This window comes from Amycolatopsis sp. lyj-84, assembly GCF_046549075.1.
GTDB lineage: Bacteria > Actinomycetota > Actinomycetes > Mycobacteriales > Pseudonocardiaceae > Amycolatopsis.
Genome location: NZ_JAJPWO010000011.1, coordinates 110,621 through 341,306 on the forward strand (window position 1 = coordinate 110,621; position 230,686 = coordinate 341,306).

Annotated in this window: 174 protein-coding genes, 3 pseudogenes and 2 riboswitches (2 of these 179 cut by a window edge); of the genes and pseudogenes, 95 read left to right on the plus strand and 82 right to left on the minus strand. The window is 69.3% G+C overall.

What is annotated here, in order from left to right:
- Both ACLJRM_RS30240 and ACLJRM_RS30245 read left to right on the plus strand, forming a co-directional pair.
- Positions 1-1,879, plus strand: the 3' portion of a protein-coding gene (locus ACLJRM_RS30240) for a helix-turn-helix transcriptional regulator (RefSeq protein WP_410664990.1). The gene continues 500 nt to the left of window position 1, outside the view; 1,879 of the gene's 2,379 nt are visible here — the last part of the coding sequence; its start codon lies beyond the left edge, outside the window; it ends in the stop codon at positions 1,877-1,879.
- Positions 1,880-1,959: 80 nt separating this feature from the next.
- Complete coding sequence (locus ACLJRM_RS30245) at positions 1,960-2,793, plus strand: LLM class F420-dependent oxidoreductase (protein WP_101608901.1); 834 nt, start codon at positions 1,960-1,962, stop codon at positions 2,791-2,793.
- On the opposite strand, the gene ACLJRM_RS30250 is transcribed toward ACLJRM_RS30245, so the two are convergent.
- The 3 genes from ACLJRM_RS30250 to ACLJRM_RS30260 all read right to left on the minus strand — a co-directional run bounded on the left by ACLJRM_RS30250 (position 2,788) and on the right by ACLJRM_RS30260 (position 5,570).
- The gene (locus tag ACLJRM_RS30250; RefSeq protein ID WP_101608900.1) at positions 2,788-3,690 is read right to left on the minus strand and encodes an AurF N-oxygenase family protein; all 903 of its coding nucleotides are present in this window, start codon (positions 3,688-3,690) and stop codon (positions 2,788-2,790) included. The genes ACLJRM_RS30245 and ACLJRM_RS30250 overlap by 6 nt on opposite strands.
- Positions 3,691-3,753: 63 nt before the next feature.
- Positions 3,754-4,494, minus strand: a complete 741-nt coding sequence (locus ACLJRM_RS30255) for a MerR family transcriptional regulator (RefSeq protein WP_158255824.1) — start codon at positions 4,492-4,494, stop codon at positions 3,754-3,756.
- 68 nt (positions 4,495-4,562) lie between these two features.
- On the minus strand, positions 4,563-5,570 hold the full coding sequence (locus tag ACLJRM_RS30260; RefSeq protein ID WP_233224221.1) for a prenyltransferase/squalene oxidase repeat-containing protein: 1,008 nt from the start codon (positions 5,568-5,570) through the stop codon (positions 4,563-4,565).
- Between the two features lie 33 nt (positions 5,571-5,603).
- A riboswitch (cobalamin riboswitch) is annotated at positions 5,604-5,735 on the minus strand.
- A 130-nt stretch (positions 5,736-5,865) separates the two neighbouring features.
- Positions 5,866-5,933: riboswitch (cobalamin riboswitch) on the plus strand.
- A 103-nt stretch (positions 5,934-6,036) separates the two neighbouring features.
- On the opposite strand from ACLJRM_RS30260, the gene ACLJRM_RS30265 reads away from it, so the two are divergent.
- From ACLJRM_RS30265 to ACLJRM_RS30345, 17 genes are all read left to right on the plus strand, one after another.
- On the plus strand, positions 6,037-8,766 hold the full coding sequence (locus ACLJRM_RS30265; RefSeq protein ID WP_410664991.1) for a hypothetical protein: 2,730 nt from the start codon (positions 6,037-6,039) through the stop codon (positions 8,764-8,766).
- Positions 8,763-9,617, plus strand: coding sequence for an ABC transporter substrate-binding protein (locus ACLJRM_RS30270; protein WP_233224222.1), 855 nt, complete (start codon positions 8,763-8,765; stop codon positions 9,615-9,617). Before ACLJRM_RS30265 ends, ACLJRM_RS30270 begins: the two co-directional genes overlap by 4 nt.
- Positions 9,614-10,552, plus strand: coding sequence for an ABC transporter substrate-binding protein (locus tag ACLJRM_RS30275; protein ID WP_410664992.1), 939 nt, complete (start codon positions 9,614-9,616; stop codon positions 10,550-10,552). The genes ACLJRM_RS30270 and ACLJRM_RS30275 overlap by 4 nt, the downstream gene beginning before the upstream one ends.
- On the plus strand, positions 10,552-11,679 hold the full coding sequence (locus ACLJRM_RS30280; RefSeq protein ID WP_410599267.1) for an energy-coupling factor transporter transmembrane component T: 1,128 nt from the start codon (positions 10,552-10,554) through the stop codon (positions 11,677-11,679). Before ACLJRM_RS30275 ends, ACLJRM_RS30280 begins: the two co-directional genes overlap by 1 nt.
- Positions 11,676-13,271, plus strand: coding sequence for an ABC transporter ATP-binding protein (locus tag ACLJRM_RS30285; protein WP_101608895.1), 1,596 nt, complete (start codon positions 11,676-11,678; stop codon positions 13,269-13,271). The genes ACLJRM_RS30280 and ACLJRM_RS30285 overlap by 4 nt, the downstream gene beginning before the upstream one ends.
- Positions 13,268-14,116 (plus strand): ECF transporter S component, encoded by an 849-nt coding sequence (locus ACLJRM_RS30290; RefSeq protein ID WP_101608894.1) that lies wholly within the window; start codon positions 13,268-13,270, stop codon positions 14,114-14,116. Before ACLJRM_RS30285 ends, ACLJRM_RS30290 begins: the two co-directional genes overlap by 4 nt.
- A gap of 365 nt (positions 14,117-14,481) precedes the next feature.
- Complete coding sequence (locus ACLJRM_RS30295) at positions 14,482-15,336, plus strand: siderophore-interacting protein (RefSeq protein ID WP_101608893.1); 855 nt, start codon at positions 14,482-14,484, stop codon at positions 15,334-15,336.
- 25 nt (positions 15,337-15,361) lie between these two features.
- A complete protein-coding gene (locus tag ACLJRM_RS30300; protein WP_410664993.1) occupies positions 15,362-17,053 on the plus strand; it encodes an ABC transporter ATP-binding protein in 1,692 nt (563 codons plus the stop codon).
- A complete protein-coding gene (locus tag ACLJRM_RS30305) occupies positions 17,046-18,734 on the plus strand; it encodes an ABC transporter ATP-binding protein (RefSeq protein ID WP_101608891.1) in 1,689 nt (562 codons plus the stop codon). The genes ACLJRM_RS30300 and ACLJRM_RS30305 overlap by 8 nt, the downstream gene beginning before the upstream one ends.
- On the plus strand, positions 18,734-19,777 hold the full coding sequence (locus tag ACLJRM_RS30310; RefSeq protein ID WP_101608890.1) for a FecCD family ABC transporter permease: 1,044 nt from the start codon (positions 18,734-18,736) through the stop codon (positions 19,775-19,777). Before ACLJRM_RS30305 ends, ACLJRM_RS30310 begins: the two co-directional genes overlap by 1 nt.
- Positions 19,774-20,829: a FecCD family ABC transporter permease gene (locus tag ACLJRM_RS30315; protein ID WP_410664994.1), complete on the plus strand. Its 1,056-nt coding sequence runs from the start codon at positions 19,774-19,776 to the stop codon at positions 20,827-20,829. The genes ACLJRM_RS30310 and ACLJRM_RS30315 overlap by 4 nt, the downstream gene beginning before the upstream one ends.
- Positions 20,830-20,920: 91 nt before the next feature.
- Positions 20,921-21,148 (plus strand): MbtH family protein, encoded by a 228-nt coding sequence (locus ACLJRM_RS30320; protein WP_101608888.1) that lies wholly within the window; start codon positions 20,921-20,923, stop codon positions 21,146-21,148.
- Positions 21,145-23,166 (plus strand): multicopper oxidase family protein, encoded by a 2,022-nt coding sequence (locus ACLJRM_RS30325; protein WP_410664995.1) that lies wholly within the window; start codon positions 21,145-21,147, stop codon positions 23,164-23,166. The genes ACLJRM_RS30320 and ACLJRM_RS30325 overlap by 4 nt, the downstream gene beginning before the upstream one ends.
- Before the next feature lie 24 nt (positions 23,167-23,190).
- Positions 23,191-38,967 carry an amino acid adenylation domain-containing protein gene (locus ACLJRM_RS30330; RefSeq protein WP_410664996.1) on the plus strand — a complete coding sequence of 5,259 codons (15,777 nt, stop codon included), beginning with the start codon at positions 23,191-23,193 and terminating at the stop codon, positions 38,965-38,967.
- Positions 38,964-52,295, plus strand: coding sequence for an amino acid adenylation domain-containing protein (locus tag ACLJRM_RS30335; protein WP_410664997.1), 13,332 nt, complete (start codon positions 38,964-38,966; stop codon positions 52,293-52,295). The genes ACLJRM_RS30330 and ACLJRM_RS30335 overlap by 4 nt, the downstream gene beginning before the upstream one ends.
- Positions 52,292-61,021: an amino acid adenylation domain-containing protein gene (locus ACLJRM_RS30340; protein ID WP_410664998.1), complete on the plus strand. Its 8,730-nt coding sequence runs from the start codon at positions 52,292-52,294 to the stop codon at positions 61,019-61,021. The genes ACLJRM_RS30335 and ACLJRM_RS30340 overlap by 4 nt, the downstream gene beginning before the upstream one ends.
- A gap of 51 nt (positions 61,022-61,072) precedes the next feature.
- Positions 61,073-62,047 (plus strand): ABC transporter substrate-binding protein, encoded by a 975-nt coding sequence (locus ACLJRM_RS30345; protein WP_410664999.1) that lies wholly within the window; start codon positions 61,073-61,075, stop codon positions 62,045-62,047.
- A gap of 514 nt (positions 62,048-62,561) precedes the next feature.
- Here ACLJRM_RS30345 and ACLJRM_RS30350 read toward each other — a convergent pair.
- From ACLJRM_RS30350 to ACLJRM_RS30360, 3 genes are all read right to left on the minus strand, one after another.
- Entirely contained in the window at positions 62,562-64,478 is a 1,917-nt protein-coding gene (locus tag ACLJRM_RS30350; protein WP_410665000.1) for an ArnT family glycosyltransferase, read from the minus strand.
- 109 nt (positions 64,479-64,587) lie between these two features.
- Positions 64,588-64,953, minus strand: coding sequence for a hypothetical protein (locus ACLJRM_RS30355; protein ID WP_101608881.1), 366 nt, complete (start codon positions 64,951-64,953; stop codon positions 64,588-64,590).
- Between the two features lie 40 nt (positions 64,954-64,993).
- Positions 64,994-65,638 carry an SRPBCC family protein gene (locus ACLJRM_RS30360; RefSeq protein WP_101608880.1) on the minus strand — a complete coding sequence of 215 codons (645 nt, stop codon included), beginning with the start codon at positions 65,636-65,638 and terminating at the stop codon, positions 64,994-64,996.
- Between the two features lie 137 nt (positions 65,639-65,775).
- Between ACLJRM_RS30360 and ACLJRM_RS30365 the strand changes: the two genes are divergently transcribed.
- The 5 genes from ACLJRM_RS30365 (at position 65,776) to ACLJRM_RS30385 (ending at position 69,437) form a co-directional block, all read left to right on the plus strand.
- The gene (locus ACLJRM_RS30365; RefSeq protein WP_410665001.1) at positions 65,776-66,408 is read left to right on the plus strand and encodes a TetR/AcrR family transcriptional regulator; all 633 of its coding nucleotides are present in this window, start codon (positions 65,776-65,778) and stop codon (positions 66,406-66,408) included.
- A 93-nt stretch (positions 66,409-66,501) separates the two neighbouring features.
- Complete coding sequence (locus tag ACLJRM_RS30370) at positions 66,502-67,134, plus strand: hypothetical protein (protein ID WP_101608878.1); 633 nt, start codon at positions 66,502-66,504, stop codon at positions 67,132-67,134.
- Between the two features lie 186 nt (positions 67,135-67,320).
- Entirely contained in the window at positions 67,321-67,617 is a 297-nt protein-coding gene (locus ACLJRM_RS30375; protein WP_101608877.1) for a hypothetical protein, read from the plus strand.
- Positions 67,618-67,931: 314 nt separating this feature from the next.
- On the plus strand, positions 67,932-69,167 hold the full coding sequence (locus ACLJRM_RS30380) for a sodium:proton exchanger (RefSeq protein WP_410665002.1): 1,236 nt from the start codon (positions 67,932-67,934) through the stop codon (positions 69,165-69,167).
- A gap of 36 nt (positions 69,168-69,203) precedes the next feature.
- Positions 69,204-69,437 (plus strand): hypothetical protein, encoded by a 234-nt coding sequence (locus ACLJRM_RS30385; protein ID WP_101608875.1) that lies wholly within the window; start codon positions 69,204-69,206, stop codon positions 69,435-69,437.
- Between the two features lie 14 nt (positions 69,438-69,451).
- On the opposite strand, the gene ACLJRM_RS30390 is transcribed toward ACLJRM_RS30385, so the two are convergent.
- Both ACLJRM_RS30390 and ACLJRM_RS30395 read right to left on the minus strand, forming a co-directional pair.
- A complete protein-coding gene (locus ACLJRM_RS30390) occupies positions 69,452-69,676 on the minus strand; it encodes a hypothetical protein (RefSeq protein ID WP_101608874.1) in 225 nt (74 codons plus the stop codon).
- Positions 69,677-69,790: 114 nt separating this feature from the next.
- Positions 69,791-71,440: a glutamate--tRNA ligase gene (locus ACLJRM_RS30395; RefSeq protein WP_410665003.1), complete on the minus strand. Its 1,650-nt coding sequence runs from the start codon at positions 71,438-71,440 to the stop codon at positions 69,791-69,793.
- A gap of 183 nt (positions 71,441-71,623) precedes the next feature.
- On the opposite strand from ACLJRM_RS30395, the gene ACLJRM_RS30400 reads away from it, so the two are divergent.
- From ACLJRM_RS30400 to ACLJRM_RS30415, 4 genes are all read left to right on the plus strand, one after another.
- Positions 71,624-72,859 carry a hypothetical protein gene (locus tag ACLJRM_RS30400; protein WP_410665004.1) on the plus strand — a complete coding sequence of 412 codons (1,236 nt, stop codon included), beginning with the start codon at positions 71,624-71,626 and terminating at the stop codon, positions 72,857-72,859.
- Positions 72,856-74,388, plus strand: a complete 1,533-nt coding sequence (locus ACLJRM_RS30405; RefSeq protein WP_410665005.1) for a VWA domain-containing protein — start codon at positions 72,856-72,858, stop codon at positions 74,386-74,388. The genes ACLJRM_RS30400 and ACLJRM_RS30405 overlap by 4 nt, the downstream gene beginning before the upstream one ends.
- A complete protein-coding gene (locus tag ACLJRM_RS30410) occupies positions 74,375-75,148 on the plus strand; it encodes a hypothetical protein (protein WP_410665006.1) in 774 nt (257 codons plus the stop codon). Before ACLJRM_RS30405 ends, ACLJRM_RS30410 begins: the two co-directional genes overlap by 14 nt.
- Before the next feature lie 127 nt (positions 75,149-75,275).
- Entirely contained in the window at positions 75,276-75,452 is a 177-nt protein-coding gene (locus ACLJRM_RS30415; RefSeq protein WP_168214347.1) for a hypothetical protein, read from the plus strand.
- Here ACLJRM_RS30415 and ACLJRM_RS30420 read toward each other — a convergent pair.
- Complete coding sequence (locus ACLJRM_RS30420; RefSeq protein ID WP_410665007.1) at positions 75,399-76,340, minus strand: MBL fold metallo-hydrolase; 942 nt, start codon at positions 76,338-76,340, stop codon at positions 75,399-75,401. The genes ACLJRM_RS30415 and ACLJRM_RS30420 overlap by 54 nt on opposite strands.
- 82 nt (positions 76,341-76,422) lie before the next feature.
- Here ACLJRM_RS30420 and ACLJRM_RS30425 point away from each other — a divergent pair, with 82 nt between their 5' ends.
- Both ACLJRM_RS30425 and ACLJRM_RS30430 read left to right on the plus strand, forming a co-directional pair.
- Complete coding sequence (locus tag ACLJRM_RS30425; protein ID WP_410665008.1) at positions 76,423-77,283, plus strand: LysR substrate-binding domain-containing protein; 861 nt, start codon at positions 76,423-76,425, stop codon at positions 77,281-77,283.
- 39 nt (positions 77,284-77,322) lie between these two features.
- A complete protein-coding gene (locus ACLJRM_RS30430) occupies positions 77,323-77,739 on the plus strand; it encodes a hypothetical protein (protein ID WP_101608869.1) in 417 nt (138 codons plus the stop codon).
- Here ACLJRM_RS30430 and ACLJRM_RS30435 read toward each other — a convergent pair.
- The gene (locus ACLJRM_RS30435) at positions 77,736-78,641 is read right to left on the minus strand and encodes a glutaminase (RefSeq protein ID WP_101608868.1); all 906 of its coding nucleotides are present in this window, start codon (positions 78,639-78,641) and stop codon (positions 77,736-77,738) included. The two genes, ACLJRM_RS30430 and ACLJRM_RS30435, sit on opposite strands and share 4 nt — an antisense overlap.
- A 170-nt stretch (positions 78,642-78,811) precedes the next feature.
- On the opposite strand from ACLJRM_RS30435, the gene ACLJRM_RS30440 reads away from it, so the two are divergent.
- Positions 78,812-80,197 (plus strand): amino acid permease, encoded by a 1,386-nt coding sequence (locus tag ACLJRM_RS30440; RefSeq protein ID WP_410665009.1) that lies wholly within the window; start codon positions 78,812-78,814, stop codon positions 80,195-80,197.
- A gap of 76 nt (positions 80,198-80,273) precedes the next feature.
- Here ACLJRM_RS30440 and ACLJRM_RS30445 read toward each other — a convergent pair whose 3' ends face one another.
- A complete protein-coding gene (locus ACLJRM_RS30445) occupies positions 80,274-81,758 on the minus strand; it encodes a CoA-acylating methylmalonate-semialdehyde dehydrogenase (RefSeq protein ID WP_410665010.1) in 1,485 nt (494 codons plus the stop codon).
- A gap of 20 nt (positions 81,759-81,778) precedes the next feature.
- Positions 81,779-82,648 carry an aldolase gene (locus ACLJRM_RS30450; RefSeq protein ID WP_410665011.1) on the minus strand — a complete coding sequence of 290 codons (870 nt, stop codon included), beginning with the start codon at positions 82,646-82,648 and terminating at the stop codon, positions 81,779-81,781.
- A 110-nt stretch (positions 82,649-82,758) separates the two neighbouring features.
- On the opposite strand from ACLJRM_RS30450, the gene ACLJRM_RS30455 reads away from it, so the two are divergent.
- On the plus strand, positions 82,759-83,508 hold the full coding sequence (locus ACLJRM_RS30455; protein ID WP_410665012.1) for a GntR family transcriptional regulator: 750 nt from the start codon (positions 82,759-82,761) through the stop codon (positions 83,506-83,508).
- Here ACLJRM_RS30455 and ACLJRM_RS30460 read toward each other — a convergent pair.
- A complete protein-coding gene (locus tag ACLJRM_RS30460) occupies positions 83,488-84,933 on the minus strand; it encodes an APC family permease (protein WP_101608863.1) in 1,446 nt (481 codons plus the stop codon). The two genes, ACLJRM_RS30455 and ACLJRM_RS30460, sit on opposite strands and share 21 nt — an antisense overlap.
- Positions 84,934-85,543: 610 nt before the next feature.
- Here ACLJRM_RS30460 and ACLJRM_RS30465 point away from each other — a divergent pair.
- Positions 85,544-86,800 carry a DUF222 domain-containing protein gene (locus ACLJRM_RS30465; RefSeq protein WP_410665013.1) on the plus strand — a complete coding sequence of 419 codons (1,257 nt, stop codon included), beginning with the start codon at positions 85,544-85,546 and terminating at the stop codon, positions 86,798-86,800.
- A gap of 27 nt (positions 86,801-86,827) precedes the next feature.
- Here ACLJRM_RS30465 and ACLJRM_RS30470 read toward each other — a convergent pair whose 3' ends face one another.
- From ACLJRM_RS30470 to ACLJRM_RS30485, 4 genes are all read right to left on the minus strand, one after another.
- Entirely contained in the window at positions 86,828-87,418 is a 591-nt protein-coding gene (locus ACLJRM_RS30470) for an ATP-binding protein (protein WP_410665014.1), read from the minus strand.
- A 52-nt stretch (positions 87,419-87,470) separates the two neighbouring features.
- Positions 87,471-87,917, minus strand: coding sequence for a MoaF C-terminal domain-containing protein (locus ACLJRM_RS30475; RefSeq protein WP_101608860.1), 447 nt, complete (start codon positions 87,915-87,917; stop codon positions 87,471-87,473).
- 102 nt (positions 87,918-88,019) lie between these two features.
- Complete coding sequence (locus ACLJRM_RS30480; protein WP_410599233.1) at positions 88,020-88,493, minus strand: carboxymuconolactone decarboxylase family protein; 474 nt, start codon at positions 88,491-88,493, stop codon at positions 88,020-88,022.
- A 78-nt stretch (positions 88,494-88,571) separates the two neighbouring features.
- The gene (locus ACLJRM_RS30485; protein ID WP_410665015.1) at positions 88,572-89,420 is read right to left on the minus strand and encodes a cobalamin-binding protein; all 849 of its coding nucleotides are present in this window, start codon (positions 89,418-89,420) and stop codon (positions 88,572-88,574) included.
- Positions 89,421-89,561: 141 nt separating this feature from the next.
- Between ACLJRM_RS30485 and ACLJRM_RS30490 the strand changes: the two genes are divergently transcribed.
- The 10 genes from ACLJRM_RS30490 to ACLJRM_RS30535 all read left to right on the plus strand — a co-directional run bounded on the left by ACLJRM_RS30490 (position 89,562) and on the right by ACLJRM_RS30535 (position 102,773).
- A complete protein-coding gene (locus tag ACLJRM_RS30490) occupies positions 89,562-90,443 on the plus strand; it encodes an SIS domain-containing protein (protein WP_101608858.1) in 882 nt (293 codons plus the stop codon).
- A 7-nt stretch (positions 90,444-90,450) separates the two neighbouring features.
- Positions 90,451-91,341: a 1-phosphofructokinase family hexose kinase gene (locus ACLJRM_RS30495; RefSeq protein ID WP_410665016.1), complete on the plus strand. Its 891-nt coding sequence runs from the start codon at positions 90,451-90,453 to the stop codon at positions 91,339-91,341.
- 8 nt (positions 91,342-91,349) lie between these two features.
- Entirely contained in the window at positions 91,350-92,231 is an 882-nt protein-coding gene (locus tag ACLJRM_RS30500; RefSeq protein ID WP_410665017.1) for a class II fructose-bisphosphate aldolase, read from the plus strand.
- An 81-nt stretch (positions 92,232-92,312) separates the two neighbouring features.
- Positions 92,313-93,704: an ABC transporter substrate-binding protein gene (locus tag ACLJRM_RS30505; RefSeq protein ID WP_101608855.1), complete on the plus strand. Its 1,392-nt coding sequence runs from the start codon at positions 92,313-92,315 to the stop codon at positions 93,702-93,704.
- Positions 93,704-94,645 (plus strand): carbohydrate ABC transporter permease, encoded by a 942-nt coding sequence (locus tag ACLJRM_RS30510; protein WP_410599229.1) that lies wholly within the window; start codon positions 93,704-93,706, stop codon positions 94,643-94,645. The genes ACLJRM_RS30505 and ACLJRM_RS30510 overlap by 1 nt, the downstream gene beginning before the upstream one ends.
- Positions 94,646-94,655: 10 nt before the next feature.
- Positions 94,656-95,585: a carbohydrate ABC transporter permease gene (locus ACLJRM_RS30515; RefSeq protein WP_101608853.1), complete on the plus strand. Its 930-nt coding sequence runs from the start codon at positions 94,656-94,658 to the stop codon at positions 95,583-95,585.
- A 6-nt stretch (positions 95,586-95,591) separates the two neighbouring features.
- On the plus strand, positions 95,592-96,659 hold the full coding sequence (locus ACLJRM_RS30520; protein ID WP_410665018.1) for an ABC transporter ATP-binding protein: 1,068 nt from the start codon (positions 95,592-95,594) through the stop codon (positions 96,657-96,659).
- On the plus strand, positions 96,656-98,512 hold the full coding sequence (locus tag ACLJRM_RS30525; RefSeq protein ID WP_410665019.1) for a DUF5107 domain-containing protein: 1,857 nt from the start codon (positions 96,656-96,658) through the stop codon (positions 98,510-98,512). Before ACLJRM_RS30520 ends, ACLJRM_RS30525 begins: the two co-directional genes overlap by 4 nt.
- A 126-nt stretch (positions 98,513-98,638) precedes the next feature.
- Positions 98,639-99,424 carry a DeoR/GlpR family DNA-binding transcription regulator gene (locus tag ACLJRM_RS30530; RefSeq protein WP_101608850.1) on the plus strand — a complete coding sequence of 262 codons (786 nt, stop codon included), beginning with the start codon at positions 98,639-98,641 and terminating at the stop codon, positions 99,422-99,424.
- 253 nt (positions 99,425-99,677) lie between these two features.
- Entirely contained in the window at positions 99,678-102,773 is a 3,096-nt protein-coding gene (locus ACLJRM_RS30535; protein WP_410665020.1) for a TIM-barrel domain-containing protein, read from the plus strand.
- A gap of 69 nt (positions 102,774-102,842) precedes the next feature.
- Here the strand turns inward: ACLJRM_RS30535 and ACLJRM_RS30540 are convergent, their stop codons facing one another.
- Complete coding sequence (locus ACLJRM_RS30540; RefSeq protein WP_101608848.1) at positions 102,843-103,484, minus strand: FMN-dependent NADH-azoreductase; 642 nt, start codon at positions 103,482-103,484, stop codon at positions 102,843-102,845.
- 83 nt (positions 103,485-103,567) lie between these two features.
- On the opposite strand from ACLJRM_RS30540, the gene ACLJRM_RS30545 reads away from it, so the two are divergent.
- Both ACLJRM_RS30545 and ACLJRM_RS30550 read left to right on the plus strand, forming a co-directional pair.
- A complete protein-coding gene (locus tag ACLJRM_RS30545; protein ID WP_101608847.1) occupies positions 103,568-104,047 on the plus strand; it encodes a MarR family winged helix-turn-helix transcriptional regulator in 480 nt (159 codons plus the stop codon).
- Between the two features lie 33 nt (positions 104,048-104,080).
- On the plus strand, positions 104,081-104,623 hold the full coding sequence (locus tag ACLJRM_RS30550) for a hypothetical protein (RefSeq protein ID WP_410665021.1): 543 nt from the start codon (positions 104,081-104,083) through the stop codon (positions 104,621-104,623).
- Between the two features lie 61 nt (positions 104,624-104,684).
- Here ACLJRM_RS30550 and ACLJRM_RS30555 read toward each other — a convergent pair whose 3' ends face one another.
- The 5 genes from ACLJRM_RS30555 to ACLJRM_RS30575 form a co-directional block, all read right to left on the minus strand.
- Positions 104,685-105,398 (minus strand): ABC transporter ATP-binding protein, encoded by a 714-nt coding sequence (locus tag ACLJRM_RS30555; protein ID WP_101608845.1) that lies wholly within the window; start codon positions 105,396-105,398, stop codon positions 104,685-104,687.
- A complete protein-coding gene (locus ACLJRM_RS30560) occupies positions 105,388-106,161 on the minus strand; it encodes an ABC transporter ATP-binding protein (RefSeq protein WP_101608844.1) in 774 nt (257 codons plus the stop codon). Before ACLJRM_RS30560 ends, ACLJRM_RS30555 begins: the two co-directional genes overlap by 11 nt.
- Positions 106,158-107,288 (minus strand): branched-chain amino acid ABC transporter permease, encoded by a 1,131-nt coding sequence (locus tag ACLJRM_RS30565; protein ID WP_101608843.1) that lies wholly within the window; start codon positions 107,286-107,288, stop codon positions 106,158-106,160. Before ACLJRM_RS30565 ends, ACLJRM_RS30560 begins: the two co-directional genes overlap by 4 nt.
- Positions 107,285-108,256, minus strand: a complete 972-nt coding sequence (locus ACLJRM_RS30570) for a branched-chain amino acid ABC transporter permease (protein WP_101608842.1) — start codon at positions 108,254-108,256, stop codon at positions 107,285-107,287. Before ACLJRM_RS30570 ends, ACLJRM_RS30565 begins: the two co-directional genes overlap by 4 nt.
- A 108-nt stretch (positions 108,257-108,364) precedes the next feature.
- A complete protein-coding gene (locus ACLJRM_RS30575; protein ID WP_101608841.1) occupies positions 108,365-109,519 on the minus strand; it encodes a branched-chain amino acid ABC transporter substrate-binding protein in 1,155 nt (384 codons plus the stop codon).
- Between the two features lie 467 nt (positions 109,520-109,986).
- Here ACLJRM_RS30575 and ACLJRM_RS30580 point away from each other — a divergent pair, with 467 nt between their 5' ends.
- Positions 109,987-110,808 carry an alpha/beta fold hydrolase gene (locus ACLJRM_RS30580; protein WP_101608840.1) on the plus strand — a complete coding sequence of 274 codons (822 nt, stop codon included), beginning with the start codon at positions 109,987-109,989 and terminating at the stop codon, positions 110,806-110,808.
- Here the strand turns inward: ACLJRM_RS30580 and ACLJRM_RS30585 are convergent.
- Complete coding sequence (locus tag ACLJRM_RS30585) at positions 110,774-111,742, minus strand: LysR family transcriptional regulator (RefSeq protein WP_101608839.1); 969 nt, start codon at positions 111,740-111,742, stop codon at positions 110,774-110,776. The genes ACLJRM_RS30580 and ACLJRM_RS30585 overlap by 35 nt on opposite strands.
- Positions 111,743-111,929: 187 nt before the next feature.
- Positions 111,930-112,358 carry a PaaI family thioesterase gene (locus tag ACLJRM_RS30590; protein ID WP_038511292.1) on the minus strand — a complete coding sequence of 143 codons (429 nt, stop codon included), beginning with the start codon at positions 112,356-112,358 and terminating at the stop codon, positions 111,930-111,932.
- Positions 112,359-112,420: 62 nt separating this feature from the next.
- Between ACLJRM_RS30590 and polA the strand changes: the two genes are divergently transcribed.
- The 7 genes from polA to ACLJRM_RS30625 all read left to right on the plus strand — a co-directional run bounded on the left by polA (position 112,421) and on the right by ACLJRM_RS30625 (position 123,214).
- Positions 112,421-115,165: a DNA polymerase I gene (gene polA / locus ACLJRM_RS30595; RefSeq protein WP_410665022.1), complete on the plus strand. Its 2,745-nt coding sequence runs from the start codon at positions 112,421-112,423 to the stop codon at positions 115,163-115,165.
- Positions 115,166-115,229: 64 nt separating this feature from the next.
- Entirely contained in the window at positions 115,230-116,834 is a 1,605-nt protein-coding gene (locus ACLJRM_RS30600) for a serine protease (protein ID WP_410665023.1), read from the plus strand.
- Positions 116,831-119,074: a tetratricopeptide repeat protein gene (locus ACLJRM_RS30605; RefSeq protein ID WP_410665024.1), complete on the plus strand. Its 2,244-nt coding sequence runs from the start codon at positions 116,831-116,833 to the stop codon at positions 119,072-119,074. The genes ACLJRM_RS30600 and ACLJRM_RS30605 overlap by 4 nt, the downstream gene beginning before the upstream one ends.
- A gap of 10 nt (positions 119,075-119,084) precedes the next feature.
- On the plus strand, positions 119,085-120,506 hold the full coding sequence (locus ACLJRM_RS30610) for a VWA domain-containing protein (RefSeq protein ID WP_410665025.1): 1,422 nt from the start codon (positions 119,085-119,087) through the stop codon (positions 120,504-120,506).
- A complete protein-coding gene (locus tag ACLJRM_RS30615) occupies positions 120,503-121,591 on the plus strand; it encodes a hypothetical protein (protein WP_410599212.1) in 1,089 nt (362 codons plus the stop codon). The genes ACLJRM_RS30610 and ACLJRM_RS30615 overlap by 4 nt, the downstream gene beginning before the upstream one ends.
- Entirely contained in the window at positions 121,588-122,877 is a 1,290-nt protein-coding gene (locus ACLJRM_RS30620) for an ABC transporter substrate-binding protein (RefSeq protein ID WP_101608833.1), read from the plus strand. The genes ACLJRM_RS30615 and ACLJRM_RS30620 overlap by 4 nt, the downstream gene beginning before the upstream one ends.
- A gap of 10 nt (positions 122,878-122,887) precedes the next feature.
- Positions 122,888-123,214, plus strand: a complete 327-nt coding sequence (locus ACLJRM_RS30625; RefSeq protein WP_410665026.1) for a CU044_2847 family protein — start codon at positions 122,888-122,890, stop codon at positions 123,212-123,214.
- Here ACLJRM_RS30625 and ACLJRM_RS30630 read toward each other — a convergent pair.
- From ACLJRM_RS30630 to ACLJRM_RS30655, 6 genes are all read right to left on the minus strand, one after another.
- Positions 123,211-123,789, minus strand: coding sequence for a TetR/AcrR family transcriptional regulator (locus tag ACLJRM_RS30630; RefSeq protein WP_101608832.1), 579 nt, complete (start codon positions 123,787-123,789; stop codon positions 123,211-123,213). The genes ACLJRM_RS30625 and ACLJRM_RS30630 overlap by 4 nt on opposite strands.
- Positions 123,786-125,681 (minus strand): YhgE/Pip family protein, encoded by a 1,896-nt coding sequence (locus tag ACLJRM_RS30635; protein WP_410599209.1) that lies wholly within the window; start codon positions 125,679-125,681, stop codon positions 123,786-123,788. The genes ACLJRM_RS30630 and ACLJRM_RS30635 overlap by 4 nt, the downstream gene beginning before the upstream one ends.
- The gene (locus ACLJRM_RS30640) at positions 125,678-126,373 is read right to left on the minus strand and encodes an ABC transporter ATP-binding protein (RefSeq protein ID WP_101608830.1); all 696 of its coding nucleotides are present in this window, start codon (positions 126,371-126,373) and stop codon (positions 125,678-125,680) included. The genes ACLJRM_RS30635 and ACLJRM_RS30640 overlap by 4 nt, the downstream gene beginning before the upstream one ends.
- Positions 126,374-126,529: 156 nt before the next feature.
- Positions 126,530-127,459 (minus strand): GNAT family N-acetyltransferase, encoded by a 930-nt coding sequence (locus tag ACLJRM_RS30645; RefSeq protein ID WP_101608829.1) that lies wholly within the window; start codon positions 127,457-127,459, stop codon positions 126,530-126,532.
- A gap of 32 nt (positions 127,460-127,491) precedes the next feature.
- A complete protein-coding gene (locus ACLJRM_RS30650; protein ID WP_101608828.1) occupies positions 127,492-128,394 on the minus strand; it encodes a GNAT family N-acetyltransferase in 903 nt (300 codons plus the stop codon).
- Positions 128,391-129,254, minus strand: coding sequence for a class I SAM-dependent methyltransferase (locus tag ACLJRM_RS30655; RefSeq protein WP_101608827.1), 864 nt, complete (start codon positions 129,252-129,254; stop codon positions 128,391-128,393). Before ACLJRM_RS30655 ends, ACLJRM_RS30650 begins: the two co-directional genes overlap by 4 nt.
- A 304-nt stretch (positions 129,255-129,558) precedes the next feature.
- On the opposite strand from ACLJRM_RS30655, the gene rpsA reads away from it, so the two are divergent.
- Positions 129,559-131,064 carry a 30S ribosomal protein S1 gene (gene rpsA, locus ACLJRM_RS30660; RefSeq protein ID WP_101608826.1) on the plus strand — a complete coding sequence of 502 codons (1,506 nt, stop codon included), beginning with the start codon at positions 129,559-129,561 and terminating at the stop codon, positions 131,062-131,064.
- A gap of 152 nt (positions 131,065-131,216) precedes the next feature.
- Here the strand turns inward: rpsA and ACLJRM_RS30665 are convergent, their stop codons facing one another.
- Positions 131,217-131,441, minus strand: a complete 225-nt coding sequence (locus ACLJRM_RS30665; RefSeq protein ID WP_101608825.1) for a hypothetical protein — start codon at positions 131,439-131,441, stop codon at positions 131,217-131,219.
- A 197-nt stretch (positions 131,442-131,638) separates the two neighbouring features.
- Here ACLJRM_RS30665 and coaE point away from each other — a divergent pair, with 197 nt between their 5' ends.
- Positions 131,639-132,823 (plus strand): dephospho-CoA kinase, encoded by a 1,185-nt coding sequence (gene coaE / locus ACLJRM_RS30670; RefSeq protein WP_101608824.1) that lies wholly within the window; start codon positions 131,639-131,641, stop codon positions 132,821-132,823.
- A gap of 1 nt (position 132,824) precedes the next feature.
- Here coaE and ACLJRM_RS30675 read toward each other — a convergent pair whose 3' ends face one another.
- The 3 genes from ACLJRM_RS30675 to ACLJRM_RS30685 form a co-directional block, all read right to left on the minus strand.
- On the minus strand, positions 132,825-134,345 hold the full coding sequence (locus ACLJRM_RS30675; RefSeq protein WP_410665027.1) for an ArnT family glycosyltransferase: 1,521 nt from the start codon (positions 134,343-134,345) through the stop codon (positions 132,825-132,827).
- A gap of 89 nt (positions 134,346-134,434) precedes the next feature.
- Positions 134,435-135,967 (minus strand): ArnT family glycosyltransferase, encoded by a 1,533-nt coding sequence (locus ACLJRM_RS30680; protein WP_410665028.1) that lies wholly within the window; start codon positions 135,965-135,967, stop codon positions 134,435-134,437.
- Between the two features lie 139 nt (positions 135,968-136,106).
- Positions 136,107-136,622: a DUF402 domain-containing protein gene (locus ACLJRM_RS30685; protein WP_101608821.1), complete on the minus strand. Its 516-nt coding sequence runs from the start codon at positions 136,620-136,622 to the stop codon at positions 136,107-136,109.
- A gap of 142 nt (positions 136,623-136,764) precedes the next feature.
- On the opposite strand from ACLJRM_RS30685, the gene ACLJRM_RS30690 reads away from it, so the two are divergent.
- Positions 136,765-138,018: a DUF5685 family protein gene (locus ACLJRM_RS30690; protein WP_410665029.1), complete on the plus strand. Its 1,254-nt coding sequence runs from the start codon at positions 136,765-136,767 to the stop codon at positions 138,016-138,018.
- Positions 138,019-138,069: 51 nt separating this feature from the next.
- The gene (gene uvrB, locus ACLJRM_RS30695) at positions 138,070-140,229 is read left to right on the plus strand and encodes an excinuclease ABC subunit UvrB (protein WP_101608819.1); all 2,160 of its coding nucleotides are present in this window, start codon (positions 138,070-138,072) and stop codon (positions 140,227-140,229) included.
- A gap of 41 nt (positions 140,230-140,270) precedes the next feature.
- Here the strand turns inward: uvrB and ACLJRM_RS30700 are convergent, their stop codons facing one another.
- From ACLJRM_RS30700 to ACLJRM_RS30720, 5 genes are all read right to left on the minus strand, one after another.
- A complete protein-coding gene (locus ACLJRM_RS30700; RefSeq protein ID WP_410665030.1) occupies positions 140,271-141,680 on the minus strand; it encodes a S28 family serine protease in 1,410 nt (469 codons plus the stop codon).
- Between the two features lie 101 nt (positions 141,681-141,781).
- Positions 141,782-142,552, minus strand: coding sequence for an enoyl-CoA hydratase/isomerase family protein (locus tag ACLJRM_RS30705; protein ID WP_410665031.1), 771 nt, complete (start codon positions 142,550-142,552; stop codon positions 141,782-141,784).
- 43 nt (positions 142,553-142,595) lie between these two features.
- Complete coding sequence (locus ACLJRM_RS30710; protein ID WP_101613300.1) at positions 142,596-143,018, minus strand: hypothetical protein; 423 nt, start codon at positions 143,016-143,018, stop codon at positions 142,596-142,598.
- A 257-nt stretch (positions 143,019-143,275) separates the two neighbouring features.
- A complete protein-coding gene (locus tag ACLJRM_RS30715; protein WP_410599195.1) occupies positions 143,276-144,235 on the minus strand; it encodes an ABC transporter permease in 960 nt (319 codons plus the stop codon).
- On the minus strand, positions 144,228-147,119 hold the full coding sequence (locus ACLJRM_RS30720; protein WP_410665032.1) for an alpha/beta fold hydrolase: 2,892 nt from the start codon (positions 147,117-147,119) through the stop codon (positions 144,228-144,230). The genes ACLJRM_RS30715 and ACLJRM_RS30720 overlap by 8 nt, the downstream gene beginning before the upstream one ends.
- Positions 147,120-147,454: 335 nt before the next feature.
- Here ACLJRM_RS30720 and ACLJRM_RS30725 point away from each other — a divergent pair, with 335 nt between their 5' ends.
- Both ACLJRM_RS30725 and ACLJRM_RS30730 read left to right on the plus strand, forming a co-directional pair.
- Positions 147,455-148,429, plus strand: coding sequence for a TerC family protein (locus ACLJRM_RS30725; RefSeq protein ID WP_101608814.1), 975 nt, complete (start codon positions 147,455-147,457; stop codon positions 148,427-148,429).
- Positions 148,430-148,459: 30 nt separating this feature from the next.
- On the plus strand, positions 148,460-150,421 hold the full coding sequence (locus ACLJRM_RS30730; RefSeq protein WP_410665033.1) for an alpha/beta fold hydrolase: 1,962 nt from the start codon (positions 148,460-148,462) through the stop codon (positions 150,419-150,421).
- Positions 150,422-150,502: 81 nt separating this feature from the next.
- On the opposite strand, the gene ACLJRM_RS30735 is transcribed toward ACLJRM_RS30730, so the two are convergent.
- From ACLJRM_RS30735 to ACLJRM_RS30745, 3 genes are all read right to left on the minus strand, one after another.
- Positions 150,503-151,159, minus strand: a complete 657-nt coding sequence (locus tag ACLJRM_RS30735; RefSeq protein ID WP_007028108.1) for an RES family NAD+ phosphorylase — start codon at positions 151,157-151,159, stop codon at positions 150,503-150,505.
- A gap of 96 nt (positions 151,160-151,255) precedes the next feature.
- Entirely contained in the window at positions 151,256-151,837 is a 582-nt protein-coding gene (locus ACLJRM_RS30740) for a DNA-binding protein (protein ID WP_101608812.1), read from the minus strand.
- A 343-nt stretch (positions 151,838-152,180) separates the two neighbouring features.
- Positions 152,181-153,161 carry a LacI family DNA-binding transcriptional regulator gene (locus tag ACLJRM_RS30745; RefSeq protein WP_101608811.1) on the minus strand — a complete coding sequence of 327 codons (981 nt, stop codon included), beginning with the start codon at positions 153,159-153,161 and terminating at the stop codon, positions 152,181-152,183.
- Positions 153,162-153,288: 127 nt separating this feature from the next.
- On the opposite strand from ACLJRM_RS30745, the gene ACLJRM_RS30750 reads away from it, so the two are divergent.
- Complete coding sequence (locus ACLJRM_RS30750; RefSeq protein ID WP_410665034.1) at positions 153,289-154,776, plus strand: FGGY-family carbohydrate kinase; 1,488 nt, start codon at positions 153,289-153,291, stop codon at positions 154,774-154,776.
- On the opposite strand, the gene ACLJRM_RS30755 is transcribed toward ACLJRM_RS30750, so the two are convergent.
- The gene (locus tag ACLJRM_RS30755; protein WP_410665035.1) at positions 154,743-155,426 is read right to left on the minus strand and encodes a DUF6597 domain-containing transcriptional factor; all 684 of its coding nucleotides are present in this window, start codon (positions 155,424-155,426) and stop codon (positions 154,743-154,745) included. The genes ACLJRM_RS30750 and ACLJRM_RS30755 overlap by 34 nt on opposite strands.
- A 241-nt stretch (positions 155,427-155,667) precedes the next feature.
- Between ACLJRM_RS30755 and ACLJRM_RS30760 the strand changes: the two genes are divergently transcribed.
- A complete protein-coding gene (locus ACLJRM_RS30760) occupies positions 155,668-156,153 on the plus strand; it encodes an MmpS family transport accessory protein (protein WP_410599188.1) in 486 nt (161 codons plus the stop codon).
- A 23-nt stretch (positions 156,154-156,176) separates the two neighbouring features.
- On the opposite strand, the gene ACLJRM_RS30765 is transcribed toward ACLJRM_RS30760, so the two are convergent.
- The 5 genes from ACLJRM_RS30765 to ACLJRM_RS30785 are packed head-to-tail and all read right to left on the minus strand — an operon-like array spanning position 156,177 to position 162,819.
- On the minus strand, positions 156,177-156,863 hold the full coding sequence (locus ACLJRM_RS30765) for a histidine phosphatase family protein (RefSeq protein ID WP_410665036.1): 687 nt from the start codon (positions 156,861-156,863) through the stop codon (positions 156,177-156,179).
- A 19-nt stretch (positions 156,864-156,882) separates the two neighbouring features.
- Entirely contained in the window at positions 156,883-158,751 is a 1,869-nt protein-coding gene (locus ACLJRM_RS30770; RefSeq protein WP_410599185.1) for a Na+/H+ antiporter, read from the minus strand.
- A gap of 40 nt (positions 158,752-158,791) precedes the next feature.
- Positions 158,792-159,187: a VOC family protein gene (locus tag ACLJRM_RS30775; protein ID WP_410665037.1), complete on the minus strand. Its 396-nt coding sequence runs from the start codon at positions 159,185-159,187 to the stop codon at positions 158,792-158,794.
- Positions 159,188-159,192: 5 nt separating this feature from the next.
- A complete protein-coding gene (locus ACLJRM_RS30780; RefSeq protein ID WP_410599183.1) occupies positions 159,193-159,660 on the minus strand; it encodes a helix-turn-helix transcriptional regulator in 468 nt (155 codons plus the stop codon).
- A gap of 60 nt (positions 159,661-159,720) precedes the next feature.
- On the minus strand, positions 159,721-162,819 hold the full coding sequence (locus ACLJRM_RS30785; RefSeq protein WP_410665038.1) for a glycosyl hydrolase 2 galactose-binding domain-containing protein: 3,099 nt from the start codon (positions 162,817-162,819) through the stop codon (positions 159,721-159,723).
- A 160-nt stretch (positions 162,820-162,979) separates the two neighbouring features.
- Here ACLJRM_RS30785 and ACLJRM_RS30790 point away from each other — a divergent pair, with 160 nt between their 5' ends.
- Positions 162,980-163,465 (plus strand): NUDIX domain-containing protein, encoded by a 486-nt coding sequence (locus ACLJRM_RS30790; RefSeq protein WP_101608806.1) that lies wholly within the window; start codon positions 162,980-162,982, stop codon positions 163,463-163,465.
- Here the strand turns inward: ACLJRM_RS30790 and ACLJRM_RS30795 are convergent.
- From ACLJRM_RS30795 to ACLJRM_RS30810, 4 genes and pseudogenes are all read right to left on the minus strand, one after another.
- Positions 163,458-163,850 (minus strand): YchJ family protein, encoded by a 393-nt coding sequence (locus ACLJRM_RS30795; protein WP_101608805.1) that lies wholly within the window; start codon positions 163,848-163,850, stop codon positions 163,458-163,460. The two genes, ACLJRM_RS30790 and ACLJRM_RS30795, sit on opposite strands and share 8 nt — an antisense overlap.
- 13 nt (positions 163,851-163,863) lie before the next feature.
- Entirely contained in the window at positions 163,864-164,241 is a 378-nt protein-coding gene (locus ACLJRM_RS30800; protein WP_101608804.1) for a DUF1801 domain-containing protein, read from the minus strand.
- Between the two features lie 563 nt (positions 164,242-164,804).
- Positions 164,805-164,939 (minus strand): annotated as a pseudogene (locus tag ACLJRM_RS30805) (hypothetical protein); the annotation flags it as partial.
- A pseudogene (locus tag ACLJRM_RS30810) lies at positions 164,928-165,670 on the minus strand (DUF222 domain-containing protein); the annotation flags it as partial. The pseudogenes ACLJRM_RS30805 and ACLJRM_RS30810, both read right to left, overlap by 12 nt.
- A gap of 188 nt (positions 165,671-165,858) precedes the next feature.
- Here ACLJRM_RS30810 and ACLJRM_RS30815 point away from each other — a divergent pair.
- On the plus strand, positions 165,859-166,155 hold the full coding sequence (locus ACLJRM_RS30815; RefSeq protein ID WP_410665039.1) for an antibiotic biosynthesis monooxygenase family protein: 297 nt from the start codon (positions 165,859-165,861) through the stop codon (positions 166,153-166,155).
- A gap of 87 nt (positions 166,156-166,242) precedes the next feature.
- Positions 166,243-167,040, plus strand: a complete 798-nt coding sequence (locus tag ACLJRM_RS30820; protein WP_410665040.1) for a DUF1684 domain-containing protein — start codon at positions 166,243-166,245, stop codon at positions 167,038-167,040.
- Here ACLJRM_RS30820 and ACLJRM_RS30825 read toward each other — a convergent pair.
- The 8 genes from ACLJRM_RS30825 to ACLJRM_RS30860 all read right to left on the minus strand — a co-directional run bounded on the left by ACLJRM_RS30825 (position 167,022) and on the right by ACLJRM_RS30860 (position 175,537).
- Positions 167,022-168,017, minus strand: a complete 996-nt coding sequence (locus ACLJRM_RS30825) for a BtrH N-terminal domain-containing protein (protein WP_410665041.1) — start codon at positions 168,015-168,017, stop codon at positions 167,022-167,024. The two genes, ACLJRM_RS30820 and ACLJRM_RS30825, sit on opposite strands and share 19 nt — an antisense overlap.
- On the minus strand, positions 168,014-168,817 hold the full coding sequence (locus ACLJRM_RS30830) for a MerR family transcriptional regulator (protein WP_101608802.1): 804 nt from the start codon (positions 168,815-168,817) through the stop codon (positions 168,014-168,016). Before ACLJRM_RS30830 ends, ACLJRM_RS30825 begins: the two co-directional genes overlap by 4 nt.
- Positions 168,818-168,863: 46 nt before the next feature.
- Complete coding sequence (locus tag ACLJRM_RS30835; RefSeq protein WP_410665042.1) at positions 168,864-171,770, minus strand: alpha-L-fucosidase; 2,907 nt, start codon at positions 171,768-171,770, stop codon at positions 168,864-168,866.
- A gap of 163 nt (positions 171,771-171,933) precedes the next feature.
- A complete protein-coding gene (locus ACLJRM_RS30840; protein ID WP_410665043.1) occupies positions 171,934-172,941 on the minus strand; it encodes a YncE family protein in 1,008 nt (335 codons plus the stop codon).
- Between the two features lie 154 nt (positions 172,942-173,095).
- Positions 173,096-173,782, minus strand: coding sequence for a hypothetical protein (locus ACLJRM_RS30845; protein ID WP_101608799.1), 687 nt, complete (start codon positions 173,780-173,782; stop codon positions 173,096-173,098).
- 37 nt (positions 173,783-173,819) lie between these two features.
- Entirely contained in the window at positions 173,820-174,545 is a 726-nt protein-coding gene (locus ACLJRM_RS30850) for a HEAT repeat domain-containing protein (protein WP_410665044.1), read from the minus strand.
- Positions 174,546-174,733: 188 nt separating this feature from the next.
- Positions 174,734-175,228, minus strand: coding sequence for a hypothetical protein (locus ACLJRM_RS30855; protein WP_410665045.1), 495 nt, complete (start codon positions 175,226-175,228; stop codon positions 174,734-174,736).
- A 141-nt stretch (positions 175,229-175,369) separates the two neighbouring features.
- A complete protein-coding gene (locus ACLJRM_RS30860; protein WP_410665046.1) occupies positions 175,370-175,537 on the minus strand; it encodes a hypothetical protein in 168 nt (55 codons plus the stop codon).
- A gap of 404 nt (positions 175,538-175,941) precedes the next feature.
- On the opposite strand from ACLJRM_RS30860, the gene ACLJRM_RS30865 reads away from it, so the two are divergent.
- Together ACLJRM_RS30865 and ACLJRM_RS30870 are read left to right on the plus strand one after the other, a co-directional pair.
- On the plus strand, positions 175,942-176,946 hold the full coding sequence (locus ACLJRM_RS30865) for a hypothetical protein (protein ID WP_410665047.1): 1,005 nt from the start codon (positions 175,942-175,944) through the stop codon (positions 176,944-176,946).
- Positions 176,947-177,207: 261 nt separating this feature from the next.
- On the plus strand, positions 177,208-177,537 hold the full coding sequence (locus ACLJRM_RS30870; RefSeq protein WP_410665048.1) for a hypothetical protein: 330 nt from the start codon (positions 177,208-177,210) through the stop codon (positions 177,535-177,537).
- A 20-nt stretch (positions 177,538-177,557) separates the two neighbouring features.
- Here the strand turns inward: ACLJRM_RS30870 and ACLJRM_RS30875 are convergent, their stop codons facing one another.
- Positions 177,558-178,631 (minus strand): beta family protein, encoded by a 1,074-nt coding sequence (locus ACLJRM_RS30875; RefSeq protein WP_410665049.1) that lies wholly within the window; start codon positions 178,629-178,631, stop codon positions 177,558-177,560.
- A 147-nt stretch (positions 178,632-178,778) separates the two neighbouring features.
- Here ACLJRM_RS30875 and ACLJRM_RS30880 point away from each other — a divergent pair, with 147 nt between their 5' ends.
- The 3 genes from ACLJRM_RS30880 (at position 178,779) to ACLJRM_RS30890 (ending at position 181,031) form a co-directional block, all read left to right on the plus strand.
- A complete protein-coding gene (locus ACLJRM_RS30880) occupies positions 178,779-179,057 on the plus strand; it encodes a type II toxin-antitoxin system Phd/YefM family antitoxin (RefSeq protein ID WP_410665050.1) in 279 nt (92 codons plus the stop codon).
- Entirely contained in the window at positions 179,050-179,454 is a 405-nt protein-coding gene (locus ACLJRM_RS30885) for a type II toxin-antitoxin system VapC family toxin (protein WP_410665051.1), read from the plus strand. Before ACLJRM_RS30880 ends, ACLJRM_RS30885 begins: the two co-directional genes overlap by 8 nt.
- A 182-nt stretch (positions 179,455-179,636) precedes the next feature.
- Positions 179,637-181,031, plus strand: coding sequence for a DUF4365 domain-containing protein (locus tag ACLJRM_RS30890; RefSeq protein ID WP_410665052.1), 1,395 nt, complete (start codon positions 179,637-179,639; stop codon positions 181,029-181,031).
- 63 nt (positions 181,032-181,094) lie between these two features.
- Here the strand turns inward: ACLJRM_RS30890 and ACLJRM_RS30895 are convergent, their stop codons facing one another.
- Complete coding sequence (locus ACLJRM_RS30895; protein WP_101608795.1) at positions 181,095-181,772, minus strand: MBL fold metallo-hydrolase; 678 nt, start codon at positions 181,770-181,772, stop codon at positions 181,095-181,097.
- Positions 181,773-181,879: 107 nt separating this feature from the next.
- On the opposite strand from ACLJRM_RS30895, the gene ACLJRM_RS30900 reads away from it, so the two are divergent.
- Both ACLJRM_RS30900 and uvrA read left to right on the plus strand, forming a co-directional pair.
- Positions 181,880-183,103, plus strand: coding sequence for an acyltransferase family protein (locus ACLJRM_RS30900; RefSeq protein WP_410665053.1), 1,224 nt, complete (start codon positions 181,880-181,882; stop codon positions 183,101-183,103).
- 77 nt (positions 183,104-183,180) lie between these two features.
- Positions 183,181-186,036 (plus strand): excinuclease ABC subunit UvrA, encoded by a 2,856-nt coding sequence (gene uvrA, locus ACLJRM_RS30905; protein ID WP_410599139.1) that lies wholly within the window; start codon positions 183,181-183,183, stop codon positions 186,034-186,036.
- A gap of 79 nt (positions 186,037-186,115) precedes the next feature.
- Here uvrA and ACLJRM_RS30910 read toward each other — a convergent pair whose 3' ends face one another.
- Entirely contained in the window at positions 186,116-186,748 is a 633-nt protein-coding gene (locus ACLJRM_RS30910; protein WP_101608792.1) for a fibronectin type III domain-containing protein, read from the minus strand.
- A 259-nt stretch (positions 186,749-187,007) separates the two neighbouring features.
- On the opposite strand from ACLJRM_RS30910, the gene ACLJRM_RS30915 reads away from it, so the two are divergent.
- From ACLJRM_RS30915 to ACLJRM_RS30930, 4 genes are read left to right on the plus strand one after another with little or no spacing between them, the layout of a single operon-like run.
- Positions 187,008-187,559: a sigma-70 family RNA polymerase sigma factor gene (locus tag ACLJRM_RS30915; protein WP_174720549.1), complete on the plus strand. Its 552-nt coding sequence runs from the start codon at positions 187,008-187,010 to the stop codon at positions 187,557-187,559.
- Positions 187,556-188,266: an anti-sigma factor family protein gene (locus ACLJRM_RS30920; protein WP_410665054.1), complete on the plus strand. Its 711-nt coding sequence runs from the start codon at positions 187,556-187,558 to the stop codon at positions 188,264-188,266. The genes ACLJRM_RS30915 and ACLJRM_RS30920 overlap by 4 nt, the downstream gene beginning before the upstream one ends.
- Positions 188,263-188,736 (plus strand): SRPBCC family protein, encoded by a 474-nt coding sequence (locus ACLJRM_RS30925; RefSeq protein ID WP_101608790.1) that lies wholly within the window; start codon positions 188,263-188,265, stop codon positions 188,734-188,736. The genes ACLJRM_RS30920 and ACLJRM_RS30925 overlap by 4 nt, the downstream gene beginning before the upstream one ends.
- Before the next feature lie 9 nt (positions 188,737-188,745).
- The gene (locus ACLJRM_RS30930; RefSeq protein WP_410665055.1) at positions 188,746-189,447 is read left to right on the plus strand and encodes a carbon-nitrogen hydrolase family protein; all 702 of its coding nucleotides are present in this window, start codon (positions 188,746-188,748) and stop codon (positions 189,445-189,447) included.
- On the opposite strand, the gene ACLJRM_RS30935 is transcribed toward ACLJRM_RS30930, so the two are convergent.
- On the minus strand, positions 189,429-190,835 hold the full coding sequence (locus ACLJRM_RS30935) for an MFS transporter (RefSeq protein WP_410665056.1): 1,407 nt from the start codon (positions 190,833-190,835) through the stop codon (positions 189,429-189,431). The two genes, ACLJRM_RS30930 and ACLJRM_RS30935, sit on opposite strands and share 19 nt — an antisense overlap.
- 100 nt (positions 190,836-190,935) lie before the next feature.
- Between ACLJRM_RS30935 and ACLJRM_RS30940 the strand changes: the two genes are divergently transcribed.
- A complete protein-coding gene (locus ACLJRM_RS30940; RefSeq protein WP_007028064.1) occupies positions 190,936-191,337 on the plus strand; it encodes a winged helix-turn-helix transcriptional regulator in 402 nt (133 codons plus the stop codon).
- Here the strand turns inward: ACLJRM_RS30940 and ACLJRM_RS30945 are convergent.
- Both ACLJRM_RS30945 and ACLJRM_RS30950 read right to left on the minus strand, forming a co-directional pair.
- Positions 191,327-191,908, minus strand: coding sequence for a DUF6000 family protein (locus tag ACLJRM_RS30945; protein ID WP_410665057.1), 582 nt, complete (start codon positions 191,906-191,908; stop codon positions 191,327-191,329). The two genes, ACLJRM_RS30940 and ACLJRM_RS30945, sit on opposite strands and share 11 nt — an antisense overlap.
- Positions 191,909-191,987: 79 nt before the next feature.
- Positions 191,988-193,307 (minus strand): cation:dicarboxylate symporter family transporter, encoded by a 1,320-nt coding sequence (locus ACLJRM_RS30950; protein ID WP_410600014.1) that lies wholly within the window; start codon positions 193,305-193,307, stop codon positions 191,988-191,990.
- A 203-nt stretch (positions 193,308-193,510) separates the two neighbouring features.
- Between ACLJRM_RS30950 and ACLJRM_RS30955 the strand changes: the two genes are divergently transcribed.
- The 5 genes from ACLJRM_RS30955 (at position 193,511) to ACLJRM_RS30975 (ending at position 197,869) form a co-directional block, all read left to right on the plus strand.
- On the plus strand, positions 193,511-195,127 hold the full coding sequence (locus tag ACLJRM_RS30955) for an ATP-binding protein (RefSeq protein ID WP_410665058.1): 1,617 nt from the start codon (positions 193,511-193,513) through the stop codon (positions 195,125-195,127).
- Positions 195,124-195,792: a response regulator gene (locus ACLJRM_RS30960; RefSeq protein WP_101608786.1), complete on the plus strand. Its 669-nt coding sequence runs from the start codon at positions 195,124-195,126 to the stop codon at positions 195,790-195,792. The genes ACLJRM_RS30955 and ACLJRM_RS30960 overlap by 4 nt, the downstream gene beginning before the upstream one ends.
- A gap of 37 nt (positions 195,793-195,829) precedes the next feature.
- On the plus strand, positions 195,830-196,195 hold the full coding sequence (locus ACLJRM_RS30965; RefSeq protein WP_101613290.1) for a MerR family transcriptional regulator: 366 nt from the start codon (positions 195,830-195,832) through the stop codon (positions 196,193-196,195).
- An 18-nt stretch (positions 196,196-196,213) separates the two neighbouring features.
- The gene (locus tag ACLJRM_RS30970) at positions 196,214-197,164 is read left to right on the plus strand and encodes a zinc-binding dehydrogenase (RefSeq protein ID WP_410665059.1); all 951 of its coding nucleotides are present in this window, start codon (positions 196,214-196,216) and stop codon (positions 197,162-197,164) included.
- Positions 197,165-197,317: 153 nt separating this feature from the next.
- A complete protein-coding gene (locus tag ACLJRM_RS30975; RefSeq protein WP_101608784.1) occupies positions 197,318-197,869 on the plus strand; it encodes a snapalysin family zinc-dependent metalloprotease in 552 nt (183 codons plus the stop codon).
- Between the two features lie 66 nt (positions 197,870-197,935).
- On the opposite strand, the gene ACLJRM_RS30980 is transcribed toward ACLJRM_RS30975, so the two are convergent.
- Complete coding sequence (locus ACLJRM_RS30980; protein ID WP_410665060.1) at positions 197,936-199,189, minus strand: choice-of-anchor Q domain-containing protein; 1,254 nt, start codon at positions 199,187-199,189, stop codon at positions 197,936-197,938.
- A 67-nt stretch (positions 199,190-199,256) separates the two neighbouring features.
- Between ACLJRM_RS30980 and ACLJRM_RS30985 the strand changes: the two genes are divergently transcribed.
- The gene (locus tag ACLJRM_RS30985; RefSeq protein ID WP_410665061.1) at positions 199,257-200,330 is read left to right on the plus strand and encodes a DUF5005 domain-containing protein; all 1,074 of its coding nucleotides are present in this window, start codon (positions 199,257-199,259) and stop codon (positions 200,328-200,330) included.
- 491 nt (positions 200,331-200,821) lie between these two features.
- Here the strand turns inward: ACLJRM_RS30985 and ACLJRM_RS30990 are convergent, their stop codons facing one another.
- The 9 genes from ACLJRM_RS30990 to ACLJRM_RS31030 are packed head-to-tail and all read right to left on the minus strand — an operon-like array spanning position 200,822 to position 211,471.
- Positions 200,822-201,406, minus strand: a complete 585-nt coding sequence (locus ACLJRM_RS30990) for a hypothetical protein (RefSeq protein WP_410665062.1) — start codon at positions 201,404-201,406, stop codon at positions 200,822-200,824.
- Positions 201,407-201,464: 58 nt separating this feature from the next.
- Positions 201,465-202,871, minus strand: a complete 1,407-nt coding sequence (locus ACLJRM_RS30995) for a beta-N-acetylhexosaminidase (protein WP_410665063.1) — start codon at positions 202,869-202,871, stop codon at positions 201,465-201,467.
- 1 nt (position 202,872) lies between these two features.
- Positions 202,873-203,748 (minus strand): carbohydrate ABC transporter permease, encoded by an 876-nt coding sequence (locus ACLJRM_RS31000; RefSeq protein WP_076157078.1) that lies wholly within the window; start codon positions 203,746-203,748, stop codon positions 202,873-202,875.
- On the minus strand, positions 203,739-204,698 hold the full coding sequence (locus tag ACLJRM_RS31005) for a carbohydrate ABC transporter permease (protein ID WP_101608778.1): 960 nt from the start codon (positions 204,696-204,698) through the stop codon (positions 203,739-203,741). The genes ACLJRM_RS31000 and ACLJRM_RS31005 overlap by 10 nt, the downstream gene beginning before the upstream one ends.
- On the minus strand, positions 204,699-205,982 hold the full coding sequence (locus ACLJRM_RS31010) for an extracellular solute-binding protein (RefSeq protein WP_410665064.1): 1,284 nt from the start codon (positions 205,980-205,982) through the stop codon (positions 204,699-204,701).
- A gap of 12 nt (positions 205,983-205,994) precedes the next feature.
- Positions 205,995-207,125 (minus strand): lactonase family protein, encoded by a 1,131-nt coding sequence (locus ACLJRM_RS31015; protein ID WP_410665065.1) that lies wholly within the window; start codon positions 207,123-207,125, stop codon positions 205,995-205,997.
- Positions 207,126-207,152: 27 nt separating this feature from the next.
- Positions 207,153-208,541 (minus strand): GntP family permease, encoded by a 1,389-nt coding sequence (locus ACLJRM_RS31020; RefSeq protein WP_101608775.1) that lies wholly within the window; start codon positions 208,539-208,541, stop codon positions 207,153-207,155.
- Positions 208,538-210,133 (minus strand): N-acyl-D-amino-acid deacylase family protein, encoded by a 1,596-nt coding sequence (locus tag ACLJRM_RS31025; RefSeq protein WP_410665066.1) that lies wholly within the window; start codon positions 210,131-210,133, stop codon positions 208,538-208,540. The genes ACLJRM_RS31020 and ACLJRM_RS31025 overlap by 4 nt, the downstream gene beginning before the upstream one ends.
- A 33-nt stretch (positions 210,134-210,166) precedes the next feature.
- On the minus strand, positions 210,167-211,471 hold the full coding sequence (locus tag ACLJRM_RS31030) for an amino acid deaminase (RefSeq protein WP_101608773.1): 1,305 nt from the start codon (positions 211,469-211,471) through the stop codon (positions 210,167-210,169).
- A 269-nt stretch (positions 211,472-211,740) separates the two neighbouring features.
- Here ACLJRM_RS31030 and ACLJRM_RS31035 point away from each other — a divergent pair, with 269 nt between their 5' ends.
- The 3 genes from ACLJRM_RS31035 to ACLJRM_RS31045 are packed head-to-tail and all read left to right on the plus strand — an operon-like array spanning position 211,741 to position 213,859.
- Positions 211,741-212,718 carry a sugar kinase gene (locus ACLJRM_RS31035; protein ID WP_410665067.1) on the plus strand — a complete coding sequence of 326 codons (978 nt, stop codon included), beginning with the start codon at positions 211,741-211,743 and terminating at the stop codon, positions 212,716-212,718.
- Entirely contained in the window at positions 212,715-213,479 is a 765-nt protein-coding gene (locus ACLJRM_RS31040; protein WP_101608772.1) for an IclR family transcriptional regulator, read from the plus strand. The genes ACLJRM_RS31035 and ACLJRM_RS31040 overlap by 4 nt, the downstream gene beginning before the upstream one ends.
- Positions 213,476-213,859, plus strand: a complete 384-nt coding sequence (locus ACLJRM_RS31045; RefSeq protein ID WP_101608771.1) for a RidA family protein — start codon at positions 213,476-213,478, stop codon at positions 213,857-213,859. The genes ACLJRM_RS31040 and ACLJRM_RS31045 overlap by 4 nt, the downstream gene beginning before the upstream one ends.
- Before the next feature lie 77 nt (positions 213,860-213,936).
- Here ACLJRM_RS31045 and ACLJRM_RS31050 read toward each other — a convergent pair whose 3' ends face one another.
- The 3 genes from ACLJRM_RS31050 to ACLJRM_RS31060 all read right to left on the minus strand — a co-directional run bounded on the left by ACLJRM_RS31050 (position 213,937) and on the right by ACLJRM_RS31060 (position 216,067).
- On the minus strand, positions 213,937-214,932 hold the full coding sequence (locus tag ACLJRM_RS31050; RefSeq protein ID WP_410665068.1) for a 1-aminocyclopropane-1-carboxylate deaminase: 996 nt from the start codon (positions 214,930-214,932) through the stop codon (positions 213,937-213,939).
- Positions 214,929-215,576 (minus strand): GntR family transcriptional regulator, encoded by a 648-nt coding sequence (locus ACLJRM_RS31055; protein ID WP_410665069.1) that lies wholly within the window; start codon positions 215,574-215,576, stop codon positions 214,929-214,931. Before ACLJRM_RS31055 ends, ACLJRM_RS31050 begins: the two co-directional genes overlap by 4 nt.
- A 131-nt stretch (positions 215,577-215,707) precedes the next feature.
- Positions 215,708-216,067, minus strand: coding sequence for a DUF1844 domain-containing protein (locus ACLJRM_RS31060; protein ID WP_005163289.1), 360 nt, complete (start codon positions 216,065-216,067; stop codon positions 215,708-215,710).
- A 211-nt stretch (positions 216,068-216,278) separates the two neighbouring features.
- Here ACLJRM_RS31060 and infC point away from each other — a divergent pair, with 211 nt between their 5' ends.
- From infC to ACLJRM_RS31100, 8 genes are all read left to right on the plus strand, one after another.
- Positions 216,279-216,923, plus strand: a complete 645-nt coding sequence (gene infC, locus ACLJRM_RS31065; RefSeq protein ID WP_410665084.1) for a translation initiation factor IF-3 — start codon at positions 216,279-216,281, stop codon at positions 216,921-216,923.
- Between the two features lie 70 nt (positions 216,924-216,993).
- The gene (rpmI, locus tag ACLJRM_RS31070) at positions 216,994-217,188 is read left to right on the plus strand and encodes a 50S ribosomal protein L35 (RefSeq protein ID WP_005163285.1); all 195 of its coding nucleotides are present in this window, start codon (positions 216,994-216,996) and stop codon (positions 217,186-217,188) included.
- Positions 217,189-217,250: 62 nt separating this feature from the next.
- A complete protein-coding gene (rplT, locus tag ACLJRM_RS31075; RefSeq protein WP_005163284.1) occupies positions 217,251-217,628 on the plus strand; it encodes a 50S ribosomal protein L20 in 378 nt (125 codons plus the stop codon).
- Complete coding sequence (locus ACLJRM_RS31080; RefSeq protein ID WP_410665085.1) at positions 217,625-218,455, plus strand: TrmH family RNA methyltransferase; 831 nt, start codon at positions 217,625-217,627, stop codon at positions 218,453-218,455. The genes rplT and ACLJRM_RS31080 overlap by 4 nt, the downstream gene beginning before the upstream one ends.
- Before the next feature lie 32 nt (positions 218,456-218,487).
- Positions 218,488-219,318 carry a DUF6159 family protein gene (locus ACLJRM_RS31085; protein WP_410665070.1) on the plus strand — a complete coding sequence of 277 codons (831 nt, stop codon included), beginning with the start codon at positions 218,488-218,490 and terminating at the stop codon, positions 219,316-219,318.
- A gap of 275 nt (positions 219,319-219,593) precedes the next feature.
- Positions 219,594-220,658, plus strand: a complete 1,065-nt coding sequence (gene pheS / locus ACLJRM_RS31090) for a phenylalanine--tRNA ligase subunit alpha (protein ID WP_410665071.1) — start codon at positions 219,594-219,596, stop codon at positions 220,656-220,658.
- Entirely contained in the window at positions 220,659-223,235 is a 2,577-nt protein-coding gene (gene pheT / locus ACLJRM_RS31095) for a phenylalanine--tRNA ligase subunit beta (RefSeq protein ID WP_410665072.1), read from the plus strand.
- 90 nt (positions 223,236-223,325) lie between these two features.
- Positions 223,326-226,712 (plus strand): tetratricopeptide repeat protein, encoded by a 3,387-nt coding sequence (locus tag ACLJRM_RS31100; protein WP_410665073.1) that lies wholly within the window; start codon positions 223,326-223,328, stop codon positions 226,710-226,712.
- Here ACLJRM_RS31100 and ACLJRM_RS31105 read toward each other — a convergent pair.
- Positions 226,693-227,385: pseudogene (locus tag ACLJRM_RS31105) on the minus strand (DNA alkylation repair protein). The gene ACLJRM_RS31100 and the pseudogene ACLJRM_RS31105 overlap by 20 nt on opposite strands.
- Positions 227,386-227,569: 184 nt before the next feature.
- Here ACLJRM_RS31105 and ACLJRM_RS31110 point away from each other — a divergent pair.
- Both ACLJRM_RS31110 and ACLJRM_RS31115 read left to right on the plus strand, forming a co-directional pair.
- On the plus strand, positions 227,570-229,156 hold the full coding sequence (locus ACLJRM_RS31110; protein ID WP_101613287.1) for an alpha/beta hydrolase: 1,587 nt from the start codon (positions 227,570-227,572) through the stop codon (positions 229,154-229,156).
- 295 nt (positions 229,157-229,451) lie between these two features.
- Entirely contained in the window at positions 229,452-229,937 is a 486-nt protein-coding gene (locus tag ACLJRM_RS31115) for a helix-turn-helix domain containing protein (RefSeq protein ID WP_101608762.1), read from the plus strand.
- Positions 229,938-229,977: 40 nt separating this feature from the next.
- Here the strand turns inward: ACLJRM_RS31115 and ACLJRM_RS31120 are convergent, their stop codons facing one another.
- Positions 229,978-230,686, minus strand: the 3' portion of a protein-coding gene (locus ACLJRM_RS31120; protein WP_410665074.1) for a helix-turn-helix transcriptional regulator. It continues 257 nt past the right edge of the window; only the last 709 of its 966 coding nucleotides appear in the window; its start codon lies beyond the right edge, outside the window; its stop codon occupies positions 229,978-229,980.

The following is a 230,686-nucleotide window of genomic DNA, read 5'->3' on the forward strand; positions in this document are numbered from 1 at the left end:
GCTGGTCGAACTGGGCGGGGGGAACCCGGCCGATCTGGTCGCGCTGGCGGCCTCGCTGACGCCCGCGCAGGCGGCCGGGCGGGAGCCGGTGTCGCCGGTTCTCCAGGAGCGTTTGCCCCGCTACGCGGCCGAGCTCGACGCGATGCGGTTCGACGAGCGAGTCCGGTTTCTCGTCACCTGTATGGACATTTCCGCGAGGAAGGCGACGTGGTACGCGGCGGCGTCACCGGCGGACCGCCGGGCGGCGCACACGCGGCTGGCCTCCGCCGAGGAGGGCCCGGACGCTCTCTGGCACCGGGCGATGGCGACAGCCGGGCCGTCCGCGCCGCTCGCCGACGCGCTCGCCGCCGCCCCCGCGGTGGATCACGCGGCCTCGGCGCGGCACCTCGAACGCGCCGCCGCGCTGACCGCCGATCCGGCCGCGCGGGCGACCCGGCTGCTGGCCGCGGCGGACGCGGCCTGGCAGGCGGGCAGGCCGGGGTGGGCACGGCTGCTGCTGTCCAGGGTGGACGCCCGGCCGGGCGCGGTGGCGTTGCTGCACGGCGAAATCGAACTGCGCGACGGCGATCCCGCGGTCGCCACCCACGAACTCGGCACGGCGGCGGAGCTGATGGCCGATCCCGCGGCCGCGCTCCTGCTGGCCGGTGAGGCACGCAGGCTCGGCGGCGATCTGAGCGGTTACCGGGCGCTGGCGCGGACCGTCCCCGCCGGGGACGGCCTGGTCTTCGCGCACTTCCGCGGTCTGACCTCGGTGTACGCCGGACGTCACGACGACGCCGACCTGCCGCTGGAGGACGCCGTCCGCAGGGGGATGTCCGGCACTGACGTCGCCGGAGCCGTTTGGGCCGCCGAAGCCGCTTTCGCCCGCGGGCACGCCGAAAGGGCGCACGAGTACTCGGCCGCCGCCGTGAGCCGCGCGCGGCTCGGCAGGCGGCACGCGGAACTGCCGTGGGCGTTGATCTACCTGTCGCTCTCGGCCATCGCGCTCGACCGGATCCCGTGTGCGCGGGCGGCGTCCCGTGAAGGTCTGCGCGCGCCCCACAACCTGCGGATGGAACATCTGACGCTGCTGGGGCTGGCCGCCGCGCTGCTCGGCGACCGCGTCCCGGAACTGGACGAGGCGACCGACGGCATCGCCGAACGCGGTCTCGGCAGGCCCGCCGCCGTCGCCGCGTGGGCGCACGCCTGCCTGGACCTGGCCGAAGACCGGCCGGACGACGCCTTGAGCAGGCTCGAAGATCTCGCTTCCGGCGTTTCCGGCGATCAGCCGGTGATCCGCGTGCTTGCCACCCCGCAACTCGTCGAAGCGGCGGTGCTTTCCGGGCGGCCCGAGCGCGCGCGGACCGCGCTGGAGGTGTTCGACCGCTGGACCCTGGCCGGCGCGGAACCCTGCTGGCTCGCGCTGAGCCACCGGTGTCACGCGCTGACCGCGCCGGATCCGGAGGCGGCGGAACGGCACTTCCGGCTGGCCGTCGAGGCGCACCGGCGCGCGGGTGGCGCGGTGGAACTCGCCAGGACCCGGTTCGCCTACGCCACCCTGCTGCGACGGCACCGGCGGAGCCGGGACGCCCGAGACCAGTTCCGCGATGCCTTGCGCGGCTTCGAAAACGTCGGCGCGACCCGGTTCGCCGAGCGCGCCCGAGCCGGGCTGCGGGCGACCGGCGAGACCGTCGCCGCGCCGCACCGCTCGCTCGCCGGGCTCACTCCGCAGCAGGACGCCATCACGCGGCTCGTGGCGGCGGGGGAGACGAACAAGGAGATCGCGCGGCGGCTGGTGATCAGCCACCGGACCGTGGATCACCACCTGCGGAACATCTTCACGGCCCTGGGTGTCCGGTCGCGCGTGGAACTCGCGCGCCGAGTGGCCGCCGGGGAATGAGGTTTGCCCCTTCGCGCATTTAGTCCTCTAGTTGCGGTCTGGAGGGAATACCGGGTCCGCCACGCGAGTCGTAGCGAAGTATGGACTTCGGGATCGCGACGGCAGTGACCGACGAAGGAATCCGGCCCCACGTGCTGGGGGCGGCTCTGGAGGAGAAGGGATTCGACTCCCTCTATCTCCCCGAACACTCCCATATACCGGTCAGCAGGGAGTCTCCTTACCCCGGCGGTGAGCTGCCGCGCGGGGCCCTGCGCAACTTCGACCCGTTCGTGGCGCTGGCCGCCGCCGCGACGGTCACGTCGAACCTCCGGCTCGGCACCGCGGTCGCCCTGATGATCCAGCGCGACGTGCTCTACACGGCCAAGGAGGTCGCCAGCCTGGACCTGCTCTCCGAGGGGCGGGTGATCTTCGGCGTCGGGGCGGGCTGGAACATCGAGGAGATGCGCAACCACGGCGTCGACCCGCGCACGCGGGGCGCGCTGCTGACCGAACAACTCCAGGCGCTCAAGGAGATCTGGACCAAGGACGAGGCCGAATTCCACGGCGAGCACGTCGACTTCGACCCGGTTTTCGCCTGGCCGAAGCCGGTGCGGAAACCGCATCCGCCGATCTACGTCGCCGGTCAGGGACCGGCCGGGCTCAAACGGCTCGCCGAGCACGCGGACGGCTGGCTGCCGCATTTCGTGACACCGCCGGAGGAACTGCGCCGGGTCCGGTCCTGGCTCGCCGACCAGGGCCGCGAAGACGTCCGGATCAGCGTGTTCGGCGCCCCGGCCGATCCCGAGTTGCTGCGACGCCTCGAAGGCGCGGGCGTCGACGAAGTCTCCCTCCTCCTGCCGACGCTGCCCGAAGCCGAGACCTTGGAGCTCCTCGGCGAGCTGGCGAAGACCATCGAGCCGCTGCGCGCCTCATAACAGGCCGGAACGCCGCCACAGCAGCAGGCCCGGACCGCCGACGAGGTCGACTTCCCGCAGGTACCGCACCATTTTCGCGGCACCCTGGGCCAAGACCTCCCGGCGGTGCGGGCTGCGCCTGGCCAGCGCGGCCGCCCGGCGGGGGTTCTCCAGACCGGCGCGCGCGTACTGCGCGGGCCTGGAGAGCAGCCGGGACAGCAGCATCGAGCCGATCGCCACGACGATCCGCGTGAACGTCTTGACCGGCCAGGACGCGCGGGCCATCAGCCTGGTCAGGTCGTCGCGCGCGTAGCGCACGTGCCGGGCCTCTTCGGTGACGTGGATCCGCATGACGGCGCGCACGAGCGGCTGGATCGACTCGTCCTGCAGGTGCTCGCGCTGGATGGCGTCGAAGACCTCCTCGCCGATCAGCGTCGCCACCCACATCGACGGACCCCGCAGGATCAGCGGCAGCGCGTGCGCGGTGAAGTGCAACAGGCGGTTGTTCCGGTACGGACGGCCGTCGACCTTGTCGATCAGCATCGCGAACATCGTCGAGTGACGGCATTCGTCGGCGACCTCGGTCAGCGCGTACCGCGCGTGCGCGGTGGTCGGATCCGCGCGGTAGGACATCCGCAGCAGCATCTGCATCAGGATGATCTCGAACCAGATCCCGACGCTGACCGAGTTGATCAGCTCCTGCCGGGACAGCTCCACGCGCTGCTCGTGACTCATCCGGTCCCACAATTCGGTGCCGTACAACGACACCGTCCGCTCGGGGATGAAGAACGCGCCTTCGGTCAGCGGGGCTTCCCAGTCCACGTCGACTTCGGGGTCGTACGACAGCTTCGCGCTCGCCTGCAGCAAGCGCTGCGCACCGGTCTCTCGGTCGCGCAGGGGCCGGGTCCGTGCCGTCATCGCCACTCCCTCATTCGCGGATTGCATCCCGCGATGGAAAGTTACAGTGGTCGATGTAAATGTTCAAGACTCCTGGTGCTCCCGGAGGTGCTGGGCCAGTTCTTCGAGGAACTCGGGGAAGGCGCGGCTCATCGACAGCGCCAGGCTCGCGGTCACCGCCGACTGCGCCAGCGGCCGCAGCCGTTTCACCAGTTCGGTGAGGTCGGAGATCTCGGTCGCGTCCGGCACCCAGTCCGCTCCGCGCGGGCCGACGACGTCGTGGCGGATGGTGTCGAGGAACAGCGTCGCGATGGCGTCGGTGTGCTCGATCAGCGTCTCGGCGAGGCCGAGGACCTGTTCCGGCGGCACTCCCGCCGCCAGCAGTTCGCGGCCAGCCTGCAGCAGTTGCGGGCTGAAGACCTCGAAATGCGCGCCCCGCCGGGTGGCCACCCCCATCGCCAGCACACGTTTGACGTTGGCGGGGGTGATCAGCCGCCCGAACTCCTTCCGCGCCTGCGTCACGGTGATCCGCTCGGGGGTCTCCTCCGACCACGGCTGGGAGAGCGCGTCCTCCAGGCCCATCAGATCGCCCAGATCCCGCCCCTGCTGCCAGGTCTCGATCATTTCCTCGATCTGGGCGAGGGTGTACCCGCGCTCGAGCAGCTGGACGATCAACCGCAGCCGGGCGAGATGCGCGTCGTCGTACATCGCCACGCGCCCGCGTCGCGTCGGCGCGGGAAGCAGTCCTCTGTCCTGATAGGCGCGCACGTTCCGCACCGACGTCCCCGCCAGGTTCGCGAGTTCGCCCACTCGATACTCAGCCACCGGCACAGGCTAAAGGCTCGTGAGTGGCAAGGACGGTTGGAACCGTCCTTGCCACTCACGAGGTGACGTCAGGAGCAGGCGAGCACCGGCGCCTGCGGACGGCCACCGCCGTGCAGGTCGCTCAGCGGGACCCGCGCCAGGCCGAGGATCGCCTGCGCGGTCGCGCGCGGGGCGGTCGCCGGGTTCAGGCCGGTGGCGTCGTAGGCGATCGCGCCGCGGTCCGCCACGGCGCCGGTGCAGCCGGTCTGCAGCGACCGCAGGAACTCCCGCGCCTTGACCGCGGCGGCGGGACGGTGCCCGGCCAGCGCCTCGGCGGCGAGGCCGGTGCTGTTGGCGTTCGGCGCGTTCGTGCCGACGCCGAAGCCGCCGTTCGCGTGCTGCTTGGTGACCAGCCAGGAGGTGCCTTCGCCGGCGTTCACCGGGTCACCGGTGGCGCGCAGGGCCTGCACGACCATCGCGGTCGAGTCGACGTCGCTCGCGCAGGTCGCTTCGCCGAAGTTCAGCGGGAAGCCGCCGTCCGCGCACTGGGTGCCCGCGAGGAACGTCACGGCCGACGCGGGGGCGCCGGCGGGGGTGCGGTCCAGCGCCAGCAGGGCGAGCGACTGCGAGAAGGCGTTGGAGTAGTCGCCGAACTCGGACCGGTCGGAGAACCGGCCGGACGGCGTGAGCAGTGAGAGCAGTCCCGCCTTCAGGTCGACGCCGCCGAACGCCGCCGGGTTCTTGCCCCGGATCTGCGCGGCCAGCAGCAGTTTGGCGTGCGCGCCCGCGTAGGCCTCGGTGCCGCTGCCGACGTAACCGGTGGTGATCTCCGGCTTCGCCAGCCACGTGATCGCCTTGCCCGCGTTGGTGTCCGACACCCCGGCCGCGGCGAACGCGAAGATCGCGTCGATCGTCAAGCCCTGGTCGGGGTACTTCTGGCCGCCGAAGTCGGCCTCGAACCTTTCCCCGTCGGCCATCTGCCTGGCGAGCCAGCCCGCGGCGGCGTCCGCCTTGTTGTGGGTGGCCGCGGTCGCCGCCGGAGCGGCGACCAGTCCGATGCCGCACAGCATGGCGACAGCGAGGACCAAACGTCTCATGAGAACCCTTCCCGCATTTCCACGACAGGAGTCGGTGGTGACACCGCGCGACGTGGGTGACCGGGCTCGCCCGGAGGGCATACCGTTGCGGGACAGCGCCGGACTCTCACCGGACTTCCCCCACGACCGCGCTGAATTGACGATCCGAAGAGTCTCATCCCGGTCAAGCGCCGGGGTACCGCCAGGCGCGAGTCGCGATGTGATCCTGGCAACCGACCTGGTCAGCGGTGCCTGTCGCAGGTAATCGGGTGTTAACCTCGGCGGGCTCGACAACTGAACACCGCCGCCCGTGATGGGGAAGCCGGTCGAAATCCGGCGCTGTCGCGCAACCGTGGGCCCCTCACCAGGGCGAGCCGGGGTACCGCACGAGTGGATGCACGATCAAGAAGTCCGAACCACTGTCGCGATAAACAGGGGTGACTGCGGCGTCCCGCGCCTGTCCTCCGTCATGCCGCAAGGAGGAGCCATGCGCCGCGGGTACCTGGCCGCATCGGCGTTCGCCGTCAGCGTCGGCGTGGTCGCCGCGCTGCTCACCGGGACGGCGACAGCCGCCAACGACCCCGGAGCGGCGAAGTCGAACTCCGGCTGGCTCGCGACGAAGCTGAAGCCGGACGGCACGCTCGAGAACCCCAACGGCGGCGATCTGCCCGACCACGGGCTGATGATCGACGCGCTGTTCGCGATGTACGCCTCGGGCGAGGGCGCGAAGGCCGAGCCGATCGTGAAGTACCTCGACGAGCAGGGCCACGCGACCGACTACTTCACCTGGGACGGGCTCATTCCCGACGGCGGTGAGTTCGACTTCTCCGACATCATCGTCGGCGGTGCCGCGGCCAAGACCCTGGTCGCCGCCGAGGTCGCGGGCCGGAATCCCCGGAACTTCGACGGCTACGACATGGTCGCCGAGACCAAGGCCGCGATCATGCGCAAGGGTCCCGACATCGGCCGGGTCAGCGACTACTCGAAAGATCCCAGACTCGCCGATTCGGTGAGCAACAACGCGAACATGTTCGGCCAGTCCCTCGGCGTGATCGGTCTCGCCGCGGTCGGCGAGAACGACCAGCTCGCCATCGACAAGCTGGTGACCCAGCAATGCTCCGAGGGCTACTTCCGGATCTTCTTCGCCTACATCAAGACGACCGAGACCGGTGACCACGTCACCGCCGACGGCCACAAGGTCTCGACCTGCGACGAGGGCAAGCCGTTCGACCTGTCCGCCAAGGACGGCGACGCCACCGGTTTCGCCCTGTCGGCGATGCTGGCCGCGCGGAAGGCGGGCGCCGCGGGACTCGACGGCCCGATCGCGAAGACCGTCTCGTGGCTCATCGCGAATCAGGATCCCGGCGGCGGCTGGGGTGGCGGCGTCGGTACCGAAGCCCCGAACACCAACAGCACCGGGCTGATCCTTCAGGCGCTCGCCGACGTCGGCGGCGCGGACGCGGCGGTGGACAAGGGCGTGCGGTTCCTCAAAGCCGCGCAGGCGACCGCCGCGGCGGACTCCGGCAACAGGCTCGCCGGTGACATCGGCGCGATCGCCTACAACCCGGAGTCTTACGTGGCCGCGCGCGCCAACGGGATCGGCGGTCTCGACACCTGGATCCGCGCGGGCGCCCAGGCCTCGCTCGGGTTGTCCCAGGTCGGCTTCTCCGACCTCACGAAGGGCGGCGGGCCGCCGACGAGCAGCAGCGTGTCAGAGACGCCGACCTCGACGCCGTCCGAAACGAGTTCCTCCACCGGCACCCCGACCTCGACCACGAGCGAGCCGGAGCCGACCAGCACCACGACGACCACGACCACTACGACGACGACCACCACCACGACGACCAAGACCACCACGACGTCGGTGACGCCGACGCCGGGCACGTCCTCGTCCCCGGCGACCAGCCCGCCCACGCCGAGCACGGTCACCGTCACGAACACCCCGCCCGCGGCCAAGCCGCAGGAGACCAAGCCCGCGCCGAAGACCACGACGCCGAAACCCAAGAAGGCCGTCACCCCGCGGGCGTCCACCGGCGCCCGGGTCGCGCCGCCGACGGCGATCGCGACCCCGGTCGCCATCCCCGGCACGGCGACACCGGCCTCCCGGCTCGGCGCGTATCTGACGAACCGGCTCGTCGGCGGTGACCACGTCGAGGTCACCGAGGACGGCAAGACCTACGTCGACTACGACGCCACCGCCGAGCTGGTGCTCGCGCTGCGGGCGCTGGACGAGCAGCCGGACACCGTCGCCCGCGCGTCGAAGTTCCTGCTCACGCCGGAAGCCGTGCAGGCCTACGCCCACGGCGCGCCGTACGAACAGAGTGGGGCCTCCTACGCCGAACCGCTCGCGAAGCTCGTGCTCGTCGGCGAATTCGCGAAGGCGGACGTCGGCCAGTTGCGCGCGGATCTGGTGAAGCTGCGCGGCGCGGACGGCAAGTTCACCGACACCGGGTCCTTCGCCGACGCCGACGAGACCGTCGAGCGGCACGCGTGGGCACTGCTCGCCACCACCGCCGACCCCGGCCCCGCGGTCGAGCTGCTGCTTTCGCGCCAGTGCGCCGACGGAACCTTCCCGAAGCACCTCGACACCGCCGAATGCGGCTCCGGTGACCTCGGCGCGACTGCCGCCGCGGTCACCGCGCTGGCCGCCCGTCCGCACACCGACGCCGCGCCGTCGGCCAAACGGCCGGACGGCTGGACCGAGCGGCGCGTGTCGGCGTTCGTCTCCGCGGTGAGCGCGCTCGGCGTCCGGCCGACCGGTGAGGGCATGGTGACCGGCGAGGCGGGCGAGCCGGACGTCGCGCTGAGCGCCACCGTCGCCGCCGCGCGGCAGATCGCCGGGCTCGACGCGAGCGGAACCGCGCGGTCGCTGGGCAAACTGGTCCAGGCCGACGGCGGGTTCGCCAAGGGATCCGTGGCGGCGAGCGACGGGAAGACCGATTTCCCAACGAGCCTGGCCGCCGCGCAGGGTGTCGCGGGCCGGTCCTGGCTCACCGCCGCGGATTCGCCGCTGTCACCCGCCGTGCGGCTGCCGCTCTCGGACGTCAGCGCCGAGAACGCCGTGTCCGGTACCCAGCTGCAGGCCGCCGCCCAGACGACTCAGCCGCCGTGGACGACCTGGGGGCTCGTCGGTCTCGCCGTGCTCCTGCTGGCCGCCGCGATCGTGCTCATCTTCCTGCTTCGCCGCTTCATCAAGACAAAGGGGGCAACACCATGAGAAGACTGCTCGCCGTCACGTCCGTCCTCATCGGACTGATCGGGCTGTCCGCCGCGCCCGCGCAGGCGGTCGATCCGGCCAAGGGCTACAACGGGATCTGCACCGGCAACGACGCCCTCAGCGGCGTCACCGTCGTGGTCGACTTCCAGGAACTGGACGGCAACGGCGGGACCGCCGCGCCGACGATCACCCGCTGCTCGCCCAACGCGAACCCGGGCACCGACCGCACGGGCATCAAGGCGCTGCAGGACGCCGGGATCGCCGTCGCGGGCACCGCCCGGTGGGGGCTCGGTTTCGTCTGCCGCCTGGAGGTCCGCCCGTCCGCGACGGAGACCCTGCCGCTGTCCAGCAACCCGAACTACAAGGAACCGTGCGTCAACACGCCGCCCGCCGGCGCGTACTGGGGTTACTGGCACGCCGCCGGTTCCGGTTCGACCTGGACCTACAGCAGCTACGGCGCGCTCAACCGCAACGTGGTGCCCGGCGGTTTCGAGGGCTGGTCGTTCTCGCTGAACAAGTCGGCGACGACCAACCCGCCTCCCGGGGTCACCCCGACCAACCCGGCCGTGAACGCGAACAACCCGACGGTCGCCTTGTCCGTCAACGATGTCGACCGCAAGATCACCCTCGGCCAGAGCACCTCGCTGACCTGGACGACGACGAACGCCACGAGTGTCGCCGCGGGTACGGTGACCCCGGCGAGCGGTGGCGGCGCCTGGTCGGGCTCGCTGGCGGCACCCGGCGGCACGCAGAACATCACGCCGACCGCCGCGGGCACCTACGTCTACACGATCGCGGCGACGGGTAACGGGGTGACGGTGTACTCGAGCGCGACCCTGACCGTCCAATGAGGAGGGTCTTCGGGATGGTGGCGGCGATCTTCCTGATCGCCGCCATCGCGCCGTCCGCGCACGCCGTCGACCAGGGCAAGGGCTATCCGGGTTTCTGCAAGGACGCCGGCGGGGTCACCGTGGTCGTGGACTTCCAGGGACTCGGCGGCACGACCATCGTGCGCTGCAACCCCCAGACCACGCGCGGCACCGGACTGGACGCGCTCAAGGGCGCCGGTTTCCAGATCGCCGGGGTGCAGCGGTGGGGCGAGGCGTTCATCTGCCGGGTCGAGAACCGCCCGTCGGCGGCGGAGAACGTCCCGATCGCGGGCCGCGAGAAGTACCGTGAGCTGTGCATCGACACACCTCCGGCGCAGGCCTACTGGTCTTACTGGCACGCCTCGAACAACTGCGCCTGGGACTACAGCCAGTGGGGTGTCAAGAACCGTGACTTCATCCCCGGCGGTTTCGAAGGCTGGTCGTTCTCGCTGAACGCCACCGCCCAGACGAACCCGGTCCCGCGGGTTTCCGCGGTGCGGCCGGGTACCGAGGGCCAGCCGTGCGTGCCGCGCGAGGAGGCCAAGCCGGTCACCAACGATCCCAACGAGCGGCAACAGCAACCGCAAGGCGGGCAGCAGCAGCAGCAGGGAGACGGCCCGCAGCCGACCGCGGAAGCAGGCGCGGTGCCAGGGGAAACCACGGCCGCGGGCCCGAGTTCCGGTGCGCTGCCGCCGCCCAAGCCGCGTCCGAGCGCTTCGGCACGGCCGCAGGCGAAGGACCCGTCGATGAACGTCGCGTTCACCGGCGGCGAGAACGCCGAGGACGTCAACGCCGTGATCCAGCGCGAGTCCGGTGCGAGCGACTGGGCGCCGTGGGCGGCCGGTGGCGCCGTCCTGGCGTTGTGCGTCGCCGGCTTCTTCCTGGCACGCAGACGCAAACGCGCGCAGGGAGTTTGATGACGTCCTACTTCCTGCCGCGCGACCTGCACCCGGCCGCCTGGTGGGTGTGGGCGCTGGGGCTCGCCGTCGCGGCGACCCGGACGACCAACCCGTGGCTGCTGCTGACGATCGTGGCCGTCGCGGGATACGTCGTGGTGGCCCGGCGCAGTGAGGCGCCGTGGGCGCTGGCGTTCCGGCTCTATCTGTACCTCGGCGCGTTCATCGTCGCGATCCGCGTGTTCTTCCGCATCGTCTTCGGCGGCGCCGAGGGTTCGACGATCGTCCTGCGGCTGCCCGAAATCCCGCTGCCCGAATGGGCGGCGGGCATCCGTCTCTTCGGCGACGTTTCCGCGGAATCGTTGCTGGGCGGGCTTTACGACGGGATGCGGCTGGCGACGATGGTGATCTGCCTCGGCGCGGCCAACGCGCTCGCGAACCCGAAACGGCTGCTCAAGGCGATGCCGCCGGCGTTGTACGAGGTGGGGACGGCGGTGATCGTCGCGCTGTCGGTGTTCCCGCAGCTCGCCGAAAGCGTGTTGCGCGTCCGGCGCGCCCGCAAACTGCGGGGCGGTTCGGGCAAGAAGAAGGTGAAAGCCCTGCACACCGTCCTCATCCCGGTGCTGGAGGACGCGCTTTCGCGGTCGCTGCAACTCGCGGCGTCCATGGACTCCCGCGGTTACGGCCGCGCGGGACTGGTCGAGGCGCGCGCGCGGCTGATCACGGGAACGCTGATGATCGTCGGCCTGATCGGGGTCTGCGTGGGCGTCTACGCCACTTTGGACGGTTCGACGCCCCGGTATCTCGCCGCACCGGTGCTTTCCGTGGGGGTCGTGATCGGGCTGATCGGGTTCTGGTCGGCGGGCAAACGGGTCCAGCGCACCCGCTACCGGCCCGACCGCTGGCAGCTGCCGGAGATCGTCGTCGCCACGAGCGGGATCGCCGTCGCGGCCGTCCTGTTCACGACGTCCAGCGTGAACCCGATGAACATGAACCCGTCGCTGATCGACCTGTCCTGGCCGCTCCTGTCGTGGGGGCCGCTGCTCGGAGTGCTGATCGGTGTCCTGCCCGCGTTCCTGACCCCGGTCCCCGAAGCCCCGTACGCCGCGCTCGAAGAAGAAGCGCACGAAAAAGAAGCGCACGCATGATCGAACTGAATCAGGTCTCCTTCACCTACCACGGCCGCTCCGAGCCGGTGCTGTCCGACGTGACGCTGTCCATCGGTGAAGGCGAGCTCGTGCTGTTCGCGGGCCAGACGGGCGCGGGCAAGTCGACGCTGCTCGGCACGATCAACGGTCTCGTCCCGCATTTCACCGGCGGCCACCTCGACGGGACGGTCTCCGTCGACGGCGTCACGACGAGATCCCGGCCACCGCGCGAGTTCGCGCATCTGGTCGGCGTCGTCGGGCAGGACCCGCTGGCGGGATTCGTCACCGACACCGTCGAGGACGAACTCGCCTACGGCATGGAACAACTCGGCCTGAGCCCGCAGGTGATGCGCCGCCGGGTGGAAGAGACCCTCGATCTGCTCGGCATCGCGGAACTGCGCCGCCGCGCGCTGCGGACGCTGTCCGGCGGGCAGCAGCAGCGGGTGGCGATCGGCTCGGTGCTGACCACCCATCCGAAGGTGCTCGTCCTGGACGAACCGACGTCGGCGCTGGACCCGACCGCGGCCGAGGAGGTGCTGGCGACGCTGGCCAGGCTGGTGGAGGACCTCGGCACGACGGTGCTGATGGCCGAGCACCGCATGGAACGCGTGATCCCGTTCGCGGACCGGATGATCTACGTCCCCGGTACCGGGGGAGTGGTCGACGGGACACCGCCCGAGGTGCTGAAGGACATGCCCATCGCGCCACCGATCGTCCACTTGGGACGGTTGGCGTCGTGGGACCCGCTGCCGATGTCGGTCCGCGACGCCCGTCGTCGCGCTTCTTCGCTGACGCTGGGGACCCCGCCGGCGCGGACCACGACCGCGGGCGAGGAACTGCTGGCCGCGTCCGGGGTCGTCGTCCGGTACGGGCCGAAGGTCGCGGTGCGCGAGGTCGACCTCAGCCTGCGCGCCGGTGAGGTGCTGGCGATGATGGGCCGCAACGGGTCCGGCAAGTCGTCGCTGCTGTGGGCGGTGCAGGGCTCCGGCCCCCGGCAGGGTGGCAAGGTCACCGTCGAAGGCAAGGATCCGAAGACGCTGAACAGCGCCGCGGCCCGCGCGCTCGTCGGCATGGTGCCGCAGACCGCGAGCGATCTGCTGTACCTGCAGACCGTCGCCGCCGAATGCGAGGCGGCCGACGCGGAATCGGGCGCGGAACCGGGCTACTGCCGCGGCTTGCTCGACAGGCTCGCCCCGGGGATCGACCCGGCCTCGCATCCGCGTGACCTGTCCGAAGGCCAGCGTCTCGCGCTCGTGCTCGCGGTGCAGTTGTCGGCCGCGCCGCGGATCATGCTGCTGGACGAACCGACCCGCGGTCTCGACTACACCGCGAAGGCCGCGCTGGCGCAGATGATCGCGTCGCTGACGGCCGAGGGCAAGGCTGTCGTCGTCGCCACGCACGACGTCGAATTCGTCGCGACCATCGCGCACCGCGTCCTCGTGATGGCGGAAGGCGAGGTCGTCTCGGACGGCCCGACCGGCGAGGTGCTCGGCGGCTCGCCGGCCTTCGCCACACAGGTCGCCAAGATCCTCGGCGAACCATGGCTCACCGTCGACGACGTCCGCGCGGCCCTTCCGCAGGAGGTCCGGTGACCACGACCGCCGCGGTCCGGCTGGGCCCGCGCTCGGCGACGGTGCTCGGGCTCGCGTCGCTCGCGGGGCTGATGATGTTCGTCTGGCCGCTCCTCGTCCGCGTCGAACCGCAGTCGATGCAGCACGGCCCGGACGCGCCGTTCGTGTTCATCGGGATCCTGCCGATCCTGATCGTCATCGTGCTGGCCGAAATGTCCGAAGGGGGCATGGATTCCAAGGCCCTCGCGATGCTCGGCGTCCTTTCGGCGGTGAACGCGGCCCTGCGGCCGCTGGGAGCGGGGACCGCGGGCATCGAGACCGTGTTCTTCCTGCTGGTGCTGGCCGGGCGGGTGCTCGGGCCGGGTTTCGGTTTCGTGCTGGGCTGTACGTCGCTGTTCGCGTCGGCGCTGCTGACCGCCGGGGTGGGACCGTGGCTGCCGTTCCAGATGATGTGCTCGGCGTGGATCGGGATGGGCGCGGGACTGCTGCCGCGCCGCGTCACCGGCAAGGCCGAGATCGCGATGCTGGTCGGCTACGGGATCTTCGTCGCGTACGTGTTCGGATTCCTGATGAACCTGTGGTTCTGGCCGTTCATCACCGACGCCGAAGTGCCGTACCACGACGGCCACATCTCGTACGTGCCCGGCGCTCCGCTGCTGGAGAACCTGCACCGGTTCGCCGTCTTCACACTGCTGACGTCGACGGCGGGCTGGGACACGGGACGCGCGATCACCAACACCGTGGCGATCCTGGTACTCGGGCCCGCCGTGCTCGCGACTCTGCGGCGGGCTTCGCGGAAGGCGTCGTTCGGCGTGATCCCCTCGTTCACGGACGGCAAGACGCTCGTGAGCGGCAAGGAGCGGTAGCGAGGTTTGCCGCTACCGGCTGTGGCCCCGCCGCCCGCAAGTCCGTGAAGGACTCCTTGAGGAACCCTGGGTCCGTTAAAAGTCTCCTCACGCGTGCCGCTTCGGATGTCGCGAAAGCCACTTTCGGGACACCAGACGTCCCGAAAGTGGCTTTCGCGACGCTACTGCCCCGCTTGGATCCCTGGTGACATTGGACTTACCGCTCAATAACTACGTGAAGGGTGCCTTCAGAGCCGGTGTGGCGCAGCGCACCAAAACGCCCGCCCCGATGATCCGTTCGGAGCTAGCGCTCCCCTCCACTCGCCCATATGGTTAGGCTAACCTTCGTATCCAGGCCAAGGGCGCACAAGAGGGATGGGTTCCGCATGACCGCCGGCAAGACCGACCTGCTCCGGAGCGAGCCGTTCCTCCACTTCGACGCCGTGGTGCTGGCGACGGCGCCGGTCGGGGAGAGTTTGATCCGGGTGACCTTCGGCGGACCGGGGCTGCGGGACATCACCACCTGCGGACCGGATCAGCGCATCAAGGTCTTCCTGCCGTCCGCGCCCGGCGCGAGCCCGCGGGTGCCGACCGGCGAGGACTGGTACGCCCGTTACCGCGAAATGCCCGAAGACGGCCGGCCCGCGATGCGCACGTACACGATCCGCGCGCTCCGGCCCGGCGAGATCGACGTCGACTTCGTGCGGCACGGTGACGTCGGCCCGGCGTCCCGGTGGGCGGGCGCCGCCGAGCCCGGCGACGAGGTCGTCATCTACGGTCCGAACGCCCGCTTTCCCCACGAGGAAACGGATCCGACGCGCCGCGGGGCGGACTACCTCCCGCGTCCCGGGTCCGCCTGGAAGCTGATCGCCGGTGACGAGACGGCGCTCCCGGCGATCGGCGGCATCGTCGAAGGGCTCGCCGCGGGGGAGCGCGCCCAGGTCTTCGTGCAGGTGCCGGTCGACGGCGACCGCCAGCAATGGCGGACCGACGGCGAGGTCGAGGTCACCTGGCTGACGCCGGACGGCGGGGGCGCGCCGCTGCTGGACGCCGTGCGCGCCGCGGAATTGCCCGAGGGCCCCGGTTACGCCTGGCTGGCCGGTGAGGCCGGGGTGGTGAAGGAACTGCGCAGGCATCTCGTCCGTGATCGCGGTGTCGACCGCAAGCGCATCGACTTCTGCGGGTACTGGCGCAAGGGGAAGTCCGAAGACGCCCCGTACGACGCGGAGCAGGAAGACTGACCACGGCGCCTTTGCGGAACTGAAGATGGGGCAGGGAATGAAGGTGCGCGGCGAACGCCGGGCCGCCGTCCGGCTGCTGGCGGGCGCACTGGGCCGCAACCGGGGCCGGGTGCTGGCGGCGGTCGCCGGGGGGACGCTCTTCCAGTTGGCGACGGTGGTGTTCCCGCTGTGCGTCGAGTACGCCATCGACGACGGCATCAACGTCGGGAACCAGTCGGCGACCCTCGGCTGGGCGCTGGCCGTCGTGGGCGCGGCGGTCCTGCTGGTCGCCGGGCTCGCGCTGATGCAGTGGCAGATCACCCTCGCCGCGGTGTCGGCGTCGAACGAACTGCGCGGCAGGCTGCTCGACCAGGCCTTGCTGCTCGACCGGCGGGATCGCGCCCGCTTCGGTCGCGGCGATCTCGCGATCCGGGGAACGCGCGACGTCGACTTCGTGCACAACTGGCTGGCGGGTTCCGCCTCGATGGTGACCGGTATCGCCGGGTTCGCCGTCATCCTCGTCCTCATCGGCAGGCTCGACCCGTCGCTCGCCGTGGTCGGACTGGCCACGGTCCCGGCGCTCGTCGTGCTGAACATCGTGCTGCCCAAACGCTTCGCGGCCGCCAACGACCGGCTCGCCGCCGCGCACGGTGCCCGCGCGGACACCGTCGAGGAACTGCTCACGGCCAGCGTCGCTATCCGCGGGATCGGCGGCGACGGGCCGCTGCTGGAGCGGCACGCCGAGCACAGCAGGACGGTCACCGTCGAGACCATGTCGACCGCCAAGGTGGCCGCCAGCTGGGCCGCGACCGGTCCGTTCGTGCCAGGCGTGGCGACGGCGATCGGCCTGCTCGTCGGTGGTGGCGCGGTGATCGACGGCTCGCTGACCGTGGGCGGGCTGGTGGCCTTCACGACCTGGATGGCGATGCTGGGCACCTGGATCGGCGTGGTCACGCACCGGTTCACCCAGCTCGGCGAAGCGCTGACGGCGGCGAAGCGGATCAGCGAGGTGCTCGAGACCGTCCCCGGTGTCGCGGACCCGGACGCGGGCGTGCCGCTCCGCACTCCCGCCGACCTGGTGGCCACCGGGGTCGAGGTGCACTCCGAACACGGTCGCGTGGTCGGCCCGCTCGATCTGACCGCCCGCCCGGGTGAGTTCCTCGCCGTGACCGGGCCGTTGGGCTCGGGCAAGTCGACGCTGCTGCGGTTGCTCGCGCGCCGCGACGATCCCGACGCGGGCACGGTCCGCTACGGCGACGTCGATCTGCGCCAGGCCGCGCTGCGGGAGGTCCGCAGGCGGCTGGTGTTCGTGCCGCAGCGGCCCGACCTGATCTCCGGGACGATCCGCGAGAACCTGCTGCTGGGCCGTCCGGACCTGACGGAGGAAGACATGCGGGCGGCGTGCGCCGCGGCGGCCATCGACGAGCACGTCGCCGGGCTGCCCGGCGGTTACGACACCGAGACGGGCGAAGGCGGGGCGACCCTGTCCGGCGGGCAGTTGCAGCGCCTCGCCCTGGCGCAGGCCCTGCTGCACGGCGCCGACGTCCTGCTGCTCGACGACATCACCTCGGCGGTCGACGCCGGAACCGAACAGAGTGTCCTCAAAGGACTGAGGGACTGGCTCGACGAGGCGGGACACGTGCGGACGATCGTTTTCGCCAGCCACCGGGCCGCGGTGGTGGACGCCGCGGACCGCGTCGTCGCCCTGACGGTGCGGGAGGCGGCTCCGAGTGCCTGAAGCCATCGTCCTGAGCGAACGGCCCGAACAGAAAGGCGTGCTCCGGCGTGCCCGGCCGTTCTTGAAACCGCACCGCGCGATCCTCTCCCTCGCGATCGGTCTCGGTACCGCCGCGACGCTGGCGCTGACGCTGATCCCGTCGGTGGTCGGCTGGGCCGTCGAGCGGGTGGCGCAAAAGGACCTCGCGGGCCTGTACACGGCGGCGGGCGTCTTCGCCGTGCTCGTGCTGGCCAGGCTGATTCTCCTGCGCACCGGGGAAATCTGGCTCGCGAAAGCCGGGGAACGCGTCGTGGCGTCGTTGCGCGACCTCGTCGTGTCCCGGCTCGCGACGGCGCCGCTGAGGTTCCTCGAAACGCAGCGATCCGGTGATCTGCTCCGCCGCAGCACCGCGGAGATCGCCGATCTCGCCTCCTTCGTCCGCGCGGATCTCCCGGACCTGCTCTCGGTCACCGGCTACCTGATCTTCACCACGGTCCTGCTGCTGCTCTACTCGTGGCAGCTCACCCTGGTCGTGGTGCTGGTGTTCCTCCCGCTGTCGGTGCTGATCATGCGGTGGTTCCAGCGCGGGGCCACGACGGCCTTCGCGGCGGAGGCGGCGGCGCAGGGTGCGGTCGCGGCGACCTACCGCGAGGGCATCCAGGCCCGCGAGCTGCTCACCTCCCGCGGCGCCGAGCAGGAGTGGCGCGACCGGTTCGACCGCGACAAGGAAACGTTGCGGCGCACCACTTTGCGGTCCGAGTTCGTCGTGCTGCGCACCGGTGGCGTGACCTTGGCGCAGGCCATCGCGGACGCCACGATCCTGGTCGTGGGCGGCGGTCTCGTCCTCGCGTGGGGCATGCCGCTGAGCACGGTCGCGGTGTTCGTCGTGGCGATGCGGCAACTGTTCGACTCCACCAACCAGCTGACCAACCTGATCGGCCAGCTGCAGACCTCCAGGGTCGGCCTCGCGCGGCTGCTGAACCTGCTCGACACCACCGAGCGCCCGCCGCGGACCGGCAACGGCACGGTGCTCCCCGAACGCGGGACACTGGAGGCCTCCGGACTGCGGTTCTCCTACGTGGACGGGGTTTCCGTGCTCACCGACGTGTCGTGCACGTTCCCGCCGGGGGCGCGCACGGGCCTGGTGGGACCGACCGGATCCGGGAAGACCACGCTGGCCAAGATCCTCGCCGGGCTGTACCCCACGGACGGCGGAACCGTGCGCTACAGCGGAATCCCGCTCGACGAGATCGCCCCCGACGAGCTGCGCAGCCGCATCATGCTGGTCCCGCAACGCGTTCACGTCGTCACCGGCACCCTGCGGGAGAACTTCCGCCTGGTGCCGGAGCCGCCGCCGGACGAGCGGATCGACTGGGCGCTGGAGCGGCTCGGACTGCGGGAGTGGGTGGCCCGGCTGCCGGAAGGACTGGACACGCGGGTCAGCGCCGCCGCGGACACGCTGTCGGCGGGGGAACGTCAGCTGATCGGCCTGGTCCGCGCCGCGCTGGTGGACCCGGCCGTGCTGATCCTCGACGAGGCCACCGCCGACGTCGACCCGGAGACCGGTGACCGGATCGAACGCGCGCTCGACCGGCTGCACGCGGACCGGTCGCTGATCATCATCGCGCACCGGCAGTCCACGATCGACCGGCTCCCGCGCGCCGTCCGGCTGGACGCGGGCCGCGTGAAGGTGGGGGGCTGATGGCCGTCGTCTCCCCGCCCCGGCCGGAACCGGCCGTCCGGCCCAAGGTCGCCATCGCCCGTGGCGCGGGACTTCTCCTCGGCCTGGGACTGATCGGCGTGGCCGTGATCGTCAGCGTCGCGGTCGGCGCCAAGGACCTCCCGATCGGCGTGGTGTGGGACGCGTTGTTCCACTTCGACGGTTCCTACGACGCGAACCTGGTCTGGGACCAGCGGATCCCGCGCACGCTGCTCGGCGTCGTCGTCGGTGCCGCACTGGGTACGGCCGGCGCGCTGATGCAGGCGGTCACCCGGAACCCGCTGGCCGATCCCGGGCTGCTGGGCATCGAATCCGGCGCCTCCGCGGCCGTCGTGGTCGCCATCGCCGTCTTCGGGGTCACCTCGCTCAGCGGCTACGTGTGGTTCGCCCTCGTCGGCGCCGCCGTCGCGAGCGTGGTCGTGTACCTGCTCGGTTCCACCGGCCGCGGCCGGGCGAATCCGGTCCGGCTCGCCTTGGCGGGCACCGTGGTCACCGCCGTGCTGACCGGGATCATCTCGGCGTTCACCACGATGAACGCGCGGACGACGCAGTCGATGCGGTTCTGGACGATCGGGTCGCTGATCAACCGCGGCTACGACGTGCTGTTCGACGTCCTGCCGTTCCTGGTCGTGGGCGCGGTGATCAGCCTCCTGCTCACCCGCTCGCTGAACGCGCTGGCACTGGGCGATCAGGTCGGCCGCGCGCTGGGCGCGCACCTCGGCCGCACGCGGCTGTTGAGCGTGATCGCGATCGTGCTGCTGTGCGGCGGGGCGACGGCGGCCGCGGGACCGATCGGGTTCGTCGGCCTCGCGATCCCGCACGCGGTCCGCGCGGTAGTCGGCCCCGACTATCGCTGGGTCGTCCCGTATTCGATGGTCTCGGCGCCGCTGCTGGTCCTCGGGGCGGACGTCCTCGGCCGGGTCGTGCTGCCGACCGGGGAACTGGAAGCGGGGGTCGTCACCGCGGTGATCGGCGCGCCGGTGTTCATCTACCTGGTCCGCCGGAAACGGCTGGGGGAGCTGTGACCGTCACGTCGAGTCCTCAGTGGACGGTCCGCAGCCGGAGCGGCCGGATCTCGGTGCGCCTGCACCGCCGGACCGTCTGGGTCGGGGTCGTGCTGGTGGTCCTCTGCTTCGCGGTGGTACTGGCCAGCCTGCTGTCCGGCAACTACCCGATCGGCATGTCCGACGTCTTCCGCGCCCTCGGCGGGCACGGGACGTTGCAGCAGCGGTACTTCGTGAACGACGTACGCCTGCCGCGGGTGCTGGTCGCATTGCTCGTCGGGGCCGCGCTGGCGGTGAGCGGGGCGCTCTTCCAGAGCCTTTCGGCCAACCCGCTGGGCAGCCCGGACATCGTCGGCTTCAACAACGGGGCCGCCGCGGGCGCGCTGGTGTGCATCCTCCTGCTGAAGGACTCGAGCCTGGCGGCCACCGGTATCGGTGCGGTCGCCGGCGGCGGGGTGGTGGCGGTGCTGATCTATCTGCTGTCCTATCGCGGCGGTGTGCGCGGGTACCGGCTGATCCTGGTCGGGGTCGGCGTGAGCGCGCTGCTGAGCGCGGGAATCGCGTACCTGCTCAGCCGGGCCAACCTGAACGAGATGCTCAACGCGCAGATCTGGCTGGTCGGCAGTCTCAACGGGCGGTCGTGGGAGCACGCGTGGATCCTGCTGGCGGTGCTGGTCGTGGTGCTGCCGTGCGCTTTCCTGCTGAGCAAGCCGTTGCTGACCCTGGAACTGGGCCCGGATTCGGCCACTTCGCTCGGGTTGCCGGTGGGGGCGGTGCGCCGCCGGGCGATCACGGTTTCGGTGTTGCTGAGCGCGGTGGCGATCGTCTGCGCCGGCCCGATCTCGTTCGTCGCGCTCGCGGCGCCGCAGGTCGCGAAACGGCTCGCCCGCTCCGTCGGTCCCTCGTTGTCCATCTCCGCGTTGTCCGGTGGTTTCTTGCTGGCCTTCGCGGATTTGGTCGCCCAGCGGCTCATTCCGGGTTCCCAGCTGCCGGTCGGGGTGACCACCCTGGTACTCGGCGGGCTGTATCTCGGCTGGTTGCTGGTGGGGGAGATGCGCCGTGGCCGTGCCTGAGCGGAAATGCCGCCACCGTCACGTTTTCGGCCTATGGCCATGGGTAAATCATTAGGCTAGCCTTCCCTAAGTTTGCTGAGGGAGCTGTGTGATGACGAATCCGTTCGACAACGAAGACGGCCGCTTTCTGGTGCTGGTCAACGACGAGAACCAGCACTCGCTCTGGCCCTCGTTCGCCGAGGTGCCCGACGGCTGGACGGTGGCGAAGGCCGAGGCCTCCAGGCAGGAGTGCCTGGACTACGTAGAGGCGACGTGGACCGACCTGAGGCCCAAGAGCCTCATCGAGGCCATGGCGGCCGCAGAGGCCGACAGGACGTGAGCGACGGCGAAGGCGTCGACCGCCGCGGGTTTCTGCTCAAGGCGGGTTTCGCGGGCGCTCTGGCGCTGGGGATCGGGTCGGCGACGATCCAATCCATGCCCGGCCGTGAACGCGGCCCGGTCACGATCGATCCCCGCGCCTACGCCCGGCCCCGGGCCCAGGGCGATCCGGTCGGCCAGGCCGGTCAGGTGCGCCCGGTGGCCGCCACGGCGCCGCGGCCGGGGACACCGTTCCGGGGCACGGTCACCCAGTTGACGCCGTTCCGGGATCCGCTGCCCACCATGGCGACGGCGAGGGGCGACCGGTTCGGCGGCGTCGACAACCTGACGATCCGCATGCGGCCCAATTACGTCCGGCTGCACTCACAGCTCCCGCCCACGAAGATCTGGGGCTTCGACGGCCGGTTCCCCGGCCCGATCATCGAAGCCCGGCGCGGGAAACCGTTGCGGGTCACCTGGACCAACGAGCTCACTGGTCCGTATCCGTTGCCGGTGGTGGAGATCCTGTTCGACGAGAACGCCGATCCCTACCAGTGGGACGTTCCCGGCCGTGAAGGGGTCGCGCCGCGGGCCGACGTCGCCGCGCTGCCCGGCTGGACGTCGGTCCACCTGCACGGCCACTTCAGTGACGGCGGCAGCGACGGCTGGGCGGAGGACGCGGTCCTCGCCGGGCGCAGCCAGCTGGTGGAGTACCGCAACGACCAGCCCGCGACCACGCTCTGGTACCACGACCACGCCATGCACATCACGCGCTGGAACGTGATGTCCGGCCTGCTCGGGATGTACATCCTCCGTGACGACGAAGAGGCGTCGCTGCGCCTGCCGTCCGGGGACCGCGAAGTGCCGCTGCTGATCTGCGACCGGAACTTCGACACCGACGACAAGAACCGCCTCACCGGCACGATGCTGCACAAGACCACGGTGATGAGCACGGACCCGCTGCGGCAGGTGCGCTCGTTCGCCGGGCCGTACACGCTGGTGAACGGGGCGATCTGGCCGTTCAAGGACGTGGAACCGGACTGGTACCGCTTCCGCATGGCCAACGCGTCCAACACCCGGCCGTACGTGGTGCAGGCGGTGACCGAGGACGGGAAACCCTTGCCGCCCAACACGATCTTCGTGATCGGCTCCGACGCGGGACTGCTCGGCGCGCCGGTGGACGTCGCGGGCGGCTTCAGCCTGGCGGCGTCAGAACGGGCCGACGTCCTGATCGACTTCCGCGCGCTCGCGGGCAAGAAGGTGCTGCTGCGCAACATCGACTACGACCCCGGGCCGTGGCCGGACTTCCTGCAGTTCCGGGTCGCGCAGCGGGGCAGGCAGAGCGGCTTCCGTCTGCCCAGGACGCTGGCGAGGTCGTTCACCCGCGTCACCGAGAAGCAGCCCGTCGAGGCCGAGCGCATGGTCATGCTGACCCCGGTCGGCGTCTCGCACGCCCGGCTGTGGGAGATGCAGAAGATCGAGGCGCCGCCGGGACCGTTCCCGATCGACGGCATCGTGCAGCTGAAGGAACAGGACGGTTCGGTCACCACCTGGAAGCGCATGGCCTACCAGTGGACCGATCCCACGCAGTACACCGTCAAGGCGGGTTCGTGGGAGCGCTGGCGCTTCGTCAACCTCGACTGGTCCGGCTGGCCGCATCCGATGCACATCCACGTCTGTGCCTTCCAGCCGGTGAAGCGCGGCTTCTACAACATCGACGGGTTCCAGTTCATCGACCTTCCCGGCGGTGGCATCGGCGGTGGCACCACGACGCCGGTCTTCTGGGAGCGAAGCGAACCGGTGGCCCCCGACCAGGCGGGCTGGAAGGACGTCGTCAACGTGGCCGCGGGCGAGTCGGTCGACGTCGTCGCCAAGTTCGCCGACGTGACCGGCAAGTTCGTCTACCACTGCCACATGCTCGAACACGAGGACATGAGCATGATGCGGCCGTTCCTGGTGCAGCCCAAGGAGGTCATCGCGATCGCGAAGTCGATGGCCCACGAGCTGCCACCGACGGCCGGCGGCGGACACGGTCACTGATTTCAGGCAGAGGAAGGAACAACTGTGTCATCGGCGCACGAGGACGTCCGCAGCCCGCTGACCGCGGCGCAGCAGGGCGTCTGGTTCGGGCAGCGTCTCGATCAGTCCAGCCCGGCGTACAACACCGGCGAGTACCTGGAGATCCGGGGCGAACTCGACGTCCCCTCCTTCCAGGAGGCGGTACACCGGACGCTCGCCGAGGCCGACGGTCTGTCCGTCCTTTTCGGACATGACGGATCCGGGCCCTGGCGGACGCCGGGTGCCACGCCGGAGCTGCGGATCGTGGATGCCGACGGCGATCCGGTTCCCTCGATGCGCGCGGAACTCGCCATCGCGCGGGATCCCGCGACGGGCCCGCTGGTGACACAGATCCTCTACCGGCGGGCGAAGGACCACTTCCTCTGGTTCTTCGCCTGCCATCACATTCTGCTCGACGGCTACGGTTTCGGGCTGATCCAGCGGCGCGTGGCGGCGATCTACACCGCCCTCGTCGCGGGCGGACCCGTCGGTGACAGCCCGTTCAAACCGGTGTCGGATCTCCTCGCCGACGAGAAGGCGTACCGGGAGTCCGAAAAGTTCGAGCGTGACCGCGCGTTCTGGCTGGACAGGCTGGCGGATCTACCCGAGATCGTCTCCCCTGCGGCACCGGTCCCGGCCTCGCACCATTTCCGGCGCGAGAGCACGCGACTGGACGCGGCCGGTTTCGAGGCGCTCTCCGCGCTGGCCAAAAGGCTCGGCACCGGCTGGACCGAACTGGTCATCGCGGCGACCGGGCTCTATCTGCACCGCGCCACCGGCGCCCCCGAGATCGTGCTCGGCCTGCCGGTGATGGGCCGTCTCGGCCCGGCGGCGCGGATCCCGGCGACCACGGTCAACGTGGTACCGCTGCGGATCCCGGTCACCGCGTCGACCACGGTGGAAGACCTGGTCAGGACCGTGACCGCCGAACTGAAGCTGACCCGCCCGCACCACCGGTACCGCGGCGAGGATCTGCGCCGCGACCTCGGCAGGCTCGGCTCGCGGCGGCTGGTCGGGCCGTGGATCAACATCAAACCCTTCGCCACCGGCCTCTCCTTCGGCGGCTTGCCCGCCACCACGCACTACCTGGCGGCCGGTCCGGTCGACGACCTGACCTTCACCGTGCAGGGCCTGCCAGGTGCCGGCGGGATCGAACTGGACGTCGACGCCAATCCGGCCGCCTACAGCGCGGACGAAGTGAAGGACCACGCCCGGCGCTTCGTCGGTGTGCTGGAGGCCTTGGCCTCGGCCGCGCCGGACCTGCCGTCGGGCCGGTTCGACGTGACGGGCGCCGGGGAGCGGTCCCGGGTCCTCGCACTCGGCCGCTCGGAGCCGACAGCGCACGACGAGTCCGACGTCTTGAGCGTGATACCCGGTGGTGACGGGATCGCCCTCCAGGACGCGGGATCGCGGCTGTCGTACGACGACGTCCACGACCGGTCCGGGAGACTCGCCGCCCGGCTCCTCGCGGAGGGCGTCCGGCCGGGGGACCTGGTCGCCGTCGCGCTGCCGCGCGGTGTCGATCTCGTCGTGACCCTGCTGGCGGTGCTCGAGGCCGGTGCCGCCTATCTCCCGCTGGATCCCGATTTCCCCGCCGAACGCGTGGAATTCATGCTCGCGGACGCCGCTCCGGCACTGGTGGTCGACCCCGCGTGGCTCGCCGGTGGCCTGCCCGCCGATCCGGTGCCGCTTCCGGAGCCGCCGCTCGACGCGCCCGCCTACGTGCTCTACACGTCCGGCTCGACCGGACGTCCCAAAGGTGTCGTCGTCACCCGGCGCAATCTGGCGAACCTCCTCGCCTCCTTGCGCGAACGGTTCGCGTTCCGTGCCACCGACCGGTTCCTGGCCGTCACGACGGTCAGTTTCGACATCGCCGCCCTGGAGCTGTTCCTGCCCCTGCTCGACGGCGCGACGATCGTGCTCGCGGGCCGTGAGGACACCCGGGATCCGGCCCGGTTGAGCGCGTTGCTCGGCCGGGAACGGATCACCGCGATGCAGGCGACGCCGTCGTTGTGGCAGGCGCTCGCCGAATCCGCGCCGCTCGCCCTGCGTGGCGTCCGCGCGCTGGTCGGCGGCGAGGCGCTGCCGCCGTCGCTGGCCCGCACCCTGAGCGCGACGACAGCGGGCGTCACCAACGTCTACGGACCGACCGAGACGACGATCTGGTCCACCGCGCACGAAATCGACCTCGCCGGTGCCGACCGGCCGCTGATCGGGCGCCCCCTGCACAACACCCACGCCTACGTCCTCGACGCCGCGCTCCGGCCGGTCCCGCCCGGCGCGACGGGCGAGCTCTATCTGGCGGGCTCCGGGGTCACGCTGGGCTACCTGGGCAGACCCGGGCTGACCGCCTCGCGGTTCGTCGCGAACCCTTTCGGCGGCGGCCGGATGTACCGCACGGGCGACCTCGCGCGCTGGACCGAAACCGGTGACCTCGACTGCCTGGGCCGGACCGACCACCAGGTGAAGGTCCGCGGTTTCCGGGTCGAACTCGGCGAGGTCGAAGCCGTTCTCGGGCAGGCTCCCGGCGTCGGGCACTGCGCTGTCGTGGCGGCGGGCGCGGGGCTCGCCGGGTACTACGTGCCGACCGGCGACACCGGGGACCTGCGCGCGGAACTGGCGCGGCGGCTCCCGGACTACATGGTGCCGGGCCTGCTCGTACCGGTGGACGCGCTTCCGTTGACCCCCAACGGAAAGGTCGACCGCCTGGCGCTGGCGAACCGGACCCACACCGGATCCGGCGAGGCTGTCACCGACCCCCGCCTCGCCCGGCTTTGCGGCGCCTTCGCCGACGTCCTCGGCGTCCCGGGCTTCGGCCCCGGAGACGACTTCTTCCGGTTCGGCGGGCATTCCCTGCTCGCCATGCGGTTGAGCGCCCGTCTCGGCGCGGAATTCGGCGTGGACGTCCCCATCGCCGCGGTGTTCGACGCCCCGACCCCCGCCGCGCTGATCCGCGGTCTCGACGACCTCGCCCCGGCACGGCCGGACGTCCCGGTCGCGATCCGGCCCGAACGGCTGCCGCTTTCCGCGGGGCAGCGCCGGATGTGGCTGCTGCAGGCCCTCGCCGGACCCGCCAGCGCCGCCTACAACCTGCCGCTGAGCCTGCGCCTGCGCGGTCCGCTCGATCGCCGGGCGCTGGTCGCGGCCCTCGACGACGTGATCGCCAGGCACGAACCGCTGCGCACCGTCTACCACGACGACGGAACCGAGCCGTGGCAACAGGTCTTGCCACCGTCATCGGCCGTCTGCGAGGTGCTGGAAAGCACCGTGGACGAACTGCCGTCGGCGATCGCCGAGCACAGCCGTCGCCCGTTCGCGCTCGACGCCGAGCCGCCGGTCCGCGCGGCGCTGCTCGTCCTCGGGACCGAGGACCACGTACTCGTGCTGACCACGCACCACATCGCCACCGACGAATGGTCGCTGCGACCGCTGCTCGCCGACCTCGAAACCGCGTACGCCGCTCGCTCGGCCGGGCACGCTCCACAGTGGATTCCGCTGGCGGTGCAGTACGCGGACTACACCCTGTGGCACCAAGGACTTCCCGTCTCGGCCGAGCTGGACTTCTGGGCGGCGGAGCTGGACGGCCTGCCCGAAGACCTTCCCGTCCCCAGTGGACGGACGCGGCCGGGCAACCCGGGCGGCCTCGGCCTGGTGCTGGACCTGGATCTGGCGGACGGCCTGCACGAACGGATCCGGGAACTCGCGGCCGAGACCGGCACCAGTGTGTTCATGGTCCTCCACGCGGCGCTGGCGACCGTGCTTTCGCGCTGCGGCGCGGGTACGGACGTCCCGATCGGTGTCCCGGTGGCGGGCAGGCCCGCCGAAACGCTGGACCCGCTGGTCGGGTTCTTCGTGAACACGGTGGTGCTGCGCACGGATCTGTCCGGGCGGCCGACGTTCCGCGAGTTGCTGGCCCGGGTCCGCCGGACCGGTCTGGCCGCGCTCGCCCATGACGGCGTGCCGTTCGACCAGGTCGTCGACCGGGTGGCGCCGCCGCGCGCACCGGGCAGGCATCCACTCTTCCAGGTGCTGTTCGCCTACCGGAACACGCCGGACGGCGACGGCGGGTTCGCCGGGCTCGACGCCGAAATGGACCTGATCCCCACCGGTACGGCCAAATTCGACCTCACCCTCAACGTCACCGAGACCGGTGACGGGCTCAGCGGATTCCTCGAGTTCGCACAAGATCTGTTCGACGCCGACGAGGCGGCCCTCTTCACCGGCCGGTTCGTCCAGGTCCTCGGCGACCTGGTCGCCTCGGCCGACGAGCCCGTCTCGGACGTGCCGGTCCTGCTGCCCGCGGAACTGACCCGGCCGGACACCGCGCACGACGTCCCGCCGGTCACGCTGACGGCGCTGCTGGAACGGGCCTTCACCGACCATGCCGGCCGCGAAGCGCTGGTGTTCCGGGAAAGCCGGCTGACCTACCGGGAGCTGGACGAGCGCAGCGCGCGGCTCGCCGCCGGGTTGCGAGACCGCGGGGTGGGCCCCGAATCGATCGTCGCGGTGGTCCTGCCACGTTCGGTCGACCTGGTCGTCGCCCTCGTCGGTGTCCTGCGTGCCGGGGCGGCCTACCTGCCGGTCGATCCGGAACTGCCGGACGAGCGCGTCCGGGAACTGCTCGCCGACGCGTCACCGGACGCCGTCGTCTCGGCGGACGACCTGCCCGACGGCGACGGGTTCGCGCCCGCCGACATCGGCCAGGGCAACGCCGCCTACCTGATCTACACCTCCGGCTCCACCGGCAGGCCCAAGGGTGTCCTGGTGGAGCACCGCGCCATCGTCAACAGGCTGCTGTGGATGGCCGAGCGCTACGGCTTCGACACGGGCGACAGGGTGCTGCAGAAGACCCCGGCGACCTTCGACGTCTCGGTGTGGGAGTTCTTCCTGCCGCTGATCACCGGGGCGGCGCTGGTCGTCGCGGAACCGGGCGACCACCGCGATCCGGGCCGCCTGGCCGCGGTGATCGAGGCCCAGCGGGTGACGACCGTCCACTTCGTCCCGTCGATGCTGGCGGCGTTCGTGGCGGCCCGGGTGCCGCACGATCTGGGTTCGGTGCGCCGCGTGGTGTGCAGCGGCGAGGAGCTGCCCGCCGATCTGGTCACCAAGGCCGGGGCGGTCTTCCGCGCGCCGCTGCACAACCTTTACGGCCCGACCGAGGCCGCGGTGGACGTCACCGAGTGGGACACCGCCGACGGCGAGGCGCCGGTGCCCATCGGCGCCCCGGTCTGGAACACCGGTGTGCTCGTGCTCGACGCGAGGCTGAACCCGGTCCCGGCCGGGGTGCCTGGCGAGCTGTATCTCGCGGGTGTCCAGCTGGCGCGCGGTTACCGCGACCGGCCGGGCCTCACCGCCGAACGCTTCGTGGCCTGCCCGTCCGGCGGCCGCATGTACCGGACCGGCGACCTCGTGCGGCGGCGCCCGGACGGCGCGCTCGTCTACCTCGGCCGCACCGACCATCAGGTCAAGATCCGCGGCCAGCGCATCGAACCGGGCGAGATCGAGGCACGGCTGGTCGCCCGGCCCGGCGTCGACGGCGCGGTGGTCGTGGTCCGTGACGGCAGGCTCGTCGCCTACTGCGTGCCCGCGACCGTGGATCCCGCTCCGGTGCTCGCCGGACTGGCCGCCGCGCTGCCCGCGGCGATGGTGCCGTCGACGCTGGTCCCGCTGGCCGCGTTCCCGGTGAACCGCAACGGAAAGCTGGACCGCGCGGCGCTGCCGGAGCCGCCGGGGGAGAACACGGTGGCCACGGTCGCACCGCGCGACGCGCGGGAAGCCGCCGTCGCCGACGCGTTCGCGGAAGTGCTGCGGCGGAGCGAAATCGGTGCCGACACCGGGTTCTTCACCGCGGGCGGGGACAGCATCAGCGCGATCCACCTGGTCGCGGCGCTGCGCCGGGCCGGGCTGCTCGTCACCCCGCGCGACGTCGTCGAGGCGGGCACCGTGGCCGAACTGGCCACCCGGGTCCGGGAGATCGACGACCGCGCCGTCCCCGCCACGGCGGCCGAACGGCTCGGGCCGGTGGCGCCGACCCCGATGCTGCGCTGGCTGCTGGAGCGCGGCGGCCCGATCGACCGGTACAGCCAGGCGACCCTGCTCCGGGTCCCGGCCGGGGTGAAGACCCGTGACCTGGCGCGGCTGTTCACCAGGCTCGTCGCCCGGCACGACTTCCTGCGGGCGCGGCTGACCGGCGACACGCTGGAGATCCGGTCTCCCCACGAGGCCAGGGTCTCGTTGCGCGCGGTGCTCGCCGAGGCCGACCCGAGAGCCGAGCTGGAGCGCGAGATCGCCGCGCTCGACCCCTACGCCGGTGTCGTGCTGCGTGGTGTCCACTTCCTGCCGGACCGGCTGCTGGTGGTGGCGCACCACCTCGTGGTCGACGCCGTTTCGTGGCCGGTCATCGGCGCCGAGTTCGCCGCGGGCTGGGCGGGGGAGCCGCCGCGTCCGGGTGACTTCGTGGCCCGTGACTGGGCGGCGTCGCTGACCGCGGACGAGACACAGACCGCGTTCTGGACCGACATGGCGGCCGGGACGAGCGTCGAACTGAGCACGGGCAGCGTCGGTGACCTCCGGCATGTCGTCACCGAACTGCCCGCAGACCTTTCCCGGGCCGTCGTCACCGACATCCCGCGCGCGTTCCACACCGGAACGCGCGAAGTCCTCCTCGCCGCGCTCGGGCTGGCCGCCCGGGAGGTCTGGGGCGAGCGTGAACTCCGGGCGGATCTCGAAGGGCACGGCCGGGACGGCCTGCGCGCCGCCGATTCCGCCGTCGGCTGGTTCACCAGCCTGTATCCGATCCGGGTGTCCCTCGACGGCACTCCCGAACAGATCCTCAAGCGGGTCAAGGAAACCCTCGCCGCGGTCCCGGACGGCGGCACGGGCTACGGCCCGCTGCGCGACCGTGTCCCCGGCGCGCCGCGGCCGTTCCTGGTCAACCACCTCGGCCGGGCCGTCCGGGACGACCGGGACTTCACCCCGGTGGACGGTCTCGGTTTCCTGGCGGGCGGCGCCGATCCGGAGCTGGCCGCGTCGCATCCGATCGAAGTGTCCACTTTGGTCGAAGATGGCGTGCTCAAGGCGCGCTGGTCGTCCAGCGAGCCCATCGACGCCCTGCTGGACGCCTGGCACCGCGCGATCACCGCGCTGACCGAAGGCGGCGGCCATACACCGTCCGACTTCCCGCTGGTCACGCTGACACAGCCCGAAGTGGACGAATTCGGCGACGTCGAGGACATCCTGCCGATCACCCCGCTGCAGGCCGGCCTGCTGGCCCAGGACGCCGAGACCGACGTCTACACCGTGCTCCTGTCCTTCGACCTCGCCGGGGAGCTCGACACCGCCAGGCTGCGCGCGTGCGCCGAGCAGCTGGTGCTGCGGAACTCCGCGCTGCGTGTGGAATTCCGGCTGCGGGCCGACGGTGATCCCGTCCAGGTGGTCCTGCCCGAACCCGCGCTGGCGTGGGAAGAAGGACCGCTCACCGAGGAGGCCGTCGAGCGGTTCCGCCGCGAGCGGTTCGACCTGAACCGGGCTCCGCTGATCCGGTTCGCCCTGTTGCGGGGCGGGCCGGGGCATCATCGCCTGCTCATCTGTCACCATCACGTCCTGCTGGACGGCTGGTCCTCCCTGTCGCTGGCCCGGGAACTGCTCGCCACGTACGGCGGGGCCGGGGCGCCGGTGCGGCGCCCGCACCGCGATCAGCTGACCTGGCTGTCCACAGTGGACAAGAACGCGGATCGCGCCGCCTGGGCCGCCGCACTGGCCGGGCTGGACGAGCCGACGCTGCTCGCCCCCGGCTCCGGTGAGCCGCGCTGGCCGGAACACCTCCACCGTGAACTCGACGCCGACGTGACCGCGTCGGTGGCGGAGCGCGCCCGTGTCCTCGGCTGCACGGTGAACACCCTGGTCCAGGTCGCCTGGGCGATCCTGCTGGGCAGGCTCACCGGCCGGGCCGACGTCGTGTTCGGCACCACGGTCTCCGGCCGCCCGGCGGAACTGGCGGGCAGCACCGAGATGGCCGGGCTGTTCATCAACACCCTGCCGGTGCGGATCTCGCCGCGTCCGGGCGAAACGGCGGACGCCCTGCTCTCGCGGGTGCGGCACGAGCAGGCGGAACTGCTGGACCACCACCAGATCGGGCTCGCCGAGATCCAGCGCGAGGCGGGGATCGGAGAGCTGTTCGACACCCTGCTCGTGGTCGAGAACTATCCGGCGGCGTCGAGCTGGGACGCGGGCCGGGATCTCCGCGTGACCGGCGGACCGCCGGTGGACGCCACGCACTACCCGGTCACCTTGATCGTCGCGCCCGAGGAGCGGCTGTACGTCGGGCTGAAGTTCCAGCCCGGTTTCGGCGAGAAGGCCGCGGCCGTGCTGCTGGACCGGTTCGTCCGGGTCCTGCTCGACGTCGTGGCCGACGGGACCGCTCCGGTCGGCAGCCTCGGCATCGCCGACACCGCCGAGCGGGACCTCGTCGTCCACGCGTTCAACGAGACCGGCGAGGTCCACAGTGGACGGACTCTCGCCGACGAGTTCCGGGCGCAGGCCCGTCGTACGCCGGACGCGATCGCCGTCACGGACGAGTACACGAGCCTGACCTATGCCGAGCTCGACGCGGCGGCCCGGGGTCTCGCCCGGGCGCTCGCCGACCGCGGTGTCGGCGCGGAATCCGTCGTCGCACTGGCGTTGCCCCGGTCGGTGAACCTGATCGTCGCGATGCTCGCCGTGCACAAGGCGGGCGGCGCCTACCTGCCGATCGACCTCGGTCACCCGGCCGAACGCGTGACGGGCGTCCTCACCGAAGCGCGGCCCGCCCTCGTGCTGACCACGGACACGTTCTACGACGGCTTCGAGCACCTGTCACTCGACGGCTTCGAGCCATCTGGTGACGCCGACGTCGCCGCGCGGCCCGGAAACGCGGCGTACGTGATCTACACGTCGGGTTCGACCGGCCGTCCCAAGGGCGTGGTCGTCGAACACGAGAGCGTCGTCGGACTGATCGATTGGGGTCGCGCCACCTTCGGCGAAGAGGGGCTGTCGCGGGTCCTCGCGGCGACTCCGGTCACCTTCGACGTGTCCGTCTTCGAGATCTTCGCCCCACTGCTCAGCGGCGGGCGGATCGACGTCGTCCCCGACGTCCTTTCGCTGGCCGACGCGACGGACGGCGACCGGCTGAGCCTGGTCTGCGGAGTGCCGTCGGCGATCGCGGGCGTCTTCGAACAGAACCTGTCCGGTCTCGAGGTCGGCACCTTCGCCCTCGCGGGCGAGGCCCTGTCCGCGGATCTGGTGCGCTCCATCCGGACCGCGCTCCCGGACGCGCGCCTGCTCAACATCTACGGTCCGACCGAGGCCACGGTGTACGCGACCAGCTGGCCGGTGACCGACGGCGAACGCGTGCTGATCGGCGCGCCGCTCGCCGGATGCCGGTGCTACGTCCTGGACCGCGATCTCAACCCGGTCCCGCCCGGCGTCACGGGTGAGCTGTACCTGGCGGGCGGGCTGGCCCGCGGCTACCTCGGCCGCCCCGGCCTGACGGCGGAACGGTTCGTGGCGAACCCGTTTCACAGCGGCCGGATGTACCGCACCGGCGACCTCGCCCGCTGGACCGAAGACGGGCAGATCGACTACCTCGGCCGCGCCGACCACCAGGTCAAGGTGCGGGGTTTCCGCATCGAACTCGGCGAGATCGAACACGTCCTCGGCGCCGTCCCCGGGATCACCGGTGCCGCCGTGGCCGCCCGTCCGGGCGGGCTGACCGGCTACGTCACCGCCTCGTCCACTGTGGACGTCGAGCGGGTGCTGGCGCACTGCCGGGACCACCTGCCCTCGTACATGGTGCCGGACGTGATCGTGCCGCTCGGCGAGTTCCCCTTGACTCCCAGTGGAAAGCTCGATCGTGCGGCGCTGCCGGAACCCGGTGCGCGAGCCGAGGTCACGGCGTCCACGAGCGGGAACGCCACCGCGGCGCTGTTCGCGGACATCTTCGCCGAGGTTCTCGACCTGCCGGCGGTGGGCGAGCAGGACCACTTCTTCGGCCTCGGCGGGGACAGCATCCTGTCCCTGCGCGTGGTGGGCCGGGCCAGGGCCGCCGGACTGGCGGTCCGCGCCCGGGACGTCGTCGAACTCGGCACGCCGCTGGCACTCGCCGAACGCGTCGGCGCCCTCGTCGAATCCGGGCAGGCCGAACCGGAACCGGCCGAGATCGCCCGCACGCCGATCATGGCGTGGGCGGCCGAACGCGGCGGCGACCTCGACCGCTTCGCGCAATGGCTGCTCCTGACCACGCCGGAGGACCTCGACGCCGCGAGCCTCCAGCGCAAGCTCGAAGACCTCTTCACCCGGCACCCGGAGCTGGGGAGCCGGATCACCGAAGACGGACGTCTCGTGCCCGGCGCCACCGGTGCTCCCGCCGTCCGCGTCGTCGAAGACCTGACCGGTGAACGCGAACGCGCACTGTCCGAATTGGACACCGCGGCCGGGGTCCTGCTGCGCGCGGTCTGGAGCCCGTCCCGGCGGAGGCTCCTGCTGGTGGTCAACCACCTCGTGGTCGACGGTGTGTCCTGGCGGATCCTCATGGAGGACTTGGCGGGAGCCCCCGCCGCCACCGGTGGCAGTTTCGCCCGCTGGGCGCGGGAAGCCACCCGGGTCGACGCCGACCCCGCGGCCTGGCAGTCGTTCCTGGACCGTCCCTTCCCGGGCCTCGGCCGCCGTCCCGTCGATCCCGGGACGGATCTTGTCGCCACGGCGGCGAAGTTCGAGGTCGAACTGCCGTGGGCGGGGCTTCCCGACGTGGCGGTCCACGCGCACGGGACCGTGCAGGACGTCCTGCTGGCCGCGCTCGTGACGGCCGCGCGGCAACCGCTGCTGGTGGCCGTGGAGGGCCACGGCCGGGTGGACCTCGGCCCGGACATCTCGCGCACGGTCGGCTGGTTCACCTCGCGATACCCCGTGCCGCTCGAAGAGGGCGGCGATCCCGTCGCCACCCTCAAGGGCGTCAAGTCCGCGCTGCGCGGCCTGCCGGGCGGCGACCTCGCCGGTCTCCAGTACGGCAAGCTGCGCTACCTCGACCGTGTGCCGGGGCTGCCCGAACCCGAGGTGGGCTTCAACTACCTCGGCCGGTTCACCGGCGGCGACGGTGACTGGACGCCCGCCGAGCCGATGGGCGGCCACGCCGATCCGGGCACCGCGGTCGCCGCGGCGCTGGAGATCAACGCCGCCGTCGACGGGGACGTCGTCCGCGCGTCGTGGGCCTTCGTCCCGGACATCCTCGGCGAGACCGAGGTCCGGGCCTTGGCCGCTCGCTGGCAGGAGGCCGTCGCGGCACTGGTCGAAGCGGTGCGGGAGCCGTTCCACACGCCGTCGGACTTCCCGCTCGCCGAGCTGACCCAGTCCGATGTGGACACAGTGGACGCTCTGCTCGCGGTCGAGGACGTCCTGCCGCTCACCCCGCTGCAGACCGGACTGCTGTTCCTGACCGATTTCGAGGCCACCGGCCCGGATCCGTACCTGATGCAGCTCCGGCTGGACTTCGACGGCGAGGTGGACGGGCCGCGGCTGCGCCGGGCCGCCGCCGCGCTGCTCGCCCGGCATCCCGCCCTGCGCGCGGGTTTCCGTCACACGGAAGCGGGCGTGCCGATCCAGTTCGTCCCGGCCGCGCTCGAGCCCCGCTGGGCCGAGCACGAAAGCGGTGACGTCGACGCGCTGGCCGAGGCGGACCTGGCGGACCGATTCGATCCCGGTGAGCCACCACTGCTGCGGCTCACCCTGATCCGCCGTTCCGGCGGGGGAGCGGTTCTCCTGCTGACCGCGCACCACCTGCTCTACGACGGCTGGTCGGGTCCGCTGCTCGTCGGCGACCTGCTCGACGCCTACACCAGGGACGCGGCACCGGCGCGGGTTTCACGGCCGTTCCGTGACCACCTCGCCTGGCTGTCCACCAGGGACACCACGGTCACCGAAAAGGCTTGGCGTACCGCACTCGACGGTTTCGACGAACCTGCGCTGCTCGCGCCCGCGGCCGTCGGAGACCGGATCTCGCGGCACTACGAGTCCGCCTTGCCGGAAGCGCTGACGAGTGAACTCGTCGCCGTCCTGCGTGCCGCGGGGCTGACCATGACGAGTCTGGTCCAGGCCGTGTGGGGGTTGCTGCTGGGCAGGCTCACCGACCGCGAGGACGTCGTGTTCGGCACCGTCGTCTCCGGCCGCCCGGCCGAGGTCGACGGCGCGGACGGCAGCATCGGCCTGTTCGCCAACACGATCCCGGTCCGCGTCCGGACCGGGTACGGCGAACCGCTGCTGGACCTGCTCGGCCGGGTCCAGGCCGAGCAAGCCGCCCTGCTGGGTCATCAGTACGCGGGACTCGGCGAGATCCAGCGGTTCGCGGGCACCGGCGAGCTGTTCGACACCCTGCTGGTGGTCCAGAACTACCCGCTGGACGGCGAATCCGTGCGCGCCGCCTCGGGCGAACTGGATCTTCGTTCGGTCACGGCGTCGGATGACACGCACTACCCGCTCGCCCTCGTCGTCGAGCCCGGCGACAGGCTGCGCGTCACGTGGAAGTACGCGGAGAACGCGTTCGAACCGGGTGAGATCGAGCGTCTCGCCGAGCGGTTCACCCGGATCTGCCGGGCACTCGCCGCCGATCCCGGGGCGCCCGTCGGTGACATCGACGTCCTTTCCGGCGCCGAGCGGCACGAACTGCTGGTGACCGCCAACGACACCGCGCACGAGGTCGCGGACCTGACCATCGCCGGGTTGTTCGCGCGCGTCGCCGCGGCCGGTCCGGATCACGAGGCCGTCGTCGACGGGGACACCTCGCTGACCTACGCCGAACTGGACCGCCGCTCGACGGGGCTGGCGCGTTCGCTGGCCGGACGCGGTGTCGGCCCGGAGTCGGTGGTGGGTGTCCGCCTGCCGCGGTCCGCCGAGCTGATCGTGGCGCTGCTGGCGATCCAGAAGGCGGGCGGCGTCTACCTGCCGCTCGACCCGAACTACCCGGCCGAGCGGATCGACGCCATGATCGCCGACTCCGAGCCGGTGCTCATCCTGGACGGAATCGCCCTCCCGGCCGGGACGCATGCGCTTGCGGAGCCGGTTTCGACCGCCTCGGGGGCGTACATCATCTACACCTCCGGCTCGACCGGCCGTCCAAAAGGGACGATGGTGAGCCACGCCGGTGTCGCCAGCCTGGCGCACACCATGGTCGAAGCGTTCGGCGTCGGGCCGGGCAGCCGGGTCCTTCAGTTCGCGTCGGTCAGCTTCGACACGTCGGTGTGGGAGCTGTGCATGGGCGTGCTCACCGGCGCGACCCTGGTGATCGTCCCCGACGACGAACGCGCGGGCGATCCGCTGGCCACCTTCCTGTCCAAAAAGGACATCACACACGCGACCCTCCCGCCCGCGGCGCTCGCGTCGATCCGGCCCGGACAGGTGCCCGCCGACCTCGTCGTGATCGTGGCGGGGGAGGCGTGCCCGCCCGCGCTCGCCGCGGACTGGGCCGCGCACCGGCGGCTGTTCAACTCCTACGGCCCCACCGAGACCACGGTGGACATCACGCTGTGGGAATGCGTGCCCGAGCCGGACCGGGGCGCGGTGCCGATCGGAGGCCCCGTGCACAACACCGCCGTCTACCTGCTCGACCGGCGGCTGCGGCCGGTCCCGCCCGGCATCGTCGGCGAGATCTACGCGGCCGGGACCGGGCTGGCGCGCGGGTACCTCGGCGAGTCCGGGCTGACGGCGTCGCGGTTCGTCGCGAACCCGTTCGGCCCCGGACGGCTCTACCGCACCGGGGACCTCGCCCGCCGCCGTGCCGACGGCGCGCTGGTCTACGCCGGCCGTGCCGACCACCAGGTCAAGGTACGCGGGTTCCGGATCGAACTGGCCGAGGTCGAAGCCGTGCTGTCCGGCTGTCCCGGCGTGGCCGGGGTCGCGGTCCTGGCACTGCCGGACGCCCGCGGCGCCAACCGGCTCGTCGCCTACGTCGTGGGTGACCCGGACTTCGACGAGGTCCGGACGGCGGCGCTGACGAAGCTCCCGGACCACATGGTGCCGGCGGTCTTCGTGTCGTTGCCGGAGCTTCCGCTGACGTCGCAAGGGAAACTCGACCGCCGTGCGCTGCCCGCCCCGCCCGAACCGGCCGCGACCGGGGACCTGACCGGCGCCACCGACGCCGAACGGCTGCTCGCCGGGATCGTCGCGGGCGTCCTCGGCCTGCCGTCGGTCGGGCTGGACGACGACTACTTCACCCTCGGCGGGGACAGCATCCTGTCCATCCAGGTCTCCGGCCGGGCCCGCGCGGCGGGGCTGGAGATCCGGCCGCGGGACATCTTCGACCGCAAGACGGTGGCGAACCTCGCCGCGCTGGCCGCCACCCGCGCCCCGGCCGAAGCCGTGGCCACCGAACAGATCGCGGCCACCGGGCCGACGCCGATCACCCCGGTGATGCACTGGCTGCGCGAACTGGACGGCCCGATCGCCCGGTTCAGCCAGGCACAGACGCTGGTGACGCCGCCGGGGCTCACCCTGGAGCACCTCACCGAGCGGATCCAGACCGTCCTCGACCGGCACGACATGCTGCGCGCCAAGCTGAACGACGACTGGACGCTGGACGTACTCCCGCCCGGCGCGGTCCAGGCCGCAGACGTCCTCTCGCTCGGCGCTCCGGACGTCAAGGCGGCCGCGGAAACCCTCGCCCCCGAAGCGGGCAGGCAGGTGCGGTTCGTCTGGCAGGACAACGGCGCCGCGCCGGGCCGGTTGCTGGTGCTGATCCATCACCTCGCGGTTGACGGCGTCAGCTGGCGCATCCTGCCCGCCACCCTCGCCGGTGAACAGACCACGCCGGGGACGTCCTTCCGTGCCTGGGCGCACCGGCTCGTCGAAGCCGGTGCCGATGGCGAGTTCGCGGACGAACTGCCGCACTGGCGGGCAACCCTGGCCGACGCGCCGGTCCAGCCCGGACTCGGCACGACCGAACCGGAACGCGACCGGGTCGGCGCGGCCAAGCGGGTCCGCAGGATCCTGACGACGGACAAGACCGAGCCGTTGCTGACCACGGTTCCGGCCGCCTACGGCGCCGGGATCCAGGACGTCCTGCTCACCGCGCTCGCCCTCGCGGCGGCGAAACGGGGACCGCGGGACCTCCTGGTCCAGCTGGAAGGCCACGGCCGCACCGAACTCCTCGACGGCGCCGACCTTTCCGGCACCGTCGGCTGGTTCACCAGCGCGTACCCGGTGCGGTTGAGGCTCGACGGCGTCGACGTCTCCGACGCCCTGCGCGGCGGCGGCGCGGCGGGCAAGGCGCTGAAGGCGGTCAAGGAGCAACTGCACGCCGTGCCGGGGGAGCAGGGCCTCGGGTTCGGGGTGCTGCGGTACCTCGACCCGGCCGCGCGGGACGGCCTCGCCGCGCTCGAAACACCGCGGATCGGCTTCAACTACCTGGGCCGGTTCGCCGTCCCCGAAGCCGAGAAGCCGTGGGAGACGGCACCCGGCGGCACCGGGGTGAACGGGGCCACCGAGCCCACGCTGCCGATGGCGCACGCGCTGGAGATCACCGTCGTCGTCACCGACCACGGCGGACGGCCCGAGCTGACCGCCGACTGGACGTACGCACCGGGCGCGGTCGCCGAGACCGACGTCCTCGCGCTGGCCGACGCGTGGTGCGACGCGCTGGCCGCGCTCACCGACCACACGGCGGGACCGGGGACGGGCGGGCACACCTCGTCCGACTTCGGCCTGGTCTCGCTGAGCCAGCAGCAGATCGACCTGCTCGAAGCGAAATGGGGCAAAGCATGACGCACGGGGGACTCGAGGACGTTCTCCCGCTCACACCGCTGCAGGAAGGCTTGTTCTTCCTGTCCTCCCTCGACCGGGAGGAGCAGGACGTCTACACCGTCCAGCTGCGTTTCGAGCTGGGCGGGGCGGTGGACGCCGCCGCGCTGCGGGCGGCGGCGCAAGCCCTGCTGGACCGCCACGCGAACCTTCGCGTGGCCTTCACCGCGACCGGCGTGGAACGCCCGGTGCAACTGGTGCTGCGCCGCGTCGAGGTGCCCTTCACCGAGGTCGACGCGGCCGACCGCGCCGAGGCAGGCCGGATCGCCGAAGCCGACCGCGCGGCGCGGTTCGACCTCGAGACCCCGCCGCTGATCCGCTTCACCCTGGTGCACGTGGGCGAGGACGAGCACCACCTGCTGCTGACGCATCACCACCTGCTGATGGACGGCTGGTCGGGACCGCTGCTGGGCCGCGACCTGTTCGCCCTCTACGCCGCCGCGGGCGATCCCGCGGTGCTGCCGAGGGTGCGCCCCTACCGCGACTACCTGGCCTGGCTCAACGCCCAGGACAAGGCCGCCGCCCGCGCGGCCTGGCGAGCCGCGCTGTCCGATGTGGACGGTCCGACCCTGATCGCGCCGAACACCTCGGGTTCCGTCGTGCCGGAACAGCTCGACCACCTTCTGTCCACAGAGGACACCGAACGGCTGGTGGCGTTCGCCCGGGCGCGCGGGATCACGCTCAACACCCTCGTGCAGGCCGGATGGGGTCTCGTCCTCGGCCGGGCCACCGGCCGCGCGGACGTCGTCTTCGGCGTCACCGTGCACGGCCGTCCCGCCGACCTGCCGGGCGCGCACGAGATGGTGGGCCTGTTCATCAACACCGTGCCCGCCCGGATCACCACGAACCCCGCCGAGAGCGCCCGCGACTTCCTGAGCCGGGTGCAGTCCGGGCAGGCGGATCTCCTGGAGCACCAGCACCTCGGCCTGACCGAGATCCAGCAGCTCGCGGGCGGCCGGGATCTCTTCGACAGCCTGCTGGTGTTCGAGAGCTACCCGGTCGACGAAGAGGCGCTGGCCCGCGGCCAGCGGGAAGCCGGGCTGGACGTCCGGTCCGTCGCCACCACCGACGCCGCGCACTACCCGGTGACCCTCACCGTGGTCCCCGGCCCTCGGCTGACGCTCGGGCTCGCGCACCGTGCCGACGTCGTGCCCGCGGCCCGGGCCGAAGTGTTGCTGCGCGGCCTCGTGACCACCCTGCTGGGGTTCGCCGACGACGCCGACCGGCCCGTCGGCCGCCTGCCGCTGCTGCCCGCCGACGTCGTGGCGACCGTGGTGCGCGACTGGAACGACACCGGGCACGCCGTGCCCGCCGGGACGCTGCCCGAGCAGTTCGCGGAGCGGGTGCGCCGGACGCCGGACGCGCTCGCGGTCATCGCGGAGGACGCGCGCTGGACGTTCGCCGACCTGGACGGTCTGGTCGCGCGGTACGCCGGGGCACTCGCCGCCCACGGAGTGGCGCCGGGCGACCTGGTCGCCCTCGTCCTGCCGCGGTCGGCCGAGCTGATCGCGGCCGTGTACGCCGTCCACCGGCTCGGCGCCGCGTTCCTGGCGGTCGACCCGGGACTGCCCGAGCAGCGGATCCGGTTCCTCATCGAGGATTCCGGCGCCGCCGTGGTCGCGACACCCGAACTCCTGGCCACGGAAGCCGAACCGGTCACCGCGCGGACCCCGGTCACCGGCGCGCATCCCGCGTACGTGCTCTACACCTCGGGCTCCACGGGACGCCCCAAGGGCGTCGTCGTCCCCCATCGGGCGATCGCGAACCGGATGGCGTGGTTCCTCGGGACCGTCGAGCCCGGACCGGCGGACAGGCTGCTGTTCAAGGCGCCGGTGTCCTTCGACGTGTTCGTCGGCGAGATGAACTGGCCCGCCTGCTCCGGGCAGCCGGTGGTGATCGCCCGGCCCGACGGCCACCGCGATCCCGCGTACCTGGCCGAACTGGTCACGCGCGAGAACGTCACCATCCTCGAATTCGTGCCGTCGATGCTGAGCGCGTTCCTCACCGAACCGGCCGCGGCCGGTGTCACGTCGCTGCGGGTGGTGATCGTCGGTGGCGAGGCGATCCAGATCGACCAGATGCTGCGCGTCCGCGAACTGCTGCCCGGTGCGAGCCTGGTCAACACCTACGGCCCGACCGAAACCGCGGTCGACCTGACGGTCTGGGACACCGCGGGGGAGGACGGCGGCCGTCCGGTCCCGATCGGCACGCCGACCTGGAACACCCGCGCCTACGTGCTCGACGCGGGCCTGCGCCCGGTGGCGCCCGGGGAACCGGGAGAGCTGTACCTCGCCGGGCCGCAGCTGGCGATCGGCTATCACGGCGCCTCCGCGCTCACGGCTCGGCGTTTCGTCGCCGATCCCTTCGGCGCGGCCGGTGACCGCATGTACCGCACCGGCGACCTCGCCGCGTGGAACACCGACGGGAGCCTCGCCTACCTCGGCCGCACCGATCAGCAGGTCAAGATCCGCGGTGTCCGGGTCGAACTGGGCGAGATCGAGCACGCGCTGTCGCTGGTGTCCGAAGTGGACAGTTCGGCGGTGATCGTCCGGTCCGGCGAACTGCTCGGTTACGTGACCCCGCGGACGGTCGACACCGCCGCCGTCCGCGCGGAACTGGTGCGCGCGGTGCCGTCGTACCTGGTGCCTTCGGCGATCGTCGCGCTGGACACCCTGCCCGTCACGGCGAACGGCAAGCTCGACCAGGCCGCGCTGCCCGAGCCAGGGCGCTCCTCGACCGGCGTGCGGCGCGAGCCGAGGACCGCGGCCGAACAGCTGATCACCGAACGGTTCGCCGCCGTGCTCGGCCGCACCCGGGTCTTCACCGACGAGGACTTCTTCGCGCTGGGCGGGCATTCCCTGCTCGCGATCAAGCTCGTCGCCGGGCTCAAGTCCGCCCTGCGGATCGAGCTGTCCCCGCGCACGGTGTTCGACAACCCGACCCCGGCCGCCCTCGCGGCGGCGCTGGCGGACGCTGCCGCGGCTCGGCCCGCTCTTGTGCCCGCGCCGCGGCCGGAGTTCCCGCCGCTTTCGGCGTCCCAGCGGCAGCTGTGGTTCCTGCACCGTGTCGACGGACCCAACGCCACCTACAACCTGCCGCTCGTGTGGCGGATCGGCGGACCGCTCGACGTCGGCGCGCTGAGGGCCGCGTTGAGTGACCTCGTCGCGCGGCACGAGATCCTGCGCACCGTCTATCCCGACCGCGACGGCGTGCCGTTCCAGCGGATCCTGGGCGAGGTCGCGATCGCCTGCCCGGTCACCGACGTCACCGAGGACGAACTGCCGGACCAGGTCGCCGAGGCGATCGGGTACGCCTTCGACCTGGCCGAGGAACCGCCGATCCGGCCGTCCGTGCTGCGGCTCGGGCCGGACGACCACGTCCTCGTCCTGCTGCTGCACCACATCGCGGGCGACGAGTGGTCTTCGCACCCGCTGCGCCGTGATCTGTTCGCCGCCTACGAGTCCCGGCTCGACGGTGTCGCCCCGCAGTGGGCACCGTTGCCCGTGCAGTACGCGGACTTCGCGCTGTGGCAGGAAAAGAACCTGCCGTCCGCCGAGTTCTGGCTGAAGGAACTGGCCGGACTGCCCGAACTGCTGGAGCTGCCCGCGGATCTGCCGCGGCCGCCGGTGGCCGGTCAGCACGGTGGCGCGGCCGAGTTCGAACTCCCCGCCGGGGTGACCGCGAGGCTGCGCGAACTGGCCGCCCAGACCGGCGTCACCCAGTTCATGCTCGCGCAGGCGGCCGTGGCCGCGCTGCTGCACCTAACCGGCGCCGGTGACGACATCCCGCTGGGGACGCAGGTCGCCGGCCGGTCGGACAGCGCGCTGGACGAGCTCGTCGGGTTCTTCACCAACACGATCGTGCTGCGGACCGGGGTCGGCGGGCGGCCGACGTTCCGGGCCCTGCTCGACCGCGTGCGCGAAACGGACCTGGCCGCGTTCGACCACCAGGACCTGCCGTTCGACCGCCTCGTCGACCAGCTGCACCCGCAGCGTTCGACGGCGCACCACCCGCTGTTCCAGGTGGGCGTGGCGTATCAGCACGCCGAGACCGAGGCCGAACAACACGGAAAACTGACCGTCGCGCCGCATCTGTTCGCGATGCCGGTGGCCAAGTTCGACCTCGACTTCGAGTTCGTCGCGCTCGGGCAGGACCGCGTTCTCGGCGCCGTGCTGCACCGCACCGACCTGTTCACCCCGGCCGCCGCGCGGCGGCTCGCCGACGGGCTCGTCCGGCTGCTCACCGAGGTGGCCGCCGACCCGGACCGGCCGATCACGTCGGTGGAACTGCTGTCGACGCCGGAACGCGACAGGCTGCTCGAAAACGGCAGGGGAGCGGCCGCCCCCGGCGAACGCGGTATCGCCGGGCTGTTCGCCGACGCCGTGTCCCGGTACCCGGAAACGCTTGCGGTATCGGGAAACCTCGCCCTGACCTACCGGGAACTGGACACGCGGTCGACCGAGCTCGCGGCGGTGCTGAGCGAGCTCGGCGCCGGACCCGGTGAGCGGGTGCTCGTCCAGCTGGGACGCGGGACCGACGCCGTCGTCGCGTTCCTGGCGGTGGCCAAGACCGGCGCCACCTACCTGCCGCTGGCCTCCGCCGCCCCCGCCGCCCGGCGCGACGAGATCGTCGCCGACGCACTCCCGATCGCCGAGATCACCGCCGACGGCGCGCGCGGGATCGGGCCGTCGAGCCCGGCCACGGCCGCCGCGTACCTGATCTACACGTCCGGCTCGACCGGCCGCCCCAAGGGTGTCCTGGTCTCCGGCGCGGGTGTCGAAAGCCTCGTCCACACCGCGCTGACCACCTACGGGGCGGGGCCCGGCGCGCGGGTCCTGCAGTTCACCTCGCCCGCGTTCGACGTCTACCTCGAAGAGCTGGCGATGTCCGTGCTGTCGGGGGGAACGCTGTACATCCCTGCCGAGGGAGAGCGGCTCGGCACGGCGCTGGGCGAATTCGCGCGGCGTCACGACCTGACGCATGTCGACTTGCCGCCCGCCGCGCTGGAGGCGCTGCCGCCCGGCTCACTGCCCGCGACGACGACCGTGGTGGTCGGCTCCGACGAGGTCCCGGCGGAGCTGGTGGCGCGCTGGGCACCCGGACGCCGGTTGTTCAACGCCTACGGGCCCACCGAAACCACCGTGAACGCGACGGTGTGGAAGTGCCCGGAGCCCTTCGACGGCCGTGTCCTCATCGGACGGCCGGACACCGGCCGGACCCTGTACGTCCTCGACGACAGGCTGCGCCCGGCGCAGCAGGGCGAGCTCTACGTCGGCGGGAACGCGGTCGCGTCCTGCTACTGGAACGCGCCGGGAGCGACGGCGGAGCGGTTCGTGGCGAACCCGTTCGGCGGCGGCCGGATGTACCGCACCGGAGACCGGGTCCGCTGGACCGAACACGGCGACCTGGAGTTCCTGGGCCGCGTCGACACGCAGCTGAAGATCCGGGGTTTCCGGATCGAACCGGCCGAGGTCGAGGCCGCGCTGACCGCTCTTCCCGAGGTCTCGCTGGCGGCCGTCGTCGCCCGCGCGGACGCCGGACCGCGGCGGCTCGTCGGCTACGTCGTCCCCACCGGCGAAGGACTCGACGGCACCGAACTGCGCCGCCGCCTGGGCGCGGTGCTGCCCGAATACCTCGTTCCCGCCGCGGTCGTGTCGTTGAGCAGTCTGCCGCTCACCGCGAGCGGCAAGATCGACCGGCGCGTGCTCGCCACCGCGGACTGGGCCGCCCCGCCGGAAACCGCGGGCCGCGCGGCGGAAACCGAGGCCGAACAGGCCGTCGCCGCCGCGTTCCGTGCCGTGCTCGGCCTCGGCGAGGTCGGCGCGGACGCGGGCTTCTTCGCCCTCGGAGGCGACAGCATCTCCTCCATCCAGGTCGTGTCCCGGCTCCGGAGCGCGGGCTGGAAGATCACCGCCCGTCAGGTGTTCGAGCACCAGACGATCACCGACCTCGCCGCCGCGGCCGAACCGCTCGCCCCGGTCGCGGAACCGGTCCGGGTCCTCGAGTCCGGCGACACGCGCCCGCTCGCGCCACTGCAGGAAGGGCTGCTCTACCTCGACCAGCTCGAACCCGGCGGCTACCTCGTGCAGCAGGTGTTCACCCTCACCGGATCACTCGACCCGGCGCTGCTGCGCCGCTGCCTGCACGCGATGCTGGAGCGCTACCCGAACCTGCGGGCCGGGTTCACCTTCAGCGAGACCTCCCGGCCGGTGCAGTTCGTGCCGGACCGGGCCGAACTGCCGTGGCGCGAACGGGACCTGGACGAACCCGGTTTCGCGCGGCTGCTGGAAGAGGACCGGGCGACCGGCTTCGACCTGGCCGTCCCGCCGTTGATGCGGGCCACCTGTGTGCGCTTCGCCGACGGAACGCACCGTTTCGTGCTGACCCACCATCACATCCTGATGGACGGCTGGTCCGGTCCGCTGTTCGGCCGCGAGCTGTTCCTGCTCTACGCCGCGGGCGGGGACACCGCCGCACTGCCGTCCGCCGCGGACTACGCCCGGTACCTGGACTGGCTGGACCGCCAGGACCGGGGCGCCACCGAACAGGCCTGGCGCGCCAATCTGTCCGATGTGGACGGACCGACGCTGATCGGCCCGGCCGACGGGCCCGCCCGGGAGCTCGTCGTCGACCTCCCGGCGGGACTGGCGGAACTGGCCCGCGAACGAGGGCTCACGCTCAACACCGTCGTCCAGGTCCTCTGGGCGCTCACCCTGGCCGCCGAGACCGGCCGTTCCGACATCGTGTTCGGGACCACCGTGCACGGCAGGCCCGCCGATCTCGACGACGCAGAGCGGATGGTCGGGCTGTTCATCAACACCGTGCCGGTCCGGGTGCGGCTGCGCCCGGAGGAACCCGCGGCCGCGCTGCTGGCGCGGATCCAGGCCGAACAGGCGCGGCTGCTGGATCACCAGCACGCCGGGCTCGCCGACATCCAGCGCGCCGCCGGAACCGGGGAACTGTTCGACACGCTGCTGGTCTTCGAGAGCTACCCGGTCGACGACGACGCGCTCGCCGACGCCGAACGCCGCTCCGGCCTGACCGTCGCGGAACTGGCCGAACGGGACGACACGCACTACCCGCTGACCGTGCTCGTGGCTCCGGGCGAAGTCCTTTCGCTGACCTTGCGCCACCGCAAGGACGTCACGCGGCTCGCGGCGCGGCTGCGGACGATCGCGGATTGGCTCGTCGAGGACGGTGTCAGCCGGGCCGACTTCCTGACCGAGGCCGAGCGCCGGGCGGTGCTGCACGACTGGAACGACACCGCGCACGACGTGCCGCGCACCACGCTGCCCGACCTGTTCGCCGCACAGGCCCTTCGCACGCCGCACGCGATCGCGGTGATCGAGGGTGACGACGAATGGTCCTACGCCAGGTTCTCCCGCCGGGTCCGTGAACTGGCGGCGTCCTTGCAGGGGCAGGGGGTCCGCCCGGACGACGTCGTGGCGGTTTCGCTGCCGCGGTCGGCGGATCTCGTCGCGGTGCTGCACGCGGTGCAGGCCTGTGGCGCGGCGTACGTCCCGGTCGACCCGGACCTGCCCGCCGAACGGATCGAGTTCCTGCTCGAAGACGCGCGGCCCGCGATCACCGTCACGCCGGAGTGGCTGTCCGAAGTGGACGGTTCCGGTGGTTTCACACCGGTCGACGTCCTGCCGGACAGCACGGCCTACGTCCTCTACACCTCGGGCTCGACCGGACGGCCGAAGGGCGTGGCGGTCGGGCACGCGGCGATCGTCAACCGGTTGCTCTGGATGGCGCGGGAGTACGGGTTCGGCCCGGACACCCGGACCCTGCAGAAGACCCCGGCGTCGTTCGACGTCTCCGTCTGGGAACTGTTCCTGCCGTCGATCACCGGCGGCACCCTGGTGATCGCCGAGCCGGACGCGCACCGCGATCCGGTGCGGCTGGCGGAGATCATCGGTTCCGCGAAGGTCGACACCGTCCACTTCGTCCCGTCGATGCTGGCGGCCTTCGTGGCGGAACCCGCCGCGGCCGGGCTGAGCCTGGGCACGGTCATCTGCAGTGGTGAAGCGCTGCCGCCGGACCTGGCGTTGCGGGCCAGGGAAGTGCTCGGCGTGGCCGTGCACAACCTCTACGGTCCGACGGAAGCCGCCGTCGACGTCACGGCGTGGGACACCGCGGGCGAGGACGGCACCCGGCCGGTGCCGATCGGGCGTCCGGTGTGGAACACCAGGACCTACGTGCTCGACGCGGCGCTCCGTCCGGTCGCGCCCGGCGTGACGGGCGAGCTCTACCTCGCCGGAACCCAGCTGGGGCACGGCTACCGGAACCGGCCGGGGCTCACCGCCGGGCGGTTCGTGGCCGATCCCTTCCACGGCGGCCGGATGTACCGCACCGGCGACCTCGCCCGGTGGAACGACGACGGCACGCTCACCTACCTCGGCCGCACCGACCACCAGGTGAAACTGCGCGGCCAGCGCGTCGAACTCGGCGAGATCGAGCACGCGCTGAGCCGGGTCGACGGGGTCGGGACGGCGGCGGTCGCCGTCCACCGCGATTCGGTGCTCACCGCGTACGTGACGGGTGACGTCGACGGGGAACGTGTCCTCGCGCGGCTGACCGAACAGCTGCCCGCCGCGATGGTGCCCACGATCGTCACCGTGCTCGGCGAACTCCCGCTGACCCCCAGCGGCAAACTGGACCGCAAAGCCCTGCCCGAGCCGGATCTCGCCGCGCACGCCGGTGACGAGACGCCCGAAGGGCCGGTGGAGACGGCCATCGCCGCCGAGATCGCCGCGGTGCTGGGCCTGGACCGGGTCGGCGCGACGGCGGACTTCTTCCGGCTCGGCGGGGACAGCATCTCGTCCCTGCAGCTGATCGCGCGGCTGCGACGGGCGGGCTACCGGCTCAGCCCCCGCGAGATCTTCGAGCACCGGACGCCCGCCGCGCTGGCCGCGTTCGCGCAACGGGAAGGCGAGGCCGTCGTGGCCGGGACGCGCACCGGCGTCGTCCCGCTGTTGCCGGTGATGGAGTCCCTGCGCGACCTCGGGGGCGACACCCGGCGGTTCAGCCAGTCGATGCTGCTGACCACACCACCGGAGCTGACCGAAGAGCGGCTCACCTCGCTCCTGGACGGGATCCTCGCCGCGCACGACGCGTTGCGCGCCCGGCTCGAGCCGGGCTGGGTGTACCGGATCCGGCCCGAGGGCAGCGTTTCCGGGGCCGACGTGCTCCGGCGCGCCACCGGCGACGTCCGCGAGGAGTTCGACGCCGCGCTCGGGGAACTGGACCCGGAGGCCGGGGTCATGCTGCGGGCGGTGTGGTTCGAGCGGGAGAACCTTCTGCTGCTCGTGGCGCACCACCTCGTCGTGGACGGCGTCTCCTGGCGGATCCTCATGGACGACCTCGCCGAAGGGGCGCGGCCGTCCCCGGCCGAGACCTCGCTGCTGGACTGGGCCAGGTCCATCCGCGAACTGGAGTGGACCGACCAGGCCGGACGCTGGGAGCACGTCCTCGCCGGGAACCGTTTCCTGGGCGGGGAAACCGTTCTCGACCCGGCGATGCACACCGGCTCCACTGTGGACGGGCACACCATGGAGGTCCCGGCCGAGCTCACCGAGAAGCTGCTGACCGCGGTCCCGGCCGCCGCGCACGCCGGCGTGCAGGACGTCCTGCTGACCGGGTTCGCGATGGCGGTCTCGCGATGGCGGGCGGCCCGCGGCCTGCCGGACGACAGCGGCCTCGTCATCGACCTCGAAGGCCACGGCCGCGACGAGCATCTGGTGCCCGGAGCCGATCTTTCGCGCACCGTCGGCTGGTTCACCAGCATCTACCCGGCGCGCATCGGCGGGGTGGACGGTGACTCCGTCGCCTGGCTCAAGACGGTGAAGGAACAGCTGCGCACCCTGCCCGAGGCGATCAGCTTCGGGCTGCTGGCGCCGCCCGGTACCGGCGCGCGGACGGTCCTGTTCAACTACCTCGGCCGGCTCGACGGCCCGGCGGCGACCGGGCACTGGCGGCCCGCGCCGGAGTCTTCGCTGCTCGACGGCGGCGCCGACCAGGTCACGCCGGTCAGCCATCCGCTGGAGATCAACGCGGTCGCGGTCCGGCACGAGGACGGGCTGCGCCTGCACGGCGAGTTCGCCTTCGTCCGCGATCTGTTCACCGCGGCCGAGATCGGCGAACTCACCGAGGGCTGGCAGACCGCGCTGGCCGAACTGGCCGAGACGATCCGGGAGCCGTTCCGCACGCCGTCGGACTTCCCGCTGGTCACCCTCGAACAGTCCGATGTGGACGAACTGGCCGACGCGGCCGACGTCCTGCCGCTTTCCCCGCTGCAGGAAGGGATCGCGTTCCAGGCGTCGTTCGACACCGAGGACGAGGACGTCTATTCGGTCTGCCATTCCTTCGACCTGACCGGTCCGGTCGATCCGGACCGCATGCGCGCGGCCGGAAACGCCTTGCTGGCCCGGCACGGCAACCTGCGGGCGGCGTTCCGTCAGCTGCGCTCGGGCGTCACCGTCCAGGTGGTGCCGGAGTCGGCGGAGCTGCCGTGGGAGGTCGTCGAAGACGTCGACGCCGAGGCGTTCACGGCCGAGTTCGCCACGCGCAGGTTCGACCTCGCCGACGCGCCCTTGGTGCGGATGGCGCTGGTCCGCACGGGCCCGGACAGCCGCCGGTTGCTGCTGGCACATCACCACGTCCTCGCGGACGGCTGGTCCGGCCCGCTGCTGGCCGAGGAACTCTTCACGCTCTACGCGGGACGAGAGCTGCCGCCGGTCCGGCCGTACGCCGGGTACCTGAAGTGGCTGGCGGGCCGCGACGAAAACGCGGCCGAGCAGGCCTGGCGCACGGCGCTCGCGGACCTGGACGGCCCGACGTTGCTCGTGCCGCCGACCGAGGCACGCCACACCGTCCGGCCGGATCGCGCGAAGACCGATCTGGGCACCGCGCGCACAGCCAAGGTGACCGCCGTGGCCCGCGAGCTCGGCGTCACGGTCAGCACGCTGGTCAACACCGCCTGGGCGCTCGTGCTCGGGCAGCTGACCGGCCGGACCGACGTCGTCTTCGGCGTCACCGTGCACGGCCGCCCCGCCGACCTGCCCGGCGCCGAACGCATGATCGGCCTGTTCATCAACACCGTCCCGGTGCGGGTGCGGATCTCGCAGGCCGAGTCGTTCGCCGCGCTGGTGGGCCGGACCGACGGCGAGCAGATCGCGCTGCTGGACCATCAGCACGCCGGCCTCACCCGCATCCAGCGCTGGGCGGGCACCGGGGAACTGTTCGACACCCTCGTCGTGTTCGAGAGCTACCCGGTCGACGACGCGAGCCTGGCGGGCGCCGAGGATTCCGCCGGTCTCACGGTGGACGCCGTCGCCGGGACCGACGCGACGCACTACCCGCTGGCGCTCATCGTCGAGCCGGGGGAGGACCTGACGCTCGGGCTGGACCACCGCCCCGGTGTGGTCGACGCCGACGCGGTGCTCGCCCGGCTGACCGGCGTGCTCGACGCCATCACGGCCGACCCCGCGGTACCGGTGGGACGCATTCCCCTCGCCACCCAGGAGGAACCGCAGGGTGACCTGGTCGACGTCGAGACCGCGACCCTGCCGGAACTGTTCGCCGCACAGGTCGCCGCCACGCCGGACGCCGTCGCCATCACCGCGGACGGGCGGTCGCTGACCTACGCCGAGTTCGACGACCTCGTCGCACGGATCGCCACGAAGCTCGACGTGGCCCCCGGCGACCTCGTCGCGGTGAGTCTGCCCCGGTCGATCGAGCTGGTCGCGGTCCTGCACGCGGTTCACCGCCGCGGTGCCGCGTACGTGCCGATCGACCCGGGTTATCCGCAGGCGCGCAAGGAATACCTCGCCGAGGATTCGGCGCCGTCGGTGCTCGTCACGCCGGAGAGCCTGCCGGATCTGCTGGCCGGGGAGACTCGCCAGCCGCTCGTGCCGGTCCCCGACACCGCGCCCGCGTACGTGATCTACACGTCGGGTTCGACCGGCCGGCCCAAGGGCGTGGTCGTGGACCACCGGGCGATTGTGAACCGCTTGCGCTGGATGGCCGCCGAATACGGCTTCGGGCCGGAAACCCGCACCCTGCAGAAGACGCCGATCTCGTTCGACGTCTCCGTGTGGGAGCTGTTCCTGCCGATGCTCACCGGCGGCACGCTCGTCGTGGCGCCGCCGGATGCGCACCAGGACCCGGCGCTGCTGGCCGGGGTCATCCGGGCCGAACGGGCCGACACCGTCCACTTCGTCCCGTCGATGCTCCGGCCGTTCCTGGCCGAACCCGCCGCAGCGGGCCTTCCGCTGCGGCGCGTCGTGTGCAGCGGTGAGGCACTGCCCGGCGACCTCGTCGCCGCGGCACGCGAGGTGTTGCCCGAGGCGGGTCTGCACAACCTGTACGGACCCACCGAAGCGGCCGTCGACGTCACCTTCCACGACACGGCGGGCGACGATCCCGCTCGTCCGGTACCGCTCGGGCGGCCCGTGTGGAACACCGGGGCGCACGTCCTCGACGCCGCGCTCCGGCCGGTGCCGCGAGGCTGCGTCGGCGAGCTGTACCTGTCGGGAGTCCAGCTGGCGCACGGGTACCTGCGGCGCCCAGGACTGACGGCGACCAGGTTCGTCGCCGGGCCGGACGGGACGCGCCTCTATCGCACGGGCGACCTCGCCCGCCGTCGCGAGGACGGCGTTCTCGAGTATCTCGGCCGCGGCGACGACCAGGTCAAGATCCGCGGGGTGCGGATCGAACTCGGCGAGGTCTCGGCCGCCCTCTCGGCGCTGCCGGGGGTGACCGGGGCCGAGGTGGTCGCCGGGACCGCCGGACTGGTCGGGTACCTGACCGGCGACGTGCGATCCGCGGACGACCTGCGGACGGCGTTGCGGGAGAGCCTGCCGGAGCAGCTCGTGCCGGGCGCTTTCGTCTGGCTCGACGCGTTCCCGGTGACACCCAACGGCAAGCTCGATCGTGCCGCGCTGCCCGAGCCCGACCGCCAGGCCGAGACCGGCTCCGCGGAGCCCCGGAACGAGACCGAACGGGTCCTCGCCGTCTGCATGGCCGAAGTGCTGGACCTCGGCCGGGTCGGCGTGTTCGACGACTTCTTCGCGCTCGGCGGCGACAGCATCCGATCGCTCAACCTCGTGGGCCGGGCCAGGACCGAGGGACTGAAGATCACCCCCCGCCAGGTGTTCGAGCTGCGTTCCGTGGCCGCGCTGGCGGAGGTCACCCAGGCGGCGGAGGAACTGCCGCTCGAAGAACGACCGCTGATCGAACTGGACGACGACGAATTCGCCGAGTTCTCCGGTGATTGGAGTGTTTCGTGAGTACCGCCCGTGGTGTCCAGGACGTGCTGCCGCTGTCCCCGTTGCAGGAAGGATTGCTCTTCCTGTCCACATGGGACAGTGCGGCGACCGACGTCTACACCATCCAGCAGGTGTTCGACCTGCGCGGTGACCTCGACCCCGAGCGGATGCGCGCGGCGGCGGAGACGGTGCTCACCCGGCATCCCAACCTGCGCGCCGCCTTCCGGCCGCGCAAGAGCGGCGAGACCGTCCAGCTGATCCCGGAAGCGGTCACGGTGCCGTGGCAGGTGGACGAGGTCGGCGAGGACGAAGTCCCCGCGCTGCTCGACGCCGACCGGGCGCGGCGGTTCGATCTGGCCTCGCCGCCGCTGATCCGGTTCCGGCTGCTGAAGCTGGCGCCCGCGCACCACAAACTCGTCGTCACCGCGCACCATCTGCTGCTCGACGGCTGGTCCGGTCCGCTGCTGGGCGAGGAGCTGTTCACCGCCTACGGCCGAGGGGAACTCCCGCCCGCGCCGAAATACCGCGACTACCTGGCCTGGCTCGGACGCCAGGACCGGGAGACCGCGCGTGCGGCCTGGCGCGGGTCGCTGGCCGGGCTCGCGGAGCCGACGCTGCTGGCCCCGGGCGGCACGCCGTCGGCGGAGTTCCCGAGCGAGCTGGAAGTCCGTCTCTCCACTGTGGACACCGAACGCCTGACGTCGTGGGCGCGCGAGCACCGGGTCACCCTCAACACCGTCGTGCAGGCGGCCTGGGCGATCGCGCTGGGCAAGCTCACCGGCCGCCGTGACGTCGTCTTCGGCACCACCGTGTCGGGCAGACCCGCCGAACTGCCCGGGGTCGACCGGATGATCGGCCTGTTCATCAACACGCTCCCGGTCCGGGTCCGGCTGGACCCGGGGGAGACGCTCACCGGACTGGTCACCCGCGTGCAGGCCGAACAGGCCGCGCTGCTGGACCACCAGTACCTCGGGCTCGCCGAGATCCAGAAGGAGGCCGGGCACGGGGAACTGTTCGACACCCTCACGGTGTTCCAGAGCGCGCCCGCCGACGCCGACGCGCTCCGCCGCGCGGACGACGCGGCCGGGCTCGCCGTGTCACCGGAGGAGACCCGCAGTGTCACGCACTATCCGCTGACCGCCGTGGCCGCGCCGGGCGACGAGTTCGTGATCGCCCTGGTGTACCGGGAGGACCTGCTCGAACCCGGTTTCGTCCGGCGCGTCGCGGCGTTGCTGACCGACCTGCTGACGGCGCTGCCCGCCGAGCCGGACCGCCGCGCCGGATCGGTCGACCTAGGCACCGCCGACGAGCGGGAACTGGTGCTGCGCAAGTGGAACAGCGCCACTCTGCCCCGCGCGGGCGAGTCGCTGATCGAACTCTTCGTCCAGCAGGTAAGGGCCCGGCCGGAAGCGGTCGCGGTCGAGGACGGCGGGATCGCGGTCACCTACGGCGAGCTGTACGAGCGGGCGTCACGCCTGGCCGGTGTGCTCGCCGCCCGTGGCGCCGGGCCGGAGCGCATCGTCGGTGTCGCGATCAAACGCGGTCTCGGGTTCCTCACCGCCATGCTCGGCGTGCAGCTCGCGGGCGCCGCGTACCTGCCGCTGGATCCGGAGTACCCGCCCGACCGGATCGCCTACATGCTGTCCGACGCGCGTCCGGCGTTGCTGGTCGCCGATTCCGTTACCGCGGGGAAAGTGAGCGAGCACGGCGTCCCGGTCGTCGTCCTGGACGACGCCCTGCTCGAACCGCCCGCCGAGCTGCCCCTGCCGCATCCCGACAGCGCCGCGTACCTGATCTACACCTCCGGTTCCACCGGGCGGCCCAAGGGGGTGCTCGTACCGCACCGCGGCGTCCCCGACCTGGTGGCGATGTTCGCCGAGTCCGTCCGAAGCGGGCCGGGAAGCCGGGTGCTGCTGTTCGCGTCGCCGAGTTTCGACGTCTCGCTGGCGGAGCTGTCGACCCAGCTGCTCGTCGGCGCGACCGCGGTGGTCGTGCCGGAGGAGAGCCGTCTCGGGGAGCCGCTGGCGGAATTCGTCGCCACGCAAGGCCTGACGCACATGTTCGTGCCGCCGTCGGCGCTCACCACGCTCGCCGGGAGCGACCTGCCCGAGGGCGTCACGCTCATCGCGGGCACCGACGCGCTCACCCCGGAGCTGGTGGCGCGCTGGAGCCGCGGCCGCCGCATGTTCAACGCCTACGGCCCGACCGAATGCACGGTGAACTCCACGCTGTGGCAGTGCCGCGCGGACCGCCGCGTGGTCATCGGCCCGCCCGACCCGAACAAGCAGGCGTACGTGCTCGACGCCGACCTGCGGCCGGTCCCGCCCGGGTTCGCCGGCGAGCTGTACGTCGCCGGAGGACTCGCCCGCGGCTACTTCGGCTTGCCGGGACTGACCTCGACGAGGTTCGTGCCCAACCCGTTCGGCGCGCCCGGGGACCGGATGTACCGCACCGGCGACCTGGTCCGCTGGACCGCGGACGGCGAACTCGACTTCCTCGGCCGCGTCGACCATCAGGTGAAGATCCGCGGTTTCCGGGTCGAACTGGGCGAGGTCGAGACCGCGCTGTGCGACCGGCCCGGAGTGGCCGAGGCCGTCGCGGTGATCCGCGAGGACCAGCCCGGCGTCAAGCGCATGGTCGCTTACGTGACCCCGGAACCCGGTGCCGAGCCGGTACCGGGTGACCTGCGGGCCGCGCTGTCCGCGCGGATGCCGGACTACTCGGTGCCCTCGGTCGTCGTGGTCCTCGACCGGCTGCCGCTGACCGTGAACGCGAAGGTCGACAGGGGCGCGTTGGCCGGGGCGGACGAGTTCGCCCCGGACCTGAGCGGGCTGACCGGCGGTGCCGCGCCGGCCACACCCGAGGAGAAGGCCCTCGCCGACGCTTTCGCGGCCGTGCTCGGCCTCCCGTCGATCTCGGTGACCGACGACTTCTTCGGCTTCGGCGGTGACAGCATCCTGTCTCTGCAGGTGGTCAGCCGCGCCCGGCAGGCCGGACTGCGGATCACCCCGCGTCAGGTGTTCGAGGCCCGTACCGTCGCCGCCCTGGCCGAACTGGCCGAGCCGCTGGTCTCCGGTGCCGGGACCGCCGCGGTTCCCGCCGTCGGTGTCGTCGCCCAGACCCCGATGATCGCGGCCTTGCTGGAGCGGGGTGGGGTGCCGCGCCGGTTCAGCCAGTCCGCCGTGGTCAGGACTCCGCGAGGGCTCACCGAGGCCGCGTTGCACAAGGTGATCCAGGCGATCCTGGACCGGCACGACGCGCTGCGGGCCGTCCTCGGCACCACGTTGCGGATCCCGCCGCCGGGCGCGGTGACGGCGTCCGATGTCGTGCGCCGCGTGCCGGGTGACCTGGACCAGGATCTCTTGCACCGCGAAGCTCGCGAGGCCGAGGCCGCCCTGGACCCGGCGTCCGGCGCGATGGTCCGCGCGGTCTGGTTCGACGCCGGTGAAGCGCCAGGACGGCTGCTGCTCGTGATCCACCACGTCGTCGTCGACGGCGTGTCCTGGCGGGTGCTCTTCGACGACCTCGCCGCGGCGGGCGAGGGCAAGGAACTCCCCGCGGTGCCGGTGTCCTTGCGCGCGTGGGCGGCCGGTCTGGCGCCGCGGATCGCACGGCATCGCAAGGAACTCCCGTACTGGCGCGAGGTCCTGGGCGAGCCGGGTCCCGCCGTCACGGGCACCGTCGGCGGCACCCGCGAGATCCAGGTCTCGCTCTCGCCGGACACCACGGCGACGCTGCTGGCGGGCGTGCCGAAGTCGTTCCGGTCGGGGATGCAGGACGCGCTGCTCGGCACCCTGGTCACCGCGATCACGCGGGTCCGGGGCACCCGTTCGGTTCTCGTGGAGACCGAAGGACACGGCCGCGACGACGAAAGCGATCTCTCGCGCACGGTCGGCTGGTTCACCACCGTGGCGCCGATGCGGATCACCGCGGACCCCGATCCGGTCCGTCAGCTCAAACACGCCAAGGACACCCGGCTCCGGCTGCCCGAAGGCGGCGCGGGCTACCCGCTGCTGCGCTATCTCACCGGAGAACTCGCCGGACGCGGACGGCCGGAGGTGCTGTTCAACTATCTCGGCCGCTTCGACGTCGAGACCCCCGGCGAGGAAGCCGACTGGCGTCCGGGCCCGGACCACGCCGGCCTCGGCGGCGACCTCGACCCGGCGATGCCCGCCGCGCATCCGCTGGAGGTCAACTGTTCCGTGACACCGGACGGGCTCTCCGCGAGCCTCGCCTACCTGCCGGACGCACTGTCCGAAAAGGACGCCGAGGCGATCGGCGCGGAATGGATGGCGGCCGCGGCCGTCCTCGCCGCCCGGCTGACCGCGGACGGGACCGGAGGGTTCTCTTCGGCGGACTTCCCGTTGCTGGACCTCACTTTGGACGAGGTCGACGAGCTCGGCGCCCCCGCCGACGCCTGGCCGCTTTCGCCGTTGCAGGAAGGCATGCTCTTCCTCGCCTCGTTCGACGAAGACAGCCTCGACGTCTACGTCACCCAGCAGATGCTGGACCTCGGCAACGTCGACCCGGCGCGGCTGCGGTCCGCGGCGGGCCGCCTGCTGGAACGGCATCCGAACCTGGGCGCGGGTTTCCGCTATCTCGACTCCGGGCGCGCGGTGCAGATCGTGCCGGGGGAGGCGACCCTCGACTGGCGTGACCTCCCCGGTGAGGACATCGAGGCGGTCACGGCCGCCGAGCGGTTGCGCCCGTTCGACCTCGCCGAGCCGCCGTTGATCCGGTTCACCCTGTTCGACCTCGGGGACGGCCGACACCGGCTGCTGATCACCAGCCACCACATCGTGCTGGACGGCTGGTCGGCGCCGCTGCTGGGTCAGGAACTCCTGGAGCTCTACCGGACCGGGTCGCCGCCGAAGGCCCGTCCGTACCGGGACTACCTGGAATGGCTGGGCCGCCAGGATCGCGAGGGCGGGCGCCGGGCCTGGAAGGACGCGCTCGCCGGGCTCGAAGGCGCGTCGCTGATCGCGCCGCCGGGGATCGGCCGAGGGCAGAATCTGCCCGACAAGCTCACCGTCGGGCTCACCGAAGAACAGACACAGCGGCTGACCGGCTGGGTCCGGCGGCACGGGGTCACGCTGAACTCCGTCCTGCAGGCCATGTGGTCGCTGCTGCTGGGCGGCCTGACCGGACGGCGTGACGTGGTGTTCGGCGCGACGGTGTCCGGGCGGCCCGCGGACCTGCCCGACGCGGACCGGATGATCGGCCTGTTCATCAACACCCTGCCGGTCCGCGTCCGCAGCGACGCCTCGGAAACCCTGGGAGCGCTGCTTTCCCGGGTGCAGGCCGAGCAGGCCGCGCTGCTGGACCACCACTACCTGAGTCTCGCCGAGATCCAGCGTCAGGCCGGTTCCGGCGAACTGTTCGACACGCTGCTGATCTTCCAGAGCTACCCGGTCGACGCCGAAGCGCTGGCCGAGAGCGAGCGCCAGGCGGGCGTGCAGGTGACCGGGGTCGAAGGCGAGGACGCCACGCACTACCCGCTCACCGTCGTCGCCGCGCCGGGACCGAAGCTGGAGCTGATCCTCGAGTACCGCACCGACGTGTTCACCGCCGAACGGGTCCGCGAGCTGGGAGAGTCCTTTGTGGACCTGCTGGCCGGTGTCCCGGACCGGCAGGACCTCCCGGTCGGACGGTTGGAGCTGGTGCCGCCCGCGCAACGCGAACTCGTGCTGCGCGCGTGGAACGAGACGGCGCTGACCGTGCCCGAGTCCACCGTGGTCGCCGCGTTCGAGGAGCAGGTCCGCCGGGGACCGGACGCGATCGCGGTGGCCTGCGAGGACCGGGCGCTGACCTACGCCGAGCTGGACGCCCGCGCGAACCGCCTCGCCCGTGCGCTGATCGCCCGGGGCGCGGGACCGGAGGGTGTCGTCGCGATCCGGCTGCGGCGATCGGAACTGTTCTTCGTGGCCATGCTGGCGGTGCTCAAATCCGGTGCCGCGTACCTGCCGATCGATCCCGCGCAGCCGGAGGACCGGACGGCCGGGATCCTCGACGACGCGAAGCCGTCGCTCGTGCTGTCCGAGGACGAGTGGCCCGACGACAGCGCGTTCTCCGCCGGACCGGTCACCGACGCCGACCGTTCCGGTGTCCTGCTGCCGCGGCATCCGGTGCACCTGATCTACACGTCGGGCTCGACCGGCAGGCCCAAGGGGGTCCTGGTCCCGCACCGGAACGTGGTGAACCTGTTCCACAGCCACGATCGCGACGTGCTCGGGCCCGCGATCGAGCGGACCGGCCGGGAGCGGCTGCGGATCGGCCACAACTGGTCGTTCGCCTTCGACGCGTCCTGGCAGCCGACGCTCGGCCTGCTCGGCGGGCACGAACTGCACGTCGTCACCGACGACGTCCGGCTCGACGCGGAGGATCTCGCGCGGTTCCTGATCGACCGGCGGATCGACTTCGTGGAGGTCACGCCCTCGCATTTCGTCCAGCTCGCCGCCGCGGGACTGGTGCGCGACGGGAAGTCGCCGCTGGCCGTGGTGGGCGTCGGCGGTGAGGCCGTCCCGCCGGGACTGTGGACCGAACTGCGGAACCTCGACGGAACCGAGAGCTACAACTTCTACGGGCCGACCGAATGCACCGTCGACACGGTGATCGCGCGACTGCGGGACAGCGACGGTCCGGTGATCGGCCGGGCCGTCGCGAACACGCGGATCCGGGTGCTCGACGACGCCCTCATGCCGGTCGCGCCCGGCATCGTCGGAGAGCTCTACCTCAGCGGCGCCCAGCTCGCCCGCGGCTACCTCGGGGCACCGGCGCTGACCGCGAACCGGTTCGTGGCCGATCCGTTCGGCGGACCCGGCGAGCGCATGTACCGCACGGGCGACCTCGCCCGCTGGACCGACGAGGGCCGCGTCGAGTTCCGCGGCCGGGCCGACGACCAGGTCAAGGTCCGCGGGCACCGGGTCGAGCCGGGCGAGATCGAAGCCAGGCTGGCGGCGCATCCGGCGGTGTCGGACGCGGTCGTCGTCGTCCGGGGCGACCGGCTCGTCGGCTACGCGATCGCCGACGAGTCCACTGTGGATGGTGAGGCGCTGCGCGCTTCGGTGGCGGAGGCGTTGCCGGACTTCATGGTCCCGGCGGCGGTCGTGCTGCTCGGGGAACTGCCGATGACGCCGAACGGGAAGGTCGACCGGGCCGTGCTCGCCACCGCGGAGTGGGCGGCGCCGGATCTGAGCGCGCTCAGCGGCGGGACGGCCCCGCGTAATCCACGCGAAAGGCAGCTGGCCGAGATCGTCGCCGAAGTGCTCGGGCTGCCCGAAGTCGGGGTGGAGGACGACTTCTTCACCCTCGGCGGCGACAGCATCCTGTCCATGCGCGTGGTCGGGCGGGCGCGGGCCGCCGGGCTGCGGATCACCCCGCGCGCGGTCTTCGAACAGCGGACCGTCGCCGCGCTCGCCCTGATCGCGACCGGAGACACCGGCGAAAGCCGTCCCGCGGTGCCCGCCGTCGGGGAGTTCCCGGCGACGCCGATCATGCTGGCGCAACGGGAACGCGGTGGCCCGATCGGCAGGCTCAGCCAGTACGCGGTTCTGCGTGTCCCGGCCGGTGTCGGTCTTCCCCGTCTCACCGAAGTGCTGAGCTCGGTGCTCGACCGGCACGACGTCCTCCGTGCCAGGCTGGCCGAAGACTGGACCGTCCACGTGCGGGACTCGGCCGACGCCGCCTCCCTGCTGCGCCGCGTCGACCTGGCGGACCGGCCTGTCGACGATCTCTTCACCACGGAGTTCCCGGAGTTCGAACGGACCGTGCGGGAACTGGACCCGTTCACCGGCGATGTCCTGCGCGCCGTGTGGTTCGACGCGGGGGAGGAGCGGCCGGGCCGGCTTCTGCTGATGGTGCACCACCTGGTGGTCGACGCGGTGTCGTGGCAGCCGTTGTTCGAGGACGTCGCGGTACTCGGCCGCGCGCCGGGCGAGGCACTGCCGCCGGTCGAAGTTTCGTTCCGGGAATGGGCCCTGCGCCTGAACGAGGCCGACCGCCGCGCCGAACTGCCGTACTGGCGGTCCGTTGTGGACGGTGCCGACATCCGGCCCGCCGGGCGGTCGCTCCGCTCGTCGGACACGATCTCGCGCGGGCGCAACGAAACCCTGACGCTGCCGGAGGAGACGACCAGCGCGCTGCTGGGCCCGGTCCCCGCCGCGCTCGGCTGCGGGGTGCAGGACCTGCTGCTGGCCGCACTCGCGGCGGCCATCGCCGAACACCGTGGCGGGCGAGCGCTGCTGGTCGACCTGGAGAGCCACGGCCGGGCGGAAGGACTGCTCGGTGACGCGGATCTTTCGCGCACGGTCGGCTGGTTCACGTCGCTGTATCCGGTCCGCGTCGCGGTTTCCGGCGACCTCGCCACGACCGCTCGGCAACTGCGCGAAGACCGGGAAGCGCTGCCGGACAACGGGATCGGCTACGGCCTCCTGCGTTACCGGGACGGCGAGGAGCTGGACGGTGCCGAGGTGCTGTTCAACTACGTCGGCCAGGTCGACGCGGGTGGCGCACGCGACGAGGACTGGCTGCTCGCCGCGGGGGAGAACGTCATCGGGGGCGACGTGGATCCCGAGGCGCCCGCCACGCACGCGCTGTCGATCAACGCATCGGTCGAACGTGGTGTGCTCACCGCGCACTGGTCGTATCTGCCCGAGGTCCTTCCGGTCGAAGACGTCACCCGGATAGCCGAAGGCTGGATGACAAATCTTGACCGGCTGGTGACCTCTCGGGCCGCGAAGCGTGATTAGGATAGCCTGCCCTAATCGGGCTAATGTTCGCTTGACAGAGAGGTAGGCGTCGTGAGGACGCAGTTCCAGAAGTGGCGTACGACGGTCGCCGTGGTTTCGGCGGCCGCACTGGCTCTGGGCACCGCCGCCTGCGGCTCGACCGACGACAGCGCCGGCAGTGCCGGCGCGACCAGGCCGTTCGACACCCCGAGCGGTCAGGTGCAGATCCCGGTTCAGCCGAAATCGGTGGTCGCGCTCGACCAGTACACCTACTTCGGGCTACTGGACGTCGGGGTGCACCCCAAGGCCACGGCGTCCGGCTACACCGACAGTTTCGCGGTGTTCCCGGCCTACGCCGACGAGTACGCCAAGGCGCCCAAGGTCGGCGGCTCGATGGAGATCGACATCGAGCAGGTCGGCGCGCAGGGACCGGATCTGATCCTCGGCAACAAGTTCCTCTCCCTGGAGAAGCACAAGATCGAGGACTACCAGAAGCTCGCGCCGACGGCGATCCTCGGCGGCGCCGCGGGCGAACCCGGTGTCGCGTGGCCGCAGTGGGTCATCCAGGCCGCCGACGCGGTCGGCAAGAAGCCCGAGGCCGAAGCGCTCAAGAAGCAGTACGAGGACCGCGCCGCCCAGATTCGCAGCACCTACGCGGACAAGCTGTCCAAGGTCAAGTTCGCGCTGATCAACGGCGGCGGCGGCAAGTGGTACCTGAACCTGGACGAATCCTGGGGCGGCACGATCCTCAAGGACCTCGGCGTCCAGTTCGCGCGGGCCGGCATCACCGACCCGAAGGAGAACACCCCGGAGTTCTCGACCGAGAACCTGGACAAGCTCAACGAAGCCGACGTGATCCTGTACCAGGCCGACTACCAGGGCAAGGCGGGCGCGGACACCCAGCAGATCATCGATCTGCCCGCGTATAAGGGTTTGCGCGCGGTCAAGGCGGGCAAGTCCCTGCCGACCGGCAACTTCTACGCGCTCCACTACAAGGCCGCGATGTCCTTCCAGGACGAGATCGAAAAGATCCTCAAGGAGTTCTGAGCCGCTTCGGTCTCGTGAGTGGTAAGGACGGTTAGAACTAGGGGAAGGGCAAACGTGGCCTGTTTCGCAGTCGGGTCGTGCTGAAGTGAAGGCTCCTTCGCCGCGTCCGACGCGGCGAAAGGAGCCTTCGGCGTCGTGGGTCTGGATCGGCCGACGAGAGCAGAGCGCACCCTGGACTATCCATAGAGGACAGTCCAGGGTGGGTAAATGTCCGATTGATGGCTAATACACGCTTCGCGGAGGGGGTCGTGAGTGGCAATGCGGGTTCTAGCCCTCTTTGCCACTCACGACCTCCTCAAAAACCGAACATCTAGCCATCAATCGGACATTCAGCTGTCAGAAAGTGTCCCTTGTGGACGCTCGTGGAACGATGGGCGCCCGCGGGCCAGTTCAGAACCACGCCGCTAAGGCCACCTCTCGACCTTGAAGTCAGCGAAGGGATTCTCGCCACAGAGGCTCGGCCGCGCCACCTTTGACTCACCCCTCAATAACCGTCCTTACCACTCACGAGTTTTCATGGGCGGCAGCGGTACAGGTCTCCCGGCCCCTCCTCGGCGCCGTACGTCGCGGGCGGCACGGCGACACACGTCGTCCGCACGAACTCGTACTGGCCCTTTTCCTCCGGCAGAAGCAGAACGTGGGCGACTTCGCCGCGTTCGATCCACTCCCGGAGCCGGTCCGGCGCCGGTGCCGGATCGCGGTTGGTGAAGCCCGCCATGCCGATCACCGCCCGGTCGGTCGCCATGATGAACGGCGCGGCGGTGTCGGCTGTTTCGACCGCGAGGGTCACCCGCGTGTCACCCGACTCTCGTTCCACATAACTGAGAAGTGCCTTGCCGGTTTCGTCGAGAGTTCCGGCCGAAGCCCGGTAGTCACGGGCACCCCAGCCGCCGAGGAGCCCCCTCAGGTCGTCGCGGACGGCGGGTTCGAGGTAGTCCGTCTGCAGGGAGACCGGACCGGCGGCCGGGAGCATGGGCAAACCGGCGGAGTAGTCGATGCTCGTCGCCGTCGACCAGACCACCGGCGCGGTCGAGATCGCCACGAGCCCGATCGCGAACCCGGGAAGGGCGACGCGGCGCGGTCCGAGCTTGCCGAGGACGAGGAGGCCGACGGCCAGTGCCGTCGCGGCGGCCACGACGATCCCCGTCCAGCCGTTCCATTCCGGTGCCCGGTTCACCAGGAGCCAGGCCCAGAAGCCGAGAGCGGCGACGACCGTGGGCAGCAACGGCCACCAGCGTCCTTCCGCCCGATACTGCCGCCACAGCGTGGCCAGGGCGGCCGCGGACAGCGCGGCGATCGCGGGCGCGAGTTCCGCGGTGTAGTACAGCAGCCAGATTCCGCGCATGAAGCTGAACACGGCCGCGCACACGAGAAGCCAGCCGCCCCAGAGCACCCATCCCGCCACCGTCCGGCGCGGCGGCCGCCTGCCGAGGACCACCAGGACGACGGCCGCCAGCACCGCTGCCAGCGCGAGCGGCAACAGCCAGCCCGCCTGGCCGCCCAGCGACGTCCCCAGCAGCCTTCCCGGCCCGGGATCGCTCTGGTAGAAGGACTTCCCGTGCTTCTCGGCGTAGCTGGCCGCCGCGGCGAAGTCCTGGCCGACGATCCGGCCCAAGCCGTTGTACCCGAAGACGAGATCGCGGGCGGAGCCGTCGGCGCTGCTGCCGATGTACGGCTTCGGGCTCGGCCACAGGTCCACCACCACGACCCACCAGAACGACGTGACGGCGAGGACCCCGGTGGCCAAAGCGGTCGTCAGCGCCTTCGTGCGGACGCCCGACGGCGAGCCCACCAGGTAGGCCAAGGCCAAGGCGGGCAGGACGAGCCACGCCTGGACCATCTTCGTGGTGAACGCGCAGCCGAGGAACACCGCGGCCAGTAGCATCCAGCGGCGTTCGCGTCCGGAGTCGTCGATCGCCCGCGTCACCGCGTAGGCCGCGCTCACCAGAAGCAGGAACAGCAACGGATCCGGCATGTTGTCGCGGATCACCGCGACGACGATCGGCGTGCAGGCGAACAGCGCGGCGGCGAGCAGCGCGACCCGTTCACCCTGCCAGCGCCGGACGGTCAGGAACAGCACCCAGACCGTCGCCACGCCCTCGAGCACCTGCGGCAGTATCAGCGCCCAGCCGTGGAAACCCAGTACCTGCACGGAAAGCACCTGGACCCACAGTCCCATCGGTGGCTTGTCCACCGTCACCACGCCGAGCGGATCCACCGAGCCGAAGAGGAAACCGGTCCAGCTGCGGGACATCGAGTCGACAGCGGCGCTGTAGTACGGATAGCCGTAGCCGAGTTCCCAGATCCCCCAGCCGTACCAAGCGGTGGTGACGAGAAGGATCGCGGCCAAGGCGAGCCGATGCGCTCTGCCGGGAGAACGGGCGGGGACTTCTGCCGGAGTGTCCACGGAAGGGGAAAGGGAAGTGCTCATGTGTGGTCGAACCCTTACCTGGAGTTAGTTAGGTAAGGCATAGCTAACCATAAAGCCTACGAAAAAGGCCACGAGCTGAGGGCTCGTGGCGTTCTTCGGATGAGGGTGATCAGACGGCCTCGGTGCGGGATTTCCGGCGCAGGACGTGAAAGGCGACCGCGAAGGCGACGCCCACGCCGACGATGATCGCGGCGAACACCGGATGCATGTCCTTGGAGAGGCTCGGTGCGCGTTCGGGGCCGATCGCCCAGAGGGCCAAGGGTGTGACGTAGGCGGCGGTGAGGGCGATCGCGCCCCAGCGGAGCGCCTTGAGGCGGGCGTCGCGCAGGGTGCCGATCAGGACGAGGGCGACCGGGACGATGGCGATCATCGCGAACTGGCCGAGGACCATGATCGGGACGGCCCAGGCCGAGATGATGACGGCGCGCGGGGCGCGGCGAACGGTGGTTTCGCGGTCGAGGGTCTGCGTGGACATCGTTTTCTCCTAGGGGTTCCGGGCCGGCTTCGGGGTGTGGTCAGCAGTGGGATTCGGCGGCGGCTTTCAGGTCCTTCATCCAGGCTTCGAGGCCCCAGCCGAGGAACTGGGTCGAGGTGGGGACGTCGGCCTCGACCTGGGCGCCGGACCAGTTCTCCTCGGTGCGGACGAGCACGCCGCCCTTGACCTCGGTGAAGTTCCAGACGTGGATGCCGTTGTCGATGCTCAAGCCCTCGCCGGCCGCGGGCCCGCTCCAGCGGATGCACTTGCCGCGCTGGAGCTGGTGGACGGTCGAGGTGATCGACAGCGTGGTGGCGGGCGTCGTGGCGGTGGCCGGCGCCGGGGTGGTCCAGCGGAACCGGGAGTTCTTCCGGAGCGGGCCCCAGTCGAGGCGCTCGTTGCTCAGCACCGGCTCCTGCCAGGACGGCCAGCGCTCGACATCGGTCTGCAGCCGCCAGATCTTGCTCAGGGGAGCCTTGATCAAGGCCTCGGTGCGGTAGTGGATCGGGGCCTTCGTGTCGATGGTCTTGCCCTGGCACGACAGCGGCGCGGGGGAGGCCGGGGTGGCCGCCTGGGCGGGGGTGACGGCGCCGCCCAGGAGTCCGATGGCCAGCGGGAGGGCGAGCACGGCCGTACGGGCGGCGACGCGGCGGCGGGTCTTCGGGGCGGGCCGGGTGTCCGTCATGGTTTTGCTCCTTGTCCGGGGCGGCTGATTAGTGCCGCTTGCGATAGTTAGAAGCTATAACCACAACGGCGTGAGTGTCAATAGGAAAAGTGATAGCCTCTAACTAGACGCGGCGACGAGCTCGGAGGGAGTGGCCGATGAAGACCTCACGTGAGCGCTACCGGACCCAGGTGCGCGTGGAGATCAAGCAGTACGCGTGGGAGCAGCTGGCCACGACGGGCGTGTCCGCGCTGTCCCTCAACGCGATCGCCAAGCACGTGGGCATGAGCGGCCCGGCGCTGTACCGGTACTTCGCCAGTCGCGACGACCTGATCACGGACCTCGTCCGCGACGCCTACCGGAGCCTCGCCGATGTCGTCCAAGCCGCCGCCGGGTCGGGAGGCGTGGCCGAAGTTGCCCACGCCATCAGGGAGTGGGCGCTGGCGGACCCGCAGCGATACCTGTTCGTCTACGGCACGCCCATCCCCGGCTATCGCGCGCCCGGCGACACCACGAAGATCTCGAACGAGATCATGGCCGTGCTCCTCGACGTCCATTCCGCGTGTACCGAGGAGAGGTGGCCGACGCCGTTCGACGTCCATCTCGAAGACCATCGCGAGTGGGCGGGCGACCCGTCGGTGCCGTCCGCGGTCCTCCGTCGTGCCATGACGTTCTGGACCCGGCTCCACGGCGTCCTGTCCCTCGAACTCGCCGGTCACTTCGACGGAATGGGGTTCGATCCCGGCGTGCTCTTCGCCGCCGAGCTGGGCGCCCTCGTCGCTCACGAGTAGTCCACAAAGGACGGTTTCCGCTGAGCGGTGCATCACGGACCGCTTTCCCGTTGTGTGAACGTTTTCGGTGATCGCTGTGCTAACTTCCGGGGCATGCGCGGAGGATCCAGGGTTCCTTTCGGCCGGACGCTCGCGGTTGTCGCGTCGGCGCTACTGCTCTCGTTGGCCGGCCCCGGAGCCGTCGCGAACGCGTCCGGTGGGCATCCGCCGCGGCACGGCTGCGAGTGCGCGACGCCGTCGATCGACCGGTTGCAGCAGTGGCTCGCGTCCGGTGAGGGCACCACGGTTCCGCCGACCGGCAGCCTGCTCGTCCGCGAGCGCGGTGGCTACGCGGCCAAGGTGGCGTTCCTCAACGCCGAATGGCACGTCGTGGTCGTCTGGCTGGGGAATCAGTTCGAGGCGCAGGCCGATCTTTCGAAATCCGCCGGATTCTGGATGACCTACAGCGCGACCGACGACCTTTACGTCCAGCTCCGCCCCGCCTCGCACTGGAGCGGCGGCGACAAGTGGCTCACGAAGGTGCCGTCGACGGGCGGGAAGCTCGTGAAAAAGTTCTTCAGCTTCGCGTCCGACGCGTGGACGACACTGCCCGAGCTGGGCAAGCCCACGTACTCCTTCGCCTCGGCCCTGACCGAAGCGCGAGGGCTGGTCTTCGTCGGCAAGACCCCGAACCAGCTCGATTTCCGCGGCCTGGCGATCGATCGCTACCGGCCGCCCTGCCTCTGAGCGCGCTGACCCCACCTGAAATGCCAGGTGAGGCCCTATTCGATCGTGCGGCGGTACGTCGTCGGTCCTCCTCGGGTGCATCGTCCCTTGTGGACGGTTAGCTGCCCCGTCGCACGGTGTGACCGATTTGTCCTGTACTGTGAACTTTCAGCCGCCTCCGCACGACCGATCCGAGGAGTACCCCTGATGAGCCTGTTCGACTCGCTGAAGGAGAAGGCCGCCGAACTGCTGGGTGGCGCGGGCGACAAGGTCAGCGAACTGACCGGCGTCGACCTTTCCGGTGCCGCCGACCAGGCCACCCAGTCCGCCGGCGACCTGGCCGAGACCGGCCAGGGGCTCGCCGAGGGCGCCACCGCCGCGGGTCAGGGCGCCGTCGACTCGGCCACCGCGGCCGGTCAGGGCGTCGTCGACTCCACCGGCGCCTTCGGTGACGCCGCCACCGGACTGGCGGGCGGCGTGATCGACCCGAACGCCCGGGGCTGACCGCCCCCGGTCTCCCCGGCATCCGCGACTCGCGGATGCCGGGGATCCGTCATGTCCGCGTCCTCGCGGTGTGATCAGGCGCACTTTCCGCCAAGACCACCGGTGCGCCGTCGGTTCGGCAGCGCGGCGCCGCCTGCCGCCGCTGTCGCACACGGGGGGCGTCGGAGCAGGAAGGCCCGGATGCTCCGGCGGGACGACGTCCGGGTTTCGGCATGACGATCTTCCGTTTTCCTTGCCCCACAAGGGGATTCTCGCCGGGGCGGCGAAAAGGGAAACGGTTGTGGTAACCCGGTGGCCGACGGGAATCTCGGTTCGTGATCGTCAACCGACTGAGGCCGATCGGCCTGTGCGCCGTGCTGACCGCGCCCGCGCTCGTCCTGCGGTTCTCCGGCGCCGAACCGGGTGCGGTGGCCGGCCTGCTGCTGTTCGGGCTGGCCGTCGTCGCGGCGTCGTTCCTCCTCGCCTGGGCCGCGGAGGCCGCGCAGGTGGACATCTCCGGCGGGCTCGCGATCGCCGTTCTGGCCGTCATCGCGGTGCTTCCCGAGTACGCGATCGACCTGTATTTCGCCTACACGGCGGGCTCGAACCCCGAATACGTCGCCTACGCCGCGGCGAACATGACCGGCTCCAACCGGCTGCTGCTCGGCCTCGGCTGGTCCACCGTCGTACTGATCGCGCTCGCCGTCGCCAAGAAACGCGGCGGTGCCACGGTCCGGGAACTGGTCCTCGACTCGCCGTACCGGATCGAACTCGGTTTCCTCGCGATCGCTTCGATCGTCGCGTTCGTCATCCCGGGGACCGGGCAGATCTCGCTGGTCCTCGGCTTCGCGCTGCTCGGTTTCTTCGTGTTCTACCTGTGGAAGGTCTCCCGCGCCGCACCCGGCGAACCGGAGCTGGCCGGCCCGGCCGCGACCCTCGGCGGCCTCGCCAAGCGACCTCGCCGGATCCTGGTGACGGCGTTGTTCGTGTTCGCGGCCGTCGTGATCCTCGCGAGCGCGGAACCGTTCGCGCACAACCTGATCTCCGTCGGGACCGAACTGGGCATCGACCGGTTCCTGCTCGTGCAATGGCTCGCGCCGCTGGCGTCGGAGGCGCCGGAGTTCATCGTGGCGATCCTCTTCGCGTTGCGCGGCAAGGGCGACGCGGCGATCGGCACGCTGATCTCCAGCAAGGTCAACCAATGGACGCTGCTGGTCGGCAGCCTGCCGATCGCCTACGTCCTCGGCGGCGGAGGAACCGCGCTGCGCCTGGACGCCCGCCAGATCGAGGAATTCCTCCTCACCGCCACCCAGACCCTGCTCGGCGTCGCCGCCCTGCTCGCGTTGCGTTTCCCTCGCTGGGCCGCCTGGACCCTGCTCGGCCTGTTCGCGGTGCAGTTCGCGCTGCCGGGCCAGACCGCGCGCTACCTCCTGTGCGGGGTCTACGCGGTCATCGCGCTCGCCGCCCTGATCCGCAACCGCCGCCACCTCCTGCCGACCCTGGCGGCGCCGTTCCGCCGAATGCCCATCAGTGAGGAAAAGAATGCCCGCCCGCGGGCCGTTCGACGCTAACCTGGTGAAAACTGACTGATCTGCGGGGGAGCGGACATGGTCGGCATCTGGATAGCGCTCGGGATACTCGTTCTGGTGATCGGCGTCGCCGTGGTCACCGACCTGCGCGATCGGGGGCGAGGCGGAACCCGCAAGATCATGCTCCCGGGCTGGGCCTCGCGGCGCGCGGGCTACACGGAGAACGACCTGGTCCACGGGCGATGGGTGGAGAAGTCGCCGCGTGAGCAGGAAGAAGAACTCCGGCGCCGGTACAAGTCGGGCGACGAATGAGCCGGCCCTAGGGCCTACGCGGCGGTCCTCGTCCAGCGCCACGCGTCGCGCAGGACGGCGATCAGGGCTTCGTCGTCGGCGAAGGTGGGTTCTTCGCCGATCGGTAACCAGGTCCGGTCGACGACCTCGCCGCGCTGGCTGCGGACCACGGAGATCCCGGGATACGACAGTGCCGCGCGGTCGTCGGCGGCCACGTGCCGGGACTCCCAGCGCAGCTGGACAACGCGATCAGTGCTCATCGACCACAACTTTCCGTACTTGCGTACTGGGTAAGTCGTCTGTCGGGGCCCGCGCGTTTCACTGCCGCTTCGTGAGTGGTACGGACGGTTAGAACCGTCCGTACCACTCACGAGTCACTCGAGACCGGCGAACCGGCTCAGCGTCTCCTCGCGCCCCAGCGCCTGGGTGATCGAGTGCAGGTCCGGGCTCCGGGTCGAGCCCGTGATCGCGATCCGGATGATCTGCGAAGCCTCGCGGATGGAGCCGGGGAAGCCCTCGGGGTTCTTTTTGAGTTCCTTGGCGTTCTTCGCGAAACCGTGCTTCGCGGCCACGTCGCGGATCTGCTGGAACCACTCCTGGCCGTCGTCGAGCTGCTGGTAGTTCCCGACGAAGTCGCGCACCACGGCCTGGACGACGTCGCGGTCGACGCCGAGGGCGGTGATCCGCTCGTCGTCGGGGCTCTCGACGGCGGCGTGCAGCTGCGGGAAGAAGAAGCCGTAGACGGCGCGGAACTCGCTCCACTTCTTCAGGTCCTTGCGCGGGTTCTCGGCCCCGTCACGTTCGACGGCGAGCGCCCGGATCGCGAGGTCGGGCTCGGCGTCGAGGACGGTCCGCAGCGCGGGGTCGAACCGCTCCGCCCAGGCGCGGACCTCTTCGAGGATCTCGGCGCCGGACAGCGTGGCGATGTGGTCGGCCGAGATGTCGTCGAGTTTGACCAGGTCGACCAGCGGACCGGCGACACCGCATTCGTCCAGGTTGATCGGCTCGGACAGGGCCTGGTCGAGCGGCATTTCGGCGAGACGGCCGTTCGCGAGGCCGCGCAGGTAGTAGAGGACGGCCTTGGTGGGGTAGCCGGACTCGATGTAGAAGTCGACGCTCGCTTCCGGGTCCTTGCGCTTCGACAGCTTGCGCTTGCTGCCGCCCTCCTGCTTCATCAGCGGCGCGATGTGCGCGTAGGTGATCGGGTCGAAGCCGAGCGCGTCGAACAACTGCTGGTGCGTCGGCACCGACGAGATCCACTCGTCGCCGCGGATGACCAGGTTGACGCGCATGAGGTGGTCGTCGACGGCGTGCGCGAAGTGGTAGGTCGGCAGCCGGGGGCTCTGGTCGGAGCTCTTGAGGATGACGACGTCGTTGCGGTTGGCCTCGGCCTCGAGCGGGCCGCGGATGGCGTCGGTGAACCGGGCACGGGCGCCGGTGTCGTCCGGGGCGCGGAACCGCACGACGTACGGGTCGCCTGCGTCGAGCTTGGCCTGGACGTCGGCGGGCTCGGCGTCGCGCCAGATGGCCCACGAGCCGTAGTAACCGGTCGGCAGCTTCGTCGCCTGCTGCCGCGCGGTGATCGCGGCCAGCTCTTCCTTGGTGGCGAAGTCGAGGTACGCGCGGCCGGCACGGAGCAGGTGACGGACGTAGGTCAGGTAGATCTGCTCGCGCTCGGACTGCTGGTACGGGCCGTAGTCGCCGCCGCGGTGGATGTCCTCGTCGGCGGCGAGGCCGAAGTAGGCGAAGCCGCGCTCGAACTGCTCGATGGCGCCTTCGACCTCGCGGGACCGGTCGGTGTCCTCGACCCGGACCAGGTAGCGGCCGTCGCTGCGGCGGGCGACGTCCTGGTCGATGGTGGCGACGTAGACGCCGCCGATGTGGACGAATCCGGTCGGCGAGGGGCCGAAACGGGTGACCCGGGCGCCCTCGGGGAGCTCGCGGGCGGGGTAACGCTGTTCCCAGTGCTCGGGTTCGGGCAGGTCGGCGGGGAAGAGGGCGTCGATGACTGCTCGGTCCAGCATGGCGGTTCAGATCTCCCGGCGTCGTGGTGCATGGCTGTTTTCGCCACCGAAGAGCCTAACCGTTCGGTCTCCCGGCCTGGTGAGGGTGGGTCTCGAAGTGGTGGGGAAGCCGAATCGAGACGTGCATTTCCGTCGGTGTATCCCGGTAAAATGGGCCTTGCCGGACATTCGGGGAGGAAATCGGTGACCACCGATCGCTCGCTTCGTGAAGAACCCCAGCTCACCATCAGACCGAAACCCGCGGCGTTCTTCCTGCGCCGCCGTTTTCTCCGCACTTTCGGGCCCGCGCTGGCCCTCGCCGTGAGCGGCCTGGTCCTGCTGCTCCTGACCGGGACGGTCGTGGTGCCCTTCCAGCAGACGCTCGTCCTGCGCGGCAAGATGGGCTCCAAATCGGATCTCTTCGAAGACGCGAGGATCCAGGAAATCCTGATGCGCCATCACATCCGGGTCCACGTGACCCGGGCGGGCTCACGGGACGTCGCCTCGCACGACCTCAGCCAGTACGACTTCGTGTTCATGTCCGGCGAGCCCGCCGCGAGCCTCGTCCGGCGGTCCAGGGCGAACCAGTGGACGGGCAGCGCGCGCCAGCCGTTCACCAGCCCGATCGTCCTCGCCACGTATCGCCGCTACGCCGAAACGCTGGCGAGCAGGGGAATCGCGTCGAAACCGCCGGGACAGGACCCGTTGTACTACACGCTGGACACCGAGAAGTTCATCCAGGCGATGAAGGGGAAAGCGACTTGGGACTCGCTGGGCGTCGGTGCCTTCGGCGCGGCGAACGGGAACCAGGTGCTCGCGCAGACCTCGAACATCTGCGATGCCAATTCCGGTGCGACCTATCTGATCTTGCTGGCGTTCCTGGAAAACGACCGCCACGTTCCGGTCGTCGATCCGCAACCGGCCGGTGCGCCCGCCGGGCCGCCGAACCTGTCGAGCGCGAAGGAACTGGCGGGCCGGGTCAAACCGCTCGTGGCCGCGCAAGGTTTCCCGTCGGCCGACCTGTCGGAGTCCTACGCGAACCTGGCCGAGGGTGACAAACCGATCGTCGTCATCTACGAGCACCAGTACCTCGCCCTGCAGTTGCGGGCCAAGGCGCAGAGCGGACAGCCGGACCCGGACCGGGTCCTGCTGTACCCCAAGGACAACATCCTCACGAAGCCGCAGTTCCTCGCCCTGAAACCGGAAGCGGAACGGCTGGGCGAACTGATCACCTTCGACCCCGAGCTGCAACGCCGCGCGATGGAGCTCGGGTTCGGCGTCGCGACCCCGGCGGGCAGCACGAAAAGCGCGCGGCTGTACGACTTCCTGCGCGAACAGGGGCTGCCGACCCCGGAGATCGCGGACAACGACAGCACCACGCCGCTGCCGGACAACCTGGTGCTGGAAGAGATGATCAAGACCGTCGGGGACTGCCCGTGAAGCGGGTCCTGATGATCTTGTGCTGCCTGCTCCTGGTGACCACCGCGTGCACGAGCGGTGGGGACAAGGTGAAACTGCGCGTGCTGGCCAGTCCCGAACTGGCGGACCTCGGGCCACTCCTCGGCGAACTCCGCGAGGAAACGGGAATCGAGCTGGAAATGGATTTCCAGGGAACCGTGAACACGAGTACCGCCCTCATCCCCGGAAGGGCCTCGCACGATCTCGCCTGGCTTTCCACCGACCGGTTCTTCCAGCTCGACTTCCGGCGGGCCGCGGACAAGGGCGAACGGCCGCTCGCCACCAAGACGATGATCTCGCCGGTCGTCGTCGGGATCACTCCGGCGAAGGCGGCGGAACTGCGCCGCGGCAAACCTGACGGCAACCTGTCCTGGGCGGACCTCGCGGACGCCGCCGCGAGCGGATCGTTCCAGTTCGCGATGGCGAACCCCGCCACGGCGACCAGCGGGCTCATCTCTCTCGTCGGGGTGGCGACGGCGGCCGCGGGCACCGGGGCGGCGCTGCGGCTCGAGGACGTGAAGTGCGACAAGCTGCAGGGTTTCCGCACCGGGCACACGATCACCGCGGACACCGCGGCCGCGGTGTCCGATCGGTTCGCCGAGCACCAGGAAGTCGGCGCGTTCATCGGCTACGAGTCCACTTTGCTCACGCTGAACGGCAGCGGCAGGCTCAAGGCGCCGCTGGAACTGGTGTACCCGCGCGATGGCATCGTCCAGGCGGATTACCCGATTTTGCTGCTCGACCCGGCCAAGCGAGAGGCGTACGACAAGGTCGTTTCGTGGGTCAGAAGCCCGGCGACACAGAAGAAACTGATGGAAAGAACCCTCCGGCGGCCGGTCGTCGGTGACGTGGCGCTCGATGCGAGACTGCCCGCCTCGACCGGGAATTCGCTGTATTTCCCCGACGATCCCGCCGTGGTGGACGAACTGCTCGCCGACTACGCCGATCCGGCGGGCTGGAAACCCGGGCGGGTGATCTTCGTGCTGGACTTCTCCGGTTCGATGAAGGGATCGCGGATCGCCGCGCTCAGGGCGACTTTCGCCAGGCTGAGCGATTCGGGCGGCGGGTTCGACCGCTTCTATCGCGGCGAGCGGCTCACTGTCCTCCGCTTCGGCGGGAAAGTGCTGGGAGACAAGGAGTTTACGGTCAGCGGGCCGCAAGATCTCGACGCGTTGCGGGCCTTCATCGCCACCGACGACTTTGATGGCACCACCGCCGTCTGGTCGGCCCTCGGTGAGGCGTATGCGAAGGCCGGTGCCCATCGCCGGGCGGAACCCGGCCAGAACGTTTCGATCGTCCTGATGACCGACGGCGAAAGCAACGCCGGGCCGGGCATCGAGGAATTCCTTCGCGCGCCAAGGGAATCCGGCGTGCACACGTACACCGTCCGGTTCGGCGAGGCGAATCCCGCCGAACTCGCCCGCGCGGCCGAGGCCACCGGTGGCCACATGGTCGACGCGAACTCGACCTCCCTTCTCGACGCCTTCAAGGAGATCCGTGGCTGCCGGTAGTCTGTGGTGGGAAGTCTGGGGACTGTGGCTGGCGGTCTGGGTGCTGACCCTGGCCGCCATCGTCACCACGATCGTGATCTTCGTGAAGCACTGGCGCCGCGCGCGCTCCGACGGCGATCAGGGGATGATCCGGGGGATCGGGTTCTACCTGCACACGAAGTCCGTGATGGGTCTCTACCAGTTGCATCGCTACAACGAGGCGCTGGAACAGGAGGTGGAGAAGCGCCGGAGCCGGGGCTGGCGGTTCTGGGGATCGGGTGGATTCGGTCCGCTGAAAGGGGAAGCGGAGCGCACCGACACCGACGAAGAGTTCCGGCGGTACATCCGCAAGGCCGAACCGATCACGGTGATCGGCATCGTGATGAAGGTGCTGGAGAAGCACCACGACATCATCTACGTCGATCTGGCGAAGCAGGAACTGGTCCACAATCGCGCGCTGGTCAAGGAACTCGGCTGGGCGGACGGTCCGGAGAACACCCGGCAGCTCAAGACACGGCTGCGCGGCGTCGAGGCGTTCGTCTCGGTGAAGGGCCTGTTCCGCAAACGATCCGAGACCGAAGACGAGACGGTTTTCGTCGCACCGTACGGAAACCCGGACGATCCGGACCAGAGCAGGCGGATCCGGTTCACCTGTTTGACCGGCGATCTGCGGGACACCGCGCCCGCCGGCGCGTTCCGGGCGCGGTGCCTGGGCAAGGTCGAGGACTGGGATCCCGAGACCGGGGAACTCGTCGTCCATCCCATCGCCATCTTCAAGTAACCCCGCCACGGCCGAATGGAGCAGACGAAAGCCACACGTCGTCCATGGCGCTTCGCACTGTCGGCCCGCGGCCCCGAACCTGCACGATTTCGGTACCACACCGCAGGTTCGACAGGGGAGATTTCCGATGCAGACCACCGTTTCCGACGAAATCCGTTCGTTCTTCGCCGACTCCGGTGTCGACTTCACCGCGGCCGGGCAGGCCGAAGTCGACGTCGTGATCGATCACTTCGACAACTGGAAGAACACGTCAAGCGGAGGGGCCTTCGGCTGCTTCACCGGCGCCTGCTGTCTCATGGCCTGAGTGTTCCGAGCAGAAGCAGCCGACACCCTTCGTGATCCAGTCCCTGCCCTCCCAATCGGGATGGCGTTCGATCATCAGCGCTTCGACCTCCGCGGCGATCGTCTCTTCGGGAAGAGCCGAGTCACGCCGTGTCCAGGTCTCGTCGCGCAGCAGTTCGAGGTACTCGCGGACGTCGGTCAGGATCCGGCGTCCGGAGACGTCGCCGTGGCCGGGGACGACGAGGTCCGGCCCGGCGGCGGCCAGCCGTCGCAGCACTTCGATCCACCGGAGTCCCGAGACGTCGGTGTCGTACGGCGGGAACCACGGGAAGGTCGCGAACTGGCCCGTCTCTACCAGATCACCGGTGAACAGCACACCCGCGTCGGGGACGGTCACCACCTGGTCGCCCTTGCTGTGGGCGCGCCCGGTGGCCTCCAGCCGGACGACCCGCCCGCCGAGATCGAGGTCGTACCCGTCGTCGTAGACCACGTCCGGAGCGACCAGTTCGACACCATCGAGGTCGCGGGCGACCGGTGCGCCGAGGCCGCGGAACATTTCGAGGTAGCCCGGTCCTTTGTGGACCAGGTCCGCGGCCTGCGCGCTGTTGACGAGGTAGGTCGCTTCGTCCGCGAAGACCTGGGCGCCGAACGCGTGCTCGGGATGGAAGTGGGTCGTGGTCAGGTACAGCTTGCGGCCGCGGGCGTGCTCGGCCGCGAAGGCGAGCACCTTCGCGGCGTTGCGCGGACCCAAACCGGTGTCGACGACGAGCACCGAGTGCGATCCGCCGATGACGCCGATGTTGGGGACGAGGTCGACCCCGAGGTTCGGGATCACCACCAGGTCGCGGGCGATCTCGCGGGCCTCGCCGGTGTCGACGGAGGGCTCATGGGTGAGTGGTTCGAAGGGCATGATCACACTGTCGCGCCGGTACTCGCCCGCCGTCCAAGTCCGATTCCGGCGCACCGATACCGGCTGGGTATCATCGCCGGTGATGGAACTCCGTCTGCTGCGCTACTTCGTGGCCGTCGCCGAGGAGAGGCACTTCGGCCGGGCCGCCGCGAGGCTGCACATGACCCAGCCGCCGCTGAGCCGGGCCATCCAGCAGCTGGAGAACGACCTGGGGGTCGTGCTGCTGCTTCGCTCGGCCGCCGGCGTCGAGCCCACCGCGGCCGGGACCACCCTGTACGCCGAGGCCCGTACCCTGCTGGACCAGGCCGAGCGGGCCCGCGCTCGGGTGGCGGCGGTGGCAGGCCCCGCGACGCTCACGGTCGGCACCCTCGCCGACGGGGCGGGGGAGGCGGGCACCCGGCTGGCCGAGGCGTTCCGGCGGCGTCATCCCGAGGTCTCGATCCGGTTCCGCGAGGCGGATTTCACCGACCCCACCACCGGTCTGCGCGCCGGGCTGGCCGACGTCGCGCTGACCCGGTCGCCGTTCGACGAGACCGGCATCAGCGTCCGCGTCCTGCGCTCCGACCCGGTCGGGCTCGTCCTGCGCACCGGGGATCCGCTCGCGGGTCGTGAGTCCCTCCGGCTGGCCGATGTCGCCGACCGGCCCTGGTTCCAGCTGCCGGACGGGACCGATCCACTGTGGCGCGCGTACTGGAACGGGGCGGCGCCCGTCGGGGAGCGGCCCGCCGGGCCGGTGGTGCGCACGGTCAGCGAATGCCTGCAAGCCGTTCTGTGGAACGGCTCGGCCGGAATCGCGCCGCTCGGCCACGCCCTGCCCGACGGGCTCACTTGGGTGCCGTTGGCCGACATGCCACCGAGCCCGCTCGTCGTCGCGTGGGTGACCGGGCAGGAGAGCCCGCTGATCCGCTCGTTCGCCCGGATCGCCGTCGAAAGCCACCGTTGAGGGTGGTGTGAAACCGTCTGCTCCGGGGAATCAACGGGCATGCCGGAAACACCTTCAGAACCCGACGACGCGACCGTCGACGCCGTCGGAAAGCTGGTCGCCGCGCTCGAAACGGTCGAGCAGGCGCGAGGACATCTGTACGCCTTCCATCACCTGACGGGAAGCGCCGACTTCGCCCTCGACGAGGCCGCCGAGGCACTCCGGGAGGCCGGGCACCCCGAGTGGGCCGAGCGGATCCGGACCGAGCTGATCGGGCTCAACGTGCTGCCGGAGCGGTGGACCTTCCAGCTGATCGAGGAGTACGACGACGGCTACTACGCGGCCTTCCGCGAGATGACCCGGGACGTCACCGGTGACCTGACCGGCGGACGGCGGCATCTGCACGAAGAGCTGATCAAGCGGCGTCGGCGTACCGAGGGACGGCCTGGACACGAGATGGGGCGGCCCAGCGGCTAGAAGATCGACCAGCCGGTCAGGGTGGTGAACCGGTCCAGTGCCGCGACGCCCGCGACGGAGTTGCCGCGCACGTCCAGTCCGGGGCTCCACACGCAGACCGCGCACCGGCCGGGGACGATCGCGACGATGCCGCCGCCGACGCCGCTCTTGCCGGGAAGCCCGACGCGGTAGGCGAATTCGCCCGCCGCGTCATAGGTGCCGCAGGTCAGCATCACCGCGTTGACCCGCTTGGCCGCGCTCAGCCCGAGCAGCCGGGTTCCGTCGTTACGGACGCCGTGGCGGGCGAGGAACACCGCCGAGCGCGCGACGTCGCGGCAGTTCATCGCGATCGAGCACTGGCGCACGTACTGGTCGAGGACCTCGGGTACCGGACGGAGCATGTTCCGGTAGGACGCCATGAAGTACGCGAGCGCGCGGTTGCGGTCGGCGTGCGCGGCCTCCGAGGCGGCGACCTCGTCGTCGATCCCGATGTCCGCGCGACCGCTTTCCTCACGGAGGAAGCGAAGCAGTGTTTCCGCCGCGTCGCCGTGGTGTGCCAATTCGTCGGTCACCACCAGCGCGCCGGCGTTGATGAACGGATTGCGGGGGATCCCGTCCTCGTTCTCCAGTTGCACCAGCGAGTTGAACGGGTTGCCGGACGGCTCGCGGCCCACCCGCGTCCACACGCCGTCGCCGTGGGAGAGCGCGAGCGCCAGGGTGAAGACCTTCGACATGCTCTGGATGGAGAACGGCGTCTCCCAGTCGCCGACCCCGTGCACCGCACCGTCCACTTCGGCCACCGCGATGCCGAACCGCCGGGGATCGACCCTGGCGAGGGCGGGGATGTAGTCCGCGACGGCGCCGCGGCCGATCTCGGGCGCGACGTCGTCCGCGATCCGGTCCAGCAACGCCGCGAGGTCCACGGCCGTAGCGTAGGAGGCCGCCTTCGCGCGCGAAGATCGGGGTTCACGGGTGAATTTGTCAAATCGAAAAGGGAAATACCGGTAAAACCCCTGGAGTGACGTCCCGCACACCTTAAGTCTTCCTTAGCACTGTTGGTGACCTGCCGCACACGCTCTAGCGTCTGGCAACCATGGATTCCTCGCTGCTCACCGAAAAAGGTGAAAGCTACTCAAAAGCACTGGGCAACCGCCAAGTGCAGATGATCGCCATCGGCGGCGCGATCGGCGTCGGGCTGTTCCTCGGTGCCGGTGGCAAGCTCCAGCAGGTCGGGCCGTCGCTGGTCCTGTCGTACGCGCTCTGCGGCATCGCCGCCTACTTCGTGATGCGCGCGCTCGGTGAGCTCGTGCTGCACGAGCCGACTTCCGGCAGTTTCGTCACCTATGCCCGCAAGTTCATCGGGCCGTGGGCGGGTTTCGCCTCCGGCTGGATGTACTGGGTGAACTGGGCGATGACCGGGATCGCGGAGATCACCGCGGTCGCGATCTACGTGCACAAGTGGCTGCCCGACGTGCCGCAGTGGATCACCGCCCTGGTCGCCCTCGGCGTCCTGATCCTGGTGAACCTGCTCTCGGTGAAGCTGTTCGGCGAGCTGGAATTCTGGTTCTCGGTGGTCAAGGTGCTGGCCATCGTGGTCTTCCTGGTCACCGCGATCGGGCTGGTGCTCACCAGCGCCGACATCGGCGGCACCACGGCAGGCGTGCACAACCTGACCGCCCACAACGGATTCTTCCCGGCGGGCATCGGCATCGCGCTGATGACGCTGCAGGCGGTCATCTTCGCGTACTCGGCCATCGAGGTCGTCGGCATCGCGGCGGGCGAGACCAAGGACGCCCGCAAGGTACTGCCGAAGGCGATCAACGGGGTGGTCTGGCGGATCGGCGTGTTCTACGTCGGTTCCGTGCTGATGTTGGCGATGCTGCTGCCGTGGCCGTTCTACAACGGCGGTGAGAGCCCGTTCGTCACCGTCTTCTCGCGGCTCGGGATCCCGGGCATCGGTGACGTGATGAACGCGGTCGTGCTCACCGCCGCGCTGTCGAGCTGCAACTCCGGCCTCTATTCGACCGGCCGCATCCTGCGGGCGCTGGCGGACAAGGGCGAGGCGCCGAAGTTCGTCGGCAAGATGAGCAGCCGTCACGTGCCCTACGGCGGGATCCTGTTCACCTCCGCCGCCTACGTGCTGGGCGTGGTGCTCAACTACCTGGTGCCGAAGGACGCTTTCGACATCGCGATCGCGATCGCCTCGCTCGGCGTGATCACGACGTGGGCGACGCTGATCTTCTGCCAGATGCGGATGCGCCAGGCGGCCCTGCGCGGGGAGCTGGAACGGCCGTCCTACCGGATGCCGTGGGCGCCTTACAGCGGCTGGGCGACGCTGGGCTTCCTCGCGCTCGTCGTGGTCCTGATGGGCTTCTCCGACGGCGCGGAGAAGATCGCGTTCTACTCGATCCCGGTGCTGGTCGTCGTGCTGGCGGTCGGGTGGCGGGTCGTCGGGAAACGGCAACAGCAGGTGCGCTGACCCCCTCTCGCGATTCGTCCTCTGGTCGCGGTCCTTGCGTGTGCAACTACCGCGACCAGAGGACGAATCGCGGGGGTCAGCTGGAGGTCGGGAAGTGGAAACCGGCGGTGGAGTGCGGCCACCGCGTCGTGACGACCTTCGCCCGGGTGTAGAACCGGACGCCCGCCGGGCCGTGGATCGGGCTGTCCCCGATGAGGGAGTCCTTCCAGCCGCCGAAGGAGTAGTACGACATCGGCACCGGGATCGGCACGTTCACCCCGATCATCCCCACCTTGACCTCGCGCTGGAACCGCCGCGCGGCTTCACCGCTGCCGGTGAAGATGGCGGTGCCGTTGCCGTAGGGGTTCGCGTTGATCAGCGCGATCGCCTCGTCCACGCCGGCCACCCGGACGATGCCCAGCACCGGTCCGAAGATCTCGTCCTGATAGGCGGACATCTCCGCGGTCACGTTGTCCAAAAGGGACGGTCCGACGAAGAAACCGTCCGGATGGGTCTCGACCTGCAGCGCCCTGCCGTCGACGACCACGGTCGCGCCCTGCTCCGCGCCGCGGGTGACGGAGTCGATCACGCGTCGGCGCGCGGCCTCGGTGACCACCGGGCCCATGTCGTTGCCGTTCTCGTCGCCGGGGCCGACCTTGATCTCGGCCGCCTTGCGCTTGAGGATCTCGACCAGCCCGTCGCCCGCCGAGCCGACGGCGACGCCGAGGGAGATCGCCATGCAGCGCTGACCGGCGGAACCGAACGCGGCGGCGGTGAGGTGGTTCGCGGCGTATTCGAGGTCGGCGTCGGGCAGGACGACGGCGTGGTTCTTGGCCCCGCCCAAGGCCTGCACGCGTTTGCCGGTGGCCGTCGCGCGTTCGTGGACGTACTTGGCGATCGGGGTGGACCCGACGAACGAAACGGCGGCGATACCCGGGTGCCCGAGGATCGCATCGACCGTGACCTTGTCCCCGTTGACCACGTTGAACACGCCGTCGGGAAGACCTGCCTCGGCGTACAGTTCGGCGACCAGCCGGGACGCGGACGGGACCCGCTCGCTGGGCTTGAGCACGAAGGTGTTGCCGGTCGCGATGGCGATCGGGTGCATCCACAGCGGGACCATGATCGGGAAGTTGAACGGCGTGATGCCGGCGACGACCCCGAGCGGCTGCCGGAAGTCGTGCACGTCCACGTCCCGCGAGACCTGGTCGGAGAAGCCGCCCTTCAGCGCGTCGGCGATCCCGCAGGCGTACTCGACGATCTCGCGGCCGCGGACGATCTCGCCGCGCGCGTCGTCGATCACCTTGCCGTGTTCGGAGGAGATGATCCGCGCGAGTTCGCCCTCGTGCTTCACCAGCAGCTCGCGGAAGGCGAACATCACCTTGGTCCGCTGCGACAACGACGAATCGCCCCACGACTCGAAAGCCTTGCCCGCGGCCGCCACCGCGGTGTCCACATCGGACGGTTCCGCGAGGAGCACTTCCGCCTGCGGACGCCCCGCGGCCGGGTCGTAGACGAGAGCGGTGCGAGTGGAGCCCGCCGTGGTCGCGGTGCCGTTGATCCAGTGGTCGATGGTCTTCACTTGGTGTCCTCCACGGGTGTTCACAGCAATCCGACGGCCGTGTCGACGGCCTTGGCGACGTCGCCGTCGTGCGGGTAGAGCAGGGACCGGCCGACCACGAGGCCCTGCACGGTCGGCAGCGCGAGCGCCCGTTGCCAGGCGGCGAACGCGGCGTCGGGATCCTTGACCTCGCCGCCCAGCAGGACGGCGGGCAACGTCGAGGCGGCCAGCACGCGTTCCATGTCCTCGACCACCGGCAGCTTCAGCCAGGTATAGGCCGACGAGCGGCCGAGACCGGAGGCGATGGTGACCGAGCGGATCACGGCCTCGGGGGAGAGGTCGGTGCGGAGGCGTCCGTCGACCCAGTCGGCGAGGAACGGCTCGACCATCGCGATCAGTTTCCGGTCCGCGAGCTCGTTGATCGCCTTCGCGGTGTTCTCCAGGACGCTCGGCGTCGCCGGGTCGGTCAGGCAGATCCTGGTGAGCGTCTTGCCGCCGTCGAACCGCATCCGCTCGATCGCTTCGGCGTCGTAGCAGGCGAACCGGTCGTCGATCTCGAAACTCGACCCGGCGAGGCCGGTGCGGTTCATCGAGCCGATGACGGTCTTGCCCTCGAGGGCGCCGAGGAGCAACAGGTCGTCGATGATGTCCGGCGTCGCCAGCACCCCCGTGACACCGGGCCGCTCCAGCGCCAGGCCGAGGCGATCCAGCAGCTCGCCGCGGTCGGCCATCGCGAGCGGATCGGCGCCGACGCCGTTCGCGCCGCGCGCCGGATGGTCCGCGGCGATGATCATCGTGCGGCCCTTGTCGTTGAACGGCGATTTCGCCCGGACCCGGGTGGCCGCGGCCACCGCGATGGCCTCCGGATCGCGCACCCGTGCGGCGACTACCCGGCGTACTGTTTCGGACACCCGTTGTTCCTTCCGGCTCGCTTGGCCCTTCGACCATCGCAAGAGCCCGAAGACTTTGTCAAGACATATGGACATAAGGTCATAAGCCCTGTCCGAGGTAAGCTCCGCGCATGAAGCCCTGGGCGCCCGGCGAGATCGTGGTGGATCCGAACGGCCCGGAGCCGTTGTACTCGCAGGTCGCCCGGCAGCTCGGCGCCGCGATCGAGGACGGCAGGCTGCCGAACGGAGCGAGGCTGGACAACGAGCTGGACCTGGCAGCGCGGCTGCACCTGTCACGGCCGACTATCCGCCAGGCGATCCAATCCCTGGTCAACCAGGGGTTGCTGGTCCGCAAACGTGGTGTCGGCACGCAGGTCGTCCGCACCAAGGTCGCCCGCCCGTTGCGGTTGAGCAGTCTCTTCGACGATCTCAGCGAACTCGGGGACAAGCCGGAGTCCGTCGTCCTGGTCAATCAGGTCGAGCCCGCCGGTGAGGAGGTGGCCGAGCGGCTCGAGACGTCAGGCCTGACCCACGTCCGCCGGCTTAAGCGGGTGCGCTCGACCGGCGGGGAACCGCTGGCGATCATGAACAACCACCTGCCCGACGGCATCATCGACCCGGCCGACGACGAACTGCGGGACAAGGGGCTCTACCAGCTACTCCGGTCCGCGGGCGTCCGGCTGCACGCGGCCCAGCAGAACGTCGGCGCCCGGCAGGCGACCGAGGAGGACGCCGAGCTGCTGCACGAGAAGCCGGGGGCGGCGCTGCTCACCATGCGGCGCACCACCTACGACGACACCGGCCGGGTCGTCGAGTACGGATGGCACGTCTACCGCGCCTCGCGCTACTCGTTCAACCTTTCACTGACCAACAACGTCTGACGGTTCGCGTTCCAGGTCGGACTCCAGCGACGCGTACACCGACGGGCGGAACCTGCGCAGCCAGACGGCGAGCGCGAGCCCGGCCAGCGCGACGATCAGCAGCAGCCACGGCAGCAGCGGGACGACGCCGTTGCTGGATCCGGCGAGGGTCGGGAAATTGAGGATCGCCAGCGTCACGATGAGCCCGAGACCCACCGCGCCCAGCCCGGGGGCGAGCAGCGTCTTCACGATCCGGCGGTCCCGCGTCCGGCGGAAATGGACCAGGATCGCCACCGCCGCGAACAGTTGCAGGGTGAGAATGCCGAGGGTGCCGAAGCCGGTCATGCTCGCGGTGAGGTCGGCGACCGGGTCGAGTCCGGCGAGCCGGAACGCCACCGCCACCAGCGAACCGAAGGTCAGTTGCACGATCGAGGCGTAGCGCGGCGCGCCGTTGCGCGGGTCGGTCTTGCCCAGCAGCCGCGGCAGCACGCCGACCCGTCCCAGCGCGTAGAGGTAACGCGTGGCCGAGTTGTGCAGCGCCAGCAACGCCGCGAACAGGCTGACCACCAGCAGCAGCAACATCACCTTGGTCAAGGTGTCGCCGAGATACTCCTGGGCGACCGACTGCACCAGGTCGCCGGTCGAAAGGTGCGCGGCGGCCACGTCCTGCGCCTGCTCGGCGCCGATCGCGCTGACCACGGCCCAGGTCGTGAACGCGGCGAACACCCCGATGAACCCGATCGCGATGTAGGTCGCCCGCGGGATCGTCCGCTTGGGATCCTTGGCCTCCTCGCCGAACAACGCCGTCGCCTCGAACCCGATGAAAGCGTTGGCGGCGAACAACAACGCCAGTCCGCTCGCGCCCTGGAACATCACGGACGGGCTGAACGCGGCGAACGAGAAGCCGTGCCGGAACAACACGCTGAAGTCCATGATCAGCAGGATCGACACTTCGAGGATCAGCGAGACTCCCAGCACCTTGGCGCTGACAGCGATTCCGCGCCGGCTGAGCAGCAGGACCAGCACGACCGAAAGCGCGCTCCAGAAGAGCCAGTCGAGCTTCAGCCCGAAGACGGTGTCGATCGCGGTGGACGTGAAGAACCCGCTCGTGCCGATCGCGCCCGCCACGAAACAGTTGTAGCCGAGCATCGCGATGAAACCGGCGACGAGACCCGGGGTCCGGCCCAACCCCTTGACCACGAAGGCATAGAAGCCGCCCGCGCTGGTGAGGACCTTCGACATCTGCGCGTAGCCGACCGCGAACAACAACAGGACGACCGTGGCCAGCAGGAACGCCGCGACCATCCCGCCGCCGTTCCCGACCGCGATGCCGATGGCCGCGATCACGACCATCCCGGTCAAGGGCGCGACCGCGGCGAGCACGAGGAAGACGATGCCTGGCACGCCCAGGACGTTCTTGGCGAGCGACGTGTCGTCTCGGCTCATTCGCTGCTCCTCTTGTTCGCTGGACGGCCAGTATGGGAGCGGACGGGGGCGCGGGCTTTGCCTTTGCGCGCTCGGCCCTTGTTCGCCAGTGCCCGGTCTCGGTGCTCGCCGGAGCGGTAGGTCTCGGGCCTCGTGAGTGATAAAGGTGGTTATTGAGGGGTAAGTCAAATGTGGCGTGACCGAGCCTCTGCGATGAAGGTCCCCCTTCGCTGGCTTCAAGGCTGAGAGGCGGCCTTCGCGGCGTGGTTCCGGACCGGTCAGCGAGCACCAGTCGTTCCCCCGAGCGTCCACAGCGGACACTCTCTGGCGGCTGCATGTCCGGTTGGCGGCTATATGTGCGTTTGCAAGGGGGGTCGTGAGTGATAAAGAGGGTTAGAACGCGCCTTACCACTCGCGACCCCTGTTGCAAAGCGTGCAGATGGGCATCAATCGGGCACTCTCGACGCTGAGGGCTCGGCGCGATCTGACTGCGAACACGACGCGTTTGCCCTTCTCCTCAATAGAACCGTCCTTACCGCTCACGAGGCCGACTGTTTCCGCAGCTTTTCTTTCGCCGTGTCACATAAACGTGTGATAGCACAGGTGTTCGAACGGCGGTAATGTCGATGTTGTGGCCAGCGATGACAGACCCCAGACGACGCGCACCGAGTGGTGGCGTGTCGATACCGCGACGCTGCATGCCCGTAAACAGGAACTCGAAGTTCTGAAGCGTCAATTGGATGCTGAGCAGAACGCGATTCTCGCGGAAATCAATATTCGCGGTGTTCGCGGGTGCAGTGGTCATGCGACGTTGTCGGCGATGATTTTCGAGGACTTCCACGTCACTGCCAAAGAAGCCAACGACCGCGCCGACCGCGTTCTCGCCTTACATGCTGGCGTAGCAGTGGGTGGTGATCGAGTACCGCCACTCGCACCCCTGACCGCTGACGCCGCGACGGAGGGTGCGATCGGTGGTTCGCAGATCGACGCGATCATCCGCACCCTGGCGCGTATCCCGTCTTTCGTCCCGGAAGAGGACGTGCGGGGCGGGGAGAAGATCCTTGTGGATCTGGCCCGGCACGCCGGGCCTCACACGATCGCCCAAGCCGGACGGAGACTCCTGGACAAGCTCGATCCCGACGGAAAAGAGCCTCGCGACGAGAACCCCAAAGACACCCGACCGGAGTTACGGTTCGTCAAACACCGCAACGGCACCTTGGGTTTGAAGGGCACGCTCGATCTGGAGACCTACGCACGGTTGAAGTCCGACTTGGATCCGATGGCCAAACCCCACAAGGCCATCGACGGAGTCCGCGACTCGCGCACCCAGGACGAACGCTACGGGGACGCCTTCACCGACTATGTGCGACTGAAGACCACGAGCCGCAACCTCCCCGGCCAAGCAGGCGAAGCCACCCACATCCTCGTCACCATGTCTTACGAGGACCTGATCAGTGACTTGGGTGAAGCCCATTTGGATCTGGTCGGGCCGATCAGCGCCACCGACGCACGCATCCTCGCCTGCGACGCCCGCGTCCGACCCGGAGTCCTCGGCACCGCAAGCGAACCCCTCGACATTGGCCGCTCGAAACGAACGGTCTCACTCGCCCAGAAGTACGCACTCACCATCCGCGACGGTGGCTGCGCCTTCCCCGGCTGCGACATGCCCGTGCCGCGCTGTACAGCTCACCATATTGTTTTCTGGCGGCACCACGGCGAAACCAAAATCGACAATCTCGTCCTGCTGTGCACCAAGCATCACCGGTTGATCCACCACAGCCAATGGAAAGTCCAGATCGCCCAAGACGGACTACCCGAGTTCACCGCCCCGGCCTACCTCGACCCCACCGGCGAACCGAGGCGCAACACCATGCACCTCAGGACATAGGCCGACGCTGGAGTGCGATAGCCGAGGTCAGCCGATTCGCCGGTCAAGCGTCTTGGTGGACAGCTGTGGCCATACCCCGGTCCATCGCTTGAGCGTGCTCACCGTCAGTTGAGCCGTCGCGCGCAAGTCTTGCCCCGGGCGGAAATGGACGGTCGTCCCGGTCGTCCCGGTCGTGCCGTCGTCGGCGACCGGGGTCAGGTCGGTGACCGGGTTTCCGTGTTCGTAGCGTTGGGTCCAGGAGCCGTTGTGGCGCCGGTTGGTATGCACGAGCCACTCGCTCAGCGTCGCGACGACGGACATCCCCCGGCGCGGGTGGCCGTCGGGAAGCAGCTGGGCGTCGGGGAAGTCGAAGAACCGCAGATCCTTCGTCGCCATGATCGGCTTCCTCACGGTTCGCCCCTGGTCGGTGACGTGAGTTTCGGTGCCTCGCCCGTTGTCCGCCACGGACACCGAGCCGTCGGGGTGCAGGGTGAGGGTGGATCGTCCGCTGCCGTTGCTCTCGGCTTCCTCGGCCGCGTAAGCGAGGACCTCGAGGATGAGATGTGCGACACCGCCCGGCGCGAATTCCGCCGGGTTCCGCCGAATCAGTGCCAGGTGCCCGGCATCGACGGCACTCACCCAATCGTGCGTTGTGCTCTGCCGCGGAACTCCTGACGCGTCCATTCAGGAATTATCGCGGCTCAGGGAAAGAAGGCCATCGGTGCGGTCGTTCCAGAACCTCGATGGTCGCCTGGTCGACCAGGAAGTACTGCCCGCCGTCCTCCCGCGGGTTCGTATAGGCGGCCGTCGCGATCGACCGGCCGAAGTCGGCCATCACCGCGATGGGATAGCCGCCGTCGAAGATTTCGCCGTGCGCGGCCGTCGCGACGGTCCCGGTCTCGTACCAGGTGACGAAGTACTGTGCCGGCCCGGTTTCGAAAACGCGCAGCGTGGTCTCCTTCTGCCGGACGCCGGTGAAGTCGCCGGACACGCCGGTCCAGATCATCGTCGTCTTGTCCGCGTAGTGCTGCTCCAGCACGTTTCCCGAGCCGTAGTGGAAGTTCGCGCGCAGCCCGACGAGATCGTTGCTGAGCTGGTGGGTGCCGGTCACGGGGAAGAAGCGGACATCGAGTTCCACGGGCTGAACCTCCGGAAGGATCGCTGGTTCCGAAGGTTTAGCACCGGGGCCTGCGGGAATCGTTGTCCGGCAAGGCAGTCCTGTTGTCGGTGAACGCGGGGCTCAGCCGAACATGCCGGGCTGGTAGTCGCCAGCCGGGGTCCCGGCGATGACGTTGAGCCGGTTGTACGCGTTGATCGTGGCGACCAGGGAGATCAAGGCGCCGATCTGCTCGTCGTCGTAGTGCTTGCGCACCTGCGCCCAGGTGTCGTCGCTGACGCCGTGGTGCGCGTCGGAGATGCGGGTGCCCTCCTCGGTGAGCGCCAGCGCCGCGCGCTCCGCCTCGGTGAACACGTTCGCTTCCCGCCAGGCGGCGACCAGGTTGAGCCGCACCGAAGTCTCGCCGGCGTGCGCGGCGTCCTTGCTGTGCATGTCGGTGCAGAAGCCGCAACCGTTGATCTGGCTGGCGCGCAGCTTCACCAGTTCCTGGGTCGCGTGCGGCAGCGAGGACTCCTCGATCGGGCGGCTCGCGGCGCCGAGACGCTTGACGAACTTGAGGGCGACCTCGTTCTCGAACAGGTTGATGCGCGGTTCCATGATCTTTCATCTCCGTCGGTTTCTGCACACATGACGATCCGGCCGGAGAGGTTGTGACAGCTTTCGGCGTGACGCCGGTCACCCGTGCAGGATGTCGGCGAGGAGCTCCGCGCCGTCGACGACGCGGGGGCCCGGCCGGTTGAAGTAGGCCGGGCCGTCCAGGATGTGCACGGCGGGGATGTCGTCCCAGCCGGGAAGGCCGGTCAGCAGGGGGAGCTCCGCCTCGGTCCGTTCCGGCGGGAAGCCGCAGGGGATGAGCAGCAGGATGTCGGGCCGTGCTTCGACGACGGCGTCCCAGGTGATCGGCCGGGTGTGTTCGCCCGCGTGGGCGAGCAGCGGGGTTCCGCCCGCCGCTTCGATCTGTTCGGGGACCCAGTGCCCGGCGGGCCAGAGTGGGTCGAGCCATTCGATGGCCGCCACCCGCGGGCGAGGCCGCCCCGCGACCCGGGCGCGGACAGCCGCCAGCCGCTCCTGAAGACGACGAGTCTCGGCGGCCGCCCGTTCGGGGACTCCCAGCACCTCGCCGAGTGTGGTCAAGCAGGTGAAGATGCCTTCCAGCGTTCGCGGTTCGAGGCTGACGACCCGGGTGTCGCCCTCCATGGCGCGCACGGTTTCGGAGACCTGCCGGTAGGAGATCGCGCAGACGTCGCAGAGGTCCTGGGTCAGCACGACGTCGGGTTCGGCGGCCGCCAGCAGCGCGGAGTCGAGGGAGTACAGGCCCGAGCCGCGATGCTCGCCGCCGACGGCCGCCGAGATCTCCCGGCTCGACAGCACGTCGTGGTCGATCGCGCTGCTCGTGACCACCGGGACGTCGTCGAGCGCGCCGGGCGGCCAGTCGCATTCGTGGGTCCGGCCGGTCAGCGACGGCAGCAGTCCGAGGGTCGCGACGAAGTCCGTCGCGGCGGGGAGCAACGAGACGATCCGCATCCGTCCACGGTAGGTGACCAGCGCATCCTGCACATCTGAGCGAGTCAAATGCGTGAAACTGCACTCTTGGAGCATTGACGTTGCACAAAACTGCACCTAACGTGACAGCTATTGCGCACAACTGGCACGGATGGGGAGTTCATGAGCGGGACCTTCATGGCGGCGGAGATCGCGAGCCAGCCCGGCTGCTGGCGGGACGCGGCGGCGCTGGCCTCGGCGAACAGTGATCTGCTGCCGCCGCCCGGCGCGCGGGTCGCGATCGTCGGCTGCGGCACGTCGTGGTTCATCGGCCAGGCGTACGCCGTCCTCCGCGAGTCCGCCGGGCTCGGCGAAACCGACGCCTTCGCCGCGTCGGAGTTCCCGGTGGGCCGCGGCTACGACCACGTGGTGGCGCTGACCCGGTCGGGTACGACCACCGAGGTCCACGCCCTGCTGGCGAAGCTGCGGGGCAAGACGCCGACCATCGCGATCACCGGGGTGCCCGGCGAGATCGAGAACGCCGCGGACACCATCGTCGACTTGTCCGTCGTGGACGAACGCTCGGTCGTGCAGACCCGCTTCGCCACCACGGCGCTGGCGATGCTGCGAGCGCACCTCGGCGAGGACCTGAACGCGGCCGCGGACCAGGCCGAACGTGTCCTCGCCGAACCGCTGCCCGACGAACTGATCACCGCGGAGCAGTTCAGCTTCCTCGGCACCGGCTGGTCGGTGGGCATCGCGAACGAGGCCGCGCTCAAGTTCCGCGAGGCCTGTCTGCTGTGGACGGAGTCGTACCCGGCGTGGGACTACCGGCACGGGCCGATCAGCATCAGCGAACCCGGCCGCGTGACCTGGATGTTCGGGCAGGCGCCGGACGGCCTCGCCGACGACGTCGCCCGCGCGGGCGGCCTGTTCGTCGAGAGCGGCCTGGACCCGCTCGCCGACCTCGTCCGCGCGCAGCGGGTGGCCGGGGCCATCGCCGCCCGCAAGGGGCTCGACCCGGACAACCCCCGCAGTCTCACCCGTTCCGTCGTCCTGACCTGAGGCCGCCGTGATCGTCACCGTCACGCCGAACACCGCGCTGGACGTCACGTACACAGTGGACGGTCTGCGGCCCGGTGAGGTGCACCGGGTGGGCGACGTGCGGAACCGGGCGGGCGGCAAGGGCGTGAACGTCGCCAGGGTGCTGCACGCGCTCGGCGCCGACGTCCGCGCGGTCCTGACCGCCGGTGGTGCGACGGGATCCGCCGTCGTGGCGGACCTCGCGGCGGTGGGGGTCGCCGCGGAGGCCGTCCCGATCGGCGGGGAAACCCGTCGCACCACCACGGTCCTGGCCGGCGACGGATCGGTCACGCTGCTCAACGAACCCGGCCCCAGGCTCACCGAGGACGAATGGCAAGCGTTTGCGGCCGCCGTCCGAAACCGGAAACCGGACGTGCTCGTCTGCTCGGGCAGCCTGCCGCCGGGAGCCGGGGGATACGCCGGGCTGCTCGGCGCTTCACCGTCCATCTTGGACACTTCGGGTGAGGCGCTGATCGCCGGGCTCACCGGGAAACCGTCCGTGGTCAAACCGAACGCCGACGAACTGCGCGAGGTCACCGGCCTGCGCGATCCGGTGGCCGCCGCGGCCGAACTCCGCAAGGCCGGGGCGGGCGCGGTCGTTGTCTCCCTGGGCCCTGAGGGGCTGCTGGCGGTGACCGGATCCGGCACCTGGCACGCGGCACCGTCCACGGTGCTGCGGGGCAACACCACCGGCGCGGGCGACGCCGTCGTCGCGGCGCTGGCACTGGGCCTGAGCAGGCGCGAGTCGTGGCCGGACATCCTGCGCCGGGCCGTCGCGCTGTCCGGCGCGGCCGTGCTCGGCCCGCTCGCCGGGGACGTCGACCTCACGCACTACCAAGCCGAACAGGGGCTGGTCGCCGTGCGCGCCCGCCCGGATTAGGAGACGTCATGCCTCTGGTGGGAACCGGGGAGATCGTCGGTGCCGCCGCGGCGGCCCGGCACGGCTGCGGCGCGTTCAACGCGATCCAGCTCGAACACATCACCGCGATCATCGACGGCGCCGCCGCGGCGAAAGCGCCGGTGATCGTGCAGCTGAGCCAGAACGCCGTGAAGTACCACGGCTCACTGGCGCCGGTCGGCACGGCGGCGCTCGCCGCGGCCAGGGGCGCCGTCACCCCGGTCGCGGTGCATCTCGACCACGCCGAGTCGGCCGACCTCGTCCGCGAGGCCGTCGCGCTCGGCTTCGGGTCCGTCATGTTCGACGCGTCCAAACTGGACTACGCCGACAACGTCCGCGCGACGCGTGAAGTCGCCGCGTACTGCCACGACCATGGAGTGTGGGTCGAGGCCGAACTCGGTGAGGTCGGGGGAAAGGACGGTGTCCACGCGCCCGGCGCGCGCACCGATCCGGACGAGGCGGCGGAGTTCGTCGCCTCCACCGGTGTCGACGCGCTGGCGGTGGCCGTCGGCAGTTCGCACGCCATGCTCACCCGTGACGCCGCGCTGGACTTCGAGCTGATCGCACGGCTCCGGGAACGGGTACCGGTGCCGCTGGTGTTGCACGGCTCGTCGGGCGTGCCCGACGACGGGCTGGCCGAAGCGGTACGGGCCGGGATGACGAAGATCAATATCGCCACTCAGCTCAACAAGGTGTTCACCGCGGCTGTCGCGGACGACTGGCGCGCGTATCCCGAGCGTGTCGACCCGCGGAAGTACCTCGGCGCCGGGCGTGCCGCGGTCGCCGTCGAGGTGCGGCGGCTCTTGGGAGTGCTCAAGCTTGATCATGTTGAACCGGTCAAGGTGACGATTGAGCAGAGTTTGCGCGATTGAGTGTTGACATGTGCGTGAAACCTCACAAAACTGCGCAAGAACAAGCAGAACTTGTGTGATCTTCGATCCAGGTGGTGGCGGATGCGGGTAGGCAGGCTCACGGCATTGACGGCAGGGGCGGCGCTCCTGCTCGCGGGATGCGGCGGCGGGGACACGGCCGGTGGCACCGGCGAGAACGCGCTTCCGGGCGTCGATCAGTTCCTCAACGCGCCTTGTCCGGAGGCGGCGGTGAAACCCGCGACGGACAAGGAGTTCACGTACTGGTCCATGTGGACGGCCGACGAGCCGCAGGGCAAGGTCCTGCAGAAGGCCTTCAAGTGCTTCACGGAGAAGACCGGCGTCAAGGTCGACGTGCAGTGGCTGGGCCGCAAGGCCTACACGCAGAACCTGGTGCCCGCGCTGAACACCGACGCGGTGCCGGACCTGTTCGACCAGGACGTCAGCAAGGTCGGCGCGGCGATCATGACGCCGGGCGGCACGCAGAGCGTCGACGACGTCTTCGCGATGAAGGTCGGCGAGGGCGACAAGACCGTCAAGGACGTGCTTTCGCCCAGCTCGTACGACTTCCCGCAGAACAAGGACCGCGAGGGCCACAACTTCATGGTCCCGTACACGATCCAGTCGAGCGCCTGGTGGTTCAACAAGGACACCGCGGGCGACATCCAGCAGCCGAAGACGATGGACGAGCTGATCGGCCTGTTCGACAAGGCGAAGACCGACGGCAAGGCCGCCATCAGCCTCGACGGCGACATCCCGTTCTACAACATGTACTACTACACCCAGCTCGCCGAGCGGTACGTCGGCGCGGGCGGGCTCTACAAGGCGGCGACCGACAAGACCGGCCAGGCGTGGAAGACCGAGCCCGGTTTCCTCAAGGCCGCCACCGAAACCGCGAAGCTGCCCAAGCACTTCATCGACGGCTGGGACGCGGCGAAGTTCCCGCAGGTGCAGCAGCGCTGGGCCGACGGCGACTCCCGCTTCCTCTACGTCGGCAGCTGGGCGCCGAGCGAGACCCGCGAGTACCTCGACAAGCAGGGCTCCGGGACGAAGATCAACTACGGCTCGTTCCAGTTCCCGATGCCCGCGGGCGCCACGCACGACACCGTCGAGCAGATGTCGATCGGTTTCTCGGTGACCAAGAAGGCCAAGCACGCCGAGGGTGCCAAGGCGTTCATCGCCTACTTCCTCAACAAGGACCTGCTTTCCGGGATCCCGGCGGTGGCCGACAACCTCGTGCCGCGCGCCGACCTCGCCGTGCCGGACGACCTCAAGCAGGTCAAGGCCGCGCTGGACGACCCGAAGAAGGAACACGTCCTGCAGTACGACGGCATCGACGGGATCGCCGGCGGCAAATGGCAGACCGACGTCTTCGACCCGGCCGACATCGCCCTGCTGAAGGGGCAGATCACCCCGGAACAGTTCGTGGACCAGCTCGCCACCAAGGGCGCTGAGTTCTGGAAGAACCAGGGCTGATGGCCACGGTCACGACCAAGTCGGCCCGGCCCTTGAAGGCCGGGGCCCACTTGCACCGCAAGAAACGGCTGTTCTGGCCGTTCGCGGCGCCGGCGCTGGCGCTGTACCTGGCCTTCCTGGTGCTGCCGACGATCGCGACCGTGGTGCTGAGCTTCACCAGCTGGGCCGGTGCGGGGGACACGCCGAAACCCAACGGCGTCACCAACTACACGCAGATGGTGTCGAGCGACTCGTTCCAGTACGCCTTCGGCAACACGCTGATCTACGTGTTCCTCGGCGGGATCGGCACGTTCGCGCTGGCGTTCCTGTTCACCATGGTGCTGCGGGACATGAAGGGCGGGAAGACCGTCCGCGCCATCCTGTTCTTCCCCAACATCGTGGCGCCGGTGGCGCTCGGGATGTTCCTCGGCTTCGTGTTCAAGTACCAGCCGGGGAAACAGGGGCTCGCGAACTACGTGATGGAGAGTCTCGGCGCGGACGCGGCGAAGTTCCTCGCACCGTCCAATGTGACCGGTGTGGTGACGGCGTCGCTGATCTGGGCCAGTTCGGGTTTCTACATCACCATCCTGATGGCCGCCGTCGACCGCATCCCGCCGTATCTCTACGAGGACGCGGAACTGGGCGGCGCGTCACCGTGGCAGAAGTTCCGCAACATCACGCTGCCGATGACCTGGGACGTCGTCGGCGTCGCCGGGGTGTTGTGGACGATCAACGCGCTCAAGATCTTCGAGCTGGTGTTCGTGCTGGCCGGGCCGGGCACCTACGCCCCGCCCAACGAGGCGTGGACGCTGGGGATCTACGTGTTCGACCGGACCTTCGGCTCGAACGGCACCCCGGACTTCGGCGCCGCCTGTGCCTGCGCGGTGGCGATGATCGCGCTGGTGTCCGTGCTCGTCGTCCTGCTCCGTCGTTTGATGCGCCGTGACGCGATCCAGTTCTGAGGGAGACGAAATGTCCGTCACCGACGTCGAGGCGCCCGCGCGCCCGCCGGCGAAACCGGTGCGCAAACCACCGCGCAAACCTCGTCCGGCACCCGGCTCGAAACGGTTCAGTCCGTTGCGCGTCCTGGGTTCCACGATCGTCTGGCTGTTCACCGCGGGCAACATCCTGGTGCTGTACTGGCTGCTCACCGCGTCGTTCAAGACACCGGTGGAGATCTTCACCAAGCCGTTCGCCCTGCCGTACCAGTGGTTCAAGAACGGCAAGCCGTTCCGGAACTTCGTCTACGCCTGGAACAACGCCGGTTTCGGTGACGCGGTACTGACCACCGTGGTCCTGGTCGGGCTCGCGACGGTCGTGACGGTCGCCGTTTCGGCACCCTGCGCGTACGCCCTGACCAGGCTCGGCGTCCGCGGCTCCGGTCCGATGACGAACGTCGTCGCGATCGGCATGGGCGTGCCGTTCCAGACCGTGATCATCCCGCTGTTCGTGGTGCTGAGCAAAATCCACCTGGACAACGAGTACGGCCTGTTCGTGCTGTACGTGGCGCTGTCCATCCCGTTCACGGTGTTCCTGATGACCGGCTTCTTCCGGTCGCTGCCGGACGAACTGGAGGAGGCCGCCGCGCTCGACGGCGCTTCGCCGATGCGCACGTTCTTCTCGGTCATGCTGCCGCTGACGCGCGGCGGCATGATCACCGCGCTGACGCTGAACGCCATCGGCCTGTGGAACGAGACGCTGCTGGCGATCGTGTTCCTCAAGGACCAGGCGCACTTCACGCTCTCCCGCGCGCTCTTCACCTTCTACGGGGCCGCGAGCTACCAGTCGGAGTACGGCGGCCTGATCGCCGGGGTGGCGATCGTCGTGCTCCCGATGCTGGTGCTCTACCTCGTACTCGCCCGCCGGATCATCACCGGCCTGACCCTCGGCGCCGGAAAGTAGGACCTGATGGCCACCGTGACCTTTTCCGACACCACCCGGTTCTACGCCGGGGTCGAACGCCCGGCCGTCGACGGCCTCGACCTCGAGGTCGCCGACGGCGAGTTCCTCGTCCTGGTCGGCCCGTCCGGCTGCGGGAAGTCGACCACGCTGCGGATGCTCGCCGGGCTGGAGGGCGTCGACGACGGCTCCATCCACATCGGCGACCGCGACGTCACCGAACTGCCGCCGAAGGACCGGGACATCGCGATGGTGTTCCAGAACTACGCGCTCTACCCGCACATGACGGTGGGGGAGAACATCGGCTTCCACCTGAAGCTGGCCAAGATGCCCAAGGCCGAACGCGAACGCAAGGTGCGCGAGGCCGCGGCCGTGCTCGACCTGACCGAGTACCTGGACCGCAAACCCGCGAAGCTGTCCGGCGGGCAGCGGCAACGGGTGGCGATGGGCCGGGCGATCGTGCGCGAGCCCAGCGTGTTCCTGATGGACGAGCCACTGTCCAATCTGGACGCCAAACTCCGGGTGCAGACGCGGACCCAGATCGCGTCCCTGCAGCGGCGGCTGGGCATCACGACGCTCTACGTCACGCACGACCAGGTCGAGGCGATGACCATGGGCGACCGGGTGGCCGTGCTGAAGGACGGGATCCTGCAGCAGTGCGACACCCCCGTCGGGCTGTTCGCGCGGCCGGTCAACGTGTTCGTCGCCGGGTTCATCGGCTCACCCGCGATGAACCTGCTGGAGACCACCGTGGACGCCGACGGTGCCGTCGTCGGCGGGACCCGGCTGCCGTTGACCCCGGCACAGCGGTCGGCGCTGACCGGTCCCGGCATCGTCGTCGGCGTCCGGCCCGAGGGCTGGACGATCGGCGACGGCGGTTTCGAGGTCGTCGTCGAGGTCGTCGAAGAACTGGGCAGCGACCAGTACCTCTACTGCCGGGACGGCGACCGCGTGCTGACGGTCCGCACCCCGGGCATGGCGCCGTGGCAGCGTGGCGAGCAGATCTCGCTGGCCCCGCAGCCGGGTTCGGTGCACCTCTTCGACGCCGCCACCGGTGACCGGCTCCCGGACGCATGACCCGCCTGTACCGCACCGGGCTGGTGCTTCCGGCGGCCGAGCTGGGACCGGAGAACCCGTTGCCACCGCTCCGGAAACCGGAGGCGGTGGCGAAGGTGTCCAATGTGGACGAACTGCCGCCGGATCTCGCGGAGGGCGTCGGATACGGCCGCCTGGACACCACGTTGCCGTGTCTGCTGCAGGACGGTTACACCCGTGAGCGCGTCGAACGCGAGCTCCCGGCGTTGGTGCTGGAGAACGACAAGCTCCGGGCCACCGTGCTGCCTTCGCTGGGCGGGCGGCTGTACTCGCTGGTCCACAAGCCGTCCGGACGCGAGCTGCTCTATCGCAACCCGGTGTTCCAGCCCGCGAACCTCGCCCTGCGTGACGCGTGGTTCGCCGGTGGCGTCGAGTGGAACCTCGGCAGCACCGGCCATACGACGCTGACCTGCGAGCCGATGTTCGCCGCGGAGATCGAGGGCCCGGACGGCACGCCGGTGCTGCGGCTGTGGGAGTGGGAACGGACCCGCGACCTGCCTTATCAGGTCGATTTCTGGCTTCCCGAAGAGTCGGACCAGTTGCTCGTGGCGGTGCGGGTGCGGAATCCGCATCCCTACGACGTCCCGGTGTACTGGTGGTCGAACATCGCGGTGCCGCAGAACGAGGGCACCCGGGTACTGGCTCCCGCGACACAGGCCTGGCACTACGGCTATTCGGGGCGGCTCGATCTGGTCGACGTCCCCGGCGAGCTGACGTACCCGGCCCGCGCGGAGGCCGCGGCGGACTACTTCTTCGAGGTGAACGGAAGACCGTGGGTCGCGGCCGTGGAGGAGGACGGGACGGGGCTGGCGCAGCTGTCCACCGACCGCCTGCGCGGACGGAAGCTGTTCCTGTGGGGCGAGTCCGCCGGCGGACGTCGCTGGCAGGAGTGGCTGGCGCCCGGGGCGGGCGGCTACCTGGAGATCCAGGCCGGACTGGCCCGGACCCAGCTGGAGCACCTGCGGTTGCCACCGGGGGAGGGCTGGGACTGGCTGGAGGCCTACGGTCCGGTCACCGCGGATCCGGCGACGGTGCACGGGGACGACTGGACGGCGGCGCGTGAAGCCGTCGCAGCCGGTCTGCCGTCGGCGGAGGTTCTGGACGAGTATCACGACGCCTGGCGGAAGATCGCCGACGTCACCCCGGAATCCTTCCTGGCCACCGGCTCCGGCTGGGGCGCGCTGGAGATCCGGCGGGCGCCGATGTGCCTGCCCGGCACACCGTTCCCGGACGAGTCCCTCGGTCCGGATCAGGAGCCGTGGCTTGCCCTGCTCGACGGAACGCCGCCGGACGGGGATCCGCTCGCCGTCCCGCCGTCGACGCTGGTGAACCGGTACTGGGCGGATCTCATGGAGTACGCCCCGAAGAACTGGCTGACCTGGTATCACCGCGGCGTCGCGCACTGGGCGGCCGGACGGCAGTCGGACGCGGTCGGAGCCTGGCGCGAGTCCGTCTCGGCGAACGAGAATCCTTGGGCGCTCCGGAATCTCGCGGTCGCCACGGCCGGGCACGAAGCCGCCTGGCTGTACCGGCGGGCGGTGGCCCTCGCGCCGTCGCTGCGCCCTCTGGTCGTGGAGGCGATCGCGGCGCAACTCGCCGCGGGGCTCCCGGACGAAGCGGGCGAGCTGCTCGACGGGCTGCCCCAGGAGGGGCGGATCGCCCTGCTGGCCGCCCGGACCCACCTCGCGCGAGGTGATCTCGCCGCGGCCAAGGCCGTGTACGACACGGGTTTCGAGGTCGCGAACCTCAGGGAAGGGGAAACGTCTCTTTCGGACACCTGGGCGGCGGTTTCCGACGAACCGCTGCCGGAACACCATGACTTCCGGATGAAGTGAGCGGCCGGGCCACTCGACCGGCGTGCCGCTCGCGGCGGACAACCGCGATGCAGCATACTGCTCGAAACAGTGGCCAACAGCGCAACGTCATGCGCGATAGGCCGCAGCGAGCTAGGAGTGGCGCGGATGGCCCGGCACGAACGGCTGAGCACCCTGCTGGACCTGCTGGGGCAGCGGGAAAAGATCGACGTCGAGGACGTGGCCGAGGAGTTGAACGTCTCCGCGGCCACCATCCGGCGCGACCTCGACCACCTGGCGGAACAGCAGTTGCTCACCCGCACCAGGGGTGGCGCGGTGGCCAACGATCTCGCCTACGACCTGCCGTTGCGGTACAAGACCGCGCGGCACGTGCCCGAGAAGCAGCGGATCAGTGTCGCCGCGGCGGCGCTCGTGGCGCAGGGCATGGTGGTCGGCCTCAACGGCGGGACCACCACGGCCGGGGTCGCGCGGTCGCTGGCGACGCGGTCGGATCTGGCGGGCCTGCGGGATTCGCCGGGGTTGACGGTGGTCACCAACGCGCTGAACATCGCGCACGAACTGGCCGTGCGGCCGCATGTGAAGATCGTGGTGACCGGCGGGGTCGCGCGCCCGCAGTCGTTCGAGCTCAGCGGTCCGCTGGCGACGCGGGTGCTCAGCGAACTGACGATCGACCTGCTTTTCCTCGGTGTCGACGCGTTCGACGCCGAGGCCGGCGCCTTCGCGCACCACGAGGGCGAGGCGAGTATCAACCGGCTGATGGTCGAGCGGTCGGAACGCGTCGTCGCGGTCGCCGACGGTTCGAAACTGGGCCGCCGCGCGTTCGCACGGATCTGCTCGACGCCGCAGGTGCACGCCCTGGTCACCGATTCCAACGCCGACCCGAAGGTGCTGCGTGCCTTCGAGGCCGCGGGGGTCGAGGTCCAGGCCGTCTGACCCGGCCGCTCCCGAGTGTCAGGAAAGGGGCTTTCAGGACGATTCTGTCCTGAAAGCCCCTTTCCTGACGTCCGGGGCAGGAAGACTCCTTGCCGCATAAGGATCTTCGAACGACCCGACGAAAGTCGGCAGCACCGCTTCGGCGGATGACTTTGCGCGAACCGTGCGCTATACAGAGACCATATTGCGTATTCATGCGCGAAAGGTGTCTTGAATGAGCAGAGTTGCGCAATCCCTGAGTTGTTTGGCCGCAGTGGCCCTTCTCGGACTTTCCCCGGTCCTCGCCCACGCCGATCCGGCCGCGGCGGCGTCCGGCAAGCTGGGCGACCTGACCGGGATCTCCGCCGAAGGCCCCACGGTCACCCTGAAATCGGGAAGCGCCGCCGTGCGCGTCAGCTTCCCGGCCGAAGGCGCCGTCCGCGTCTGGCTGGCGCCGGACGGCACGTTCACCGATCCGGCCGGGAGCAAGATCGTGCTGCCGCGCACGGGCGACCCGGTCACGCCGAAGAGGACCGACAAGGGGGACTACTGGGCGGTTTCCACGGGCAAGGCGACGCTGCGGGCGTACAAGCACCCGATGCGGCTCGCGTTGTACGACGGCGCGGACCGCAAGCGGCTCTGGGAGGAGTCGGCGCCGCTGTCCTGGACCGACAAGACGACCACGCAGACCCTGGCGCGGACGGCGGCCGAGCAGTTCGTCGGCGGCGGTGAGCAGAACGGCCGGTTCAGCCACCGTGACCAGACGATCCGGATCTTCGCCGACTACAACTGGGACGACGGCGGGGCACCGAACTCGCAGCCGTTCTACGCCTCCACGGCGGGATACGGCGTGCTGCGCAACACCTTCGCGCAAGGCACCTACGCCTTCACCGAGCCGGTGCGCACCACGCACGACGAGCGCCGCTTCGACGCGACCTACGTGGTCGGCGACGGGCTCAAGGACGTCATCACCGGCTACACCGATCTGGTCGGAAAGCCTTTCCTGCCACCGCTGTACGGGCTCGAACACGGTGACGCCGACTGCTACCTGCACAACGCCAACCGCGGCGAACGGCACACGCTGGACGCGGTGAAGGTCGCGGAGGGGTACACCGAGCACGGGATGCCCAACGGCTGGATGCTCGTCAACGACGGCTACGGCTGCGGGTACGAAAACCTCCAGCAGACGGGCGAAGGACTGCGCAAGAACGGGATGCAGCTCGGGCTGTGGACCGAGAACGGCGTGCCGAACCAGGTCGAAGAGGTCAAGGCCGGGGTCCGGGTCCGCAAACTCGACGTCGCGTGGGTCGGCCCCGGCTACCAGTTCGCGCTGGACGCGTGCGACACCGCGCACAAGGGCATCGAGGACAACAGCGACGCGCGAGGGTTCGTCTGGACGCCGGTCAGCTGGGCGGGCGCGCAGCGCTGCGGCGTGCTGTGGAGCGGCGACCAGGCCGGCTCCTACGACTACATCAAGTGGCAGATCCCGACCTACGCCGGTGCCACGACCTCCGGTATCGCCTACAACACCGGCGACATCGACGGCATCTTCGGCGGCAGCCCGCAGACCTACGTCCGTGACCTGCAGTGGAAGGCGTTCCTGCCGGTCTCGATGACGATGGACGGCTGGGCGGCGTCGGACAAGCAGCCGTGGCGGTACGGCGAACCGTTCACCTCGATCAACCGCAAGTACCTGCTGCTCAAGGAGCGGCTGCTGCCCTACACCTACAGCCATTCGGTGGAGGCGCACCGGACCGGTGTCGGCCAGGTCCGCCCGCTCGCGCTCGAATACCCCGACGACCCGAACGTCTGGGGCGAGAAGGCGAAGTACGAGTTCCTGTCCGGCAAGGACTTCCTGGTCGCGCCGGTGTACGAGAACTCCACCGTCCGCAACGGCATCTACCTGCCGAAGGGGACCTGGGTCGACTACTGGAGCGGCAAGACCTACACCGGACCGACCACTGTGGACGGTTACGACGCGCCGCTCGACACCCTGCCGCTGTTCGTCCGCGCCGGGGCCGTGCTCCCGATGTGGGCCGAGGGCACGAAGTCGTGGCAGACCAGGGACAAGGGCGTGCTCGACCTCGACGTCTATCCGCAGGGCAAGGGCTCGTTCACGCTCACCGAAGACGACGGCGTGACCCGGGCGTACAAGAACGGTGACCAGGCCAAGCAGACCTTCACCGTGGACGCGCCGAAGTCGGGGCTGGGCACGGTGACGGTCGGGATCGGTGCCGGTTCCGGTTCCTACGCCGGGAAGCCCGCGTCGCGGAACTATCAGCTGACCGTCCACACGGGAAGCAAGCCCGCGACCGTACTGGCCGGGACCTCGATCCTGCGGCAGTACGGCAGCAAGGCCGAACTGGACGCGGCACCGTCGGGCTGGTGGTTCGATCCGGCGACCGGCGGGGTCGCGCGGGTCAAGACCGGCAAGATCGGCGCCGGTGACCGCCAGGACGTCCGGTTGTTCGGCACGAGCGCGGTCGGCGGGATCTTCCCCGAAGACCGCAATGGATCGGTCGCGCTGTCCGTCCCGGCGGTAGCCGGTCCGGGGCAGACCGCGGAAGGCACGCTGAGCTTCACCAACGGTACGCCGCTCCCGGTGCGGGACGTCAGCTTCTCTTTGCCCGCCAACGGCTTCCGCGCCGAGATTCCCGCCGGTCCCCGGTTCGTGATGCCCGGCCAGACCGTGAAGGTCCCGGTGAAGGTGACGCCGGACGCGGGGATCAAACCGGACGACTACCAGCTCACCGCTTCGGCGTCGTACAAGGCGCGGCTGGGGGAGAACCGGGTGACCGACTCGGTGACGGTCACCGTCCCGCACGGTTCGCTGGCCGCGGCCTACGGCAACGTCGGCGTCACCGACGCGGCTCACGTCGCGGTGGGGGACATCGACGGCGGTGGCAGCAGCTTCCGGGCCGAAGGCCTGGCCGAAGCGGGGCTCAAACCCGGCGCGGGCTTCATCGCCCTCGGTGCCCAGCTGACCTGGCCGAAAACCGGCGCGGGCGAAAAGGACAACGTCCTCGCGTCCGGCCAGACGGTCGCGGTGCGGGGAACGGGCTCCAAACTGGTGCTGACGGGAACCGGCACGGGCACGGCGAAGGGCGCGGTCGTCGTCCGCTACGCCGACGGAAGCACGAGCCAAGCCGAACTCGGGTTCCCCAACTGGTGCTGCGCCGATCCCGCCCAGTACGGCGCGACGACGGTGGCGACCGTGCTGGGCAAGAACACCCGCACCGGGGCGGCGTATCCGACCACGCCGTACCGGGTCTTCGCGAACTCCGTCCCGCTGACGGCGGGCAAGGAGGTCGTCGCGGTGACGCTCCCGTCGAACAGCGCGATGCACGTGTTCGCGGCGGGAATCGGTTAGCTCTCGTGAGTGGTAAGGACGGTTCTAACCGTCCTTACCACTCACGACCCCCGCATGGGCGGCCCGCGCTCAGGCCGCCACCGGTGTCCACAGTGAGTCGATGGTCCGTTCGGCTTCGGCCTGGCTGGCGTCGGCCAGCGGGATCAGGTCCGCCATCGCCGGGTTGACCTTCGCCAGGGTCAGCTCGGCGGTGACGAACCGCGGTTCGAGTCCGGTCATGGACACGCCGTGCGTGATCCAGCTCTGGGCGTGGTCCCAGCCCTCGCGCGGGGTCCCTTCGCCGTAGCCGCCGCCGCGCGAGGCCAGGACGATGAAGTCCCGCCCGCCGAGCAGGCCCTCGCGGGTCTCGGCGTCGATCGAAAGCCCGGGCACGATCAGGTGGTCCACCCAGGACTTGACCGTGCTCGGCGCCCCGAAGTTGTAGAGCGGCAGACCCAGCAGGATGGTGTCGGCGGCCTTGACCTCGTCGATGAGCGCGGTGATGAGCCGCCAGGCTTCGGCCTGCTCCGGGGTGTGCTGTTCCGGAGGTGCCGACCTGGCCGCGTTGCTCGCCGCGTCGAAATGGGGCAGCGGTTCGGCGCCCAGGTCGCGGTAGGTGACGGTGCCCTCCGGATGCGCCGCGCGCCAGGCCGCGGCCGCCCGCGCGGTGAGACGGCGGCTGGCCGAGTGCTCGCCCGTGATGCTCGAGTCGATGTGCAGCAGATGCGTCATACTGATTATCTTGCACAGATAGTTTGTGTAACGCAAACCATTGATGCTGTGATGGCCATTATGTGGGAACGTACACTTGACGAGTGTCCGAACTTCCGGTCGTGAACCAGCCCCCGCATCGCTGCGGTGCGCTGCTCGACCACGTCACCCGCCGGATCCGGCTGCGCAGCGAGTCGGTCCTGGCCCCGCTCGGCCTGCGGCCGCGGCATCTCGTCGCGCTGACCGTGCTGCGCGATCTCGCGGGTTGCTCGCAGCAGGACCTCGCGAAGACGCTGGAGATGGACAGCACGAACGTCGTCGGCCTGCTCAACGACCTCGAGTCGGCGAACCTGATCGAACGACGGCGCTCACCGGAGGACCGGCGGCGGCACATCGTCGAACTCACCGACGTCGGCGCCAAGCAACTCGCCAAGGCGGAGTTCGCCCTCGCCGGAGTCGAGGACGACGTGCTCGGCGCGCTGGACGTCGATCAGCGCGAGGCGCTGTACAACCTGCTGTACCAGGCGACCAGCCGGACCGAGACCGGCGCCTGCGTCGAAGCCGCCCACATCGACGATTGCTGATCAGCGGTAGGCCGAACCTGGGATAATCCCCGGGTGAGAGACGCGAGGAGAAGTCTGACGGCCGCCCTGACTGTTCTCCTGCTCGCCGGCTGCGCGGGCGGCGAACCTCAGCAGCCGCCCGCCAAACCCGTCTACGACCTGCCCGCGCGGGAGGTCCGGCCGGACGAGACCGCGCTGCACCTGCCGCCCGCCCTCAACGGCGAGACCGAGTTCTCGCTGATCGGGCTGGCCGCCGGACTTCCCAGCCTCAGCGGCAGTCATACCGAGTTCGAGGCGAAGGGCCAGTTCGTCCGGCTCCGGCTGGTGGTGACCGGAAAAGGCGTGTCCGGAATCCTCTTCGACACCCGGCGCCAGCAACTCGTCACCGATTCGGGCGCCGTGATCGCGGTCGACAACCAGGCCATGACGATCAAGCGGCAGCCCGACAAGTTCGAACTGGGACGCGGCGTCCGGGTCGAGTTCGACCTCTACTTCGATCTCCCCAAGGCGGCGAAACCCTTGGTACTGCGGGCTTTCGGTGGCCCGACGTTGACCGACATGAAGAACCTCACCGGCACCGACATCAAGCTGGCATAGCTGTGTCCAACAAAGAGAGGGGCCCCGCCGCGGAAGCGACGGGGCCCTTCCCGAAAAGGCGTCAGACGCCGAGGTCGCCACCGAGGTAGGCGGCCCGCACCTGCGGGTCGTCCAGCAGCTCGGCACCGCGGGCGCTCTTGACCACTGCACCGGTCTCCAGCACGTACGCGCGGTCGGAGAGCTTCAGCGCCTGCTGCGCGTTCTGCTCCACCAGCAGGACCGTGGTCCCGCGCTTGTTGATCTCGCGGATGATGTCGAAGATCTGCGCGATCAGCATCGGCGCCAGGCCCATGGACGGCTCGTCGAGCAACAGCACCTTGGGCTTGGTCATCAGCGCGCGGCCGATGGCGATCATCTGCTGCTCGCCACCGGACATCGTGCCGCCGAACTGGGTCTTGCGTTCGTTCAGCCGCGGGAACAGCTCGTAGACCTCGTCGAGGTCGGCCTTCAGGTCGTCCTTCCGGGTGTAGGCACCCATAAGGAGGTTCTCCTGCACCGTCATCCCGGGGAACACACCCCGGCCTTCCGGTGACTGGCCGATCCCGAGCTCGACCCGCTTGTGCCCGGGGGTCTTCGAGATGTCCTTGCCGTCGAAGAGGATCCGGCCGCTGGTCAGCGGACGCAGGCCCGAGATCGTCTTCAGCGTCGTGGTCTTGCCCGCACCGTTGGCCCCGATGAGCGAAACGATCTCGCCCTCGCCGACCTCGATGCTCATTCCCTTGAGCGCGGCGATCTTCCCGTAGTGGACGTTGATGTCCTGAACCTCAAGAAGCATCTTCCGCCACCCCCAGGTAAGCCTCGATCACCTTTTGGTTGTTCTGCACCTCGTGGGGGAGCCCTTCTGCGATCTTCTGGCCGAAGTCGAGCACGGCCAGCCGGTCGGCGATCTGCATGACCAAGCCCATGTCGTGCTCGATGAGCAGCACGGTCCGGCCGTCATCGCGGATCTTGCGGATCAACTGCTGCAACGAGTTCTTCTCCGCCGGGTTCATGCCGGCGGCGGGCTCGTCGAGCAGCAGCAGCTTCGGATCGGTCGCGAGCGCACGCGCGATCTCCAGACGGCGCTGGTCGCCGTAGGAGAGGTTCTTCGCGGTGTTGTGCTCGACCCGTCCGATGCCGACGAAGTCCAGCAGTTCCCTCGCCAGTTCCCGGCCGCGCTTTTCTTCCTTACGGTGCCTGGGCAGGCCCAGCGTCGCGGTGATCGCCCCGGTCTTGTGCTGTGAGTCGGCACCCACCATCACGTTCTCCAGCGCCGACATGTTGTGGAACAGCCGGATGTTCTGGAACGTGCGGGCGATCCCGGCCTTGTTGACCTTGAAGCGCTTCATCCCGTCGACCTGGCTGCCGTTGAAGAGCACCTGGCCTTCGGTCGGCTGGTAAACGCCGGTGACCACGTTGAACACCGTGGTCTTGCCCGCGCCGTTCGGCCCGATCAGAGCGAAGATCTCGCCCTGGTTGATGGAGAGGTTGACTTCCTTCAAGGCCGTGACGCCACCGAAGCGCATCGTCACGTTGTCGAATTCGAGCAACGCGCTCATTTCGTCACCTCCGCCGAAGCCTCGGAATCCGGACCCGCGACTTCGGCGCCCATGGCACCCATCCCGCCCGTTCCTTCTCTTAGTTCCGCCTTGCGTTGCCGCGACGGCAGCAGACCCTCCGGCTTGAGCGCCATCATCAGCACGAGCACGCCACCGAAGACCAGGATCCGGTACTCGGCGAAGTCACGGAACCGTTCTGGGAGCCAGGCGACCAGGAACGCGCCCAGGATCACGCCGGGCAGGTTTCCCGCTCCACCGAGCACGACGGCCGCGAGGATGGTCGCCGACAGGATGAACGGGAAGTTCTCCGGCGCGATGAACACGGCCTTGCTGGCGTGGACACCGCCCGCGAGCCCGCCGAGCATGGCGCCGATGGCGAACGCCAGCAGCTTGAACTTGAACGTCGGGACGCCCATGAGTTCGGCGGCGTCCTCATCCTCGCGAATCGCGGCCCAGGCCCGGCCGACGCGGCTCTTCTGCAGCCGCACCGAGAAGATGATCGCGATCACGATCGCAGCCAGGATCAGGTAGTAGTAAGGCGCCGCGTCCAGGAGGAACTCCGTGCCGAGCAGCGGCTCCGGGTGCGGGATGTTGGTGATGCCGCGGGCTCCGCCGATGGCGTCGGTGTTGTTCGCGGTGATCCGGACGATCTCACCGAAACCGAGGGTGACGATCGCCAGGTAGTCACCGCGAAGCCGGAGAGTCGGTGCACCGAGGATGACTCCGGAAATCGCCGCGAGGACGATGCCGACCAGGAACGTGGGCCAGACGAACCAGCCGTAGTTCGTGCCCATCGTTGCCAGGGTGTAGGCGCCGATCGCGAAGAACGCGACGAAACCGAGGTCCAGCATCCCCGCGTGGCCGACCACGATGTTGAGGCCGATCGCCAGCAGGATGTAGATCCCGATCGGGAAGATCAGGACGTTCGTCCAGTCCGAGTCCGGGGACATGAACGAACCGATCGCCGGCGCGGGCAGGATCAGCGCGAAGACGATCAGGGCGAGGTAAACGCCATAGCGCTGCCAATGCGGAGCGCGGGCCCACCAGTCCCGAAGACCATCGACGGGGTGAAACCCGGAGCGCGCGGGCTTTCCGTTTTCTGTAGACACTTCTTCGTTGCCCTTCATGCGCGTGCCCGCTGTAGCGATTCACCGAGGATGCCGGTGGGTCGGAACATCAGGACCAGCACCAGTACCACGAAGGCGGTGACGTCCTTCCATGCTGAACCGAAGAAGATGGAACTCCAGTTCTCCACCAGCCCCAGGACGATGCCACCGAGCAGAGCGCCGCGCAGGTTTCCGATACCTCCCAGCACGGCCGCGGTGAACGCCTTGATACCGAGGAGGAAGCCGATGCGGTAGTCGGTGTTCTCGTACTCCATGACGTACAGTGCCGCGGCGATACCGGCCATCGCACCACCGAGAAGGAAGGTGAGGCGCACGATCTTGTCGATGCTGACACCCATCAGCACGGCGGCTTCGGGATCCTGTGCGGTGGCACGGATACCGCGGCCGATGCGGGTGCGGCTGACCAGCTGGTCGAGCACGACCATCATGATCACGGCACCGACGACGACGAACACGTGGTCCGTGCGGACCACGCCGTTGCCGATGTGGAACAGCTCCTCGTGCGGGATGAACCGTGGCGCGTTCTGTTGCACACGGCCGGATTTCCCGGTGATCCATTCGATGATCTCGAGGCCGAACAGTTCCTGCAGGAACAGCGAGGCGCCGATGGCGGAGATCAGGGCGGCCAGGCGGGTCGCGCCCTTCTTGCGGAGCGGCCGATAGGCCACTTGCTCCAGCAGGACCGCCGCACCACCGGACACGGCTGCCGAAGCGATGATGATCAGCAGCAGGACGGCGATCATCCCGAACACGCCGAGCGTGATCGGGGCGGTGCCGCCCGCGATGGTGATCAGGATGAACAGGGACGTGACCGTCCCGATCATGAAGATTTCGGAATGTGCGAAGTTGATGAGCCGGAGCACGCCGTAGACCATTGTGTAGCCGAGGGCGATGAGGGCGTAGATGCTTCCGGCGACCAGTCCGCCGATGGTACTACCGAGGAACTGGGCTTGCAGATCTTGAAGCATGACGTGGATGCCTTACGGGACGGGGCGGATTCTTTCGCCACATTTGCGGGAAGCGGGGGTGCTGTCGCACAGCGCCCCCGCTTCCGTTAGGTGTTCCTACCTGCTCCGTCAGCCGTTGAGCTTGGCTTCGGTCGAGACACCGAGGTTCTTGAGGACGCCGCCGGTGACCTGGTAGACGTTGATCGCGTCCGTGGACGGTTCGCCGTTCTCCTTGAACTTGATCTGCTTCGAGGCACCCTTGAAGTCGATCGTCTTGAGGGCCTCGTTGATCTTCTCCGAGGTGGTGTTGCCCGCCTTGACCGCGTTGATGATGGCGGTCGCGGCGTCGTAGCCCTCGCTCGAGTAGATCGCCGGGTCGACGTTGAACGCGGCCTTGTACTTGGTGCTGAACTCGTCGGTGGAGCCGGCGTCCGGGATGTTGCACGGGCAGCCGACGACGGCCTTCTCGGCGGCCGCGGCACCCGCACCGCTGACCAGCTGGGCGTCGAGCGAACCGTCACCGGTCGCGAAGGTGGCGGTCACGCCGCCGTCACGCAGCTGCTTGAGCAGACGGCCACCCTGAGCGTAGTAGCCACCGAAGAGGATGATGTCCGGGTTCGCGGCCTTGACCTTCTGCACGGTCGAGGAGTAGTCCGACGCGTCCTTGGCGAACTTGTCGCGCTCGCTCGGGACGTTCTTTTCCTTCAAGGTCTTCTCGAAGTTGTCGGCCAGGCCGACACTGTATTCCTGGTCGTCCGAGATGACGTACGCCTTCTTGGGCGACTTCGCCGTGATGAGGAAGTTGGCGATGGCCGGGCCCTGGCTGGCGTCGCTCGCGACGACACGGTGCCAGTACTTCCAGCCGTTCGCGGAAAGGCCCGCGTTGGTGGCCGACGGCGAGACACTCGGGATCTTGTTCTGCTCCAGCTGACCGCCGATGGCCTTCGACTCACCGGAGAAGGCCGGGCCGATCAGCGCGGTGATCTTGTCCTGGCCGACGGCGGTCGCGATCAGCGACGTCGCCTGCTCGGGCTTGCCCTGGCTGTCGTACTCCTTCAGTTCCAGCTTGGTAGCCGGATTCGTCTTGTTGTACTCGTCGATAGCGAGCTTCGCGCCGTTGCGGGGCGGGATCACGATCCCGGAGTTCTCACCGGTGAGGTCACCCATGAACCCGATCTTCAGCGTGCTGCTGTCACCGCTGCCGGACGAGCTGCTGCCGCCAGCGCAGCCTGCCAGCGCAAGCGACGCAGCCGCCGCGACGGCGAAAACCCGTCCAAAACGCACTCCTGACACCGACTACCTCCCATGACCAACCAGCCGCCGGTAGGCGTTGCCCCCGACACAGGGGCTAGGTTAGGGACGGAAGATATCCCCCTCCGCCATGATCTGCCCAGACGCCCATCACTCTGTGTCCACATCGTGACGGTCGAAACCAGAACGAATTGCACGAAAAGGCGAATGTTGCCGGTTGACGAGTCTCCGCTGGTCACGCTGGGGATTCACCGCTACCACCTCGATCATGCTTGTGGGTAATGATCATGTTTCGGGCGCGTATCTTGCGCCCTTTCCCGTCGCCGAGGGCGTCCGTTCGTCGTAGCAATGCTGCCCCAAAGGGCGTCAATCGTGCCCTCCCTTCTCTTCCTCCATGACAACCGATGGTTGTCATGGAGGCCGGAACGGCTGTTGGATCAGCACCCTGACCTCGCGGTTAGCTGTTCCCAGAGCCGGAAAGACCGAGAGGACCTGGGAGAATGACGATGAGCATCGAACTGGACGGGGCGATCGAAGGCGTGGCGGCGGGGGTCCCGTTCGTGGCACTGCCGCCGTCGGACAAGGAGCGCCCGGCGCCGCTGGTGCTCACCTGGCATCTGCTGGGCGCGCCGTTCAGCGAGGCGGCCATGGCGGCGGCGCTGCCGATGCGGGAACTGCACGCGTGGCGGGTGCACCTCGGGTTGCCGCTGACCGGGAAACGGTTCCCGGAAGGCGGTTTCGAGGGCTTCTTCCGCCTCGCGAGCGAGGACAACGTGCTCAACGTCGTCGAGCCGCTCACGAAGCAGGTCGAGGCGGAGTTTCCCGCCGCGGTGGCGGAACTGCGCTCACGGTTGTCCATTGAGGACGGTCCGGTCGGGCTGGTCGGCGGTTCGCAGGGCGGCGGGGTCGCGCTGCAGATGCTGACCCACACCGAGATCGAAGTGGCGGCGGCCGCCCTGGTGAACCCGGTGACCCAGCTGGCGCCGGTGATCGCCGCGAACGAGCGGGTCTACGACGTCACCTACCCCTGGTCGGACCGGTCCCGCGCGGTCGCGAACGAGTACGACTACGTGCGCCGGGCCGGGGAACTGACCGCGCCGGTACTGCTCGTCATCGGCGGGGAGGACGACGTCTCGATCACGGAACCGGCCGAAGCACTGCACAAGGTGCTGGGGGAGCAGCGATCCGAACTCGTCACCATCCCGGGGATGGCGCACGAATTCGCCGAGGCTCCGGGGCTCGAACCCGCTCCGCAGACGGAACACGCGAAGCTGGTCGATGCCGAGCTCACGCGCTGGTTCGCCCGGCACCTAGCGGTCTGAGGTCGTCGTCCGGGAGCCACGACCGCTCGGGATCGTAGGCGCACCAACCCTCTTCGTGGCTGGTCCGGCCCGCGAGCGCCAGCAGGCGCCGCAGGGCCGGGCCTTCGCCCCGCCGCCACACCACCGACCAGGGGAACAGCGGCGACGGCTCGAAGGGCAGGACCGCCAGGTTGAGATCGGAGGCGAGGTCCATGTCGGCGCCGGCGAGGGTGACCCGCTGCTTCCCGTAGCGGGTCTGTTCCAGAGTGTGCCGGAGGTCGTAGCTGACTCCGGAGTCGTCGATCGGAACGTCGAATTCTTTGCATAGGCGTTGCAAATAAGAAAGCCATTCGACCGGGCCGCCCAATTGCGGGATCCAGATGCCTTCGCTTCGGAGATCGGACAGTTTCAGCACTTCGTTGCCGGCCAGCGGATGTTCCGGGGCGAGAAGGGCGACCAGCGGCTCGAGCCGGAGGAGCCGGTGTTCGAGTTCCGCGGGTACTTCGCGGCCGAGGTCCGCGACGCGGCCGAACGCGAGGTCGATCTCGCCTCGGACCAGCGGGTCGAGGGCGTTGGCCAGTCCGCGCCCGGCGATCCGTTCGACGGCGAGCGCGGGGTCGCGCTGGGCGATGCGCCGCAGCATGTACATCGGCGAGAGGCGCGGGTCGATGACGTCGAGGCGGGGTGGGCGGTCCTGCAGGCCCATCGCGGCGACGGCGGCGTCCGCCGCGCGGATCAGCTCGCGCGCGTGCGGAAGGAAACGGCCTCCGTCGGAGGTCAGCTCGACGGACCGGTTGGTGCGCCGGAAGAGCGGGACCGACAGGGCGTCCTCGAGCTTCCGGATCCGTTTCGACAGTGCCTGCTGGGTGAGGAACAGGGATTCTGCCGCGCGACCGAAATGGCCGTGGTCCGCGGTCGCGACGAACGCGCGCACCTGAGCGGTGTCGAGATCCACGTGCACCGTCCTTCCTGCCCGGACGAGACGAACGGGACTCTCAGTGCAGAGTTTGCCCTGAAAGTCCCGTTCGGTTCACGCGGAGCCCCCACTCTGTACTCGCGCCCTCCTGCCCGAAGTGCATGAAGGCCCCCTTCCCTACCCTCAAGGTAGTGAAGGAGGCCTTCACGGACATCCGAACCGGGGATCAGGCGCCCGGCGGGCGTTCCCGCACCACGCAGGTCAGCCGCGCCGTGCAGGAGCGGCGCCCCTGGTCGTCGGTCAGCACGATCTCGGCGGTGACGGTCCCGCGTCCGACGTGCACCGGGGTCGCGACGCCGGTCACCCGTCCGGAACGGACCGCCCGGTGGTGGGTGCACGAGAGTTCGAGCCCCATCGTCGCCTTGTCGGTGCCGGCGTTGAGCGCGCAGACCATGGAGCCGAGCGCTTCGGCGACGACGGCGTTGGCCCCGCCGTGGAGGAGGCCGTAAGGCTGGAGATTGCCCTCTACCGGGATGCTGCCCACGACACGTTCGGGACCGAATTCGCTGATCTCGAGCCCGAGCTTGTCGTTGAGCTGCTGGCCGGCGAAGGCCGGGTCGATCCCGGCGAAGGATTCGAGGGCTTGTTCGGTCACGCAGAGCTCCTTAAACGACACGACAGGTAGGACTGTCAGACCCTCACCCTAGACTCGCTCCCGTGAGCCCGAGTGAGAACACGACCGTTGCCAACGCCACACCTGCCACCGCACAGGCCGAGCGGCCCAAGCTGCTGCTGATCGACGGCCATTCGATGGCGTATCGCGCGTTCTTCGCGCTGCCCGCGGAGAACTTCAAGACGAAGACCGGGCAGACGACGAACGCGGTGTTCGGGTTCACCTCGATGCTCATCAACCTGTTGCGCGACGAAGCGCCGACCCACCTCGCGGTGGCGTTCGACCTTTCCCGCAAGACGTTCCGCTCGGAGACGTTCAAGGAGTACAAGGCCAACCGCAGCGCCACCCCGGACGAGTTCAAGGGCCAGGTCGGGCTGGTCGAGGACGTGCTCAAGGTCCTCGGCATCCCCGCGCTGACCAAGGAGAACTACGAAGCCGACGACGTCATCGCCACGCTCACGACACAGGCGACCGCCGAAGGCTTCGACGTCCTCATCTGTACGGGCGACCGTGACGCGCTCCAGCTGGTGACCGACCAGGTCACCGTGCTGTACCCGAAGCGCGGCGTGTCGGAGATGACCCGGTTCACCCCGGAGGCGGTCGAGGAGAAGTACGGCCTCACCCCGGCCCAGTACCCGGATTTCGCCGCGCTGCGCGGCGACCCCTCGGACAACCTGCCGAGCATCCCCGGCGTCGGCGAGAAGACGGCCGCGAAGTGGATCAGGCAGTTCGGCTCCTTCAACGAGCTGATCGACCGGGTCGACGAGGTCAAGGGCAAGGTCGGCGACGCGCTGCGCGAGCACCTCGGCGCCGTGATGCTGAACCGCCAGCTCACCGAACTGATCCGCGACGTCGAGCTGGAGCTCGGCCCGACAGGTCTCGAGCTGCGCCCATGGGATCGCGAAGCCGTCCACGCACTGTTCGACGAGCTCGAGTTCCGCGTCCTGCGTGACCGTCTCTTCGCCACCCTGCAGAGCGCCGAGCCCGAGGCCGAAGAAGGCTTCGAGGTCAGCGGCGCGAAGCTCGCTCCGGGCGCGCTCGCGGGCTGGCTTTCCGCACACGCCGGGCAGGGCGAGCCGGTCGGCGTGGCGTTCCGTACCACCGGCGCCTCGGTCCGCTCGGACCTGAGGGCCATCAGCTTCGCGGCGCCGGACGGCGAAGGCGCTTATGTCGACGTCACCGAGATGGACGCCGAGGACGACAAGGCCCTCACCGCCTGGCTCGCCGACGAGAAGATCCAGAAGATCGGTCACGAGCTCAAGGTCCCGCTGCACGCCGTCCGCGCGCGCGGCTGGGCGTTCGCCGGGCTCGTCATGGACACCGCGCTCGCGGCGTACCTGGTCCGGCCTGGGCAGCGCACCTTCGAGCTCGACGACCTGGCCCTGCGGTACCTGCACCGCGAGCTGCGTTCCGAGGCCGACACCGGTGACGGACAGCTCTCCCTGCTCGACGGCGGTGGCGCCGAGGACCTGGAGCTGAAGGAGATCCAGGCCGAGCTGGTCAAGGCCCGCGCGGTCGCCGAGCTGGCGGGCGCGCTGACCAAGGAGCTCGAGGAACTCGGCGGCGCGCAGCTGCTCGTCGAGCTGGAGCTGCCGCTGCTGCAGGTGATCACCGGACTCGAAGCCGCGGGGATCGCGGTCGACATCGAGCACCTGACGAATCTGGAATCCCACTACCTCAGCCGGGTCACGCAGGCCGCGGACGAGGCGTACGCGGTCATCGGCAAGCAGGTCAACCTCGGTTCGCCGAAGCAGCTGCAGGTGATCCTGTTCGACGAGCTCGGCATGCCGAAGACCAAGCGCACCAAGACCGGTTACACCACCGACGCCGAGGCTCTGCAGAGCCTGTTCGAGAAGACCGAGCACCCGTTCCTGCAGCACCTGCTGGAGCACCGGGACGCGACCCGGCTGCGCACCACGGTCGAGGGCCTGATCAAGTCGGTCGCCGACGACGGCCGCATCCACACCACGCTGCTGCAGACGATCGCGGCCACCGGGCGGCTCTCGTCGGTCGACCCGAACCTGCAGAACATCCCGATCCGCACCGAGGAAGGCCGCCGCATCCGCGACGCGTTCGTCGTCGGGGACGGGTACGCCGAGCTGATGACGGCGGACTACAGCCAGATCGAAATGCGGATCATGGCGCACCTCTCGCAGGACGAAGGGCTGATCCAGGCCTTCAACAGCGGTGAGGACCTGCACACGTTCGTGGCGTCGCGCGCGTTCTCGCTCCCGCCGGAGGAGATCACGCCGGAACTGCGGTTCCGGGTCAAGGCGATGTCGTACGGCCTCGCGTACGGGCTTTCGGCGTACGGGCTTTCGCAGCAGCTGCGGATTTCGACCGAAGACGCCAAAGAACAGATGGAAGCGTATTTCTCCCGTTTCGGCGGCGTGCGCGACTACCTCCATTCCGTCGTGGGCGACGCGGCGAAGGTCGGTTACACCGAAACGATCTTCGGCCGCCGCCGGTATCTGCCGGATCTCAACAGCGACAACCGCCAGCGCCGTGAAATGGCCGAGCGGATGGCGCTCAACGCGCCCATCCAGGGCAGCGCGGCCGACATCATCAAGGTCGCCATGCTCAACGTCCACAAGGCGCTGACCGAGGCGAAGCTGAAGAGCCGGGTCTTGCTGCAGGTCCACGACGAACTCGTCCTCGAGGTCGCCGAAGGCGAGCGCGAGCAGCTGGAAGCGTTGGTGCGCCAGGGAATGGGCTCGGCGTACGAACTGGCCGTCCCGCTTGAGGTCTCGGTCGGGTACGGGCGGTCCTGGAACGACGCCGCGCATTAGGCCTCGTGAGTGGTAATGACGGTGAGAACCGTCATTACCACTCACGATCGGTAGGGTCTCCCGGGTGACTTCCGAGCGCAGACGCTGGCGGGTGCGGCTGCGCGATCATCGTGGGCGGATCCTGGGCGCCGGGACCATGCTCGACCATGAGCATCTCCTCACCTGCGCTCACGTGATCGAAGGCCACGACGACGTCACGGTGGATTTCGTGGCGCTTCCCGGTGTGGAGCCCGGAATCGCCACGATCGTCGCGCGGGCGGACCCCATCGGCGACGACGGCGGGGACGTCGCGCTGCTCCGCCTGCGGCACCCCGAGGAACAGATCACCGGCGCCCCGCTCCACCGGACGGCTCTCGAAGACAATCAGCGCGTACGCGCGTACGGCTTCCCGTCCGGTTCGGACGGCATGTGGTCGCTGGCGACCGTCGTCGGCGACGGCGGGCACGGTCTCGAGCGCGTCCAGCTGCACCGGACCCCCGACGCCGAGCCGATCACCCACGGGTTCAGCGGTTCCGCGGTGATCGCCGACCGGACCGGGCACGTCGTCGGCATGGTCGCGACCCGGTACACGACCGAGGCCGCCCGGGTCTCCTGGATGATCCCGGTCGAGACCCTGCTCGGCTACCTGCCGGAACTGCGCCGCTGGGCCGAGGGCAGCCCGGCGATCGACCCGAGTTTCGTCCACTATCCCGAACCGCCGGTGATCGACGTGCTCTTCGCCCGCGAATTCGCCAGCTGGCTCGGCGGGCACGGCCGGTCGGACGTCCGGGTGATCATCATGGGCGCGGACGATTCCGCCGTCGCGGGCTCGTTGCGCCGCGCGATCTTCCTCGCCGACCGCGAACACGGCGCGGGGCGGAGCGCGTCCGGGCCGACGGTGCCGCCGGTGGGCAGTGTCGTCCTCGCCGTCGACGCGGTCGGCAAGACCGCCGACGAGGTCCGCCGCCGCATCTCCGAACGCCTGGACGTCGCCGCGGACTCGCCCGCCGGCCGTCACGGGACCGGCCGGACCGCCGTCGTCTACGGGATCGACGAGTCGGCCGAGCCCGACGAACTCGTCGGCGAGGTGCTCCTGCCGCTGGCCCAGCGCGCGCACGAACTCGGCCTGCGGCTCGCGCTGGCCTTCCGGAAGGAGAGTTCGCCGGGGGTGAGCGTTGTCCGGTCGAGCACCGAAGTCCTGCCCGACGGCGAGGACGACATCGAGGGCCGCCTCGCTTCGCTGGAGACCCGGCTGGACGAACTCGCCCGGTTGGAGAAGGACAACCTGAGCGACGCGCCCCGGTTCTTCGACGCGCCGGAGGCCCCGGCCAGGGTGCGACGGCTGAAAGGCGCGTTGACGCAACTGCGTTCGGCGGAGCGGGACGGAGAACCCGAGTGGGTGAAACGGCATCTGCCCGCCTGTGAACGGACCGTGGCCAGAGCCGGGCAGCGGGCCCGCGACCTCCGCCGTCTCCTCGACGAGAACCTCGCCCGGCGCGCGGAACTCCGCGCCCGGCTCGACGCGTACGGCGAGATGGCCCGTAACAGCGGGCTCGTCGAGGACGTCGAACTGGACGCCGCCTACGCTCCCGCCTGGCGGAGGCTCTTCGAAGGACCGTGCGACCTCGGGGCCGCGGCGGCCGCCGTCGAGCGGTACGCGGACACCGTACGGAAACGGATCGACGGATGACGGCCTGCGAACAGGACGGTTGCGCGGGCAAGCTGGTCAAGACCGGTTTCTGCGAGTACTGCGGGCTGGCGCCCGGAGCGCCGGACGAACCCGCGCGGCCGGACAAACCGACCCTGGTGATCCTGGGCCCCGGCGAGATCCCGGCCAGGACCACCACCACGATGGTCACCCGCTCCCAGCAGATGGCGGGCCACGCGACCGCGGACGAGCGGGTCCCGCTGCCGATCGTCGAACTCCCCGACGTCGCGAGCCGTCTGCTGACCGTGCCGCACGTCCCGGAGGAGGAACGGTTCTGCGGCAAGCACGCTTGCTCCCGCACTCCGGTCGGCCGCTCGATCGGCGGCAGGCCCGCGCCGGTCGAGGGTTTCTGCCCGGTCTGCGGGACGCCCTTCTCGTTCTCGCCGAAGCTCGCGGCGGGCGACGTGGTCGACGGCCGCTATCACGTCCTCGGCTGTGTCGCCCGCGGCGGCATGGGTTTCGTCTATCTGGCAACGGATTCCGGTCTCGATGACAGGCAGGTCGCACTCAAGGGCCTGATCAACGCGAACGACACCGCCGCCGACAAGCTCGCGGAGAACGAGAGCCAGGTGCTCATCGCGCTCGAGCATCCGAACGTCGTCCGGATCCTGAACGTGGTCGAGCACGACGGCGCCCGCTACATCGTCATGGAGTTCATCGACGGTCTTTCCCTGCGGGAGATCAAGAACCGCGGCCGGGCCGGGCTGGACTCCAGCGAGGGACGGCTGCTGGTCGAGCACGTCGTGGCGTACGGCAGGGAGATCCTGACCGCGCTCGGCTACCTGCACGGCGAAGGCCTGCTGTACTGCGACATGAAGCCGGACAACGTGATCCACGGCGAGAAGCGGATCAAGCTCATCGATTTCGGCGCCATCAGGAAGATCACCGACGGCGAAAGCCCGGTCGTCGGAACCGAGCACTATCAGGTGTCCAGGGAAGAACTGAAGAAGCACGGGCTCACCGTCCGGTCCGACATCCACACCGTCGGCGTGACGTTGCGGGAACTCTTCCAGGCCAGCGACGGCTGGTCCGTCACCCCCGACGTGCGCGGCGTCCGGTTCGGCATCGAATCGTTCGGCCGCGTCCTCGACCGCGCGACCGCGCCGTTCGAGCGGCGGTTCGCGACCGCGCACGAGATGCTGGTCCAGCTCGACGGCGTACTCGGCGAGATCCTTTCCTTGCGGGACAGGCGATCCCGGCCCGCCGGGTCGACGCTGTTCACCGAAGGATCGGTGCTGCTCGACGCGGGACTCGGCCAGGCGCCGCCGCTGGAGCATTGGACACGGGGGACACCCGTCTCGCTCGGGGACCGGCCGAGCGCCGCCGAGATCGCCGTCGGTCTCCCGCTGCCGCGCGAGGATCCGGAGGACGCGCAGGCGAACTTCCTCCGCGCGGTCCGTGCCCCCGACGCGGCGCGGCTGCTGAAGAAACTCGACAAGGTGCCCGGTTCGGTCGAGGTCGGGTTCCGCCGGTGCCGCGCCTGGCTCGAACTCGGGGCGACCGTGGAGGCCACACTGGCGGTGGCGGAGTCCGAACGGCTGCTCGGCGAGCGCGCCGCCCATGACTGGCGGGTGGCCTGGCATCGCGGCCTCCTCGCGCTCGGCGCGGGCGATTTCGCGGAGGCCAAGAAAAACTTCGACGCCGTCTACCGGGACATCCCCGGTGAAGAGCCGCCCAAACTCGCGCTCGGCCTCTGCGAAGAGCACCTCAACGGCGCGGTCGCCGCCGAGCGGTACTACGACGCCTTGTGGGCGCGGGACCGGTCCCAGGTCAGTGCGGCGTTCGGGCTCGCGCGGGTCCGGCTGCTGCGGGGCAACCGCGCCGCCGCCGTCGAAATCCTCGACCAGGTCCCGGAGTTCTCGCGTTACGACGAGGCCGCGCGGATCGCCGGAGTGCGGGTGCTGTCCTCGCCGATGCCGGGGACCGGCGACCTCCCGTCGTCCGCCGAACTCGACGACGCCGTGGTCCGGCTGTCCGCTTCGGACCTCGACGGCGACGCCTTCGACAGGCTGGTCACGGCCGTGCGCGAGACCGGGCTGGCGGCGGTGCTCACCGGGCAGGACGGGATCACCGACGGCGAGATCCTGCGGTCCACCGAGACGGGTGCCCGCACGCTCCTGGACAGGTCGTACCGGCGGCTCGCCCATCACGCGCCCGGGGCTGGGCCGCACGACGTCCTGATCGATCTCGCCAATTCGGTGCGACCGGTGACTCTGGTGTGAGAGGGGAACGATGAGGGAACCGAGTCTGGGCCTCGAAGTGCACCAGAACAAGTTCCTGGCCGAAGGGGACCGGTCGATGACCGCGATCGTCCGCGTCGTCTCACGCGGCGGTGAAGCGCCTGTCGTCAGGACTGCCGCCGAGGTCCTGATGATCGACTGTTCCAGCTCGATGCGCTTTCCCAGCACCAAGATCGGCGAGGCCCGGCGTGCCGCGGCGGCCGCCATCGACGTCTTTCCCGACGGCGTGCGCTTCGCCGTCATCCAGGGCACCGACCGCGCGACGATGTTGTACCCGGCCGAGGGAGGCCTGGTGGCCGCGTCCGACCGGACCCGGGCGGAGGCTCGTGCGGCGGTCGAGCACCTCGCGGCGGTCGGCGGTACCGCGATGGGTGCCTGGCTCGCCAAGGCACGCGACCTTTTCGACGGCGTGCCCGACGCCGTCCGGCACGCGATCCTCCTGACCGACGGCCGCAACGATTCGCAGACCAGGGCCGACCTGATGAGCGTGCTGAACAGTTGCGAGGGCCGGTTCGTCTGCGACGCCAGAGGAATCGGCGACGGCTGGGAGCCCGCCGAACTCACCCAGATCGGCCGGGTGCTGCGCGGGAACATCGACTCCGTCGTCGAGGACGAAAAGCTCGCCGAAGACTTCCGGCAGCTCGTCGAGAGCGCGATGACGAAGGTGCTGCCCGAGGTCCGGCTGCGGATCGGCACCATGCCGTACAGCCGGCTGAGATCGGTCAAGCAGGTGTTCCCGGACGAGTACGACCTCACCGACCGGTGCGAGGAGACCGCCGTCCGCGAGGTGGAGCTCTCGCTCGGTTCGTTCGCGGGCGACGAGACACGGGACTACCAGCTGATCCTCGATCTCGATCCCGACCTCGAACCCCGGTTCGGACGGGATCGTCAGCTGGCGTGGACGGAACTGATGCCCGTTCCCGGAGTCTCGCGGGAGGAAGACGCGCTGGCGATCGCGGGGCAGTGGACTCACGACCCGATCCCGCCGACGAAGGTCGACCCGCTCGTTTCCCGGTACGCCGCCCAGAACGCGCTCAGCGAGGCGCTCGGCGCCGGCACCGAAGCCTATCTGGCAGGCGATCGTGAAACCGCCGAACGGGAGTGGCGCGACGCGTTCTCCTTGGCCACCGAGCTGGACGACGCGGACATGCTCGACAGGCTCCGCGCCGTCCTGGAGGTACTCGACGAAAAGGACTTCCTCGTGCGCGTGCGCGACGAGGTGCCACCTTCCGCCATCCTGCATCTCGTCGTCCCGTCGAGGGTTTCGAAAATCGCTTCGGCGCAGGAAGATCGGCCGATGCCCGAACCCGCCGACGTGCCGCCGGTCGCCTGTCCCGTCTGTCACGAGTTGTCTCCCGGCTGGGCGACCTTCTGCGTCGGCTGCAGGAGAGCACTCGACGGGGCGGATTCGTGACGGCGACCCGGGTGCGGCTGGTGCGGCTCCGCACCGCACTGCTGGCGCTCACCCTCGCGGTACTGGTGCTCTCGCTGTGGGCGTTCCACAGTGTCCAGAGCACCGCGGAGACCGTCCGCGACCGGACGTCGCAGGCGGTGCTCGAAGTGACCGCCGCGCGGGCCGCGCTGGTGGCCGCCGACGCCGCCGCGATCACCAGTTTCGCCTCCGGCGAGGCGAAACTCGCCGGCCCGGGGCAGGAATACTCGAATCAGCTGTCGCTGGCCAGCCAGAGCCTCGCGCGGATCGCGGAGTTCAACCAGGCCGGTGCGGCGGGCGGTAACGCGTTGCAGGTGGTGGAAAGCCAGGTCGCGGCCTACTCGGGCTCCATCGGGCAGGCCGACGTGCACTTCCGTCAGCCGGACGCCCCCGTTCTGGGCGCTGTCGACCTGTGGCACGCCTCGCGGCTGCTGCACGCCCCCGGTGGTGTCCTGGACGAGCTGGAATCGTTGCAGGCCGGGCAGCGTGAAGCCCTGGACAAGCAACTGTCGTCCACCGGGGTGAGCCTCGCGACGCTCCCGCTGTGGCTCCTGCCGGTCCTGGCCCTGCTGGTGCTGCTGGTCCTCACTCAGCTGTACCTGAAGAAACGCTTCCGCCGCGTGGCCAACGTCCCGCTGCTCGCGGCGACCGTGCTGGTCGCCGCGATCGGGGTGGCCCTGGTGTTCACCCTGGTCAGCCGCGACCGGCTGGATTCGGTGGGGGAGCGGCTCGACGGCGTCGCCACCGCCAGGGACGCGCAGATCCAGGCGGCCGACGACGCGGGCCAGCGACGGCTCGCCGACCTGCTGGGCGAGTACTGCGACGAGGAGCAGGGATGCGGCGTGACCGCCGACGAATTCCGGGTGCGGGCACGACAAGCCGGCACCGTGGAGACGGACAACACGCGAGTGGCCACGGCGGGGGCGCGGGCCGTGGCGGCCGACGCCTACGGTGCGGCCGAATCCGGCGGCCGGGAGTTCCTGATCCCGGCGGGCACCCTGCTCGCCGGCGGGCTGATCCTGCTCGGGATGCACGCCCGCGTCGAGGAATACCGGTACCGCCCGTGAAACGGTCGCTGGCCTTGATCATGGCGCTGTCGCTGCTCGCGGGCGGCTGCTCGGCGCCCGCCGACGACCGGCCGGTGGTCGTGCTCGCGTCATGGACCGACGCCGAGGAGGACGCGTTCCGGCAGGTGCTGGAAGCGTTCACGGCCGACACCGGGATCAGCCACCTCTATCAGGGCACCCGTGCCGTCGACCAGGTCCTCGCCTCGGACGTCCAGCGCGGCACGCCGCCGGACGTGGCCGTCCTGCCCAACGCCGGGGTGCTGGCGAAGTACCGGAAGTCGGGCGACCTGCTGCCGCTCGGCGACGAGCTCTCGGCCACCGTCACGCGATCCTTCAGCCCGCAATGGGTCGCCCTGCAGAAGATCGGCACCCAGGATCTCTACACGGTCGCGGTGAAGGCCGATCTCAAGAGCGTGATCTGGTACAACCCGGCCAAGCTGACCGGGATCCGCCCGACGACGTTCGAGGGCCTCCGCGCGTACTCCGCCGGGCTGACGGCCGCGGGCGGCACGCCGTGGTGTGTCGGGATGGGCGCCCCGCCCGCGTCGGGCTGGCCGGGAACCGACTGGATCGAAGACATCCTGCTGCACTCGGCGGGGCCCGAGAAGTACTGGCAATGGGCGTCCGGCAGTCTGGAGTGGACCTCTCCCGAGGTCAAACAGGCCTGGCTGGACTGGGGTTCGGTGCTCGAGGCCGCCGCGATCCGCGGCGGCGCCGCGGCCGCGCTGCTGACCGACTTCGGCGACGCGGGAAAGCCGATGTTCGCCGAACCGCCGGGCTGCGTGCTCGAACACCAGCCGTCCTTCATCATCAGCCGCTACGAGAAGGTCAAGCGGGCCGACGGGACGGTGCCGAAGCCCGGAGCCGATTTCGACTTCCTCTCCTTCCCGGGGCGCGATGTCTCCGAGGTCACCGCCGACCTCGCCGGGATGTTCCAGGACAACCCGCGCGCCAGGAAACTGATCGAGTACCTGGCTTCGGAGAAGGCACAGCGGATCTGGCCGTCCATCCCGGACGCGAGCGCGTTCTCGGTCAACCGGAATCTCGGGCTCGACGTCTACACCGACCAGGTGCGCAGGAAGGTCGCGGATACCCTCACTTCGGCCTCCGCGCTGTGCTTCGACGCCTCCGACCTGATGCCCGCGACGATGACCGGCGCCTTCTACCGCGCCGTCCTGGAATACCTGAGCAACCGGGACCGGCTGGACATCCTGCTGAGACAGCTCGACGACGTCCGGAAGAGCATCCAGCCCGGCGAGTGGTTGAAAATCCAATGTGGACAGTAAAGGAGTGCCGGTGAACGACCTGGCGCGGTTCCCGCTCGAAGGCGGCGGTTCGGTGGTCGTCGAGATCGACCCGGTCCCCGGCACCTCCCGGGTCTCCCGGCGTGACGACCTGGTCGAGGACGCCAAGGGATCGTTCGAGGCGGCGCTGGTGAACGTGAAGGACGCGGCCGCGGCGGCACTCGACACCTTCCGGTCGATGACGAGAGGGCCGGACGAGGTCGAGCTCAAGTTCGGCGTCAAGCTCACCGCGCAGGCGGGTGCGGTGATCGCGAAAACGGGGCTGGAGGGGAACTTCGAGGTCAAGCTGAAGTGGGTCCGGGACCCGGAGACCCGCTAGCGGCCGAGGCCCCGGATCAGCACCATCACCGATTCCCGGACGTCGGCCCGCGTCCGTTTCGGCTGGAACACCTGCCAGTCCAGCGCGACCACCAGCATCGTGCCGAACAATCCGGCCGCGGCCGTCTGGATCTGGACGCCGTCGGGCAGTCGCCCGGCGGCGTCCAGCCGGTGGAGTTGTTCCCGCACGATCGAGATGATCTCCTCGCGCAGCAACGTCAGCGTCTCGTGCCAGGTGCCGGGCGTGCGCCACATCTCGCTCACCAGGATCTGTGAGAAGCCGGGGTATTCGGCGATGAACTCCAGCGCACCGTCCACTTGGGACTCGATGACGTCCATCGGGTCGCCGTCGCCGGTGGCCGTGCGCAGGCGGTCCGCGAGCACGCCGACGCCGTAGCGCAGCAGTGCGTCGACGAGACCGTCTTTGCTGCCGAAGTTGTAGTAGACGGTGCCCTTGGCGACCTTCGCCTCGGCCGCGATGTCGTCCACCGTCAGCCCGACGAGGCCGCGGCTGGCGGACAGCCGCAGCGTCGCCTCGAACAACTTCTGCTTCGTCGCCTCACCCCGGGTGGTCACAACGCCAGCTCGGGTTTCAGCGCCGAAACCGTCCAGGTGCGCCGTTTCCGCGCGGCCAGCGTCGAAACCAGGATCGCGCCGACGAGGTACGCGACCAGGACACCGATGTCACCGAGGATCTTCATCGACGCGCCACTGTAGAGCAGGTGCCGGAACCCGTCGATCGCGTAACCCATCGGCAGCACGATGTGCAACGGGTACAGCGCGTCCGGGATCGTCTGCCACGGGAACGTGCCGCCCGCGCTGACCAGCTGCAGCACCAGCAGCACCAGGCCGAGGAACTTCCCGACGGCGCCGAAGAAGGCGTTGAGCGCGTGCACCACGGCGGTGAAGGTGAGCGACACCAGCACGGCGAACCCGATCGCGCCGAGCGGATGCGCGACGTCGATGCCCACCAGCCAGGTCACCGCGCCGAACAGCACGATCACCTGCGCGATCCCCAGCAGGGCCGAGGCGAGCCAGCCGCCGAGCGCGACCTTGAACGGTGATGCGCCCGCGGTCAGCGCGCGGGTGGAAAGCGGCCGCAGCAACAGGAACAGCACGAACGCGCCGATCCAGGTGGCGAGCGAGATGAAGAACGGGGCGAGGCCCGCGCCGTAGGTCCCGGCCGAGGCGACGCCGGACGAGCTGACCGCGACCGGGTCGGCGATCGTGTTGGCGGTGGCCGCGCGGGTGGGGTCGTCGGGGTTCGGGATCTCCTTGAGCCCGGCGGCGAGTCCGTCACGCAGCTGGACCGCGCCGTCGGCGAGCTGGTTCGTGCCGGTGACCGCGGACTTCTCGCCGTCGTTCAGCTTCGAAGCGCCGTCACGGATCTGGTTCGACGCGTCGGCCGCCTGTGCGATCCCGCTGGTGAGCTGCGGCGTCGCCGAGGCCAGCTGGTGCGCCCCGTCGGACACCTGGCGCGCGCCGGACGCGAGCTGGGTGAGCTGGCTGTTCGCGCCCTGGATCTTGGTGTTGGCCTGGTCCACCGGTGACCGGAGGGTGTCGAGGCGGCTCAGGATCTCCTGGACCTTCGCCTCCGGGACTTCGGCGTTCCGCAGGTCCTGCGCGAGCTGGGTGCGGTAGCCGTCGAGCTTGGCCTGGACGTCCCCGGACGCCGTTGCCGCGAGCGAGGCCGCGTCGGCGACCTTCTGGTTCCCGTCGGCGACCTGACCGGCGCCGTCGGCGAGTTTCTGCGTCTGGGCGGGCAGCTGGGCGGTACTGGATTTCAGGGTGCCGAGCCCGGTCGCCAGCTGGGAGCTGCCGGAGGCGAGCTGGGAGGCGCCGTCGGCGAGCTGCTGCTGGCCCGATTTGAGCTTGCCCGCGCCGTCGGCGAGCTGGGAAGCGCCCGTCGACGCCTCCTGGATCTTGCCGTAGATCGTGGAGAAACCGACCAGGAACTTGTCGGCCGCCTCGCTGCCGACCTTTTCCGCGATCGTCTTGCGGACCTGTTCGGCCACCTGTTTCGCGATGGTGCCCGACAGATAGTTGTTGGCGTCGTTCGTGGTCAGCGTGATCGTCGCCTGCTGGGGCTGGAAGTTGCCCGAGGACAGCAGCGCCGTGGAGAAGTCGCGCGGGATGCCGATGGCGAACGAGTAGGTGTCGTCGCGGACGCCCTTGGCGGCCTCCTCCGGGGAGACCTCGTGCCACTGGAACGTGCCGGACTTGACCAGTTCGTCGGTGACCTCACGGCCGACGTTGCGTTCCGCTCCGGCCGAGTCCTTCGCCCCGGCGTCGGAGGTGAAGACGGCGGCGGGCAGCTTGTCGAGGCGCGAGTACGGGTCGAAGTTCGCGTAGAGGTAGAAGGACGCGTAGAGCAGCGGCACCAGGACGAGCGCGGCCATGGCGAGCTTCGGCAGGGTGCCGCTGCTCAGCCGGCGCAGCTCGTTGGCGGCGATCCGGACGGGGTTCATTCCTGGTCTCCTGAAGTCTTTTCAGTCTCTTCGGTTTCGTCCGGCTCCGCCTCTGGTTCGAGAGGCGCGCAGCGCACGGGGTCGGGCTGCTCGAGGGCGCCGCAGAGGGCGGGCGTCTCCGGCAGGGCCGAAACCGGGGTGGTGGCGGTCAGCACGATGACGGCGAGGCCGCGTTCGGCGTGCTCGCGGGCGAGCCGGGCCCAGCTGCCGACGTCGCTGGTGTGCCTGTCGGGGGTGTCGAGCACGAGGACGCCGACGTCCTTGCGGCCCGCGGCGAGCGCGGTGAGCAGCCGGGTGCGCGTCACCGCGGCGATGTTTTCGAAGCGGGTGGTGGCGAAGGCGGCGGCGTCGTGCTCGGCCAGCCAGCTCGCGACGGCGGCCTTGTTCGACGGCCGCTTCGCCAGTTCGAGTTCCTCCCCGACGACGACCTGCAGCGACAGCGCGCCGTCCGGCTCGCTCACGCCGGGCGCGTCGACGACCGCCACGACCTTGTGCGGGTCGCCGCCCTCGACGGTCACCGTCCCGGTGGCGGGCTTGAGTCTGCCCGCCAGCGCCAGCCCGAAGGCCGTGACGCCCACTCCTGGCTCGCCGTGCACGATCGCCAGCTCACCACCCGAAACGGTGAGTGAAGTAGGCGACAGCAACGTGCCGTGGGGTCCGGTGACGGACACCCTGTCGGCTTGAACCCGCACGAAGAACTCCCAGGTCGGTGACTCGCGGAACTTTTGAACTGACTGGTCAGTTCAAAAGTTAGCCCTGACCTGGGAGGTGCACAACCGCGCGGGGCCCACGTCACACGCAAGGGTGACGAAACCACCGCAAACCGGACGGTTAGCGCTGCTTTTCGACTAGCGCAGGGCCGAAGCGGGGTGGACCTCCCAGGACGTCCACAGTGGACGATAACCCTGCCGGTGCCAGAACACCGAAGAAAGCGGGTTGGTCGGGTTGTAGTAGAGGTAGGTGCCGTCCGCGCCGTCGGCGGAGAACTCTTGGTGCACCACGGACATCAAGGTCCGCCCGAGTCCGTTCCCGCGCAGGCCGGGCACGGTGACGACGTTGTTGACGTAGCCCCAGCGGCCGTAGGGGAGGAGTTCCGCCTCGGCCGACCCCGGTGACGACGTGATCCAAGCGGCGTGCGCGAACGCGACGGCCGCCCCCTCCCGCTCGGCGAGCCACAGCAGCGGGGTGTCCTTGCCGAGGGCCCGTTCCAGGGCTGGGGCGAGCAGTTCGGCGGCGTTCGAGCGCTGCCGGGTGGCGACCTGGCCGATGTAGTCGTGCGTCGACACGGCCATCGCGAGCACTTCCTCGAAGTCCTCCGTCCGTGCCCGGCGGATGGTCACCCCGTCGTCGGCCGCGGCGTCGGGGTGGCAGCCGGTGCGCACGGCGAGCGCGGACATCGGCACCAGCCCGTGGTCGAGGAAGGCGCGGATCGCCTCGGCGTCCCGGCTCGGCCAATTGACCACGCAGGACGAATCCTCACCGGGGGATTCGGCGTCCATCCACGTCCGCCACGCGCGCAGCAGCACGTCCATGCCCTCGGTACCGGTGTTCCCGATGAACGGGAAGAGCTGGCGCACGTCGGCGGCGGACCAGAGCAGGGGGATGTCGTCCGGGCCGTGCAACTGCCGCTGGACCACGCCGGTGACCTGGACGCCCGCCGCCGTCGCGGCGTCCACCCGTTCGCCGGCGACCGGGGCGGGGGCGGCTTCGGGCAGCAGCCGGTCGACCGCCGCGAACCGTGCCCGGTGCGCGTCGAACAGCGTCTTTTCGATTTCCATCCCGCCCCCAGGGTCGACCGCGCCGGTCACCGCTACCGCAGGGCACTGGCGGGGCTCGCCGCCCACGTCGTCCACAGAGGACGATAACCCTGCCGGTGCCAGAACACCGGGGAAAGCGGATTGGCCGGATTGTACGAGACGAAGGTACCGCGCGACGACGGAGAGAACAGCTCGTCGTGTGCCACGGCGGTCAGCGCGCGCCCGATCCCGCGCCCCCGCGCGGCGGCGGTGACCGCGAGCGTGCCGACGTAGCCCCACTCGCCGGGCGGCAGCCGTCCCGCGAGCGCGTCGCCCGCGACCGGGGAGCGCTTTCCGCCGGTCACGATCCCCACCGTGACGCCTTCCTCTTCGGCGATCCAGACGCGGCCGCCGAACTGCAGTCCGCGCCGGACCTCCTCGGCGAGCAGGGCCCTGGCCCCGGGGCGGACGACGCCGTGGCCGACGAACGAGGTGTAGCGAAGTTCTTCGAACCGCAGCGCGACGATCTCCTCCAGGTCGCCGCCGGAGGATTCCCGGACGGTTACGCCGGGCACGGCGTGCGCCTCGCCCAGTGCGGGCGCGCGGACGGCCAGCGCGAGTTGCGGCGCGAGCCCGTGGTCGAGCAGGGCCCGCGTGACCACGACGTCACGGCTGGGCCAGGTGACCGTGCACGACGAATCGGGTTCGGGGTCGGCGAGCGCGATCCGCTCGCGCCAGGCGGAGAGCAGCGCGCTCATGCCCGCGCCGGCGTCGCGGGGCAGGATCGCGGTGAGGATCTGCAGGTGCGCCGGGCTCCAGAGCCGTTGCCAGGAGCCCGTCGCGAACCGCACGTGCGCGATCGTCCCGGCGGCGCCGCCCGCTTCGACGGGCTCGCCGGGCGGGAGCGGCGGCGGTGACGGGAGCAGCGGGTCGAGCGCGGCGAACCGCGCTCGCTGCAGCGCCGCCGTCGAGGTCATCCCCGCTGGGTGCAGAAGATCGCGGTACCGGGGAAGAGCTTGCCGCGCAGCGGGCTCCACTGCCCCCAGGTGCGGGAGTGGCCCTCCGGCCAGGCGGGCTCGATGAGATCCGTCAGCGCGAAACCCGCGTCGGCGAGCGCGCGGACGTAGTCGCCGAGGGTGCGGTGGTACTCGACGTAGGTCGCGACGCCCTCCTCGTCGACCTCGACGTAGGGCGTGCGGTCGAAATACGGCTGGGTGACGGTGAGGCCCTGCGGCCCGGGGTCGTCGGGGAAGATCCAGCGCATCGGATGGGTCACCGAGAACACCCAGCGGGAACCCGGCCGGAGCACCCGGTGGACTTCGGCGAACACGACGTCCACCGACGCCACGAACGGGATCGCGCCGAAGGCCGAGCACGCCGCGTCGAAGCTCGCGTCGGCGAAGGGGAGCGACTCCGCCGTCGCCTGCACGAGCGGGACGGCGGGACCGGTCCGCTCGTTGCCCTCCCTCGCGTGGCGGAGCATGCCCGCCGACAGGTCGGTCGCCACCGCTTCGGCACCCTGCGCGGCGAGCCAGCGCGAGGACGCCGCTTGCCCGCAGCCGACCTCGAGGATCCGCTTGCCGCCGACTTCACCCAGGAGCGCGACGTCGGCCTCGCGGACGCCCTCCGGGCACCAGACGAAGTCCGCGTCGCCGAGGAACCCGCCGTGGGTCGCTTGGTAGTCGTCGGCGTCGGCGTCCCACCACGCCAGGTTCGCGGCCGTCGCCTCGGGCGCCGAGACCGCCCGATAGGCGACCCCCGCGGTGCCGAGCCGCTCCTCGGCCTGCGCGTGCCTTTCGGCCTCCGGCTGCTGCTCGGTGGCGGACTGCTGACTCAAACCGATATCCTTTCCCCAGGTCAGGGCTTCGCGGGACAGCTTATCCGCCCGGCGTGATCGCGGTAGCCACCCTGATTGTGCCGTGTACAGGGGGCCGCGTAGGATATCTGTTAGCGCAGTGGGTTCGCGCTACTCTTTCCCCCGGTTCGCTCAGCGTCCGGGTCAGGGGGTCGCGTACCGGATGCGGTGATGCTCGCGGTCGTTCCCTGTGGACGTTTGCAGACGTGGTCGCCTCATGCCGGAAGAGCCCATGGTGCCCTAACCGCAAACCCACTACTTCCCATCCACCGGAGCAACCCGCCTAATGACGACCGACACCGCCACCGCCCCGACCGCCCCCACTGGGGCCCCGCAGGTCGCTATCAACGACATCGGGTCGGAGGAAGATTTCCTCGCAGCGATCGACAAGACGATCAAGTACTTCAACGATGGCGACATCGTCGAAGGAACCATCGTCAAGGTTGACCGTGACGAGGTCCTGCTCGACATCGGCTACAAGACCGAGGGTGTCATCCCCTCGCGTGAGCTCTCCATCAAGCACGATGTCGACCCGGCTGAGGTTGTCACCGTCGGCGATGAGGTCGAAGCCCTGGTCCTCCAGAAGGAGGACAAGGAAGGCCGTCTGATCCTGTCCAAGAAGCGTGCGCAGTACGAGCGCGCCTGGGGCACGATCGAGGAGCTCAAGGAGAAGGACGAGCCCGTCAAGGGCACCGTCATCGAGGTCGTCAAGGGCGGCCTCATCCTGGACATCGGCCTCCGTGGCTTCCTGCCCGCGTCGCTGGTCGAGATGCGCCGTGTGCGCGACCTGCAGCCGTACGTGGGCCGTGAGCTCGAGGCGAAGATCATCGAGCTGGACAAGAACCGCAACAACGTGGTCCTGTCCCGCCGTGCCTACCTGGAGCAGACCCAGTCCGAGGTGCGCAGCGAGTTCCTCAACGCGCTCGCCAAGGGTCAGGTCCGCAAGGGCGTCGTGTCGTCCATCGTCAACTTCGGTGCCTTCGTGGACCTGGGTGGCGTCGACGGCCTGGTGCACGTCTCCGAGCTGTCCTGGAAGCACATCGACCACCCGTCCGAGGTCGTCGAGGTCGGTCAGGAGGTCACGGTCGAGGTTCTGGACGTCGACATGGACCGCGAGCGCGTCTCGCTGTCGCTGAAGGCGACCCAGGAAGACCCGTGGCGTCAGTTCGCCCGCACCCACGCGATCGGCCAGATCGTGCCGGGCAAGGTCACCAAGCTCGTTCCGTTCGGTGCGTTCGTGCGCGTCGAAGAGGGCATCGAGGGCCTGGTGCACATCTCCGAGCTGGCCGAGCGCCACGTGGAGATCCCGGAGCAGGTCGTCCAGGTCAACGGCGACGTGATGGTCAAGGTCATCGACATCGACCTCGAGCGTCGTCGCATCTCGCTGTCGCTGAAGCAGGCGAACGAGGGCGTCACGCCGGAGACCGAGTTCGACCCCACTCAGTACGGCATGGCCGCCGAGTACGACACCGAGGGGAACTACATCTACCCCGAGGGCTTCGACCCGGACACCCAGGAGTGGCAGGACGGCTTCGACAAGCAGCGTGAGGAGTGGGAGCGTCAGTACGCCGAGGCTCACACCCGCTACGAGGCTCACATGAAGCAGGTCGTCAAGGCCGCCGAGGCCGACGCCGAGGCAGCCGCCGACGCCGCGACCGGTGTCACCAGCAGCAGCAGCGACTCGGGCGAGCAGAGCTACACCTCCGCTCCGGCCGAGGCCAAGAGCGGTGGCACGCTGGCCAGCGACGAGCAGCTCGCGGCTCTCCGCGAGAAGCTGTCGGGCGGCGCGTGATCCAGGCGCTCAGCCACTAGCTGACAGACAGCGGCCCCGGTCCATCACGGACCGGGGCCGCTGTCTTTTCCGCGTTTCGTCCTCTGGATGTGGTCCTTGCACGCGCAACTACCGCAAGTAGAGGACTACTTGCGGTGCGGGGTGGGACGGGGTCAGGAGGTGGCGGGCCGGACGGCCGGAACCCAGATGCGTTCGAGCGCCGCGGCGCGGGCCTTGCGGCGGAGCCCGGCAAAGCTGTGCCTGGCGGGGACCATGAGCGCGCTCAGCCAGGTGCGCCGGTATTCGGCGAGGGCTTCGGCCACGGGACGATGGAGGACACAGTGCACCAGGCCCGGCGATCCGAGCCGGTGCCTTCCAGTGTGCTTGCCGTCTGCCATCGTTCCTCCGTGTGGGCTACCTTCGCCGCGCACGGTACGCAATCGAGGCCCCAAATCCGCGTAACCGACCGGCGTGTCACTCGAAATGGTTGAGTCGCGCGTCACGATGATCTTGCCTTTTGCACCTGTCTGTGCCGGATGTACCCATCGCGTGACCCTCGGCGGTCGTCCCAGGTGACGCCACTAGGCTGATCGTCATGCTGCGTGTGGGCCTGACCGGCGGGATCGGCGCCGGAAAATCGACGGTGGCGAACCGGCTTTCCGAGCACGGTGCCGTCCCCATCGACTCCGACAAGATCGCCAGGGAGGTCGTCGAACCGGGGACACCCGGGCTCGCCGAGCTCGTCGAAGCGTTCGGGGACGACATCCTCGCGTCCGACGGTTCGCTCGATCGCGCCGCGCTCGCCGCCAAGGCGTTCGCCGACGAGGAGTCCCGCAAACGGCTGAACTCGATCGTCCACCCGAGGGTCGGCGCGCGCACGGCCGAGTTGATGGCGGGAGCGGCGCCGGACGCGATCATCGTCCATGACATCCCGCTGCTGGTCGAAGGCGGCCTCGCGCCGATGTACCACCTCGTCGTGATGGTCGACGCGCCGGAAGAGGTCCGGGTCCGCCGCCTGGTCGAGGCGCGGGGGATGGCCGAGACCGACGCGCGCGCCAGGATCAAGGCGCAGGCCACGACCGATCAGCGCCGGGCGGTGGCCGACGTCTGGTTCGACAACAGCGGAGCGCCCGACATCGTGCTCGCCGACGTCGACGCACTGTGGGCGGACAGGCTGACCCCGTTCGAGGCGAACGTGCGGCTCCGCAAGCCGCGGGCGCCGATGTCGCCGAAGATCGCCCAGTACGACCAGACGTGGCCCGCGCAGGCCGAACGGGCACTCGCGCGGATCCGTATGGTGGTGGGGGACAAGGCCGTGCGGGTCGACCACATCGGTTCGACGTCGGTGCCGGGGCTGCCCGCCAAGGACATCCTCGACCTCCAGCTGACCGTGTCCACTTTGGACAAGGCCGACGAGCTGTCCGAAGCGCTGTCCGACGCCGGGTTCCCGCGCGCGGAGGGCGAGTGGTTCGACGACGCGCACGGCGAAGAAGGCACCTGGCCGAAACGGTTCCACTTCGGTGGCGACCCGCGCCGTCCGGTCAACCTGCACGTCCGCTCCCAGGAGACGCCGGCCTGGCGGCTCGCGCTGCTGTTCCCGGAGTGGCTGCGCCGCAACTCCGACGAGCGTGACGCCTACGCCGCGGTCAAGAACGCCATGGCCGCGAAGCACGCCGGCGACGGGACCGTCGAGCGGTACACCGACGAGAAGCAGGTCTGGGTCGACGCGGCCTTCGCGCGGGCCGACGCGTGGGCCGCGTCGGTGGGCTGGACGCCGTAGGTCACACGCGGAATTCCCGCAGGCCGGGCCACGCCGTCGCCCAGGATTCGGTGTGGCCGGTGACCAGCCAGATCGGCATCCCGCGGCTCACGTTGCGGACACCGAGCTCGTTGTCGACGTGGGAAACGATCCGGGCTTCGGTGAACGAACGCAGCAGCCGCGCCGGATCGGGCCCGACGAACAGCACGCTGTCCGCGGTCTCGGGCGGGCGGCCGAAGTACCAGAAGCCCCGGCTGGGGCTGTATACGGCGGGCAGTCCGTAGTCGGCGCCGTACCGGTCCAGCGCCCCGGCCTGCCAGTACCCGGCCGTGACGAGCGTGGTGCGCGCTCGCTGCTCCGGCGGGAGCCGGTGATAGGCGTCCGCGACCGAACGGGCGAGGTCCGGCCAGCCGATCTCCTCCAGCGCGTACGCCGGACGCGGGACCTCGCGGCCTTCCGCGAGCCAGGTGGCGGGCCAGACCGGCAGCGCGTACGGAAGGGTGTACAGCGCGGAAAGCAGGAGCACCGGCCAGGTCGGGATCCAGCGGAACCACAGTGACGGCTTCAGCTGTCCGAAGTGGACGGCCGCGCCCGCCCACAGGACGCCGAACATGCCCGCTGCGTAGTAGTACCGGCCGTTGGACAGGATGAACAGCGCGATCACCCCGACGGCGGTCCAGCCGAGGAAACGGTACTCGCGCGACTTGGCCGAGAACAGCAGCACCCCGAGTCCATAAAGGACGCCCACGACACCGATGCCGAGCCCGGCCCCGGTCAGCAGGGCGGGCAGGAACCCGGCGCGGCCGCTCCAGCCGCCGGTGGTCTCGTGCGCGATGACGTCGCCCATCTCCAGTTGCGGCCAGCCGTTCGCGGCCTGCCACCACAGCGTGGGCACGAGCGACACCGCGGCGATCCCCGCGCCGAGCCAGAGTTTCGGCCTGCGCAAGAGATCCCGGGGTCCGAAGATGAGGATCGCGACCCCGGCGGCGACCCAGAACGTCGCGACGAGGAGCTTGACGTTCAGCGCGACGGCGGTGGCCACGCCCAGCCACAGCAACAGGTTGTCGTCACGCGTCCGCATCCACCGCACGAGCAGCCACGCGATGAGCGCCCACAAGGCCGGGTCGATCGTCGAGGTCGCCAGGTAGTGCCCGCTCCCGATGAACTGCCCGCAGATCGCGTACGCGGCGGCCGCACGGGTCTGCGCCCGGCGGTCGCCGCCCATCTCGTAGGCGATGAGCCCGGTGAACACGACCCCCGCGGCCGTCGCGAGGACGGCGGGGAGCCGGAACACGAAGACGTTGCCCGGCGCGAGCCAGTCCATCAGCATCGCCAGGAAGGGGAGCACCGGCGGCTGATCGGCGTAACCCCAGGTCAGCCGCTTGCCCGCGGAGAGGAAGTACAGTTCGTCGCCGAAGTAGCCGTACCGCCACGCCGTCGCCAGCAGGACCGCCGCGGTCGCGGCGGCGAGCAGCGCCACCGGGAGCCGGGCGAACGCCGTGCCGGACGCGGTCGGTGTTTCGGCCGCGCTGGCGGCTTCCATCCATTCCTCGCAGATCCTTCGGGTGCCGGTCCTCTCGCACCCTAGCCGCCACCGGCGCGACACGTCGGTCGTGAAAGGACCGGTGAGACTCAGAAGCCCCAGTCCGTGAGTCTCGGCCACACCTCGTCCCACGTCCCGTTCCGGCCCGTGGCCAGCCAGATCTTCATGCCCTGACTCGAATTCGGCACCCCGGCACGGTTGTCGAGCGCGCCGACCTCGCGCACCTGCGTGAAGTACGGCACAAGCACCGAAGCGTCGTTCCCGACGAACAGGACGTCCCGTGCCGATTCCGGCGGCCGCGGGAAAGTCGCGTAGCCGCGGTTCGGGCTCGACGGCGACGGAAGCCCCAGCTCCGGTCCATAGTGGTCGATGGCACTGGCCTGCCAGTACTTCGCCGCGATGACGCCCGTGCGAGACGGGTCGGGAACGGCGCGGTACGCCCCCGCCACCGACTCCGTGATCTCCCGCCAGCCGATCTCCTCGTCGGCGAGGAGCGGCCGCGCCCAGGCCGGGGTGCTCGCGACCGACGACTGCGGGAGGATCGGAAGCGTCTGCGGAATCGTGACCACCGCCGCCAGGACGTAGACCGGCCAGGTGGCGATCCAGCGCCAGTACTTCGACGCCTGGCCCGCTTCGATCTCCACCGCGGCGGCCGCGAACAGCGGGGCGAACATCCCGGCCGCGTAGTAGTAACGCCCGTTCGCCAGCAGGAACAGGGCGAGTACGCCGAGCGCGGTCCAGCCGAGGAACCGGTACGGCCGCAGGCGTTCGGAGCGCAGCAGCCGCCACAGCCCGTAACAGACGAGGACCATCCCCACCGGGACGCCCGCGCTCATCACCAGCGTCGGAACGAACGTGGCCCGCCCGCCCCAGCCCGCCGAAACCTCCTGGGAGATCGCGGCGCCCATCGTCAGCTGCGGCCAGCCGTTCGCGGCCTGCCAGACGAGCGTGGGGGTGATCATCGCGACGGCGATCAGCGCGCCGAACCAGAGCGCCGGACGGCGGAGGAGATCGCGCGGCCCGAAGACCACCGCGGCGGCCAGCGCGACGACCCAGAACGCCCCGATGAGGAACTTCGTGTTCAGCGCGAACCCGGTCACTACGCCGCTCCAGAGCAGGAGGCCGTCCGCGCGGGTCCGGGTCCACCGGACGAGCAGCCAGATCAGCAGCGTCCACAGGAACGGGTCGAGGGTGCTGGTCGCCAGGTAGTGCCCGCCGCCGAGCATCTGGACGGACACCGCGAAGGTCGCCGCCGCGATCACCTGCGCCCGGCGGCCGCCGCCCAGTTCCCTGGCGATCAACGCGGTCAGCACGACTCCGGCGACCATCGCCAGCGTCGCCGGGATCCGCAGGACGAAGGGTGAACCGGCGCCGAACGCGTCCATCAGCCGGGCCAGGAGCGGCAACAGCGGCGGCTGGTCGGCATACCCCCAGTCCAGATGCCGGCCCGCCGCCAGGAAGTACAGCTCGTCGCCGAAGTAGCCGTAGCGACCGGCCGTCGCCGTGAGCACCGCCCCCATCGCCCCGGCGATCGCGAGCACCGGCGTCCTGGCGAACGGCGCGACCTCCGCGCGTTCTCGTTCCCTGTGCCGCTCTCGGAGTCCCTCGGCCTCGACGACCACGGGTATCCGCCCCCTCTCGATCGGTTTCGCTGATGATCGAGGGTCCCGTGAGGCAACTCCTCCGGTAATCGTCCGGCCGGTCAGGGGCCGTTCATCCTAGGGATGAGTCAGGATCAACCGATCGGTGGATGTGGACCGGTCAATGCCGCCGCCAGCCGAGCGTGATGTCCTTTGTGGACAGCCAGTGGCGCAGGTCGTGACCGTGGGCGGCCAGCCCGTCCACGGTCGTGTGGCTGACGCCGAGCGCGCGTTCGCCGTCGGCGGCGGAGAGCAGCCCGGTGGTGACCGCGGCGAGGAGTTCGTCGGTGTCGATCACCTCGACGGACTTCTTGTCCCGCAGGACGAGGTCGAGATACAGGTCGGTGGCGACCCAGACGCCGTCTTCACGACGGATGTCGACGACGTCGAGGTAGAAGTCCTGATCGCGTTCGTGGCCGGGGTTGAACCAGAAGTCGGTGATCCGCAGGCCGAGATCCGGCAGCAGCCAGGACTCGAGGTAGCGGAACTGCTTCCGCCCCGGAGCCGGTCGCGCCATGTAGAGGCCGAAGGGCTCCTCGCGGTATTCCTCGACGTCCCTCACGACGCCCTTGGGATCCGTGTTGGTCTTCGCGGCCGGATCGAAGTACTCGACCTTGGGCGGGTGCAGCGCGGTCATGCGCCCATCTTGGAAGGCCCCGGCGTCCGCGGCCACCACCCAACCGGGTGGACGATCACGGTTTCGTGCTTTCCCCGGAGTAAGGCGCCGGGGGCGGATAGGGTGCGCTGGTTCCGCCATAGGGGTGAGTGGGAGACAACGCATGTTCGGGATCATCAGGCCGTGCCGCCATCGGCTCTCCGCGGGTCTGCACGCGGATTGGCTCGCTCATCTCTGCGGTCTTTGCCTGGCGTTGCGCGACGAACACGGACATCTCGCCCGAATGGTGACGAACTATGACGGCTTGATCATCTCGGCGCTCGTCGAAGCCCAGTCGCCGCGTGCGGAGGGACGGCGCGACGCCGGTCCTTGTCCGCTTCGGGCGATGAAGGGAACGTCGGTCGCGAAGGGGGATGGTGCCCAGCTCGCGGCGGCGGTCTCCCTCGTGCTGGCTTCGGCCAAGATCAGTGACCACGTCGAGGACCGTGACGGCGCCTTCGCGCGGCGCTCCGTCGCTCTCGCCGCGAGGCGGGTGGCGACGCGCTGGGCGGACCAGGGGAGCCGCACGGGCATCAGAGTCGGGTTCGACACGGCGGTCCTCACTGAGGCCGTCGACAGGCAGGGCGAGATCGAACGCGCCGTCAGTCTCGGTGATTCGGCCGTGCTCGCCACCGAACCCGCCGAACTGGCGACTTCGGCCGCGTTCGCGCACACCGCCGTGCTGGCCGGGCGTCCGGAGAACGCCGCGCCGCTGGCCGAGGCCGGTCGCCTGTTCGGCAGGGCCGCGCATCTGCTCGACGCCGTCGAAGATCTCGCCGTGGACGAGGCCGCCGGTGCCTGGAACCCGCTGACGGCCACCGGGACCGGGCTCGCCGAGGCGCGGCGGCTGTGCGACGACGCCGTGTTCGGTGTCGAACTCGCCCTTCGCGAGGTGAGGTTCGATCAGCCCAAGCTGGTGCACGCGTTGCTGGTGCACGAACTGCGTCAGGCGGTGCGGCGGGCCTTCGGGCACGGATCCCAGCAGCCCCCGCCGGGGTGGATCGGTCCCGGACCTCGGCCGCAACAGCATCCGCATCAGCCGTATCCGGCTCACCAGGGCGGTTACCAGCCGCCGCCTCCGCCGCCGGGCGCTCCCGGTGGTGGAGGCCCGCCCCAGGAGCCGCCCAAGCAGAAGCGGAAGCACGGCGGCCCGCCGACCGACGGTCAGGGTGGTTGCTGCTGGACGCCGAAGTTCCGGGTGCCCGCCCGGCCGAGGGGGTTCTTCTTCGGCTGCGCGGTGGCGACCTACATGTGCTGCTCGTGCCAGTTCTGCTGCCGGGACCCGTTCCCGGGGGCATGGAGCGGGAAGCCGCACGAGGCCTGGTGCAACAACTGTGACGGTTGTGACTGCTGTAACTGCTGTGACTGTTCCTGTTGAGCCGACCAGGCGAAACGGAAACTGTCGGACCCAGCGCCTACTCTGGTCCTCGTGGCTTTCGCAACCGAACACCCCGTACTCGCCCAGTCGGACCACCGGCCCGTCACGGACATCCCCCGGACCGGCGGCCGGTTCGAGGTCGTCAGTGACTACAAGCCCGCCGGTGACCAGCCGGCGGCCATCGACGAGCTCGAACGCCGGGTCAACGCGGGCGAGCGGGACGTCGTGCTGCTGGGCGCGACGGGTACCGGTAAGTCGGCGACGACGGCCTGGCTGATCGAGCGCGTCCAGCGCCCGACGCTGGTGATGGCGCCGAACAAGACGCTCGCCGCGCAGCTGGCGAACGAGCTGAGGGAGCTGTTCCCGCACAACGCGGTCGAGTACTTCGTCAGTTACTACGACTACTACCAGCCCGAGGCGTACATCGCGCAGACGGACACCTACATCGAGAAGGACTCGTCGATCAACGACGACGTCGAGCGGCTGCGGCACTCGGCGACGATGAACCTGCTTTCGCGGCGCGACGTCATCGTGGTCGCGAGTGTCTCGTGCATCTACGGCCTCGGCACACCTCAGTCGTATCTGGACCGGTCCTCGGAGCTGAAGGTCGGCGAGCAGCTCGACCGGGACGTCTTCCTCCGCGCACTGGTGGACGTGCAGTACACCCGCAACGACATCGCCTTCGCCCGCGGCACCTTCCGCGCCCGCGGCGACACGGTCGAGATCATCCCGGCGTACGAGGAACTGGCGATCCGCGTCGAGTTCTTCGGCGACGAGATCGAGAAGCTGTACTACCTGCACCCGCTCACCGGCGACATCGTGAAAGAGGTCGACGAGGTCCGCATCTTCCCGGCCACGCACTACGTCGCGGGCCCGGAGCGGATGGAGAAGGCCATCCATGGCATCGAGGCCGAGCTGGAGCAGCGGCTGGCCGAGCTGGAGAAGCAGGGCAAGCTGCTCGAGGCGCAGCGGCTGCGGATGCGCACCGCGTACGACATCGAGATGATGCGCCAGGTCGGGTTCTGCTCCGGCATCGAGAACTATTCGCGGCATATCGACGGCCGCGAGGCGGGGACGGCGCCCGCCACGCTGATCGACTACTTCCCGGACGACTTCCTGCTGGTCATCGACGAGTCGCACCAGACCGTCCCGCAGATCGGCGGCATGTTCGAAGGCGACATGTCGCGGAAGCGGAACCTGGTCGAGTTCGGGTTCCGGCTGCCCAGCGCGGTCGACAACCGCCCACTGACCTGGGAGGAGTTCACCGACCGGATCGGGCAGACGGTGTACCTGTCGGCGACGCCGGGGCCGTACGAGATGGGGCAGGCGGGCGGCGAGTTCGTCGAGCAGGTCATCCGGCCGACCGGCCTGGTCGACCCGAAGGTGGTCGTGAAGCCCACCGAAGGCCAGATCGACGACCTGGTGCACGAGATCCGCGAGCGGGCCGAGAAGGACGAGCGCGTCCTGGTCACCACGCTCACCAAGAAGATGTCCGAGGACCTCACCGACTACCTGCTGGAGCTGGGCATCCGGGTGCGGTACCTGCACTCCGAGGTGGACACCCTGCGCCGGATCGAGCTGCTGCGGCAGTTGCGGGCGGGCGACTTCGACGTGCTGGTCGGCATCAACCTGCTCCGTGAGGGCCTCGACCTGCCCGAGGTCTCGCTGGTCGCGATCCTCGACGCGGACAAGGAAGGCTTCCTCCGCAGCGGCACGTCGCTGATCCAGACGATCGGCCGTGCCGCGCGAAACGTGTCGGGTGAAGTCCACATGTACGCGGACAAGATCACCGACTCGATGCGGCACGCCATCGACGAGACCGATCGCCGCCGCGAGAAGCAGGTCGCCTACAACGAGGAACGCGGCGTCGACCCGCAGCCGCTGCGGAAGAAGATCGCCGACATCCTCGACCGCGTCTACAGCGAGGCCGAGGACTCGGAGGAGACGGTCGCCGTCGGCGGTTCGGGCCGGAACGCGTCGCGCGGCAAGAAGCCCGAGCAGGGCGACAGGGTGCGCAGCTCCGGGATGCTCGTCGACAAGGACGTCTCCGGGATGCCGCGCGCCCAGCTGGCCGACCTCATCCAGCAGATGACCGAGCAGATGATGCAGGCCGCGCGCGACCTGCAGTTCGAGCTGGCGGCCCGGCTGCGGGACGAGGTCTCCGACCTCAAGAAGGAACTGCGCGGCATGGACGCGGCCGGCATCAAGTAGCGCGTGCAACTACCGCAACTAGAGGACGAAACGCGTGAGGGTCAGAGGCGCGGGCGGTGCTGCAGGCTCAGGTCCGCGTCGAAGTCCGGGAAGCCGGACGGCACCGAGCGCGTGGTCACCCCGGGCGAAACCGGGGGCAGTCCCGCCCAGCGCCGTACGTTGTTCGTCGCTTCGGCTGCCTGAGCCGCCGGAAGCTGCGAGATCCGCGCGCCGTGGTTCCCGCCCGGCACGGTGTAGCTGTACGAGTCCTTCGTGCCGAAGCCGAGCTGGAACGGTTCCGCGCCCCAAGGATCGTTCCCGCCGTAGACGAACAGCAGCCGCTTCCCCTGCGTCTTCACCCAGAAGTCGATGTCCGGCATCGCCAGGTGATCGAACCGCGGGATGTCGACCGACTTCGGCACGAACGTCCGCGACACGTTGGTTCCCGGGTAGCGCAGCAGATCCCGGAGATAGCCTTCGTAGGACTCCGGGGCGCCGAGCTGATAGGCCGCCTGGAAGTAGTAGGGGACGTAGATCCCGAGGTTCTGGTCGGAGTAGGTGTTGAGGCTTTCGACGCGTTCGAACCACGCGTAGACCTCGGCCACCGGGGCGCCGGCCTTCGGGATCGTCGCGCAGTCGGACTGCTTCTGGTACTGCCAGAAGGCGAAGTACGAGTCGATGACCGAGATCTCCAGCGAGATGTCGGCCGAGCCGACGGTCGTGAACGTGTAGCCGTTCTTGGCCGCGTCCGCCGCGGCGAGCGCCGCGAACTCCGGACGCCGGGTCAGCACGTCGCGCTGGATCGCCTTCAGCGCAGACCGGCAGGCCGGGTCGTTCCCGACGTTCGCCAGGAACCGGTTGTAGCGGTCGTGCGAGTTGATGACGTCGTTGGGCGCGACGTAGGGGATCGTCGCGTCGACGTCGTTCGGGAAGAACCTACGGAAGTAGGTCGCCGTCATGCCGCCCTTGCTGCCGCCCGTCGCGAGCCACTTGCCCGGGTAGAGCCGCTTGAAGGCCTCCACAGCGCGGTGCTGATCGGCGGCGGCCTGCCAGATGGTCAGCTGCTTGCCCCAGTCCGGCCGGTCCGGCCGCGACGGGGTGAAGAACCGGTACTCCATCGACAGCTGGTTGCCGTCGACGATCTGGGTCGGCTCCGAGCGGTTGGGCGATTCCGACACGTTGTACCCGCTCGTGTACACCACGGTCGGCGAGCGGAACTCCTTGTGCAGCAAGGTGAAACGCTGCTGGAAGGTGCCGGAGCCAGGCCTGCGGTGGTCCACGGGCTGGGTGTAGCTGAGCTTGAAGAACCGGTATCCGGTCGGCGCCGGATTCTCCGAGACGACGGTCAGGCCGGGTATCCGCCCGAGTGCCTCTTTGACGTCCTCGGGTGCCGCCTGCGCGACCGGGGTCAGCCCGGCCAGTGAGAGAACGGTGATCGCCAGGACCGACCACGCCGCCGTGAGCTTCCGCATCCATGCCCTCCCCATCGGGACCTGTTGAGCGGTCGGATACTCACAGAGTCCCCGCCGGTGGGCAATCGCCTATCCGGACGGTGTCCCGGTGACCGGGACGGCTATCCGGCGCGGCGGAGCACGCGGTCGACGTAGGCCTTGATGGCCGCGAGCGCCTCGGGTGAGCTCCACAGTTCGAGGACGTGGGCGTCGTCGCCGGTGCGGTGCTCGGCGATCCGCTCGTGGAACGGCCGGTGCAGCTGGGCCTTCGTGTGCGCGTACGCGGCCGCGGGGATCTCGGCGAGTTTCCCGGCCACCTCGATCGCGCGCGGCAGCACGGACTCGGGCGCGGTCACCTCGTTCACCAGCCCGAGCCGGAGCGCGTCCTCCGGCAGGTGGGTCTCGCCGAGGAACGCGAGTTCGGCGAGGATGTCGGCGCCGAACCCGGACCGCAGGATCTCCAGCGCCGCCAACGGGAACGGGACGCCGACGAGCAGTTCGGTGATCCCGATCCGGCCAGGGCCGTCGGCGAGGACGCGGCGATCGCAGGCGGCGGCCAGCACCGCCCCGCCGGCGATCGCGTGCCCGTTGACGGCCGCGACCACCGGGCCGGGGAAGCCGAACACCGAGAGGAACGCGTCCGACAGCGCGGGCAGGAAGTCCTCGACGTAGTCCGCGCCGCCGTCGTGCACCCGTCGGAGGTCGACACCCGCCGAGAAGACGCCGCCGGTACCGGTCAGCACGACCCCGCGACAGCCGCCGAGCTGGACGTCTTCGAGCCGGAGGGCCAGCTCTTGGCAGAATTCCGTGTCGAGGGTGTTCGCCTTGCCGTGCTGGAGGGTGACGACGGCGATCCCGCCTTCGTCGTCCACGCGGATCGAAGAGGTGGCCATGGGCCGACCGTACCCGAGCCCGCGGAGATCTACAGTGGACCGCTCAATCCGCGAGGCGCACGGTGATCGTCGGGCTGAAGGAACGCTTGCGGTTCCAGCCGGATTCCGCGCCGATGCTCAGCTGGATCGCCCGGTCGGAGGGCGACCAGTAGCCGGTGCGGACGAAGTACGCGTCCATCGCGCACAGCCTGCTGCAAGACTTGCGGTTGCAGATCGTCTCCCAGCCCCACTGCCTGCCGCTCTCCTCGACGCCGTTGCGGCGGACGAACAGATGCGGGTTGCCGATGTCGCGGCAGTAGGCGCTGCCCTCGGAGATGTAGAGGACCCCGTCGATCTTGTAGAAACGCTTGTTGTCGAGAAGTGTCACCTGACCAGAAGCGGCGAATCCGACTCTGCCGCCCTTGTCGGCGGTCATGGTCCAAGCAAGGGAGAATTCTTGGACCGGGATCTCCAGTGACTGGGTCATGGTCACGTCCCCGCTTTCTGCTCGCGTCGGCACCTTTCCCCTGAAGATAAGGATTTCCCGGAGGTCGCCGAAGCTGAACGGTAACTTTTCACCCAATGAGTCGATGATCGGAAAATCGATGGTCTCATGCGCATGAAACACCGATTACCGGCACTAATGGGTGAAGGTCGCCACGGCCAGTGAAAACCGGGGCCCACCAGGGAAGCGATTTTCGTCTTCCCGGTGGGCCCCGGTGGTTTTCGAGTACGGAAACGCTCTCAGCTGGTGATGTCCTTCGTCGCGAACCGGCGACCGGCCAGGAGGAAGAACACCGTGCCGTACAACGCCGCCGACAGCAGGCCGTTGGCCATGTTCGTCCAGTCGATGTCGGTCGAGATCAGATCCATCCACGAGAACGCGAAATGCGTCGGCAGATAGTCCCTCAGCCCTTCCAGTGCGGTGATCTGGTCGAGGATCTGCGAAACGATCGCGACGATCACCGCACCGCCGACAGCGCCCAGCGGGGCATCGGTGGCGACCGAGAGCAGCATCGCCAGACCGGCCACCCACGCCAGCTGCAGGATGATGTAGATCGTCGCCAGCCCCATGGCCACGAGGCTGTCGCTGAACGACACCGCGTCCCCGGTCGGGCTGATCGCGTCGCCCGCCCCGTACCAGATGACGCCGACTATCAGCGCCACCAGCGGCAACAGGATCAGCGCGATCGCGGACAGGATGCCGGAGACGATCGCCTTCTGCCGCAGCACCCGATGCCGGGGGACCGGCATCGCGAGCAGGTATTTCAGGCTCGACCACGACGCCTCGCTCGCGATCGTGTCGCCGTAGAACAGCGCCACGATCATCGGGAGCAGGAACGTCCCTGAGACGAACAGCGCGAGCACCACGAAGTTCGGCGCGCTCGCGGTGGCGAGGTCGACGAACCCGCCACTGCGGCGGTTGGGGTTGGCCTGCCCGATCTCGAAAGCGATCACCAGGATGAACGGCAGCAGCGCGACGAACCCCAGCATGAGCTGGGTCCGCCGCCGTTTGAGCTGCCGTTTCAGTTCGACGCCGAGCCGCAGCGTCCGGTCGGCGCGGTAACCCGCCACCGCCCCGTCCGGGCCGACCTCGGTGCGTTCGTGCGACGCGACCTCGGTCAGCTCCAGCAGGGCCGCCGGATCGGTGTGCACTCCGTGATCCGCCCGGGTCACCGGGGAAGAACCATTGGTCTTACTCACCCTTTGAGTCCTCTCCGACCAGCTGCAGGAACGCGTCTTCCAGACGGCGCCGCGGCCCGGCCTGCTCGACCGCGACCCCGGCCCGCACGAGGGCGGCGACCGCCTCGGCGCGCGCGAGACCGTCGAGATCCGCGTGGACCAGTTCCCCGTCGACGTCGACGCCGGAAACGCCCCCGACCTTCCGCAGCGCTTCGGCCGCTTCGGCGGGCTTGTCGACCCGGAAGGTCGCCTCGCCGCTGGACGCGGCCAGTTCGCCGACCTCACCCGAAGCGACCAGCATGCCGCGGTGCATCACGACCACGTGCGTACAGGTCTGCTCGACCTCGGCCAGCAGGTGGCTCGAGACCACCACGGTGCGCCCCGTCGCCGCGTAGCGCTGGAGCACCTCGCGCATCTGGTGGATCTGTGGCGGGTCGAGTCCGTTGGTCGGTTCGTCGAGCACCATGAGCTCCGGCAGGCCGAGCATCGCCTGCGCGATCGCGAGCCGCTGCCGCATGCCCTGGCTGTAGGTGCGGACCCGCCGGTTCACCGCGTCGCCGAGCCCGGCGATCTCCAGTGCCTCGGCGAAATGCGCCCTCTCCTTCGGGCGGCCCGTGCTCGCCCAGTACAACTCCAGGTTCTCCTTGCCGGACAGATGCGGCAGGAAGCCCGAACCCTCCACAAAGGACCCGATCCGGGACAGCACCGGCGCGCCGGGAGCGATCAGATGGCCGAACACGCGGATGTGGCCCGCCGTCGGCTTGATCAGCCCCATCAGCATGCGCAGCGTCGTCGTCTTGCCCGCGCCGTTCGGCCCGAGCAGCCCGAGCACCTGGCCGGGTTCGACCCGGAACGACAGGTCCTTCACCGCGACGAAACCGCCCGCGTAGGACTTGTGCAGGCCCTCGATCACCAGCGGTGTCTTCGAGAGGCTCTCGTCGACGTCGTGGGCGCGGCGGCGGCGGAACGCGGCGATCACCGTGATCGCGATCCCCGCGAGCAGGGTTCCGGCGATCCCGAGCAGCTGCGCGACGGGTGCTCCCGCGCCGACCGACGTGCCGTGGACGACCGGGACTCCCAGCCCTCCACCGTCCGCCAGCCCGATGCGGAACACCGCGGGTTCGACCGGGGTGGCGAACGCCTGATCCGTCGTGCCGACGACGAGCCGGAGCGTGTGCCCGGCCTCCAGCGGCCGCACGATGCCCGGCAGGGTCACCGTCACCTCGACCGGGCTGCCGTCGGCGGGCAGACCGGAGACACGGAAGGGTGCGACGGCGTTGGCCGGGAGCGTGCGGACGCCTTCCGAGTTGACGTCGTAGAGCTTCGCGAACAGGACGGCTTCCTTCTGCGCCGGCGCGGCGGAAGGATCCGCGGACACCTGCAGCCGGACCGTGGACGAACCGGCCACGATCGTCTGCTCGCCAAGCGGCGCCGTCGCGAACTGCGCGGCCTGACCGGGCGGGTCGATGCTGAACAGCCCGGAAAGCCGGGACGAGCCCGCGACCGCTCCGTTCAAACCGGGGATCCCGCTCACCGCGGCGGGGTTGCCGCCCGCGGGCCGGACGACCGGCTGGGCCGGGCCCTCCAGCGCGAAACGCCGCCGCTCGGTGGCGTCCCCGGTCGCTCCCGGGTACGCGGGGGCGGTGACGGTCCGGACCGAAGGGGCGCCGTTGGCCCGCAGCGTGCCCTGGATGTCGTAGCTGAACCCGGTGCCGGGATCGGTGCCCTGGCCGGTCAGTGAGAACTTGAGGAAATCGGCGATCTGCGCCCGGAGCTTCTGCCCGGGCTTCCCGCCGTCGTGGCCGCCGGTGTACCAGATCGTGCGGACCTTGCCGCCCGCCGCGGCGATCTGCCGGGCGGTCGCGTCGGACTGGTCCAATCCGAACAGAGTGTCGCTTTCGCCCTGCACCAGCAGCGTCGGCACGGTGATCTTGTCCGTCACGGACGCGGGGGAGACGCGGCGAAGCAGGTCGACGGTGCGCTGGCTCGCCTTGCCGGTGGTCGCGAGTTCGGTGTAGGCCTGACAGACGTCGGCGGTGAACCGTCCACACGGGTCGGCGGGACCGGGTGTCGGCCGCTGTCCGTTCGGGCCGCCGAGCGGAAGGGACTGCGCCGCCGCGCCCGCCGCGGCCGCGCCCTGGGAGGCGCCGGACTCACTGGTCTCGTCACCGGCCTCGGGCGCGTCGTTGGAAGGTGATCCACCCTGGGCCGCACCGGAACCGGCGGAGAAGAAGATGCCCGCCCACGACCTCTTGAAGACACCGTCCGAAGTGAACGCTCCGGCGGCGGGAGTGGTGGCGTTCGGCGCCGCCGGGGCGGCGGCGTTCGGGAAGAGTCCCTGCGCCAGGTCGTTGTAGGTGATCACCGGTGCGATCGCGTCGACGCGCTTGTCGGTCCCGGCGAGCAGCAGCGAAAGCGCGCCGCCGTACGAAGCGCCGGACACGGCCACCTTCGGATCGCCGTTTTCGCTGAGGACCTCGGGCCGTGCGGCCAGGGTGTCGATCAGCTTCCGGGCGTCGGCGACCTCGCGGTCGGGGTCGTTGAGCGCGATCTTCCCGGTGCTGCGGCCGAAACCACGCGCGGACCAGGCGAGGACGACGAAACCCTTCTCGGCGAGCTCGCGTGCTTCGGTGGCGACGCTGTTCTTGTCGCCACCGAAGCCGTGGGCGAGCAAGACGGCGGGCGCCGGGGTCTGCTCGGGAAGGTACGTGGTCGTGTCGATTTTGACGACCTCGGACGAGCCGGGGACTTCCGGCAGGTCGAGAGTCGCTTCCTGGGTTTTGACCGTGGACGGAGCGGGATCGCTGTTCGTCCACACGACGGCCGCGGCGGCCAGGACCACCACGACCGCGGCGAGCGCGATGAGCTTCGCGCCTCGCGTACGAGGGAGCGGGATTCGGGGCACGGAATGACCGTATTCGCCCGAAGCTGAGAACGCCTCGTCGAGCTAACGCGGACCACACAAGGGTGGGTTGTCCCGCCATCAGAACGGGTACTAGAAGAGCGAGGAGAGGTGAGTGTGACGGGAGTTACGCCATCATCTTGGTGACAAGGGCAACCTTAACTGGCGTCATGCGTACAGACAGGTCAAACTGGACCAGCTGTGAGGGGAGTATTCCTTCGCGGCGGTGTCGTCAGCACGGTGGTCTTCGCAGGCCCCCGGCACCGTCGGCCGGTCTCGTACCGGCGGAAGAGACCTCCGGTTAGTTGCTGCTGTGCACTATCCGGAGGGTTGGTTACATGTCTGTTCCCCTGTGGCTATGGATCGCCACGGTCGGTGGTCTGCTCGCGCTGATCGCACTCGACCTGGTCATCGTCGATCGCAAGCCGCACGAGGTCACCACCGGCGAAGCCGCGCGGTGGGTCATCTTCTACGTCGCCGTGGCCGTCGCTTTCGGCATCGGTGTCTGGATCTTCGGGGGACACGACCCCGGCGTCGAGTTCTTCACCGGGTACATCACCGAGTACTCGCTGAGCGTCGACAACCTGTTCATCTTCATGATCATCATGACGTCGTTCAAGGTGCCCGCGATCCACCAGCACCGCGTGCTGCTGATCGGCATCCTGCTCGCGCTCGCCATGCGCAGCGTGTTCATCGCCGTGGGCGCCGCGCTGATCGCGCAGTTCGTCTGGGTCTTCTTCCTCTTCGGCGCCGTCCTCATCTGGACCGCGGTCAGCATGGTCCGCAACAAGGACGAGGACGAGGAATACGAAGAGAACGCGCTCACCCGCTGGGTGCGCAAGCTCTTCCCGGTCACCAACGAGTGGCACGGCCACAAGTCGTTCGTGAAGAAGGACGGCAAGCGCTGGATCACCCCGATGTTCCTGGTGATCGTCGCGATCGGCAGCGCGGACCTGCTGTTCGCCGTCGACTCGATCCCGGCGATCTTCGGTATCACGCAGGAGGCATTCCTGGTCTTCACCGCCAACGCGTTCGCGCTGATGGGCCTGCGCCAGCTGTACTTCCTGCTCGGTGGCCTGGTCACCAAGCTGGTGTACCTGTCCTACGGCCTCGCGGTGATCCTCGCCTTCATCGGCGCCAAGCTGTTCCTGCACGCGCTGCACGAGTACCACGTCGTGCCGGACTGGCTGGACATCAACAACTGGGTCTCCCTGGGTGTCATCGTCGTGGTCCTGACCGTGACGACGGTGGCCAGCCTGTCGAAAGCGAAGAAGCTGGAAGCCGCTGAGCGGGAGTCTTCAATCAGTAGTTAGAGCTGCTAAGGATCGGGTACCGTCGGGGCTGTGCGTCCCGTTGACATCGAAGCCCTGACGGTCCCCGGCATCCCCGCGCTGCGCGGCGACCTGCTGCTCACCGCGGTGAGCAGGCCTGATCTGAAGACGAACAGCTACCGCGGTGGCCTGCGCAGGGTCGATCCGCGCGGTGGCGGGGAAGGGCCCTGGACCCACGGGACCAAGGACTCCGCCCCCGTCATCTCCCCGGACGGCCGGTGGGTCGCCTTCCTCCGGGCGGGGGATGGCTCCGGGCGCGAGGCCAAGCCGCAGGTGCACGTGATCGCGGCGACCGGCGGTGACGCGAAGCGGATCACCGACCTGCCCCTCGGCGCGGGCACCCCGGTCTGGGCACCCGATTCCCGCCGGATCGCCTTCGTCGCCCGCGTGCCCGAGCCGGGCCGCTACGGCACGGAGAACGCAGACGGCGAAACCCCGGAGCCCGCCGAAGAAGCGCCGCGGCACATCACGAACCTCTTCTACCGGGTCGACGACGTCGGTTTCCTCAACGACCGTCCACAACGTCTGTTCGTCGTGGACGCCGTCGCCGCGCTGGACGAAGCCGCGCCCGCAGACCTCACGCCGCTGACCGACGACCGCGCCGACGTCGAGCATCCCTCCTGGACGGTCGACGGTGAGTTCGTCCTCGTCGTCGCGCCCCGTGACTGGGCGGTCGAAGACACCGTCCGCTCGGACGTCTACGCCGTGCCCGCCGGAGGTGGCGAGCCCCGGCTGCTGGTCAGGACCCCGGGCAGCGCGGCCAGCCCGGTGTCCACTCCGGACGGTGCGATCCTGTTCTACGGCACCGAATTCCCCGGCATGGAGGAGATCGCCCGCAACACCGGTCTCTGGCACGCGCTGTGGCCTTCCGGTGACGAGCCGTCGTCCGCGCGCCGGCTGACCGACGTCGAAACGGTGGACTGCGACAACGCGGCCGGCCCGCCCGCCGTCCTCGGCGACGAGGTGCTCGTCGTGGTCCGCACCCGCGGCGCCGCCGAGTTGCGCGCCGTTCCGCTCGACGCCGAGCTGGCCGAGCTGAAGTCGTTGCGGTACCTGGCGGGCGAGTTCGCCGCGGTGAAGTCGTTCGCCGTCGACGGCGCGCGGATCGCCGCGGTGATCGGGACGCCCGAGAGTTCCGGCGACGTCGTGCTCCTGTCGGACGAGGAACCCCGTGTGCTCACGGACTACTCGAAGACGTTGCGGGACATCGGGATCCGGCCGCTGGAAGAACTGGACGCGACCGGGTCCGACGGCTATCCGGTGCACGGCTGGATCGTCCGGCCCGAGGGCGACGGACCGCATCCTGTCGTCCTGATGATCCACGGTGGCCCGTTCGCGCCGTACGAATGGAAGGTCTTCGACGAGGCGCAGGTGCTCGCCGCGGCGGGGTACGCCGTCGTCCTGGGGAACCCGCGCGGTTCCGCGGGCTACGGCGAGAGTCACGGTCGCAGCATCGTCCGCGGCTTCGGCACCGTGGACGCGCAAGATCTGCTGACACTGCTGGACGAAGCGCTCAAGATGTCCAATTTGGACAGTGATCGTGTCGGTGTGATGGGTGGTTCGTACGGCGGCTTCATGACCAGCTGGCTCGCCGCGCACCACGGCGGCCGGTTCCGGGCGGCGTGGAGCGAGCGCGCCGTCAACGCCCACGACTCGTTCGTCGGCAGCTCGGACATCGGCTGGTTCTTCGCCGGCGGCTACATCGGCGACGATGTCGAAGAACAGCGCAAGCGCAGCCCGCTGACCTACGCGGAAAAGATCGACATCCCGTTCATGGTCGCGCACTCCGAGCAGGACTGGCGGTGCCCGCTGGAGCAGGCGCAGCGGATGTACGTGGCGCTGCGTCGCGCCGGGGCCCCTGCCGAGTTCCTGCTGTTCCCGGGCGAGGGGCACGAACTCACGCGCTCGGGTCAGCCGCGGCACCGGGTGCAGCGGTTCGACGCCGTGCTGCAGTGGTGGGCCCGTCACCTCTGATCTTCGGGTCACCGAATGCTATGAAGGGGACTTTCATTGCAAAATTTGCGATGAAAGTCCCCTTCATAGCGTTGATCGCTGTCAGCTCAACAGCGTGTAGTTCAGCTCTTCGCACACCCGGCCCAGCGGGACGTCGAGCCCGGGGTGGTCCAGCGGGAGCAGCACGTCCGGCGCGACCGGCAGCGAGTTCCCCGCCGGGGGGTCCCACAGCGCGAGCGCGGGCCCGCCGGAGTCCATGGACGACCGGTACCAGACGCCGTCGAGGTCGCCGAAGGCCGCGCGGATGGCGCGAGCCCAAGCCTGGGTGATCTTCTTCGGCCCGCTCGAGATCTCCTGCGAGGCGCCGACCCGGGTCGGCCACAGGCCGGCGAGGTCGAGCAGCCGCAGCGTGCGGGTCGGCCGGACGACGACGAGGCGCGGGCCGCGGGATTTGCGGTCGACCGTCGACGTGGTCTGGAAGACCTCCGCGATGCTGGTGCGCACGGTGAGGCCGAAGTACAGGACACCGTTCCCGGGGTCGGTGACCGGGCGCCCGCCACGACCTGGGGTCTGCGGGTCGAAGCGGCCATGGGGGAGCGGGCCGCTGTAGCGGAACGAATTCCACTGCTGGGGGTGGTTGCCGTGCGCGGTGAAGATCCTGACCAGCCTGGTGCCGGGATGCACCGTCACCACGTCATTGGTGCGGTGCAGCTCCTTGACCAGGACAGAGCGTGCGGGCGGCAGGGGGAGCCGGGCCATACCTCGGGAGTCGTCCGTCCTTGTCGGGTGATCTTGCTCGGTGGGGTCAGCCTACGGCCTGCCCCCGACTGAAATTTTCCGTCGTCGGGCAAAACCTCAGAACGGGGAACCGAGAGTGGCCACCAGCCTCGCGACATGGTCGGGGTCGCCGCCGGAGAGCAGCCATTGGCGCGGGGTGGCGGGGTGTTCGTTGATCACCAGATCGGACTGCGGGGTGCTCATGAACGCGGCGACGACGAGCGCGGGCTGGTCCTCGGGGACGGCGCGCAGCACGACCTCCAGGCCGGGCAGCACCCCGGAGCCGGTGAACTGCCAGGCGGGCAGCCGCCAGCCCTGGTCCTTCCAGCCGGTGAGCCTGCCCTCCTTCAAGCGGTGGCGGATGCGGCTGTCGTCCACGCCCAGTGCTTTCGCCGCTTCCAGCACGCTCAGTGCCGAATCGGCGAGTACGGCGTGCGCGGCGACCGTGCGGGCACGGAAGTCCGGTTCGTCCTCGCTGCGGGGGGAGATGTCCAGGCCGACGTCGGTGAGCGCGGCACGTTGATCCGCCGAGAAGTAATGCGATGGATCGGGGTTCGGCGGGGAAAGCCTCCGCGCCGCGTCCTCGACGAGGTTCAGGAACTCGTTGGCGTCGACCTTCAGGCCCGCCTTGGCGAGAACGTTCTCGAGCGCAATGGACATAGCGCCTAGGGTAACGCGTCTGTGCGGGTTCGTGCGGTCTCATCTCGGTTTCGTGGGGGAATTCACCAGAAACGAACACAGAGCGCACGGGATCACACACGCGCAGTAGGCAATATCGGAACAGTGTGCCCGGATCGGGCGACCTTGTCCAGGGATCCCGGCTTGACAGGTCGTAGGGGGGAACTTACCTTCCGAAAGGTAATCGATTTCTTCCCACCGCTTCGGAGAACCCGGCTGGTATGGGGCCGGCTTGGGGGACAAGGGGGTGGGGCGTTCCTGGGCGGCCGGCGCGAACCGGTCGCCCAGGCACGTCGTTCATCCGGGATCTCAGGCTTCTCCAGGGTCAGCTGCGCCGTGAACTCCGGCGCACGATCAGCTTTGCCTGCAGCGTGGTCGTCGTGGCCTTGCGCGTGCTGTCGCCGATCCGGGCGAGCAGCAGCTCGGCGGCGACCTTGCCCACCTCGTTCGCGGGCTGGGCGACCACCGTCAGCGGCGGATCGATCAGTGTCGTCCACGGCGCGTCGTCGAAGGACACGATCCCCACGTCCTGTCCCGACCGCAGGCCGCGCGAGGCCAGCGCTTCCAGGACGCCGATCGCCATCGTGCTGTTGCCGACCAGCAGCGCGTCCGGCGGCTCCGGCTCGTCGAGCAGGCTGAGCGCGGCGAGCCTGCCGCCCTCGGCGCGGAACTCGGCACGCCGCGTGAGCGCGTTCTCCACGCCGACGGCGTCGGTGTACCCGGCCAGTCGGTCTTCGGCCGTGCGCACCCCGGGCGGCCCGCTGACACAGGCGACCCGCCGGTAGCCGCCGTCGATCAGGTGGCGTGTCGCGTCGCGGGCGGCGAGCCGCGTGTCGACGAGCACCTGGTCGCCGGTGTTCTCCAGCAGCGGCCGGTCGACGGCGACCACGGGCGTGCCGCGCTGGGTCAGCCTGTCGACGTTGGTGGCCCGGCCGGTGGGGGAGAGCACCACGCCGGCGACCCGTTCCTGGAGGGCGACGTCGATGTAGCGCCGCTCCTTCTCCTCGTTGTCGTCGGCGTTGCACAGCACCACCGAATAGCCCGCCGTCTGCGCGATGTCCTCCACGCCGCGGGCGATCGCGGTGAAGAACGGGTTCTCCACGTCGGAGATGATGAGCGCGAGCACCGCGGTTTCCTGACGGCGCAGGTTCCTCGCGAGCCCGTTCGGGTGATATCCCAACTCCGCGGCGGCGGCCTGTACCCGCGCCGCGAGTATCGGGTCCACAGTGGACTTCCCGTTGAGCGTTCTCGACACGGTCGCCGTCGAAACCCCGGCCTTCGCCGCCACGTCGTTGATGGTGGCCACCGTGACCTCCCCTTCTGCAGGTGTCTTGACACCTTCGCACGGGAAGAATAGCTTGACCGACAATCGTTACCATCCGCTGATCGCGCTACTCGCGCTTGAAAGTTCGCGCTGGGACTCCGGAGGTGCCGTGGGGGACCCGGGCCTGGTGCTCGGCATCGACATCGGCACCTCGAGTTCCAAAGGTGTCCTCGTCGATTCCCGGGGAACCGTGCTGGCACGAGCATTCCGCCGGCACGACACCTCCCGGCCTCGTCCCGGCTGGTTCGAACACGACGCCGAAACCGTGTGGTGGCAGGATTTTCTCGTCCTGGCCAGGGAACTCTCGGCAGGAGCCGGGGATCATCCCATCATCGGAGTGTCGGTCAGCGGGATCGGACCCGTGCTCCTTCCGGCGGACGCTGCCGGGAAACCGTTGCGCCCGGCGATCCTTTACGGCGTCGACACCCGCGCGCATGACGAAATCCGTGAGCTGAACCGGGAATTCGGTGAAGAATCCATTGTGGAACGCGGCGGTAGCGCGCTCGGCTCGCAGGCCGTCGGGCCGAAGTGGCGCTGGCTGGCCAAGAACGAACCGGACGTGTTCGAAAGCGCGAAGCTGTTCCTGATGGCGAGTTCGTTCCTCGTGCTGCGGCTGACCGGCGAGTACGTCCTCGACCATCATTCCGCGAGCCAGTGCGATCCGATGTACGACCTGCGCGAGGCCAGGTGGGCACCGGACCGGGTCGCCGCGATCGCGCCGGGCATCGAGCTGCCCAGGCTCGCGTGGCCGACCGAGGTGGTCGGTTCGGTCACCGCCGAGGCGGCCGCGGAAACCGGGCTGCCGCAAGGGATCCCGGTGACGGCGGGCACGATCGACGCCTGGGCGGAGGCGACGGGCGCGGGCGTCACCTCGCCCGGGGACACGATGCTGATGTACGGCACCACGATGTTCCTGCTCCAGGTGCTTGCCGATCCCCGCCCCGGACAGGGGTTGTGGACGACCCGAGGCACGTTCCCCGGCACCTATTCACTCGCGGCGGGCATGGCCACGTCCGGCGCGATCACCGACTGGCTGCGCGAACTCACCGGCGGCGAGTTCGGGGAACTGGCCGCCGCGGCGGGCGAGGTCCCGGCGGGCAGTCGCGGACTGCTGATGCTGCCGTACTTCGCCGGAGAGCGGACACCGATACCGGACCCGGACGCACGCGGCGTCATCGCCGGGCTCACCACTTCCCACGGCCGCGCCGACCTGTACCGCGCGGCGCTGGAAGGCACGGCGTTCGGGGTGCGGCACAACCTCGAAGCCATGCGGGAAGCCGGTGGCGGCACGCGGCGGTTCGTCGCCGTCGGAGGCGGGACGCGGGGCGGTGTGTGGACGCGGATCGTCAGCGACGTCGCGCGGATCGACCAGGAGATCCCGGCGGAGACCATCGGTGCCGCGTTCGGCAACGCCGTCCTCGCGTCCGTCGCCCTGGGCCGGGAACCGGATGTCGAAGCCTGGAACCCGGTCGCCGAGGTCGTCCGCCCTGGCGCGGACGCCGAGGTCTACGACGAGTTCTATCCGTACTATCGCGCGCTTTATAAGTCCACAGTGGACATAGCTCACTTTTTGGCGCGGAAGAACTCCCTCGCCTGAACTCCGGCGAACTCGCGGCAATCCCGGCTCAGGTGGGCTTGATCGGCGTAGCCCGCCGAGAACGCCAGCGAGGCGAGATCCGGCGCCGTCCCGGCGAGTCCGATGGCGCGCTGGAACCGCGTGACACGCAGATACGTCGCCGGGCCGTAGCCGACCGCGAGGGTGAACCGCCGCCGCAGCTGCCGTTCCCCGGTGGTGAACGTCTGCAGCGCGACGGAAACCCGCGAGACGCCGCCGTCGAGCCTGGCGATCAGCTCCGCGATCTCCCGGTCGCCTCGTCCGGTCCGGTGTTCCGCTACGAGGTCGGTGAGCGAGGCGGCACCGCAGAGCACGCGCTCGGTGAGCAGTGCGCCTTCCTTGCCCCAGAGGTCGCCGAGGGGGACGCGCTGATCACGCAGCTCGTCGGCGCCCAGCCCCAGGACGTCGCCCGCCCTGCCCGGCGCGAACCGCACGCCGCGCGCCCGGACGCCGGACGGCGTGTCCCAGGTCCAGGCCGTGGTGTCCGGTCCGGCGACGAAGACCTCGCCCCCGCTCGCGACCAGGTCGACGCAGCCGTCGGGCACGATCCGCTTCGGCGCCCGGCCCGCGTCTTCCCACAGGCAGCGCACCACGCCGCCCAGCCCGGCGGGTGCCCTCGTCTCCCGGTACACGGTTGCCATGATGCCCCGGGGGTACGACAGGAATCGAGCCAGGCATATCACTCAAAGTGAGCTATCCGGCTCACCGTGTTTACGCCGATCGTCCGATGACCAGGTACTCCGCTGTCTTCAAGGCACCCAAAAGGGTGAATATCGGGTTTCTTCCCGATAACGGCTAACGCGGAGTCACCTTGGAGCGAGAAGTAGACGACGCACTCGTTGGAAGTGCGCTCGGACGAGAGAAGACCTCTCCATGGGTGTTCCCATCGCGACCCCTCCGGCATCGGCGCCGGGACAGGGTGCCCCGGGCAGGCTGAAGCCGCTCGGGTCCGTCGTGGTCGTGCTGGGCGTGATGGCCGTCGCCGTCACCCTGACCAGTTATGTGCTGCCGAAGGCGTCCAAGCCGGTGCAGAACCCGCCCGCGCCGCAGGTCGAACAGGCCGCGGCCGCCGTGCGCACCGTGACGCACTCGGTCGTCTACGAGCTTTCCGGTGCGAAGGGCGCCCAGAACGTCACGTACGTCGCGCAGGGCTCCGAGCTCATGCAGAAGACCGAAGTGACGGCGCCGTGGAGCACCACCTTCGAGCGCGTGGGCCAGGAAGGCCGCGACGAGTTCTACAGTCTCTCCGCGCAGGGCACGGGCAGCGGCGCGTTGCGGTGCCGGATCCTCGTCGACGGCGAGGTCGTCAGCGAACGCGCCGCCCCCGCCGCGGGCGCGCCGGTGACCTGCACGTCCTGAGCGCCTGGTCGCGGCGGGCCGGATCAGCCGAAAGGCGACTGAAGATGCGAAGTGTCGTTGAACCGCCGCACCATCCAGTTGTCGCCCGACACCACCAGGTGTGAGATCGAGCCGTTGTCCGCCCCGAGGAACGCGAACCGGTTCTTCGCGGCACTGGCCTGCGCGAAAACCTCACCGATGACACCGCCGTGGGTGAACACGGCGATCCTCCGGTCCGGGTTGGCCGCGGCGAGCCTGCCGATGGCGGCCCTGAGCCTGCCGCCGAACGCCTCCATCGTCTCCGCGCCGGGGATGACGTCCCAGCGCTGTTCCTGCCACAGCTTCTCGACGATCGGGTGGCCTTCGTGGGTGTAGCGGCGGAAGAGCCCGTTCTCCCAGTCGCCGAGGTGGATCTCCCGCAGGTCGGCTTCGACCTCCGGCGCGAGCCCGAGCTTCGCCGCCAGCGGCGCCGCGGTCTGCGAGGTCCGGCGCAGCGTCGTCACGTACAGCGCGGAGATCCGCTCGTCCGCCAGACGGCGCCCGACCCGTTCGGCGTGGTCCCTGCCCTCCGGCGCGAGGTCCGGATCGGCTTGCCCGTCGACCAGGTCGAACGGCGAGTCGCCCTTCGCCGGGGCCGACTCACCGTGGCGGACGAGGAAGATCTCGGTCGATCCCGGCGGGGGAGAGAACCGGTGCTGGCGGTATTCGATCTCCTGCTCTGGGGTGCTCATGTACGCCGACGATACCGAGCTAGCCCAGCTGTTTGTCGACGAAACACCAGCGCCAGGTCTCGCCGGGCTCGTGGCTGCGCATGACCGGATGCAGGGAGTCGTGGAAGTGCTCGGTCGCGTGTTTGCCCGGTGAGGAGTCGCAGCAGGCGACGTTCCCGCATTTGACGCATTCGCGCAGGTGGACCCAGGTCATCCCGTTCTCGACGCAGACCGCGCACACGTCGGGCGAGCTGGGTTCGACAGCGGGCCACTCCTTCGTCAGATGCTTGCAGGATCCCGCCGTCGCGGCGGGGGTGCGCAGTTCCCGATCGGAGTCCGGCACGGTCTCCTCCTCCCTGTCCAACATGGATTCCTCGATGTCGAGGCGTTCGAGGATCCGGCGCAGGACATCATCATCGGCCATCCCCGAGTCGCGCGCCTCCAGGAACTTCTCCCGCTCGACTTCGAGCAGTCTCAACCGCAGGCGGCGATAGGCGTCGCTCGGCGTTTCGGTCAGCGCGCTCTGCCTGCCGAGCTCTTCCCACGCCGAGTCGGAGCGGTGCTGGAGCCTGCTGCGCAGCCGCTCGACGATGTCGTCCGGATCCTCGGGGGTCCGGATCTTCTCCAGCTCCTGGAGTGCCGCCCGCGTCATGTCGTTGATGACGGCGGCCTCCTGCAACGCGTCCTCGGCGGGATCGGGAGGGGGCAGTTTCAGGCGCCGGACCAGGACCGGAAGCGTCGTGCCGTGCAGCAGCAGGGTTCCCGCCACCACGACGAACGCGACCAGGACCAGCACGGCCCGTTGCGGGGTGTCCGCCGGCAGCACGAACGCCGCCGCGAGCGTGACGACCCCGCGCATCCCCGCCCAGGCGATCACCGTCGAGTACCGCCAAGGCCAGGCGTGGCGGCGGAACACCCGTCGCGCCAGGCCGATGCCGATCATCCAGACGACACGGGTGAGGATCGTCGCGGCGAGGGTGGCGACGCAGATCAGGACGAGCTGGAGCGCGCTCAGCCCGCTGTCGCCGACCTCGGTCATGATCCGGCGGACCTGCAGCCCGATCAGCAGGAAGACGATGTTCTCGAGCAGGAACTGGATGGTCTGCCAGTTCAGCCTGCTCGCCAGCCGGGAGCGGCCCGAAAGCATGCTGGGCGCCTTGTGCCCGAGGATCAGGCCCGCGACGACCACGGCGATCACCCCGGAACCGTGGATCGCCTCGGCGGCCAGATAGGCGACGAACGGGACCACCAGCGAAAGCGCGGTGTCGCTGACCGGATCCTCGAGCCGAGTGCGGATCATCGCGGCGAGCGCGCCGACGGCGAACCCGATCACCAGACCGCCGCCCGCGGCGAGCAGGAAGTCCCCGCCCACCTGCAGCAGGCTGACCGAACCGGCGATGGCCGCGATGGCCGTCCGCAACGCGACCAGCGCGGCCGCGTCGTTGAAGAGACTCTCGCCCTCCAGCAGCCGGGTCAGCTTGCGCGGCATCCCGACCTTGCGGGCGACGGCGGTGGCCGCGACCGCGTCGGGCGGGGCGACCACCGCGCCGATCGCGAGCCCGGCGGCGAGCGGCAGGCCGGGGATCACCAGCCACGCCACGACGCCGACCGCGACCGTGGTGAAGATGACGAGACCCACCGACAACAGCAGGATCGGCCCGCGGTTGCGGCGGAAGTCGATCAGCGAGGTGCGGATCGCGGTCGCGTACAGCAACGGGGGCAGCAGCCCCAGCAGGACGACCTCCGGGTCCAGTTCGTACTCCGGGACGCCGGGGACGTACGAGGCGACGACCCCGACCGCGATCAGGCACAGGGGCGCCGACCAGTCGAGTTTCCGCGCCGCGGCGGTGACCAGGAGGACGGCCACCACCAGTGCCACGAGTTCTACCGCGATCTCCACGCCGCTCATCATCACCCGAGAGCCCCGGTGCGCGCGCACCGAGGCCCGGCTACCTCTGTTCGATACGCACCAGGGTGCCGGCCGGGTCGCGGAAAGCGCAGTCGCGGACGCCCCAGGGCTGGTCGAGCGGCTCCTGGACGACGTCCGCGCCGGTCGCCTGGATCCGGTCGAACGTCTCCGTCAGGTCCCGCGTGGCGAGCACGATGGTCGCGTAGCTGCCCTTGGCCATCAGTTCGGCGATCACGGCGCGTTCCTCGCCGGTGATCTCCGGATCGGCCGCCGGGCACCGGAGCACGATCGACGTCCCCGGCCTGCCCGGCGCTCCGACGGTCACCCGCAGCGGGCTTGCGTCACGCACTTCGAAGCCCAAGACGTCGCGATAGAAGGAAAGCGAGGCCTCGAGATCGTCGGCGGGGAGGAAGGACGAGTGAATCGAGAGGGTCATGCGAGTCAAGGTAGGTCGGGACGCGGGGAAGCCGCTTCTCTATTCCTGATCGGCCGCATGACCTGCTTGACGACGCAGCCGGGCATGCCGCGGCCTTCTTCCACCGCCTGCTTGCGATAGACGCTCGGCGAGATGCCGACCAGTTCGGAGAACCGGGTGCTGAACGTGCCCAGCGACGAGAAACCGACGTCGAAACAGACCTCGGTGACCGACATGTCCCCGCGCCGCAGCAGCATCATCGCGCGCTCGATCCGGCGGGTCATCAGGTAGCTGTAGGGCGATTCGCCGTACGCGGCCCGGAACTCCCGGCTCAGGTGCCCGGCGGAGACGTGCACGCCGCGCGCCAGCGCCTCGACGTCGAGCGGCTGCGCGTAGTCGCGGTCGATCCGGTCGCGGACGCGTCGCAGCATGGCGAGGTCGCGCAGGCGCGGGTCGGGGGCGCGCTGTCCGGTCACCCGGAAAGCGTAACCCACGCTGAGACGCCGAAGGCCCCCTTCGCCGGGCGGCGAAGGGGGCCTCGGGCGGTTTCCGTACTAGAGGGTGATCTTGTCCACGTTGGGACCGCCGTTCGCCGTGGTGGCGACGGCCCTGATCTTGTTCACCCCCGCGGCCAGCGTCACCTTGACGGTCTTCGTCGTCCAGTTCGGCCAGGCCCCGGTGCCGCCGAAGCCGACACCCGACGCGCTGACCGTGCCGTTGACGGAGAAGTCCAGCGGCCGGTTCGCCGTGGTGCCGTTGGCGTACCGGACGACGACGTCGTAGGTGCCCGCGGCGGGCGCGGTGACCGTCCACTCGACCGAGCTGCCCGCCACGTTGTCGTAGTTGACGAACCCGGTGCCGGTGAACCCGGCGTGGTTGGACTCGACCGCGCCGTCGACGACCGTGGCGTCCTCCGCCTGGTAGTCGACCGGGTTGTTCGGGCCGGGGCCGGAGCCGTCGGCGGGAACGGTCTGCGTCCCGGTGTTCCAGCCGGAGACCCGCACCGAAGGCTTGGAGCCCTTGAGGTCGGCGGTGCGGTACTTCGCGGTCAGCGTGGTCGTTTCACCCGGCCACAGGCTCACCGCGTTGTCGTTCCATTCCACCGGGAGCACCGGTTTGCCCGCGGAGTCCACGACCTTCGAGTCGACGTAGAACGCCGGGAGCTTGCCGCCCGAGGTGTTCTTCAGCGTCACGGTCGTCGTGGTGGTGCCGTCGGATCCGGCGACCGATTTGGCCGTCGCGCCGACGGCCGACTGGCCGAGGTTCTTCAGGCCGGACAGATCGGCGTAGGCCGACTGGGGCGTGTAGTACCAGTCACTGCCGGCCCAGTTCAGCGTGTCCGCCTTGGTGGAGAGCCAGTACACGTTCCGGCTGACCTCCTTGCCGGAGGAGTCGGTGAGCACCAGCTTCGCCAGGTAGGTCGTCGACAGCCCGCTCACCGCCGGGACGGTGACCGCGGTGGCCTTGGCGCCCAGCGCCCCGACCGACACCCCGGTCTTGGTGTTGCTGTACTTCTCCGTGCCGTCGAGGTTGTACAGCTTCGTGGTCGCCGTCAGCCCGCTCACCGCGTTCGACGTCTGGTTGATCACCACGACCGAGCGATTGTCGTGCGAGTACTGGATGTGCAGGGGCTCGTTGGCCTTCTTCGCACCGTAGTAAGCGCCGTTCTGGTCCATGTAGGCGTCGAACAGCTGCCAGTGCAACGAGGTCCACGGGCTGTTGAGCATCCAGTAGATCAACCCGGTCGACGGATTGGTCGAGTCGGTGTAGTTGCGCGAATGCGACTCGAACTCCGCACGCACGTTCTCGTACTGCGCGAGCTGGGACTTCCGCACGAAGTCGTTCAGGTCCGCCGGTGCGCCGTAGCGCTTGGTGAGCGCGTTGCCGAAGAGCTTCAGGTTCGCGAAGGTCGTCGACGAGGAACGGTGGTACTGCGGCGCCGACGGGTCCTTCCACATCGTTTCCAGCTCGCTCGGCGACATCATGCGCTTCAGCGTGTCCATCGTCGGGATGTCGACGCCGGCACTGGTCTCCGAGTTGAAGTTCCAGGCGCCACCACGGTCCTTTTGCGACTTGTCGTACCAGTAGACCGGCGGGACGTAGTCGTACGGGCCGTTCATCTTCATCCCGGAGGCGCCCGTGATCGGGGACGGCCTCTTCGACGCCGACGGGATCACCGGGAGGGTGAAGTCGGCGGCCTTCATCGCGTCGAGGTAGCCCTGCTCGATCCGCTTGTCCGGCGCGAAGTCGCTGCCGATGTGGAAGGAGACGACGCTCGGGTGGTCACGCAGGCGCTCGGCTTCGGAGAACATCGAAGCCTTGGCGATCGGGTAGTCCGATTCGACCCAGGGCTCGCCCTTTTCCTCGCCGTTGACGTGGCCTTCCCATTTGTCGCAGCATTCCCAGCCGGGCATGGTCAGCACGCCGAGATCGTCGGCCAGGTCGAAGAACTCGTCCGGCTCGATGTGGCCTTCCAGCCGGACCGTGTTGAGCCCGAGGTTCAGCACGTACTTGAGCTTGTCGGCCGCCGCGGTCTCGTTCCAGCGCAGGAACAGGTCCGGCGTGTAGCCGCCGCCCCTGATCAGCAGTGGCTTGCCGTTGACGCTGTACTGCCGTCCGCCGCTGGAGTTCAGCGGCGCCTTGACGTCGCGGACACCGAACTTCGACTTCGAGGTGTCCGACGGCGCGCCGCCGACACTCGCCGTCAGGTCGAGGGCGTACCGGTGCTGGCCGCCCATCCCGGCGGGCCACCAGAGGTTGGGGTCGTCGAGACCGACCACGCCGAAGGTGACGGTCTTGCGCTCCTTGGCGGCCAGCGAGACGGTCTGGCTGACCGGCTTGCCCGCGACCGTGCCGGCGACGGTGGCCTGCACCGCGTTCGCCGAGTCGTTGCGGACGTCGGCCTTCACCGTGAGGTCCGCGTGGTCGAGCGAGGAGTTCAGCTTCTGGACCACGTGCGCGCTGCGCAGCGCGACCGGGCCGCCGCGGCGGACGAGGACGTCACGCACGATGCCCATGTTCTGGTCCGGCGGGGTCTGCGCCCAGTCGATCCAGCCCATCGAGAGGTCGTTGTTGGGGTCGTTGGGGTAGACCTTGAACGCGACGCTGTTGACGCCCGCGCGGACGTGCGCGGTGATGTCCAGGTCGTGGCGGGTGTAGGCGCCGTTGACCTGGTCCTTCGTCGCGATCTTGGTGCCGTTGACCCAGACATCGGCCTTCGAGAGCACGCCGCTGAAGTCGAGATAGGTGCGCGACGACGTGTCTTCGACGTTCAGGTCGGTGCGGTACCACCACGGCACGGAGAACTGCGCCGCCGGGACGTTCTTCATGTTCGTGGAATAGAAGGGGTCGGCGTACTTGCCGTTCTGCAGCAGCCCGGCGTAGACCGTCGACCGCGACGACACCGGGTACCAGCCGGAGGTCGGGAAGCCCGGCTTCGACACCGCCGAGTCATCGCTGACCTGTGCCGAGGACTGGATCACGAAGCCGGGGATCGGGGTGGCGTTGCCCGCGGCGGCGCCGACGGACAGCGGTACGGCCACTTCGGCGCCGGTGGCGGCGGGAGCGGTGGTCACCCCGCAGACCGCGGCGGCCAGCGCGGTGACGGTCAAGGCCAGTAACGGGATCCGGGTTCTCTTCTGCCGAAAACTCACGAGCGCGCCTCCTTGGGCACACGGCGGCGGACCTGGGCGGAAATCGTTAAGAAAGTTCCCTAACAATGTTGGGGGAGATAGTAGCCGCCACTTCACGCGGGGAACAGACCCTTGCACCGGGTTCGTCAGCCGTGCCGGTGAGCCGAGTAGTGTCCCGGCGGTGGAGCTGCTCCCGTTCGACGAGTACGTACGGTCCCTGAACCGGAAGCGGATGGCCGCCGGTGTCCTGTTCCGCGACGACGCCGACCGGGTCCTGATCGTGGAGCCGTCCTACAAGGAGGACTGGGAAATCCCAGGTGGCGCCTGTGACGAAGACGAACCGCCGTGGCGCACCGCGGAGCGGGAGATCGGCGAGGAGCTCGGCATCACCCGCCCGCCGGGCCGGCTGATCGCCATCGACTACCTTCCCTCCGACGAGCGGATGCCCGAAGGCCTCACGTTCGTCTTCGACGGCGGGGTGATCACGGACGAGGACCTCGCCGGGTTCGTCTTCGCGGACTCCGAAATCGTGTCAGCGGCCTTGGTGTCCTTACCGGAGGCGGCACTGAAATTGAGCCCTCGTCTCGCGCGGCGAGTCTCCGCGGCACTCGGAGCCGCCCGGTCCGGCGGTCTCGCCATCTGCGAAGGTGGCCGCCCCGTCAGCTGACGGGTGCCACGTAGCTCCACTGTCCGTCGACGCGGACGAAGGCACTGTTCTCGTGCATGCTGCCGGGACGGCGATCCTGCCGGTAGTGGGCCCGGAACTCCACGGTGCCCTCGGCCTCGAGCAGGCCGCCGCCGGTCTTGCCGAGGATCTCCAGGAACGTCCAGCGCTGTCCCGGGTCGAGCTCGAGATCGGCGGGACGGGTCTTCGGATGCCAGGTCTTCGTGAGGTAGTCCGTGTCGCCGACGGCGAACGCGCTGAACCGCGACCGCATCAGGAGTTCGGCTGTCGGCGCTGTCGCGGTTCCCCGGTGGAAGCGGCCGCAGCAAGCGCCATAGGGCTCGCCGAGGCCGCACGGGCAGCGGGATTCGTCGGTGATCGCGGGCACATCCGCGATTGTGTCATCGCGGGGCGGCGGCGCTTTCGAGGTCCCGTGCCTGCTTGAGCCAGCCGGTGAACAGCTCGGCGTCGATGTCGTCGGCCGAGCGCAGCTTGACGTGCGCCATCTCCCGCGCGCTCGCCTCGAGCCTGCCGGACGGGTCGTCGACGAGCTGTCCCTTCCAAAGGGCGAAAGTGACGTACGACGAGTACGCCTTCATCAGGCAGACGAGGTTCTTCCCCGCGGCTTCGCCCGCGCTCCAGGTCGGGGAGGCGTGGTACATCGCCTCGATGGAGCCCGGCAGGGCGGCGTTGACGATCGGGCGCAGCGCGATGGCGACCTCGCGCAGGTTCTCGGGCAGGGCGGCGATGTAGTCGTCGACGTTCGCGAACTTGGCCATGACTGGATCCCTTCGGTCGGTGTGCGCTCAGCTAACCGTCCGAAGGTTCGAGTTGTCAAGACAAAAAAATTATTCGGTGGACTCCGTGTCGTCGAGCACACTCCATCAGCGGAAGTCGCGGGCACGGGTCGCCGCGACCGGATGCTGCCTGCCGCGGAGTTCGCGGCGTTCCTCAGCGTGGGGATCCCCGCCGCCCGTAGGATCTCGTTGCACCGGACCAGATCCTTGTGCTGGAAGACGATCAGCGCCGAATGATCGCGGCGGACCGGCAATCCGCGGACGGCGTCGACCAGCGCGACGGGAAGCTCTCGCGAGGTGCCGCGCCAGGTGTCGGTGGTACCGCCCGCGCTGGCCGACTCGGCCGCGCGCAAGGCGACCCCGTCCGCGCCGTCGAGGTCGTCCACCCGGTGCGTCGCGTCGAAGCGCGGTGCGAAGCCCAGCACCTCGGCACGGTTGCGGTAGTTGACCTTCAGGATCTCGCCGCGGTCCTGGATCGGGATCCCGGCGTCGGACAGCCGCCAGCCGCCGGGATGGACCTGCTGCTGCCCGTCGCCCACCAGCAGGAGCTTGTTCGGGCCGTCGCCCGCCAGCTCGCGCAACAGCCGCAGCCCGGTCAACGGGATGTCCTGGACCTCGTCGACGACGACCGCCGCGTACGGCGTTTCGAGCGGTCGCCGCAGGAGTTCGGCGCGGTCCACGAGCTCAGCCCAGGCGTCACCCTGGCGCTCGGCCTTGGTCCGTAGATCGGCCTGGCCGAACTCGTCGATCGGACGGGGTGCGGCGTGAGCATCGAGGGCGGCGGCGGTACGGGCACCGGCCTCGTCATCCAACAGGCCGTTCAGCTTCCAGAACCCGTCCTTGCGGCGTTCCAAGGTCAGCTCGCGACGGGGCTGGGCAGGTTCGGGGTCCTTCGGCTCGTTGCAGTCCGGGTCGAGCCAGGCCAGCACACTGTCCCCGAGATCCGACACCTTCCGCGGGCCCGCCTTCCGGGCGAGATCGGCAAGAGTTTTCTCCGCGTGCTCCCGATCCTCCACCGACACCCCAGCCGGGATTTTCCGCAGGATCTCCACGATCTGCTTGATCCGCTCCTCACCGATCGCACCCTCCGCCGCCGCAACAGCGGTGGCGGGCGCGAAAGCCGGGATTTCCGTGCCATCCAAGCGCGCGTCGGATTCAGATCGACAGCACGCCTCACATACGGCCGCGCCTCGCCCTGGCTCAGTCCGGCGACATCGGCGAACCACGCCAACGTCGTCCCATAACCGTACAAGTCTTTCGCGCCACGAGAATCAATCGCCGCCAAATGTCGCCCCAACCCCACGGACGCGACCCGCATCACCTGCAAGAACTGCTGCACACCATGGGCGAGCTCCAGCTTGCCAGCACGCCACAACTCCTGCGGCAACTCAGGAACAAAGGTCTCGGACACCTCTCCATAATACCGCAAACCTACCGAACAAATGTTCGTAATTTTAAGCAAAAAGCAACCTGCGCATTCACCACTGACGGGTGATTCCAGTAGGACAGTGTCGCTACCCAAAGCGACATCGAACGTCATTAATGCATTTAGTCGACTAACTGCCACAGCAGTGAAGCAGGTCGCCTAACATCGGCAACATGACGACAGTGGAACTGACCCGCTTCAAGGTCCCGGCCGACCGCGCGGACGAACTGCTCCAGGCCCGCCCCGCGATGGTCGCCGACTTCCGGGCCGACAGGGACGGCTTCCTCGACGCCCAGCTGATTCGGGTCGACGACGAGACCTGGCTCGACGTCGTGTGGTGGCGGTCCTCCGAGGACTTCGCCGCGTCGCGCGAGAAGGGTGCGAACCTGCCGGGGATCAAGGCCTTCTTCGCGCCCATCGCCGAGCTGGTCTCCGCGGAGGAAGGCACCACCGAGGACTACCGGGCCTAGGGTCCGCCCACATGCCGGGACGGGAAATAACTCCGCCGACCGGCTGTTGACCTGGGAGAACGAACAAGGTCACGGAAGGGATCGGCGATGACCACAAGCCTGGAGACGTTCACGCAGGACTGGCGAGGCTGGAAGGCTCAGCGCGAGCGCGATCTCGCCGACCCGCTCGGCTGGCTCGCCCTGGTCTCGCTCGACTGGCTCGAGGACAAGCCCCGCGCGTACGAGGGACTGCCCGGCGTGTGGTGGCAGGACGCCGACGCGGCTTACCTCGACCCGCAGGGCGCGGACCTCTCGTACGACGGCGAGCGGGTCACCGGCGTCCGCCGCTTCGAGCTGGTCAACAGCGGTGCGACCACCCGGGTCGTCGCCGGGGACATCGAGATCGAGGTCGCGCGCCGCGGCGGGTACCTGATCCGCGCCCACGACCCGAAAGCGCCGGTGCTGAACGCTTTCCGTGGCGTCCCGGCGTACGAGCCCGACGCGGCGTGGGTGCTGTCCGGCACCTTCGAACCCTTCGACGAGCCACGGCCGACCACGGTCGGCGCGGTCGTCGAAGGACTCAGCCACGTCTATGTCTCCCCGGGCATCGTGCGCTTCGAACACGACGGCGTGAAGCACACGCTCACCGCGTTCAACGGCAAGAAGGACGGCCTGCTCATCCTGTTCACCGACGCCACGAGCGGAGTGACCACTTACGCGGCCAACCGGTCGCTCGAGGTGCCCGCTCCCGCCGAGGACGGGGCCGTCGTCCTCGACTTCACCCGCGCGCTGAACCTGCCGTGCGCGTTCACCGACTTCGCGACCTGCCCCCTGCCGCCGGCGGGCAACGAACTGTCGTTCGCGGTGGAAGCGGGGGAGAAGCTGCCTTACGAGCGGCTGGACTGAACCGTCGCGAGCGCCGTCATCGCCTCCTGTTCGCGCTGAGCCAGTTCGGACAGGATGGCGGAGGCGTCGGTCAGGTGCCGGGTGTCGCCGGTTTCCCCGGCCCGCGTGCACAAGCGCGCGACCTCGGTCCACAGTGGAGTGATCTCGCGGTACTTCTCGCCGGCCACCCGGAGACCGGCGTCGTCGACGAAAGCCGCGCACTCTTCGAGAAAGTCGCGGTAGATCCGGCGGAAGAGCGCGCCGCCGGTCCCCGCCCGTTCCATCAGGACGGCGGCCTGCGGGAGGTCGCGGGCCGGATCGCTGCTGCGGTCCAGCCATTTCCTCACCTGCACGGCGGCCTTGCCGATCCCGCGATAGCCGAGGTTGGCGATGGGCGGGTTCAGGAACTCCGCCGCGTTGGCCCGCACGGCCGTGCGAACGATGTCGGAAAGCGGTTTGGGAGGTGCGTCCGCGGTGATGGTGAACGAGCGGTTCTTCGCCGTCATGGGGCCTTTCTCGCCGCGAGCGCGCTCCAGGCTGGCCAAGGACGTCGACACCGCACCACCCTGCTGTGCGGTGTCGACCAGGAAGGCACGTTCCTCGTCGTAGCCGTACAACGCGGCGAAGTGCCCTCCAAAGTGGACTTTCGACGTGAAGTACTCGAGATGGTACGAGTCGAGCTGCAAGCCGACCGGGGCACCGGCGTCGAGCTGCTCGGCCACGTTCCGCCAGGCGGTGCGCGCCGACGTGGTCTCCTTCACGCGCAAGGTCAGTCCGAGATGCCCGGTCAGTTCCCCCGTGATCTCGGCGGGTTTGCTGCGCCCGCCGAGGAAGGGGAACGGCAGGTTCTTCCCGTCCCAATATATGAAGCCCAGGCCCTCGCCGAGCCCGAACAGCATCGGCTCGGACAGTTCGATCCCGGCGTGCCGCAGAAGGACGTCGAGAGTGCTGGTCTCGCAGTGCTCGCCGCCCGTGGTCTTGATGCCGTCGAGGATCACGCGGTCACCGGCCAGGCGATCTCGGTGCGGTAGGCCTCGGGCGCGACCGACGGCCCGGGCGCCACCAGGTACAGCTCTTCGGCGGGCCCGGCCGGGACGCGGTCGCGTTCGGCGATCCAGCGGCCCAGCGATCGGTAGGCCGTTTCGACATCGTCGTAGGCACCCTCGTGGATCGTCGCCGCGAGCAGGCCACCGGGGAGTTCGGCGGAATCGATCTCGCCATCGTCGCGCACTGGCCCGTCCACCGGGACGAACAGTTCGACGGTCAACTCGTCGGGATCTTCGGTGAGGTAACGGGTCCCGGGCGGCCCGGACAGGGCGACGCCTTGTGCGTCGACCGCCGCGAACAGCCGCGCGTACGCGGGACCGATCAGTTCGGCGAGACCGCTCAGCGGGGTCCGGATGCGCAGGCGGGCGATCGGCTGTGGTGCGCGCACACGCTCGTAGACATGCAGCCACCGCGTCGGCTCGGCGAGGACCGAGTCGAGTTCGCCGCTGATCGCCGCGAGTTCCGCGGCCCGCGCCACCACTCGGTCGTGATGCCGCTTGATCGCGGCCTTCACGTCGTCCGGGGTGCCCGCGGCGAGGATCTCGGCGATCTCCGCCAGCGGCACCTCCAATTCCCGCAGCCGCCGGATCAGGCTCGCGGCGGCGAACTGTTCGAGCGAGTACCGGCGGTATCCGCTGCCGGGGTCGATCCGAGCGGGTACCAGCAGCCCGAGCCGGTCGTAGTTCCGCAACGCGCGGACCGACAGCCGGGTGGCGTGCGCGAACACGCCGATCGGCATCAAGGTCGTCATGGGACCAGCCTGAACCCTCTCCCGGGGAGAGGGTCAAGCCGGTACCTCACCCCAGTGACAACCGATCGAGATCCGGGGCGGACGCGTGGTCGTTGGCCAGCTCGATCGTGTTCGCCCCCGCTCGCAGTTCGACCGGCAACGACGTCGTGAGCTGGGTGTTGTTGCCCGCACCGTCGACCTTCACCTCGACCGGCGCGCCGCCGTTCACCGTGACGAAGTACGACCGCGGTCCGTTCACGGTGAAGTCGATATAGAGGGTGTAGCGCCTCGTCTCGGGCACGGTGACGTTCTCGAACACCACGGACGAGTCCGGGTCGCCGCCGATGTTGCGGACCTTCTGACCGCCCGAGCACACCCCGCAGTTCGTGACCCCCGCGCTGCCGACGTCGTTCGCCGAGTCCTCGGCCTCCCGCATGAAGACGCGGTCCGCCGGTAGCGGGCTCACGCGCACCGGCTTGCTCACCGATTTCGCCCGTCCGAGCAGGTCGAACGATGCCGTGACCGGGATGTCCGCCGCGGCGATGCCTTCGGGGGAGACCAGTGTCCACGACGCTTCGAGTTCGTTCCCGACCCGCATGGACGTCGCCGCGGCCGGATCGCCCTGCACCGTCCAGCCCGCCGGGACGACCGGCGCCATGGCGACCCGGTCGATCGTGTCGTCGGCGTCGAGCCGCAGTTTCGCGGTCACTCGCAGGGATTGCCGCCCCGGCGAAAGCCATTGGACGCCGCCGGGTTCGACGGCCAGTGTCGTTTTCGGCGTGTAGGACGGAGGCGGCAGGGGAGCGACCGCGATCCGGTCGAGGCCCGGTCCCGCGGTGGCGTTGCTGAAGACCTTGACGGTGTTGGCCCCGGCCTTCAGCGAGACGGGGATCGCCGTCGAGGTCACGACGCCCGGTGTGCCGGCGCCGATCGCGGTCTCGACGGGAGCACCGCCATTGACACTCACCGCGACCGACGTCGCGGACCCGCTCGTGGTGTCGAGCTGCAGCCGGTGACTTCCGGCTTCCGCGACCGTCACTCCCGGATAGGTGACCGAGTTGCGCGGACCGCCGCCGAGCCCGATGATCTGGAACGATCCGGAGCAGGAGGAGCACCAGCCCAGCCGGGCACGGCCGTCGTTGTCGTTGCGGAAGGCCTCGGCCTCCAGCGGGACCTGCGCGCCGAAGACCGAGTTCGGGTGGCCGTACGCCACCTTGATCTCGTCGATGGCCAATTGCCGGTAGAAGGGCTTCGCCTGCGGGCCTGACCAGGTGTTCAGTACCTCGAGCTTGATGAACCGGGTCTGCCGTTCGCCGAGATCGATGAACTGCACGCCGCGGGCGCTCGGCATCGCGCCGGTGCGGATCGGCTCGCCCCAGTGCTTGCCGTCATCGCTGACGTAGACGCGATAGTCCTTGATCCGGGACGAATCCTCCGGCCTGCCGAACGATTCGCGCGCGTGCGTCGGCGACATCTCGCGCTGGTTCACCGCGAGAGAGGTCGCCGGTCGCCGCTTGCCGAGGTCCAAGGTCAGGGAGACCGGTTGCTTGCCGTCGGCGTCCCAGTAGTTCTCGAAGTTCCCGTCGACGAGGTTCGATGCCGGATGCCCCGCACGCGAGGACGATGCGGTCGCCTTGATCGTGCGAGAGTCGTGGAAGTACTGTTGCCCGGCCGTTTCCACTTTGAACACCGTGTCGTAGGTGTCCCAGTCCTTGATGTCCACAAGGGTCAGATAACCGGCGGATTGGCTGAACCGCAGCGCTTTCCCCGTGCGGACGTCGGACACCTTCGTCGCCTTGTATCCGTTGTCGCGCAAGCGCAGCAGGTCGGTGCGCGGCCGGGTGACCACGTGGAGGTACTGCGTCCGGGCGCCGGGCTCGACGGTGATGACGCCGTGCGCGCCGTCGTTCCAGAATCCGGGCTGCATTCCGCCGTACAGATAGCCGCCGCCCTCTTTGCCCTGGAGCGAGGACTTGATCGGCGGCACCCAGCTCGCCATGAAGTTGTTGTACGCCTCCTGTTGTGGCGGGAACTTCCCGTTCACCATCGGGGTTTCGGCCATCAGCGACTTCATCGACGAACCGGCGTTGGTGATGTAGCGCCCGGTGGACAGCCGGAAGTCGACGGCCTGATCGGTGCCGTCGTACCACCAGCCGCCGTTGGTCGGCAGTTTGTAGTCGGCCTCGGTGAGCCGCGGCATCGGGGTGAACGCGGCCTGCGGGTAGTCGTACGGCGGGGTGATGCCGGTCTTCTGCTCGTTGCTGACGGTGTCCATGATCGGCGTGTCCTCGTTGTTGTTGCTCAGCAACCAGGACGGCCGTTTCTCGCGGATCTGTTCGTAGAGCTTGTTCTTCTCCCAGTAGTCGTTGTCGTTGTCGATCCAGAACCCGGCGAGGTCCGAGTAGCGGTCCATGACCTCGTGGAAGAGGTCGTAGCTGTACTCGCCGAACCCGGGCCGTGTGGTCAGGTCGACCTGCTTGCCCTTGTGGGCGGAGTACGCGGCGGAATCCAGCGACTCGACACCGGTTTCCTTGTGCCACTGGGGATCGTCGGTCATGTACAGGATCGTCCGGACGCCCTTGGCGTTGCCCGCTTCGACGAGTTCGCCGAGGAGGTCGCGGCGCGTGGCGCAGCTGCCCGGGATCTTCGACGGCCACGGCCGCGCGTAACCCAGCCTGCTGTGGAAGGTGGCGAGCACGATGTAGGAAGCGCCGAGTTTGCGGGCCTCGTCCACCCAGTAGTCGGCGCTCCAGCCGCCGTCGGTGACGGCGCGTTCCCAAGCGGCGCAGTCGGTCTGGCGTGGTGCGGTGAACATGCCCCAGTGGAGGAAGAGGCCCGCGGTCGCCTCGCGCAGCCACTGCTGGCGGGGATGGTGCACCTCCGCGCTCGCCGTCGTCGTGGTGAGCAGGCCGGCCAGCAGGGCGAGGACCAAGGCGAGCCAGGCGGTGCGTTGCGCTCGAACTCTCATGACCATCCGCTCTCATCCAAGGCGTGGTTACCGAGAGATCCGATGATTGCGGCAGATATCTGAGCGGTCAAGACCCGATGAGCGGGACAGCTGCTCAGTCATCCGAGGTTTAACGAGCGAAGGCCCCCTCTCCACAGGGGATGAGGGGGCCTTCGAATCAGGGATGGAGTCAGCCTCGCAGGACGTTCAGCGTGGCTCCCGCGGTGACGCTGTCGATAGTCACCGCGTAGAGGTGCTCGCCGCCGGGCCCCCAGGCGAGACCGCCAGGAGCGAGCAGTGTCTTGTCCGTCGCCAGCCGGGTGAAGTCGTACTGGCGGCTCGGGGTGCGGCTCCCGTCGCGGAAGATGTACACGGCCGGTCCGAAGGCGATGTCGACCCCGCCTGCCAGGACGTTCGCGTCCCGGCTGACCGCGAGGGAGTTCGGGTAGGCGTCGGTCTCGTAACCGGCTTGCGGCACCAGGCCTTCCGTTGTGTAGACCCGCACGTCGTAGGGAGAACCGGAGCCCACGGAGTGGAAGTACGCGCCATCGTTGGACAGCTCGATGTCCTTCACGTAGTCGCCGACCCAGGCGGAGGCCTGCTCGACCAGGCCGGTGCCGGTGTCGCGGAAGATCCGGGCCGTGGACGGCGAAACGCCCGTGACGGCCGTCGCGATCAGGTCCGGGCGCCCCGGTGACGTGGCCAGCAGCGGGGCGCCGTACTCGTCGGGACCCAGGAGGTCCAGGCGGACATCGCCGAACGTGGAGCCGACGGTCGCGCTGCCGAAGTTGGCGTCTCCTGTGTGGCAGGCGTACCCGAAGTAGATCTTGTTACCGGAGACGGCCAGTTCTTTCGGGCAGAGCGTGCCGTCGCCGACCCGGTGCCGGGCGGTCTCCGCGAGGGTGAGCGTGTCGATCGCCGAAATCGCGCCACCGCGGGAAAGCGCGACGAACAGCGTGCCGCCGTCGGCGCTGAGCGCGAGGCCCGAGGCTCCGGGCTGGTTGTCGAGCCTGCGGACCAAGGTGCCGGAGAGGTCGGTGACCACCACGGCGTTGTCCGCGCGGTTGCTGACGAAAACGTGCCCGCGGCCGGGGTCGACCAGGATGTCGGTGAATCCCGTCAGCGGCAGGTTCACCGCCTTGTGGTCCTCCGCCGCGGTGGCGGGCAGGGCGGCGCCCACGAGTGTGGTGACCGCCAAGAGGGCAGCAAAGACAGACCTTCGTAATGAACGCATTCCGAAGTATTCCTCCCAGTAACGAGCCCGATCAGGGGCTCGTGGAAGAAACGCTAGCGGATCTCGTTCCCGGCCCGGACTCCGGGCGGGCGCCCGCCCGGAGTCCGATCAGCCCTGTTCAGATGTTGAAACCGGGGTGGGTCGCGAAGGCGTTGTCGATCACGAGATTGCCCCGCTGACGGGCTCGTTCACGCAGCGCCGACGTCGTGCGGGCGCCCTGGGCGAAGAACCACCACAGGTAGAGCGCGCCGTACATCCACGCACCCTCGTAGCCCCAGGTCGAGTCGGCGCCGCTCTTGCCGGCGCCGAACACCGAACCCGCCGGGAAGTTCGCGTTGTGCGGCTTCCCGCCCTGATGGCGTGACTCGTGGATCAACGTCTCGGCGCGGCCGGGAACGTCCTTGGAGTACCAGAATCCCAGGTACAACTCGATCCGGTCGTCGACGAACGCTCCCTTGAACGACGTGGCGATGGCGCTGCCGTCACCGCAAAGCGAGCGGAGGTCGTCGCAGTTGTCGCGGACATACCGGCGCGCCCAGTTCAGCATCGCTCCGGAATAGGCGTCGTTCTCGTAATCCTGCGCCGAATAGGTCAGCAGGTAGCACGCGTTGAACGTCCGCGCCAGCGGCTTGTCGGTGTTGCACGCGTCTTCCCAGCCGAAGCCTTCGTCCCAGTAGTCCTTGTTGCCGGCGAAGCCGTAGGTGTTCCAGAAATAGTCGATGTAGGTCTGATTGCAGATCGAAGCACCGTAGAAATTGTCCCCGGTCACATTCTTGTCCGGCACGGTGTAGCTGCAAGTGGCCATCGGAGATCACCTGTCTGTAGAAGGAATTTCGTTCGGTTCAGGAGCGCGGGGGCTCCGGCGGGGGCACGTCGTCGGTCCGCGTGTCCTTCACGTACCGGCCGCCGACGGCCTGAGGGACGGCGCGGACGTCGACCCGTCGGATGCCCAGCAGACGCTCGTCTTCGGTGCCGCTGAGCGCCTCGCGCACCTGGTTGGTGAGGTCGGTGTCACCGGTCTCGGCGATGGCCTGGACCGCCGCGCGCCGCACCGTGAACACCTCGTGCCGGGTCTGCCGCAGCAGCAGTTCCTTTGCCGCGTCGTCTCCGGCGGATGCCAGTCGTGCCAACGCTTCCACGGCGGTGGTACGGATGATCACCTCTTCGCCGACGGTGCTGAACCCGTGTGCCGGGTCCTCGGAACGCTCCGGCGGGATCGGCTGGCGCAGCACGTTGTCGAGCACCGGGACGGCGGTCGCGTGCCGCAGGTCGGTGAGCAGCTGGACCAGGCCCCAGCGCTCGAGGTACTGATCCTCGGACAGGGCGCCGTACTGCTCGCCGAGTGCCGGGACGACCTCGTCCGCACGCTCGCGAAGCCGGTCGAGGCTTCGCTGGTAGTTGCGTTCGGCGTCCTCGCCGGACGCGGCCATGGTTTCGGCGGCCTGGGTCACCAGCTCGCCGATTTCGCCGTTCGAGAAGCTTCCGAGTCCCGAACTGCTCGGGCCCGCTTCGAGATTGTCTCCGCCCGGGCCCAAAGAAGGGGTGTCGGGATTGCGTGGGGTCGGCATGAGGTTCTCCTTCGCAGCGGCGTGATGCTGACGGAAGGAAGGAACGCGATACCGAACCGCAGATACCTGTTTTTCCGAAAATTCGCCTCTTGGGGCAGTTCGGGATTTTCACCGCGGGAATCCGAAAAGGATTTTGATCACCGAAGTCGTCCGGCGGTCGAAAAGCGTTCACGGATTCCCGCTCGTGATCAATGCCGGACGTCGATGACGACACGGTTCGGTGAGGACAGGGTGAACACACTGACCGCCGTCCTCGACCGGACGCCGAGTCCGATGGACAAGGTGGCTTCGTAGTCGCCGGTGATCGCGACCGCCATGACGTTGCGCAGATCGCGGGTCCGGAACTTCTGCGGGCCGGGATAAGTCGGGTTGCCCGCGTCGTTGTGCGCGGCCGCCGGAGTGGCGGTGACGGCGATGAAGTGCTCGCCTGTCAACCAGACGATCTCGCCCGAGCCGTCGGCGATCAACTCGTCGACGAGGTCGTACCGGACGGTCGGCGCCGGACCCGCGGTCAGGTCCAGCACGATCCGGTCGAAGCCGGGGTTCTGGCCGGTGCGGATCCCTGTCATCGTGGGGATCGCCTGTGCCGCGACGGAAGCCGGTGCGACAGCGGTGATGGCGCCGGTCAGCATGAGCGAGGTGGCGGCGAGCGCCCCGAGCGCACGCCGGAGGGAGATGGTCATTGCAGTGACCTCCTGCCGGAGAGTTGGTTCCGGAAAGACGTCCGTGGTGGTGTGGGGGTTGTATTCTTCGCGCTATCGTTACTGATCGCGGAATTGTCGTCGAGTGATCTCGAAATCGGCGGGGAAATGGTTTTTAACCAGTCAGCGGCGAAATCCGCTCAGAAAAAGCACGGTGATCGCGGTCATCGTGCCGAGCGTCGTCACGATGAAGGACCCCGTGATCAAATAGAGGGCCCCCACGCCCGTCAAGGTCGTCTTGATCAGCTTCACGATACCCTCGTGTTCCTTGCCGGACGCGTCTTTGGTCATTGTCGGGCCCTTCGAGTGTGGTGTACTAGTACACCGTAGGGCGCGACGACCGGCGATAGCCTTCGCCGGTCCTGATCTTTCACGGTCGGGAGGAGTTTCTTGTTGTCACGGAGGGGGTCTCACCTGGACGGCGGTTGTTCTCCCTTGTCGCGGAATTGTCGATCATCACCGGGAATCGGACCGAGGTGGAGGGCGTCGTGACAATCCAGGTGGAGGGGGAGCGCGTTGACGGGTCTTGTTCCGCGGCCGCTGTCGAGGCCGCGTTGCGCTGGCTCGCGGTCCGGAAGGACGGACGGCCGCTCAGATATCTGCGCTACGCGATCGAAGACCCGGCAAGTGAATCGGCCGCCGCGCTCGGCTGCCTGGTCCAGCCGACGGCGTCGATGACCACAGCGACCCCGGAGGTGCGCGCGTTCGCGCTGTGGGGGTTGATCCTCGACGAGATCGGCAGGATCGGATCGACCAGAGAATCAAGGCGCCGCAACACCTTGATCGCCGCTTTCCGGTTGTGCACGGGTAGAAGGACGGAGTGGAAGTCGACTCTCGATGATCGTTTCGGTCAACTGAAGAGTCTGCCCGGGGTGTTCGGGGATCCGCCGCCCAGTACGACGACGCCGATGCACAAGGCCTGGCGACGTGCGGTGAGTGACAAGCTTGCGCCCTGCCTGGCACGGAACCTGAAGGAACTAGCTCGCGAAGGTGAAGCGTGGCGGCCCTACGTGGAGATCGGCAGGGCGTCGGTCGAGGTTGAGCGCGACGAGCTGCCGTCGTCGGGTTCCGGTCGTCGGAACCCGTCGGACGGGGCGCAGCCGGTGTTCGTGGAACGGATGTTGGTGGCCGTGGAAATGCGGCACAGAACGGTGTACCGCCGGTTGACGGTGCGCGACGTCGTCGCCTGTCAGGACGGTGTCGACCGGTTCGTGGCGCGGGCCCTGACCGGCTGGACCGGTGATCTGGCGGAGATTCCCATCAAGGCGATATTCGGCTGTCATGTGGAGACTTCGCCGGGGGCGCAACCTGGAGATCCGCTGATCGTCGCCCTGCGTTTCCCGAAGGAACTACGCAAAGGGGACCGGCACGAATTCATCTCCGTCGCGTGTGATGACGCTCTCGAGGAGGAGCGCCATTGGATCAACGTCGATGTCGATCACCACGGGATCGGGCCGGGTGTGGTCGACGACGACGGCAGGGTGACCGGGGGTTTGAGTATCAGTGTCACCTTCGACGACTGTGTCCCCGAGGCGTGCTGGTGGTACGCCGAGCAGACCGAGTACGAGCGCCTGGTCCGGCCGCCCGCCGGCGATCCGCGGCTGCTCGAGATCCGGAGAGGGGTGGTGGAACACACCTTTCGGGAGTCGGGGAATCCGCGGGAGCAGTACGGCCTCGCTTTTCGCTGGCCTCAACCCTGATCGAAGCAAGCCACATCGAAGCCCCGACGTGGCCCGCTCCGGTCTTCCGTCGGCTAGTTGCCGGTGTTGCCGCCGCCGCTGCCCTTGCCGTCGTCGCCGCGAATCGCCATCGAAGTCCTCCTGGTTTTGTGGGTGTGGACGCGGCGAAACTATATGCACTGAGGGTGAGTGATCGTGACGGGGTGTGTCTGGAGGGGGGTCTCGTTCGCGCTAAGGTGACGACGACCTTTCCCTGGCGGGCTTACCTTCCAGGGAGCGGACATGACCAGTGAGGAAGACCTGGAATCCTTGCTCGCCGACGCGCGTAAAGACCGGGTCGGTCTCTCGGCCGCCGTCGCCGTGGCGAGGGCCAAGGTGGGCAAGGGCGCGACCTTCCCTGAGACGCTCGAAGCGCTGCTGTCCGTGGTCAGCTCACTGATCGACCGAGGCGCGGTTCCCGGCGACCTGGTGGCCGAGGATCCTGGCTTCGTGGCGTGGGCGGGATCGAAGGAGGAGGTTCTCGCGCGGTTGACCTGTGTGCTCAAGGCGCTGGGGGAGCTGCCGGTGACCGGAGAGGTCTGCTGGATCCACGATCCGGCCGTGACGGCATGAGAAGTCCTTGCGCCCGACAGTCAGAGGTCGGTGGCCGATCTCCGTGCCACGTGTTCGAGGTGATGTGAGGTGGCCATGGCGACCCAGCGAGGCACAGATCCGGCAGTACTCCCGCCGGCCCGTCGGCACCGAGACAATTCGCGGTCGCCCCACGAGTAGTCCGGGCCCGCGAAGTCGTCTCTTTTGACCAGTTCCTCAGCGAGATCTGTGAACAAGTCCGCGGGAACGTCGTCTTTCTCGACTTTCCGGCGCAACATGACGGTCTTTCGGGGCACCGTGTAACAGAGATACGGAAAAGGGGTCCTTGGGCTACCTTCGGACTTCGGTGGCCTTGGATGCGTCACGCCGTAGTCGCCGTAGTTGACGTCGCTCGCGCGGGCATGACGTACTTCGTCCCAGAGAACGACTTCCGGACGGTCACGCGCGGTCGTCGTGTAGGTGGTACGTATGGCTGGGATCGATCCGGCCAGAAGTGTGGTCGCACCAGGGCCGAGCAGTTCCGAGATCGCTGAGGCGGTCTCGGCTGTTGCCGCAGTTTGGCCTGGGCGGACGGTTTCGAGGAACCCGATGTCGAGGATCGCGTGGACGTGTCCAGGCCGGGTGCCGGTCGACTTCATGATCGAGCCGATCCGGTCGAGTAATTCCTGTGGTCGACTGCCCGGCCGCGTGATCCGGATGGCGATGTCACGATCCTTGTGTTCGAGCAGGAGCCGCACTCTGCGCAGGTCGTCCTCCGTGGCGTCGACCGCGAGGACGGGTTCCAAGTAGGCCGCGTCAGGGGCGAAGAGTCCGTGCTCGCGCAGAGCCGCGGACTCGATGGCGTTATCGAGGAACTCGAACACCCCTCCCGGCTGCCGCGCGAGCGGGCTTTCTGTCCCCAGCCAAGTGGTGTCGAGCCATAAGGTCCGACCGTGGCTCGCGGCCAGTACCGCGGCTCGGACCAGTGCCGGCAGAATCCTGCCGGTCGGTTTCACGGAATCGAGTAACTCGACCATCACTCGCACTTGTGCGTCTTGCCGGGATCGCAAGTTGCTCAGGGCGTTCAACTCGCCGAGTTTGGCTTTGACCGCGACCAGTGGACGACCAGGGTGCATCCGCCTTCCTCTCGTGGACGGCGACAGTGCTGGAACTTCTCAGTATCGATCACTGCGTTGCTTGAAGCCGTCCTCCGGTCAGGTGGCGAAGGCGCTACAGAACAAACTTCTGTAGCGCTGTGAGCTACTCATAGCTACACTCTTCTCGTGAAGGTGATCACCCAGCGCGAGTTCCGCAACAACTCGGCTGCCGTCATGGACGCCGTCGAGGCCGGCGAGATCTACCACGTCACTCGCAATGGCGTTGAAGTCGCTGAGCTGCGGCCGATATCGCGCAGACGGCGTCTGACCGCCGAGGAGCTGGTCCAGCGGCATCGAGGATTGCCCGAGGTCGAGGCGGCTCAGATGAGGCAGGAAGCTGACGAGTTCTTCGGTACCGAAGACCGTGTCGAGTCTGACAATGTCTGGGAGCAGCGTCGTGGCTGAGCGTCACGAGGCAGGTGTGCTCGACACCTGCACTTACATCGACCTTGGCCTGCTTGACCCAGCGGCGCTGCCCAAGATTCCGGAACTCACCGCTATCACCATGGCTGAGCTCCATCAAGGGGTGGCGATGGCGAAGGATGGCGCGGTCCGCGCGGCGCGCACTGAGAAGCTCGGTGCTGCGATCGTCGACTTCGCCCCGTTGCCGTTCGATGGCGACGCGGCCGCCCGTTATGGAACGCTGGTCGCGCTGGTTATTGCGGCTAACCGGGATCCGAAGCCTCGGCGAATGGATCTGATGATCGCCGCTATCGCGTCCTCGCGAGCGTTGCCGCTCTACACCCGGAACGAAGACGACTTCAAAGGCCTGGGCGGCATGGTCGAAGTCGTCGGTGTCTGAACGGCGTCGACCTGTCTCCGTGGATGCTCAGTGACAAGAGCCTGATCGAGTTACCGGTCGACAGCTTCACTGATCGGATGCTTTGCGGTCACTCGCCACTATCCTGCGTACCGCAGTAAATCTGTCGCGGACCGTCTGCCCGGTCGCCGCGTGCCACGATCCGGAGGGGCTCTTTGCCGAAGGTGCCTGACGCTCGCAGACCTAGCCGTGCGGCGGTCAACGCGCTGCGGACGCTTCTGGAGCGACACAATCATATTGTTCAGGAGGTGGACGGCCAGAACGACTTCGGCGAGGACCAGCACGTCACGTTCACCGAGGATGGTGAGGTCACCGGCGACCTGGTCAAGATCCAGGTCAAGGGCGGCCGTTCGTGGCGTCGGACCGACGGATACGCCGTGCCGATCGGTGACCACGGCGGCACCTGGGCTGATGGCAACCTCCCGGTGCTCTGCGTCGTGCACGATCCGGACACCGACGGTCTCTACTGGGCCAATGCCACCAAGCAACTGCTATCGGCGCGGCGCGACGGCGAAGTACTGAAGGCGATCACCATCAGCCCGAAGCAGAAGTTGGATGATGTATCCGTTGCGGCGTTCGTCGTCGAGGTCAGACGCTACCTGAGCCGCTATCGGGGCAACCGGATCATCCAGGCACAGTTGGGCGAGATGGCAGGTGTCGAGTTCGGTCCAACAGACATCGTTCAGCACCATGTGAACGTGTTCGGTGAGGATCTGATCTTCTGGCAGCGCCGCGGTGAAGGATTCGCGACTCTGCTCCACAGCGACCTCGACTGGCATCCGGAGCACGTGGGTCCTGAACATTTCCATCCGAACGGTCGACCGGGTCTGTTTCCCGGCATGGCCGTATTGGTGGACAAGATATTGAGCACTGCTGAAGCGCAGTGGCTGGCGGCCTGTTTCGACGCGGCTCAGTGGGCGCGCGAACCAGCCGATGATAATCCGCCGCTTCACACCAACCTCGACGCACGTGACAACTACGTGTCCAGACGAGTTGAACACCATCTTCGGATGGAACCCGACGCGTTGACTCGGTCGATCCAGCAACTTCGCGCCGAAACCGCGACCGACCACGATCTGGCTACCATTGCCACGGAGTTGGAGTCGGATGCCGAGGCGGCAGCCGAAGCACTCTCGAGACCGTGGCGCTTGATGTCGGAGAAGACGCGTCGGCTCGTCACGTTCTACCTGGTCAAAGAAGTGCGGCTGGGTTCCCCTGCACTGCCGATCGACGAGCAGTTCCAGATCGTCTGGCGATGCCCTCGGCCGACCCCGGAATTCGGGTTCAACGCGCGGGTCGGACGACCGAGTACTCGCAAGTCGCCGTACCGGGAGTTCGTATCGGCATTCGAGCTCAGGCCGGGCGACAGGATCTACTGGCTGAGCCGGTACGGGAACGAACGCGGCCGAAACGTGTCAGCCGTCTGGGATTCCGAGGACACTCCCGGAACCGTCTGTGTGCTTTTCGATCAACTGATGTTGGGAGACACCTTCTGGCCGGAGGAGGGGTTTGTTCGGAAGGTGCCCTCCAAAACGCGTTCCGGCGCATTTCCGGCTTAGCTTCTCTGTATCGGAACGGGGCTGCCTGTTCGTCAGGCAGCCCCGTTCAGGAACGTCGTCAGCTCACCAGCCGCGTTCGCGCCATTCCGCCACGTGCGGCCGCTGCTCACCCAGCGTCGAGTCATCCCCATGCCCCGGGTAGAACCACGTCTCATCCGGCAGCTCGTCAAAGATCCGCGAAGACACGTCGTCGACCAACGACGTGAACTCCTCCGGCGAGTTCGTCTTTCCGACCCCACCCGGGAACAGCGAGTCGCCGGTGAACAGGTGCGGGTGCCCGGCCGGGTCGCGGTACAGCAGCGCGATCGAGCCCGGGGTGTGGCCGCGCAGGTGGATCACCTCGAGAGTGATCTGCCCGACCTTGACCGTGTCGCCGTGTTCGACGAGGAAGTCCGGCGGGATCGGCAGCGGCTCGGCGTCCAGCGGGTGGGCGGCGGTGTTCGAGCCGTTCGCGCCGGCGACGGCACCGAGGGCCTGCCAGTGGTCTGGGTGCTGGTGGGTGGTCACGACGGTCTTCAGCGCGGGCCGGTCGGGTCCGTGGCCGATGAGGTCGGAGATCCGTTCCGGGTCGTTCGCGGCGTCGATCAGCAGCGCCTCGTTCTCGGCGCGGCAGACGAGCAGATACGCGTTGTTGTCCATCGGACCGACCGACAGCTTCGTGATGGTCAGCGCGTCCAAGGTGCGACGGGCGGCGTCACCGCCGGGCTCGACGTGCCCGGTGTAGGTCTCGACGATGTTCACACCGCACACGGTAGTCCTTACCCCGCAATCGGTTCCACCCGCACAGGCGACGCACAGGCGTGGCCCGTAGGCTCGCGTCGCCCTGCCAGCCGAACCACAGGACGCCCGTGCCCGACGCCTCACCGCGCGCTTCGCGCAAGATCAGCTGGGACGTCCTTCGCGTGGTCGCCGTCTTCGCGGTGATCCTCGGGCATGTCACCCATCAGGGTGCTCTGCTTCACCCGGAACTGGTGGGTTACCCCTTCAGGGTCACCGCACAGTTCGGTGCCGCCATCCTTTTGGTGATTTCCGCCTTCTTCGTGTGCGCGAGCCTTCGAAAGGGTGAACCTCGGCGGTGGCTGTGGAACCGGGTGGCGCGGCTGGTGCCCGCGTACCTGGTCGCGGTGGCCGTCACCTACGTCGTCGCCCGGTACGCGACGATCCGGTTCAGCGGCCTGCCGTTCCCACCCGGTCTCACCGGATTCCTCTTCGGGATCCCGCAGGGGCCGCCGTCGGATCCGTCGCCCTGGTACGTCCCCACCGGCTCCGATCTGCTCGCCAACCTGGGCATGGTCCAGGAGTGGGGCTGGCGATACGAACTCTTCTACTACCTCGACGGCGCCTACTGGACGCTTCCGGTCCAGCTCCTCGCGTTCACCGCCGCGGCCCTGCTGTGGCCACGCCGGTGGCGCACCCACCGACTGACCGTCGGACTGCTCTGGGCGCTGATCCTGGTCCCGCTCTTCCTCCGGTTCGTCGTGTTCGACCCGGTTTCCACTCCGAAGCTCGTGGAGACCTTCTTCTACGGCCTGGGCCTGCACCGCGTCCACGTCTTCGCCATCGGGATCGCGATCTGGCTGTGGGCGAAACGACGGCTGGCGCACTGGCATCTCGCGCTCTTCCTGCTCGCCGCCTGTGCCGCGCAGGACCTGCAGGTCTTCCCGTTCCACCAGGCCCTGCCCGCCGATCCCGAGCGCTGGCCGTCGCTCGCCGGGTTCGCGATCATGCTGCTGGCCGTCTGCCTCGCTGCACGAGGGCCCGACTGGCGGTTCCCCGGCCTCGCCCGGGTCGCCCCGGTTGTCACCTGGCTCGCGGGCATCTCGTATGGTCTTTATCTGGTGCACCAGGAACTCGGTTACATCCTGGCCCGTGCCCTGCTGAACGTCGGCGTCCCCGGCTGGCTGCGCCTCCCGATCGTGCTGGCCGCCGCCGTACTCGGGGGCTGGGCGATCACCGCGGGCGTGGAACGGCCGGTCCACCGGTGGCTCACCGCTCGCCGGGATCGACGCGAAAAGCCTGGAAAACCGCAGGTCAAGGACTCGAAGCCGGTTTCTGTCGGTGGTGCCTCGTAGCATGGACGCGGCCGCCCGTGCAGCTATCGACCGGGCCGGCGACCGCAGCTGAGAATGAAACCTGAAGGGACCCTGGCGTGGCTGATCGCCTCGTTGTTCGCGGCGCCCGCGAGCACAACCTCCGCGGTGTGGATCTCGACCTGCCCCGCGACAGCCTGATCGTGTTCACCGGTCTGTCCGGGTCCGGGAAGTCGAGCCTCGCCTTCGACACCATCTTCGCGGAGGGGCAGCGTCGCTACGTCGAGTCGCTGTCGGCGTACGCGCGCCAGTTCCTCGGCCAGATGGACAAGCCGGACGTCGACTTCATCGAGGGCCTTTCGCCCGCGGTGTCGATCGACCAGAAGTCCACCTCACGCAACCCGCGTTCGACCGTCGGCACCATCACCGAGGTCTACGACTACCTGCGCCTGCTCTACGCCCGCGCCGGCAAGGCGCACTGCCCGAAGTGCGGCGAGGCGATCAGCAAGCAGACCCCGCAGCAGATCGTCGACCAGGTGCTCGCCATGGAGGAGGGCACCCGCTTCCAGGTGCTCGCGCCGGTCGTGCGCGGGCGCAAGGGCGAGTACCTCGACCTCTTCGAGAACCTGCAGCAGCAGGGCTACGCGCGTGTCGTGGTGGACGGGACGATCCACCCGCTCACCGAGCCGCCGAAGCTGAAGAAGCAGGAAAAGCACCAGATCGCCGTCATCATCGACAGGCTCTCGGTGAAGACGAGCTCGCGGCAGCGGCTCACCGACTCGGTCGAGACCGCACTCCGGCTGGCCGACGGCCTGATCGAGCTGGAGTTCGTCGACCTGCCGGAGAACGACCCGCATCGCGTGCGCGGGTTCTCCGAGAACCTGGCTTGCCCCAACGGTCACCCGCTGGCGATCGAGGACCTCGAGCCGCGGTCGTTCTCCTTCAACGCGCCCTACGGCGCCTGCCCCGAATGCTCCGGTATCGGCGTCCGCAAGGAGGTCGACCCGGAACTCGTGGTCCCGGACGACGAGCTGTCCCTCGGCGAGGGCGCCATCGCACCGTGGGCGGGCGGCCAGAGCGCGGACTACTTCATCCGCCTGCTGGAGTCTCTCGCGGAGACCGTCGGCTTCCGGATGGACACCCCGTGGCGCAGGCTGACGGCGAAGGTCCAGAAAGCCGTTTTGCACGGCGTCGACGAGCAGGTCCACGTCCGCTACAAGAACCGCTACGGCCGCCAGCGTTCGTACTACGCGGCCTTCGAGGGTGTCATCCCGTTCCTCGAGAGGCGCCAGGAGCAGACGGAATCCGAGTACATGCGTGAGCGGTACGAGGGCTACATGCGCGAGGTGCCGTGCCCGGCTTGTCAGGGCACGCGGCTCAAGCCGGAGATCCTCGCGGTCACCCTCGAGCACAAGACGCAGGGCGACCGGTCGATCGCGGAGGTCTGCGCGCTCTCGATCGCCGAGGCGTCGCAGTTCCTCGACGAGCTGGAACTCGGCAAGCGCGAGACGGTGATCGCCGGGGCGGTGCTCAAGGAGATCCAGGCGCGGCTGCGCTTCCTCCTCGACGTCGGGCTCAACTACCTCTCGCTCGACCGCGCTTCCGGGACGTTGTCCGGCGGCGAGGCGCAGCGCATCCGGCTCGCCACGCAGATCGGTTCCGGTCTGGTCGGCGTCCTGTACGTGCTGGACGAGCCGTCGATCGGGCTGCACCAGCGGGACAACCACCGGCTGATCGAGACGTTGGTCCGGCTGCGCGACCTCGGCAACACGCTGATCGTCGTCGAGCACGACGAGGACACCATCCGCTCCAGCGACTGGGTGGTCGACATCGGCCCCGGCGCGGGCGAGCACGGTGGCCACATCGTCCACAGTGGACCGTACAAGAAGATCCTGAAGAACAAGGAATCCATCACCGGCGCGTACCTTTCGGGCCGCAGCAAGATCGAGGTGCCGGCGATCCGGCGGCCGATCGACAAGAAGCGTCAGCTGACCGTCGTCGGCGCCCGCGAGCACAACCTGCGCGGCCTCGACGTTTCGTTCCCGCTCGGCTGCCTCGTGTCGGTCACCGGTGTCTCGGGCTCCGGGAAATCGACGCTGGTCAACGACATCCTCGCGACCGTGCTGGCGAACAAGCTCAACGGCGCCCGCCAGGTGCCGGGGCGGCACACGCGCGTGAACGGTCTCGCCGGCGTCGACAAGCTGGTCCGCGTCGACCAGTCGCCGATCGGCCGCACCCCGCGGTCCAACCCGGCGACGTACACCGGCGTCTGGGACCACGTGCGCAAGCTGTTCGCCGCGACCACCGAGGCGAAGGTGCGCGGCTACCAGCAGGGCCGGTTCTCCTTCAACGTCAAGGGCGGCCGGTGCGAGGCCTGCGCCGGTGACGGCACGATCAAGATCGAGATGAACTTCCTGCCGGACGTCTACGTCCCGTGTGAGGTGTGCAAGGGCGACCGGTACAACCGGGAGACCCTGGAAGTGCACTACAAGGGCAAGACCGTCTCCGACGTGCTGAACATGCCGATCGAAGAGGCGGCCGAGTTCTTCGAGCCGATCAAGGCGATCCACCGGCACCTGGCCACCCTCGTCGACGTCGGCCTCGGCTACGTCCGGCTCGGGCAGCCCGCGCCGACGCTCTCGGGCGGTGAGGCGCAGCGCGTCAAGCTCGCCAGCGAGCTGCAGAAGCGGTCCACCGGCAAGACGGTCTACATCCTCGACGAGCCGACCACCGGTCTGCACTTCGAGGACATCAGCAAGCTGATCGGCGTGATCAACGGCCTGGTGGACAAGGGCAACACGGTGATCGTCATCGAGCACAACCTCGACGTCATCAAGACCTCGGACTGGGTCATCGACATGGGGCCCGAGGGTGGTTCCGGTGGTGGCACGGTCATCGCCGAGGGCACCCCGGAGCATGTCGCTTCGGTGGAGGAGAGCTACACCGGCGAGTTCCTGAAGACCGTTCTCGCCTGAGTCGCGTAAGGCGCTATGAAAGGCCCGTTACTTGCAAAATTTGCAAGTAACGGGCCTTTCATAGCATCGGGGCGGGGGACTAGCCCTTACCACTCACGAGGTCGAGAACCGGCGAAGCGGGTCCGTAGTAGAAGGCGCGCAGCCGGTACGAGGCGCCTTCTTCGCCCGGCATCGAAGCGAGACCGGCCGACGTCGTCCCCGGATCCGACATCTCGATCGGGACGAAGTCCGGTGCGCCGGGTTTCTTGATCTCCACGAGGAAACCGTCCTCGTCGCTGGAGCGGTCGGCCCAGCTGAACCGCACCATCTCCTCCGCGGCGGGCTCCGCGCGGAACGCCGCCGGAGCGGCCGCCTGGCCACCCGTGCGGAGCGAGACCGCCGGTCCCGAGCCGGAAGCCGAAGGCCCGGAAACCGTGACAGCTTCCGACGCCGAGCCGTAGAAAGGCCGGATCCGGTAGTGGAACCGTGTTTCCGGCATCAGATCCGGATGCCGGTAGGTGGTCTGCCTCGGCGGTACGAACTGCAGGATCGTGTACTCGCCGTGCGGGTCGGTGGTGTACTCGACGATCCGGCCCGCGACGTTCGGATCGTCGTCGGGCCAGCTCAGGTCGACGTTCACCGGATCCGTCAGCGTCGCGGTGAAACCGGGTTCCGCGGCGCATCCCGCCACGAAGGCCACCGCCAGCAGCACGGCCGCGAGTTTCCTTGGCACGCCTCGTCCCTCCCGGGAATCAGGCGGCGGCGGAGTCCGGAGGCGTCAGCATACGAGCGCCTCGAGTGATCGACAAGACCCGGTTGAACCGCATCGCCGTGGCGTCCGTGTGGGAGGCAAGAGGAGGCGGCCATGGAGAACCGAGGAGAGGCCGGTGCCGATGCACAGTTCGATCGCGGCGCGCGCCGAACGATCCACTCTGCCCCTGCGGGTTGCAGTACTGTCCTCGCCGACCCAGAAGACCGTCGGGAGGACACGAGTGGCGATCGGAGGCTGGCGGCCCAAAAAGGCCAAAGGCGAGGACTTGGTCCGGCACTTGTACGCCGAACACGGGCGAAGCCTGCTGGCGTACGCGACGAGGCTGACCGGGGATCGCGCGGCCGCGGAGGACGTCGTGCAGGAGACCTTGGTCCGGGCCTGGAAACATGCCGAAGACCTGGAGAACGACGCGAAGGGATCGGTGCGGGGCTGGCTGCTCACGGTCGCCCGGAACATCATCACCGACCGCGCCCGCGCCAGGGCGGCACGGCCGCCGGAAGTGGCGGAGCCCGAGGACGGCATGCCGACCCCCGCGGTGTCGAAGGACCACGCGCAGGGTGTCGTCGATTCCATGGCGGTGCTCGGGGCGATGGACGGCCTGTCCACGGAACATCGTGAGGTCCTGGTGGAGATCTACTACCGGGGCCGGACGGTGGCCGAAGCGGCGAGATCCCTGGGCGTGGCCCCGGGTACCGTTAAGTCGAGATCTTATTACGCGTTACGGGCGCTCAGAGCCGTGATGTCGGGAGCCGGGAAGGAGGTAGCGCGATGAGTGCGGTGGGACACGACCAGGGCCAGCTCGCCGCCTACGTCCTCGGCGGGCTGACCCCGGCGGAAGCGGCCACGTTCGAAACACATCTGGCGAACTGCCCCACGTGCCGTCGTGAGGTGCGTGAGCTGGGAGAGCTGCGGTATCACCTCGACGAGGTGCCGCCGGAAGCGTTCCTCGAAGGACCTCCTGACGGGGGAGATCTGCTCCTTCAGCGCACGCTGCGTCAGGTCCGCGACGAAGAAGGCGCCCAGGAGCGCAAGCCGAGGCGGCTCCTCGCCGTCGCCGGTGCGGCCGTGCTGGTCGTCGTGGCGCTGGGCGCGGGTGTGCTGGTCGGACGGCAGACGTCGCCCGAACCGTCGACGGTGGCGTTGCCGGTGCCGACGGCGATCGCCCAGGTGCCCGGCACCCGCGATCTCGCGGCCACCGACCGCGACACGGGGACGCAGCTGGCGGTCCGGGTCGTTCCGGCGGCGGGCTGGGTCCGGCTCCACGCGAAGGCGGAAGGTGTCCGAGAAGGCGAGAAGTGTCAGCTCGTCGTGGTGACCAAGAGCGGTGAACGCGTCAACGCGGGCAGCTGGCTGGTCTCGGCGAAGGGCGAGAAGGAAGGCACCGGGATCGACGGTTCCGCTTTGGTCGCTCCCGACGACGTGGCCTCGGTCGACGTCGTGACCATGGACGGCCGGAACCTGGTGTCGGCGCGGGTATGACGGGTTCGCTCGCGGGTCGCGGAGGCGGTCGGTACCGCTTCCGCGACACGTGGGTGCTTCCCGCCTCGCCCAAGGCGGTCTTCGACGCCGTCGTCGACCTGGCCGCGTATCCCTTGTGGTGGCGTGACGTCCGTTCGGTCAGCCAGGTCGACGAGGACACCGCCGAACTCGTCTGCCGGTCCAGGCTGCCGTACGCGTTGACCGTGCGGATGCACCGCGACCGGCAGGACGAGCACGAGGGCCGGGTCCGGGTCCTGCTCAGCGGCGACCTGGAAGGGATGCTGGCCGGTTCCCTGACCCCGGTGGACAGCGGCACCAGGCTGGAGATCACGCAGGAGGTCGAGGCGCGGAAACCGTTGCTGCGCAAGCTCGATCGGGTCGCCAGGCCGATTTTCCGGATCAACCACGCGCTCATGATGCGACGGGGGCAACACGGATTGCAGGGGTATCTGGGGGCCGGTTCGGGTTAGAGTCCGGCCATGCGTGTCGCCACCGTGCAGCCGTTCACCGTCCCCGCGGACCTTTCCGCGAACATCGCCGAACACGCGAGGCTCGTCCGGATCGCGGAAGCGGACCTCTGTGTCTTCCCCGAACTTTCGCTGACCGGCTTGGAGTTCGAGGAGCTCGCCGCCGATCCGGGACTCTGGTTGACACAGGACGACCCGCGCCTCGAACCGCTTCGGGAAGCTTGCCGCGCCAGTGATGTGCACGCAGTCATCGGCCTTCCGCTCGTGGAGGACGGCCGCCGGTACATCGGTTCCCTCGTGCTCGGGCCGGACGGCGAAACCGTTGCCACGTACGCGAAACGCAACCTGCACAACAGTGAGGAAGAGCTGTTCGACGCCGGCGGGCGCCAGGTGATCATCGACGTCGGCGGCAGGCGACTCGGCCTCGCGATCTGTCTCGACGCCGCAGACCCGGACCACTCCGGGGAACTCGCCGAAGCCGGGGCCGAGGTCTACGTCCTCAGCGCGCTTTTCAGCGAGGGCCAGGAGCAGCGGCTTCTCGACCAGGTCGGCGTCGCGGCCGGGCACGGGATGTGGGTGGTGCTTTCCCAGTATTCCGGCAAGACCGGCGGGATGGCCGCGTTCGGCGGCAGCGGCGTCTGGAAACCCGGAGGCGCCGCCGAGGTGCGGCTCGGCGGCGAAGTCTCCGAGTGGGCTTACGCGACGATCGCCTGAGCCTTCCGGTCACGCAGGACCACGGCGGCGACGAAGACGGCAAGAGCGAGCAGTCCCGCGCTCAACGCGTACGCGGTCCGGTAACCGCCACCGAGTGCTTCGGGCACTGCCACGCCTTCGCTCAGCAGAGAGCCGGTGCGGGACGCGGCGGCGGTCGCGAGCACCGCGGTACCGATCGCCGCGCCGATCTGCTGTGTCGTGTTGATCAGGCCGGAAGCGACCCCGGCGTCGGCCGGGACGACGCCGGACATCGCCTGCCCCATCAGCGCGGGCATCGCCGCGCCGAACCCGATGCCCATCAGGACGAGCGCGGGCAGGACGTCCGTCACGTAGTTCCCGTCCGCCTCGACCATGGCGAGGAGACCGAGCGCCAGCGCGACCATCGAAAGCCCGGTCACGAGCACCGTTCGCGCGCCGAAGCGGTGGTTCAGCCGCTCGGCGAAGACCAGCGACATCACCGCGATCGAGACCGGGGCGGGCAGGAAGGCGAACCCGGTGCTCAGCGCGTCGAGCAGAAGGACCCGCTGCAGGTAGAGCGCGGTGATGAACTGGAAGCCGAACAGCCCGGCGACCATCAGGACCATCACCGCGTTCGCCCCGGACACCGCCCGGCCGCGGAAGATCCTCAGCGGCAGCAACGGGTTCCGCGCTTTGGCCTGCCGGAGCACGAAACCGGCGAGCAGCAGCAGCGACACCGCGAGCAAACCGTGTGTGCGCGTGTCGGCCCAGGTGTACTCCTCGGCCTTGACGATCGTGTAGACCAGCAGCATCAGCCCGCCGGTGACCAGTGCGGCGCCGGCGAGGTCGGTGCCGCCGCGCGGCCCCGGCCCCCGGTCGTCCGCGAGCAGCCGGGCGGCCATCACCAGGGCGAGGGCTCCGATCGGCAGGTTGACGAAGAACGTCCAGTGCCAGTCGAGCAGCTGGGTGAGCATGCCGCCCGCGATGAGCCCGATCGACGCTCCCGCGGCCTGAGTGAAGCTGTAGACACCGATGGCCTTCGCCCGCGCCCGCGGTTCCGGATAGAGGGTGGTGATCATGCCGAGCACGACGGCCGACGCGAGCGCGCCGCCCGCGCCCTGCAGGAAGCGGAACACGACGAGCTGCGTCTGGTCCTGCGCGATCCCGCACAGCAAGGACGCGAGAGTGAAGACGCCGAGCCCGGCCAGGAAGACCCTTTTCCGGCCGATCAGGTCGCCGAGCCTGCCGGACAACAGCAGCAGCCCGGCGAAGGCGATCAGGTAGGCGTTGACCACCCAGGCCAGGGTGGACGGGGTGAAGCCGAGGTCGTTCTGGATCGCGGGCAGCGCGACGGCGACGATCGAGCCGTCGAGGACGACCATCAGCGAGACGGCGCAGAGCACAGCGAGAGCGAGGGCGCGGTTGGGCATGGTAATTCCTTTGAAGTTTCCCCAGGTGATGCCTTGGTGCATCACTTGTAACAGCGCCCATCTTGTGTGACTCTGTTCCCTGCCGGAAGGAGGCACTTCCATGTCCCAGGGGAACACCGATGTGACCGCGCAGGCCAGGGTGGTCGACCCGGAAAAACTCGAGGTGTGCACCGTGCTCGAGGTGATCAACCGGATCAGCGGGAAGTGGGCGATCGGCATCCTGCTGGAGGCCACGCGCGGTCCCGTGCGGTTCACCGAACTGGAGCGGTCGGTGGAGGGGATCAGCCGCCGGATGCTCACGCTGACCCTGCGGAACCTCGAACGCGACGGCCTGCTCGTCCGCACCGTGTACCCGACAGTGCCGCCGAAGGTGGAGTACGAGGCCACGGCGATGGCGAAGGAGCTGTACGCGTCGCTGAGCGGCTTGCTGAGCTGGGCCGAGCGCCACCGCGACTCGATCGCCGCGTCCCGGGTCGTTTACGACGAGAAGGTCAGCGCCTGACGGCTGTCGCGTGCACGGCCCGCTGGACGTGCGAGCACAGCAGGTCGAAGTACCACTTGTGGAACGGCAGGTCCGTGCTGTTCGCCGCGGACCAGCTTTCCCAGAGGCCACCCGGGCGCAGGTAGCGCGCTGTGTACGCCGTGGTGAGGTCGGCGTCGACGTGGTGCAGGGCCGCGAGCGCCCATTCCTGGTCGTAGCGCAGGTCCGGCCGCGCGAGGTAATGGTCCAGATAGGACACGAGGATCTCGGCGTCGGCGAGGGTGCCGAACCGGGCCAGCGCGAAGCAGTAGCCCTGCCCGGCGAAGACCATCCCGCTCTCCAGGAGGAGTTCGCGGAGGCGTCCGCGCCACGCGGTGCGGCGATCGGTGCCGATCAGCCAGGCGGCAGTGATCCGCTCTCGCCAGCCGGCGTCGAAAAGGAACTCCAAGTCCTCGTCGGTGATCCGGGAGGCGTCCTCGGCCAGGGCCAGCAGGAAGGTCTCGCGTTCGGGGCCGCTCATCATCCCGGCGAAGTTGCCGTGCAAGAGCTTCGAGTACCGCTCGGGCACGTAACGGTCGATGGCGTCCGGCATGCCGAGAGTTTCCCAGAAACGAAGAACCGCGGTGCGAGGACGGGGGACCCTCGCACCGCGGTTTCACTCATGCCGCGCGCTAGGCGTGCGCGACGGCTTTCTCCCTGTCGCCGTCAGGGTCCTTGGAGGTGTCGGGGTGGTCGTCGATCAGGGTGGCTTCGTCGAACGGGGCCTGACCGCTGAAGACCCGGTTGGCCTGGTCGCGGTCGAACTCCTTGGTCCACGTGCCGACCAGGACGGTCGCGACGGCGTTGCCCGCGAAATTGGTCAGCGCGCGGGCCTCGGACATGAACCGGTCGATCCCGAGGATGAAGCCGACGCCGTCGACCAGTTCCGGCCGGTGCGACTGGAGCCCGCCCGCGAGGGTCGCGATCCCGGCGCCGCTCACGCCCGCCGCGCCCTTCGACGCGATGATCATGAACAGCAGCAAGGAGATCTGCTCGCCGATGCCCAGCGGCTGGTCCTGCGCGCTGGCGATGAACAGCGTCGCCATCGTCAGGTAGATGGCCGTGCCGTCGAGGTTGAACGAGTATCCGGTGGGCACGGTGATGCCGACGACCGGCTTGGAAACCCCGAGGTGCTCCATCTTCGCGATCAGCCGCGGCAGGGCCGATTCGGACGACGACGTCGACAGGATCAGCAGGAACTCGCGGCCGAGGTACCGCAGCAGGGTGAAGATGTTGACCCGCGCGCCGAGCCACAGCACCGTGCCGAGCACGCCGAACACGAACACCAGGCAGGTCAGGTAGAAGCCGATCATGATGACGGCGAGGCTGCGCAGCGCGCCCCAGCCGGTTTCGCCGACCACCGCGGCGATCGCGCCGAACGCGCCCACCGGCGCCGCCCACATGATCATCGCGAGGATCCGGAACACGAGCCGCTGGATGTGCTCGATGCCGCGGCGGATCGGCTCGCCCTTGGTGCCGAGCTTCTGCACGGCGAATCCGGCGAGCAGCGCGATCAGCAGCGTCTGCAGCACCTGGCCTTCGGTGAACGCGGAACCGAAGCTGGTCGGGATGATGCCGAGCAGGAAGTCGACGGTTCCTTCTGCGCCCTCGGCCTGCGTGTGCGCCTTCGCGGCGGCCGCGGGGTCGAGGTGCAGGCCCTCGCCCGGGTGCAGGAGGTTGCCGACGACGAGGCCGATCGCGAGCGCGAAGGTCGACATCATCAGGAAGTAGCCGAGCGACAGCAACCCGACCTTGCCGACCTTCGCGGCCTTCGCCACCGATCCGATGCCGAGCACGATGGTGCAGAAGATGATGGGGGAGATCATCATCTTGATCAGGTTGACGAATCCGGTGCCGAGGGGCTTGAGTTCCTTGGCCAGACCCGGCGCGGCGAACCCGACGATGACGCCGAGGACGACCGCCGCGATCACGGCCAGGTACAGGTAGTGCATCTTGTCTCGGCGACGCGGCGCCGCTTCGGGCGTTGTAGGCACCTTTGCCTCCAGCTCAGGGGGTGTTCGGGATTGCCGGTCACTATCACCCGGGCAGGTGAGCTGGGTCACGGTTGTGTTCATTGAGTTCGCGCGAGTGGTTTCCGGGGAATTCCGGCCGGGCGGACTGAGCGCGCGGTGTGCCGGTGTGCTGGTATGGGCTCGTGCCCTCGACGACGCGGATCCGGACCAGGCGCGGCTCTCTCGCCCGCCAACTGCTGATTCTGCAGCTCGTGGTGCTTTTCGTGCTCGTCGCGGCGGGGGTGACCTTCGCCTATCTCGATTCCGTCCGGGCCACCGAAGACCGGGCGCGGGACAAGGTGACCGCGGTAGCCGAAGCGGTGGCGGACGCGCCCGGCGTGCTGGCCGCACTGTCCACATCGGAGCCCAGCCGGACGCTGCAGCCGTTCGCGCAGAGTGTCCGCGCGGACACGGAAGTGGATTTCGTGACCATCATGGACACGAACGGGATCCGCCACACCCACCCGAATCCGGAGCTGATCGGACAGCCGTTCATCGGGAACATCGGCGAGGCGCAACGCGGCGGCAAGGTCCTCGAGACCTACTCCGGTTCGCTCGGCCCGTCCGAACGCGTCGTGGTCCCGGTGCTCGGCACCGGAGGACAGGTCGTCGCGCTGGTCTCGGTCGGCATCACCGTCGAGGCGATCGACGCCGAACTCCGCGAACGCCTGTGGCCGCTGATCGGGGTCGCGGTGGCGGTGCTGGTGGTCGGCGGGATCGGCAGCTATCTGGTCAGCGCCCGGCTCCGGCGGCAGACCAGGGGGATCGCGCCCGAGGAACTGAGCAACCTGTTCGAGTACCACGAAGCCGTCCTGCACTCGATGCGCGAGGGGCTGCTGCTCGTCGGTGGCGACGGACGGGTGGTGCTGTGCAACGACGGCGCCCGCGCGCTGCTGGGCGTCGACGGCGATCCGGTCGGCCTGGAACTGTCCGCAGTGGACATTCCCGAAGATCTCGTCGAGGCGTTCACGTCGGGACAGGAGCGCACCGACGAACTCCACCTCACCGAAGCGAGGGTGCTGGTCGTCAGCACGGCGCCCGTGCGGTCGCGAGGCGAGGCGATGGGCACCGTCGTGATCCTGCGCGATCACACGGAACTCCAGGCGCTGACCGGCGAACTGACCACGGTGCGCGGACTGGCCGAGGCCTTGCGGTCGCAGGCGCACGAAGCGGCGAACCGGCTGCACACCGTCGTTTCGCTGGTCGAGATCGGCCGACCCGAACAGGCCGTGGAGTTCGCGACCGAAGAACTCGCGCTGGCGCAGGAACTCACCGACCGGGTGGTCGGCGCGGTCGCCGAACCGGTGCTCGCGGCGCTGCTGCTGGGCAAGGCGGCGGAGGCGAGCGAACGCGGGGTCGAATTCACGATCACGCCCGACACCGTCATGGAGGATTCGGACACCGGCGTCCCGCCGCGGGACCTGGTGACCATCCTCGGCAACCTGATCGACAACGGGATCGACGCGGCGGCGGGGAACGCCGGCGGCGGCGGACGGCCCGGGGTCGAGGTCACCGTGCGGTCCGGCACCGAGGGACTGCTGCTGCGGGTCGCCGACACCGGCCCCGGCGTGGACGACGTCGAGGACGTCTTCCGGCGCGGCTGGTCCACCAAACCCGAGGACGGCCACGGGCTCGGCTTGGCACTGGTGGGTCAGGCGGTGCGGCGGCACGGTGGGACCATCGACGTCGGCAGGGAAGAGGGCGCGGTGTTCACCGTGCGCTTGCCGCCGAAGACGCCGCCGAAGGAGCCGACACGATGATCAAGGTGCTGGTCGTCGAGGACGAACCGGTCGCCGCCGACGCGCACCGGGTGTACGTCGAGAGAATGCCCGGCTTCTCCGTGTCCGGCGTCGTGCACTCCGGAGGCGACGCGCTGCGGTTCTGCGAACGCGAGCCTGTCGACCTGGTGCTGCTGGACTTCTACCTCCCGGACACGCACGGGCTCGCGGTCTGCCGGTCACTGCGCGCGGCCGGGCTCCCGATCGACGTCATCGCGGTGACCTCGGCGCGTGACCTGGCGCTGGTCAAGGCCGCCGTGTCGGTCGGCGTGGTGCAATACCTGCTGAAACCGTTCACTTTCGCCTCCCTGCGGGAGAAACTCGAGCGCTACGCCGAGTTCCACGGCGCTTCGGGCGAGGTCACCGGACAGGCCGAGATCGACCGTGCGCTCGGCACCTTGCGCACCACCGAACGGCAGGCGCTGCCGAAGGGGATGAGCGGGCAGACCCTCGAGGCGATCACCGACGTCCTCGCCTCGGCCGCGGACGGCCTGTCCGCCGGGGCGGCCGCGACCGCGATCGGCGCCTCCCGGGTCACCGCGCGGCGCTACCTCGAATACCTGGCCGACAACGGCCTCGCCCAGCGCGAGCCACGCTACGGCCAGGTCGGCCGCCCCGAGGTCTGGTACAAACCGAAAACCGTATAACGACCTATACCGCGTCCCGGTGGCTACCGTGGACAAGGTGAAGATCGGCGAACTCGCGCGGAAGACCGGGGTCAGCGTCCGCGCGCTGCGCTACTACGAGGAAGAGGGCCTGATCCGGCCCGGTCGCGAAGGCAACGGCTACCGCGACTTCTGTCCCGGTTCGGTCGAGGCCGTCCTGCAGATCCGCGGAATGCTCGACGCCGGATTGCCGACCAGGCTGATCCGCGAGATCCTGCCGTATCTCGACGATCCCGGCGAAGTGCGGCCGAAGGTGCCGTGTGAGTACATGATCGACGAGGTCGCGCGGCAGCGGGAAGTGCTCGATCGCCGGATCGCGCTCATGACCCGCAATCGCGACGCGCTCGACGCGTACCTCCGCGACTTGACCCTGCCACAAACGTGAGGGTTTTAGCGTGCGGACATGACTTCGATGCGCGCTCTGCGACAGGACTCCGCGAACGGTCCTGAAGATCTCCACCTGATCGCCGACGCTCCCGTTCCGGTCCCGGGACCAGGCGAGATCCTGGTGAAGGTCACCGCCGCCGGTGTCAACTTCGCCGACGTCATGCAGACCCGGGGCACTTATGAAGGCGGCCCGGCGGCGCCGTACGTCGCGGGGTTCGAAGCCGCCGGTGAGGTCGTCGGCCTGGGGGAGGACGTGACTTCGCCGCGTCTCGGCGAGCACGTCGTCGGGACGGGCGCCGGCGCCTTCGCCGAGTACATGGTCATGTCCGCGGCCGGTGCGGTCCCGGTGCCGGAGGGCTGGTCGGACGAGCAGGCTCCCGGGCTGATCCTGAACTGGGCCACGGCGCTCGCCGCGCTCAAACCGCTGGGGCGTCTCGCTTCCGGCGAGACCGTGCTGGTGCAGGCGGCGGCCGGCGGGGTCGGCCAGGCCGCGGTCCGATTGGCGAAGCACTACGGCGCGACCGTCATCGGTACCGCGTCGCCGGGGAAACACGACCTGGTGCGGGCGCTGGGCGCCGACCGCGTCCTCGACTACGGCGTCGCGGCGGGAGAGGTGGATCTCGTGCTCGAATCGGTCGGTGGGGCGACTTTCGCCGCGAGCCTCGCCGCCGCCAAACGGGTCACCGGGCGGGTGGTGGTCTACGGCGTCGCCGGGGGAGAGGTCGCGATCACCAACCGGGACTTGAACTTCCGGCATCAGATCCACGTCATCGGCCTGCATCTCGGCGTCCTGATCGAGCACGCGCCCGAGATCTTCGCGGACTCGATGGACGAGCTGCGCGCTCTCATCGCCGCCGGGGTCTGCACGCCGGGCGAGCCGGCGGTGTACGACCTCGCGGACGGGCCGAAAGCGCTCGCGGAACTGGAGGCGCGGTCGACCGTCGGCAAGCTCGTGCTGCGGCCCTGAACGCGGCATCTTCGTATGCGGACATGCGCATGTCAATAGGTCGAAAGTGTTGGTAAATCACCAGCTGGCTGACGCGACGAAAGTTGGTGCCCAGTCGCGGCGGAGCCTCCTAAATTCACCAACCATTCCGTTGTCCTCACAAGGAGTGGGTCCATGGCAAGGAAGTTCTTCGTCTCCGCGTCCGTGAGCTTGGCGCTGCTCGCCGTCCCCGTCACCGCGGGCCAGGCCACGGCCGCGGTCCAGCCTGCTCAGCAGACCGTGGCGGCGACCACGGTCTACTACGACGCCTCGGGAGCGCCCAGCTTCCGTGCCGCCATCCAGGCGGGCGCGGCGAACTGGAACAACTCGGTGTCCAACGTGAAGCTGCAGGAGAGCTCGTCGGGGGCCACCCTGCGCTACACCGAGGGCAACGACCCCCGGGGTTCGTACGCCCAGACCGACGGCCACGGCCGCGGCACGATCTTCATCGACTACTCGCAGGCCCAGCAGTACGACCAGACGCGGATCGCCGCGCACGAGACCGGCCACGCGCTCGGCCTGCCGGACAACTACCAGGGTCCGTGCTCCGAACTGATGTCCGGTGGCGGCCCCGGCCCGTCCTGCACCAACGCGAAGCCGAACTCCCAGGAGGTCTCCCGGGTGAACTCGCTGTGGGCCAACGGCATGCTGTCGGCCGGCACCATGCAGCGCATCTACAACTACTGACGTTTTGCGCTCCGTGAAGGCCTCCTTCCCTACTCTCAAGGTAGGGAAGGAGGCCTTCACGGCGTTCTAGCCCTGGAACTCGTAGGCGCCCGCGTCGACCCGGGCTCCGGCGTAGACGGGGTTTCCGTCGACGTCACGGTCGTCGTACTTCGTGGTGCCGAGGTCGATCGCCGGGCTCCCCGCCTTCAGGGCGAGGTTCGTCGCCGACGTGAACTTCGGGTCGGCCACCTTGTCCGTCGACCCCGCCGTGAACTGCCGGAGCCCGCCGAAATAGACGTTGTGGTCGGTCGCGGTGAAGGTCGTGTCCGCGTAGCCGACCTTGTACGCCGCCTGGACGACGTTCTGCGTCATCTTCAGCACCTGGTTCGTGCAGCCGCCGTAGCAGACGAAACCCTCCGACTCGGCGTTCGAGAGCCTGAGCGAGTTGTTGCGGAACACCGTCCCCAGCACCGGCCCGTTGCCGTCCTCCGCGCCGCGCGTGATGATGCCGCCGCGTGTCTTGGCGCCGAAGATCGCGTTGTACTCGAAGACGTTGCCGGTCGAGACGCCGTCGGGGTCCTTCGCGTCGGTGCCGAGTTCGGTGAAGGTCTCGTTGTCCTCGGAGACGTTGTGATGGATGACGTTGCGGGAGCCGTAGAAGATCTCGACAGCGGCGCCGTCGAGACCGCCGAAGTCGTCGGACTTCGCGATCGAGCCGCTGATCCGGTTCCAGCCGATGTCGGAGTCGTTGCCTTGGACCAGCACGGCGAACGCGCCGGAGTCGTCGTTGCCGCCGGGCGTCACGACGGTCATGTGGTTGTTGTCGACGAGGTCGTTCTGCGTGACTTCGGTGTGGTCGGCCGACGGCGCGATGTAGACGCCCGCGCCGGCGCCGGTGATGAGGTTCGACAGCACCTTGTTGCGGTCGCCGGAGACCTTCACCCCGGCCCACGAGCAGCGGCCCGCGTCGGCCGCGACGCCGATCTGGAGGTCCCGCACCACGTTGTCGTTGCCGGGCAGGTCGACGCACGCTTCGGTTTCGCCCTTGACGATCGGACGGGCGCCGGTGCCGTACGCCCCGACGGTGACGCCGGAACCCTTCACGGTGAGGCCACTGGGCCAGTTACCGCCTCGCTTCAGCAGCACGGTGTCGCCGGGTGCCAGCGTGGTCGCGGAGACCTTCGCCAGTGACTTCCAAGCGGTCTGCTGCGAAGTGCCGCTCGCGGTGTCACTGCCGGAGAGCTGATCGACGTAGTAGGTCTTCGAAGCGGCTTCGGCCGTGGTGAATCCGGTGCACGCGAGGGCGGCGAGCACGCTGACGGAAAGCAGTTTCCAGGACATCCCGCAGACCGTAACCACCCGTCGCACAAGGGTCGTACAAAGACGCCGTCGGCTCTAGCATGATCCGATGCGCAGGCCGTCGCGGATCCTCGTAGTGGCCGCGTTGCTGCTCAGCGCCGTTGTCGCGAGCAGCGGCGTCGCGCCCGCGCCGCGGCCCGTGGTTCCCGCCGCAGGACTGAACGAACTCTGGAACAGCTACGGCGATCAGGGCGGGCACTGGACCGGCGGAGATCGCACGGTTTCGGTCCCGCTGCCGGACGGCCGCACCGCGTGGCTGTTCTCGGACACGTTCCTGGGCAGGGTGAACCCGGACCACAGCCGCCCGCCGGACAGCCCGCTCGCCCGCAACACCCTGGTCGTCCAGCGATCCGACGGCACGCTGGGGGAGACGCTGCACGGCGGCACCGCCGACGACCCGGAGCCCCTGATCGGGCTCCCGGGCTCGGACGAGCATTGCTGGGTCGGAGATGGCGCTGTCGAAGGCGATGTCCTGCGGGTGCTCTACAACCGGTACAAGACGACGGGACCCGGCGGACTCGACTTCCGGAGCACGGGGACCTCGCTGGTCACCTTCCGGTTGCCCGCGCTGACGCCGTCCGAGGTGCTGGTGATCCCGGTGAGCGATCGGGTCGCGTGGGGATCGGAACTGCTCGAAGACGGCGGCCACACCTACGTCTACGGCTCCGAACAGGGACACCTCAGGCTCGCCCGGGTGCCCATCGGGGGTCTTCGAGGACCATGGCAGTTCTGGACCGGCGCCGGCTGGTCGTCCCGCGAAGAGGACGGGATCCGGATGCTGGCCGGGGTCGGGACGGCGTTCTCGGTGATCCGGATCGGTGCCGAGTACGTGCTGATCACCATGGACACCAGCCCCGGCTTCAGCCCGGTGATGCTCGCCTACACCGCGAGTTCGCCGACCGGCCCGTTCGGTGCTCCGGTCGTCCTCCACCGGGCACCCGAAGCGAATGAGCGGCGGATCGTCTACGACGCGACGGCACATCCGCAGCTGAGCCGTCCGGGGAAGCTCACGGTGTCGTACAACGTGAACTCCCTCGACCACCGCGACAACTTCGCGGACGCGCGGATCTACCGGCCGCGGTTCGTGGAGGTGGACTGGCTACCCGTTCTGGGGAGATCGTGAGTGGTAAGGATGGTTCTTGAGGGGAAGGGCAAACGTGTCGTGTTCGCGGGCGGGTCGTGCCGGACTGAAGGCTCCCTTCGCCGCGTCCGATGCGGTGAAGGGAGCCTTCAGCATCGCGGATCTGTACCGGCCACACCCTGACTGTCCACACAGGACACTCTCTAGCGGCTGAATGTCCGATTGATAACCATATGTACCCTTTATGGGCGGGGTCGTGAGTGGCAATGCGGGTTCTAACCCTCTTTGTCACTCACGACCCTCTCGAAAAACGCACATCTAGCCATCAATTGGGCATTCAGCCACCGGGAGGTGTCCCTTGTGGACGCTCAGGGAACGGCTGGCGCCCGCGGGCCAGTCCAGAACCATGCCGCGAAGGTCACCTCTCGACCTTGAAGCCAGCGAAGGGTTCCTTCATCACAGAGGCTCTAGCCCGCCACCTTTGACTTACCTCTCAATATCCGTCCTTACCGCTCACGAGCCCCACCAAGCGCTCAGTCGAGAACGCGGTCGTCCCGCGGCGCTTCGATGGTCAAGGGGAGCGAAGCGCCGTCGGTGAGCTGATTCAGCCGGGTCACCGTGCGGTCCAGTTGCTCCGCCAGACGCGGGATAGTGCTCGACGGCAGGTATGCCTCGGCACCGGCGTCGAGAAGGCGGCGCACCGGCCCCTCGTACTTGACCCCCAGCTCGGCGTCCTCGATCTCCGTGATCACCACCCTGGCCTTCGGGTACAGCGCACGGAAGTTCGCGATCAGCTGCGGGCTGACCGGCGGTACCAGCAGGACGTCGACGCTCGGGGGCGCCGAGTGCAGGTCCAGCACGAGATAACCGGGGCCGAGCCGCTCGGACAACGAGTCCCGTGCCGAGGCCGACAGCTTCATGGCGGTGGCCACGACCGTGACGTCGTCGGAGTCCGCGGTAGCGAACCGCTCTTCGGGAAAGGAGCCGGAAATCGTCCCGATCGTCTCGCCGTTACGGGTGATGGGCAGCTCTTCGCCGGGGCGGAGGGTGTCGATGAGCGCCACGAGTTCTTCAGGAAGCTGGGTGGCGTCGACCCACCGCTCGGACTGATCACTCATCAACCCATGATGGCCCCCTGCCTCGCCCGGGGAGCAAGGAAGGGGCCATCACGTACTCCTAGCGCGGTCGCCCGGGCACGCCAGGACGGGTCTGCCAGGGATGCGGGCCCTCCAGTGGCCGGTATTCGACGCCCAGCGCGTCGAGCCGGGGCAGGTGGTGGTCCCGCAGGCGCGGCAGGAACTCCGCGTAGTCCCGGCCCTCCGGACTGCTCCACGCCACCTCGGCGAAAGCACTCAGCCGGGGGAAAGCGACGTAGTCGACGCGGCGCGCGGTGTCCAGGTGCTCGGCCCACACCTGCGCCTGGGTACCGAGAATCGTCCGGTCGGCGGGGAAGTCGGCGGGCACCGGCTCGTAGCCGTAGATGTCCTCCAGCGTCCGCAGGTAACCGACGGGGATCGGTTCGTCGGGGTGATCCGACTGGCGGTGGTCCAGGTACACGTGGTCCTCGGGGCACATGACGACGTCGTGACCGGCCGCGGCGGCACGGGCACCGGCCGCCTCGCTCTGCCACGAGCCGATGACCATCGGCGGCAGGTCACCCGCTTCGAGCACCTCGTCCCAGCCGAGCGGACGACGTCCTCGTTCGACCAGGTGCCGGGCGATCTCGCGGACGAACCGGCCGTGTTCCTCGGTCGCGCCGGGTACTTCGTCGCCGCCGAGCGCGATGACCTCCGACGGGAAGATCTCCAGCACGTGGTCGAAGACGCCCTTGAAGAAGGCATGAGTGGACTTCTCGGTGTTCAGCAGGGACGTGCTGATGCCCCAGCTCGTCCAGACCTCCCACGGTTCGGCGGTTTCCGGGCCGAGTTCGGGATAGGCGGCGATGGCGGCCCGCGCGTGTCCGGGGATGTCGACTTCCGGGACCACGGTCACCGAGCGCGAGGCGGCGTACGCGACGATCTCCCGGAGATCATCCGTCGAGTAGAACCCGCCGTGCGGGCGTCCATCCCGTTCCGGCCCGTCGTGCCGCCCCACCATGGACGACTTCCGCCAGCCGCCGACCTCGGTCAGCTTCGGGAACTCGGGGACCTCGATCCGCCAGCCCTGGTCGTCGGTCAGGTGCAGGTTGAGCACGTTGAGCTTGTGCACCGCGAGCAGGTCGATGAACCGCAGCACCTCGGCCTTGGTCCGGAAATGCCTTGCCACATCGAGTAAACAGCCACGCCAGCCGAAGCGCGGGTGGTCGGTCACCACTCCGCAGGGGATCGTGGCCTGTCCACTGTGGATGGACGCGGCACGGAACGCGTCCGGCCCGATCAGCTGCCGGAGCGTCTGGCGACCGTAGAACTCGCCCGCCGCGTCGGCCGCGTGCAGGGTCACGCCGGACGGGTCGATCTCCAGCCGGTAGCCCTCGGCTGGCAGCCCGGCGTCGGTGCGGACGTCCACTTCGGACGGTACGGAACACCGGCCGGGCAGCGGTTCCACCGAGACGGGACGGGGGAGCAGAGTTTCGAAGCCAGGCATGTCAGCCCTTCACCGCGCCGCCCATGACGGACACGAGTCGTCGTTGCACGAGAATGAAGAACACCAGCACCGGGATGGTCATCAGGGTCGAGCCCGCCATCACCGCGCCCCAGTCGGTGTCCTCCGGTTTGAAGAACACGAGGATCGCCAGCGGGAGCGTCTGGTTCTCGGTGTTGGAGATGATGAACGTCTTGGCGAACAGGAAGTCGTTCCAGGCGTGGATGAAGGCCAGCACACTGATCGCCACCAGTCCCGGCGCCACCAGCGGGAAGAGGATCTGCCAGGTGAACCGCATCCGGCTCGCCCCGTCGATCTTCGACGCCTCTTCCAGCTCCTGCGGCACCGCGGCGACGAAACCGCGCAGCATCCAGATCGCGAACGGCAGGCTGAACGCCAGGTGCACCAGGATCAGCGAGCCGAGGTGGTTGGTGCCGAACGCCGGCGCGACGTCGCCGACCGACCGCATCAGGAAGAACAGCGGAATGGTCAGCGCCTCGACCGGCACCATCTGTGCCACCAGCACCATCACCAGCAGGACGGTCTTGCCCTTGAAGTTGAACCGGGTCAGTGCCACCGCCGAAAGGAACGACAGCAGGAGCGACAGCGCCACCACCACGACGGCGACGATCACGCTGTTCAGGAAGAACAGTGCGAATCCCTCGCCGCTGAGCACCCGCTCGAAGTGCTCGAGGGTCGGCGTGAGGGTCCACGGCCGCGGGTTCTCCGCCTGGATCTGCCCGGTCGGCTTGAACGCCGAAAGCACCATCCAGTACACCGGGAACGCGACCATCCCGGCGATCACCACGCAGATGATCTCGGCGATCAGCCTGCCGGGCTTCTTGACCCGGCGGGTCTTCGGCGCAGTCGTCACACCCATCCCGCGCTCCGGCGTTGCGACCGGACGTACAGCCCGGTGATGGACAGCAGCAGCAAGGTCATCACGACTCCGAGCGCCGCGCCGAGACCGTATTCCTGTCCGGCGAAGGCCTGTTGATAGGCGAAGACGTTGAGCACGAGGTTGCGCCCGGCCACGCCGCCGCCGTTGGTCATCACGTAGATCTGGGTGAAGATCTTGAAGTCCCAGATGATCGACTGGATGGTGGCGATGGTCAGCAGCGGCCGCACCATCGGCAGCGTGATCGACCACGTGGTGCGCCAGGTCGACGCGCCGTCGAGATACGCGGCCTCGATGACCTCCTCCGGCACGCCCTTGAGCCCCGCGTACATCGTCACCATGACGAACGGGAACGAGCACCAGATGACCTCGGCGGCCACCAGCCCGAACGTGCTGTAGGTGTCGAAGGTCCACGAGTGGTTCGCCATGCCGGTGAACCCGAGGCCCGAGAGCACCTCGTTGACCAGGCCGAAGTCCGCGTCGAACAGGAACAGCCAGACGTACGAGCCCGCCATCGCCGGCGTCGCCCAGGCGGCCAGTGCCGCCAGGAACAACGGGACCCGCGCCCACGAGCGGACCCGGGTGGCCAGTACGGCCAGCCCCGTCCCGAGCGCGAGACTGCCGACGACACAGACCGCGGTGAAGCCGAGGGTCTTGGCCAGCACCTCCCAGAACTGCACGTTCTCCAGCAGGTCGGTGTAGTTCCGGAAGCCGAGGAACTCCAGCGGCGCGTTCCCGACGGCCTGCGGCTGGCCGTAGTCGTAGAACGAGATCAGGACGAGCTGGTAGATCGGGTACACCAGCATGGCCAGCAGCAGGATGCCGCCGGGAGCCAGGTAGAGCAGGGCGGCCCGCCCGTCCCGGCGACGGCGGGGGGACCGCCGTGCCGGGACGGCCGGAGCCGTGGTGCGGGGGATGTCCTTGGTGACCACTTAGCCGAACGCCTTGTTCATCTCGGCGGCCGCGGTGGCGAGTGCGGCCGCGGGGTCCTTGCCGCCGGTCGCGATCTGCTGGATCGCGGTCGGCAGCACGTTCTGCGCGTCGATCTTCGACCACGCCGCGGTGGCGGGGACGAACTTCGTGCCCGCGGTGAGCGTGTCGACGAACGGCTTCACCGACGGGTCGCTCGCGGCCACCTTCTGCTGGACACTGCCGAGCGTGGGCAGGTTGCCCATGGCGATGTACATCTTCTCCTGGTACTTGGCGCCACCGAGCAGTTCGGTGAACTCGACCGCGAGGCTCTTGCGCTTGGTCGCGTTGAACACGCCGAGCAGGTTGCCGCCCGCGAACGCCGGGGCGACCTTGCCCGCCTCGGTGCCCGGGATCGGGATGATCGCGTACTTCCCCTTCACCTGACCGGCTTCGACGGCCTTGCGGTTGAAGTCACCACCGATCGACATGCCCGCCTTGCCGCCCGCGAACGCCGTGATGCTCTGCGTGCCGGTGAGGTTGGCGCACTGCTCGGGCGGGCAGATGTCCGCCTTCAGCAGGTTCGCGTACGCCGCGACTCCGGCCTTCGCCTGCTCCGAGTCCACAGTGGACTTCCACTTGTCGCCGTCCTGCTTGGCGATCTCGCCACCGTGCGCCCACAGGAACGGCAGCATCGCGTAGGTGTACTTGCCACCGACGGAGATGCCGTACAGCTCGGGCTTCTTGGCGCGGATGGTCTTCGCGGTCTCGGTCAGTTCCGCCAGCGTCGTGGGCGGCTTGAGGCCGAGTTCGGCGAAGAGGTCCGTGCGGTAGTACAACGCGCGGATACCGGTGAACCACGGCAGGCCGTAGGTCTTGCCGCCGGACTTCGCCGTCTCCAGGACCGCGGGCAGGATGTCGGCGCCTTCCTGCCACGACGAGAGATCGCCGGTCAGGTCGGCCAGTGCGCCGGTGGCGGCGTAGCTGGAGACATCGGTGTTGCCGAACTCGGCGACGTCCGGCGCGCTCGCCGGGTCGTTGAAGGCGCCGGAGAACTTGTCCGCGCGGCCTTCCACCGGGATCCACTGGACGTCGACCTCGACGCCCGAGTGCGCCGCCTTGAACTCGGCGATGGCCTCCTTGACCGCGGCCTCCTTGGGGGCGCGGTTGGCTTCGTCGAACAGCCAGACCCGGACCGTGCCGGTCTTTTCGTCACCGCCGCTCGCGGCCGGTGTGTTCTGGGCAGGCGCACAGCCCGCGACGAGGCCGAGCGCCGCGAGGCCCGCGATGAGGACGCGAGTTCTCATGGGATTTTCTCCTTAGCCGAATAAGACGGAATTGACCTGGGGGAGCGCCAGTTTCCCGGCGACGGCCCCCGGGAGACCGGTGGCGGGATCGCGCGGCAGCCAGCTGAGCGTGCCGGACTTGTCGCTGGAGACGTAGAACCAGCTTTCGGTCGGATCCAGGGTGAGGTGGCGCGGGTAGACGCCACCGACGGGCGCGTTGCCCAGCAGTTTCAAGGACTTCCCGTCTTCGCCGACACCGAACGACGCGATCGTGTCCGAACCGCGCACGGACGCGTAGACGAACCTGCCGTCCTTGGACGTGGTGATCTCGCCCGGGTACTGCGCGCCGGGCGTGCCCGCCGGAACGGCCGCGACGACCTGCCCGGCGGTCAGTTTCCCGGTGGCCGGGTTCCACGCCGCGACGGTCACTTCGGCACGCAGCTCGCCGAGGATGTAGGCGTACTTGCCGCCTCCGTGGAACGCGAGGTGCCGGGGCCCGGCGCCCGACGGGAGCTTCAACTGCTGGTTCAGCTTCAGTTTTCCGGTGGTGACGTCGAGTTTGTAGACGTAGACCGAGTCCGCGCCGAGGTCGACCGAGAGCACCCACTTGCCGGTGGGGTCGTTGACGACCTGGTGCGCGTGCGCGGCCCGCTCGGCGCCCTTGTGCTGGGCCAGATCGACGACGTCGCCGAGTTTCCCGCCCGCGAGGATCGGGAGGACGACGACGCTGCCGCTGCTGTAGTTCGCGGCCAGCACGTACTTCTGGCTCGAGTGGACACTCAGATGCGTGGGGTGCTGACCCTTGGTGGATTTCTTGTTGAGCAGATTGGGTTTCGCCGGATCGGCCAGGCTCAGCGCGGAGATCTGACCGTTCTCGTCCTCGTTGGTCACGTAGAGCGTCTTGCGGTCCGCGCTGATGTCGAACCAGGAGGCGTTGCTGATCCCCGGGATCGTCCGGTCGACGACCAGCGCGTTGGTCGCCGCGTCCCGGTGAGCGACATCGAGCCCGTGCCCGGAACTGGTATAGCTGCTGACGTAGATGGCCCCGGTTCCCTTCGGTCCGCAGGTCTGTTCGGAAGCGTTCGCGAGGTGGGAACCGAGAACGGTGGTGAGTCCAGCTGCTCCGACGGCGCCGAGGAAGGTGCGTCGATCGAGTCCGGTCATCGTGATCTCTCCCAGCTTTCAGGTGGTTTAAACCACTGCCATGAGCAATGCTGCCACGCCGAAACCGGAAACGGAAAGGACGGTTTCCAGGACGGTCCAGGTTTTCAGCGTCTGCGGCACGGTCATGTTGAAGTACCGCGAGATGATCCAGAACCCGCCGTCGTTCACGTGCGAGGCGATGATCGAACCGGCCGAAATCGCCACGACCAGCAGCGCGAGCTGGATCTGCGAGTAGCCCAGCGTCGCCACCGTCGGCGCGACGATGCCGCTCGTGGTCACGATCGCGACCGTCGCCGAACCCTGCGCGATCCGCATGCCGCAGCTGATCACGTAGGCCGCCAGGATGACCGGGAGACCGGCGTTGTCGAGCGATCCCGCGACGGCCTTGCCGATCCCGGTCGCGGACAGCACGGCACCGAAGAACGCGCCCGCGCCGACCACCAGCAGGATCATCGCGACCGGGCGGAGCGACTTCGCCGAAAGCTCGCTCAAGTCCTTGCCCGTCAAGCCGCGGCGCAGGCCCAGCAGCCAGGACGCGAGCAGCACCGAGATCGTCAGCGCGACCGCGGGGGTGCCGATGAACGCGGCGACACCGGCCGGAGCGGAGTTCTTCGGGAGCCAGATGCTGCCGAAGGTCCCGGCGAGGATCAGCACCAGCGGGACCGCGATGATCGCCGCCACCAGCTTGAGCGACGGCGGGTTCTCCTCCTTCTCGCCTTCGTCTTCCGCGACCAGGAATTCCTCGGGAACCGGCACGTCGATGCGCTTGCCGATCCAGGTCGAGTAGGCGACGCCGCCGACCAGGAACGCCGGGATACCGCAGACCAGGCCCATCAGGATGATCCAGCCGAGTTCCACATGCAGCAGGCCTGCCGCGGCCACCGGGCCGGGGTGCGGCGGAAGGAACGCGTGCGTGATGGAAAGACCGGCGAGCAGGGGCAACGCGTACAGCACCAGCGAACGGCCGCCCTGTTTGGCGGCGACGTAGACCAGCGGTGCCAGTACGAAGATGCCGATGTCGAAGAAGACCGGGATACCGAAGACGAAGCCCGCCAGGCCCATCGCGAGCGGAGCACGCTTCTCACCGATGGCCCGCAGCAGCGCGCCGGTGAGCACCTTCGCGCCACCGGAACGCTCCAAAATGGACCCGAGGATCGTGCCGAGTCCGATGATCGCGGCGATATGCCCGAGGATCCCGCCGAAACCCTTTTCCAGCAGGGAATCCGACGCCTTCTGCGCGGAGCCGACGATCTGCCCGACCGGCAGGCCCGCGGCCAGCGCGGTCAGCAGGCCGACCACGATCAGCGCGATGAAGGGCTCGAGCTTGACCTTGATGATGAGGAACAGCAAGACCGCGATCGAGACGGCGGCGAGGGTCAGGAGACCTCCCGTCGAATGTTGGAGCCAATCGATCATCGGGCACTCCCGGGATTCCGCAGTGAATGGCCGGCGAGGGCGCCGGTCGGTTGACCATCGTCGATGGCGGCGACACCGTTGACGAAGACATAGGGGATACCGGCGGCCTGCTGCCGCGGCTCGTCGAACGTGGCGGTGTCGGCGACGGTTTCCGGGTCGAACAGCACGAGATCCGCCGCGTACCCCGCGCGGACGAGACCCCGGTCGGTCAGCCGCAGGCGTTCCGCCGCGCGGCCGGTGAGGTGGGAGACGCATTCGGCGAGGTCGAGGACGCCGAGTTCGCGGACGTAGCGCGCGAGGTACCGCGGGAACGTGCCCCAGGCGCGGGGATGCGGCCGGGCGCCGACGAGGAGCCCGTCGCTGCCGCCGGTGTGCGTGCGGTGCCGCATGATCGCCTGGACGTTCTCCTCGTGCCCGACGTGCATCAGGCAGGACGTGCCGAGCTTCTCCGAGAGCAGGACGTCGAAGTACAGCTCCGCGGCCGGTTTCCCGGCCCGCCGCGCCGAAGCGGCGACGGAATGCCCGACGAGGTGCGAGTTCTCGTCGCGGCGGACGCCGTTGATCTCGATGGCTTCCCAGTCGATCGGCACGCCGTGCGCGCCGTCGGAGCCGGTCTCCTCGATTTCGGCACGGATCCGCTCACGCGTGTCCACATCGGACAGCCGGGCGAGGGTCGCGTCCAGCCCGCCTTCGGTGGACCAGCTCGGCAGCAGCGCGGAAAGGTAGGTGGCGCCGGGAAGATAGGGATAGGTGTCCAGCGTGATGTCGCAGCCGTCGTCGAGCGCCTGGTCGAGCAGTTCCAGCAGCTGGGGAGCCTTGCCCTTGTTCACCGAGAAGTTCATCGTGGCGTGCGCGAGGTGCAGCGGGCAGCCCGAGCGGCGGGAGACGTCGACCATCTCGCCGAAAGCCTCGAGCGCGCCCTTGCCGTAGCTGCGGTGGTGCGGACTGTAGAAACCGCCGCGCTCGCCGACGACCCGGCACAGTTCGACGAGTTCCTCGGTGGTCGCGTACATGCCCGGCGTGTAGGTGAGCCCGGACGACATGCCCATCGCGCCCTCGGCGAGCCCGGTCGCGATGAGTTCCTTCATCGCGTTCATCTCGGCTTCGGTCGCGGGCCGGTCTTCCCAGCCGACGGTGAGCATGCGGACGGTGCCCTGCGGCACCAGGTAAGCCGCGTTGACCGCGACCCCGGCGTCGAGCCGGTCGAGGTACTCGCCGACCGAGCGCCAGTTCCAGTCGAATCCGGCGGGGTCGTCGTTCCACCCGGCGAGCTGCTGGCGCAGCGCCGCGAGGACGTCGTCGTTCACGGGCGCGTAGGAGAGCCCGTCCTGTCCGAGGACCTCGGTCGTGACGCCTTGCGAGAGCTTCGCGAGGTGATCCGGATTGGCGAGCAGCTGGAGGTCCGAGTGCGAATGCATGTCGATGAACCCGGGCGCGAGCACGAGTCCTTCGGCGTCGATGGTGCGGCGGCCCGCGAGCGAGCCCGGTTCGGCGACACTGGCGATGCGGCCGTCGGTGATGCCCACGTCGTGCCTGGTGAGCGGATCCCCGGTGCCGTCGGCGACCAGTGCGGAGCGGACAACGATGTCCATGGCGATTCTTCCTCTGCGGCGGTGGAGGACGGATCAGAAATGCGTGCGGACGAAATCGAGCACGGTCTCGCCGTCGGGGCCGACGACCGGGATGAGGGGCCATTTGTCGAAGACGGTGCAGGGATGCGAAAGACCCAGTGCGATCCAGTCGCCGACCTCGACCGGCGAACCGGGCGGCAGCGTCAGAAAGGCGTGCTGGTCGTTCATCTTCTGGATGGCGTGACCTTCGAGCGCGGACGGCGGTCCGTCGCCCTTGCGGATCAGGCGGGGCTCGGGCATGCCTTCGTCGAAGGAGGCGTCCCGTTTGCCGATGGTGAGCAGCGCGAGTTCGTCCGTCGGCTTCGACGTCACCTGCGCCCAAGCGCGCAGTGCGGGACGGAACGAGGCGACGCCGCCGATACGCGGGTTTTCGCCCAGCGGGGAGATCACCCGGTAGAAGCCGTCGTCGTGGGTCACGTAGGCGCCGCTGCGCAGGATCGGCAGGACGTCCAGGCCGCCCCAGTCCTTGGTGAGTTCGTCGGCGACGCGGTCGAAGTACGCGCTGCCGCCGCCGGTGACGATGATCTGCCCGGCGTCGTCGAGCAGGCCCTTGTCGTTGAACGCGAAGACGAGTTCCCGCAGACCGTCCACATAGGAGCTGATCAGCTGGAGCGACTTCTCGTCGGTGTGGTGGGAGAGCGCGCCTTCGTAGCCGCCGGATCCGCGCAGCCGCAGGGCCGGGCTCGCGTGCGCGGCTTCGGCGACGGCGAGCGCGGTGGCGGTGTCGCGGACCCCGGTCCGGCCACCCTCGGCGCCGAGTTCGACGAGCACGTCCACCTTGCGGCGGGCGCCGCGCAGGGCCTCGGTCATCAGCTCGACGCCGCGGACCGAGTCGACCCAGCAGACGAACTCGAAGTCGTCGTCGGCGTCCAGTTCCGCGGCGAGCCAGCGCAGGCCCGACGGGTCGAGCAACTGGTTCGCCAGCAGGATCCGGGAAACCCCGAACGCCCGGTAGATCCGCAGGTGCCCGGCGTTGGCGCAGGTGATGCCCCAGGAACCGTGCTGGAGCTGCCGCTCGAACAACTGCGGCGCCATCGTCGTCTTGCCGTGCGGGGCCAGCGCGACCCCGCGTTCGGCGCACCAATCGGCCATCGTGCGGAGGTTGTGCTCGACGGCTTCCTCGTCGAGCACCACGAACGGGCCCAGGAAGCCGTCGTCGAACAGCTTCGCGCCGCGGGCGGCGGCCTCCCCGATCGTGAGTCCGGACAGCGAGGGCGCGACCGAGCGGAAGCGCCAGTCGACGCGCTCCTCCCGGACGGCCGCGACCGCGGCGGAATCGATGGTGCCGGCTTGGAACATGAAGCTCACCTCGGTTGCGTATGTTGCAACGGACGTTGCGCATATTGCGTGGGATAGGTGTAGCATCCGGTCCGCTAGAGGTCAACGGCGTGACGACTAGGAGACGCGGAAGTGACAGGTGAGCCTTGGCCGCCCGGGAATCTTTTGATCTTTTGGGGTCGCGCCTTTTTGGCCGGAGGCCCCGCTATCGCGATGGCAGGGCGCTTTTCGATCGTGAGGCGCAGTGATTTCGCGAGATGCGCCCTGGCAGCGGGATGGCGGTCGGCGCGATGAGGAGCACTGACGTTTTGTGCATCGGGGAGTCGATGGCCTTGTTCGTACCGGCCGAACCAGGGCCGCCCGACGAGGTACGGAAGTGGGTGCGGACCATCGGCGGAGCCGAATCGAACGTCGCCTGCCATCTCCCCGCGCTGGGTTTCGCCAGTGCGTGGGTGAGTGCCGTCGGTGACGATCCGTTCGGCCGCGCGCTCGTGCGCGAGATCGCCGCGGCGGGGGTGGACGTCAGCGCGGTCATGGTCGACCCGACGCGGCCGACCGGGCTCTACATCAAGGAAAGCGGCGCTCAGGGCAGTCCCGTGCGCTACTACCGCAAGGGCTCGGCGGCGTCCGGAATGGACGCCGGGCTGCTGGGGAAGCTCGATCTCGACGGGGTGCGCGTGATCCACCTGTCCGGGATCACGCCCGCGCTGTCCGACGGCTGCCTCGACCTGGTGCGGGCCCTGCTGGAGCGACCTCGCGGCGACACGCTGGTGTCGTTCGACGTCAACTTCCGGCCCGCGCTGTGGACCGGGCGCGACCCGTCCGTCCTCGCCGGACTGGCCGCCCGCGCGGACATCGTGCTGGCGGGCGAAGACGAAGCCGAGCGCGTGTGGGGGACAGGCGACCCGGGGAGGCTGCGCGCCGTGCTGCCCGGGCCGAAAACGCTGGTCGTCAAACACGGGGAGCGTGGGGTCACGCTGGTCGACGGCGAAGAGGCGCCGCTGTTCGCGCCCGCGCTGCGGGTCGACGTCGTCGAACCGGTCGGTGCCGGCGACGCGTTCGCGGCCGGTTTCCTCGCCGCCACCCTGCGCGGCGACGACCCCGTGACCAGGCTGAGGCGCGGTCACCTGCAGGCCGCCGCCACCTTGCTGACCCACGACGACGTGGGGACACCGCTGCCCGAAACCGTCGTCGAAGCGCTCATCGGGGCGGATGCGGCAGCATGGGCGGCGGCGAAGCTGACGGACAAGGGATTGGTGGGCGTATGAGCCAGAGCCTGGACAGGGCGCTCACACTGCTGGGCGGGCTCGCCCGCGAGCCGAAGACGCTGGACCAGCTCGCCGAGGAGATCGGCGTGCACAAGTCGACCGTGCTGCGGCTGCTGCGCACCCTCGAGTCGCACCATTTCGTGCGCCGGGAGGGACAGCGGTACTACCGGCTCGGCAGTGCCCTCTTCGACCTCGCGCAACAGGCACTGGAAGACCGCGACGTCCGCCGCACCGCCCAGTCCGCGCTCGCCGCGCTCAACGTGAGCACCGGGCACACCGTGCACCTCGCGTCCTATGAGGACGGAGAGGTCGTCTACATCGACAAGTTCGAGGGCAGGCATTCGGTGCGGATGTACTCCCGCATCGGCAAACGCGCCCCGCTGCACTGCACCGCCGTCGGCAAGGTGCTCGTCGCGGCGATGACGCCGGAGAAGCGGGCGGACGTGGTTTCGAGGATCGACTTCTTCGTCCGCACCCCGAACACGATCACCACACCGGCCGCGTACGGGACCGAACTGGATCTCGTCGCCGACCGCGGCTACGCGGTGGACAACGCCGAGCACGAGGACTTCATCCACTGCATCGCCGCGCCGGTCCGCGGCCCTGGCGGCGTGGTGCTGGCCGCCGTGTCGATGTCGGTGCCGAAGGTGCTGCTCGACTACGACGGCCTGATGGGGCTCGTGCCCGAACTGGTCGCCGCCGCCGAACAAGCTTCCGTCCACAGTGGATGGACGGGGAACCGAAAGGGGAAGTTGGAATGAGCAAGACCGCGATCAGCACGGAGAACGCGCCGAAGCCGGTGGCCGCGTTCTCGCAGGCGGTCCGCAAGGGCAACATCCTGCAGGTGGCCGGCCAGGTCGCCTTCGACCCGGCCACCGGCGCCATCGTCGGCGAGACCGTCGGTGAGCAGACCGAGCAGACCTTCAAGAACATCGAAGCGGTGCTCGAGGCCGCCGGTTCGAGCCTGGCCGACGCGCTGATGGTGCGTGTCTACCTGACCGACGTCGACCACTTCGGCGTGTTCAACGAGGCCTACAACAAGCTGATCGGCGAAGCGCCGCACCCGGCCCGCACCACCGTGTACGTCGGCCTGCCCGCCGGCCTGCTGGTGGAGATCGACGTCCTGGCCGTGGTGGACTAGTCACCCACGCGCGCTAGGAAAGGCCCGTTACTTGCAAATTTTGCAAGTAACGGGCCTTTCCTAGCATTGGTGAGGGGCTAGAGCACGCTCGTGTAGCCGTTCAGCGCGGGCTGCCCGCCCAGGTGCGCGAAGAGCACGTTCGAGTCCCGCGATATCTCACCGCGGGCAACGAGGTCGATCAGGCCCGCCATGGACTTGCCCTCGTAGACCGGATCGGTGAGCACGCCCTCCAGGCGCGCCAGCGTCCGGATCGCGTCCAGGGTGGACTCGTCGGGGATGCCGTAGATCCCCGCGTGATAGCGCTCGTCCAGTTCGACCTCGCCGATCTCACCGGCGCCGATCAGCTCTGCGGTCGCCCGGGCGATCCGCGTGACCTGGTCGCGGGTCTCGGCCGGTTTCGCCGAACCGTCGATGCCGAGGATCCGCCGGGGCTTCCCCGAAAGCGCGGCCCCGGCGACCATCCCGGCCTGAGTGCTGCCGGTGACCGAGCAGACCACCACGGTGTCGAAGAAGACGCCGAGCTCGGCCTCCTGCGCCTCGAGTTCGACGATCCAGTTCGCGAAACCGAGCCCGCCGAGCCGGTGGTCCGACCCGCCCGCCGGGATCGCGTACGGCTTGCCGCCGCCCGCTTCGATCTCCTTGACCGCGTTCTCCCAGCTCTCCTTGAAGCCGACGCCGAACCCGGCTTCGACCATCCGGATGTCCGCGCCGAGGATGCGCGAGAGCTGGATGTTGCCGACCTTGTCGTACAGCGGGTCGTTCCAGTCCACCCAGCTCTCCTGCACCAGCACGGCCTTGAGCCCGGCGCGCGCGGCGGCCGCGGCGACCTGTCGGGTGTGGTTCGACTGCACGCCGCCGATGGAGATCAGCGTGTCCGCGCCGTCGGCGAGGGCGTCGGCGACCAGGTATTCCAGCTTCCGCGTCTTGTTGCCGCCGAACGCGATCCCGGAATTGACGTCCTCGCGTTTCGCCCAGACCTTCGCCCCGCCGAGGTGGTCGGTGAGCCGCTCGAGCGGGTGGACGGGGGAGGGGCCGAACAGCAGCGGGTAGCGCGGGAAGTCGGCGAGGGTCATGACGTCTCCAGGAGGGCTTCGAGTTCGGTCCAGATGGTGGCGGTGATCGAGCAGGCCGCGTCGACGTCGCCCGCTTCGAGGGCGTCGGCCAGCTCGGTGTGCCGCTGGACCGACCGGTGCGCGGGCAGCGAGCCGAAACGGGCGTACTCGAGTCGCCGGAGCAACGGGGTGTAGCGGGCCAGCGTCGCGGCGATCGCCCGGTTGCGCGCGGCTGCCACCGGGACGTCGTGGAGTTCGTCGTCGGCGGCGATCGCGGCCGCGATGTCCCCGGCGGCGATCGCGTCGGCGAACCGGGTGTTGGCCGCGCGCATCGCCGCGACCTCGGCCGGTCCCATCCGCGGTGCGCCGGTCCGGACCGCGAACTCGTGCAGCGCGCGGACCAGCTGCAACGCGTCGCGGACGTCGTCGGGCACGAACCCGGCCACCCGCGTGTAGCTCTGCGGCTTCGACTCGACGAGGCCGTCCTCTATAAGACGGAGCAACGCCTGGCGCACCGGCGCCCGCGACAAGCCGAGCTGATCGGCGAGGTCGCCGTCGCGCAGGTTCGTTCCCGGCGGCAGCGTCCCGTCGATGATCGCCCGGCGGATGTTCTCGTAGGCCTCGTCCCTCAGGAGAGACCTCGGCACCTTCGCTAACCCACTCACATCTGAAATGTTAGCTGCCAGCCTGCTCGTTGGGTAGCGCGCGTGCAATGAAAGGCCCGTTACTTGCAAAATTTGCAAGTAACGGGCCTTTCATTGCACTACTGGAGGGGAGGGAGACGAGCGGGCAGGGCTTAGTAGACCGGTCCCGTGTACTTCTCGCCCGGCCCCTGCCCGGGTGCGTCCGGCACGGCCGAAGCCTCGCGGAACGCCTTCTGCAGTGACTGCAGGCCGTCGCGCAACGGCCCCGCGTGCAGGCCGAGGTACTCTGCCGAAGCGGTGACCAGCCCGGCGAGGGCGGTGATCAGGCGGCGGGCCTCGTCGAGGTCGCGGTGGGGTGAGCTGGCCGGGTCTTCGTCGGCGAGGCCGAGGCGTTCGGCGCCGGCGGAGAGCAGCATGACGGCCGCCCTGCTGATCACCTCGACGCTCGGGATGTCCTCCAGGTCGCGGACGTCCGGGGAATACGGGGGTTGCTGAACGGGTTCATCTGACACGTCTGGTACCCTTCCACGAGCGACCAGCCCCCGAGCGATCGGGGGCGGCAAGTGGAGCCCCGCTCCCACCCGTGTCACCGCCGCAACACCAGGTGTCCGGGTCCGGTCTCGCCAAAGACGATTTCGGGCGTCTGAGGCGGTGTGTTCGGTTCTGGAGATCGAACACGATCGGAAAGAGTGGGCCCCGCGTACCGGCACGGTACCGGGGCCTTTGGTATGTGGGCACCAGGTCGAAACGGTAGAAGAATTTACCTCGAACCAGGGAGGCCCCATCAGCTCCGAGACACGCATCAACGACCGAATCCGGGTACCGGAGGTCCGCCTCGTCGGACCCGCCGGTGAACAGGTCGGCATCGTCCGGATCGAAGATGCGCTGCGGCTGGCACAGGAGAACGATCTCGACCTCGTCGAGGTTGCTCCTCAGGCACGCCCGCCCGTATGCAAGCTCATGGACTTCGGCAAGTTCAAGTACGAGAGTGCGCAGAAGGCCCGCGAGTCCCGCCGCAACCAGCAGCTCACCGTCATCAAAGAGCAGAAGCTGCGGCCGAAGATCGACCAGCACGACTACGAGACCAAAAAGGGTCACGTGTCGCGGTTCCTGGCCGCCGGCAACAAGGTCAAGGTCACGATCATGTTCCGCGGTCGCGAGCAGTCCAGGCCGGAACTCGGTTTCCGCCTGCTGCAGAAGCTCGCCGACGAGGTGACCGAACTCGGTTTCGTCGAGTCGTCGCCGAAGCAGGACGGTCGCAACATGATCATGGTGTTGGCCCCGCACAAGAACGTGAAGCCGCCCAAGGCCGCGAAGGCTGCCAAGGACGAGTCGACCGAATCGTCCGAGCCGCCCGCCGACGCGTAGCGCCGACCAGCACATGTCGCGGCACACCGGAAAACACCGGTGTGCCGCCGCACGAAAGAGGACATACGTAATGCCGAAGATGAAGACGCACAGCGGGACGTCGAAGCGAGTTCGCGTCACGGGCACGGGCAAGCTGCGCCGCCAGAAGGCCGGCCGCCGCCACCTGATGGAGAAGAAGTCCAACAGGCTCACCCGTCGTCTCGAAGGCACCACCGAGATCGCCAAGAACGACGTCGGCCGCGTCAAGCGCCTTCTCGGCCGCTGACACCCCGCACTTTGTAAACGCCGGGCGCGCCAGCGCGCCCCCAGATCGACAGGATGGACCCAGTGGCACGCGTCAAGAGGGCTGTCAACGCCCAGAAGAAGCGTCGCGCGACTCTCGAGCTCGCCAGCGGCTACCGCGGCCAGCGTTCGCGGCTGTACCGCAAGGCGAAGGAGCAGACGCTTCACTCGCTGAACTACGCCTACCGGGACCGCCGTGCCCGCAAGGGTGACTTCCGCCAGCTGTGGATCACCCGCATCAACGCGGCCGCCCGCGCCAACGGCGTCACCTACAACCGCTTCATCCAGGGCCTCAAGGCCGCGGGTGTCGAGGTCGACCGCAAGATCCTCGCGGACCTCGCGGTCAACGACGCCGCCGCCTTCACCGCGCTGGCCGAGCTGGCCAAGGCGAACGTGAACACCGAAGAGAAGAAGTCGGCCTGACCGGCCACAGCGCTCTTCCGCAACCCGGGGCTGCTCCGTTCACCGAACGGACGCCCCGGGTTGTTGCTGCGCGCAAGCTCACCCGCCGGGCCGAGCGGGAGAAAACGGGCCGGTTTCTCGCCGAGGGCGCGAACGCGGTCGAAGCCGCGCTCGCCCACGACGGCAAGGTGTACGAGCTGTTCGTGACCGAACGCGCCGCCGCGCAGCACGAGCGGTTGCTAGCCACCGCGCACGAGTCGGGCGTCCCGGTTTCGCCGATCACCGACCGCGCCGCCGACGGCCTGTCCGAGACCGTGACGCCGCAAGGCATCGTCGCGGTCTGCGCGCTCGTCGACCGTCCACAAGAGACCGTTCTCAAGCCGGGCGCGAAGCTCGTCGTCGTCCTCGTCGACGTCGCCGATCCCGGCAACGCGGGCACCGTGATCCGGGTCGCGGACGCCGCCGGCGCCGACGCGGTCGTCCTCGCCGGGGACAGTGTCGATCCCCACAACGGCAAATGCGTCCGCGCGGCCGCGGGCAGCCTGTTCCACCCCGCCATCACCCGGATCCGGGACGTCGACGCGGCCTTGAAGTCCTGCTCCGCCGCGGGTCTCCGCACCTTCGGCGCGCACGGCTACGCCGACACGGAACTCGATCAGGTCACCTTCGACCAGCCCGTCGCGTGGGTGTTCGGCAACGAGGCGCACGGATTGCCGCAAAACGTCCTCGACGCCGTCGACCTCGCGGTCAAGATCCCGATGTACGGCCGGGCGGAGAGCCTGAACCTCGCGACGGCCGCGGCGATCTGTGTCTACACCAACGCGATGGCGCCGAACCGGGCTCGCTAACCTACGGATTCCGTTGGCTTACTGGGGGAATCATGGGGCGTATCGCCCGTTCTTTCGCTCTGTTCGGCGCTTCCTGGCGCGTTCTGCGGTCCCGCAAGGAACTCGCGGTCTTCCCGGTGCTGGCCTCCTTCGCGGGACTGCTGGTCGCCGTGGTGTTCCTCGGGAGCGGTTACTGGATCTCCCACACCGAGATCGCCGACCACTCGCGGCTCACTCCCGGTTCGTACGTGATGATCGGCCTGTTCTACCTCGCGGCCGCGTTCGTCACGGTGTTCTTCAACGCCGCGCTCATTTCACAGGCCGACGTCGCGCTGCGCGGTGACGATCCCCGCGTGGCCACCGGGCTGGCCGAGGCGGGCCGCCGATGGCTGCCCCTGCTGGGCTGGGCGGCGGTGACCGCGACGGTCTCCCTGATCCTCCGGGAGATCGAGCAGCGGTTCGCGTTCATCGGTTTCTTCGTCGGCCGGCTGGTCGGTGCCGCCTGGAACCTCGTCACCTACCTCGTCCTGCCGGTGATGATGATCGAGGACGCCGGCGTCCGGCACGGGGCCAAGCGGTCGGCGGTGCTGCTCAAGCAGACCTGGGGTGAGCAGGCCGCCGGAAGGTTCGGCATCGGGCTGGTCGGCGTGCTGCTGACACTGGCCGGATTCGCGGTCTTCATGGGCGCCGGGTTCCTGCTCGGCGGCACCATCACGATCGTCGTCTCCATCGGGATTTCACTCGTGTGGGCGTTCTTGGTCTCCATCCTCTGCACGACGCTGGCCGGGATCTACCAGACCGCGTTGTACCGCTACGCCGCCGACGGCATCGTCCCGGAGGCGTTCGGCAAGGTCGACTTCGCGGGCGCGTTCGCCACCCGCTGACGCCGAAATCGATGGCCCGAGTGCCCGCGACCACGTAGAGTCGCGGGCACCACGCCGTCCGCACCACGACACCAAGGGAGCTCCCATGGAACGCACTGTTCGTTCCAGCACCTTGTTTACGGCGTAAAGCGCGTTCTTCGCACTCGCGAGTGACGGTGTGCCCAGCCCGAGGGTGATCGGGGGCCGCCGTTCGCTGTCCCATAGAATTCAGCAGCTGCTAAACCCATGTGTGCGCTCGCGTGCACCGGACCAGTCCCAGCGGACGCCGAGGAGTTATGTCCGAAGCCAACGACAAGCAGGACCCCCAGGCGGGGGCGCTCGCGCCGGATACGTTGACGGCCGCCGTCAAGCAGGCCGAGACGGATTTCGCGGCCGCGGCGGATCTCGACGCGCTGGCCGCGGTCAAGCCCGCCCACCTCGGGGACCAGTCTCCGCTGCTCCTCGCGCGCCGCGAGATCGGCGCCCTGTCGAAGCAGGAGAAGGCCGAGGCCGGTAAGCGGGTCAACGAAGCGCGCCAAAGCATCCAGGCCGCCTTCGACGCGCGCCGCGCCGTGCTCCAGGTCGAACGTGACGAAAAGGTGCTCCGCGAGGAGACCGTCGACGTCACGCTTCCGTGGGATCGGGTGCCCCGCGGCGCCCGGCACCCGATCGCGACCCTGTCGGAGCGGATCGCCGACGCCTTCGTCGCGATGGGCTACGAGGTCGCCGACGGTCCGGAACTCGAGGCCGAGTGGTTCAACTTCGACGCGCTGAACTTCGGCAAGGACCACCCCGCGCGCCAGCTGCAGGACACGTTCTACCTCGGCGAGGAGGACTCCGGGCTGGTGCTGCGGACGCACACCTCGCCGGTACAGGCCCGCACGCTGCTGCACCGTGACCTGCCCGTCTACGTCGTCTGCCCCGGCCGCACCTACCGGACCGACGAGCTCGACTCCACGCACACGCCGGTGTTCTCGCAGGTCGAAGGACTCGCGGTGGACAAGGGCCTGACGATGGCGCACCTCAAGGGCACCCTCGACGCCTTCGCCCGCACGATGTTCGGCGACAGCTCGAAGACCCGCCTGCGCCCGCACTTCTTCCCGTTCACCGAGCCGTCGGCCGAGGTCGACGTCTGGTTCGAGGAGAAGAAGGGCGGCGCCGGCTGGGTCGAATGGGGCGGCTGCGGCATGGTCAACCCCAACGTCCTGCGTGCCTGCGGCGTCGATCCCGAGGTCTACTCGGGCTTCGCCTTCGGCATGGGTATCGAGCGCACCCTGCAGTTCCGCAACGGAATCCCGGACATGCGCGACATGGTGGAGGGCGACATCAGGTTCACCCTGCCCTTCGGAACGGAGGCCTGAGTGAAGGTCCCAGCCAGCTGGCTGACCGAACACCTCGACGTCGACGAGGAGGTCACGGCCCAGGATCTGGCCGACGCCTTCGTGCGCATCGGCATCGAGGTCGACGAGGTCCGCGCGCTCGAACCGGTCACCGGCCCGCTCGTGGTGGGCCGCGTCGCCGAGATCGAGGAGCTGACCGAGTTCAAGAAGCCGGTCCGTTTCTGCCGGGTCGACGTCGGCGAGTCCGGCGACGACGCTGACGACGCCGAGAAGCCCGACGAGAACATCGACGACGACTCCGATGACGACGAGGGTCCCTTCGAGGACGACGGTCCCGCGGGGATCAGGACCCGCGGGATCATCTGCGGTGCCACGAACTTCGCCGAGGGTGACCTGGTCATCGTCGCGCTGCCCGGCACGGTGCTGCCCGGCGGCTTCGAGATCGGTTCGCGCAAGACCTACGGCCGGCTCAGCGACGGCATGATCTGCTCCGCGAGCGAACTCGGCATCGGTGACGACCACTCCGGCATCCTGGTTCTGCCCCCGAGCACCGCCAGCCCCGGCGAAGACGCGAACAAGCTGCTGGGCCTCGAAGACACCGTCCTCGAGGTGACGCCGACCCCGGACCGCGGCTACACGTTGTCGGTCCGTGGCCTGGCCCGCGAGCTCTCCAACGCGCTCGACGTCCCGTTCGGCGACCCGGCGTCCATCGAGGTCCCGGTGGCCGAGAGCGACGCGTGGCCGGTGCACCTCGAGGACACCGAGGGATGCAAGCGTTTCGTGTTGCGCCGGGTCAAGGATCTCGACGCGACGGCGCCGACACCGTGGTGGATGCGCCGCCGCCTGATGCTGGCCGGGATCCGCTCGATCTCGCTCGCGGTCGACGTGACCAACTACGTGATGCTCGAACTCGGTCATCCGCTGCACGCGTTCGCGACCGGGTCGGTCAAGGGCGATCTGGTGGTGCGCAAGGCGAAACCGGGCGAGAAACTGACCACTTTGGACGATGCCGAGCGCACTCTCGACCCGGACGACGTGGTGATCGCCGACGACAGCGGCGTCATCTCGCTGGCGGGCACGATGGGCGGCGCGTCGACCGAGATCACCCCCGAGAGCACCGACGTGCTGCTCGAGGCGGCGCACTGGGATCCGTCGTCGATCAGCCGGACGGCCCGCCGTCACAAGCTGTTCTCCGAGGCCGCCAAGCGGTTCGAGCGGTACACCGACCCGCAGCTGTGCGCGGTGGCCGTCGAATTCGCCGCGCGCCTGCTGCGTCAGTACGGCGACGGTTCGATCCTGCCCGGCCGCACCGACGAGGGCGGCGTCGAGCCGAACCAGCCGGTGACCATGCCGATCAGCCTGCCCGACCAGGTGGCCGGGGTGCGCTACGAGCGTGGCGTCACCGTCAGGCGGCTCTCTCAGATCGGCTGCAAGGTCAACGTGGGCACGTCCGAGGACGGTACCGCGCTGGTGACCGCGATCCCGCCGAGCTGGCGCGGTGACCTGGTGCAGCCCGCCGACCTGGTCGAGGAGGTGCTCCGGCTGGAGGGCTACGACAGCATCCCCTCGGTGCTGCCCGACGCCCCGGCGGGCCGCGGCCTCACCGACACGCAGCGCCGTCGCCGCTCGGTCGCGCGTGCGCTGGCCGAGGCGGGCTACGTCGAGGTGCAGCCCTTCCCGTTCATCTCGGACTCGGTCTGGGATGCGTTCGGGCTGCCCGAAGACGACGTGCGCCGCAAGACCATCAAGATCCGCAACCCGCTGGAAGCGGACAAGGACCGGATGGCGAGCACGTTGCTGCCCGGGTTGCTGGAAATGTTGCAGCGCAACATTTCCCGTGGCTTCAAGGATGTTTCGCTGTTCCACCTCGGACAGGTCGTGCTGCCCGGGCCGAACCCGATCCCGATGCCGGCGCTCGGGGTGGACCGGCGGCCGACCGACGAGGAGCTCGCGGTGCTGGAGGCGGCTGTCCCGCCGCAGCCGTTGCACGTCGCCGTCGTGCTCGCCGGTCAGCGTGCCCGCGCGGGCTGGTGGGGCGAGGGTGAGCAGGCGAACTGGGCCGACGCGGTGCAGGCCGCCCGGCTCGTGGCGCAGGCCGCCGGTGTCGAGCTGACCACGGCCGCGGCGGACCAGCCGCCGTGGCACCCCGGCCGTTGCGCTCAGCTGCGGGTGGGGCAGTGGCCCGTCGGCTACGCCGGTGAGCTGCACCCGAAGGTCGTCGAGGCGCTCGGGCTGCCGCCGCGCACCGTCGCGATGGAACTCGACCTGGACGCGATCCCGATCCCGGACGACCGTCCGGCGCCGCGGATCTCGGCGTACCCGCCGGTGCTGCTCGACGTCGCCCTCGTCGCCGAAACCGGTGTGCCGTCGGCGGATCTGGCCGAGGCGCTGCGCGAAGGCGCGGGCGAACTGCTCGAAGACATCACGCTGTTCGACTCCTACCAGGGCGAGCAGCTGGGCGAGGGCAAGCGTTCGATGGCGTACAAGCTGCGGTTCCGCGCCGCGGATCGCACGCTGACCGTCGACGAGGCCACCAAGGCCCGCGACGCCGCCGTCGCGGTCGCCGGTGAACGCTTCGGCGCGAGCCTGCGGACCTGATCCGGATCAGCGCGTGAAGGCCCCCTTCCCCCGGCTCGACCGAGGGAAGGGGGCCTTCACACGTCAGGGGATGTGGCAAAGTGAGGACCCGTGCCACGTCCAGACGGTCGCTCCAGCATCCAAGCCATCGCACGTGCCCGGCTGAGCGACGGTTTCGTCGGGCGGGTCGGGGAACGCGAAGGGTTCCGGGAGAATCTGGGGCTCCCGGAGGGCGACCGGCGCCGCCGGTACCTGTTCTCGGTGCACGGTCTCGCCGGGGTCGGCAAGACGTTCCTCCTCGAACAGCTTCGCGGTATCGCCGAAGAGTCCCGTGCCCTGGTCGGGTTCGCGGACGACCGGCAGCAGGATCTCCCGGCGACCCTGGTCAAACTCGCGAAGGACCTCGCGCGCAGCGGCCACGAGATGCGCCGGTTCGAGAAGCGCTACGAGTTCTACCTCAAAGCGAGGGAACGGCTGCACAGCGATCCGCAGGCACCGGCGGCGGGCCGTGCCCTGGTGACGAAGACCGTGGTCAAGGCCGGTCTCGGCGTGGCGAAGACCCTGCCCGGTGGGAGCATCGCCGCCGACGCGATCGACGCGGACGCGACGGCGAAACAGCTCGATCAGCTGCAGAGCTACCTCGCGGCCAAATTCAAGCGGAAGGCCGATGTCCAGCTGCTCCTGGATCCGGCGGAGGAGCTGACCAAGCCGTTCGTCGAGGATCTCTGGCGTCTTCCGGAATCGCGGCAGGTCACCCTGTTCTTCGACACCTTCGAGCGGACCGGGCAGGTCCTGGACACCTGGCTGTTCGACCTGTTCGGCGGTCTGTACGGCGAGCTTCCGCCGAATCTGGTCCTCACCGTGGCGGGCCAGTTCCCACTCGACAGGACGAAGTGGCTTCGGCACGAGTTGCTGACGCGGGAGATCGAACTCCGGCCGTTCACCGAACCGGAGGCGCGCCAGTTGCTCGCCGAGCACGGGGTCACCGACGAGCAGGTGATCGAAGTCGTGCTGCGGCTCACCGACGGGCTGCCCGTGCTGGTGGCCATGCTGGCGCAGGGAAAGCCCGCCGAAGCGGACGCCGTCGGCGATCCCGGCGATGACGCCGTCAAGCGTTTCCTGCGCTGGGTGCCCGACGAGGAGAAGCGTGCACTCGCCGCCGTGGCCGCCCTGCCGCGTGTCCTGGACGAAGACGTCCTCGCCGTCCTGACCGGGCGGGAGTCCGCGGGGGAGACCTTCCGCTGGTTGCGGGAGCTGCCTTTCGTCGGGCGGCGGGAACTCCCGGTGCGCTACCACTCAGTCGTGCGCGGGCCGATGGTGCGGATGGAGCGCGGCCGCTCACCCGCCACGTTCGCCGACCAGCATCGGAAACTCAGCGAGTACTACGAAGGCCGGTGCGCCGAACTCGGCCTCAGCCGCAATCGCGAGGCGTGGAACGACGAACGCTGGCAGCGAAGGAAACTCGAACAGACCTATCACCGGCTCTGCGGTGACCCGGCGGAGGCGCTGCCGGACGCCTTGGTGGGTGCCGCGGAGATGATCACCACCGGCACCGCTCCCGCTCGTGGCTGGGCGCGCATGATGGAGCAGGCGGGCATCGACGCGGACGCGCCCGCCGTCCTGCAGTGGGCGCAACGGCTGGCCACCGCCGTCGGCGACGGTGACGGTCCGCGCGAGATCCCGGTGCTCGACCTGCTCGCCGGCGCCGGGGAATTCGACGCGGCCAGGCTTTCGAAGGTGATCAGGCGGCGTGCCTGGGCCTATGAAGACCAGGACGACTTCGAGGCGGCGAAACGGGACTTCGACCGGGCGCTCGACCTCAACCCCGCCGACGCCTACGCCTGGAGCGACCGGGGAAACCTCTTCCGCAACAAGGGTGACTGGGAACGGGCGCTGGAAGACCTGAACCGGGCGATCGAACTCGATCCCACCTATGCCTTTTCCTGGCGTGGCCGTGGTTCCGCGCGCGCCGCTCTCGGCGATCTCGAGGGCGCGATGGCCGATCTCGACGAAGCCGTCCGTCTCCAGCCCGAGCACGCGTGGGCGTACACCGCCCGGAGCGAGGTGTACGACAAGCTCGGAGAACCCCGGAAGGCGATCGGCGAACTCGACATCGCGATCCGGCTCGATCCCGACTATGCCTGGGCGATCAGTCAGCGAGCGATGCTGCTGTCCGAGCTGGAGGAGAACGAGGATGCGCTCGCCGGATACCGGGCGGCTGTCGCGTTGCGCCCCAAGGGCGTCTACTACCTGACACAGCTCGCGCGGTTCCTCGAGAAGATCGGGGACGCCGACGCCGCCGCGAAAGCCTTCGACGAGGTCGTCATGGTTGACCTCGACAACGCCAGCTCACACGCGATCCGGGCGGGCTTCCACCATCGCGCCGGACGGCACCGGCTCGCGATCGACGGCTTCACCACCGCCATCCGGCTCGACCCGGACTACGAGTGGGCGTGTTACTGGCGCGGGCGGGTGCACGACGACCTGGGTGATCGTCAAGCGGCGCTCGCCGACTTCGAGCGGGCGATCGAGCTGGTCCCCGAGGACGCCGAGAACCATTTACGGCGCGGGATGGCGCTGGTCCTGCTGAAAAAGCCCGGCGATGCGCTGGAGGCGCTGAACCGCGCGATCGAACTCGCGTCCGCCGACGAATGGGTGCACACCTGGCGAGCGCTGGCCCACCGGGCCTTGGACGACAACACGGCCGCCCTCACCGAAATCGACGCCGCCCTCGCGGCGAGTCCGGAGTTCGCCTTCTTCCATACCACCCGGGGTGACATTCTCGCGGACCTGGATCGTCACGGGGAAGCCCGGACCGCGCTGGACGAGGGCGCACGCCTGGGTCAGGACGAGGGCTACGCCTACTACCGGCGAGCCCGTCATCGTCTCCTCTTCGGCGATTTCGCCGGTGCCTTGTCCGATGTGGACAGCGCGCTGGCCGACGGCCACGACGAGAGCGGCCGCGTCCTGCGCGCGGAGATCCATCGCCGGGCGGGGGAGTACGCGGAAGCCGTCCGGGAACTGCGCGAACTGGTCGTCCTCCACCCCGACGACGTCGAGTACCGAGGGAACCTGGGAGAGGCCCTGCTGTTCGCCGGGGAGACGGACGAGGCGATGCAGGTCCTGAGTCCCGTCGCGCCGGAATCCTCCTGGGCCCACAACCTCCTCGCGCTGGCCTGGTTGAAGACCGGGCGGACCGAAGAGGCCGAGCGGCGTTTCAGCGAGTCCCTCGAAGAAGCCGTCGTCTCGTCCACGGCCGACCCTCACGACTGGGACGCCAAGGCCCAGCCACTGTTCTATCTGCTGGCCCTGGGCCGTGCCGGAGAGGCGAAGCGTGCTCTCACGGACGTGATGGCGGAGGGGCCGCCTTCGGAGGTGCGGCTGGACCTCCTCCGTGACTTGAAGGAGACGGGCGAGCTGCTGCCCGGGCTCGACGAGGTGATCGGAGAGCTCATCGCCCTCGTTCCGAGGCCGGTGCTCAACCGCCCAGATGCTTGAGCGCCTCCCTTCTGGACAAAGTGGACAGTGCCGGATGCGCGGTGACGAACGCGCGCACCCAGTCCGGCTCGGTCTTCGCGTACTCGCGGAGCGCCCAGCCGATTCCCTTGCGCAGGAAGAACTCCCTGTCGTCGATGTTCGCCTCGACGGCGCGGGTGAGGAGGTCGGTGTCCGTGCCGGTCTTGGCGCCGACCTGGCAGATCACCGCCGTGCGGCGGCGCCAGAGGTCCTCGTCGTACGCCCAGGTCAGCATCAGCGGGGTCACCGTCTCCGGTTCCGCCCGCAGGATCGGCCCGACACGGCGGATGGCGACTTCGTCCACATAGTCCCACCACGCTCCGGTCACGATCATCTCCTCGTACAGTCCGAGCAGATCGCTGTCCTGCCAGCGAGCATAGGCACGGTGACCGGAAAGGTCGATGGCCGCGTACCGCTCTTCGCGGAATTCCGCTTCACGCCACAAGGTGAGCACCGCGGTGGAGAAGCTCACTCGATCGGGTAGCGGATGTTCGGTGAAGAGCCGCTTCAGCAACGGCGCCCGCGCGGGTTTCTGCACCCCGAGGTACGGCATCTCCTACTTCATGTACGCCCGCATCGCCGGCGCCTTCGCGGGATCGGCCAGTCCGGCCAAACCGTTGCGAACCGCCGAAACCAGGCTTTTCGCCTCGTCCACTCGCGCTCCTCTCCCCGTGGGTGCGGCGAGCGTACGACAAAGGACCGACAAGACTGATATGCCCGGAACGGGGCACGGGATCCCGACTAAAGAGGGATGGCGGGCGACGTGTCGGTCAGCGAGATTGAAGCCGGTTCTCGGTAGCTTCGGCCCGACCGGGTCGAACGCGGACGAAAAGGAACACATGAAGAAATTCGTTGCCGCCCTGGCGGTCGCGGGGATCGGCGCCGGCACCATGGCGCTCGCTCCCTCCGCCACGGCCGCCTCGGCGTCGGACTTCGATCCGAAGCCCATCTCCTGGGGAGCCTGCACCCGTCCGAGCCTGGTGAAGGCCGGCGCGGAATGCGGCTCCCTCGAGGTCCCGTTGGACTATGCGAAGCCCGGCGGGGAGAAGGTCTCGATCGCCGTCTCGCGGGTGAAGCACAAGTCCGCCCAGTCGCAGGGCGTCATGATCGTCAACCCGGGTGGTCCCGGCGGTTCCGGTCTCGGCCTGTCGACCCTCGGACGCGCCGTCCCCAAGAAGGCCGGTGAGGAGTACGACTGGATCGGCTTCGACCCGCGTGGGGTGGGGGAGAGCAAGCCGTCGCTGACCTGCGATGGCAACTACGCCTCTTACAACCGCCCGCAGTACGTGCCGACCACGCGCGCCCTCGAGAAGGCGTGGTTCGACAAGGCGAAGGGCTACGCGAAGGCGTGCGCCAAGAACGGCGCGATCCTCGAGCACATCAAGACCATCGATGTCGCGAAGGACGTCGACAGCCTGCGCAAGGCGCTGGGCGAAAAGCAGATCAACTACTACGGCTTCTCCTACGGCACCTACCTCGGCCAGGTCTACAGCACGCTGTTCCCGCAGAACGTGCGGCGGATGGTGTTCGACGGCACGGTCGACCCCCGCGATGTCTGGTACAAGGCGAACCTGAACCAGGACATCGCCTTCGACAAGAACATCAAGACCTACTTCGGCTGGCTCGCCAAGTACGACGACGTCTACCACCTCGGCAAGACCGCGTCCGCGGTCGAGAAGCTGTGGTACGCCGAGCAGAAGAAGCTGTACGACAAGCCCGCGGGCGGCGTCATCGGCGGTTCCGAGTGGACGGACATCTTCCTGCAGGCCGGTTACTACGTCTTCGGCTGGGAGGACATCGCGAACGCGTTCTCCGGCTGGGTGCACAAGGCCGACTGGCAGACCTTGAAGGGTCTGTACGACGACTCCAACCCGCCGGGCCAGGACAACGGGTACGCCGTGTACGCGGCCGTGCAGTGCACCGACGTGGCGTGGCCGCAGAACTGGAACCGCTGGAAGTTCGACAACTGGGTCACGCACTTCCGGGCGCCGTTCGAGACGTGGGGCAACGCCTGGTTCAACGCGCCTTGCCTCAACTGGCCCGCGAAGGCGGGCAAGCCGGTGGAGATCGACGGGCGCAAGGTGCCCGGCATCCTGCTGGTCAACGAGGAGAAAGACGCCGCGACGCCGTATCCCGGCAGCCTCGAGATCCGCAAGCGCTACCCGAACTCCAGCCTGATCAGCGCGCCCGGCGGCACGACGCACTCGGGTTCGTTGTCCGGTGTGTCCTGTGTGGACGACAAGATCGCGGACTACCTGCTGACCGGGAAGCTGCCCGTGCGGAAGCCGGGCAACGGCTCGGACGTGCAGTGCACCCCGGTGCCGCAGCCGGTTCCGGCCCCGGCCTCCGCTGCGCCCAAGTCCGATGTGCCGTCTCCCGCGGCTGAAGTGAAGAAGGAGGCGCTGGCTCAGGCGCTGCCTTTCTGAGCCTGGTCGCTTTCGGGATGCTCTGGTGCCCCGCTTCGGATCCGTTCCGAAGCGGGGCTTTTCCTTTCGGTGCGGGTGGTGGGCTGAAGGGGACTTTCCCCGCATGTCACGCGGTGAAGGGCGCTTTCCCTGCATCGCATGCGGGGAAAGTCCCCTTCAGCGCGCCTGGTCGCGTGCCGTGACCGGCACCCTTTCGTCCCGGACGGTGCTCAAAGGACCGGTCATCCACCGTCCGGTACCGATTTCCCGTCGCCGCGCCGGGGAATTGTCGGGGCCGCCCGTTAGCGTCCCCGGCATGACCATCGTCGAAGAGCACCGGACCGAGATCCGCGTGCAGGACACCGTTTATCGCATCGAGGTCGCCGCCCGTGAGGGTGGCGGCGCGGCCGGGGAAGACCGCTGGGTGACCGTCATGGTCGGCGGAGCCGGACCGCAGGAGGAGCCTGTCGCCGAAGGCAGGCTCGACATCGACGCCGACGCCGTACCGGCCTTGGCGACCGTCCTTTCCGACACGCTGATGGCGTTCGCCGGGCGGAGCACCGGCCGCCGAAGATCGGCCGACCGTCCCGCGCATCAGGGCCTTCCCTGGTCCGAAGAGCTGGACGCCGAACTGGAAAGCCGTTGGCTGGCCGGGGAAAGCGTCGAGGAGATCGCGCGGCGGTTCGAACGATCGCCGGGCGGGATCCGGGCCAGGCTCCCCAGGGTCGGCTGCGACCCGGAGCGCCGGGGCGCGTATCTCCCGATCCCGCCGAGCAGACGAGAGGCAGGTGAACTCGGCTGAACCCGGGCGGCCGCGAGGGCTTGTGTTCTCGCGGCCGCCGTCAGTCCACTGTGGACGCCGTCGCGCGGTTCGCTCGCGCCGCCATCTCCCGGAGGTGGCCGATCAGTTCCGGTGGTTCGTGCACGGTGAACTCGCAGCCGAGCCCCAAGAGCCGGAACGCGAGCCAGTCGAGGGTGTCGGCGCCCGCGTTCAGGACGCAGGTCTCGTCGTCGACCGGTTCGACTTCGCCGACGGCGTCCCCGATCGCGGGGGCGATCTGGTTCATCGGCGCGTGCAGGGTCACGCGTGCGCTGTAGGTGGGAAGGAGGCTGTACATCCTGTCGGTGACATAGGCCGCCACGTCGTCCGCGGGAGGTTGCCGCGGGGTGGCCCGGCCGCCGGTCGCCCGCGGGCCGGAGATCCGGTCCGCACGGAAGATCCGCCAGTCGTCGCGGTCGAGGTCGTAGCCGAGGAGGTACCAGCGGCGCCCGGCCGAGACGAGCCGGTGCGGTTCGACGTGTCGCCGGGATTCGGTCCCGTCGCCCGTCCGGTAGGCGAACCGGGTCCGTTCGGTGTTCGCGATCGCGCCGGCGAAGACGGTGAGGTGCTCCGGGTCCACCGAGGGGCCGGTGCCGGGCAGTGGCACCGTCGCGGCGCCCAGCGCGCCGACGCGATAGCGCAGTCGCGAGGGCAGCACTTGCTCGAGCTTCGCCAGCGCCCGCACCGAAGACTCCTCGATCCCCGAGATCGCCTGCCCCGCGGCACCCCGC

What these genes read in the sequence shown, in the direction of transcription:
- ACLJRM_RS30245 (WP_101608901.1), top strand. Translation starts at nt 1,960, where the DNA reads ATGGACTTCGGGATCGCGACGGCAGTGACCGACGAAGGAATCCGGCCC.
- ACLJRM_RS30250 (WP_101608900.1), bottom strand. Translation starts at nt 3,690, where the DNA reads ATGACGGCACGGACCCGGCCCCTGCGCGACCGAGAGACCGGTGCGCAG.
- ACLJRM_RS30260 (WP_233224221.1), bottom strand. Translation starts at nt 5,570, where the DNA reads ATGAGACGTTTGGTCCTCGCTGTCGCCATGCTGTGCGGCATCGGACTG.
- ACLJRM_RS30265 (WP_410664991.1), top strand. Translation starts at nt 6,037, where the DNA reads ATGCGCCGCGGGTACCTGGCCGCATCGGCGTTCGCCGTCAGCGTCGGC.
- ACLJRM_RS30270 (WP_233224222.1), top strand. Translation starts at nt 8,763, where the DNA reads ATGAGAAGACTGCTCGCCGTCACGTCCGTCCTCATCGGACTGATCGGG.
- ACLJRM_RS30275 (WP_410664992.1), top strand. Translation starts at nt 9,614, where the DNA reads ATGAGGAGGGTCTTCGGGATGGTGGCGGCGATCTTCCTGATCGCCGCC.
- ACLJRM_RS30280 (WP_410599267.1), top strand. Translation starts at nt 10,552, where the DNA reads ATGACGTCCTACTTCCTGCCGCGCGACCTGCACCCGGCCGCCTGGTGG.
- ACLJRM_RS30285 (WP_101608895.1), top strand. Translation starts at nt 11,676, where the DNA reads ATGATCGAACTGAATCAGGTCTCCTTCACCTACCACGGCCGCTCCGAG.
- ACLJRM_RS30295 (WP_101608893.1), top strand. Translation starts at nt 14,482, where the DNA reads ATGACCGCCGGCAAGACCGACCTGCTCCGGAGCGAGCCGTTCCTCCAC.
- ACLJRM_RS30300 (WP_410664993.1), top strand. Translation starts at nt 15,362, where the DNA reads ATGGGGCAGGGAATGAAGGTGCGCGGCGAACGCCGGGCCGCCGTCCGG.
- ACLJRM_RS30310 (WP_101608890.1), top strand. Translation starts at nt 18,734, where the DNA reads ATGGCCGTCGTCTCCCCGCCCCGGCCGGAACCGGCCGTCCGGCCCAAG.
- ACLJRM_RS30320 (WP_101608888.1), top strand. Translation starts at nt 20,921, where the DNA reads ATGACGAATCCGTTCGACAACGAAGACGGCCGCTTTCTGGTGCTGGTC.
- ACLJRM_RS30335 (WP_410664997.1), top strand. Translation starts at nt 38,964, where the DNA reads ATGACGCACGGGGGACTCGAGGACGTTCTCCCGCTCACACCGCTGCAG.
- ACLJRM_RS30350 (WP_410665000.1), bottom strand. Translation starts at nt 64,478, where the DNA reads ATGAGCACTTCCCTTTCCCCTTCCGTGGACACTCCGGCAGAAGTCCCC.
- ACLJRM_RS30355 (WP_101608881.1), bottom strand. Translation starts at nt 64,953, where the DNA reads ATGTCCACGCAGACCCTCGACCGCGAAACCACCGTTCGCCGCGCCCCG.
- ACLJRM_RS30360 (WP_101608880.1), bottom strand. Translation starts at nt 65,638, where the DNA reads ATGACGGACACCCGGCCCGCCCCGAAGACCCGCCGCCGCGTCGCCGCC.
- ACLJRM_RS30365 (WP_410665001.1), top strand. Translation starts at nt 65,776, where the DNA reads ATGAAGACCTCACGTGAGCGCTACCGGACCCAGGTGCGCGTGGAGATC.
- ACLJRM_RS30370 (WP_101608878.1), top strand. Translation starts at nt 66,502, where the DNA reads ATGCGCGGAGGATCCAGGGTTCCTTTCGGCCGGACGCTCGCGGTTGTC.
- ACLJRM_RS30375 (WP_101608877.1), top strand. Translation starts at nt 67,321, where the DNA reads ATGAGCCTGTTCGACTCGCTGAAGGAGAAGGCCGCCGAACTGCTGGGT.
- ACLJRM_RS30385 (WP_101608875.1), top strand. Translation starts at nt 69,204, where the DNA reads ATGGTCGGCATCTGGATAGCGCTCGGGATACTCGTTCTGGTGATCGGC.
- ACLJRM_RS30390 (WP_101608874.1), bottom strand. Translation starts at nt 69,676, where the DNA reads ATGAGCACTGATCGCGTTGTCCAGCTGCGCTGGGAGTCCCGGCACGTG.
- ACLJRM_RS30395 (WP_410665003.1), bottom strand. Translation starts at nt 71,440, where the DNA reads ATGCTGGACCGAGCAGTCATCGACGCCCTCTTCCCCGCCGACCTGCCC.
- ACLJRM_RS30415 (WP_168214347.1), top strand. Translation starts at nt 75,276, where the DNA reads ATGCAGACCACCGTTTCCGACGAAATCCGTTCGTTCTTCGCCGACTCC.
- ACLJRM_RS30420 (WP_410665007.1), bottom strand. Translation starts at nt 76,340, where the DNA reads ATGCCCTTCGAACCACTCACCCATGAGCCCTCCGTCGACACCGGCGAG.
- ACLJRM_RS30425 (WP_410665008.1), top strand. Translation starts at nt 76,423, where the DNA reads ATGGAACTCCGTCTGCTGCGCTACTTCGTGGCCGTCGCCGAGGAGAGG.
- ACLJRM_RS30430 (WP_101608869.1), top strand. Translation starts at nt 77,323, where the DNA reads ATGCCGGAAACACCTTCAGAACCCGACGACGCGACCGTCGACGCCGTC.
- ACLJRM_RS30440 (WP_410665009.1), top strand. Translation starts at nt 78,812, where the DNA reads ATGGATTCCTCGCTGCTCACCGAAAAAGGTGAAAGCTACTCAAAAGCA.
- ACLJRM_RS30455 (WP_410665012.1), top strand. Translation starts at nt 82,759, where the DNA reads ATGAAGCCCTGGGCGCCCGGCGAGATCGTGGTGGATCCGAACGGCCCG.
- ACLJRM_RS30460 (WP_101608863.1), bottom strand. Translation starts at nt 84,933, where the DNA reads ATGAGCCGAGACGACACGTCGCTCGCCAAGAACGTCCTGGGCGTGCCA.
- ACLJRM_RS30480 (WP_410599233.1), bottom strand. Translation starts at nt 88,493, where the DNA reads ATGGAACCGCGCATCAACCTGTTCGAGAACGAGGTCGCCCTCAAGTTC.
- ACLJRM_RS30485 (WP_410665015.1), bottom strand. Translation starts at nt 89,420, where the DNA reads ATGCGGATCGTCTCGTTGCTCCCCGCCGCGACGGACTTCGTCGCGACC.
- ACLJRM_RS30490 (WP_101608858.1), top strand. Translation starts at nt 89,562, where the DNA reads ATGAGCGGGACCTTCATGGCGGCGGAGATCGCGAGCCAGCCCGGCTGC.
- ACLJRM_RS30500 (WP_410665017.1), top strand. Translation starts at nt 91,350, where the DNA reads ATGCCTCTGGTGGGAACCGGGGAGATCGTCGGTGCCGCCGCGGCGGCC.
- ACLJRM_RS30505 (WP_101608855.1), top strand. Translation starts at nt 92,313, where the DNA reads ATGCGGGTAGGCAGGCTCACGGCATTGACGGCAGGGGCGGCGCTCCTG.
- ACLJRM_RS30510 (WP_410599229.1), top strand. Translation starts at nt 93,704, where the DNA reads ATGGCCACGGTCACGACCAAGTCGGCCCGGCCCTTGAAGGCCGGGGCC.
- ACLJRM_RS30515 (WP_101608853.1), top strand. Translation starts at nt 94,656, where the DNA reads ATGTCCGTCACCGACGTCGAGGCGCCCGCGCGCCCGCCGGCGAAACCG.
- ACLJRM_RS30520 (WP_410665018.1), top strand. Translation starts at nt 95,592, where the DNA reads ATGGCCACCGTGACCTTTTCCGACACCACCCGGTTCTACGCCGGGGTC.
- ACLJRM_RS30525 (WP_410665019.1), top strand. Translation starts at nt 96,656, where the DNA reads ATGACCCGCCTGTACCGCACCGGGCTGGTGCTTCCGGCGGCCGAGCTG.
- ACLJRM_RS30530 (WP_101608850.1), top strand. Translation starts at nt 98,639, where the DNA reads ATGGCCCGGCACGAACGGCTGAGCACCCTGCTGGACCTGCTGGGGCAG.
- ACLJRM_RS30540 (WP_101608848.1), bottom strand. Translation starts at nt 103,484, where the DNA reads ATGACGCATCTGCTGCACATCGACTCGAGCATCACGGGCGAGCACTCG.
- ACLJRM_RS30555 (WP_101608845.1), bottom strand. Translation starts at nt 105,398, where the DNA reads ATGCTTCTTGAGGTTCAGGACATCAACGTCCACTACGGGAAGATCGCC.
- ACLJRM_RS30560 (WP_101608844.1), bottom strand. Translation starts at nt 106,161, where the DNA reads ATGAGCGCGTTGCTCGAATTCGACAACGTGACGATGCGCTTCGGTGGC.
- ACLJRM_RS30565 (WP_101608843.1), bottom strand. Translation starts at nt 107,288, where the DNA reads ATGAAGGGCAACGAAGAAGTGTCTACAGAAAACGGAAAGCCCGCGCGC.
- ACLJRM_RS30570 (WP_101608842.1), bottom strand. Translation starts at nt 108,256, where the DNA reads ATGCTTCAAGATCTGCAAGCCCAGTTCCTCGGTAGTACCATCGGCGGA.
- ACLJRM_RS30580 (WP_101608840.1), top strand. Translation starts at nt 109,987, where the DNA reads ATGACGATGAGCATCGAACTGGACGGGGCGATCGAAGGCGTGGCGGCG.
- ACLJRM_RS30605 (WP_410665024.1), top strand. Translation starts at nt 116,831, where the DNA reads ATGACGGCCTGCGAACAGGACGGTTGCGCGGGCAAGCTGGTCAAGACC.
- ACLJRM_RS30610 (WP_410665025.1), top strand. Translation starts at nt 119,085, where the DNA reads ATGAGGGAACCGAGTCTGGGCCTCGAAGTGCACCAGAACAAGTTCCTG.
- ACLJRM_RS30635 (WP_410599209.1), bottom strand. Translation starts at nt 125,681, where the DNA reads ATGAACCCCGTCCGGATCGCCGCCAACGAGCTGCGCCGGCTGAGCAGC.
- ACLJRM_RS30645 (WP_101608829.1), bottom strand. Translation starts at nt 127,459, where the DNA reads ATGGAAATCGAAAAGACGCTGTTCGACGCGCACCGGGCACGGTTCGCG.
- ACLJRM_RS30650 (WP_101608828.1), bottom strand. Translation starts at nt 128,394, where the DNA reads ATGACCTCGACGGCGGCGCTGCAGCGAGCGCGGTTCGCCGCGCTCGAC.
- rpsA (WP_101608826.1), top strand. Translation starts at nt 129,559, where the DNA reads ATGACGACCGACACCGCCACCGCCCCGACCGCCCCCACTGGGGCCCCG.
- ACLJRM_RS30665 (WP_101608825.1), bottom strand. Translation starts at nt 131,441, where the DNA reads ATGGCAGACGGCAAGCACACTGGAAGGCACCGGCTCGGATCGCCGGGC.
- coaE (WP_101608824.1), top strand. Translation starts at nt 131,639, where the DNA reads ATGCTGCGTGTGGGCCTGACCGGCGGGATCGGCGCCGGAAAATCGACG.
- ACLJRM_RS30675 (WP_410665027.1), bottom strand. Translation starts at nt 134,345, where the DNA reads ATGGAAGCCGCCAGCGCGGCCGAAACACCGACCGCGTCCGGCACGGCG.
- ACLJRM_RS30685 (WP_101608821.1), bottom strand. Translation starts at nt 136,622, where the DNA reads ATGACCGCGCTGCACCCGCCCAAGGTCGAGTACTTCGATCCGGCCGCG.
- ACLJRM_RS30690 (WP_410665029.1), top strand. Translation starts at nt 136,765, where the DNA reads ATGTTCGGGATCATCAGGCCGTGCCGCCATCGGCTCTCCGCGGGTCTG.
- ACLJRM_RS30700 (WP_410665030.1), bottom strand. Translation starts at nt 141,680, where the DNA reads ATGCGGAAGCTCACGGCGGCGTGGTCGGTCCTGGCGATCACCGTTCTC.
- ACLJRM_RS30705 (WP_410665031.1), bottom strand. Translation starts at nt 142,552, where the DNA reads ATGGCCACCTCTTCGATCCGCGTGGACGACGAAGGCGGGATCGCCGTC.
- ACLJRM_RS30710 (WP_101613300.1), bottom strand. Translation starts at nt 143,018, where the DNA reads ATGACCCAGTCACTGGAGATCCCGGTCCAAGAATTCTCCCTTGCTTGG.
- ACLJRM_RS30725 (WP_101608814.1), top strand. Translation starts at nt 147,455, where the DNA reads ATGTCTGTTCCCCTGTGGCTATGGATCGCCACGGTCGGTGGTCTGCTC.
- ACLJRM_RS30735 (WP_007028108.1), bottom strand. Translation starts at nt 151,159, where the DNA reads ATGGCCCGGCTCCCCCTGCCGCCCGCACGCTCTGTCCTGGTCAAGGAG.
- ACLJRM_RS30740 (WP_101608812.1), bottom strand. Translation starts at nt 151,837, where the DNA reads ATGTCCATTGCGCTCGAGAACGTTCTCGCCAAGGCGGGCCTGAAGGTC.
- ACLJRM_RS30760 (WP_410599188.1), top strand. Translation starts at nt 155,668, where the DNA reads ATGGGTGTTCCCATCGCGACCCCTCCGGCATCGGCGCCGGGACAGGGT.
- ACLJRM_RS30765 (WP_410665036.1), bottom strand. Translation starts at nt 156,863, where the DNA reads ATGAGCACCCCAGAGCAGGAGATCGAATACCGCCAGCACCGGTTCTCT.
- ACLJRM_RS30770 (WP_410599185.1), bottom strand. Translation starts at nt 158,751, where the DNA reads ATGAGCGGCGTGGAGATCGCGGTAGAACTCGTGGCACTGGTGGTGGCC.
- ACLJRM_RS30775 (WP_410665037.1), bottom strand. Translation starts at nt 159,187, where the DNA reads ATGACCCTCTCGATTCACTCGTCCTTCCTCCCCGCCGACGATCTCGAG.
- ACLJRM_RS30800 (WP_101608804.1), bottom strand. Translation starts at nt 164,241, where the DNA reads ATGGCCAAGTTCGCGAACGTCGACGACTACATCGCCGCCCTGCCCGAG.
- ACLJRM_RS30815 (WP_410665039.1), top strand. Translation starts at nt 165,859, where the DNA reads ATGACGACAGTGGAACTGACCCGCTTCAAGGTCCCGGCCGACCGCGCG.
- ACLJRM_RS30820 (WP_410665040.1), top strand. Translation starts at nt 166,243, where the DNA reads ATGACCACAAGCCTGGAGACGTTCACGCAGGACTGGCGAGGCTGGAAG.
- ACLJRM_RS30830 (WP_101608802.1), bottom strand. Translation starts at nt 168,817, where the DNA reads ATGACGACCTTGATGCCGATCGGCGTGTTCGCGCACGCCACCCGGCTG.
- ACLJRM_RS30835 (WP_410665042.1), bottom strand. Translation starts at nt 171,770, where the DNA reads ATGGTCATGAGAGTTCGAGCGCAACGCACCGCCTGGCTCGCCTTGGTC.
- ACLJRM_RS30845 (WP_101608799.1), bottom strand. Translation starts at nt 173,782, where the DNA reads ATGGCCACTTGCAGCTACACCGTGCCGGACAAGAATGTGACCGGGGAC.
- ACLJRM_RS30850 (WP_410665044.1), bottom strand. Translation starts at nt 174,545, where the DNA reads ATGCCGACCCCACGCAATCCCGACACCCCTTCTTTGGGCCCGGGCGGA.
- ACLJRM_RS30855 (WP_410665045.1), bottom strand. Translation starts at nt 175,228, where the DNA reads ATGACCATCTCCCTCCGGCGTGCGCTCGGGGCGCTCGCCGCCACCTCG.
- ACLJRM_RS30860 (WP_410665046.1), bottom strand. Translation starts at nt 175,537, where the DNA reads ATGACCAAAGACGCGTCCGGCAAGGAACACGAGGGTATCGTGAAGCTG.
- ACLJRM_RS30870 (WP_410665048.1), top strand. Translation starts at nt 177,208, where the DNA reads ATGACCAGTGAGGAAGACCTGGAATCCTTGCTCGCCGACGCGCGTAAA.
- ACLJRM_RS30875 (WP_410665049.1), bottom strand. Translation starts at nt 178,631, where the DNA reads ATGCACCCTGGTCGTCCACTGGTCGCGGTCAAAGCCAAACTCGGCGAG.
- ACLJRM_RS30920 (WP_410665054.1), top strand. Translation starts at nt 187,556, where the DNA reads ATGAGTGCGGTGGGACACGACCAGGGCCAGCTCGCCGCCTACGTCCTC.
- ACLJRM_RS30925 (WP_101608790.1), top strand. Translation starts at nt 188,263, where the DNA reads ATGACGGGTTCGCTCGCGGGTCGCGGAGGCGGTCGGTACCGCTTCCGC.
- ACLJRM_RS30930 (WP_410665055.1), top strand. Translation starts at nt 188,746, where the DNA reads ATGCGTGTCGCCACCGTGCAGCCGTTCACCGTCCCCGCGGACCTTTCC.
- ACLJRM_RS30935 (WP_410665056.1), bottom strand. Translation starts at nt 190,835, where the DNA reads ATGCCCAACCGCGCCCTCGCTCTCGCTGTGCTCTGCGCCGTCTCGCTG.
- ACLJRM_RS30940 (WP_007028064.1), top strand. Translation starts at nt 190,936, where the DNA reads ATGTCCCAGGGGAACACCGATGTGACCGCGCAGGCCAGGGTGGTCGAC.
- ACLJRM_RS30945 (WP_410665057.1), bottom strand. Translation starts at nt 191,908, where the DNA reads ATGCCGGACGCCATCGACCGTTACGTGCCCGAGCGGTACTCGAAGCTC.
- ACLJRM_RS30950 (WP_410600014.1), bottom strand. Translation starts at nt 193,307, where the DNA reads ATGCACTACCTGTACCTGGCCGTGATCGCGGCGGTCGTCCTCGGCGTC.
- ACLJRM_RS30960 (WP_101608786.1), top strand. Translation starts at nt 195,124, where the DNA reads ATGATCAAGGTGCTGGTCGTCGAGGACGAACCGGTCGCCGCCGACGCG.
- ACLJRM_RS30970 (WP_410665059.1), top strand. Translation starts at nt 196,214, where the DNA reads ATGACTTCGATGCGCGCTCTGCGACAGGACTCCGCGAACGGTCCTGAA.
- ACLJRM_RS30975 (WP_101608784.1), top strand. Translation starts at nt 197,318, where the DNA reads ATGGCAAGGAAGTTCTTCGTCTCCGCGTCCGTGAGCTTGGCGCTGCTC.
- ACLJRM_RS30980 (WP_410665060.1), bottom strand. Translation starts at nt 199,189, where the DNA reads ATGTCCTGGAAACTGCTTTCCGTCAGCGTGCTCGCCGCCCTCGCGTGC.
- ACLJRM_RS30985 (WP_410665061.1), top strand. Translation starts at nt 199,257, where the DNA reads ATGCGCAGGCCGTCGCGGATCCTCGTAGTGGCCGCGTTGCTGCTCAGC.
- ACLJRM_RS30990 (WP_410665062.1), bottom strand. Translation starts at nt 201,406, where the DNA reads ATGAGTGATCAGTCCGAGCGGTGGGTCGACGCCACCCAGCTTCCTGAA.
- ACLJRM_RS30995 (WP_410665063.1), bottom strand. Translation starts at nt 202,871, where the DNA reads ATGCCTGGCTTCGAAACTCTGCTCCCCCGTCCCGTCTCGGTGGAACCG.
- ACLJRM_RS31000 (WP_076157078.1), bottom strand. Translation starts at nt 203,748, where the DNA reads ATGGGTGTGACGACTGCGCCGAAGACCCGCCGGGTCAAGAAGCCCGGC.
- ACLJRM_RS31010 (WP_410665064.1), bottom strand. Translation starts at nt 205,982, where the DNA reads ATGAGAACTCGCGTCCTCATCGCGGGCCTCGCGGCGCTCGGCCTCGTC.
- ACLJRM_RS31015 (WP_410665065.1), bottom strand. Translation starts at nt 207,125, where the DNA reads ATGACCGGACTCGATCGACGCACCTTCCTCGGCGCCGTCGGAGCAGCT.
- ACLJRM_RS31020 (WP_101608775.1), bottom strand. Translation starts at nt 208,541, where the DNA reads ATGATCGATTGGCTCCAACATTCGACGGGAGGTCTCCTGACCCTCGCC.
- ACLJRM_RS31025 (WP_410665066.1), bottom strand. Translation starts at nt 210,133, where the DNA reads ATGGACATCGTTGTCCGCTCCGCACTGGTCGCCGACGGCACCGGGGAT.
- ACLJRM_RS31030 (WP_101608773.1), bottom strand. Translation starts at nt 211,471, where the DNA reads ATGTTCCAAGCCGGCACCATCGATTCCGCCGCGGTCGCGGCCGTCCGG.
- ACLJRM_RS31035 (WP_410665067.1), top strand. Translation starts at nt 211,741, where the DNA reads ATGAGGAGCACTGACGTTTTGTGCATCGGGGAGTCGATGGCCTTGTTC.
- ACLJRM_RS31040 (WP_101608772.1), top strand. Translation starts at nt 212,715, where the DNA reads ATGAGCCAGAGCCTGGACAGGGCGCTCACACTGCTGGGCGGGCTCGCC.
- ACLJRM_RS31045 (WP_101608771.1), top strand. Translation starts at nt 213,476, where the DNA reads ATGAGCAAGACCGCGATCAGCACGGAGAACGCGCCGAAGCCGGTGGCC.
- ACLJRM_RS31050 (WP_410665068.1), bottom strand. Translation starts at nt 214,932, where the DNA reads ATGACCCTCGCCGACTTCCCGCGCTACCCGCTGCTGTTCGGCCCCTCC.
- rpmI (WP_005163285.1), top strand. Translation starts at nt 216,994, where the DNA reads ATGCCGAAGATGAAGACGCACAGCGGGACGTCGAAGCGAGTTCGCGTC.
- ACLJRM_RS31085 (WP_410665070.1), top strand. Translation starts at nt 218,488, where the DNA reads ATGGGGCGTATCGCCCGTTCTTTCGCTCTGTTCGGCGCTTCCTGGCGC.
- pheS (WP_410665071.1), top strand. Translation starts at nt 219,594, where the DNA reads ATGTCCGAAGCCAACGACAAGCAGGACCCCCAGGCGGGGGCGCTCGCG.
- ACLJRM_RS31110 (WP_101613287.1), top strand. Translation starts at nt 227,570, where the DNA reads ATGAAGAAATTCGTTGCCGCCCTGGCGGTCGCGGGGATCGGCGCCGGC.
- ACLJRM_RS31115 (WP_101608762.1), top strand. Translation starts at nt 229,452, where the DNA reads ATGACCATCGTCGAAGAGCACCGGACCGAGATCCGCGTGCAGGACACC.